Below are 166,269 nucleotides of genomic sequence, written 5' to 3'. Positions count from 1 at the left end.
GTCTCGCGGGTCCAGGGTCAGTGCGACGGACGCTCGACCGCGACCTCGTTGCCGTCGCGGTCGACGATCTTGCCGTCGATGATCGAGTCGCCGTCTTCGAAGGCGTCCAGGTACGCGACCGGGATGCTGCGCGTCGGCGCCGACACGAAGGCGTTCTTGCGCTTGGCGCTGCCGAGGTGGTTGAACAGCAGGTTCAGCAGGATCGCGGTGACCGCCGCCGAGCTGATGCCGGAGTGGAAGATCGTCACGAACCAGGCGGGCATCGCGTGGTAGATGTCCGGCTTCGCGATCGGGAGCATGCCCACCGCGAGCGACGTCGCGACGATCACGAGGTTCATGTTGTCCTTGTACTCGACCTTGGCGAGCGTCCGGATGCCCGAGGCCGCGACCGATCCGAACAGCACCAGGCCAGCGCCGCCGAGGACGGGCTGCGGGATGGCGCCGACGACCCGGCCGAGCACGGGCAGCAGACCCAGGATGACGAGCACGCCACCGCCGGCGGTGACCACGAAGCGGCTCTTGACGCCGGTGATCGCGACCAGGCCGACGTTCTGCGCGAACGCGGACTGCGTGAACGTGCCGAAGATCGGCGAGATGGCGCTGGAGAGCATGTCGGCGCGCAGGCCCGCGGCGATGCGCTTGGAGTCGACCTTGGTGCCCACGATGTCGGCCACGGCGAGGATGTCGGCGGTGGTCTCGGTCAGCGTCACCAGGATCACGATGAACATCGAGATGATGGCGGCGATCTCGAACGTCGGCGGGCCGAATCCGAAGATCTGCGGGAGAGCGAAGATCTCGCCCTGACCCACCTTGCTGAAGTCCGCCTTGCCGAGGAAGACCGCGACGATGGTGCCGAGCACGATCGCGAGCAGGATCGCGAGCCGCGAGATCGCGCCCACCGGGATCTTGCTGAGCACGAGCACGATCACGAGGGTGATGGCCGCCAGCAGCAGGTTCTCCGGCAGCGCGCCGTCCGCCGGGTTCGCACCGGGACCGTAGATCCAGCCGGCGGCGACGGGCAGCAGGCTGAGACCGATCGTGGTGATGACCGTTCCCGTCACGACCGGGGGGAAGAACCGGATGATCGTGGCGAACACCGGGGCGATCAACAAGCCGATCACCGAGGCCGCGATGACGGATCCGAACACCGACGGCAGCCCGCCGCCGCTCGTGACGATCGCGCCCATCGTGGCGACGCCGGCGAACGAGACGCCCTGCACGAGCGGCAGCTGCGATCCGAAGAACGGGATGCCGACGGTCTGCAGGATCGTGGCGAGTCCGCCCATGAACAGGCACGCGGCGATGAGGACGCCGATCTCGGCGGGCTTGAGACCCGCGATCTGCCCGATGATGAGCGGCGGGGCGATGATGCCGCCGTACATCGTGAGCACGTGCTGGATGCCGTAGCCGATGGTCGCGCCGATCGGCAGTCGCTCGTCCTCGGGGCGGACGAACTCCTTCTTCTGCTTGGTAGTCAATTCGACCTCTTCGTCGGGTGCAGGCACCGGGTGAGCTGAGCGCCGGCCGTCATGCATCGCCGGTGTGGCGATGCGGTGCGGGCGCTCCGTCCGCCTCGCGAGCGGGGCGGATGCTGTTGGTCCAGGTGCATCTCCAGCTCTGGAGACCCCCTCAGGCTAACGGGAGCACTCGTCGAGAGTCAAGACTTTTTTCCGAATCTCGGATGATATTTTCCGTAATGCGGATATATGCTCCGCCCGATCGCCACCGTGCAAGCACGGAAAAGGGGCCCGGATCAGGAAGATCCGGGCCCCTGGCGTGACGGCGCCGCGTGTCAGTCGTCGAGCAGCTCGGCCTCGATCGTCTCGTCGTCCGAGCCCGTGTCCGCCTCCCGCGGCGCGGTGGGGCCATCACTGGTGAGGACCAGCGAGGATCCATCGGCGGCGACATCCACCCGCACGATGTCGCCGTCGTGCACGCGGCCGGAGAGCAGCGCCGACGCCAGCCGGTTCTGCACCTCGTTCTGGATCAGGCGCCGCAGCGGCCGGGCCCCGAACACGGGGTCGTAGCCACGCTCGGCCAGCCAGGCGCGCGCATCCGGGGTGACGGCGAGCGTCAGCCGGCGGTCGGCGAGGCGGCGCTGCAGCTGGTCGATCGTGAGCTCCACAATCTGGGCGAGGTCGTCCTCGGTGAGCGCGGAGAACATCACGATGTCGTCGAGACGGTTGATGAACTCGGGCTTGAACGCCTGCCGCACGAGCGCCATCACGGCCTCGCGCTTCTCGTCGGGCGAGAGGGTCGGGTCGATCAGGATCGGGGATCCGATGTTGCTCGTGAGGATCAGGATGACGTTCGAGAAGTCGACCGTGCGGCCCTGTCCGTCGGTGAGACGGCCGTCGTCCATGACCTGCAGCAGCACGTCGAAGACCTCGGGGTGGGCCTTCTCGACCTCGTCCAGCAGCACGACGCTGTAGGGGCGCCGCCGCACGGCCTCGGTGAGCTGACCGCCCTGCTCGTAGCCGACGTACCCCGGAGGGGCGCCGACGAGCCGGGAGACCGAGTGCTTCTCGCCGTACTCCGACATGTCGATGCGCACCATGGCGTGCTCGTCGTCGAAGAGGAACTCGGCGAGCGCCTTGGCCAGCTCGGTCTTGCCGACGCCGGTGGGGCCCACGAACAGGAAGGATCCGGTGGGACGACCGGGGTCGCTGATCCCGGCGCGGGAGCGGCGCACGGCGTCGGAGACGGCGGTCACCGCCTCCTTCTGACCGATCAGACGCCGGCCGAGCTCGCGCTCCAGGTGCAGGAGCTTCTCACTCTCGCCCTGCAGCAGCCGGCCCACGGGGATCCCCGTCCAGGCTGCGATCACCGCGGCGATGTCCTCGTCGGTGACCTGCTCGTTGACCATGCGCGGCTCGTCGCTCACGGCGTCCGCCTGGCGCTCGGCCTCGGCGAGGTCGGCTTGCAGCTGCTTGATCGTCTCGTACTCGAGCTTCGACGCCTTCACGTAGTCGGCGTCGCGCAGCGCCCTGTCGCGCTCGGTGAACGCCTCGTCGAGGCGCTTCTTGAGTTCGCCCACCCGGTTCAGCCCGCCGCGCTCGCGCTCCCAGCGGGCCTCGAGGCCGGCGAGCTCGGCCTCTGCCTCACCCATCTGCTCCCGGAGCTTCGCGAGGCGCTCCTTCGAGGCCGCATCCTTCTCCTTCTTCAGCGCGAGCTCTTCGAGCCGCATCCGGTCGACCGACCTCTTGAGCTGGTCGATCTCTACGGGGCTCGAGTCGATCTCCATCTTGAGCCGGCTCATGGCCTCGTCGATGAGGTCGATGGCCTTGTCCGGCAGCTGCCGGCTCGGCAGGTAGCGGTTCGACAGCGCTGCCGCGGCGACCAGCGCGGAGTCGCTGATGGTCACCCCGTGGTGCGCCTCGTAGCGGCCCTTGAGCCCGCGCAGGATCGCGATCGAGTCCTCGACCGAGGGCTCTCCCACGTAGACCTGCTGGAACCGGCGCTCGAGCGCCGCATCCTTCTCGATGAACTCGCGGTACTCGTTGAGCGTGGTCGCGCCGATGAGGCGCAGCTCGCCGCGGGCGAGCATGGGCTTGAGCATGTTGGAGGCGGCGACGGATCCCTCGCCCCCGCCCGCGCCCATGAGCACGTGCAGCTCGTCGATGAACGTGATGACGCGGCCGTCGGACTCGGTGATCTCCTTGAGCACGCTCTTCAGGCGCTCCTCGAACTGGCCGCGGTACATGGCGCCGGCGACGAGGGCGGAGATGTCCAGCGACACCAGCTCCTTGTCCTTGAGCGACTCGGCCACGTCGCCGGCGACGATGCGCTGCGCGAGGCCCTCGACCACGGCGGTCTTGCCGACGCCGGGCTCGCCGATCAGCACCGGGTTGTTCTTGGTGCGGCGGGTGAGCACCTGGCTCACGCGGCGGATCTCCGCATCGCGTCCGATCACCGGATCGAGCTTGCCCTGGCGGGCGCGATCGGTGAGGTTGATGCCGAACTGCTCGAGCGCCGACTGCTGCTCGTCCTGCTGTGCCGTCTGAGGGGTGGCCATTCGTCCTCCTGGGTTCTCCTTGCATGTGAGGCGCAAGAGCCGGATCGGATCCGACTCTTGAAAGTTGAGTTGATAAGACTCAACTTTACCGGATCGAACGTTCCCGGGCAAGAGACCGGGCGGGCGAACTTAACGTCGCCGTTACACGGAGGAAACCCGTGACGGAGAGCGCATCAATAGCTTCATCTCAAGGTCTCGAAGGCGCGATCCCTGCATCACCCGCGGCGCCGACGGACTCGGCGGACCTTCCCGAAAGGCACCCCGAGATGACTCCTCCCCCTCCCCCTTCCGCGAGCTCTGCCGCCCCCGAGACCAAGCCGCACGACATCGTCGAGGCGGCCGGCCTTCCGGTCGGAGCAGGCAATATGAAGCCCGAGTACGACCTCCGTCTCGCCAACGAGGATCTCGCGCCTCTGCGCAAGCAGGGCTGGAGCGCGTACAACATCTTCGCGTTCTGGATGTCCGATGTGCACTCGGTCGGCGGCTACCTCACGGCCGGCTCGCTGTTCGCGCTCGGCCTCGCCAGCTGGCAGGTGCTGGTGGCGCTCGTCGCAGGCATCGTCATCGTCCAGGTGTTCGCCAACCTCGTCGCCAAGCCCAGCCAGAAGACCGGCGTGCCCTACCCCGTGATCAACCGCGCCATCTTCGGGATCCGGGGCGCGAACATCCCCGCCATCATCCGCGGTCTCATCGCGATCGCCTGGTACGGGGTGCAGACCTTCCTCGCCGCCGAGTCGTTGAACATCGTGCTGCTGAAGTTCGTGCCGGGCACCCACGACCTGGTGAATCACTCGTTCCTCGGCCTGTCGGCACTGGGCTGGATCTCGTATGCGATCCTCTGGGTTGCTCAGGCGGCGCTGTTCTGGCGCGGCATGGAAGTCATCCGGCGCTTCATCGACTACGCCGGGCCGGCGGTGTACGTCGTGATGATCGTCCTTGCGATCTACCTGGTCTCGCAGGCGGGATGGGGCCACATCAGCTTCGACCTCTCGGCCGGCAAGCCGCTGGACTTCTGGTCTTCGCTGCCGGTCATGGCCACCGCGATCGCGATCGTGGTGTCGTACTTCTCCGGCCCGATGCTGAACTTCGGCGACTTCGCGCGGTACGGCCGCTCGTTCGCCGCCGTCAAGCGCGGCAACTTCCTCGGTCTTCCGATCAACTTCTTGTTCTTCTCGCTGCTGGTCGTGATCACCGCCTCGGCCACCGTGCCGGTGTTCGGCGAGCTCATCACGGATCCGATCAAGACCGTCGAGAAGATCGACAGCGTCTTCGCGATCCTGCTCGGCGGGCTCACCTTCGTGATCGCCACGGTGGGCATCAACATCGTCGCGAACTTCATCTCCCCCGCCTTCGACTTCTCCAATGTCGCTCCGCACCGCATCTCCTGGCGGATGGGCGGCATGATCGCCGCCGTCGGATCGGTGATCCTCACGCCGTGGAACTGGTACTCCAACGACACCGCCATCCACTACACGCTCGGCGTGCTCGGCGCACTGATCGGCCCCCTGTTCGGCATCCTCATTGCCGGCTACTACGTGGCCGCTCACCAGCGGATCAAGGTCGACGCGATGTACACGATGGACGCGAAGGGTCCGTACTGGTACCGCAACGGCTACAACCCCAACGGCGTGAAGGCGATCCTGATCGCCGGTATCCCCACCGTGATCCTGGGCGTGTTCCCCAAGCTGTTCGCCGACCTCGGCGCCTTCGACGTGGCGTGGATCGGGAACTACACCTGGTTCATCGGCTGCGCGCTCGGATACTTCTCCTTCGTGCTGCTCGAGAAGCGCGACCCGCAGGTGCCCGTGTTCGAGGGCGAGGCCGAGGGTATCTCGGACGGCACGATCGACGGCGCAGCCGCGACGCCCGCGTCGGAACCGGCCGCGATCTCGCAGGAGATCCCGGTTCTGCAGGAGAAGCTGTGAAGACGGCGCGCGTCTGAGCCGCATTGCGCGGCGCCCCGCCCGGCTGGGCGCGACTCCGGTCGGCCGGGGGCGACAACGCCGGTCTCGCGGGACAAGACCTCGGAGCACGCGAAAATGCCGGCCCGATACAGAATCGGGCCGGCATCCGCCGTTCAGGATCACCAGGATCCGCCGACGATGAGGGACGCCGTTGTCCGCACATCGTCGACGAGCTTCGAAGCACCTCTCACTGTGCGATCCCCGCCGGAGCACGCCACGGGCGGCACCGGCGGGGACGACGCGGTGAAGGGACGAGGTGTCAGCCGACCTCGGCCATGCCGCGGCGCAGCAGGCGGCCGCGCGGAGTGGCGAAGTCGATCTCCTCGCCGTGCAGGTAGGTCTTGCGCACCCGCCCGGCGAGCGCCTTGCCGTTGTACGGGGTGAGCGGGTTCTTGTGGTGCAGCTTGGTCACGTCCACCACGTAGGCATCGTCGGCGGCGAAGACCGAGAAGTCCGCGTCGTAGCCGGGCGCGATCCGCCCCTTGCCGGTCAGGCCGGCGAACTGCGCCGGCTTCTCGCTCATCCACCCCACCACGGTCTCCAGCGACAGGCCGCGCTGGCGCGCCTCGGTCCAGATCAGCGACAGCCCGAGCTGCAGCGACGCGACGCCGCCCCAGGCCACGGCGAAGTCGCCGTTCTCGAGGTCCTTGAGGTCAAGGGTCGAGGGCGAGTGGTCGGACACGATGAAGTCGATCGTGCCGTCCTCCAGGCCCTGCCAGAGCAGCTCGCGGTTGCCGGCCTCGCGGATCGGCGGGCAGCACTTGAACGCGGTCGCGCCGAGCGGGATCTCCTCCGCGGTGAGCGTGAGGTAGTGCGGGCAGGTCTCGACCGTGAGCTTGATGCCGTCGTGCTTGGCCGAGCGCAGCATCGGCAGCGCGTCCGAGGAGGACAGGTGCAGGATGTGCGCGCGGGCGCCGGTCCAGCGGGCCCGCTCGATGACCTCGGCGATCGCGAGGTTCTCCGCACCGCGCGGACGCGAGGCCAGAAACTTGGCGTAGTCGTCGCCGTCGGGCTTGGGCGCGCGGTCGATCGCGCGGGAGTCCTCGGCGTGCACGATCATGACGGAGTCGAACGTGGCGAGCTCGCGCATGTCCTCCTCGAGCTGGTCGGGGTCCAGCGGCGGGAACTCGTCCACGCCGCTGTGCAGCAGGAAGCACTTGAACCCGAATGCACCCGCGTCGTGCAGGCCGCGCAGCTTGTCGACGTTGCCCGGCACGGCACCGCCCCAGAAGCCCACGTCGACGTGCACCTGGTCGCGGGCGACGTCGCGCTTGATGTCCAGCGCCTCCACGTCGATGGTCGGCGGGATACTGTTCAGCGGCATGTCGAGGATCGTGGTCACGCCACCGGCCGCGGCCGCCTTGGTAGCCGAGGAGAAGCCCTCCCACTCGGTGCGGCCGGGCTCGTTCACGTGCACGTGCGTGTCGACGAGGCCGGGGATGAGCGTCTCGTCATCGGCGAGCTCGATGATCTCGTCACCCTGGAGGCCGTTGCCGAGCGGCTGCATCGCGATGATGACGCCGCCGCGGACGCCGACCTCACGAGGGCGGATCCCGGAGCTGGTGAGCACCCGCTCGCCGCGGATCACCAGGTCGTAGTGCTCTCCGGTCGGGTCGAGCGAGGCGTGTTCTTCGGTCTCCTGGGACATGTCCGCGGATTCCCTTCTGCCGGCGACGTCGCCGGCGTTGTGAGGTGGTTGACGGGTGGTTGTGGGTGATTCGATTGTGCTCTGGATTCAGCGCGCCGTCGCCGGGAAACCGGTGACGCGCTTCGGCCGGGGCGGGGCATAGGTGCGGACCTTGGAAGTGGTGAGCCCGAGGCGCACCAGACTCTCGGCGACCTGCACTGCGGCCTGCACGCCGTCCACGACGGGCACGCCGCACAACTCGACGACGCGGTCCTTGAGCTCGGCCATGCCGCCGCAGCCGAGGACGATGACCTCGGCGCGGTCGATCTCGACCGCCTTCTGCGCCTCGGCGGCGATCGCCTCGACCGCGCGCTCCGGGTCCGACTCCAGCTCGAGCACGCCGAGACCCGAGGAGCGCACCGACGCGCACCGATCGTGCAGCCCGGCGAGGATCAGCCGGTCCTCGATGAGCGGCACCGTCCGGTCGAGGGTCGTCACCACGGAGTACGAGCGGCCGAGGTACATCGCGGTGGATGCGGCCGCCTCGGTGATGTCGACGACAGGTACGGTGAGCAGCTCCTGCAGGCCTTCGCGGCCGTGCTCGCCGTAGCCGGCCTGGATGACGGCGTCGTACTCGCCCTCATAGCGGACGACCTTGTCCATGACCGCGATCGCGGCGAGGTAGCTCTCGAAGTTGCCTTCGCAGCTCTCGGCGCCGAAGTCGGGCGTCAGGCCGATGATCTCCGTACCCGGTGACGCGGCGGAGCGTGCCGCCTCGGCGATGGCATTGGTCATCGCCACGGTGGTGTTGACGTTCGCTATGAGAATGCGCATAGTGTTCCTCTCCGGCGCTCAGTGGGTGACGTCCACCGCGATCGCGGTGCCGTCGACATCGTGGAACGGGCCGCGCCGGTCGGCGATGATCGCGTAGATGATCGCGGCGGATCCGGCGGCGACGAACCAGGAGAAGTCGCTGATGGCGTGGAAGACCGGCAGGAACGTGAACAGCAGCGACAGCGCGCCGGCGATGATCAGTGCGATCACGGCGCGCGGGTTGAAGCCCTTGGTGTACGCGTACTCGCCCATCGGGGACTCCGAGTAGAGCTGGGGCACGTTGACCCGCTGCTTCTTGATCAGCCAGTAGTCGACCATGATGATGCCGAACAGCGGGCCGAGCAGCGCTCCGAGGCCGCCGAGGAAGACGCCGATCACGACCGGGGAGTTGTACATGTTCCAGGGGGTGATCACGATCCCGATCACGGCGGAGATCAGCGCGGCGCGGCGGAAGTTCAGGTGCCGCGGGAACAGGTTGTTCAATGCGTAGGTGGGCGCCACGAAGTTCGCCATCAGGTTGACCGCGATGGTCAGGGCGATGAGCGCGAGCGAGGCGAGCACCAGCAGGAACGTATTCGGGATGGCGGAGACGATCTCGGACGGCGAGGTGATGAGCGTGCCGTTGATCTTGAAGCTGCCGCCGGTGAGGATCACGACGATGACGCCGAAGAACAGCATGTTGATCGGGATGCCCCAGAAGTTGCCCTTCACGATCGCCTTGCGCGACTTGGCGCCGCGGGTGAAGTCGCAGAAGTTCAGCACGAACGTGCCGTAGATCGAGACCCACAGCGACGCCGCGCCCAGCATGTGCAGCCAGCTGTCGGCGCCTCCGGCGGACTTCGTGGGCGCCCAGTCGACCTGGAATCCGGACTGCACGAGAACCCAGATCGCGAGGATCACGAAGGTGGCGAGGATGATCGGGCCTGCGAAGGCCTCGTACTTGCGGATCATCTCCATGCCGTAGCTGACGATGATCACCTGGATGATCCACAGCGCGACGAAGGTGATCCAGCCGAGCGCCGACAGTCCGAGGAAGGCTCCGCTCTGCAGGCTCGTCAGGCCCGGGGCGATCGCGATCAGCACGACCTGCAGCACCTGGGAGGCGAGGTAGGTCTGGATGCCGAACCAGGCGATCGCGACCCCGCCGCGGAGCAGACCGGGGATCTGCGCGCCGTGGATGCCGAACGCGACCCGGCTCATCACCGGGAACGGCACGCCGGTCTTCTCGCCCATGAACCCGGAGAAGGTCAGCAGCAGGAAGAGGAACAACGCGCCGAAGCCGAGCGCGCCCAGGATCTGCCCGCCGGAGAGGCCGAGGGTGAACAATCCGATCGCGAATGCGTAGTTGCCGAGGCTGTGCACGTCGTTCGCCCAGAGGGTGAAGATGCTGTACGCGCTCCAGTGGCGGCTCTGGCGGTTGGTGGGAGCGAGGTCTCGGTTGTACAGGCGCGGACTGATGCCCGCCTGCACCGCGAACACGCCGGAAGGAGCCTCATCGAGCCCCTCGGAGCTCCGACTCGGGACGTGGACGTAGTCATTGGACGTCATTGTGATTTGAACCCCTCTCGACGGCGACAGTGCCGTCGACACTCGATTTCACAATCCGGAATGAAGGTTTCGGATGCAGATATCGTCGCGCTCGGACGCGGAGGCGACAACACCGTTTGCACAATTTGGACAGGCACCCTCGCGTGCCGCGCCATCGGCGCTCCACCGGCGCGGGATCACGGGGCCGACTCGCCGCCTGACCCCGGCCGCCGTGTCGATGCACGTTCCACCAGATCGAACTCCAGTCGCAGATGCGACGTGAGCGGAGCGGCGCTGTTCAGCCGGCGCTCCAGCAGCCGCGTCAGCTGCGACGCCCAGACCTGCATGTTGGCCTTCATCGCCGTGATCGGCACCGCGGCACGTTCGGCGATGACGCTGTCCATCATGTTCGCGACGAGCACGTCGTCGGGCACGCGAAGCCCTCGCGCCTGAACCGCCTCGATCGCCCCCACCGCGAACACGTCCGATGAGGTGAGGAACGCGTCGGGAGGTGTCGGCGTGCGCAGCAGCGACTCGGCCGCCGCCGCGCCGCCCTGCTGTCCGCGCACCGGCTCCAGCTCCCTCACGAGCACGGGCAGCCCCCGCGCGCGCATCTCCTGGACGTAGACGCCGGCAATCGACTCCAGGTACGTGTTCTGCGTCGACCCGACGATCAGCGCCGGGCGCCGCGCCCCTCGTTCCAGCAGGTGACCGAGGAGAATGCGCGCGTTGGCGACGTGGTCGGCGCTGATCCACCACGGGAAGTCGTCGTCGTCCGGATCCCGATCCAGCGTCACGGTCGGGATGTCCCGCTCGATGAGCGCACGGAGCACCTCGTCCCCACGGCGGGGATGCAGCAGCACGAAGGCGTCGAGCCGGCCGACCTGGGCGCCGATGTCCTCGAGCGTGAGGAACGAGGAGACGGAGAACCCGGCGCTCAGCAACGCGACCAGCACCGCGCCGGCGACGGAGGTGAAGGCGTCGGAGCCGGACGCGAACCCGCGGATGGCCTCGGGCGGGCGCAGCAGCAGGCCGACGGTGCGCTGTCCCGCATCGCGCTCCATCACGAAGCCGAGGTCGAACGCGGCCTTCAGCACCGCGGCCTTCGTCGCGGCCGATACCGGGCGATGCCCGCTGAACGCGTGCGAGGCCGTCGTCGGCGAGACACCGGCGAGGGCGGCCACGTCACGCAGACGCGGGCGCTCCGTCATGTGTCCACCTCGTCTGCGAGACCGTTCACCACATCCTCGGTATCGTTCACCGACCTCCGATCCTACGCGGCGGTGACGTCGGCGCCGCTGCCACGACGACGGATCCCGGCGATGACGGGCGGGCGCTCAGCGCCGCGGCACGAGCTCGCCGACCTCGGCGCCGATGCGGCGGCCCACCTCCGTGAGGAGAGCTGTGGCCTCGGCCATGCTGCGGGCCGGATCCGGCTCGAGCTCGCTGAGCGCGTACACGCGCTCGAACCCGGCCGACCTGGCCGCCTCGGCGCTCAGCGTGGAGCGGCCGCACACGGCGATGACGGGGATGCCCGCCGCGCGCGCAGCCGCGGCCACGCCGAGCGGGGTCTTGCCGCCCAGGCTCTGGTCGTCCAGGCTGCCCTCGCCGGTGATGACGAGGTCGGCCCGGGAATCGCCGGCGCCCAGCGCGTCGGCGAGGCCGGTGAGGCGCTGCACGACCTCCACGCCGGGCTCGCGCCGGGCACCGAGTGCGGCCAGGGCGGCATAGCCCACCCCGCCGGCGCCGCCCGCTCCGGGCAGTGTCGTGGCGGCGCGGATTCCGGGCTGCTGCTCGAGCAGCGCGGCGTAGCGGGCGAGGGCCGCGTCGAGCACGGCCACGTCCTGGGGGCTCGACCCCTTCTGCGGGCCGAACACCGCCGGAGCGCCACGCTCGCCGAGCAGCGGGTTGTCGACGTCGCTCGCGAGCACGATCTCGACCCCGGCGAGACGCGGATCCAGATCCGACACGTCCACCGCGGCGATGCGCGCGAGCGCCCCACCGCCCCCCGGCAGCTCCTGCCCCTCGGCATCCCGCAGCGAGACGCCGAGCGCCTGCAGCATCCCTGCACCGCCGTCGGTGTTGGCGCTGCCGCCGATGCCGAGCACGATGCTGGTCGCGCCGTGGTCCAGCGCCGCCGCGATCAGCTCTCCGGTCCCGCGGCTGGTGGCGCCAAGGGCGTCCTTGACGCCGCCGGGCAGCTGGTCCAGCCCGCTCGCGGCGGCCATCTCGATGATGGCATGCTCCCCCCGCACGCCGAAGCGCGCCTCGACGGGCTGCCCCGTGGGCCCCGTCACCGTCGCGGTGACCGCCTCGAACCCTGCGGCGAGGGCGGCGTCGACCGTACCCTCTCCACCGTCCGCGACGGGGACCGCGTCGATGGCGGTCCCCGGCGCGGTCGCGGTGATCCCGGCCGCGAGTGCGGCCGCGACCTCGGGTCCGGTGGCGGAGCCCTTGAACTTGTCCGAGGCGATCAGGATGCGCATGGTGGCCTTTCTACTTCCGGCTCGTCGGCTTCGCCTACAGGCTACGGGTCGGCGGACGGCTGCTCAGTCGAGCAGGGCGTAGATGGCCTCGGGGGCGTCGGCGGGCGACGTCGCGAGATCCTCGAACTCGTTCATGGTGTCGAGATCCGCACCCATGGCGATGTTGGTGACGCGCTCGAGGATCACCTCGACCACCACCGGCACCTGGAACTCGTCGCGCAGACGCTGCGCCTCGGCGAAGCCCGCGGCGAGGTCCTCGGGGCGCTCGACGCGCAGCGCCTTGGCGCCCAGGCCCTCGGCGACCTTGACGTGGTCCACGCCGTAGCCGGTGGCGATCGAGGAGGAGTCCTGCGGGGTGTTCACGTTGTCGAACGCGAGCGACACCTCGTAGTCCATCTCGAAGCCGCGCTGCGACTGACGGATCAGGCCCAGGTAGCTGTTGTTCACCACGACGTGGATGTACGGCAGCTTGTGCTGCGCGCCCACCGCGAGCTCCTCGATCATGAACTGGAAGTCGTAGTCGCCCGAGAGCGCGACGACCTGCTCACCAGGCTTGCCACGCACCACGCCGAGGGCCGCAGGGCCGGTCCAGCCCAGCGGGCCGGCCTGGCCGGCGTTGATCCACTTGCGCGCACCGTAGACGTGCAGCAGCTGCGCGCCGGCGATCTGCGACAGGCCGATCGTGGTGACGAACGTGGTGTCGCGGTCGAACGCGGTCAGCATCTCCTGGTAGACGCGGTGCGGCTTCATCGGCACGTTGTCGAAGTTCGTCTTGCGCTGCAGGCGCGCCTTGCGGTCGCGGCACTCCTGGGCCCAGCCGTTGTAGTCGGGCAGCTCGGCGACGCGCTCGCGGGCGACCTCGAGCAGCGCGTCGATGAACGCGCCGGCGTCGGAGACCACGCCGTAGTCGGGCGCGAACACGCGGCCGATCTGGGTGGGCTCGATGTCGACGTGGACGAACGTGCGGCCCTTGCGGTACGTGTCCAGCCCGCCGGTGTGACGGTTGGCCCAGCGGTTTCCGATGCCCAGCACGAAGTCGCTCTCCAGGAAGCTCGCGTTGCCGTAGCGCTGCGAGGTCTGGATGCCGACCAGGCCCGCGGCGAGCGGGTGGTCGTCGGGGAGCACTCCCCAGCCCATCAGGGTCGGGAACACGGGCACGCCCAGGGTCTCGGCGAGCTCGACGAGCTTCTCCGAAGCGCCCGAGTTCACGATGCCGCCGCCTGCGATGATCGCCGGGTGCTTCGCTGCCACGAGCAGGTCGAGCACCTTCTCGGCCTGCGCGCGGGTCGCAACGGGCTTGGCCACGGGCAGCGGCTCGTAGGTGTCGATGTCGAACTCGATCTCGGTCATCTGCACGTCGAACGGCAGATCGATCAGCACCGGGCCGGGGCGGCCGGAGCGCATGATCTGGAACGCCGACTGGAAGACGCCGGGCACCTGCGCACCCTCGAGGACGGTCTTGGCGAACTTCGTGACCGGCTTCGCGATCGACGCGATGTCGACGGCCTGGAAGTCCTCCTTGTCGAGCTTCGCCACCGGCGCCTGACCGGTGATGCAGAGCATCGGGATGGAGTCGGCGATCGCGGCGTAGAGGCCCGTGATCATGTCGGTGCCGGCGGGGCCGGAGGTGCCCAGGCACACGCCGATGCGGCCGTCGCCGGTGCGGCTGTAGCCGTCGGCCATGTGGCTCGCGCCCTCGACGTGGCGGGCGAGGGTGTGCCGGATGCCGCCGTTGGCGCGGATCGCGGAGTAGAGGGGGTTGATGGCGGCGCCGGGGAGGCCGAACGCCTCGTCCGCGCCTTCCTTGATCAGGATCTGGACGATCGCGTCGACTGCACGCATGCGGGTCATGGGAGTTTCCTTAAGTCTGGGTTGTGGTCGTTGAGCGAGCGAAGCGAGACGAAACGCGGTGCCCCGTCAGTGACGCCGTTTCGTCTCGGTCGCCTGCGGCGTCCTCGCTCAACGACCCCGAAAAATGGGTCAGTTCTTGCCGGAGAGCTCGGTGGTGAGCTTGAACAGGCCCGAGTGATCCAGGCCCCCGTCGCCGCGGGCGACGAGCGCGTTCACGAGCTGTGCGACAGCGGCGCCGAGCGGGACGGTGACCCCGACCGAGCGTGCCGCGGAGGTGACGATGCCCAGATCCTTGTTGTGGAGGGCGAGGCGGAAGCCGGGCGCGAAGTCGCGGTTCAGCATCTTCTGGCCCTTCTGGTCGAGGACCTTGGATCCGGCGAGTCCCCCGCCGAGGACCTTGAGTGCGGCGTCCGTGTCGACGCCGAACGCCTCGAGGAACGTGACCGCCTCAGCGAGCGCCTGGATGTTGACGGCGACGATGAGCTGGTTGGCGGCCTTCACGGTCTGGCCGGCACCGGCGGGACCGACGTGCACGATGGTCTTGCCGATCGCGTTCAGGACCGGTTCGGCCTTGGCGAAGTCATCCGGGGATCCGCCGACCATGATCGAGAGGACCGCGTCGATCGCACCCTGCTCGCCGCCGGAGACGGGGGCGTCGACGACGCCGAGGCCGGCGGCGACCGCCTCCTCGGCGAGCTCCTTGGCCACGTCGGGGCGGATCGAGGAGTTGTCGATCCAGAGCGCGCCGGCCTTCGCGTTCGCGAAGACCCCGTCCGGGCCCTGCACGACACCGGCCACGTCCGGGGAGTCCGGGACCATCGTGATGATGACGTCGGCGTCCTTCACGGCGTCGGCGATGCCTGTGGCACCCGTGCCGCCGGCGGCGACGAGCTTGTCGATCGCCTCCTGGCTGCGGTTGTAGCCCGTGACGTCGTAGCCGGCGGTGACGAGGTTCTTGGCCATGGGCAGGCCCATGATGCCGAGGCCGATGAATGCGATGCGGGTCATGTCTTCGCTCCTTCGCGGGAAATCTGGTGGGTCAGGCCTGGGCGGCCGCGGTGGTGATCCAGGCGAAGGGATCCGCCTGGGTGGCCTTGTACTCGAGACCGATGACGCCGTCGTAGCCGCCGGCCTGAGCGTCGGCGATCCACTGCGCGAGCGGCAGCTCGCCGGTGCCGGGCTCGCCGCGGCCGGGGGCGTCGGCGATCTGGATGTGGCCGAACTCGGCGGCGTGGCCGGCGATCACCGCGGGCACGTCGTCGCCGTTGACGGCGAGGTGGTAGAAGTCGGCCAGGAGCTTGACGTTGTCGACGCCCTCCTCCTGCTGCACGCGCTCGATGATCGCGAGCGCGTCGGCCGCCGTCTTCAGCGGGTAGGTCTCCATGCCGCTGACCGGCTCGAGCAGCACGACGCCGCCGAGCTCGGCGACCGCGCGACCCGCCGCGGCGAGGTTGCGCACGGCCAGGTCGTCCTGCGCCTTCGGGTCGACGCCCTCGAGGCGGTTGCCGTACAGGGCGTTGAAGGCCTTGGTGCCGAGGCGGCGGCCGATCTCGACGACGACGTCGATGTTCGCGGCGAACTCGTCCTCACGACCCACCCACGACACCAGGCCGCGGTCGCCGCCCGGCATGTCGCCCGCGAAGAAGTTCAGACCCGTCAGCTGCACGCCGGCGTCCTGGATCGCGGCGACGAACGCGTCGACCTCGTCCTGCGCGGGAACGGCGACGGAGAACGGCCACCAGTACTCCACGGCGTCGAAGCCGGCGGCCTTCGCGGCGGCCGGGCGCTCCAGGATCGGCAGCTCGGTCAGCAGGATCGAGGCGTTGACGGTGTAGCTCATGAGATCGTCCTTGATGTCTGTCTCGGGTTTCGGGCCATTTCCGAATTGTGGAAATAAAATCTTGATTGATGAAAGTTTAGGCCGCAAGGTGGCGGATGTCAACGGGTCGGCGGATCCGGATCCGCGGAGTCGTTGAGCGCACACGCCAACCGGTCGTTGAGCGAGCACCGAGCGAAGCGAGGAGCGAGACGAAACGCGGCGCCCTCGCAAGAGTGCGACGTTTCGTCTCGCTTCGCTCGCTCAACGACCCCGGCGAAGGGCCGCCAGGGACGACGAACGCCGCCCGCCCCGAGGGCGAGCGGCGTTCGAGAGGCCCTGCGACAGGCCCTGTCTCCAGAGCGTCAGGTGAGCTTGATCTGACGGTTCATGTCCTTGTACAGCAGGTAGCGGAAGTCCTCGGGGCCGCCGGCGTAGCAGGCCTGCGGGCAGAACGCGCGCAGCAGCATGTAGTCGCCGGCCTCGCACTCGACCCAGTCGTCGTTGAGCCGGTAGACGGCCTTGCCCTGCAGCACGAACAGGCCGTGCTCCATGATGTGCGTCTCGGCGAACGGGATGGATCCGCCCGGCTTGAAGGTCACGATGTTGACCTGCATGTCGTGCGCCATGTCGCTCGCGTCGGAGAAGCGGGTGGTGGCCCAGACATCGTCGGTGTCCGGCATCGAGACCGGCTCGATGTCGTTGTCGCTCGTGACGAAGGACGCCGGAGCGTCGACGCCCTCGAGGTACTCGTAGGCCTTGCGGATCCAGTGGAAGCTGGTGATCTCGGATCCCTCGTTCGCGAGCGACCACTGCGCGCCCGGCGCGATGAAGGCGTAGCCGCCCGCCTCGAGCACGTGCCGCTCGCCCTCGAGCGTGAGGGTGAGCTCGCCGGTCGTCACGAAGAGCACGCTCTCCACTCCGGCCTCCGGCTCGGGCTTGGCCGCCTCTCCCCCGGGCGCGATCTCGACGATGAGCTGCGAGAACGTCTGCGCGGAGCTCGGCGTGGGACGCGCGATGATCCATGCCCGCGTGTTCGAGAACCCGGGCAGGCTGCTGGTGACGATGTCGCGCATCACGCCCTTCGGGATGAAGGTGTAGGCGAGCTTGACGACCGCGCGGTCGGTGAGCAGGTCGGTCTGCGGGGGCAGCCCGCCGGCGGGCGTGTAGTAGGTGCGGGTGCTCAAGAGACGGCCTCCTTGGTTGCGAGTTTCGGGTGTGCGAGGCGGACCAGCTCTGCGGGCTCGGATCCGGTCGCGGAGCGGACCTCGTCGGCCGTGAGCGCGCCGCACTCCAGGCCGCGCACGACGAACCGCGCCAGGGCACGGGCCGTGGCCGGCTCGTCCATGATCGTGGCGTCGCTGCCGTGCAGGTAGTTGTCCAGGCGCTTGGCGGCCGCGGCGAACCCCTCGCGGTAGAACGCGTAGGTCGCGAGGTACCGAGTCGGCAGTTGGGCAGCGTGCAGGTCCCAGCCCTGGTAGTAGCCGCGCTCGAGCGAGCGCCGCACCAGGCGGGCGTGCAGCTTCCACGCCTCGATGACGTGGTCCGGATCGCCGACGGGGATCACGTTCGTGGATCCGTCCGAGATCCGCACGCCGGTCTCGGCGACCGCCACCTGCATGACCTGCTTGGCGAAGTCGGCGGCGGGGTGCTCCATGGACTGGTAGGCCGCGGCGATCTGCAGCGAGGCGCTGTAGTCGTAGGTGCCGTAGTGCAGCGCACTCACCCGACCGTCGGCGCGGTGCAGGAGCGTCGCGACCGGAACGGATCCGTCCGCGGCGACGATGAGCTGCGGCGTCTCCATCTGCACCTCGAAGCGCAGCCGGCCCGCGGGCAGCCCGAGGCGCTCCTCGAACCGCTCGCACAGCGAGACCATCGCCTCGACCTGCTCGACCGTGGTGACCTTGGGCAGCGTCAGCACCAGGCCGTCCGGCAGCGGACCGTTCGCGGCCAGCGTCGACAGGAAGAGGTCGAGCGTGCGGATCCCGCGCCGGCGCGTGGGCGCCTCGACGCACTTGAACCGGATCCCGATGAACGGGGGCGCGACGCCGGCGGCGACGGCCTGAGCCACCCGCTCGGCGGCGAGGACCGCATCCGCGTCCTCCTCGTCGTCACCGCGCGCGCCGTAGCCGTCCTCGAAGTCGAGGCGCAGGTCCTCGATCGGCTCGGCGACGAGCTTGGCGTCCACGAGAGGCGCGAGCTCGTCGGCGAGCGCACCGAGGCCGACAGCCTGGGCGAGCGCTACGGTGCCGCCGAAGGCCGCCACGGCCTGTGCGGCCGTCTGGCCGAACTGCGCCGGCAGGTCGAGCCGGAACCGGTCGGCGGGCACGTACAGGGTGTGCACGGGCTGGCGGGATCCGTCATCGCCGGGGTACTCGGTCTTCAGCAGCGTGTCGGTGCCGGAGAGGCGGGCGTCGATGTCGGCGAGGTCGGCCTCGCCCAGGGTGCCTGCGGACAAAAGGCTCACTCCTTCGACGACTCGACGACGCGCACGATCGCCTCGGCGACGGCGCCGGCCACGAGCGGGTCGAACACGCTGGGGATGATGAAGCTCGCGTTGAGCTCGTCCTCTCCGACCCGCTCGGCGATCGCCTGCGCGGCTGCGACCAGCATAGGCGGCGTGATGTCCGACACGCCCGCGTCGAGGAGGCCGCGGAAGAACCCGGGGAACGCCAGCACGTTGTTGATCTGGTTCGGGAAGTCGCTGCGCCCGGTGGCGACGACGGCCGCGTGCTTCGACGCCACGATCGGGTCGACCTCGGGGGTGGGGTTCGCCATCGCGAACACGATCGCGTCGTCGGCCATGCCGGCGATGTCGTTCTCGTCGAGCACGTTCGGAGCGCTCACGCCGATGAACACGTCCGCGCCGACGAGCACCTCCTTGAGGGTGCCCTTGGCGTTACGGGGGTTGGTGGTGGCGGCGAGTTCGATGCGGTGCGCGTCGGTGTACTCCTCGTCGCGGTTGATCGCGCCGTTGCGGCCGCAGGCCACGATGTCGACGGCCCCCTCGGCGAGCAGCAGCTGCACGATCGCGTTGCCGGCGGCGCCGACGCCCGAGACGACGATGCGCACCTCGCCGATCGTCTTGTCGACGACCTTGAGGGCGTTCTGCAGGGCGGCGAGCGTGACGATCGCGGTGCCGTGCTGGTCGTCGTGGAAGACGGGGATGTCGAGCTCGTCGCGCAGCCGCGCCTCGATCTCGAAGCAGCGCGGGGCGGCGATGTCCTCGAGGTTCACGCCGCCGTAGACCGGGGCGATCGCCTTGACGATCTGAATGATCTCCTCGGTGTCCTTGGTGTCGAGGCAGACCGGCCAGGCGTCGACGTTCGCGAACTGCTTGAACAGCGCGGCCTTGCCCTCCATGACGGGCAGCGCGGCCTCGGGGCCGATGTCGCCCAGGCCCAGCACGGCCGTGCCGTCGGTGACGACGGCGATCGTGTTGCGCTTGACGGTGAGCTGGCGGGCCTTGCTCTTGTCCTCGGCGATGGCCATGCAGACGCGGGCGACACCCGGGGTGTACGCGCGGGAGAGGTCGTCGCGGTTGCGCAGCGGCACGCGCGGCACGACCTCGAGCTTGCCGCCCAGGTGCATCAGGAACGTGCGGTCGCTGACCAGGCGGACCGTGACACCCTCGAGGGCGTCGATCGCGTCGCGCACCTGATCGGCGTGCTCCTCACCAGTGGTGTTGCAGGTCAGGTCGACGACGATCGTCGACGGGTGCGACTCGACGACGTCGAGCGCGGTCACGACGGCGCCGGCGCCGGCGGCAGCCGCGGCGAGCTCGCTCGTGACGGTGAAGTTGGACGGCGCGTCAATGCGCAGCGTGATCGAATTTCCGGGACCCGGGTTCGCCATGATTCCTCCTCATCGAGGCGTCCCGGGCGGAGGCCTCGGGCGCTGTTGCGGTGATGAACTGTTTACAAGTTTCGTATTGTGGACACTATTATCTCTATCGTGGAAGTTTCGCGCAAGATGAGATTCGGATCCTCTTGGATTTCCGGCTCGGGACTCTCGCATGATGGAATTACCCAAGGACGGGAGCTGACATGGCAGAGAATCCGAGCACCACAGGCGTGAAGGTCACGGAGCCGAAGACCGGCAGAAGCGCGGGATCGGGCGTGCAGTCGGTCGAGCGTGTGTTCGAGCTGCTCGAGCTCGTGACGGATGCCGGCGGCGATGTGACGCTCAGCGAGCTGTCCGCGTCGACGGACCTCCCTCTTCCGACCATCCACCGGCTGCTGCGGACCCTGGTCTCGCTCGGCTATGCGCGTCAGCTGCCGAACCGGCGCTATGCGCTCGGGCCGCGCCTGATCCGCATCGGCGAGGGCGCATCCCGCCAGTTCGGCGCGCTCGCCCGCCCGCAGCTGAAGAGCCTGGTGGACGCCCTCGGCGAGAGCGCGAACATGGCTGTGCTCGACGGCGACATGGTCGTGTACGTCGCCCAGGTGCCCTCGCAGCACTCCATGCGCATGTTCACCGAGGTCGGCCGCCGTGCCAACGTGCACGACACCGGCGTCGGCAAGGCGATCCTCGCCCAGCTCGATGACGACGTCGTGCGCGGCATCGTGGGCCGCACCGGCATGACCACCCCCACCGAGTACAGCATCGGCACCGTGGACGCGCTGCTGAAGGAGCTGGATCTGATCCGCGAGCGCGGATACTCGATCGACGAGCAGGAGCAGGAGATCGGCGTGCGCTGCTACGCGATGGCCGTGCCCGGCGCCCCCACACCGACGGCGGTGTCCGTGTCCGGTCCGATCGCGCGCGTCACCGAGGAGTTCGCCCAGCGCGCCGTGCCGCGGCTGCGCGAGGCCGCCGCCGCGATCGCCGCCGACCTGCAGGCCTAGCCGGCTCGGGGGCCCGCACCGGGGGCATCCCGGAGGTCCCTGAGGGCCCGCCCGGGGGTGACGTCCCCACAACTCCGAAGGACGGATGCAATTCCGCAGGACGGATCCACGGATCCTGTCCTCTGGAGTTGCATCCGTCCTTTTTCTGGGTCGTTGAGCACGGGGTCGTTGAGCGAGCGCAGCGAGACGAAACGCGGCGCCCTCCCGAGGTCCGCTTCGAGAGGCACCGCGTTTCGTCTCGGTCGTGCTTCGCGCGTCCTCGCTCAACGACCCGGGACCGACTACTCCGCGTCGGTGCCGCTCGTGCCGGCGTTGACGTCGAGCAGGCGGTACTTCTCGGCGGCCCGGGCCGGGATCGACGCGTCGATCTCGCCGCGCTTGGCGAGCAGCTGGAGCGTCCGCACCACGACCGAGGGTCCGTCGATCTTGAAGTACCGGCGGGCGGCGGCGCGGGTGTCCGAGAAGCCGAAGCCGTCGGCGCCCAGGGTGGCCCAGTCGTTCGGGACGAACTGGCGGATCTGGTCCGGCAGGTCCTTCGCGTAGTCGCTCACCGCGACGATCGGGCCGTGGGATCCGGCCAGCTGCGAAGCGAGGAACGACGTGCGCGCACCGCGTCCGAGGAACTCATCCTCCTCGGCGGCGACCGCGTCGCGGCGCAGCTCCGTCCACGAGGTCACCGACCAGACGTCGGCCTGCACCCCCCAATCGGAAGCCAGCAGCTGCTGCGCCTCCTGGGCCCAGGTCACGCCGATGCCCGACGCGAGCAGGTGCGCCTTGGGCGCCTCGACCGGGGCGATCCGGTGGATGCCGCCCAGGATCCCGGCCACGTCGACGCCCTCGGGCTCGGCCGGCTGCACGATCGGCTCGTTGTAGACCATGAGGTTGTAGATGTAGTTGCGGTCGGTCGAGTCCGCGCCGTACATGCGCTCGATGCCGGCGCGCATGATGTGGCCGATCTCGTAGCCGAACGCCGGATCGTACGTGATCACCGCGGCGTTCGTCGCCGCGAGAAGCGGCGAGTGCCCGTCGGCGTGCTGCAGCCCCTCACCGGTGAGCGTGGTGCGCCCGGCGGTCGCCGAGATCAGGAAGCCGCGCGTCATCTGGTCGGCGGCCGCCCACAGCGAGTCGCCGGTGCGCTGGAAGCCGAACATCGAGTAGAACACGTACACCGGCACAAGCGGCACGCCGTGGGTCGCGTACGCGGTGCCCGCCGCAGTGAAGGCCGCGATGGATCCGGCCTCGTTGATGCCGACGTGCACGATCTGACCCGCCGTCGACTCCTTGTACGAGAGCACGATGTCACGGTCGACGGCGAGGTAGTTCTGCCCGTTCGGGTTGTAGATCTTCGCGGTCGGGAAGAACGCGTCCATGCCGAAGGTGCGCGCCTCGTCGGGGATGATCGGGACGATGCGCTTGCCGAACTCGGGGTCGCGCATGAGGTCCTTCAGCACCCGCACGAACGCCATGGTGGTCGCGGCCTGCTGCTTCCCGGATCCGCGAGCCGCCACCTCGTACGCCTTGGGGTCGGGCAGGGCGATCTCGCCGGAGGCGTTCGGGCGCCGCTCGGGCAGGTACCCGCCGAGCGCCGCACGACGCTCCTGCATGTAGCGGATCTCGGGGGCGTCGGCGCCGGGGTGGTAGTACGGCGGCTCGTAGGGGTTCGCCTCGAGCTGCTCGTCGCTGATCGGCACGCGCAGGTGGTCGCGGAAGTCCTTGAGGTCCTGCAGCGTCATCTTCTTCATCTGGTGCGTGGCGTTACGCGCCTCGAACCGCGGGCCGAGACCGTAGCCCTTCACCGTCTTGACGAGGATCACGGTGGGCTTGCCGTTGTGCTCCATCGACTGCTGATACGCCGCGAACACCTTGCGGTAGTCGTGGCCGCCGCGCTTGAGGCCCCAGATCTCGTCGTCGCTGAGGTGCTCGGCGAGCTTGAGCGCGCGCGGATCGCGTCCGAAGAAGTTCTCCCGGATGAACGCGCCCGACTCGCCCTTGTACGTCTGGTAATCGCCGTCCACGGTCGTGTTCATGACGTTCAGCAGCGCACCCTCGGTGTCGGCGTCGAGAAGCGCATCCCACTCCCGACCCCAGACGACCTTGATGACGTTCCAGCCCGCGCCGCGGAAGAAGCCCTCGAGCTCCTGAATGATCTTGCCGTTGCCGCGCACCGGGCCGTCCAGGCGCTGCAGGTTGCAGTTCACGACGAAGGTGAGGTTGTCGAGCTTGTCGTTGGCGGCGAGTTGCAGCAGCCCGCGGCTCTCCGGCTCGTCCATCTCGCCGTCGCCGAGGAACGCCCAGACGTGCTGGTCGCTGGTGTCCTTGAGCCCGCGGTTGTGCAGGTAGCGGTTGGACTGCGCCTGGTAGATCGCGTTCATCGGGCCGATGCCCATCGACACGGTCGGGAACTCCCAGAACTCCGGCATGAGCCGGGGATGCGGGTAGGAGCTCAGGGCATGCCCCTCGCGGGACTTCTCCTGGCGGAAGCCGTCGAGGTCCTCCTCGCTGAGGCGGCCCTCCACGAACGCGCGGGCGTACATGCCGGGCGAGGCGTGGCCCTGGAAGTAGATCTGGTCGCCGCCGCCGGGGTGGTCCTTGCCGCGGAAGAAGTGGTTGAAGCCGACCTCGTACAGGGTCGCGGCGCCCGCGTAGGTGGAGATGTGGCCGCCGACGCCGATGCCGGGGCGCTGCGCGCGATGCACCAGGATCGCGGCGTTCCAGCGCATCCAGGCGCGGTAGCGGCGCTCGAGCTCCTCATCGCCGGGGTAGGCGGGCTCATCGGCGACCGAGATCGTGTTGATGTAGTCCGTGGTCGCGTTCGGCTCGTCGACCACGCCGGCGCGGGCGGCCAGCGTGCGCACGATGTGCTCGCCGCGCTCGGCGCCGCGCTGAGCGACGAGCGCATCCAGCGACTCGAGCCACTCGGCGGTCTCTTCGGGGTCGTGATCCAGGGTCTCGGATCCGAGGGCGGCGGAGCTGCTCTGTTCGTGCATCTTCGGCCTTTCTGTGGGATGTATCGGGAGGCTGCCGGTCGGGCAGCGGGGCTGATCTGCTAGATGTAGGTGGCTGCGGGTTGCGCAGCGGGTCTGAGGTTCGAGGAGTGACGATGAGCGGACGCATCGCCGTGGTGACGGGTGCAGGATCGGGGATCGGGCGCGCCGTGGCGCGCACGATGCTGGAGGCCGGCTACCGCGTGGCGCTGGCAGGGCGGCGCGAGGCTGCGCTGGCGGAGACGGCGGCCGGGCATCCGGACGCGCTGGTGCTCCCGACAGACGTGACGGTCGAGGCCGAGGTGGACGCGCTCTTCGACCGCGTGGTGCGGGAGTGGGGCCGCGTGGACGTGCTGTTCAACAACGCCGGCGCGTTCGGCCCCGCGGTCTCGGCGGCGGACATCGAGCTCGCCGACTGGGAGCAGACACTCGCGGTCAACCTCACCGGCGCGCTGCTCTGTGCACGGGGTGCGATGCGCGTGATGCGCGCGCAGAGTCCGCAGGGCGGCCGCATCATCAACAACGGATCCATCTCCGCCCAGGCGCCCCGCCCGCTGTCCGTGGCGTACGCCGTGAGCAAGCATGCGCTCACGGGGCTGACGAAGTCCGTCGATCTCGACGGCCGACCGTTCCGGATCTCCTGCGGTCAGATCGACATCGGCAACACCCGCACCGAGATCATGGACGAACTCGGTGTCGGATCCGGGGCGCTGCAGGCCGACGGCAGTCGCAGAGTCGAGCCCACCTTCGACGTCGAGGCCGCGGCGCGCACCGTGCTGCTCATGGCGGATCTGCCCGCGGAGGCCAACATCGGCGCGCTCACGATCACCGCGAGCGGGATGCCATTCGGCGGGCGCGGCTGAGGGATCGCGGGGGTTCGCGATCATCGGCGGACCTCCTCGTCCCTGCGCCCTCGTGTCGGGGCCGCGGGTTCGTGCTCGATTCCGGATCCGATTGATTTCAGATCGTGGAAGGTTTCTTTCAGATTGCGTAACTATTGTCCTCCCGCGAGGGACGCCTTGTCAAGGCTCCGAGGCATCCGACTCGCCCGGAGACGACGAATGCGGGGCCCGGCGAACCGGGCCCCGCATTCTCGTGTCGGCAGTGGTGCAGCGCTCAGCAGAAGCCGGCGATGCCGTCCCACGACCAGTGGTCGGCGTCGGCGCCATCACGCAGGAACGACGCCTCGATGAGGCCGTAGGGACGGTCGGCGGCGAAGAACACCTCGTTCGGGTTCTCCAGGCCGAACGGCGACAGGTCCACGACGAAGTGGTGCTTGTTCGGGGTCGAGAAGCGGATCTCGTCGATCTCGGGGTGCGCCTCGAGCACGGCCTCGGCCATCTCCTTCAGCGTGTGCTGCAGGGCGTAGGAATAGTTGCGCGAGAAGCCGGCGAGGAGCAGGCGACGGACGTCCGCGTAGACCTCGTTGAAGTCGAGGTCGTTGCGGTTGTAGCGCCACTTGGCCGTCACCGAGGTGGCGAGGATGCGGTCCTCGGTCTCGGGGAGGGTCGTGTACTTGTCGCGCGGGTAGCCGACGAAACCACTCGCGGTCGACTTGAGGACCGTGAGGTCCTGCAGGCCCGCGATGATCGTGGTGTCGTCGCCGTCGATCTGCACGACCGCGGTGCGGGTCTCGGTGCCGCCGCGCACGAACGCGTGGTCGTGCTCGCCGTTGTCGCCCTCGATGCGCAGCCAGGTGTACTGCTCCGCAGCCCAGCGTCCGCCGGTCACCCAGTCGAACTCGCCGGTGAAATGCCGGCCGAGACGCACGAGGAACTCCTCCGGGCTGCCGATGCCGTCCTTGGCGAAGGCGTAGACCGTGTTCTTCTGGGTGTCGGTGGCGACGACGTTCTCGTTGTTGCCGTCGAAGTGCGCGGAGGCGAAGTCGCCGCGCAGCTGCGAGGTGACGTTCAGGTCCTCGATCTCGTGGCGGTCGGTGTCGCGGGTGATGCGGACGACCCGGTTCTCGGCCTTGCCGTACTGGTTCTTGCCCAGGATGATGTTCGTCATTTCGGATCCCTCTTAGCTTCCTCGGTAGGTGGAATAGGCGAACGGACTGAGCAGCAGCGGCACGTGATAGTGCGCCTGCTCGGCGTCGACCTGGAAGGTCAGCACCACCTCCGGGAAGAAGGCGTCCGTCTTGATGCCGGCGAAGTAGGCCGCGGTGTCGAACCGGAGTCGGTAGGCACCGCTCTCCAGCCGCTCCGGGCCGAGCGCTTTCACCCGCCCGTCAGCATCGGTGAGGCCCGTACCGATCCCCGACCACCCGTCGCCGACTCGGGCCTCGAGTACGACGGCGACGCCGGACGCAGGGCGCCCGAGTGTGGTGTCCAGGATGTGGGTGGTCACGTGGGAGACGCTCATGCGCTCACTCCTTCGGTCTCGATGGCCGCCGCGAGGCGCAGCGCTGCGATCTCGCGCAGCTGCTGGTCCACGACGGCGAGCTCCTGCTCGTCGGTGCTGCCGAGCCGCTCGCGCAGCAGGGCCAGGATGTCCTGGGCGCTGCGGCCGGCGGCGCGGATGAGGAAGACGCGGTCGAACCGCTCCTCGTAGGCGCGGTTCCCCTCGGCGAGGGCGGCGGCCGTGACATCGTCGACGCTCGGCTGCTCGCGACGCGAGTGCGCGGCCTCGGCGCTGGTGCCGTCGACCTTGGCGCCGATGCGCGGGTGGTGCGCGAGCGCCCCGTCCAGCTCGGCCTCGGTGAGCGGAGCCGCGGCCTCGAGGGCGGCGGCGGAGAGCGCGTCGACCGAGGCGTACGGGCGGCCGTCGACGATCGCGTCGATCCAGCGGGTGATGTCCAGTGCGGGCTTCACGACGGCGATGGCGTCGTCGCGGCCGGCGGAGTTGAACTCCTCGAGCAACATCTTCGATCCTCAGACCATGCTGGCATCCGGCGTGTAAGGGCTATACGGACGGATCCTATCGACAGGATCCGATCTCATCCAAGGGAGGAGTTTCCGTATGCCGGAACTGTTGTTTCAGCATGTGTAACTAGTGTGCGGAGCGGATCCGCGGTTGTCAACCCCCATTTCGAGTCGTCCCCCTCAGCACGACCGATGGCTCGTGCTGAGGGGGACGAATCGCTGGTGGTGGATCGGATTCAGACGCCGAGCTCGGCGCGCAGGCGCGCCACGTGGCCCGAGGCGTCGACGCCGTACTCGGCCCGCTGCACGACGCCGTCGCCGTCCAGCACGAACGTGGAGCGGATGACGCCGTCGAAGGTGCGGTCGCCCACGGTCTTCTCCCCCCATACGCCCCACGCCCGCGCCACGGCGGCGTCGGTGTCGGCGAGCAGCGGGAAGGTGAGGCCCTCCGCCTCGGAGAACGCGCGGATGTCGGCGACCTCGTCGGGCGATACGCCGATCACGGAGTAGCCGGCGGCGTCGAGCGACGACAGGTTGTCGCGGAAGTCGCAGGCCTCGGTGGTGCAGCCGGGGGTCGCAGCCTTGGGGTAGAAGTACACGACGACGTTGCGTCCGCGGTAGTCCTCGAGCGAGACACGAGCGCCGTCGGCGTCGTCGAGGGCGAAGGCGGGCGCGGTGTCCCCGGGGGCGAGGCGAGTGGTCATGATGTCTCCGTTCGGATGGGGTCAGCGGGTGGGCAGCACGCCGAAGGCCTCGGCGAGATGCATGATCTTGCGGGCGCGGCCGAGACGGGGCAGGTCGCTGCCGTCGCGGACGATGCGACCCCGCGCGTCGAAGTCCTCGAGGAACTCGTAGGCCCACTCAACATCGGTGCGGGTGGGGCTGATGACCTCGTTGACGACGGGGGTCTGATCGGCCTGCAGGCAGAGCTTGCCGGTCATGCCCATCGACACGGTGATGGCCGACTGCTCGCGCAGGATCGGGTGGCTGGATCCGACGGTCGGACCGTCGATCGGGCCGGGGAGCCCGCTCGCGCGGCTGGAGATGACCAGGCGCGCCCGCGGGTAGGCCATGGCCTCCCGATCGGCGGACATGCCGGTGTCGCGGCGGAAGTCGCCGCTGCCGAAGGCGAGCCGGAACACGCCCTTGGCCCGGGCGATCTCCGTGGCGTTCTCGATGCCGATGGCCGACTCCACGAGCGCGACGACGGGCACCTTCGCACCCAGGCGGTTGAACGTGTCCATGACCTGGCCGCCGTACTCGGTCTTGGCGAGCATGACGCCTTGCAATCCGGGGGCGTCGCGCAGTCCGTCTAGATCCGGGGACCAGTGCTCGCTGGTCGCGTCATTGATGCGCACCCAGGCGCGGTGGGGGTTGCCGTCCTCATCGGCACCGTGCAGCCAGCGCACGACGTCATCCCGCGCGGAGTCCTTGTGGCTCGCATCGACGGCATCCTCGACGTCGAGGATCACGGCGTCGGCGTGCGAGCGGGCCGCGTCGTCGAACGTCTCCGGCCTCGTCGCTGCGACCAGGAGCCACGAGCGCGCCAGCTCCGGCGCGATCTCGCGCGGGCCAGGGGTGGGCAGCGGAGCGTTCATGCTATTCCATTCTGTGAAACTCTACTTTTACAATACGAAAACTGTACTCCTGCGTGCAAGCGGGCGCCAGCCTGGTGCCCGGCGCGGGCCTCAGTCGCGCAGGGCGACCACAGCGTCCCACAGCGCCGCGGCGACGGTGCGCTTGGACCCGGCCACCGCCGCGACGACCGCTCCCTCGGGGCCGATGATCTCCACGGCGTTGTCGTGCTTCTCGAACCCGTGCTCGGCGTCGGCGAGGTTCACGGCGAGCAGATCGGCGCCCTTGCGCTCGCGCTTGCGGCGGGCGCGCTCGCGCCGCGCCTCGGGATCCGTCGCGGTCTCCGCGGCGAAACCGACGAGGACCTGCCCCTCCGGCGCCGCACCCGCGCGGCGGGCTGCGCCGAGGGCCGCCAGCACATCCTCGTTCTCGACGAGGTCGATCCGCTCGAGGATCCCGTCCTCCTTGGTGAGCTTGTGCGCGGCGGCCTGCGCGGGCCGGTAGTCGGCGACGGCGGCGGCCATGACCACGGCATCCGCACGGGTCGCGGCCTCCTTCACCGCGGACGCGAGCTGAGCCGCCGTGGCGACGGGACGGATCCGGATCCGCGGATGGCTCGCCGCCGCGAGGACGTCTCGCGCGAGGTTAGCCGCGACGAGCTCGACCTCGGCGCCTCGGGTCGCCGCCTCGACGGCGAGGGCCGCACCCTGACGGCCGCTGGAGCGGTTGCCGAGGTAGCGCACGGGATCGATCGGCTCGCGCGTGCCACCCGCGGAGACCACGACCGCCAGGCCGGCGAGGTCCTGCGGGGCGAGCAGGCGCAGCGCGGCCTCGGCGATCGCCTCGGGTTCGCTCATCCGGCCGGGTCCGCTGTCGCCGCCGGCGAGCTCGCCGTCGTCGGGCCCGATCAGGTGCACACCGCGGTCGGAGAGCGTGCGGATGTTCGCCTGGGTCGCGGGGTGCGCCCACATCTCGGCGTGCATCGCGGGGGCGATGAGCACGGGCGCGGTGGTGGCCAGCAGCGTCGTCCCGAGCAGGTTGTCGGCGATGCCCGCGGCCATGCGCGCGATCGTGTTCGCCGTGGCGGGGGCGACGACGACCAGATCGGCGCCCTGGCCGAGCGCGACATGGCGCACCTTCGCCACGTCGTCGTGCACGCTCGTCGTGACCGGGTTGCGGCTGATCGCCTCCCACGTCGGCGCGCCCACGAAGCGCAGCGCGTCCTCGGTGGGGACGACTGTGACCGCGTGCCCGGCCTTCACCAGGAGCCGCACGAGCTGCACCGACTTGTAGGCCGCGATGCCGCCGGAGACCCCCACCACGATGTCCATCCCTCGATTCTGCCATTCGGCGCCGTGCCCGGGCCTGGAGCGCTCGTCGACCGGATCCGGATCCCATCGGGGTCGTTGAGCGAACACGGAGCGCAGCGAGGAGCGAGACGAAACGCGGTCGTCTCGCGGGATGACGTAGGCGCGGCCCATCCGGATCCGGTGGCCCGCGCCCTGCCTAGACTGATCCCGTGTGCACGGTCGTGATCGAGGTCGACGGGACGGGGGCGCGGCTGCTGGCCGTGCGAGACGAGGATCCGCTGCGCGAATGGGATGCACTGGGCGAGTGGTGGCCGGATCGCCCGGGTGTCGCCGGAATCCGCGACCGCCGCGCCGGCGGAGCCTGGCTCGCCGTCGACCCGGAGTCGCGCCGGCTGGCCGTGCTGCTGAACCGCGCCGACGTGCTCGACCTGCCCGACGAGCTGGCCGTCTCCCGCGGCACCCTCGCGCTGGCGTCCGTGGCGGGCGTCTCGCCGGGCGGCTCGGAGCGCATGCACGGCTTCAATCTGCTCGAGGTCTCCCCCGGTGGCGCCCGCGTGCTGTCCTGGGACGGCACCACGCTGTGCGAGACCCCGGTGCCGACGGGCGTGCACATGATCGCGCACTCGGATCTGGACGATCCTGAGACCGCGCGCATCGCGCGCTGGCTGCCCGAGTTCCGCGCGCACCCGACGCAGGATGAGGACTGGCCGCAGTCCTGGATCCGGCTGCTCGCGACGACCGCGGAACTGGATCCGGCCGACGACCGCGCGATCATCCGCGACAACCGCCCGCACGGCTATCCCACGCAGTCGCTGCTCTACTGCACGGCTTCGGTCGGCGCGGAGGGCGTCGACGTGCGCGACCACGCCCTGCCGGCGCCGGCGCACTGGGGCTGACGGTGCCCGCGGGATCCTCCGATCGCCTCGTCCCCGTGCGCGGAGACGTCATCCGTCAGTCGTCCCCACGCACGAACGACCTCGAGCGATCCGTCGAACTCCTGCGCCAGGTCGCTTCCGGGGACGGTCCTGAGCGGGTGCTGCGCCTGTACACGCCGGCGCCGACGCTCGCGCTGACGCGGCGGGAGAGCCTGATGCCGGGCTGCCAGACCGCCGTGTCCGCGGCCGAGCGCCTCGGGTTCGCGCCGGCGATCCGCCCGACCGGCGGCCGCGCCGTCGCCTACGACGAGACGTGCCTCGTCTTCGACCTCGTCAAGCGCGAGGAGGCGCATGCCGACCCCACCGCGTTCTTCGCGCAAACGGGCAGGACGATCGTCGACGCGCTGCGCGGGCTCGGCGTCGACGCCCGTCTGGGTGAGGTGCCCGGCGAGTACTGCCCCGGCGAGTACAGCATCAACGCCCGCGGCGCCGTGAAGCTCGTCGGCACCTCGCAGCGCGGTGTGCGCGGCGCACGCCTGCTCAGCGGGATGCTCGCGTTCGGCCCCGTCGACCGCTTCGTCGCCGTGCTCACGGAAGCCAACGCCGCACTGGGGCTCGACTGGGATCCGCAGACGTTCGGATCCATGCTCACCGAGGCGCCGGCGGTCTCGCGCGACGACGTCGAGAACGCGCTGGCGGCGGCGCTCATCGCCTGACCGACATGGGCAGCGCTGCCCATGTCGCGAATGCGCCGGTGCCGGTAGCGTCGGCGACATGAGCGATCCCCAGCAGCAGTTCCCGCCCGCACCCGGCGCGCAACCGCCCGCGACCGCGTCGACTCCCCCGCAGCGGCCCTACGGATCCACGCCCGCCTATCAGCCGGCATATCCCGGAGCCACCGCGCAGAACGGCCATCCTGCCGGGGCGCAGAACGGCCTGCCTGCGACGGCCGGGGCGGGCCGCAGTGCGGACGGCAGCGCCCGCGTCGCCCTGGTGCTGGCGATCGTGAGCGTCGCACTGGGCGTGCTGTACACCTTGCTCTTCCGCTTCGCGATCATCCGACTCTCGTACGACTTCCACCTGGGCGCAGGGGTCATCGGGACTTACAGCCTCGTCGGGCAGACCCTGCTCTTCCTCGCTTACGCCGTCACGCTGATCTTCGGGATCCTCGGCGCCCGCGGCAGTCGATCGGTGCAGGCGGGTATCGCGATCGGAGTCGGTGGCGCAGGCATCATCGGCATCGCGTTCGCTCTGCTGTCGAACGTGATCCCCACGTCGTTCTGACGGATCCGTGTTCCGCCGGGCTCAGCCTGCGATCGCGCGACCGTAGACCTCGAGCATCGCGGCCGTCCGCGACGACTGCCGGAAGTCGGCGGCGACCTGCGGGTCTGGCTCGGGCGCACGGCCGGCCGCGATGTCCGCGGTGGCGATGCGCAGCGTGTCCGCCAGAGCCGCGATCCGGCGGGATTCGTCGGCGCCGACATCGGGCACCGCCCACAGCCCGCCCCGCAGTTCGGCAGCGATGTCGGGGTCGCTCACGACCGTCGGGGTGCCGAGCGTCGCCGCCTCGAACGGGGTCATGCCCTGCGTCTCGAAGCCGATCGAGGTCTGCACGACGGCGTCGGCCGCGGCGATCCGGGCGAGCACGTCGGCGTAGCCGATCCGGCCGGCGAAGTGGATGCCGGGGCGCCCCGCTCGTGCGGCGATGCGCTCGGCGGCGCGGCGCTCTCCCCCGCCGCCGACGATCTCGATGTCGGCGTCCACGTCGCTCGCGACGACGGCCTCCAGGAACGGCAGCAGACGCTTCTCCGGGCTCATCCGGCCGAGCCAGATGAACCGCGGCCTGCCCGGCTTCCGCTGCGCGGGTGCTGCGGCGAGCACCTGCTCGCGCACCTCGTCGTCGATCCCGTTCCAGATCACGTCCACGGATCCGAAGACGCCGTGCTGCTCGAGCCGGCGGGCGAAATGCCCCGACGGCGCCGTCACTGCACGCGACTCCGCGGCGATCCCCGCGAGGTACGCCCACCCGTCGGTGCCGTTCGGCTGTACCCCGATCCCACGCAGCGCCGCACGTCGCCACAGGTTCAGCACGCCGAGCACCGGCCGGTGCAGCGGGGTCACCGCGGCGATGCCGACGTCCACCCGGTTGTGCATCGTGTGCACGGCGGGGATGCCGTGCCGGTGTGCGAAGCGGTGCCCGATGAACGCGCCCCAGAAGTCGGCCTGCACGTGCACGAGGTCCACGGGCGGACGGCGGGTGAGCGCACGGTCGAGGAACCGGTCGGTGCGCCGGCCCGGCCAGGTCAGCGAGTACTCCCGGTCCGCCGTGATCGGGACCGACGGGAGGTCGACGTAGCCCGGGTCGTCCTCGGCACCGGCGAGCCTCGCCCGCTCGGCATGCATCCGCGGCGCGACGATCGTGACCGTGTGCCCCGCCCGCTCCAGGTACTTCCGCTGCAGTCGCATCGAGACCTGCGCCCCGCCCAGCGACTCGGCGTGCTGGTCGCCGAAGAAGACGATGTGCATCCGGGCTACTCGGGCAGCGGCTCGTCGCGGTACAGCGCCTCGAAGGTGTCCAGCGTGCGGTTGATGTCGTGCACGACGACCCCGTCGAGCGAGGCGCGCTGCATGCGCTCGTATTCGGCCGGGTCGGCGGTGAGCACGTCGGTCAATCGCGCGGCCAGCTCGTTCACGTTGCCGGGCTCGAACAAGTAGCCGTTCTCCCCGTCGTGCACCAGGTGCGGCAGCGCGACGGCGTCCGCGGCGACGATCGGCAGCGCCGAGGCCATCGCCTCCATCGTCGCGATGGACTGCAGCTCGGCGATCGAGGCGATCACGAACAGCGAGGCGCGGCTGAGGATCGCGCGCAGCTCGGCATCGGTCGTGCGCCCGTGGAAGGTCACCCGGTCGGCCAGCCCGAGCTGCTGCGCGAGCGCCTCGAGCTGTTTGCGCTGGTCTCCCCCGCCCACGATGTCGAACGTCACATCGAGAGCCGGATCCAGTTTGGTCATCGCCTTGAGGATGACCTCGACCTGCTTCTCGGCCGTGAGCCGGCCGACGAACACGATGCGGTTCTTCTCACGCGGGCCGATGACCGGCGTGTACTGGGTGCGGTCGATCCCGCAGCTGATCGGGATGACGCCCTCGACGTCGATCGTGCGCTCGAGGAAGTCGGCCGCGCGGCGGGTCGGCGTGGTCACGGCGCGGGTGAGAGCGAACGTGCGCGCCGCGTCGGCCCACGCGAACTTCAGCACGATGTCGTCGACGAACTTCGGCATCGTGGTGTGGTCGAGGATGTTCTCGGCCATGACGTGGTTCGTGGCGATCACGGGGATCCCGCGCTGATGTGCGATGCGCGAGAGCCCGCGCCCGATCACGATGTGCGACTGGATGTGCACCACGTCGGGCTGCACCTCGTCGAGCACTTTGCGTGCGTAGTGCTTCGCGCGCCACGGCCAGACGAACCGCAGCCAGTCGTGTGGCGCCCAGCGCACCGACGGCAGCCGGTGCAGCGTCATCGCCTCGCCCTCGATCACCTCGACGCGGGGCTTCGCGGTGCGGTACGCCTGGTTGGGGGCCACGACGTGCACGTCGTGGCCGCGCTGCACCAGGCCGGCGGCGAGGCGCTCGGTGAATCGGGCGGCGCCGTTCACGTCGGGTGAGAACGTGTCGGCGCCGATGACGATGGTGAGCGGGCGCGGCGCGGCCGCGGACTCAGCCGAGGCGGACGCGGCGGTCTCGGGGGTGGCCTGCGGGCGATGATCGCCGGGGGAAGTCACGTGATTGCTGCCTTTTGCTGGGCCGCGGCGCCGGCGAGCGCCTCATCGGCCGCTCGAACCCCGCGGAGATGGCCTGGATCGGGCGCTGGCCACTCTACCCGAGCGGACTGAGGATGCCGGGGAGGCGGATCCGGCACAGCACGGCAGCGTTCGGCGGTCCGCGGCGTCCCGTGCTCAGGATGGATCGGTGTTCGCCGCCTCTTGCCGACCGGAACGTCGCGGTTTCGGAGAATCCATCCTGAATTGCGGACACCAGGGGCGATGGCGGAGTCCGCGATCCAGCGTCCACCGCACGGCTCCACGACCGGCCCGCTGATCGGCAGGCCGGCCGTGGACGGGATTCAGGCTCCGAGCACGACGCGCTTGGCGTGCCCGTGCCCGTCGAGGTCGAACTCGAGGGTGAGCGGCGACGTGCCGACGATCCGAACCCCGTCGTCGGCCTCGACCACGGTCGACTCCACGACCCCGGCGAGCACGACCTGCGCGGTCGCCTGCGTGCGGCTCGGGTCGGAGAGCGCGACCGTCGTGCGCCCGCCCTCGGTGTGCACCGCGAGCGAGCACGGGCCGCTCACCGTCACTCCGTTGCCCGGGGTCGTGCCCGACGGCGTGGCCTGGAAGAAGTTCCCGAGGGTGAGGCCCTGCCCCGCCACGCGGATCACCTGCGCCTGGGCGTTGTTCGCGACGACCTCGACGGTCGGCGCATCCGACTCCGTGAACGTGACCGAGTGGTCCACGTTCGGCAGCACTATGTACGCGTAGCCGCCGCCGGACGGATCCGTGCCGTGGTGGTGCGTCACCGTGACGTAGTCGCGGTTCTTGACCTCGGTCGTGCCGCCGGTGTCGGATCCGGAATTGATCGTCTGCCAGTCGCCGGAGCGGGGCACGACCTGCACATCGATCGCGCCGGAGACGTTCTCCCCCTTGAGGAAGACGTATCCGCCGTGACCCATGATGTGCACGTTGCGCTTCACGGTCACCGCACCATCGGCCGCGGTGAGCACGCGGTTGCGATTGTCGGTGCGCACGTTCGGCACGGTGCCGGCCGCGAACGAGCGGTTGTCGATCGTGGTGAACACGTCGTTGCCGGAGGTCGACGCGATCGCCGCGCCCAGGCACACCACCTTGTCGTCGAGGAAGAACCAGGACTTGCGGGCGCTCAGCGACTTGTCGAAGTTCAGGTGATCCATGCCCTGGATGCCCCAGCGCTCGTCGAGCGCGAGCCCGCCGCCGAACGCCTGGAACGCCCGAGGGATACCCGTGCCGTCCGTGGCTCCATTGGCCCGCGTCGCCGCCGTGACGGTCGTGCCGGGCAGCCGGTACGGGTCGACCGTGGGCCAGAAGTCCGCACTGTACTGCGCCGGATCCGCAGCGCTGTAGAAGAAAGTCAGCCCGTCGCCCTGGTACCAGCCGAGGTTGTTCTCACGGTTGCCCCATTCGTAGCGGCCGATCCGCTTCGAGGAGACGTTGACCACGGCGCTGAAGCCGGGGCGGTGGTGCACCAGGCGGTCCTGGTCGCCGAATGCCCGCGTGTAGACCGGGGCGTCGGCCGGCGTCACGCTGTCGTCGCCGAGGATCGAGGTCACCAGCAGCGACTTCGCCACCGTCTGGGTGGGCAGGCCGTACAGCTTCTCGTCGGTGCAGCGCTGCAGCCAGCCCTTCACGAGCGAGAGGTAGCGGCTGCGATACGGCTCCCCCGCGCCGGGGGCGAGCAGCAGGATCGCGGTGATCGCGGCGGCCCCGTCGACGTAGTCGGGCTCGGCCTGTCGCGAGACCGCCCGGCCGCGGACGGTCTCCATCATCCGGCCGTTCCAGATGAACGGCGCGTACGAGGCCTCGACCGCATCGAGGACCACCGACTTCTTCGGATCCGTCACCGCCCAGTCGCTGCCGCCGAGCAGGCCCAGGATCTCGGCGATGCCTCCGAGCGTGACCACGCCGTAGGTTCCGACGTAGGGCAGGTAGCTGTGCTGCACGAAGGATCCGTCGGCGTAGAAGCCGTCGCCGCTGGTGACGTAGCCGAACACGCTGTTCTTCCCCGCCCGCACCGTGTCGCTGAGGGCGTCGCGGGCGAGCGCGATCTCGTCAGGGCGACCGTCGAGGATCCCGCGCAGCGCGCAGGACAGGGCCTTGTCGGTGCGGTTCGCGCCCGTCTCGGCGAAGCTCGTACCCCGGCCGCGCCAGTTCGGATCGGGGGTGAAGTAGCGCGCGGCGGCCAGGAGCGCGGTGCGCACGTCGGCCGGGACCGCGTCGTGCAGCAGGATGCAGATGTCGGCCGCCTTGCGGGGCACACCGATCTCCCAGAACCACCAGTTGCCGACGGCGGACTTGCCCGCCTTGTAGACGTTCGCGCTGAGCCAGGTCAGGGCATTCACGAGGTCAGCGGCGAGCGCGGCATCGCCGTACTGCGCACACCCCGCAGTCGAGTAGGCGAGGGCGAGATCGAAGATCCGGTTGAACGTCACGCCCATGTTGCCGGACAGGACGGTGCCGCTCACCCCGACGAGAGGCAGATCAGGCCAGATGCCGGGGGACGCGGCGGGCCGCACCATCGCGTTCCACGACGCGGTTGCCGCGGTGCTCATGCTGCTCAGCACGTCGGCGAGTTCGGGGATGGACACCGCGCTGCCGTCGCCGGCCAGCATCACGCGACGGCGCTCGATGAGCACCGCGAGCGGGTCGTCGGCGACGGCCGGGACGCGGCCGGACAGCGGCCGGGCGCTCGCGGATTCGCCGGCGACGGCGACGAGGGCGCCTGCGCCGAGCAGCCCGAGCAGGGTGCGGCGGTTCATCTCAAGAGGGGACATCATCGGCCTCCGGGTCGTTCGGGGAAGGATTCGCGCACCATGGTATGCGCTTTCCCATCCGAATAGTAGAGGCGGTGTACATATTTCACGGCGCAGTGGACGCACGGCTGGCCCCCACCTTCGCCCCCTACGCTCTGAGCATGCGCCTGCTCGCCGACGCCGACCCCGCACGCTGGATCCCCGTGACCGGATCCCTCGGTCTGCGCGGCCGGCGGCACCGCAAGGCGGCGATCAGGATGCTGCTCGGCCAGGCCGGCGCGGCGGTCGGCGCTCCTTCGACGGCGTCAGGTACCAGGGGCGGATCCGGCTTCGGTGCGTGGGCGCTCAGCCAGGCCGCGCCCTTCCTCATGCGGAAGGCTGACGGCCGCGTACTGGTATGGACCTGGAAGGCGGAGCCCGAGCTCATCGTGGCCATGGCGAGCGCGCAGGAGCTCACCCCGCAGCTGCGCACCGCCCGCGCCATGATGCCGATGGAGTACGACGACACCGAGGAGTTCCGCAACCCCTACCTCGGCGCCGGGGAGAAGCTCGTCGTGCCGCTGCCGCAGCCGGGGCCCACGGGGCAGTCGGCACCGCCGTTCGCGACGTACACCTGGGACACCGGCACGCACCTCATCACGCTGCAGGCGGTCTGCGCCGACCGCGAGCGGTTCGGCACGGTCATCTCCGCGGTCGACGAGATCGCGCGCACCCTGCGCACCGCGGACGACCTCGCCGTGGGCGAGGCCGGTCCGGTGCTGCGGCTGCCACCGGCCTGACCGCAGGACAGCGGATCAGTCCGTCCTGTCTCGGGGAGTCAGCGTGCGGCTCTGATCGTCAGTGGCCGGCCTGAAGGGCAGCGGCGAGGCCGTTCAGGCGCAGGGCAGTGCCGCCGCGCAGGTGCGGGAAGTCATCGCTTCCGTCCCCGGTGCGGGCGAGGAATGCAACCTGCTCAGTCCACGTCAGCAGGCAGCCGTCGTCGTCGGCGTCCGCGAACAGGACGGTCACCAACGAGGACCACCGCGGCACCTCGTTCACCGTCGAGGTGTAGGACAACACGATCCGACGGTCCGGGACGATGTCGAGATAGTGGGAGTGGTAGGCGAGCTGCTCCGGCGCGGCGCCGGCGACCTGGAACGTACTGGTGGCATCCACACCGCCACCCACCCGGAACTCGTGACGTTCCGCCGTCCGCTTGCCCGGCAGCCGGAACCATCGTCGACGCGTCGTCTCCTCGGCGAACGCGGCGAACACCGACGAGGGCGCCGCCTCGAAGCGGCGCTCGATCGTGAAGGCGTCGTGACGTACGTCTAGGGCGGCGGGCGTCCACCTCGCGTCGTCGTGGGGTGCGGGGTGGGCTGTCATGTCGTCTCCGGTTCATCAGCGGGTTTCTCGGTGACCCTCAGGAAGAAACGTGAACGGACGGCGATGATTCCGACTGCGCCATGCAAGCTCCGGTCACCCTCAGTTCAAGCCGCGCTCGGCCAGCCACGCGCGACCTACCGCCTTCGGCGCGCGGAGCAGCCACGCGTCGGCGATCACCTCGCCGAGATGATCGGGCACGATCGCGTCGAGGCGCAGCAGCACGGCGGGGTATCCCGCGAAGTGCGGGATGGTGAAGAAGACGTCCGGATCCGCTGCGATCAGCTCCTCGGCGAGGGCTGCGGTCTCGGTGTGCACGGCGACCACCGCCCCCTCCGGCCAGGTGCGGCCGAGTTCAGAGAGCTGCGCCAGATCCGTCTTGCGCGGTCCGCGCATCCACGCGATCTGGCCGCCGTTGCAGCGCCAGGCCGGTTCCCCAGTGTGACCGCCGGTCCTCTCCTCGACGCCGGGCAACGCAAGGGCCAGCGCACGGACATCATCGATCGTCGCCATGGATCCGATCCTCGTCCCGTCCGGGACGCGGCTCAAGGGGCGGGCGGTTGCAGGACGGATCCGGCGATCCCGTCGTGCAACCGTCGCGGACCTGCAGGCGCACGGACCGCGGAGTCAGGAGCGCTCGTACTCCAGCAGCGTGACTCCCGAGTCGAAGGCCGTCGCCGCCGTGCGCGTGAACGCCGACGGCGCGTACCCGCTGCGCCCGAACAGGGGGATCCCCTCGCCGAAGAGCACGGGATTCACCTTCAACACGAGGCGGTCGATCTCGCTGGCGAGCGACGCGGCGAGCGCGCCGCCGCCGCACAGCCAGATGCCGCCGCCCTCCCGGTCCTTGAGATCGCACACCACATCCAGCGGGTCCTGGTCGGTGAACTCGACCCCCTCGACCGGATCCGGATCCCTCCGCGTGAAGACGGTCTGATGCAGGTGCGCGTACGGGCTGGGCATCGCGGGCAGCCCGACCGCGTACGTGTTCCAGCCCATCAGGACGGTGTCGAACGCTGTGCGGTCCTGCGCGATGCCCAGGGCATCCGCGAAGGACGTGGGGATGGCGTCGGCGAAGCGGGCGTTGATCGCGGCCATGTGATCGCCGTCGAAGAGGAAGGCGTCGAACTGCCCCTCGGGCCCGGCGATGAAACCGTCCAGGCTGACCGCCACGTAATAGGTGAGTTCTCGCATAGGTCCTCCGATCCACGAGCACCCATCCACGACAGGTGCAGTGATTCGGAGACTACAACAGATGTTGTGGTTGCGCTACTCTGAGGGCATGGCGAAGAACGAAGCCCGCAGGAACGCCCTCGCCGACGCCGGCATCGCGGTGCTCGCACGGGAAGGGTCGCGCGGGCTCACCCACCGCGCGGTCGACGACGCCGCCGGCGTGCCGACGGGCACGGCGTCGAACTACTTCCGCAGCAGAGAGGCGCTGATCGCCGGCCTGTTCCAGCGCATCGGGGAGCGCTTGAGCCCCACGCCAGAGGATCTCGCGCACCGCGCCGTGCAGACGCCGAGCCCTGCCCTGTTCGCCGACTACATGCGCGACATCGTGCGCCGGCTGCTCGGCGAGCGCGAGGTGACACTCGCCCTGTTCGAGCTGCGGCTCGAGGCGGCCCGGCGGCCCGAGCTCGCCGCCGCGCTCGAGGAGTGGCAGCGCGCGGGCTTCGAGGGCGATGTCGCGTTCAACGAGGCGGCGGGCCTTCCGGGCGGCCGCGCGGAGATCGCCCTGTTCCACTACGCCATCGAAGGCCTCGTGTTCGACCGGCTCACGTCCTCGATCGACCCGGCGACGCCGACCGACGATGTCGTGGACGCACTCGTGGCTGGGCTGCTGCCGCGCTGAAACGCCGGTGCCGGCGCCGGCGCCGCACCCCGAAAGATGGAAAACGTCGCTCGCACGGTCCTGGGAGCGACGTTTTCCATCTTCGGCGCCGCCGCGCTTGTCGGCGACACGATGGATGTCCCAGGGTGGTCAGACGTTCACGTCGCCCACGAGGTTGACCCGGATGCCCATGCCGTCGAGCATCGCGGCCTTTGCGACGAGGGCCTTGTCGGCAGTCTCGGCGTCCGGCGCGTAGACGAGCTGGGCGTGGTTGGCCTTGTGCCTAGCCATGAACTGGTCCCGACTCTGACCGTGCAGCACGACGTGCGCGATCGGCCACTCCGGGTTCGTGGCGTCCTTCCGACGCTGGGTCTCCTCGGCGGGCAGCTCCACGACCGTGCCGCGGAACACATCGGCCTGCAGCACCCCGTCGGCGATGAAGATGCGGGACAGCACGACCTCGCCGGGCCGGGACACCCCGTTGATCGTGGCGCCGCCGGCGGGGAAGAACACGTGACCCTGCCGCCATCCTTCGGCCTTGTCCCAACCGCCGAGGTGCGACGCCGGGACGGATCCGGAGATCTCGTAGACCCAGACGAACTCGCCGTCGTAGTCCTCGCCCCAGCGCACGTCGTGCAGCGTGTTGTCGGGCACGAGGCCCATCGCCCGCCACACCCGGTCGGTCACGAGGGCATCGACCGCGACCCCCTCGTCGGCCTCGTTGAAGTGCGGGAAGGCGCGCCCCTCGTGCAGGATCCGGGATCCGTCGCGCGAGGTGACCGGCGGGCGCTCCGTGGAGTTCAGGATCCCCTCGGCCAGATCCGACGCGGGGACCAGATCCTTGAGGCCCTGCTGGTACTGGATCCCGACCGCGTCCAGGCCGAAGTCGTCGGCTATGCGAAGGGCGGCGATGTACATCTTCAGCTGCCACTGCACCTGCTCACGGGTGAGCTCGGTGGCGGCGTCTTCGCCGTAGACGAAGGTCATGCCGTGCGCGATGAGCCAGTCGTAGGCGGCGTCGGCCTCGGCGTCGGTCACGGTCAGCATCTCGGCGTACAGCGCGGACTGCGACAGGCGCTCCTTGTAGATGCCTGTCCTGTTGAGCAGTTCGTCGTCGAAGATCGCGTTGTACATGCCCATGCAGCCCTCGTCGAACACGCCGATGATGGCCTTGTCGGCGCGCAGCTGCGCGGCGAGCGCTTCGCCGAGTTGCTTCTCCGGGCTGTCGGGGAGCACGGGCAGGGCACGCACGTGCGAGGCGTCGTGCGTGATGCGGCCCGTCTCCGTCCACTCCTTCAGGCCCGCGCGGAACCAGTCGTCCGTGAAGTCGACCGACCAGATTGTGGAGTACGGCTTGCCCATCTTCGTGAGGCCCGCGTTCAGACCGAGCAGACCCACGAGCCCCGGCCAGTCCGGAGCGAAGTTCGCGGTGGTGAGGATCGGGCCGCAGTGCGTGCGCAACCCTGCCAGCACGTGGTGCGAGTACTGCCAGTTCGCGGTCGCCACGATGAGCGGCGCGTCCTCGGGGATCCTCGTGAACACCTCCATGCCCATCCGCTGGCTCGAGATGTAGCCGTGACCGGTGACCGGATCCACGCCGAAGGGGCGGATGACGGTCCACCCGAGATCCGCGAAGGCGGCGGTGACGGCAGCCTCGGTCGCGGCCTGCACCGGCCACCCCGCGACGTTCGCCGATTCACGGAGGTCGCCGGAGGTGATCAGGTAGGCGGTCTTCGGTGCGGAGACGGGGCGCACGGTCGGCGCGGGGATGGCGTAGCTCATGGGATTCTCCGTTGCTGGATAGGGGTCTCGTCAGTGGCGCCGGTGGTGCCGGTGGGCAGCGGGAGGGTGCGGGCCTCGCCCGCGACCATCCGCAGGTCGCGGGCGACGACGGCGTCGTGCAGGCGGAGCTCGGCGAGGTCGAGCGCTCCGCCGTGGAGGTGGAGGGTCAGCGTGCCCCGGTCTACTTCGGCCAAACCCCACCCGGTCCCGGTGGTGAACAGGAATCGCGCAGGGGCATCCACAGCGAAGGCGCCCAGGGTCGGTGCGAAGGACAGGGTTCGCGCGGGCGCGTCCCACTGCGCGCCGCTCGCGGCGAGCAGCAACGCCCAGGAGGCGAGGGAGCGGGCGTAGTGGTTGCCGCACTCGATCTCGTTCCACGGATTGCGGTGAACGCCGTCATAGCGGGAGCGCAGGGTGCGTTCGACGAGCAGGGCGTCCTCGACCCGGCCTGCATAGAGCAGCGATGCCGCCACCTGGTGCTCGATGCCGGTCCACACCTCGTCCGAGTACACGAACGGGATCGCGGGCCGCCCGCCGCGCGGCCAAGAAGCGAGCAGCAGCCCGCCCTCATCGTTCAGGGCGTACACGCGCTGCGTGCTCTCGTGCACGGACAGGTCGGCCCGGTGGTTGTGCGCCACGATCGCGGCGAGCGCCGAGTCGAGATGCTCCGGCGGCAGCAGCGCGCCGAGCCCGTTCACCCAGGCGTGGAACTGCCCGAGGAGCTGGTCCGACAGCACACCCTCGCCGTACTGGTAGCGGTGCGCGTCGACGTCCTCGATCACCTGCCGGTAGTACTCGCCGTTGTACAGCACGTCGTCCATCGCCCCGGCGGCGTGGTCGGCACGGGCCGCCCAGTCGCGAGCACGCTCGGTCTCGCCGAGGTGGGCCGCCATCCGCGATCCGGCCCGGAGTGCCGCCAGATAGATGCCGTTGGCGAGCGGATCGATCCCGTGGAACTCGATGTCGTAGGTGTTGTGCAGCTCGCCGTCGAGCAGGCCGTCGCCGTCGCGGTCCCATTCGCGGATGGCGTGCTCCAGGGCGCGCACCGCCGCCGGCCAGAGCTCGCGCAGGAACGCGTCGTCTGCGGAGAAGCGCCATTCGCGGTGCAGGCGCAGGAACGTGCCGAGCTGTCCGTCGACCGCCGGACCCATGAACCACGACGGGGATCCGAAGATCCGGTTGCCGCGGAACTTCTGCGCGCCGTCCTCGTCGGTCTCGAGCAGGAACTCGGGCCGGCGGGCGCTGCGCTCGAGCGAGGGGAACAGCCATGCGACGGTCTGCGCGTACGACCAGACATGGGTGCAGGTGCCTTCGCAGGAGCCGCCGTGGTCGAAGGACCCCTCCCACGCGGCGAACACCGGCCCCTCCCCCAGGACCGGGTTCGGCGACTCCAGCACGAAGCAGGTGGTGGAGCGCGCCGCGGCGATGTTCGCCCCGGCGGCTTCGGCGAGCACGGGATCCAGGGTGCCGCCATAGAGGGCCTCGACGAACGCGTCGGTCGCCGCCTCGAGCGCGGGCAGTTCGCGGTGCAGGTGCACGGCGGCCGCCCACGCGTCGGGCCACAGCGACGCGTAGTGGTTGCGCACGACGGGTGGCAGCGCGGGATCCGCCGGTTGGTCGTCCAGGACGATGTGGCCATGCCAGCCGCGCCGCCGGTTCGGAAACGACCAGCTCAGCACGAACTCGAAGTCGCGGGCCTCGCCGGGCGCAAGCGTGTGCACGATGCCCAGGGATCCGGTGCGCAGCCGGGGGAGCTTGGCGAGCATCTCCTCCTCGGTGAGCGGCGGGGCGTCGGGATCCGCGTCCCGCTCCGCGAAGAGGCCGCGCGGGCGGTCTTCGAGCGTGAGGCGCGGTTCAGGGTCGAGCAGTCCGTCGGCGGTGAGGTCGCTCCAGAACATGCGGGCGCCGTCGGGCCAGTAGCTCGTGACCCACTGCGGCTTGACCGTGGTCGACGCGTCGCTCGTGGTGAGGCTGAGGGTGCCGTAGCCCGGATCGTCCTCGGGCAGATCGATGCCGAAGTCGAGCCCCCGCACCTCGCCCTCATCGCGCCAGCGCACGGTCTGCGTGCCGCGCATCCCCCAGGGAGCATCCGGTCCGGGCTCGCCGCGGCCGGCCGTGTGCGACACGCTGCCGACGACCGTGACCCCGACCGGCACGACGCCCGGATTGACGACCCGGTAGCGCAGCACGGCGGCGGGGATGCCCGAGGCATCCGCATCGAGCGGCACGAGCGGGGTGAACGCATGCAGCGACACCTCCACGGGCAGCACGCGGTCGGCGAAGTCGATGTCGACCACGGGGTACTCGCCGTGCATCGTGGCGCCGTCGAGCCGCGGCAGGCCCGCGAGGTCGTCGAACGAGAACCCGGCATCGAGGTCCCGACGGCCGGTTACGCGCGCCTCCAGCACCCGGGTGACCGGATCCGCATCCTCCGGCGCCGCGTGGATCGCGAAGAACGTGCGCGGGTTGCGCCGGTCCTTGTCGGGGTGGTTCTCCAGCTCCCAGTCGCGCAGCTCGCCGCGGGCCCCGAGCGACACGTTGCCGGTGCCGATGCCGCCGAGCAGGAACGCCGCGCGCTCTGCAGTGTGCGGGATGGGGCGGGCGCGACGCGTCATGCGGACGCCTCCCTCACGTCGTCGGCCCGCTGCTGCGCCGCGAGCTCGTGCACGACCTCGGCCGTACCCGCGTAGAGCCGCAGGTAGCGGTCATAGAGCGCGTCGTAGGCCGGAGCGAGAGTCGGGTCCGGGACGATCGTCGTCACCACCAGGTTCCACTCCTCGATCCTCGGAGCCGGATTGGCGACCGCACCCGCCGCGAGGAAGGCGGCGCCGTAGCTCGCACCGATCGTCACCTCGGGCACCTCCTGCACGAGCCCGGTGACGTCGGAGACGATCTGCAGCCAGAGCCGGCCCTGCGTGCCGCCGCCCACCGCGACGACGCGCCGGATGTCCGCACCGGCGTCGCGCATGGTCTGCACGTTGTGCCGCACGCCGAGCGCCGTGGCCTCGAGCGCGGCCCGGTACAGGTCGCCCCGGCCGTGCGCGAGCGTGAGACCGGCGATCACGCCGCGCGCGTCCGGATCCTGGATCGGCGTGCGCTCGCCCGCGAAGTACGGCAGCAGCACGAGCCCGCGCGCTCCGACGCCGGATGCGTCCGCCTCGGCGAGCAGCTCGGGGTAGTCGGATCCGGTGAGGTCCTTCAGCCACGCGGTGAGCGCGCCGGACGTCGACAGCCCGCCGGCGAGGTTGCGGGTGCCCGGGAAGGCGCCGGCTGTGGTCCACATCGAGGGGGTGCGCAGAGTCTCCTCCCCGGTCGCGATGAGGAACATGGTCGTCCCGTACATGAGCATGAGGTCCCCGACGCCGTGGGCCCCGACGCTGACCGCCTCGGTCCACGCGTCGATGGTGCCGGCGATGACCGGCGTGCCCTCGGGGATGCCGGTGAGGACTGCCGCCTCGGCCGAGACGGCGCCGGCGACGTCACCGGCCCAGCACAGGGCGGGCTGCTCGACAGGCGAGGCGTACCGCTGCCACCATTCGTCGTGCCAGTGTTCCGCCTCGATGTCGTAGAGCGGAGAGACCTGGCTCGCGGACTGGTGGTCCAGCACGTAGGCGCCGGTGAGGCGGTGCGCGAGCCATGAGGCGGGCATGAAGAGCCGACGGGCGCGGCTCCACGCCACCGGATCCTCGTCACGGATCCAGAGGATCTTCGGGCCGCCGGCCTGAGAGGTGAGTTCGGATCCCCCCACCCGCGTGATCTCGGCGACACCCAGGTCTGCGGTCATCCGGTCGATCTGCTCGCCGGCCCGGGTGTCGACGCCGTAGAGGATCGCGGGGCGCACCGGTTCGCCCGCGTCGTCGGCCAAGAGGATGCACGGTCCCATGCCGCTCACGCCGACCGCCGCGACCTCGGCGTCCGGCACGGCCGCGAGCAGCTCGCGGGCGAGGGAGACGAACTCGTCCCACCAGGTCCCGCCGTCCATCTCGACCCAGCCGGTGCGCGGGCGGCTGACGTCATGCGTCCGCGTGGCCTGGGCGAGGATCGCGCCGCCGGCGTCGACGAGGACGCCCTTGCTGCTGGAGGTGCCGATGTCGACACCGATGGTGCACCGCACGCGCATCCTCCTCGATCGCTCGCCCTGACCGGACGGCGATCACACTACGCGAAATCGATTTCAAGTGCAATCGGCCTGCAAACACTTCGCGAGGATCGGCATTTGCGTGGTCTTCGCGCTGATTTCGTGAAACCGATCCACATGCTCAGTGGCCAAACGAATCCCCGCCGGATGGTTCGTCCCCGCGCTCGGCTCGGCTCGGCTCGGCTCTGCTCTGCTCTGCTCTGCTCTGCTCGGACCAGCTCAGCGCGAGACGGTCGCGGCCTGGATCTCGTTGCGGAGCACGATCGTGCGCGCGGGCTGGTCGTCGCCGCCGATCCGGTCCAGCAACATCCGTGCGGCCGTCACGCCCATGTGGCGCGCAGGAAGACGCACCACGGTGACCACGCTCGGCGACAGCGTCGTGAACGGCAGCGAGCCCACGACCGCGACGCCCATCGCGGGCGGAGTGAGGCCGTGTTCGGTGAGCACCTGGATGGCACCGACGCCGATGAGGTTGTTGCCCGCGACCACGGCGTCAGGCGGCTCGGGGAGCGCCAGCAGCTGCTCCATGGCCTCGCGGCCCCCGTCCACCCGGAACGACGAGAACCGCAGCAGGTCGGGGATGACAGGAAGACCGTGGGAGGCAAGAGCCATCCGCCAGCCGTCCACGCGTTCGACCGCTGTCTCGATGTGCTCGGGCCCGGCGATGTGCGCGATGCGGGTGTATCCGGCGTCGATCAGCTGCTCGGTCGCGCTGCGGCCCGCGTCGCGGTTCGCCATGACCACGCCGTCGATGTCGTACCCGGTGCTGCGGTCGACGGCGACCACAGGCCGCCCCGCTGCCATGATCTCCTCGAGGCTGGTGTGATCCGATGCCGCGGCGAGGATCACCCCGGACATGTGCTCGGCGATCGCGATCCGCAGATACGTCTGCTCCTTCTCGACCTGCGCGTCGGAGTTGCACAGCACCACGGAGAAGCCTGCTTCAGAGGCGACGTCCTCGACTCCGCGCGCCATCTCGGTGAAGTAGGGGTTCTCGATGTCGGGGATCACGAGCGCGATCACCTCGGAGCTCTGCCGCCGAAGGGTGCGCGCGGTGCGGTTCGGGAAGAACTTCAGCTGCGCGGCGGCCTGGCGCACGGCCGTGACCTTCTCCTCGGAGACGCCGACGCCGTTGAACACGCGGGAAACCGTCGCCGGAGACACGCCCGCGAGACGCGCCACGTCGTAGATGGTCGCCATCCCGCCCTGCCTTCTGTTGTCCGTCAGGACACACTACCGTGATGAAATCGATTGCAACAGTGGGATGGAATCGGTAGGGTGGCCGCACGCGCTGCCACGCCCTGCACGCGTCTTCACCCACTCGACACGAGGATGTGCCCCGCCATGACCTTTTCCGACCTGTCGTCCCTGTCCGCCTTGCGCACCGTGCAGACCCGGTCCATCTCCCCGGAGAACTTCGACGGCTCCGTCGGCGGCGGCGCCAGGGCGACCGAGGGGACGGGGGCCGACTGCGCCCGCGACCTGGGGCCCGGCTGGAAGATCTCGCCGAGCGTCGACATCGCAGCGGGCGAGACGTTCGATCTCGCCGTGATCGAGGGCGCGGGCAGGATCACCCACATCTGGATCACCACGCACACCGACAACTGGCGCACTCTCATCCTGCGCGCGTACTGGGACGGCGCGGCCGAGCCCGCCGTCGAGGTGCCCTACGGCGACTTCTTCTGCAACGGCTGGGGCGTTTTCGCGCAGGTGAACTCGCAGGTGATCGCCGCGAACCCGCATGGCGGCTTCAACTCGTACTGGCCGATGCCGTTCCGCGACGGCGCCCGCCTCACGATCGAGAACACCTCGGCGGTCGATGTGCGCGTCTACTACCAGGTGACCTACGAGACCGGCGGCGACTACTCCGCCGACGGCTACTTCCATGCGCAGTGGCGCCGCTCGAACCCGCTCGAGGAGCTCGTCCCGCACACGATCCTGGAGGGCATCGAGGGGCAAGGACAGTACGTCGGGACGTACATCGCGTGGGGTGTGAACTCCAACGGCTGGTGGGGCGAGGGCGAGATCAAGTTCTACCTCGACGACGACACCGACCACCCCACGATCTGCGGCACCGGCACCGAGGACTACTTCGGCGGCGCCTGGAACTTCGACATCCCCGGCCAGGGGTACACGGCGTTCTCGACGCCCTACCTGGGCATGCCCCAGGTGATCCGCCCCGACGGGCTCTACGTCTCGCAGCAGCGCTTCGGCATGTACCGCTGGCACCTCGCGGATCCGATCCACTTCTCCACCGGCCTGCCGAAGGTCGACATCCAGGCGCTCGGATGGCGCAGCGGATGGCGCTACCTCCCCCTCCGCGACGACATCGCCTCCACCGCGATGTTCTACCTGGATCGCCCGACAGCCCGCCGCCCGAAGGCGCCGAGCGCTGACGACATGGAGGTGCACCTAGGAACGGCCCCGGTGCCCGACCTCGGATCCACTCCCCCGCGCGCACCGCGCAGCTGAACCCGTCGCGCGGCGAGTGCCGGCGACGCGAAGAAAGGAGAGGGCGATGAAGCCCCTGACCAGGATCGCGGCGGGCGCCGCGATCACCTCCCTCGCCGTCGTCGCCTTCGCGGCCGCGACCGCGCCTCCGCCGGCCGTGGCCACCACTGCGACGACCCCGGCCACCGTCGTCGAGAAGCTCACCGGACCGGATGCTCCCAACAACACCTGGGGGCGCTGGGACGTGAAGGCGACCGATCTCGGCATCGGGTGGGACGACGGATCCGGCCACGTGCTCACCGCGTTCGGCGACACCTTCGGCAACTCCTGGACCGGCCCCGGCGGCGGTGCGCCGCCGAACGGGAACTGGCGCAGCAACGTGCTGCTGCGCTCGAGTGACACGGACCTGGCCGACGGCATGCTCTTCGATCACGCCGCGCAGGATCCGCAGGGGATCGCGAAACAGATCATCCCGTCGAAGAAGATCAACGGCGACGAGATCACCGTCATCCCCACGGCGGGCATCTCGGTCGGCGGGCGGCAGTACCTCGGCTTCATGTCGGTGCGGCAGTGGGGTCCTCCCGGCGTGTGGGACACGAACCATGCGGGCATCGCCTACTCCGACGACGACGGCGAGACCTGGACCGTCTCCGACACCCGCTGGGACAACCCCGACGGCCACGACCCGTTCCAGATGCAGGCCTATGTGCAGAAGGGCGGCACGATCTACGTCTTCGGCACGCAGAACGGCCGCAACGGCCCGGCATCGGTGGCGAAGGTTCCCGCGCAGAAGCTGCTCGACAAGGCCTCGTACCGGTACTGGGACGGATCGTCGTGGAGCAAGGACGAAGCCGCGGCGAAGCCGGTCATGGACGCGCCGATGAGCGAGATGTCGGTGCAGTGGGACGACTACAGCAAGCGGTTCCTGATGATGACGCTCTCGGGCGAGGACATCATCCTGCGCACCGCGACCAGCCCCGAGGGTCCGTGGACGCCGGCGCAGACGGTGGCCAGCTCGACCGATTACCCCGCGCTGTACGGCGGCTACTTCCATCCGTGGAACAAGAATGGCGAGATCTACTTCACGATGTCGCAGTGGAATCCGTACAACGTGTACCTGATGCACCTGCGCATCGATCGCAACGGCACGATCATCGATCCGAACCTTGTCTCGGATCCGAGTTTCGAGCGCGCGACGACCCTCGGCGACGGGACCAACGGCACCTGGGGCGCGAAGCCCAACTCGGGCATCGACAACGCACCGGCCGCGGGCTTCACGGGCGATCACCGTGCCTTCGTGCGCTACAACGACGGGTGGCGCGACATTTGGCAGGACGTGGCGGTGCAGCCGCACACCACCTACCGCCTGACAGGCTTCGTTCGCACATCGGTGAACAGCGACGCCGGCTACTTCGGTGCCCGCTCACTCGACGGCACCGTGATCTCCGAGGCGCACTTCGCCTCGGTGGGCGCGTGGACGCGCTTCACCGTGACGTTCGACTCCGGGGACCGCGATCAGGTGCAGCTCTACGGCGGCGTCTGGACGAACAGCGGCGACATCTGGATGCAGATGGATGACGTGGCGCTCGTGCGGGTGCCCTGACGCCGCGGGCTGACGCCACGGGCCCGTCGTCGAGATGGAAAACGCCGCTCCGACCCGCGTCGGGACAGCGAAATCCATCTCGTAGCCCGCGCCGCCGGATCCGCGAGATGGAAAACGTCGCTCTCACGGCCCTGGGAGCGACGTTTTCCATCTTCGGCGCCGATCGGGACTCAAGCGACCGTCCGCGACTCGGGCGGCCGACCGGGGACCCGGGCGACCGACCGGGTCTCAGGCCAGGGCGCGCACCGGGCCGCGCAGCACAGCGCGGTCGAGGCCGTAGCGACCCGCGCCGGTGAAGGCGAGGGCAAGGGCACCGGCGCCGAGCACGGCCGCGAACTCCCAGCCGCCGTCACCGACCCAGATGCCGTTGCCGAGGTGCACGAGCACGATGGCTCCGACCATGTCGGCGGCGAGCAGCACGCCGACGGGGCGCGTGAACAGGCCGGCGATGAGCAGGATCCCGCCGACGAGTTCGAGGAACGCGATCACCGGGCCGGCGATCTCGGGCAGCGGCGCGCCCATGCCGGCGAAGGCCTGGACCGTGCCGGGCAGGGTGAACTCGAAGACCTTCTGCGCGCCGTGCGCGGCGAAGACGCCGCCGATCACGAGGCGCAGGACCAGGAGTCCGAGAGAGGCGGCGGGCTTCGTGGTGTTCGTCATTCCGGACAGCTCCTTCGTGGCAGGACACCGCGGCGAGCGCGGCTCGGGGCATCCGCCCCGTTCCTCCACGCTACGGAGCCGCCCCTGTCATGTTTCTGAACGCGGGCTCAATATCCGATGACGGATCCTCAGGACAGCAGCGGAACGTCCGCTTACACTGCACGGGTGGTGACGATGCAAGAGCGCTGGCTCGCGGGGCTCGCGCGCTTCAACGCGGAGCACCCCTGGTCGCACAATGACGCATACGCCCCCTGGGTTCTTTGGCACGCAAGACAGGTGCGGCGCCACGGTGGTGCGCGCGCGCTGGACGTCGGATGCGGCACGGGTGGACTGCTGCGGCGCCTGTCCGTTGTCCTGGACGACGTCTCGGGCATCGACCCCGATCCGGCGACGGCGTCCCGCGCACGCGCACGCGTCGGTGGCGCGCGATCGATCGCGGTGCAGAACCTCGCTTTCGAGGATCTGCAGATCACAGGTGCGCGCTACGACCTGATCACCGTCGTCGCGGTGCTGCATCACCTCGATCTCGTGCCCGCGCTGAGCAAGGCACGTGAGCTGCTGCGACCCCGCGGGCGCATTCTCATCGTCGGCCTCGCCAGAGAGACCGCCGCGGACGTCCCTTGGACCTTGGTCTCGATGCTGCTCAATCCGCTGATCGGGGCGATCCGTCATCCGCGTCATGCACGGCGATACCCCGAGGGCATGACCGCGCCGACGGCCGAGCCGCGCGAGACATTCGTAGAGATCCACCGAGCGATGAGCGCCGCACTCCCGGGCGCCCGAATGCGCCGAGGGCTCTTCTGGCGCTACACCGCAGTCTGGACGGCCCCGTGTCCTGATCGCGGGCGAGCCTGAACCAGGGCACCCGGCAGCCTCGCGAGCAGGCAACGTCCTCAGCGGTCGCGGTCGTCGCCCTTTGCAGCCTGGACGTCCGCGGTGCCGTCGTCGCTCCACAATGCCCAGAGCCGGGCGTAGGCGCCGCCGGCGACGACGAGCTCGTCGTGGGACCCGAGCTCCATGATCCGCCCATCGTCTACGACAGCGATTCGGTCGGCGTCATACGCCGTGGACAGCCGGTGCGCGATCGCGATAACCGTGCGCCCCTGCATGGTCGCGGCGAGCGCCGCCTCCAGATCGCGCGCCGCGGTCGGATCCATAGCGCTCGTCGCCTCGTCCAGGATGATCGTGTGCGGATCCGCGAGCAGCACACGGGCGAGCGCGAGCTGCTGCTCCTGCGCGCCCGTGAGCGGATACCCGCCGGATCCGACCACGGTGTCCCATCCGTCGTCGAGCGCGTCGATCCACTCCAGCGCGCCCATGGTGCGCAGGGCATCGCGGAGCTGTTCCTCGTCGGCATCGCCCCGGGCGAGCAGCACGTTCTCGAGGATCGACGTCGCGAAGATGTGGCTCTCCTGCGACACCAGCATGATCTCGCGGCGCCGGCGATCCAGCGCGATCGCCTCCGCGTCCACCCCGCCGATCAGCACCCGCCCTCCGGTCGGGGCGTCCATCCCCGCGAAGAGTCGCGCGAGAGTCGACTTCCCTGCCCCGGAAGGGCCCACCAACGTGAGACGCTCTCCCGGGACCACCTGCAGCGTGACGCCGTGCACGACCTCGTACCCGGCCCGATAGGAGAAGCGCACATCGCGCAGTTCGACGTCCTTCGTCGACGGCACCGCTGAGGAGCCTGCGATGTCGGCACCGGCCTCGCCGACGCCGAGAATCCGCGCGAACGATACGAAGCCCTTCTGCAGCTCATCAGTCCAGCCGATCAGCGCCTCGAGCGGCGCAACCAGCGCCGAGGCGAAGAGGGTCACGCTCACCACGGTGCCGATGGACACCTCGCCCTGCGCCGCGAGCCAGCCGCCCCAGGCCAGCGACGCGAAGACCGGGATCGCGAACGCCAGATTCGTCCATGGGAGCATCACCTGACGCAGCCGGATGCGCGCGTACCAGGCGACCCCGATGTCCGCGATCGCCTCCTGCATCGAACGATCCCGCGCCTCGGCGATGCCCAGCGCCTCCACCGTGCGCGCTCCCGTCGCCGTCTCGTTGATCGAGGCGAAGATCGGGCCCCAGCTCGCGCCGAGTCGCTCGTAGACGCCACCAACCCGACGGACGAACCAGCGCATGACCGGCACGAGGATCGGCACGCTGAGCAGATAGACCGGGGAGATGATCGGAGACGTCAGCACCGCGGCGATCAGGGTGAGGACCACCGTGATGCCGGCGATCACTGATTCGGGAAGCGCGCGACGCACGGTCTCCGAGACGGCCGAGATGTCCTGCGTGGTGCGTGCGACGAGGTCTCCCGTGCCGCCCTTCTCGAGCACCCCCATCGGCAGGGCGAGCGCGCTCGCCAGGAACTCCTCCCGCAGCTGAGCGAAGACATGCTCGCCGGCGATGTAGGCCAGCCGGCTCGCGCTCAGCACGAGGACGCCCTGCGCGAGCGCGCACCCCAGCATTCCGCCGCAGTAGAGGGCCAGCTCGCCCGGATCCGCGCCCGCCGCGAGGCGATCGATGAGCAGCCCCATCAGTCGCGGAGGGGCGAGTCCGGCCACGGCCGCCGCGGCGAACAGGGCGATCACCGCGATGAATGTCGCTCGTCGCGCGCGCCAGATAGCGCGCATCGCGGCGTATACGTGTGCACGTCCGGCCGTCGGCAGGGCCGAGGCGCTCACCGTTCCACCCCCTCGGCGCGCAACACGAGTGCGCGATAGTCCGGGTGGCTCTCAAGCAAGCCGAGGTGCGTGCCGTCCGCGACGACCCGGTTGTCGACGACGAGTACAACTCGGGCGGTGAGCGCCAGCACGAGCGGGCTCGTCGTGATGATCAGCGTCGTACGCTCGCGGCGGTGCGAGCGGATGCCCGATGCCATGCGCTCCTCGGTCGGAGCATCCACCGACGAAGTCGGATCATGCATCACCAGCAACTCCGGTTCGGTGAGAAGAGCACGCGCTGCACCGAGCCGCTGGCGCTGACCGCCGGAGAACTCGACGCCCCGTTCGCCGACCAGCACGTCGAGCCCGCCCGGGACCGACCGCACGATGTCGGACGCGTCGACGGCGGCGACGGCGGCGAGAACAGCGTCATCGTCGTGTCGCCCCCAGGGATCGAGCACCTCACGCAGGGTGCCGCTGAAGAGGAACGGCACCGGATCCGACACCGCGATCCGCCTCCGCACGGCTGCGATGTTCCAGTCCTGGATCGAGCGACCCCACAGCGCCACGGATCCCTCCTCGGCGTCCGGAAGGAGGCGACTGACGCGGTCGACCAGAGCCTGAGCACATCCCGGGCCCGAGACCACGACACCCACGAACTCGCCTTCCCGCACCACGAGCCCGGTGACGTCGTCGCGCAGCAGATCCGCTCCGGCAGTCATCGACGCCCCGGGCTCGTGCGCCGTTCCCCTGTCCGACCACAGCGGCTGCAGGGCGAGCAGTCCGACGATGCGCTTCGCGGCCACCCGCGCATCGACCGCGACCGTCATCGCCTGGTTGATGAGTGCCACGGGCAGCACCAGGAAGCCCGCGTAGCCGTAGAACGCGACGAGCGCCCCCACCTGCAGCTGCCCCCGGCTCACCAGCACCGCGCCGACCCAGGTCAGCCCGGCGACGAAAAGGCCAGGGATCAGCAGGTTCAGCGCCTCGGCTGCCGCACGCGGTAGGGCGAGGCGGATCCCCGCGATCCGCAGCTCGGCGGAGCGCTCCCGGAAGCGCGCGAGGAAACGCTGCTCTCCGCCGACGCCGCGGAGCACACGCAGTCCCTTCACGCTGTCCAGGGCGACGGCGTTCATCGCCTCGCGCGCGCTCCAAGCCACCTCGCCGCGGGCGTTGAGCGTGCGCACGAGCAGGAACGACGCTGCCGAGAACAGCGGTACGCCCACGATCACGAAGAGCCCCAGCATCACGGAATCCTGCAGCAGCAGCACCGCGACCGTGAAGAACGCCACCAGGGCGGAGGTGATCGAGCCGACGTTGATCGGGAGGAACGTGGCGCTCCACGACTCCGCCGCCATCGTCACGACCGCGCCAGGCGCCAGCGATCGCTCGGCGGCGACGGTCACCCGCGACGTCGCCCGCGCGAGCACCATCTCGAGCCGGGAGTACGCACGGGCGAAGTTGATGGATCCGGCCCGATCCCGGAGCCCCTGGATCAGCGAGTGCTGCAGCTGCAGCCACACGACGACGCCCAGCCAGCCGAGGAAGGCGCCGTAGTCGCCCGCGACCAGGCCCTCGTCGATCGCCCTGCCGATCGCCCACGGGGTGAGCGCGAGTCCGAGCAACCAGACGACGTCGCACACGACGCCCTGCAGCACCGTGGTCCACTGCCGGCGCACGAGCCAGGCCAGGAAGCCGAGCGGTGTCACTCCTGACGGCGGGGGGACATAGGTCTCGGGAAGGGCGATCATCGCCCGGCTCCTCTCGCGGGGGAAACAGAGTCATCGCCCCTCGGCGCACGCGGCCGGGGGCGGAAAGGATCACAGGATCCGGGGAGCTCTGTTCAACGGCGCATGCCGCCACGCTAGCGGATTTCGCGTGAAATCGATATCACTGATTTCGGAGATGCGGAACGGGATCTGCCTCAGGACGTCGGGATGACGATGATCGGCTGGCTTGTGGGCTTTCCGGTGGGGGATCCCCCCGCCGGCTCCACCGTCACGGCGATCGCGTCGCCGGCGTGCATGTTCCCGCTCAGTTGCGCGGTCGTCGTTCCCTGCTCCGCGGCGAAGACGCCGGCTGAGACGGGCCCATCGCCCCGGACGAACCACAGCTCGTACGTCTGCTTCGCGTCCAGCGGCTGCAGCCCGTCGGACACGAGCACCGCCGAGCCGATCGACGCCGACCAGTGCGCCGTCGCGTGACCGCCGGAGGGCAGCGACACGGTCTTCTGCGCCGCATCGGGTGCGTTCTCGATCTTGTCCAGCGCGACGACGGCCGCGGGGCGCAGCAGTTGCGGGATCACGACAGAGGCGGCCACGCCGAGACCGACGATCAGCACGAGGCACGCAGCCAGTGCGAACAGCAGCCTGCGCGGACGACGCGCGGGCTCCGCTGCGGCGGCCTCCGGAGCCGGGGCCGGATCGCCCTGGTCGGAAACGGCGGGCGGCTCGTCCGCGGGCGCTGCGTCGTGGCCGAGGTTCTGGGGCGTCACAGCGATGCGGGCGAGAAGCGCGTCGCGCAGCGCCGGAGGGGGCGCGACCGGGGGCACCCCGTCGGCAAGGAGGGCTGCAGTGTCCGCGTCGTCGGAGACGATCGACGACCACTCGGGGTGCGCGGCGAGCGCGTCCCGGTAGCGTCGCTCATCCTCCGCAGACAGCGACCCGAGGCTGTGGCCCGCGGCCAGTTCGGCGAACTCCGACTCGTTCATGCGTTCACCCCCCAGTGCGTCCGCAGACGCGTGAGTCCATCTCTCATCCGGGTCTTCACCGTTCCCAGCGGTGATCCCGTGAGTGTGGCGATCTCGCTCTGCGAGTAACCGCCGTAGTACGCGAGCACGAGCGCCTCGCGTTGCGCGTCAGGCAAGGCAGAAAGGGCGTCGACGACCCGGTCGGCTTCGATCGAAAGTTCCGCCTGTTCGGCGACGCTGTCATGGGCGACGTCGAGGTCGCGTGCGCCGATCCGCACGTCACGGTCGGCGCTGGACTGCGAGGCACGCACGCGATCCACCGCCCGACGGTGCGCGATCGTCAGGATCCAGGTCCTCCCCCGGCCCCGGTCGGAGGCGAAGCGGGCCGCGGTCTGCCAGATCTCCAGGAAGACCTCTTGCAGCACTTCCTCGCTCTGCGAGCGATTCACCAGCACGCGAAGGATGAGACCGAAGACGCGCGAGGACAGCATCTCGTAGAGTTCGGCGAACGCCGACTGATCGCCTTCCGCGACCCGCACCAGCAGCGCGGACGCGAGATCATCGCCGCCGTCCTGCTCGGCGTGCTCCCGATCGTCGATCACCATAGGCTCCAGCATGCCTCACCTCCTCGCCCGGTTCGGCAATGCGCGACCCAAGGGACCACCGCGCCGTGCTGCCGACCACGGGACCGCATGCTCGGGCGGTGCCTTCGAGCATGCGGTCCGGTCCGGTCGTCCCTGCGGATGCGTCGGTTCTTACTGGGCCGGCGGCATCAGGACGGAGTCGACGAGGTACACGGTCGCGTTCGCGGTGTGGACGCCGCCGCAGATCACGTTCGCGTCGTTGACCTTGAGGTTGTCGCCCGAACCTGTCACGGTCACGTCGCCGCCCTCGACGGTCTTGTGCGTGCCGACGATGTCCTTCGGCGAGATCTGACCGGCGACCACGTGGTACGTCAGGATCTTGCTGAGGGTGTCCGCGCCCGCATCCGTCTTCAGCGTGTCGATCGTCGCGGGATCGATCTTCTTGAAGGCGTCGTCGACGGGTGCGAAGACGGTGAACTCGCTCCCGTTCAGGGTGTCGACCAGGTTCACTTTCGGGTTGAGCTTGCCCGAGACCGCCGCGACCAGCGTGGTCAGCAGCGGGTTGTTGCTGGCGGCCGTCGCGACCGGGTCCTGCGCCATCCCGGCGACGGAGCCGGAGCCGGACGGGACCTGCTGCGCATAGGCGGCGCATCCCGGTCCGACCAGATCGGCCGCCGGATCCATCGTCTGAGACGGAGACGCGGCCGGCGCGCTGGTCGATGGCTCGGAGGACGAGCCGGAAGATGAGCCCGACATCGACGAACAGCCCGTGAGGGCCAGGGCCGCGGCGGCGAGCAGGCTGGCGGCGGCGAGCGACGCCCTGGCGTGCAGGCGAACAGTGGATCGCATGATCTTTCTCCTTTGACTGGTGCATCGCGACCGTTCATCGGCCGACACGATGCGTTCGGAGCCGCACCCGCGCCGGATTGGATCCGGCCCGATCGCCATCCGATCGGCCGACCGCGACGAACCACGGATATGGGTGGAACCACGGATATGGGTGAGAGCACAGGGAAAGCAGGCGCACGGATCTGGGCCGCTGTCGCGGGGGTCGTCAGCGGCATGGTGTTCGTCGCCGCCGCCGAGATCACGGCCTTCCTCGTGGCGCGCGACGCGAGTCCGCTGCTCGCGGCGGGCTCGTTCGTCATCGACATCGTGCCGCAGTGGGCGAAGGAGCTGGCGATCGAGCTCTTCGGCGCCAACGACAAGCTCTTCCTCCTGCTGACCCTCGGCGTCGGCGTGCTCGTCGCCGCCGCGGCCGCCGGCCTCCTGGAAGGTCGACGCCGCTGGATCGGCGTCGCGGTGTTCGCCGTCGCCGGCGCCGCCGGGACATTGGCCGCGCTGACCCGCACGGGGGCGACGCCGTTGTCCGCCTTGCCGTCGCTCATCGGCGCGATCGCGGGCTGCGTGTTCCTGCGGATGTCGATCGCAGCGCTGCGCCGATGGCGCGCCCTCCGGGCCGCGGATGGCGCGGGTGGCGGCCCGGATCGGCGGCGCTTCCTCCTGCTGACCGCGGTGGGAGCGGTCGCCGCGATCGTGGCGGGAACCGGTGCCCGCCTCGGAACCGCGGCGACCACCTCGATCGCAGCGGTGCGCAAGGCGCTGCGACTGCCGGAGCCGCTGTCGCGGGTCACGGTCCCCGAGGGAGCCGAGCTCGACATCCCGGGCCTCTCGCCGCTGTTCACCCCGAACGCCGACTTCTACCGTGTCGACACCGCGCTGACGGTGCCTTCGTTGGCACCCGCAGATTGGCGCCTGACGGTCGATGGAATGGTCGGCGAGAAGGTGGAGCTGAGCTTCGACGAACTGCTGCGGATGGGCCTGCGGGAGTACGCGGTGACCCTGACCTGCGTCTCCAACCAGGTCGGCGGCGATCTCGTCGGCACGGCACGCTGGCTCGGCGTGCCGGTGCGCGAGATCCTCTCCCGCGCGCTCCCCGCGAAGGGGGCCGACATGGTCCTCTCGCGCAGCATCGACGGGTTCACCGCGAGCACACCGCTCGACGCGCTCACGGATCCGCACCGCGACGCGATCCTCGCGGTCGCGATGAACGGCGAGCCCCTGCCGCCCGAGCACGGTTTCCCGGTGCGGATGGTCGTCCCCGGGCTCTACGGGTACGTCTCGGCGACGAAGTGGCTCACCCGGATGACGGTCACGACATTCGAGAAGGACCAGGCCTACTGGACGCCCCGCGGGTACAGCGCGCAGGCGCCGATCAAGCTGTCGAGCCGCATCGACACCCCGCGCATCGACAAGGAGATCCCGCCGGGGGCCGCCCGGATCGCCGGGGTCGCCTGGGCGCAGACCGTCGGGATCCAGCGGGTCGAGGTGCAGATCGACGGAGGGGCCTGGCAGACTGCGACGCTGTCGGCTCCGGTCAGCGACGACACCTGGGTGCAGTGGTTCCTCGACTGGAACGCGACGAGCGGCAGCCACTCGCTGGTCGTCCGCGCCACCGATCGGCACGGCCGGATGCAGGAACAGCAGCGCACCCCGATCGCTCCGAACGGATCAACCGGATGGCAGTCGACCGTGGTCCGGGTCGGCACGGCCGGCTGAGCGGCAGCGGGAAGCGCCGACCCCCGAGCCGGCGCCCGCCGTCAGACGAGCCCTTGGATCCGGAACTGCTCGACGTGGTAGACACTGTTGTCGCCGGTGTTCCACTGACTCACGCTGAGATGCAGATCCGGCAGCGTCGAGCCGGGCAGGATGTACCCGCCATAGAGCTGGGCGACGTGGGTCGCGTCCTCGGCGCCCCAGTTCCCGCCCCAGAGCAGGGTGGTCTTCGCGGCTGTGTAGAGGTTGTCCGTCGGAGTGTTCACGATCATCGCGTCGATCCGGTAGGCATCGGCGTTGAACCAGGTCAGGATCCACTTGCCTCCGAGAGGTCGCAGGCACATCTCGCCGAACTTTCCCGGCAGCACCTCGGTCGCGGGGTTTCCCCAGCCCCACGCACCGTTCGCGTAACCCCACGGCTGGTACGCCGACAACGTGGTCATGCTGTTCTGCGGCACCCGGTAGAGCACGATGCCCTTGTCGCGCTGGAAGCCCGTGCCGTAGATGTAGACGTAGCCGTCGTTGCCCTGACCCCACGTGATGCACTGGAAGTGCCCGTTGGCCATGTCGGCCGGGAACTTCAGCCCCGTATGCTGCCAGGTCGCCCCGGAATCGTCGGACTGCCACAGTTCGGTCCAGCGCACCGCCCCGAACGTCGGCCCGTTCACGATGGCATGCAAGTACATCCGGGATCCGATCGTGATCACGTCGGAGGGGATCACGGTCTCGTAGTACGCATCGTGCGGGTAGTACCAGAGCTGGGGCGCCGTGACCTGGGTGTTCGCACCCGCGCCCGCCGCGCCGTTGAACACGACCCCGGTGGTGAGGTCGGTGGTCGAGGAGTACAGCGCGACCGGGGAGCGCCAGTTCGTACCGCCCACCGTGTCGGCCCAGGTGTCGCCGAACATGAACAGCAGCCGCCCGTCGGGCGTGCGAGCGGGTATCCCGAGATCGGTCGCGCCGATCCCGTACTGCACCCCCGCCTGCGTGCCGGCGAGCACCTTCATACGGGTCACGGTGAGTCCCGCGGCCGCCGCGGGACTCACGCCCAGCGCCGAGACGCCGAATGCGGCGCCGGCGGCGAGCGCTCCCTGCAACAGGCTGCGGCGGGTGAGCCCGCGGGCAGGACGGATCGCTTCTTCGGACATGGCCTTCTCCCCTTCGAGAACGCGACCGGCTACTTGAGCCCGGCCATTTTGATGTTGCCGATGATCTGACGCTGGAAGATGAGGAACAGGATCACGACCGGCGCCGCGGCGAGCACGGATCCGGCCATGAGCAGGCCCAGCTCGCTCGAGCCGCGGCCGGTGCGGAACTCCGCGAGGTACTGCTGCAGCACGAATTTCTCCGGCGACGTGATCGTCATGATCGGCCACACGTAGGAGTTCCAGTAGGCGAGGAACGCCGTGATGCCCATGACGACGAACGGCGGCTTCGACAGCGGCAGGAAGATCCGCACGAAGATGCCGAACCGGCCGCAGCCGTCGAGCATCGCCGCCTCCTCGAGGCTGGCCGGGATGTTCAGGTAGAACTGCCGGATGAAGAACACCGACGCGGCGCTGGCCGCCCCCGGGATCACCAGCACGGCGAGCGTGTCCAGCATCGCCAGCTTCGTCACGACGATGAAGCTGGTGAGCAGGATCGTCATCCCCGGGATGAACATGGTCGTGAGCACGGCGACCCACAGCGTGCGCTGGAACCGGAACTCGAGACGCGCGAACGCGTAAGCCGCGAACGAGTTCACCGTCAGGCTGAGCACGGTGAACAGGATCGCGCCGAGGAACGTCCAGCCGAGCGTGCGCAGGAACGTCTCGTCGCCGAGGATCTTGCCGTAGTTCTCCCAGTGCCACACCTCGGGGAAGAACTGGAACGGAGTGCTCAGCACTTCGGTCTTCGCCTTGAAGCCGGCGATCACCATCCAGGCGAGCGGGAACAACGCGGCGAGCAGGAAGATCAGGCCGACCACGCCCTTGCCGACGAAGGCCGTCCAGCCACCGATGCCGTGCGGCACCTTGAGCCGGCGGTGATCCTTGCCGTCCAGGACGATGCGGGTGGTCTCGGGCACGGTCGCGGGGTACGTCGCGCTCATCAGTCGACCAGCCTTTCGGAGTTGATGAACTTGAACACGAGGGCCGACACGGATCCCAGCACCACGAACAGCAGCAGCGCCGCAGCGATCGAGTAGCCCACGTTCACGTCGTTGCGGAAGTGGTTGAAGATGAACAGATTGGGCAGGGTGGTCGAGTCCAGCGGACCGCCCTGCGTCATCACGAGGGGCAGCTCGAACTGCTGGATCGCGGCGACGAAACCCGTGATCAGCAGGTACAGGAACACATTCTTCATCTGCGGCATCGTGATGTAGAAGGTCTTCTGCCACCAGCCGGCGCCCTCCATCGCCGCTGCCTCGTAGTACTCCGTCGGGATGTCGACCATCGCGGCGACCATGATGAGCGAGGTCAGCCCCATGCCGAGCCAGACCGCCGGTACGGCGACGGCGAGCAGCGCCCAGGCCGGATCCCCGATCCAGGAGACCGCGTCGATGTGGAACACGGCCAGCACCGCGTTCAGGATTCCGCCGTCATAGGCGTAGATCACCACGAAGATGATGGACGCGATGACTCCGGAGATGATCGTCGGGATGTAGATGCTGACCTTGAGGATGGTCGCGAGCCGACGCGACAGGCTCACCACGAGACTCGCGAACAGGAAGGCCAGCACGAGCATCGCCGGCACCGTCATCAGCACGAACAGGAAGCCGCGGCCGATCGTGGCGACGAACAGCGGGTCCGTCAGCACGTCGGCGTAGTTCTTCCACCCGACGAACTGCGGATCCTTGTAGAAGCTCCAGTCCTGGAAGGAAAGGAAGCCGGCGTACACCGCCGGCCAGGCTACGAAGATGCCGAGCAGGATCACCACGGGGGCGAGCATCAGGTACGCGAGCTTGGTGTCTCGGTTCCGGTACCGCGCGTGCCGGCGCCTGACGGTGTGCCGGTCGTCGGTGACTTCGGCGGGCATCGTGCCTCCTCGTCGTTCTGAGGTGCGGGGCGTCGGCTGCGCGGTCGGGGACGGCCTCGCAGCGGTCCCCGACCGCGCCGCGCTCACTTCTTGGGAGCCTTGCTGGGCAGATCCTGCGACTGGATGACCTTCTGGATCGCGGCATCGGCCGTGTTGATCGCGTCATCCGGCGAGGCCGCGCCCTTCATCACCGACTCCATGGCAGTTCCGACGGCGAGCGAGACGTCCCAGGGGTAGGTCGGCTCGGGGATCGCGTCCGGCGCGATGTCCTTCGTGATCACCTTCGACCACGGGGCCTTGGCTGCGGCCTCATCCTTCGCGACGGCATCCTGCACGGAGGTGCGCACAGGGACCTTGGTGAACTGCGTGTTCACGAAGAACGGCACGAGGTTCTTCGGGTCGCCGGCGAGAGACCACTCGAGGAACTTCCCGGCGGCGTCGGCGTGCTTGCTCTTCGCGTCGATGACCCACTTGAAGTTGCCGAGGGTGGTCGCGGTGCGGCCGTCGGTGCCCGAGGCGTTCGGGAAGGCGCCGATGCCGGTCTTGGTCAGCAGGTCGGGATAGTCGGATCCGATCTCGGACATCATCCACGAGCCGGAAACCTTGAAGGCGACCTTCTTCTGGCCGAAATCCTTGCCCTCGACATAGGCGGCGAGCGCCTGCTTGGGCATGTATCCCTTGTCCCAGAGCTCCTTGTACTTGGACATCAGGTCACGGTACGCCGCGTTGTCGATGTCCGGCTTGGCCCAGTCGTCCGTGAGCGCCGTGTGCCCGGCGAAGTTGTACTGCTGACCGACCGTCGACCAGGCGAAGGTGATCGCGTCGGACGCCGGCGAGATGCAGTACTGACCCTGCGCGAGCGTCGGCTGGATCTTGGCGCAGTCGGCGAGCAGGTCGTCCCAGGTCGCCGGGGCCTTGTCGGTGTCGACGCCGGCCTTGTCGAGCATGTCCTTGTTCCAGAACAGCACCGTCTGCGCTTCCTGCAGCAGCGGGTAGGCGTAATAGGTGCCGCCGATCTCGGACACGGACTTGGCGGAGTCGATGATCTCGTCGAGCTTCGACTTGTCCACGACCTTTCCGAGGTCGTAGAGCTGCCCGGCGTTGACCGCGTCCTGGATGCTGCCGGAGTGCGTGTAGATGTCAGGGGCCTTGCCCGCCGCCTGGGCAGCCTTCATCTTCTGATCCCAGGCATCCGCCGGGATCTCCGTGTCCTTGACGACGATCTTGTCCTGGGAGGCGTTGAACTTCTTGACGATGTCCTTGTACCAGGCGTTCTCGGGCGGAGTGAACGTGCGGTGCCAGAACTCGATCGTGGTCTTGCCGGAGGAGTCGCCTCCGTCGCCCGCGGCCTGCCCCGGCGTGCTCGAGCCGCAGCCCGCGAGCAGTCCTACCGCCGTGATGCCGCCGAGAGCGGCCATCACCACCCGGCGCGTGCGCTGTGTGTCCGTCTTCATGGGTTCCTCCTCGGGAACACGACTTCCTCGTCGAATCGGTGCTGGGTCCGGCACAGGGGGCCGGGTCCGCGGTCGCGCTGAGTCGGCATCGACCGGGCTGCATTCAGAGTAGGCGAAATCGATTTCAGGCACAAGACGCTCTTGAGCGATCTGCGCAACCCCCTGCGAGTGAAAGCCGATTCCTCTTCTCTCCGCACCGCGCCCACCCTTTCGGCCGCGACCAGAACGCCCCTAGAGTCGTTCGACAGGAAATCGATTTCAGATGAGGTTTGCTCGTCCAGTCGTGAGGACACTCGCGAAAACCACGAAGGAGCTCCCATGATGACGTCCGCCGTCGGATCCCCCTCACCGGCCGATCTCTCCGGGCGATGGGTCCGTCCTGCCGGTCCTGTCCCGCGCGAACCCCGCTGGGGCCATCCCGCGGGGATGCAGCTGGGCATCAGTTCCGCACCGCGCGGGCTGCTGCAGATCTTCACCCCCTATCTGGAGCATCCGCCGGAGCGACTGGTGAACTACATCGCCGTGGAGCCGGTGCCTGCGGGCAGCGCCGAGCGCGGCTATTCAGAGCTGGAGCCGAGCACGCTCGACCCCGGCGAGCGCGGGAAGCGGATGTGGGCCGTCGACCATCCGTCCGATGCCGCGGTGCGGGCACGGCTGGATCCCGATCCCGGAATCGTCGACACCGCGGACGGCGTGGAGCGGCTCACGATCTGGATCCGGGTCGAGCCGTTCGATAACGGGGCGCAGGTGCAGGTGCGGGTGCGGTTCAGGGCCGATCGTCCGCACGAGGTGGAACTGGCGGGGTACAGCGACTCCGGCTCCGTGCCTCTGGACCGGCTCGTACTCAGCGCGACCATGGGCAACTGGGCGCGGCTGCGCCGGCTCGAGCTCGCGGACCGCGTGGTCACGCCTGCAGAGCTCTGGCCCGGGTTCACCGGCACCGGGTTCGCCGCGCACGCCTCCTTCGGACTCGACGAGCTCGTCCGCGAGGGCGGGGCTGCGCTCGTCTCCGCGACGGGCGACGAGGACGACCCGTGGTCCGTCGGCTACAGCGCAGACACCGCGGAGCACTGGCGGTACCTCGGTCGGAGGATGCGGCAGACCTGGCGGGTGGACCACCCGCATCCCGCCCTCCGTGCACAGGTCAATGCGCGGTGGTCGTACTGGGCGAGCGCCTCGGAGATCCCCGGCGGTCCCGCCTACGAGAACCTCGAGGTCGTGCAGCCTTTCCGACAGGGCGCCGCACTGCACTTCATCGTCGAGCCGCTGGACTGATCGCCAGCGTGCACGGCGGAGGCCTGCACCGCCGTCTCGGCTCTGCCTGCGCGTGTCAGCGCCGGCGCGGTCTCTGCGCCGCTGTGCTGCCTCAGCGCTGGCTGTCGTCCGGATCGTCCGCGGTGTCGTCGGCGCGCTCAGGGCCGCTCAGCCACGGACGCCACAACACCACCTCGGTGGAGCGGCGGATCCGGCGCCCGGACGGGACGGCCATGACGGATCCGGTCGTTCCGGCGGCGAACACACGCACGCCGGGGCGGTTCGCGCGCTCCTCGCGCAGGTCGTGCTCGAGCTCGCCCACACGGCGGCGCAGCGTGCGCACCTCGTCCTCGAGGTCGAGCAGGCGCGCGATCGCGGGCAGGCTCATCCCCTCGCCGGACAGCTGGGCGACCTCGCGCAGCTGCTCGATGTTGCGCATCGAGTAGCGGCGGGATCCGCCCCTGGTGCGGCCGGGAACGACCAGGCCGATCCGGTCGTACTGCCGCAGGGTCTGCGGGTGCATCCCGGCGAGCTCGGCGGCGACCGCGATCGCGAAGATCGGGGTCTCGGCGTTCATGCGCTCATCGGCCATGACGCACCCTCGTCCTTCGCGCACGGCGCATCCCGAGAACACCGTTCGCGCCCCGCAAGCGGGCGCGCGTACCGGAAACAGGAGAATGCACCGAGATCAGGAGGATCCGCGAGGAATCGTCCTGATCTCGGTCACTGTTCCTGATTCCGGGACGACGCGGCGAGCGGCGCCCGGTGTCCGCGTCGCGCGCGGACCCGATCGACGGCGCAGGTGAACTCATCCCCGGGCCTTCGCCAGCAGCTCGGTGCGCGGGTTCTCGGCGGGCTCCGCCTCACGGAAGCGCTCCAGCGCCTCGCGCGCGGCGTCGTCGAGGTGCGACGGCACGGCCACCTGCACCTCGGCGAGCAGGTCGCCGACGCCCTTCGACGTCGTGACGCCGCGGCCCTTGACCCGCAGCACCCGGCCCGACGGAGTACCCGGCGCGACCTTGAGCTTGACCGGATCTCCACCGAGGGTCGGCACCTCGATGGTGGCGCCGAGCGCGGCCTCGGTGAACGTGACAGGAACCGTCACCCGCAGGTTCAGCCCATCGCGGGTGAACACGGGGTGCGGCTTCACGGCCACCTGGACCACGATGTCGCCGTTCTCGCCGCCGTCGGGCGAAGGCCGCCCACGGCCGCGCAGACGGATCTTCTGCCCGTCCTTCACGCCCGCGGGGATCTTCACCTTGAGCGGGCGGCCGTCCTCACCCTGCAGCGTGACTGTCTCGCCCTGCACGGCGGTCGCGAACGACAGGGTCGTGCGGGCCGTGACGTCGGCGCCCTTCTGCGGGCCGCCGTAGCCGCGGAACCCGCCGGAGGGCTGGCCGAACCGACCGGATCCGAACCCGCCGCCGCCCTGGTTGAACATCGCGAAGATGTCGTCGAAGTCGGCGGACTGCCCGCCACGGCCCCGGTTGAACGCGCTGAACACGTCATCGAAGCCGCCGTTGCCGGCACTGCCCGGAGCCGTGAAGCGCGCGCCACCGGCGCCCATCGCGCGGATCTGGTCGTACTCGGCACGCTGCTCGGTGTCGGAGAGCACCGAGTACGCCTCGCTGATCTCCTTGAACTTCGCCTCCGCCGCGGCATCGCCGGGGTTGGAGTCGGGGTGGTACTTGCGTGCGAGCTTGCGGTAGGTCTTCTTCAGATCCGCCTCGGACACGTCCTTCGAGACGCCGAGGGTCTTGTAGAAGTCCTTGTCGAACCAGTCCTGGCTAGCCATCGATCACCCCCTACTCAGCAGGAACGGCGACGACGACCTTGGCAGGACGCAGCTCCACATCGCCCAGGCGGTAGCCCACCTCGACGACCTCGAGCACGACGGCCTTCTGCACACCCGGGGTGGGCTGCTGGAAGATCGCCTCGTGCTGCTGCGGGTCGAACTCGTCGCCCTTCTCGCCATACGAGACCACGCCGAGGCGCTCCACGACCGAGCGCACCTTGTCGGCGATCGCGGCGAAGGGAGTCCCCTCCTGCAGATCGCCGTGCTGGGCGGCGCGGTCGAGATCGTCGAGCACGGGGATCAGGCCCTTGGCGGCCTCGCCCTTCGCGCGCTGGATCTCGACGCCGCGCTGCTCCTCGGTGCGGCGGCGGTAGTTCGCGTACTCGGCCTGAAGACGCTTGAGGTCGACGAGCAGCGTGTGCTCGGCGTCGGCGAGGGCCGCGTCCTCGGCGGCGTCCTCGGCGAGCGCGTCGTCGCTCTGCGCGATGTTCAGGATGTCGTCGACCGTGAGCTCGTCATCGGCGCCGGCGTTCGCTCCGGAGTCCTGCCCTTCCGGCTGGGGGCCGGACGCGTTCGCGTCCGACCCCTCGCTCGGTCCTTCGACAGGCTCAGGAACCGCGGCGTTCTCGTCGAAGTCCTTGGGATCCGTCATTACTTCTTCTCGTCCTCGTCGTCCACGACCTCGGCGTCCACGACGTCCTCATCCGACGCCGCGCCCTCGGCCGCCGGCTCGCCCTGCGGGGCGGCCGCGTCAGCCTGGGATTGCGCGTAGATGGCTTCGCCGAGCTTGCCCTGCGACTGGTTCAGCTTGTCGAACGCGGTCTTCACGGCCTCGTCGTCATCACCGGCCAGCGCGGTCTTCAGCGCGTCGACGTCGGCCTTGACCTCGGTCTTCACGTCCTCGGGGAGCTTGTCCTCGTTCTCCGAGATGAGCTTCTCGATCGAGTAGGAGAGAGTCTCGGCCTGGTTGCGGACCTCGGCCGACTCGCGGCGCTTCTTGTCCTCAGCGGCGTGCTCCTCGGCCTCGCGCACCATGCGGTCGATGTCGTCCTTGGACAGCGAGGAGCCGCCCGTGATCGTCATCGACTGCTCCTTGCCGGTGCCCTTGTCCTTGGCGGACACGTGCACGATGCCGTTCGCGTCGATGTCGAAGGTGACCTCGACCTGCGGGATGCCGCGCGGAGCCGGCGCGATGCCGGTCAGCTCGAAGGTGCCCAGCGGCTTGTTGTCGCGGGTGAACTCGCGCTCGCCCTGGAAGACCTGGATCGCGACCGACGGCTGGTTGTCGTCGGCGGTGGTGAAGGTCTCGCTGCGCTTGGTCGGGATGGCCGTGTTGCGCTCGATGAGCTTGGTCATCATGCCGCCCTTGGTCTCGATGCCGAGGCTCAGCGGGGTGACGTCGATCAGCAGGACGTCCTTGCGCTCACCCTTCAGCACACCGGCCTGCAGGGCGGCGCCGACGGCGACGACCTCGTCCGGGTTGACACCCTTGTTGGCCTCCTTGCCGGTCTCGCGCTTGACGAGCTCGGCCACAGCGGGCATGCGGGTGGATCCGCCGACGAGCACGACGTGAGCGATGTCGCCGACCTTGATGCCGGCCTCGCGGATCACGTCCTCGAAGGGCTTCTTGGTGCGGTCCAGGAGGTCCTTGGTGAGGTCCTCGAACTTCGCGCGGGTGATCGTCTCGGAAAGCGACACGGGGCCGTTCTCGGTGAGCGACAGGTACGGCAGGTTGACGCTGGTCGACGTCGAGGAGCTGAGCTCCTTCTTCGCCTGCTCCGCGGCCTCCTTGAGGCGCTGCAGCGCGATCTTGTCGCCCGAGACGTCGACGCCGGTCGAGTCCTTGAACTGCTTGATCAGGTAGTCGACGAGACGCTGGTCCCAGTCGTCGCCGCCGAGGCGGTTGTCACCGGCGGTGGCGCGCACCTGGATCGTGGAGAAGTCGTCGTCCTTGCCCACCTCGAGCAGCGAGACGTCGAAGGTTCCGCCGCCGAGGTCGAAGACGAGGATGAGCTCGTCCTCCTTGCCCTTGTCGAGGCCGTAGGCCAGGGCCGCCGCGGTGGGCTCGTTGATGATGCGCAGGACGTTCAGGCCCGAGATCTCGCCGGCCTCCTTGGTGGCCTGGCGCTCGGCGTCGTTGAAGTACGCGGGGACGGTGATGACCGCGTCGGTCACGGTGTCGCCCAGGTAGGCCTCGGCGTCGCGCTTCAGCTTCATCAGGATGCGCGCGGAGATCTCCTGCGGCGTCCACTTCTTGCCGTCCACGTCGAACGACCAGTCGGTGCCCATGTGGCGCTTGACCGAGGCGATCGTGCGGTCGACGTTGGTGACGGCCTGGCGCTTCGCGGTCTCGCCGACGAGCACCTCCCCGTCCTTGGTGAAGGCGACCACCGAGGGGGTGGTCCGGAAGCCTTCTGCGTTGGCGATGACCTTGGGCTCGCCGCCCTCGAGGACGCTGACGACGGAGTTCGTCGTACCGAGGTCGATACCGACAGCACGTGCCATTTGTTTTCTCCTTCAGTCGGAAGTTTCGTGGAAGTCTGCGCGAGCTCCGGATCCTTGGGGATGACCCTGCGAAACCTGAGTCGCGATGACTCAACGATACGCCCACTGTCAAGGGATGTCAAACAAACTTGATACGAGTGCGCTCAACTTTCACGAGTGGCGTCGCATGGATAGTTCACCCCATCGTGCGGACGCACAGCAGATCCCTAGGATCGGGGCATGACCTCACGCACCCGCACCGCATCTGCCGCGATCCGCCTCGGCGCCGCCGCGCTCCTCCTGGCCACCGCGCTGCCGCTGAGCGCCTGCCTGAACCCGTTCGACCTCATCCCCAAGGGGCCGGCCAAGACGCCCACGTCCGAGCCGACCGCCGATGCCGGCACCGTGACGGACGCACCGGCCGACTCGTCCTCCTCCGGATCGCTGTACTTCGAAGACCCGTCTCTGCCCGCGGGCACGGCCGCGGAGTGGTCGGACGGCCTGATCAGCGACAGCGAGTGGGATTACACCACTCCCGACGACGGCAAGGGCAACTGGGGCTTCACCCGCAAGGACGGCGTCTGCCAGGCGAAGTTCTGGCAGGGCACCATGACGTGGAACGGTCAGACCGACGACCGATCCGCGTCGGATGCGGTGCTCGCGGCCGTCCTCGGCACGACGCCCGACAAGGCCACCGAGCGCGCGACGGATGACACCCTGATGAACGCGACCAGCCAGACGAAGGACATCGCGAGCCGCACGCTGTCCTACTCCGACGACACGGGCAGCGGATACGCCGCCGCCCGCGGATTCCTCGATGCCCGCCTCGGGTTCTACGTCTCCGTCACCTGCACGGACGACTCCGCGAGCACCGTCGGGTACGACGTGATCACCGCGGACGCCATTCTCATCCACTGACCTCGCCCCGCCACTGACCTCGCACAGCACGCGCGACGGGCGGGCGAACCGCCACGTCAGGCGAGCAGCCGTCCCCAGCGTGCGTCGAGCAGAGGGGATCCGGCCAGCTCCAGGGAGTGCCAGAGCGTCACCGCCACGGAATCGAGCACGGGCACCCCGGTGCGAGCCTCGACCTCCGCCACGATCGGCGCGCCGTACAGGTTGGTGCACAGGTAGACGAGCGCGTCGGGGCCCGCCTCGGCGAGCGCGATCGACGGATCCACCAGCGCCTCGGGCCGCACCCGGCCGAACGACTCGTTGTCGCTCAGTCCGAGCGCGGTGTGCCCGGCGACGATGACGCCGTTCTCGCTGTAACGGGCGGCGACCTGCTCGTTCACGTCGGCGGTGTACGGCGTGAGCAGGCCGATACCGGAGATCCCGAACCGCCGGAACGCCGCGAAGTAGGCGAGCGTCGAGGTCGTGGCGGGCACGCCCGTGGCCCGGGTGATCTCGGCGGCAATCGCCTCATCATGCCCGACGCCGAGCCACGATCCCGAGGTCCCGTTCCAAGCGATCACGTCGACGTCGGCGGTGGCGAGCAGCTCGGCGGCCGCGCGCATCCCGGCGGCGTCGAACTGCTGGTCGGATCCGGCGTCGAGGGCGATGCGGGTCACCGGGATACGCGCGGAGTGCACGGTCACGTCATCCCGCTCGCCCAGGATCCGGTACGTCATCGGCTCCAGGCAGGTGTTCGAGGACGGGACGATCATCCCGATCCGGGTGGGCCGCGACGCGGAAAGGACCTCCGATGCGGCGCTCATGCGGTCCTCCCCGCCAGTGCGCGCCCGGAGCGGCGGCCCGACGAGGCCGCCGGCTGCGGCTCCCGCTCGATGAAGCGTCCGATCGCGCCGGGATCGTGGAAGCCCTCCTCGTCCAGGACGGCCCGGCCGCCCGCGACGACGACCTGCGGCCAGCCGCGCAGCGTCCTGCCGTCGAACGGCGAGAAGTCGGTGCCCATGTGCAGCGCCGTTCCGTCGACGCGCCGCTCCTCGTCCGGATCGAAGACCACCAGGTCGGCGTCCTGACCGACCGCGATGCGGCCCTTGCCGCTCAGCGCGTTGATGCGGGCGGGCGCCGCGGAGAACAGATCCGCGAAACGCTGCAGCACGGCGTCGGTGATCGGCGCCCCGTCGGTCAGAGCGGTGAACGCGGCGGGCATGCGCGTCTCCACTCCCGGCAGCCCGTGCGGCATCTGGCGGATGTCGTCACTGTGCTCGCGCTTCTGGCTGAGGTCGTAGCAGGAGTGGTCGCTGGCGACCGTGTCGACGGATCCGTCCGCGAACCGCTCACGCAGTGCCGCGACCGTCGCCGCGTCCCGCATCGGCGGGCAGCAGGCATACCACTCCGGGAACCGCGACGCGTAGACGCCGTCGTCCAACAGGAGGTAGTGCGGGCAGGTCTCGGAGTACGCCTCGAGGCCGCGAAGGCGGGCGTCCGAGACGAGGTCGACCGCGCCGGGTGTGGACTGGTGCACGAAGTAGACCGGGGTGTCGATGTACTCCGCCATCGCGAGCACCTCGCGCACCGAGGCCTCCTCGGCGAGCTCGGGGCGGGTCTCGTGCAGGTGCTCGATGCCGATCTCCCCGCTGTCGGCGTGCTCCTCGGTGCAGTCGACGATGATCGCGTCGTGCTCGGCGTGGATGATCGTCATCCCGCCGAGGCGCTTCATCTCCTTCATCACCTTGAGCACGGTGTCGTTGTCGCTCATGGTCGATCCGCGGTTGGTCATGTACATCTTGACCGAGCGGATGCCCATCGCGGCCAGCGCGTCCAGCTGCGCGGGCACCGTCTCATCCCATGCGACGACGGAGCCGTGCAGGGCGACGTCGCAGCGGGACGCCCGGGCCAGGTCGCGCTTGTTGCGCGCGGCCGCGAGGGGGCTCTCCGAGGCGTCCCGCGGGATGCCGAAGTCCATGATGGTGGTGGTGCCACCCCAGAGCGCCGCGGCGCTGGTGACGGCGAAGTCGTCGAGGGTGCGGTACCGCCCGGTGATCTGCGCGACGTGGCAGTGCCCGTCGACACCGCCGGGGATCACCACGCGACCGGCGGCGTCGATGACCCGGCCGGCGGCGGGAATCGGATCCGCGACGGCGAGGATCGCGTCGATCCTGCCGCCGGCGACCACGATATGACCGGACGAGACGCCGTCCGCATTGACGATCCGGGCGTTCGCGATGACGAGGTCCGACATGATCAGTTCACTCCTTCCGAGATGTCCGTTGCCTTCTGCGCACGGTCGAACGCGCGATCCAGCGCGGGGCTGAGGCCCCGACGGGGCTTGCGCGGCGGGGCGGCGAACGCGCCCGCCCGGTGCGTGCCGGAGGCGAGCCCGACCACCGCCTCCGCGAGTCGCACCCCCGCGCCGATGCCGTCGACGACCGGCACCGGGATCTGCCCGGCGACCTCCCGGGCAAGGCCGGCGAGGGGCGCGCCGGCGAGGATGATCACGTCCGCGCCGTCCTCGGCGACCGCGCGCTGCGCGAGCGCGACCAGCGTGGGGCCGAAGTCCTGCTGGACGCTGTCGATCCCGCCGAGCGCCTCGGTGATGGACCGGATCGAGGCGAGACGCCCGGCGAGCCCGAAGCCCTCGACGCACTCGCGGTACCACGCGGTGATCCGGTCCGAGATCGCGATGATCGAGAAGCGGTGCCCCTGCAGCGCTGCGGCGCAGAGCGCGGCCTCGGTGATGCCGATCACGGGCACGTCCACGAGCTCCTTGAGCGCCGGCATGCCGGGATCCCCGAATGCCGCGACCACGACGCCGTCGACCTCGCCCGCGTGCTCGGCGATCACCTCGGCCACCGCTCCCGCCGCGATGAGCGACTCGAGCCGGGTCTCGATGTACTCCACGCCGTAGGGCGCCGTCTGCACCTGCAGCTCGGTGTCCGGGCGCGCGGAGCGCTGCGCCTCGGCGCGGATCAGCTCCGTGACCGCGGAGCTCGTGTTGGGGTTGATGATCAGCAGTCTCATGTCGTCCTCTCTGCGGCCGACCCGGACTGCCGATGGCAGCTCACACGGTGTCGGGATACTGTTCGCGGTACTTCTCGATGTGGTGGGCGGACTGCGCGGCCGCCCGGTCGGGGTCGCCGCTGGCGATGGCGGTCAGCAGCAGCTCGTGCTCCTCGACGAGCTCCGGAAGGTCCCGGACGTGGCGGAACAGCCAGTGCATCCGCCCCTGCAGCGGCTCCAGCGCCGTACGGAGGAAGTCGTTGTCCGCGATCCGGGTGACCTCGTCGTGGAACTCGCTGTTCAGGGCGTGGGTCTCGGCCAGGCTGCCCCGGGCCAGCGCTTCCTTCGAGCGGTCGACCAGTCCGCTCAGCCGGCCGATGTCTTCCGGGGTGGCGCGCTGCGCTGCCAGCCGGCAGGCCAGCACCTCCAGCGCGATCCGCACGCTGAACAGGTCTTCCACCTGATCCGCATCGAGCGACGCGACCACGGATCCGCGCGTCGCCGGCTCGGTGACCAGGCCCTCCTGCTGCAGCATCCGCAGCGCCTCGCGGACCGGAAGCCGGGACACGTTGAACTCCGCGGCGAGGTCGCGCTCCACCAGCCGGGATCCCGGGGTGTACTGCCCCTCGAAGATCCTGTTGCGAACGGTGTCCCTGATCACCTCGCGCAGCGGCTTGGCCCGCTGACTGGCATCGACTGTCTGCGCCACGGGGCTGCCCTCCGCCTTCTCCGGTTCTGGGATCCCAGCCTAGCGACACACCCCGTCCGTGCACCGGGACGGAGTCCGATCCACGGACGGGGACGATCATGCGCGCACGAGCCGCTTGCTGTAGTCGAGCGCGAGCACCGAGACGCCCATCACGATCGCCGAGCCGACGAAGTAGAGCAGTGCCCAGGTGTAGCCGCCCGTGGCGCCGACGATGAGGCCGACCGCGATCGACGTGATGAAGCCGGCCACGTTGCCGCTGAGGTTCATCGCGCCGCCCAGCACACCCGCATTCTCGCGGCCGCCCAACGTGGCCGGAACAGCCCAGAACAGGCCGACCCAGCGCAGGAAGAAGAGCACGACCGAGAGCAGCACCACCGCGGTGATCGGGTCGCCGACGAGGGTGACGCCGACCAGGCCGGCGGTGACGATCAGCGCGGCGGCGCCGAGCATCGAGCGCATCACGAGGTTCGCGCTGTGCCCGCGGGAGCGGAGCTTGTCGGCGAGCAGACCGCCGAGGATCTCACCGACGAACCCGGCGCCGAAGATCACGAAGGTCGACCAGCCGACCGTCTTCAAGTCGAAGTGCTTGGCCTCGGAGAGGTACAGCGGGCCCCAGGTGAGCAGGCCGTAGAAGACGCCGTTGAAGCCGAGCCAGCCGAAGCACATGGCCCAGAACGAGCGGAAGCGCAGGTACTGCACCAGGCCGCGGCGGGTGGAAACGGGGCCAGTGGCGGCCTCCTCGCGGTGCGAGTCCTCGATGTACTCGGCCTCGGCGTCGTTGACCGCCTTGTGCGCGCGAGGGTTGTCACGCACGTACCACCAGATGAACAGGCCGAGCACGACCGTCGCGATGCCGGCGATGATGAAGGCGTAGCGCCAGGATCCGGTGCTCGCGATGAGCCAGGTGATCAGGATGCCGCCGATGCCCGCTCCCAGCGGAGCGCCGGCGTCGAGGATCGTCGCACCGCGCCCGCGCTCCTTGGAGTGCATCCACAGGGCGTTCAGCTTGCCGCCCGCGGGCATCACGCCCGCCTCGGTGACGCCGATCGCGGAGCGCGCGATAAACATGCTGATGAAGTTGCCCGCCAGGCCCGAGGCGGCGGTCGCCGCGCCCCAGCCGACGCAGGAGGCCGTGACGACCTTGCGCGGGCCGAACCGGTCGATGAGGTAGCCGACCGGGACCTGCATGAGCGCGTACGTCCAGAAGAACGCGCTCAGGAGAAGTCCGACGAGCTCCGGGGAGAGGTCGAAGTCCTTCTGGATGATGGGCAGGGCGACCGAGATCGATCCGCGGTCGATGTAGTTCACCGACACCAGGATCAGCAGCAGGAGGAACAGCCTCCATCGCACTCTGGTGGGCTTGCCCTGGCTGCGGGGCGACGCGCTGGTCTCGGCGGCTCGGTCCGCCGTTGCTTCGTTCTGAAGGGACACCTGGTCCTCCTTCACTTCGTCGGGAAGGCCGGTCGAGCGTGCATGTCGACCGGAGTTTGGGATCCCATATTGGGATCCCAAACCGAGAATAGAAGGAGCGGCGTCGGACGTCAAGAGTTGGGATCCCAAAAGTGCACCGCGTCCCTCACAGAGGAACGCGGTGCACTTCAGATCCCGTAGACGCGGCCGGGCCGCCCCGATCACTTGCCGCCGGGAGGGCCGATCAGCAGCAGCACGGCGAAGATGGCCGCGACAGCAACGAGGATGAGCAGCGCGAGCACCCACGGCCGGTGCAGGAACCAGCGCATCGTGCGGTCGTACCAGGCGGCGTCCCGCGGATCGTCGGTCTGCGCGAGGCGCCAGTCGCCGGCGAGGCGGCCGGTGCGGTGCAGCCAGATCTCGGCGGGGATCGTGGCGTAGGGCACGATCGCGCTGGCGATCGCGAGGATCGCGACGCCGACGCCCCAGCGCTGGTGGAACGCGAGCAGCACCGCGGTGGCGCCGTAGGAGAGGAAGACGAAGCCGTGGATGGAGCCGGCGATCGTGACCAGCACCGGCGGCAGTCCTGTGGCACGGGCGATCAGCGCGCCGATCAGCAGGGTCCAGGTGATGGCCTCCGCGATCGCGAGCACGCGGAACAGGCGGGCTGGAGTGGTGAACACGTCTCTCCTCGGGTCGAGTACCTTTCCAGCGTAGGGATCCGGATACCCCCGCCGCCTCCCGCCGGCCTCCACCTTTCGGACGGTTTCGGACGCCCGATTCCGAAGGCCGTGTCATCGTGTGACGTGCGGCCCGGCGCGCCGGCAGGAGAGCGGCCTACACTCCCCCCATGCCCCGCCCCGCGCTGCTCGCCGTCTCTCACGGCACCTCGGACACCGCCGGCGCCGCTGCGATCGCGCTGCTGGTGCGCCGGGTCGCCGAGCGGCTGAACGGCGCCCCGTCGCAGCAGACCGAGGACGAGCGCCGGGTCGCCGTGCACTCCGGCTTCGTCGACGTGCAGCAGCCCGACGCCCCCACGGCCCTGGCCGCGATCGACGGACCCGTCGTCGTGGTGCCGCTGCTGCTGTCGCAGGGTTTTCACGTGCGGGTGGACCTGGGGCGGGCCGTTTCGGAGCGCTCCGACGCGGTCGTCACGAATCCGCTCGGGCCCGATCCGCGCCTCGCGGAGGTGCTCGCGCGGCGGCTTGCGGAGGCTGACGGTGCGTCACGCTCCGGGGACGACGCAGATCGCCCGGTCGTGCTCGCCGTCGCGGGCTCCCGGGATCCGCGGTCGCTGCCCGACGCCGAGGCGATGGCCGCACTGCTGAGCGGGGAGCTGGGGCGCGCGGTCGTGCCCGCCTACCTCGCCGCGCGCGAGCCGAGCCTCGCCGACGCCCTCGCCGCGCTTCCAGGAGCCGCTGTCGCGACCTACCTGCTCGCGCACGGATACTTCTTCGACATGGCGGAGCGCGTGACCGGATCCGCTGCGCTCACCGAGCCGCTGCTCGACGACGGCGAGCCGCCCGTGCCGCTCGTGGATCTCGTCGTGGACCGCTACCTCGCGGGCGAGGCCGAGCTCAGGCAGCTGCGGGGGCACTGAGCGGCTGTCCGCCTCGCCGCCGCGGTGACCGCCGGAGCCCCTCGCGAGCTGTTCCCCTGCCGTTCACGCGACGGCCACTCGCTTCGGGCCCGCGAGCGCGATGGTGGGTACGGCGTCGGCGCCGGCGCCCCCGAACGAAGGACACCGCATGCACCTCCCCCGCACTCTTGTGGCGGCGACGGCCGCCGCCATCGCGCTCGTCGCCGCGAGCACCACCCCTGCCCTCGCTGCCGACGCACCCGGTCAGGACAAGGACGGCCACTACTCGTTCGCCGTGATCGGTGATGTCCCCTACGGCACCGCACAGCAGGCGCTGTTCCCGCAGTGGATCCAGGAGATCAACGCTGCGGATCCGGAGATGACGTTCCACGTCGGCGACATCAAGAACGGTTCGACGCGCTGCGACGACGCCCTGTACCAGCAGATCAAGGGTGACTTCGACACCTTCACGAACCCGCTGATCTACACCCCGGGCGACAACGAGTGGACCGACTGCCACCGTGCGAACAACGGGGCGTACAACCCGCTCGAGCGCCTCGCCCACGACCGCTCCGTGTTCTTCGCGAACCCCGGAGTCTCCCTCGGGCAGAACCCGGTGAAAGTCGACGCGCAGACCGCGGCCGGGTTCCCCGAGAATGTGTCTCTGCGTCGCCAGGGCGTCGACTTCGCCGCGATCCACGTCGTCGGCAGCAACGACGGCGTCCAGCCGTGGGCCGGCCTCGGTGACACCGTCGCGCGCCCCGAGCAGCTCGCCGCGGAGCAGGCGCGGATGGCGAACGCGATCTCGCTCGTGAAGAGCACGTTCGCGACCGCGAAGCAGAAGCACGACCGCGCCGTCATGGTGCTGCTGCAGGCCGACATGTTCGACCCCACCTACACGCCCGCCTGGTCGGACATCTCGGCCTTCCAGCCGCTCGTGCAGACTCTCGTAGAGCAGTCCAGCGCCTTCGACGGCGAGGTGTACCTCGTCAACGGCGACAGCCACGTGTACAACTCCGACAAGCCGCTCGCAGCCGGATCCCCGTGGCTGGCGACCTATGGCGTGACCGGATCCGCCGACAACCTCACGCGCGTGACGGTCGACGGATCCTCGAACAACAAGGACTGGCTGCGCGTCACGATCAACCGCCCCGGCGCCGACCACGTGCTGAGCTGGGAGCGCGTGCCGTACCTCGCGCACTGATCCGTATCGCGCTCGAGGACTCCGCCTGCGCTCGCGCTCGGGCGGATTTCTCGCGTTCCGGAGGAGGGATTCGCGGATCCGCTCCGCCGGTGGCTGCGTTCTCCTCCCCAGCGTGCGGGCGACCGGATCCCAGCTCGAAGGCCGCACCGGGGACGCTCCATTGAACAGCATCCTCCCCGGAGGAAACTGGACCATGTCGAACAATGACGCTCCGTGTCGGAGCCGATGACACACACGAGCGCCCGCGCGGATCCGCCCGTAGCTTGTCGGCATGCCTCCCGAAGCGATCGTTCCTGTGCGTGGTGCCCGCACGCGCACCGCCCGCGTGCCCACCAAGCCGCACGGGCAGTGGGCCGTCGACGGCCACGAGCCCCTCAACGGCAACGAGGAGTGGAAGCTCGCCGACGGCGGGCTGAGCGTGCGCGAGCGGATCGAATCGACGTACGCCGCCGGCGGCTTCGCCTCGATCGACCCCACCGACCTGCACGGCCGGTTCCGCTGGTGGGGCCTGTACACGCAGCGCAAGCCCGGGATCGACGGCGGTCGCACGGCGACGCTCAGCCCGGAGGAGCTCGAGGACGAGTACTTCATGCTGCGCGTGCGCATCGACGGCGGCCAGCTCACGACCGAGCAGCTGCGCGTGATCGGCGGCATCTCGACCGAGTTCGCCCGCGACAGCGCCGACTTCACCGACCGGCAGAACATCCAGCTGCACTGGATCCGCGTCGAGGACGTGCCGGAGATCTGGCGGCGGCTCGAGGACGTCGATCTCAGCACGACCGAGGCCTGCGGCGATGTACCCCGCGTGATCCTGGGATCCCCGGTCGCCGGCATCGCGGCCGACGAGCTCATCGATCCGACCCCGCAGATCCTGGAGATCGCGGAGCGATTCATCGGCGACGAGACGCTCGCCAACCTGCCGCGCAAGTACAAGACCGCGATCACCGGCCACCCCAGCCAGGACGTCGTGCACGAGATCAACGACTGCGCGTTCGTCGCCGTCGAGCACCCCGAGCTCGGCATCGGCTACGACCTCTGGGTCGGCGGCGCGCTCTCCACGGTGCCCCGCCTCGGCGAGCGCCTGGGCGTCTTCGTCACCCCCGACCGCGTGGCCGAGGTCTGGCACGGCGTCACCCAGATCTTCCGCGACTACGGCTACCGTCGGCTGCGCAACAAGGCCCGGCTGAAGTTCCTGCTCGCCGACTGGGGTACCGAGAAGTTCCGCGAGGTGCTCGAGGGCGAGTATCTGGACACCCCGCTGCCCGACGGTCCCGCCGCCCCGAAGCCGGTCGGCAAAGGCGACCACGTCGGCGTGCACCTGCAGAAGGACGGCCGCTACTACGTCGGTGCCGCTCCCGCGGTCGGCCGGGTCTCCGGCACCGCGCTCACCGGACTCGCGGACCTCGCCGAGGCGCACGGGTCCACCCGGATCCGCACCACGCCGTACCAGAAGGTGCTCGTGCTCGACATCGCGGAGGACCGGGTCGAGTCGCTCGTCGCGGGCCTGTCGAAGCTGGGCCTCGAGGCCCGCCCGAGCCTGTTCCGCCGGGCGACCATCGCCTGCACCGGCATCGAGTACTGCAAACTCGCGATCGTCGAGACCAAGGTCAACGCCGCCCGCGCGATCGAGCAGCTCGAGGAGCGCCTCGGTGCGCTCGAGCCCGAGATCGGCCGCCCGATCAGCCTGCACGTGAACGGCTGCCCGAACTCGTGCGCCCGCATTCAGACGGCCGACATCGGCTTGAAGGGCCAGCTCGTCATGATCGACGGCGAGCAGGTGCCCGGCTACCAGGTGCACCTCGGCGGCGGCCTCGCGAGCGCCGACCGCGAAGAGGCGGGCCTGGGCCGCACCGTGCGCGGCCTGAAGGTGCCGGCCGACGGCATCGCCGACTACGCCGAGCGGGTGATCCGCCGCTACCTCGCCGATCGCACGGGTGCGGACGAGACCTTCGCGACCTGGGCGCACCGCGCCGACGAGGAGGCGCTGCAATGAGCACCGTCGTCGACCTCGAACTGCGGCCGGCCCGTCGCTCGTCCGACGAGCTGCGGGCCCTCGCCGAGCGCGGCGCGGCAGAGCTGCGCAGCGGATCCGCCGATGAGGCTTCGCCCGCCGAGGTCGCCGCCTGGGTCGCCGCGAACGTCTCCCCCCGCCTCGCCGCCGTCGCCTGCTCGATGGCCGACGCCGCGCTGCCGCACCTCGTGGCCGAGGCCATCCCCGGCGTCGACGTGCTGTTCCTGGATACGGGCTACCACTTCCTCGAGACGACGTTCACCCGCGACGAGGTCGCCCGCACGCTCGACGTGCGCATCGTCGATGTGAAGCCCGCGCAGACCGTGCGCGAGCAGGACGCCGAGTTCGGCAAAGACCTGTTCGCCCGCGATCCCGCGCTCTGCTGCGAGATGCGCAAGGTCGCCCCGCTGCACCAGGCTCTCGGCGGCTACGAGGTGTGGTTCACGGGCGTCCGCCGCGAGGAGGCGCCCACGCGGGCGAACACGCCGCTGATCGCCTTCGACGAGCGCAACGGGCTGATCAAGGTGAACCCCGTCGCGGCGTGGTCGTTCGACGACCTCATCGCCTACGCCACCGCGCACGACGTGGTGGTGAACCCCCTCGTCGCGAACGGCTACCCCTCGATCGGCTGCGCACCGTGCACCAAGCCCGTCGCCGCCGGCGAAGACCCCCGCTCCGGACGCTGGGCCGGACTCGCCAAGACCGAATGCGGACTCCACGTATGAGCATCATCGACACCCTGCCCTCGCGCACCGACGCGAGTGCCCTCACCGGACTCGACCTGCTCGAGGCCGAGGCGATCCACATCATCCGCGAGGTCGTGGCCGAGTTCGAGCGCCCCGTGCTGCTGTTCTCCGGCGGCAAGGACTCCGTGCTCGTGCTGCACCTCGCCGCGCGCGCCTTCGCGCCGGGCCGGATCCCGTTCCCCGTGCTGCACGTCGACACCGGGCACAACTTCGAGGAGGTCATCCGGTTCCGCGACGAGACCGTCGAGCGCCTGGGCCTGAAGCTCGAGGTCGCCCGCGTGCAGGACTACATCGACGACGGCCGCCTCACGGAGCGTCCTGATGGCACCCGCAACGTGCTGCAGACTCAGCCCCTGCTCGATGCGATCGCCGCGGGCAAGCACGACGCGGTCTTCGGCGGCGCCCGCCGCGACGAGGACAAGGCGCGCGCCAAGGAGCGCATCATCTCCCTGCGCGACGAGTTCGGGCAGTGGGATCCGCGCAACCAGCGCCCGGAGCTGTGGAGCCTGTACAACGGCCGGCACACGCCGGGCAAGCACGTGCGCGCGTTCCCGATCTCGAACTGGACCGAGCTCGACGTCTGGCGCTACATCGCCCGCGAGCAGATCGCCCTGCCGCCGCTGTACCTGGCGCACGAGCGCGAGGTGTTCCGGCGCGACGGCATGTGGTGGGCCGTGAACGAGTTCGCACAGCCCCGCGAGGACGAGCAGGTCGAGCGCCGCGTGGTCCGCTACCGCACGGTGGGAGATGCGAGCTGCACCGGCGCCGTCGAGTCCGACGCCGCCACGGTCGACCAGGTCGTCTCCGAGGTCGCCCGCTCCACCCTCACCGAGCGCGGCGCCACCCGCGCCGACGACCGCATCAGCGAGGCCGCCATGGAGGACCGCAAGAAGAACGGATACTTCTGATGAGCACGATCGAGACCGCCCCGGCGCTGCTCCGCGACACCACCCTCTTCCGGTTCGCGACCGCGGGCTCCGTCGACGACGGCAAGTCGACGCTGGTCGGCCGGCTGCTTCACGACGCGAAGGCGATCCTTGCCGACCAGCTCGAGCAGGTCGCGCGCACCTCGGCCGACCGCGGCTTCGCGCACGGCGAGTTCGACTTCGCTCTGCTCACCGACGGCCTGCGCGCCGAGCGCGAGCAGGGCATCACGATCGACGTCGCGTACCGCTACTTCGCCACGGACGCGCGCAGCTTCATCCTCGCCGACTGCCCCGGCCACGTGCAGTACACGCGCAACATGGTCACCGGATCCGCCACCGCCGACGCGGTGGTCGTGCTGATCGACGCGCGCAAGGGCGTCGTCGAGCAGACCCGCCGGCACCTCGCCGTCGTGTCGCTGCTGCGCGTGCCGCACGTCGTGATCGCGGTGAACAAGATCGACCTCACGGGCTTCGACGAGGAGCGGTTCCGCGCCGTCGAGGAGCAGGCGCTCGCCGTCGCCGCCGAGCTCGGCCTCATCGACATGCACGTGATCCCGGTCTCGGCGCTCGAGGGCGACAACATCGTGGATCGGTCCGACCGCACCCCGTGGTTCGAGGGCCCGACCCTGCGCGAGCTGCTGGAGACCCTTCCTGCCCGCCAGGCCGAGGAGGACGCCGCATTCCGCCTGCCGGTGCAGACCGTGATCCGTCCGCAGGGCGGCATCTCGGCACTGATCGACGACGCCGAGGCCGACGAGCTGCGCGACTACCGAGGCTTCGCCGGGCGGGTGTCGAGCGGATCCGTCCGCGTCGGCGACCGCGTGCAGGTCTTCCCCGGCGGTCACGAGACGACCGTCACCGGCATCAGGGTCGCGGGCCGCGTGGCCGAATCCGCGCACACCGCGCAGTCGATCGCCGTGACGCTCGCCGACGAGGTGGACGCCGCGCGCGGCGCCCTCATCGCGACCGCCGGCACCGTGCCGGACGGGCATGCGGAGGCCGAGGTCGAGATCTTCCAGCTCGACGTGCGGCCGATCGCCCCGGGCGCCCGCGTGCTCGCCAAGCACGGCACCGCCACGGTGCAGGCGATCGTGACCGAGGTGCTCTCGCGCCGCGACCTGGACACGCTCGCCCTCGAGGACGCCGCAGAACTGGCTGTGAACGAGATCGGCCGCGTGCGGATCCGCTTCGCCTCGCCGCTCCCCCTCGAGCCCTACGCCGAGGACCGGGAGGGCGGCGCGCTGCTGCTCATCCACCCCGTCGACGGCGCGACGCTGGCAGCCGCCACGGTCGTCGCGGCGACCTAAGGGGTCGTTGAGCGAGGACGGCGAAGCCGACCGAGACGAAACGCGGTCACCCGCACGAGCACCGCGTTTCGTCTCGCGCAGACCCGCACTGAGCGAGCGAAGCGAGCCGAAGTGTCGCTCAACGACCACGAAGAAGAACCAGACCCGCAACACCCACCCAAGAAACGCCCTAAGGAGGCGACAGTGAATCGCAAGACCCGCATCAGCACGGCCCTCACCTCTCTCGGACTCGCGATGGCGATGCTCGCCGGCTGCGCCTCCGGCCAGGCTGCGGCCTCCGGCCCGTCGGCCTCCCCGACGCACGACGACCTCGGGGAGCTGCACCTGGGCTACTTCGCCACGGTCACGCACACCCCGGCCCTGGTCGGCCTGCAGGAGGGCCTGATCCAGAAGGAGCTCGGCGCGACCCAGCTCAAGACCGAGGTGTTCAACGCCGGCCCCGCGGCCATCGAGGCGCTCACTGCGGGTGCGATCGACGCGGCCTACATCGGCCCGAACCCGGCGATCAACTCGTTCATCAAATCGGGCGGCGCCTCCGTGCGCGTGATCGCCGGAGCGACCAGCGGCGGCGCGGCCCTCGTGGTGCGCGACGGCATCACCAGCGCTGACGACCTCAAGGGCAAGACGCTCGCCACCCCGCAGCTCGGCAACACGCAGGACGTGGCACTGCGCACCTGGCTCTCCTCGAAGGGGCTGAAGACCAGCGTCACGGGCGGCGGCGATGTGAACATCACGCCGACCGAGAACGCGCAGACCCTGACGCTCTTCAAGAACGGACAGGTCGACGGCGCCTGGGTTCCGGAGCCGTGGGCCTCGCGTCTGGTCGTCGAGGCCGGCGGGCACGTCCTGCAGGACGAGCGCGACCTGTGGCCCGACGGAACCTTCCCGACCACGGTGCTGCTGGTCAGCAAGGACTTCGCCGACAAGCACCCCGGCGCCGTGAAGGAGCTGGTGGCGGGTCACCTCGACTCCCTGGACTGGATCGCGAAGCACAAGACCGAGCTGCCCGGTGCGGTCAACGACGCGCTCAAGGCCGCGACCGGCAAGCCGCTCTCGGACGCGGTGCTGACCAAGGCGCTCAGCACGGTGTCGTTCTCGGCCGATCCGAACGCGAAGGCGTTCGCGACCCTGGTCAAGAACGGCGTCACCGCCGGTACGCAGACGAAGGGCTCGATCGACGGCCTGTTCGATCTCGCGGCGCTGAACGCCGCCCTGAAGGAGCGCGGTGAGAAGGCCGTGAGCGACGGCGGGCTGGGAACGAAGAAATGACCGCCCCGCTCGCGCCGAGCTTCGACGGGGTCACCCCGGTCCTGCCCGCACCGGATCCGGTGGATCCGGCCGTGCGCCTCGCGCATGTGACCAAGCGGTACGGATCCGGCCCCGTCGTGCTCGACGACATCTCCCTGGACATCCTGCCGGGAGAGTTCGTCTGCCTGCTCGGCGCGAGCGGCTGCGGCAAGTCCACCCTGCTGAACCTCATCGCGGGCCTCGAGCCGCTGAGCTCGGGCTCGCTGACGGCTCCGGACGAGGGCGCCGCCGTGATGTTCCAGGATGCGGCACTCATGCCGTGGCTGAGCGCCCGGCGCAACGTCGAACTCGCCCTGCGTCTGCGCGGGGTGCCGCGCGCGGAGCGGCGGGCGGAGGCGCTGCGCCTGCTCGGGATCGTGAACCTTGCGGACGCCGCGGACAAGCGCCCGCACGAGCTCTCCGGCGGCATGCGGCAACGTGTCGCGCTCGCCCGCGCCCTGGCCCAGGACCGGCCGGTGCTGCTCATGGACGAGCCGTTCGCCGCGCTCGACGCGATCACCCGCGACCTGTTGCACGAGGTGCTGGAGAACGTGTGGCGCGAAACAGGCCGCACGATCGTGTTCGTGACCCACAACGTGCGCGAGGCGGCCCGCCTCGGCGAGCGCGTCGTGCTGCTCGGCAGCCGCCCCGGCCGGATCTCGCGCGAATGGCGCGTCGCACGCACCCGCGGCCGTCGTATCGAGTCGCCCGAGGTGTCGGCGCTGGCCGCCGAGATCACCGTCGAGCTGCGGAAGGAGATCCGCCGCAATGCCTCTTGACAAGATCATCCCGGTCGCTGAGCCTGTCGAAGCGACATCCCTGGGGGCGGGGCAGGTCCCTTCGACAAGCTCAGGGACCGGACGACGCACCGACGACGACCTCGCCCGTCTCGAAGCGGGCCTGGACCGGCTGCAGACCGCCGAGGCCGGATCCGTCTCCCCCACCCGCGAGCGCCTGCGTGCCATCCTGCCGCCGGTGGGTCTGCTGGTGCTGCTGCTCGCCGCCTGGCAGCTGTACATCGTCATCGCGAACCCCCGGCCCGACAAGGCGCCGAGCCCCCTGCAGGTGCTGGGCGCGCTCGGAGACGCCTGGCAGGCGGGCCGGCTGCAGGAGGCTGTGCTCACGAGCCTCGAGCGCGGCGGCATCGGCTTCGTCATCGCGATCGTCGTCGGCACGCCGATCGGCCTGCTGCTGGCTGAGTGGAAGCTGCTGCGCCGTGCCGCCGGACCCCTGATCTCGGGGCTGCAGGTGCTGCCGTCCGTGGCCTGGGTGCCCGCCGCGATCATCTGGTTCGGCCTGTCCGATGCGACCGTGTACTTCGTGATCCTCATGGGCGCGATCCCCTCGATCGTGAACGGACTGCTCTCCGGAATCGACCAGGTGCAGCCGCAGCTGCGCCGTGTGGGCACCGTGCTCGGCGCGAACCGCTGGCAGGCCGCCACCGCGATCGTGCTGCCGGCTGCTCTGCCCGGCTACCTCGCCGGCCTCAAGCAGGGCTGGGCGTTCTCCTGGCGGTCACTGATGGCGGCGGAGATCATCGCGACCGGCGGATCCATCGGCTTCGGACTCGGATCCATGCTCGACCAGTCCCGTCAGCTCGCCGACCTGCCGGGCGTGCTCGCGACCATCATCCTGATCCTGGCGATCGGCATCCTGATCGAGCTGGTGCTGTTCGCCCCGCTGGAGCGGGCCGTGCTGCGCCGCCGCGGACTTCTGCTCGGAGGCGCATGATGACCAACGGAACCGTCACCCTCGTCGGGGCCGGCCCCGGCGACGCCGGCCTGCTCACGATCCGAGGACTGCGCGCCCTCGAGCGCGCCGATGTGATCGTCGCCGATCGTCTGGGTGCGCGCGCCGTGCTCGACCAGCTCGCCGCGGAGGGCACAGTCCTCACCGCCGAGGTGATCGATGTGGGCAAGACCCCCGGCCACCACCCCGTGCCCCAGCACGAGATCAACGCTCTGCTGGTGCGGCATGCGCGTGCCGGGCGCGAGGTCGTGCGCCTCAAGGGCGGAGACCCGTTCGTGCTCGGCCGCGGCCGCGAGGAGGCCCTCTACTGCGAGGCCGAGGGCATCGCGGTACAGGTCGTGCCGGGCATCACCAGCGCGATCTCGGTGCCCGCCGTCGCCGGCATCCCGCTCACCCACCGCGGCGTCGCCACGGCCTTCACCGTCGCGAGCGCGCACGATCCGATCGAGCAGCTGCCTGGCGGATCCGACCACACGGTCGTGCTGCTCATGGGCATCGGCACGCTCGCGCACACCGCGGGGATCCTCGCCCGGGGTGACCGCGGCGCCGACTGCCCCGTCGCGATCGTCGAGGACGGCTACGGCCCCGGCGAGCGCGTCACGATCGGCACGCTCGGCACGATCGCCGCCGTGGCCGCGGTGCGTCAGGTGCGCAACCCCGCCGTCGTCGTCGTGGGCGACGTGGTGCGGCTGAGCCCGCACGCCTCGCCCTCGCAGACCGGGGCCGCCCTGCTCGAGAAGCTCCTCTCCTCCTCCCGATCCGACTCCGCCCGATCCGACCGAAAGACCCTGCAGCCGTGACCGCTCTGAACTCCTCCGCCCCGCTCCGCGTCGCGATCGTCGGCGCGGGCCCTGCCGGGATCTACGCCGGCAACATCCTCGCGAACGCCGTCGCCGCCCGCGCGAACGGCTCGTCCGTCGGCGCAGCCGGCGACACGTTCGGCACCGTCGGCGCAGCCGGCGACACGTTCAGCACCGTCGAGATCGACCTGTTCGAGTCGCTGCCCGCGCCCTACGGGCTGATCCGCTACGGCGTCGCCCCCGACCACCCCCGTATCAAGGGCATCGTGAACTCGCTGCACGAGATGCTCGACGCTCAGGGCGTCGATGCCGAGCGTCGCACGATCCGCTTCCTCGGCAACATCGAGGTCGGCCGCGACGTGTCCCTCGACGAGCTGCAGGCCCGCTACCACGCCGTGGTGCTCGCGACCGGTGCGATCCGCGACGCCGCCCTGCGCATCCCCGGCGCCGAGCTGCCCGGATCCTACGGCGCCGCCGACTTCGTCTCCTGGTTCGACGGCCACCCCGATGTGCCGCGCACCTGGCCGCTCGTGGACGAGCAGGTCGCGGTGATCGGCAACGGCAATGTCGCGCTCGACGTCGCCCGCATCCTCGCGAAGCTGCCGGAGAACCTGCGCAGCACCGAGGTGCCCGACAACGTGCTCGCGGGACTCGAGGCGTCCGCCGTCACCGACGTGCACGTGTTCGGCCGCCGCGGGCCCGCCGACATCAAGTTCACCCCGATCGAGCTGCGTGAGCTGGGCGAGGTCGCCGGAGTCGACATCCTCGTCGATGACGCAGACTTCGAGGGCGTGGATCCGGCCGCCGCGCCCAACAACCAGCTGAAGATCATGCTGCGCACGCTGAACGCCTGGCGCGACCGTCCCGAGAACCGGGGCGAATCGACCGGCGCCCGCCGCCGGCTGCACCTGCACTTCTGGCACGCGCCGGTGGCGATCATCGGATCCGATCGCGTCGAGAAGGTGCGCTTCGAGCGCACCGCTCCGGCCGAGGACGGATCCGTCTCGGGCACCGGCGAGTTCGTCGAGTACCCGATCACCGCCGTGTACCGAGCCGTCGGCTACTTCGGCTCGCCGATCGTCGACGCCCCCTTCGACGCCCAGCGCGGCGTGGTGCCGAACGAGAGCGGCCGCGTCGACGGCACGCCGGGGCTGTACGCGACCGGCTGGATCAAGCGCGGTCCGGTGGGCCTCATCGGGCACACCAAGTCCGATGCAACCGAGACCATCGCGAACCTGCTCGAGGACGCCGAGGCCGGTCGACTCGTCGCCCCCACCGAGTCCGCCGACGTGCTGGAACTCCTCGCCGAGCGCGAGGTCGAGGTGACCACGTGGGACGGGTGGCTCGAGCTCGACGCGCACGAGCGCGCTCTGGGGGCCGCACACCAGCACTCGCGCGAGCGGGTCAAGGTCGTGCCGCGCGAGGAGCAGGTGGAGATCTCGCGCCGCTCTGCGCTTTCCGGCACCGGAGCGCTCGCCCGATGACCTACGTGATCGCGCTGCCCTGCGTGGATGTGAAGGACCGCGCGTGCATCGACGAATGCCCCGTGGACTGCATCTACGAGGGCGAGCGCTCCCTCTACATCCACCCCGACGAGTGCGTCGACTGCGGCGCCTGCGAGCCGGTCTGCCCCGTCGAGGCGATCTACTACGAAGACGACCTCCCCGACGAGTGGACGGACTACTACAAGGCCAACGTGGAGTTCTTCGACGAGATCGGATCCCCGGGCGGCGCCGCCAAGGTTGGTCCCTATGCGTTCGACCACCCCGTCGTCGCCGCTCTCCCGCCGCAGGGTGACGGGCATGACTGACGACGTCTACGACGTGCTCATCGTGGGCGGAGGGCCGGCCGGGCTCTCTGCCGCACTGAACCTCGCGCGCTCTCTGGCGCGCGTGCTCGTCGTCGACGCGGACCGACCGCGCAACGCCGCGACCCTCATCTCGCACGGCTTCCTCACCCGGGATGGGATCCCCCCGCACGAGCTGCGGCGGATCGCGCGCGAAGAGCTCGCCGCCTACCCGAACGTCACGATCCGCACCCGCGAGCGGGTGTTCCAGATCGAGGCCGACGGATCCGGGTTCGTCGCCGAGATCGGCCGACGCGCCCCCGAGGTACGGATCGCCGCACACCGCGTGCTCCTCGCCACGGGCCTGCGCGAGACGCTGCCCGAGGTGCCGAACCTGCGCGGGTTCTACGGCGTGAGCCTGTTCAGCTGCGCGGCGTGCGACGCCTGGGAGCTGCAGGACCGCCCCCTCGCCCTCATCGGCGAGACGTCGGACCTCGCCGCCCGAGCCCGGCTCATCGCGCGGTGGACGAAGGAGCTCACGGTCTTCACGAACGGCGCCGACACCATCGACACCGCGGAGGAGGCCGAACTCGCGGCCGCCGGGATCGCGGTCGAACGCAGCCCGATCGCCGAGCTGTACGGAGAGCGCGGGGCGCTCACCGGCATCCGCCTCGCCGACGGATCCATGCACGCGGTCGAAGGTGGCTTCGTGCGCCCCGAATGGGAGACCGACCTCTCGTTCCTGCCCGCACTCGCGCCCGACCTCGACGCGCACGGCCACCTCGCCGCCGACCGAGCGGGCCGCACCAGCGTGCCCGGACTCTACGCCGCGGGCGACGTCGCCTCGCCCGGTCCGCAGCAGCTCATCGTGGCCGCCGGTGCCGGAGCGCGGGTGGCCGCGGTGATGATCCACGACTCGATCGGCGTCGCGACGGCCCACTGACCCGGCGCGTGGCGGGCCGGCCCGGGGCGCAGCTCCGCAGGAGAAATGCAGGTCTGCAGGACGGAATCCGCGAATCCGTCCTTGGAACGTGCATCCGTCCTGCAGAAGCGCCCGCTCCAGAAGCGTCCGCATCCGCCCGCCCCCAGATCCACCGGATCCGGTCGGTCATCCGCGGCTTCACGGCGTCAGGCCCGCGCCACGACCTCCGCGACCGCGTCGAGCAGCGCCACGAGCGGACCCGGGATCCGATCGATCGGGAGAGCGGCGACCACGTCGGCCGCGAACCGCGTCTTGCGGCCGCTCGCGGTGCCGGCGAAGCGGTGCAGCTGCGCCTCGATCGAGCGGACCCGCTGTGCGGGCTGACCCTGGAACACCCGGAACAGCGCGAGCTCGCCACGCGTCGCCAGCGTCTCCAGCACCAGATCGGATCCGGCAGCGCGGATCACCTCGTCCTCGAGGTCCCGATCGCAGCCGAAGAAGCCGACGCGCGTCACGGCGGCCGGATCCGTCTCGCCGTCGGGCAGCACGCCCGCGGCGATGAGGGCACCGAGCACGTACCGCAGCTCGGCCGCGTCGTAGAGACCGAGCACCGGCACTGCCGGATCCCGCCGCTGCAGCCAGGACCGCAGGTTCGTGATGCCACCGAGCGAGACCACCTCCGCCCGGACACCGTCGCCGCGCAGCTCTGCCGCGGCGATCAGGGCCAGCCTGTCGCTTTCTCCCTCCACGAGCACTACGGGCAGCACGGGCGATCAGACCCGGGTCAGTGGAAAGTGCGGCGGGGACGGCAATTCGACCTCGATCACATCTCCGGGGACCACGGATCCACCGCGTGAGACGATGCCCATCACCCCGGCCAGCCGCACCACGGAGCCCTCACCGTCGGCATGCACGAGCCGCTTCAGCAGCCCGGACCGGAAGTCGTTGATCTGCTGGCACGGATTGCGCAACCCGGTCACGGTGACCACCGCTTCGGATCCGATGTGCAGCCTCGTCCCGACCGGCAGAGCCAGCAGATCCACATCGCCGGTCGTGATGTTCTCGCCCAGCTGCCCCGACGCCACCTCGTAGCCCGCCGCACCCAGGTCGCCGAAGAGCTCCTCATGGATCAAGTGCACCTGACGGAGGTTCGGCTGCGAGGGATCCACGGCGACCCGCGAGCGGTGCTGCACCGTGGGACCGGCGTGGGCATCGCCGGCGACCCCCACACCCTCGACCAGTGCGATCTCGCCCTGCGTGGATTTGCTGAACCCGTGCACCGGGCTGGTAGAAACCGCGACCACTCGACCCGTCATGGGTTCATCGTGCCACGGGCGCCTCGCCGCTGAGGCGCGGTCCGGCGTCTCGAACTCAGTCGATTCTGCCCGCTACGCCGCATCAGGCACTCGAATCAACCGGATCGACTGAGTTCGGAACGGAGTCCACCGACCAGAAGTGCGCCGACAGGACCGCGGATCGCGCATCGGCGCGCCGCTACCTCTCGTTCACCGGCACACACGAGACTTCCTGCATGAGCAACGGCGATCATCCCGAACCCCAGGCGACCGCGAACAGCGGAGCCGTCGCGGTGGTGGGCCTCGAGCTGCGCGGTGACGAGCCGGCGCCGAAGAAGCAGATCTACTCCTGGGCGCTCTGGGATTGGGCGACGCAGCCGTTCCACTCGGTGATCCTGACCTTCATCTTCACCGCGCTGTATCTGACGTCCGACGCGTTCCTGCCGACCGACCTCGCCTCGCTGGCCGACAAGGACCCGGCCAAGGTCGCCGGCATCGCCGAGCTCACGAGCGGCCTCGGGCTCGGCGGTACCATCGCCGGCTTCGCGATCCTGCTGCTCGCGCCCGTGCTCGGACAGCGTGCCGACGCGGCCGGCCGCCAGAAGCTGTGGCTCGGCATCGGCACCGGCGCCCTGATCCTGTGCATGCTCGGGCTCTGGTTCGTCACCCCGACGCCGTCTCTGTTCTGGCTGGGCGTCGCGCTGATCTCTGCTGGCGTCGTGTTCAGCGAGATCGCCTCGGTGAACTCGAACGCGATGCTCATCTCGATCGCGAATTCGAAGACGGTCGGACGAATCTCGGGCCTCGGCTGGGGCTTCGGCTATCTGGGCGGCATCGTCGCGCTCGTGCTGGTGATCGTGTTCTACATGGCGGACTGGTTCGGGCTCTCCGCAGACGGCGGTCTGCCGTTCCGCATCATCGCCGTCGGCTGCGCGGTGTGGGCGATCGCGTTCTCGATCCCGATCTTCCTGAACGTGCCGGAGCCGTCGCTGGGACGGGCGGACCGGAAGGTCGGCTTCTTCGCGTCGTACGCGCTGCTCGTGAAGGACGTGATCGGGCTCTACCGCAACCCGACCACACGCACCACGTTCTGGTTCCTGGTTGCGAGCGCGGTGTTCCGCGACGGCCTGGGCGCGGTCTTCACGTTCGGCGCCGTGATCGCGAGCACGGTCTTCGGCTTCAAATTCATCGAGCTGGTGATCTTCGGCGTCGCCGCGAACCTCATCGCGGGCGTGTCCACGATCCTGGCCGGGCGTCTCGATGACCGCTGGGGCCCGAAGCGGCTGATCCTCATCTCGCTCGCCTGCATGTGCGTCGCGGGCATCGCGGTGTTCGCCCTGGTCGACACCGGGCGGATCGCCTACTGGATCGGCGGCCTGATCCTGTGCGCGTTCGTGGGGCCCGCGCAGTCGGCAGGGCGGTCGTTCCTGGCCCGGGTCACCCCGGCCGGCCGCGAGGGCGAGGTCTTCGGCCTCTACGCCACGACGGGCCGAGCGGCGAGCTGGATCGCCCAGGGCGCCTGGACGGTGCTGATCCTGCTGACCGGCAACACGAAGTTCGGGATCCTCGGAATCGTGGCGGTGCTGCTCGCCGGCCTCCTCCTGCTCCTGCCGGTGAAGGAGACGCGGCGCAGCGTCCACCTCTCGCGCTAGGCCGTATCGCCCACCGCAACCCATCGGCTCACCAGCACCACCTGAGCTCAGAACTCCTGGAACGCGGGCGCTTGAGCACGTTGCGTGGCCGTGGCCTGGACGTTCAAGCCCGCGCACCAGCTCGGATACACCCGGAAGCCACGCTTGCCCGGCCGCCTTCCCGCCGTGATGCCGAGCTCCGTGAGATGCGCGCCGGTGAACCGGAACACCCCTCTCCGACCCTGCTGCTCCACGAAGACGAGCAGACCCGCAGCGGGATCGTCATCGCTGAACGGCGCCGTGCTCCCCTCAGCGTCTCGTTGCCAGAACGCGACGAAGGCGCCCGGCTTGGTCGGAGTGTTACGCGCGGTACGGATATGCCAGGCCTCGTCGCAGATCTGGACGATCCCGGACTCGTAGTCGCTGTTCTGCATCTCGGGGATGACTTCGGCCGCCATGCCCACCCCCGCCGAGTACGCCGCAAAGGCAGTGAAACGCATACAGCCACGCTAACCTGCCGAGCCGTCAGCCCTGGGCCGAGGAAGGATGCCTCGATCGACGCGCCCCAGGCCCGATCTCGGCAGAGCACATCCGGCGGCCCGGACCTCCGCCCGGCCAGTTCAGGTCGCACTCTCTCCACTCAGGTCGCACTCTCTGCACTCAGGTCGCACTTTCTGCGCCGAACGGCGGCTCCGAAGAGCAGAAAGTGCGACCTGAAGCGGATCCGGCCGAAGCGGATTCGGCTCGCGGCGGAGCGGTCGCATAGCCCCGCCGAACCCGTCGGACCCCGCGAGACCCTGCGGGGTCGCCGCGCCCTGAGCGACAGACCGGCCGCTCAGCGCCAGTTGGCGGCGACCTTGGCCAGCAGGCGGGCGAACTCGGCCTGCTCCTCGGCCGTCAGCGCCGACATCGCCGTTCGCAACGCCTCGCGCCGGTCGCCGCGGATGCCGCGGCCCATCCGCCGCCCCTCGTCGGTGAGCACGATGCGGGTACGACGGGCGTCGTCCGGGTCCGCCTCGCGAAGCAGCCAGCCTCGTTCCACACCCTGCTGCACGAGGCGCGATGCGCGCGGCTGATCCACGCCGATCGCCTCACCCAGCGCGCTCACGCTGAGCGGGCCCTGGGCCAGCGCCTCGAGCATGCGCAGCCGCGCAGGCGCCTCGCCGCGAGCACCGTCCCACGGCCCCGCCCCGCGCGCGCGCGGATCCCCGTGCGCGGCTCCGTGCGCGCCGCGCACGTGCGGACCGCCGCGGCCCCGGAATCCGTCGCCACCATGCCCGAAGTCGGGATCGTGCATCCCGTGCCGATGCTCGCGCGGCGGGCGCAGGCCCCGACCGCGCAGTAGGCCGAGCGCCGCGACGATCGCGTCGAGGGGATCCGGGTTCTCGGCATCGTGAGGCATGCTCCGATTTTACATGCGACTTGACATGGATCCGGATTGCATGTCACACTGCATATACATGGCAGATGACATGGATCCGGAGAGTCCGGAGAGGCAGCCCCGCCGCGAACGGCGCCGAGCAGCCGGTCATCGCCCCGAGACCTGAAGGACTTCGCATGAACACCGCAGAGAACAACACACAGAACACGCCCACTGACCGGAGCCGCCCGTTCGGCTTCTGGATCACCGCCGTCGACCGCCTGATGGCGGCCAAGTTCGCCACCGCGTTCGAGGACGAGGGGATCACCCGCCGCGACTGGCGGATCCTCAACGTCATCGACGGCACCGTTCCGACGGGCCGCGAGCTTCCGGCCGACAAGGATCGCCGCCTGGTCGCGCTCGGCTGGGTCGAGCCCGGCGCTGAAGGCTGGGCGCTCACCACGGACGGCACGGCCGCCAAGGCTCGCCTGACCACCGCCGTCGAGGAGATCCGCGCGCAGGTCGCCGGTGCCCTCGAGCCCGACGAGTTCGCCACGATGACGGGCTCCCTCGAGAAGCTCGCCCGCAGCCTCGGCTACGAGGAGGGCACTCGCCTGCCTCGTCGTCGCGCCGGCGAGCGCCGCGAGGGTGGCCACGGCCGTGGCCACCGCAGGCACCACCGCGGATACGGCGACCACCGCCGCAGCCACGGTGAGCACCGCCACGAGGCCGGGTTCGGACACGGCGAGGCCGGCTTCGGACGCGGCGAGCGCTTCGCCGGCGGCGAGCGTCCGGGCTTCGGCGAGCGCCCCGGCTTCGGCCGGTTCGCCGACCACCCCGGCTTCGGCCGCGAGTGGCTGCAGCGCGAGCACCTCCGTCAGGAGCACGCCCGCCACCAGCACCGTTGCGACGGACACGCCGACGGTGAACGTCAGCACGGCGAGCACTCGCACGGCGAGCGTCAGCACGGCGAGCACCAGCACGGCAAGCACTCCCACGGCGAGCGTCAGCACGGCGAGCGCCCGCGCGGGCACCGGCACGGCGAGCACCAGCGCGGGATGGGCCCGCGCCGCGGATTCCACCGGCACACGCCGGAGCAGATCCACATCCACCTGCACGGCGGTCGTCACGACGGCTGATCCGCTTCCCCTTCCGGCCCCTGTCCGCGCACGCGGCAGGGGCCGGACCCGTCTCCTCCGCCGGCCGCCGGAATAGAGGCCGCGCGGCCTCGGTTTCCCTTTCACATGACACTTCTCGCCCCGGACAGGACGACGCCCGCCGTCGTCGTGCCGGGCGCGATCCCGCCCACCGGCGGCGCGGTCGATGCGCTTCTCTCGGCTGTCGACGTGCGGCTGATGCGGCAGGTGCGGATCGCGCCGGATCCGGCCGAGACCATCGCGCTGGACCGTGACGCGCTGTCGATCGTGTACGTCATCGATGGCGCCGTGCACACCCGCTGCGGCGACAAGCCGATGTCCCTCGCGCGGGGCGACGCCATGCTGACGCCGGGACGGGTGCCGATGTCGGTGAAGACCGATCCCGGCACCCGGATCCTCGTCTCCACCCTCACGCTGGTGCCGCACGCGGCGCACATCGCGAACGCCCTGCCCGACGTGGCCCTGGTGCGCGATTTCGCCCACCACGAGCCGGCGGCGGCCGCGCTGGCCGCCCAGGTCGGACTCGATCTCACAGCCCTGCCGGTCGACGCCGCTGCGTTCGAAGCCGCCGGCCGCGACGGCGACGCCGTGATCTGCCGCATGATGGCGAACACCGTGCTCGCGTCGGTGATCCGCGCCTGGGCCGCGCACGGCTGCGCCCCCGCGGGGTGGCCGGCGCGCACGAGCGACCCCTTCCTGGAGAAGGTGATCGACGCGATCCACGCCGCACCCGGCAACGACTGGAGCGTCGAGGGTCTCGCCAGCGTCGGCGCCATGTCGCGGACGGTGTTCGCAGAACGCTTCCGCGCCGCCTTCGGCACCTCGCCCGCGAGCTACGTGACCGAGGTGCGGATGCGCGCCGCCCAGGACCGGCTCGTGCTCGGCTGCCTCGTCAGCGAGATCTCCCGCGACCTCGGCTACAGCTCCGACGAGGGCTTCAGTCGCGCCTTCCGCCGCCGCACGGGCCAGACCCCGACGGCGTGGCGCGAGGCCCGCACCGCCTGACGCGCCCGCGGAATTGCGGTGCGCTGCTCCGCTCAGCGATCCGCGCGGGCGCGGACGACGTCCGGCTCGCTGTCGCGCCCGGACCGGATCCGTCTCGGGCGCATCCGCTCCTGCCCGGACGCTTCCGTGATTCCGCAATAAGGACGATGGCAACTTCTCAGGACGGATCCGCCCGGATCCTCCTGCAGAGTTGCCATCGTCCTCCAGAATTGCGGCGCGCTGCTCCGCTCAGCGATCCGCGCGGGCGCTGATCCTGCTCGATACCCCGAACAGCAGCGCTCCGACCACCAGCACGACCGCGCCGATCACGTAGACCTGGGCGATCCCGATGCCGTCCACCAGCAGGCCGCCGACGCCGGCAGCGGTCATGATCGCCGCCTGGAATCCCATGACCACGAGGCTTCCGCCCGCCTCGAGCCGGTCCGGCATGCGGTGCCCGATCCAGGTGTTCACGATCAGCAGCCACGAGGCGAAGAAGAATCCCCAGACGAACGCCACCACGCCGATCGCCCAGAGGGATCCGGTCATCGCGTCCATCAGCAGCACCGCGCCGGCGATCACGAGCGGGGTGATCACGGCGAGCGTGCGGTAGCGGCGGTCGACGATCACGCCGATCGCGATGTTGCCGATGAAGCCGCCGATGCCGAACAGTGCGAGCAGCAGGATGATCGTCCCCTCGGTGATCGCGGCACCGCCCTCCTGCACGCGCTCGAGCGCGACCCGGATGTACGTATAGGCGAGGAAGTGCCCGAGCACCACCAGCACGTGGCCCACCACGCCCAGGCCGATACCGCGGCGGCGGAACGTCTCGACCAGAGTGGACAGCCGTGCGGCCCCCTCTGCGGGCACGCTCGGGAGCAGGATCCGCAGCAGGACGGCGAGCACCGCGCTGGCCGCCGCGGCGATCCCGAAGACCCCGCGCCAGTCGAGCACCTGGCTGAGCAGCACGCCCGCCGGCACACCCGCCACAGTGGCGAGCGACACACCCGCCGAGTTGAACATCATCGCCCGCCCCAGGCGCTCCGGACCGGCGATCCGCGCGGCGACCGTGACAGACATCGACCAGAAGCCACTCAGCGCGGCGCCCAGCAGCACGCGCGCGACCAGCAGCAGCGGCAGGTTCGGAGCGACCGCGACGATCAGGTTCGACACGGCCGCGCCGATCGCCATCCACACCAGCAGGGAGCGGCGGTCCAGGCGGGGCAGCATGAGGCCGATGGTCGGAGCCACGATGAGCCCGGCGAGCGCCGTCACGGTGACCATCTGCCCGGCCTGACCGGGCGTGACGCCGATCTCGGCCGCGATGTCGGTGAGCAGGCCGCCGGGGAGGAACTCCGCCGTGACGAGCAGGAACGCCGTCGCCATCATGGCGAGCAAGGCGCCGTAGTTCAGCCGGCGCGGGGCGGAAGCCGCGATCGTGGGCACAGGGGCGGTGGTGGTCATGCTTCCAGCCTGGCGCAGGACGGGGGTCGGCGCCCGACCGTGCGTCCGGCCGATCCGACCGATCGTCCGGATCGGATCCGGGCGTGCTCGATCGCGGCGGTTGTCAGAGCAGCGGCAGCACGGCCGGCACCGCGGCGGCGACCGGGAACGGCCAGGCCGCGTTCGCGATGAGCACGGCGATCAGCACGATCGCACCGATCAGCAGCACGACGAGGATCAGGAACACCAGCGCCACCAGGCCGGGGTAGCCGCCTCTACCCGCCTCGGGGGCCGACGGCGGAGATCCTGGCCGCTCCGGCGGGAGCGCAGGAAGCGGCAGTCCGGTCGGCGGCACCGGATCGGAGTCGCGGGCGGGGACCATGCCCGCGGGCGTCGGGTCGGCACGCGGGGGCTTGGCGTCGCGGCGGGAATCCCAGGTCTGCCTCACGGCGGCCCCCGGCGCCGACGGGTGCCCCGTCGTCTGCGCGGTGTCGGGTGCGGCTTCTGTGCCCGACCGGGCCTCGGAGGCCGGCTCGCCGAACAGCGCGGGGTCGGGATCCGCCAGGATCGCGGCGAGGCCCGGAGTCTCCTCCGCGGGCGCTGCCGCCTCAGGGCTGGCGAGCAGTCGCGCGAGCTCGGCGTCGTCCCGGGCGGGCGCGATCTGGGGGTCGGCGAGGATCCGCGCCAGCCCTTCGCTCTCCACGGGCACAGGCGCCGGATCGGCATCACCAGGAAGCGGTGCCGGCTGCGGGAGCGACGTCGGATCGTCGGCACGCCCGGGCTCGGGCGCATCGTGGACGGGCGGCTCAGGGACGACGGACGGGGTCGGCGCGACCGACGGACCGGGCGGTGCGGGCGCGGAGGACGGTTCGTCCCGGGTCGGATCCGTCTCGTCCGCGGTCATGTCAGCCTCCGGTGGATCCCGCGTCGGTGACTCCGACGTCGGTGCGATGGAAGTTCTGGAAGGAGCGCGAGGCGGTCGGGCCGCGCTGCCCCTGGTAGCGGTTGCCGTACGGACCGGATCCATAGGGGTTCTGCGCCGGCGAGGACAGCTGGAAGAAGCACAGCTGACCGATCTTCATGCCCGGCCAGAGCTTGATCGGCAGGGTCGCGACATTGGCGAGCTCGAGCGTGACGTGCCCCGTGAAGCCGGGGTCGATGAAGCCGGCCGTGGAGTGCGTGATGAGTCCGAGGCGGCCCAGCGACGACTTCCCCTCGAGGCGCGCGGCCACGTCGTCCGAGAGCGAGACCTGTTCGAAGGTCGCGCCGAGCGCGAACTCGCCGGGGTGCAGCACGAACGGCTCATCCGGTTCGACCTCGATCAGCCTGGTCAGCTCGGGCTGATCCTCGCCCGGGTCGATGAAGGGGTACTTGTGGTTGTCGAACAGCCGGAAGTAGCGGTCCAGCCGCACGTCGATGCTCGACGGCTGGATCATCGACGGTTCGAGCGGATCCAGTCCGATCCGCCCCGCGTCGAGCCCCGCCCTGATGTCCCTGTCGCTCAGCAGCACGGTTTCAGCGTAGTCGGTGCCGTCACTGCGAGTCGGTCAGGCCGTTGCGGAACGCGAAGACGACCGCCAGCACGCGATCACGCATGCCGAGCTTCTGCAGCACCCGGCCGACATGGGTCTTGACCGTGGACTCGCTCAGCCAGAGCTTCTCCGCGATCTCGGCGTTGGACAGCCCCTGCACCAGTGCGTCGAAGACCTCGCGCTCACGGTCGGTGAGCACCTGCAGCCGCGCCGCGGCGGCGGCGCGGTCGTCGTCCCTCGCGCGGCGGCCGGGGTCCTCCGCGGCGCGGCTGAGCACGCCGAAGCGCCGAAGCAGTTCCGAGGTGACCCTTGGTGCGAGCACGGCGTCGCCGGCGGCCACGGCGCGGATCGCGGCGACGATGTCGTCCGCATCCGAGTCCTTGAGCAGGAAGCCGCTGGCGCCGGCGTCGATCGCACCGAACGCATAGGCGTCGAGATCGAAGGTCGTGAGCACAAGGACGCGGATCCCGCTGCCCGATGCCACGAGCTCCCTGGTCGCCTCCAGGCCGTCCTTGCGGGGCATCTGCACGTCCATGAGCACGACGTCGGGCCGGTGCACGGTCGCGAGCGCCACCGCCTCGATCCCGTCCTGCGCCTCCCCCACCACCTCGATGTCCGGCTGCGCGCCCAGCACCATCGCAAGACCGGCGCGGATCAGGGCCTGATCGTCGGCGATGAGCACCCGGATCGCGGTCATGACGCGCTCCTCGGCAACGCCAGGCGCACGACCCAGCCCCGTGGCACAGCCGGTCCGGCCTCGAGCGCACCGCCGTAGAGGGCGGCACGCTCGCGCATCCCGAGCAGGCCCCGGCCCACGCGGCCGGAAGGCGCCGTGGGCTCGGATCCCTCCATGCGCACACGCTCCGGCGGAGCACTGTGCCCTGCGCGGGCGCCCTCGGGCGCGACCGGGGTCGTCGCGCCGTCGTCCCGGATCTCGGCGTGGATGGCCTCGGCGGTCACCCGCACCTCGACCCTCACCTGGGTCGGCGTCTCGGCGTGCCGCAGCGCGTTGGTGAGAGATTCCTGCACGACCCGGAACACCGTCATCTGCAGACCCGCCGGGACCCCCTGCGCAGCGCCGGACGCGGATCCGGTGCCGACCGCCTGCTCCGCGCGCCCCAGGTCGAGGTCCAGCCGCACCGGCAGCCCGATCCCCCGGTAGACCTCGGCGAGGCGCGGCAGGTCGTCCAGACCCGTGCCGTTGCGCGTCGATTCCTGCCCGTTCGTCCGTTCGAGCACCCCGATCGCCCGCCGCATCTCGTCGAGGGAGGAACGCGCCACTCCGGCGATCTGGCCCACCGCCTCGCGCGCTCGGTCGGGATCCGCGTCGAAGATGGCCCTCGTGCCGTCGGCCAGCCGCACGATCACGCTCAGCGAATGGGACACGATGTCGTGCACGTCACGGGCGATGCGCGACCGCTCGGCGAGAGCGGCGAGCTGCGCCTCTTGATCACGCTCGTGCTCGAGGATCCGCGCTCGCTCCACGAGCGCCGCCACATACCGGCGGCGGTTTCCCGCGTTCTGCCCCCACAGCAGTGCGACCAGGAGAAGCAGCAGGTCGAACGCCGCCCAGGACAACGCCGTGTCCAGCCGCGAGCCCGAACGGTTCACCGGTGCGAACCCGAACCCGGTGAGCAGATGGACACCGCCCAGCGCCAGGGTCACCGCATAGGCGATCGCGCCGGCGATCCACGCGCGGGACATCCGGTCGTACACCGCGATCGCGAAGACCGCGTAGGCGACGGCGAACGCTCCCACATCCAGCCAGAACGGCAGCAGTACGAGCGGCAGCGTCAGCGTCACGAGGTACAGCAGCATCGGGTTGCGCCGGCGGAACAGCACCATCACGGTCGCGACGATCGCCACGACCACGAGTCCCAGGCCGATGCCCCAGACTCCGCCGGGCCGCACGACCACCGGGTCCTCCGCGGGGGCCGTCCCGAGCATCGGCACGACGGTCAGCACGACCCAGCTGAGCGTCGTGAGGGCGTCGGCCCAGTGCGGATGGCGCTGCCAGCGCGACGCGGCGCGATCCAGGGCGCGCGCGGAGCCGTCGGTCACGTCGCCAGTCTCCCACGGTCCTCCGGGTCGGCCGAGGCCGCCCGGTCCGCGGTCGTGCACGACGAGCGTGACACGGGCTCGCCGGCGCTCAGCGGCAGCGCGGCGGCCGTCTCCGCCTCGGACGACGCCGGATCCTGTCCGTTCTCGAACACCTCGACGCCGGCGCTACGGCGCTCGCGACGGGCCTCGCGACGCTCCCTCCGCGCCTGCCTGCGATCCCCGCGGCGCTCGTAGAGCACGACCAGCGCGGGCACCAGCAGCAGGGTGAGCACCGTGGACGAGACCAGCCCGCCGATGACCACGATCGCGAGCGACTGGGAGATGAACGCCCCGCCGCCGGTGATGCCGAGCGCCATCGGGATGAGTGCGAAGATCGTCGCGCACGCGGTCATGATGATCGGCCGCAGGCGCAGGCGCGCCCCGTGCACGACCGCATCGTCGAGTCCCGAGCCGTTCCGGCGGTACTCGTTGATGAGGTCGATCAGCACGATCGCGTTCGTGACCACGATGCCGATCAGCATGAGCATGCCGATGAGCGCCGGGATCCCGAGCGGGGTCCCCGTGATCAGGAGCCCCGCGATCGCCCCCGTCGCCGCGAACGGCACCGAGACCAGCAGGAGGAGCGGCTGCACGAGGGAGCGGAACGTCGCCACCAGCACGATGTAGACCAGGGCGATCGCGGCGAGCATCGCGAGCCCGAGCTCGCCGAACGACTGTGCCTGCTCAGCGGCGGCGCCGCCCTCGTCCAGGTTCACGCCGGCTGGCAGGTCGACTCCCGCCACCGCCGTCTGCACACCGTACGACGCCGTGGAGAGGTCGGCTCTCTCTGCGGGCGTGGCCGAGATCGTGACCGCGCGAGCGCCGTCGATCCGGGTGATCGTGGCGGGAGCCGAGACCACATCCACGGCGGCGATGTCGCCGACGCGGATCGGCGTCGCGCGCAGATGCTCGAGGTCGCGCTGCGCCTGCGTGAGCCGGTCGGTCTCGGCCTGCTGGCGCGACCCGTCGGCGATCGCGGTGCGCGCCGCGGAGATCTGCTCGTCGAGGCCCGTCAGCCCGCTCTCGGCCCCGGCCACGGCCTGGGTGAGCTGCTGCACGAGCTTCTGATACTCGAGTGCGCTGAGCTGGCCCTGCGTCGCGGGCTGGGGGTCGGCGGGCGGCGGCGAGGCGAGCAGCTGCGCGAGCTGCTCGCGCAGCGCGGCCAGGTCCGCCGCCCCGGAGGAGCGGGCGTCGTACAGCGTGGAGAGCTGCTCATCGGCCTTGTTCTCCGCCTCGGTGCGCGCCTGGGCGGACATCGTCTCCTGCTCGCGCTGCAGTGCATCCGCCGCGTCCTTCTGCGTCTTCTGGGCCTGCAGAGCCGAGATCGGCAGAGTAAGCGCCTTGACCGCCTCGGGGTCCGTCGCGGTCGACTGCGCACGGACCACCAGATCCGTGGCGGTGCCGTCGATGCTGACGGAGCCGAGCCGCTCGCCCTGGACGGCGGCGGAGATCGCGGCCCCCACCTCGGCGGTGGTGAAGCCCTGCGCCGCCGCACGCGCGGGGTCGACGGACACCTTCAGCACGGGCAGATCCGCGGCGAGGTCGCTCTTCACCGTGCCGATGCCGTCCACTTTGCCGAGAGCCGCCGTGAGCATCTCCGACGCGCTCGCCAGCGCCTTGTCATCGGGGCTCTTCACGATCACATCGATCGACGACGACGTGGTCTGCGTCGCCTGGGTCGAGACGGTGATGCGGTCGGCCTCCGGGAGCCCGGCGACGGCCTTGCGGATCCGCGGCAGCACGGCCTCGGGATCCGCATCCGGCGCGATCACGATGTCGAGCGTGACCGGCGCCCCCTGCTCACCCGCCGTGGTGCGGTACGAGGCGACCCCGTCGAGATCGCGGACCTTCTTCTCCAGCGCGGTCGCGGCCTTGTCCGACACGGCGAGCGTGGTGTCCAGCGGCATCGTCTGGGTGACGGTCACCGCGCGCTCGTCGGCGAAGCTGCCGAGCATGTCGGTCTTCAGGAAGGTCGCCGCCACGATGGTGCCGGCGAACACGACCACCGAGATCAGCACGACCGTGACCGGCCGGCGCAGCGCGAACAGCAGCGAGGGCAGATAGGCCCGCTGCATGCGCGTGACGCGCTCGGCGGGATCCTGCGCCGCCGCATCAGCGCCCGCGGCGGTCACGCCCGACGTGCCGGCCTGTTGCGGATCCGCTACGGCGGCGTCCGTGGGATCCGTGCTCTCGACGGCGGTCATCGCCGCCTGCTCGGCATCCGCGGCCTCGGCCTTCGCGACGGCGCCCCTCTTCGGACGGCGCAGGAACCAGTACGCGAGCACCGGCACGATCGTCAGCGACACCAGCAGCGAGGCCAGCAGCGCAATGGTCACGGTCAGTGCGAACGGGCGGAACAGCTCCCCGGCCATGCCACCGACGAGGGCGACCGGCAGGAACACCGCGACCGTCGTCAGCGTCGACGCCGTCACGGCGCCGGCCACCTGGCGCACTGCGGCCAGCACGTCGGCAGGGGTGAGCGGTGCGGATCCGCGTCGCCGCGCGATGTTCTCGATGACGACGATCGAGTCGTCGACCACGCGCCCCACCGCGACGGTCAGTGCGGCCAGCGTGAACACGTTGAAGGAGAAGCCGCCGACGCGCAGCCCGATCACCGCGATGAGCAGCGACAGCGGAATCGAGACGGCCGTGATCACGGTGGCCTTGGGCGAGAGCAGGAAGACCAGGATGATGAGCACCGCGAACACGAGACCGAGACCGCCCTCGACGGCGAGATCATGGGTCGACTTCTCGATCATCGTGGACTGGTCGAACAGCACCGAGCTCGCGGCGTTCGCGCCGAGAGAGGGCAGCGCCTTCGCGACCGCGGCCGTCACCGCATGCGACACCTGCACGGCGTTCGCCTCGGGCGTCTTGGTGATCGTCAGGCTCAGCGCGGGACGGCCGTCGGCGCGCGAGATCGTGCTCTGCGGGACGGGTGCGAGCTCGACGGTCGCGACCTCGGACAGCGGCACAGGCCCCTGCATCGACGGGATCGGCATCGCGGACAGGCGCTCGATCGAGGTGCCCTCCTGGCCGACCTCGATCGCCATGGCGCGCGTGCCGTCGCTGCTGGTGCCCGCCGGCACCACGACGCCTGCGGTGCGCAGGATCCCCGACACCGCGGCCGCATCGATCGACCGCGCCGACAGCTTGGCCGGATCCAGCGTCACCAGCACGCGCTCGGAGGCGCGACCCGACACTTGCACCGCACGCACACCCGGCACGTGCTCGATCGCAGGGACGAGGGTCTTGTCCACCCGCTCGGCAAGGGCGCCGATCTCGCCGTCACCCGTGATCGCGAGGCTCTGCACCGGGATGTCGGCGGAGCTGCCCGCATAGACCTCGGTGTGCACGCCGTCCGCGGCGGATCCGGCGGCGGACGCTGCGGCCTTGAGATCGGCGAGGATCTTGGTGTCATCGCGGCCGAACGCCCAGTTCACGGTCAGCTGCCCGCTGTCGCTCGAGGTGCTCGTGCGCACCTCGTCCACCCCGGTCACGGAACCGAGCGCATCGGACAGCGGCTTCACCACGTCGTGGTCGAGGGTCTCGGCCGAGGCGCCGGGCTTCGTCACGAGGACGACCGCCGCGGGCTGCGACATCGACGGCAGCAGCTCCTGCTTCATGCTGCCGGTGGCCCACAGGCCCGCTCCGACGATGAGCACGGTGAACAGGGCCACGACGGCGCGGTTGGCGAGGCTGAGTCGGGTCAGCGGGGTCACGGATCCTCCAGGCGATCACGGGCGGGCGCAGGGGCACCGCGACTGCCGCGGGCTGCGACGAGCCGTACCTTCAGCCAACCGCGCACCATGAGGCCGGCACATCCGCTTCAGGGAGGATCCGGTCCGTCCCGGGGTGGTCCTCAGGTACTACATCCTCCGGCGGCGTCCGCAGACGACATCGCCCCCTCCGCACAGTGCGAAAGGGGGCGATGTCGGCAGATCCGCGGGTCAGGCGTCGCGCGAGCGCAGCACCACCCAGGATCCGAGCAGGCCCGCGGCGACCCAGGCGCCGAGGGTGAGGAACGCCACGCCTGCGGACATCGGCGCGGTGTCGCTGGGCAGGATCGCGTTCTGCGCGGCCGACAGCGGCAGGTAGTTCGCGGCGTCGAGCACCCACTTCCAGGACTCGCCGGCGAAGGCGAAGAAGTTCGACATGATCGGCAGCACGAACAGCAGTCCGACCGTGGCAGCGATCGCACCGGCGCCCGAGCGCAGCATGAAGCCGAACGAGACGCCGATCAGCGCGCACACCGCCATCGTCGCGGCGGCGGCGAGCAGCGGCAAGATCACCTTGTCGGGCGCACTCCACTCGAGGCCCTGGCCGTGCGCGCCGAGGATCGCCGACACGAGGACGGCGGCGACCACGAACATCACCAGCGACGCGAGGAACAGGAACACCCCGAGCACCACGGACTTCGCCACCAGCACGCGCCCGCGGCGCGGGTCGGCGGTGAGCGTGGAGCGGATCATGCCCGTGGAGTACTCGCCGGTGACGGCGATCGCACCCAGAATCCCGGCCAGCAGCGCGGTGAACTGGATCGGCGTGACCACGGCCATGATGCCGTTGAGCCCGCGCGGTGCCTCACCGGAGGTGGTGAGGGCGAATGCGATCAGCACGGCGATGCCGATCGTGAGCGCGGCGGTGATCGCGATCGACCACCAGGTCGAGCGCAGCGTGGTCAGCTTGATCCACTCGCTGCGCAGGCTCCGCGGGAAGCTGAGACGGAACCGGCCCGGCAGGGCGGGGACAGTGGGGGCGACGGCGCTCATGCGACCACCTCCGGGATCGGGGCGACGGCTTCGGGCACGGCGCGGGTTCGGTATTCGACGGCCTCGCCGGTGAGGGCGAGGTAGGCGTCCTCCAGCGAGCCGCTGGTGGGGGTGAGCTCGTGCAGGGCGATGCCGCGCTCGGCGGCGAGGTCGCCGATCCACCATGCCTCGGGGCCGGTGACGTCGATCGTGTCGTGGCCCGAGGGGGTGATCAGGGCGCCGGCGGCGATCAGCAGATCGCCCAGCTCGGCGGCGCGGGGGCTCCGCACCCGCACCTGGGCGGTGGTCCACTGCTGCACGAGCTGCGACAGCGGTGCGTCCGCGAGCACCCGGCCGCGGCCCAGCACGATGATGTGGTCGGCGGTCTGCGCCATCTCGCTCATGAGGTGGCTGGAGAGCAGCACCGTGCGTCCCTCCGATGCGGCGTGCCGCACGAAGTTGCGCACCCAGAGCACACCCTCGGGGTCGAGCCCGTTGACCGGCTCGTCGAGGATCAGCGTGTGCGGGTCGCCGAGCAGGGCTGCGGCGATGCCGAGGCGCTGCCCCATGCCGAGCGAGAACCCGCCCGCGCGCTTGCGGGCGACGGATCCGATGCCGGCGATCTCGATCACCTCGTCGACGCGCTTCGAGGGCAGGCCGTGCGTGGCGGCGAGCGCGCGCAGGTGGTTGCGGGCCGAGCGGCCGGTGTGCACGGCCTTGGCGTCCAGCAGCACGCCGACCTCGGTGAGGGGCGCGTGCAGACGGCGGTACTCCTGTCCGTTCACGGTCACGCGGCCCGCGCTCGGCCGGTCCAGGCCCACGATCATCCGCATCGTGGTCGACTTGCCGGCGCCGTTCGGTCCGAGGAAGCCGGTGACGGTGCCCGGCCGCACGGTGAACGACACGTTGTCGACGGCGGTCTTGGGTCCGTATCTCTTGCTGAGGCCCTCTGCGGTGATCATGTCTTCGACGCTATGCGGCGGCTGTGCCTCGTCGCATCCCTCTGGAGGATGACTCCGGGGATCCCCGGGGATGATTCCGGAAACCCCGAACGTCGCCCGCCCCCCTGCCCGGGCTCCTCGCGGGTTCTCCCCTCACTCCGTTTCCCTCCCCTCACCTTGTTTCCCTCCCCCGGTCGGCGCCCGTGCGGGGAGGGAAAGTCGCGGCGGGGAGGGAAACCGTGCGATGAGGCAGGGCGGATCCGGGATCCCGTGGGCGTTTGTTATGCTGGCCAGGCGTCACCGACGCACGGGGCTGTAGTTCAATGGCAGAACTTCTGCATCACAAATTCTGAATCCCGCAACTTCCCGGAAGCTCCCGCCGCGGTCGATTCTCCTGCGCGATTCCGCGGAACGCTGGCCGCTTGACATCCCGCCCGGTCCCGGCCGATCCCGCAATTTCCTCGCGCAAAGCGCGGGGTAAACGCGTGGCAATCAGACCCCACGATGCATGCACATCGGATAGAACATAGATTTGAATGCGGGTAGAGTGTGGCCGCACGCGTCGTTTTGCGACAACCGCACCAGCGTGTTTGACAGAAGTTCCGCGGAGCCCGTAGATTCCGCGCATGAACCGTGGAACGAAACTGGGGTTGACCTCGGTCGCTATTGTCGTCACCTTTCTCACGCTCTGGCCCTCGAACGCGGTTCTGGCGGCCACGTCGAAGCCTGCGGTGGACCTGACGCAGCCCGTTCCACCGAACGGGCAGTTGGTGTCGAGCCTCAACGCCGAGGGCCGATGCCTTTTCGACAATGGCGTCTACCCGGCGGGTGGCGTGGGTTACCGAGACAGCTCTCTCCCTTATGACGACCTTGAGCCCGTACCTCGAGCCGAACAGACGTTGCGCGCCCAAATCCTGCGGCAGCACGCGGGGCAGGTGATGGAGGTATCGTTCGCGGGGAAGACGGGGACCGTCACGGTCAGCAAGGCGTCGGTTCAGGGTGCGACGTCGACCGTCGACGAGCTGGCGGGAGCCGACCCTGCAGCCGTCGACGCGTTGGCGACGTTGCGAGCTGCGGGAACTCAGATCGGCGTGGAGTCCAAGGATGCGCCGTCGCTGTTGGATGTGTGTACGATCCGAAGCGCCATCAGCACCGTCGCCACCAAGATTCCCACTCTGTCCGCCTCCGCCGTGACCAACGCAGCCGACGGCAAGGTCGATATCACCGTCAATGCCGAGTCCTTGCTCTCGCTTCAGGCAGCACTCTCCGGCTTTGCGCCGTGGATTCGACTGCAGAGCGGGGACGTCGAGCCGGCTTCCCGGACCGCCGATAGCGCACCATGGTACGGGGGCGCCAGGACCAATCGTTGGGACGGCGAGCCCTGGTGCTCCACGTCTTTCCGGTTCAACAACGGTTCTCGGTACCTTCTCACGGCGGACCATTGCGGCCCATCAGGGTACAAGTGGTACAACAACGGCGACATGTACAACGGCGGCTACGTGGGGTTCAGCGCTTCTAATCTCGGCGCCTACGGCGTTGATGCGGCCGTCATTGCCGGCTCTTCCTACGGTTCCAGGGTGTACACAGGTTCGCCCAGTTCCTCGACCTCCATCGAGGCAAACGGTGTCTATCCGAACTCCGCCCTCAACTACCTCGACCAGCTGGTGATCTCTGGGGCATCTTCAGGACAAGGCAACATCACCTCGGCAGGAAACAGTCAAACCTGCCGTTGGTATGAGGGAAAGAACTATTGCCACCTGCTGTACTTCTCCGCTGTCGGCGGCCTCTGCATCGGTGGCGACAGCGGCGGCCCAATCGGCGTCTACGACCCCGCGAACGGAAGGTTGATCGCCTCGGCTATCGTTTCGGCCACAGAGGGCGACCGGAATGGCAATCATTGGTGCCTAGGTACCGATATCTCTGCCGCCATTTACCTTTGGGGTGGTGGGACCATTGGCTGAAAAGGGACGATGATGCAAAAGACACGACCAACACGATTCGCCGGAACGAAGCGTGCGACCTCCTATCTCACGATCGGCGTCGTCGCGGTGCAGCTCCTGCTGACTTCTTGTTCGGCCTCGACGGGGACAACAGCCGAGACCGGGAGCAGCAGCACCACATCCCCATCAACGCCCACGCCCACGCCCACGCCCACAGTGTTCGAGCCAGTGACCGCAGGACGGGTGCTTGTGGCCCTGCGCCCAGGAAGCCTTCCGATCGGCTCGATTAGCGGGCCTGCGGAGACGTGGTTCATCGCTGCTGGAAAGTGCTCGGCAGAAGGATGCGCGGGGGGCCCCTACACCTTCGCCAGTCAGGGTGAACTTCCGCCCGGGATGACTCTGGAACCAAACACAGGGCGGCTTACGGGGACCTCCACGAAACTGGGCACCTGGAAGATCACTATCACAGCGACCGACGTGAACGATCCGTCAGAAACCGGATCACTCACCCTGGACTACAGCATCTTCCAGACGGAGGCCGCGGACGGTAGCTCCCCCTCGCCCTAAATGCCAGGGACGATGCGCTGCGGCCTCATCAGGTGCGGCTCGCTCGTTGAGTTAGACGATGGCGCGGCTCGATTTCGTTGCGTCAGGAGGGGCCCTAGAACAATACCCACGAACGAGAGAAGGCCCCCGCCCCCCGGCATTGCCAGGGACGGGGGTCTTCTCTGTCTGCAGTATTCGCAACTTAGCGCCAGGTCTGGGCGGTTGAAGCATTTGGTGCGCCGTCCCACGCGGCGCCAGGAGAATCGCCCGTGAACGCTGGGCCTGTGTAGGTTCCCGCGACCAGGGTCGCGAGATCCACCCAGATGTCCCCCGATCCGAGCACGCCGTCGTGGAAGAAGATCATCCGGCCGTTGGCGTTCGTGATGGATCCCGTCACGCGGAGTTCAGTATCCCCGGCGGCATTCGGCGCGGCGTTCGAGTAGGTCGTGTTCCCGCCCAGCAGATTTACCGTGCGGGTTCTCACGCCTCCCGGCGCTGGACTCAGCGGCGCTTCGAGGTGCATCGTCACGATGCCCGTGTAGGTGCCGCTGACCGTCATCGGGAACGGTGCGATCTCCGCATAGGCGGTGTTCGTCGGATGACTCGGGATGATGCGTGCGGACTTCGACCCCGCCTTCGTCCACCGTGTCGATTGGACGGCGTAGGCGTTGGCTGTGCTCAGCCCAGCTACCGCGATGCCGGTCAGCTCGGACGGGCTCACGTTCGCGTTACCCTGCCAACGAGTCGAGAAGTCGGCATCCCAGAGAGTGGTCGCAGAGCTGTTCGCTGCCCCCGTCCATGCAGCCGCGAAGCCTTGGGGAGCCGCAACCGATCCGGCGAGCGTGCGGGCAGGCACAGTCCCGTCAGAGAACGCTGTCACACCCGTCACGTACGCGATGTCCCCGACAGCCGCGTTGCCCTGCCCGGACGCCTTCTCCACGAACGCACCCGCATACGACGTGCCCGGCGTGGGGGCACCGGTTACCCACGTCCAGGTGCTGGCGGAAAGCAGGGTCGGCGTATCGCTGGAGTTGATCTTCACCTGATAGCCCGCCGCGGTGACGTAGAACCAGGCGCCGATGCGGCGCGCGGGGCCAGTGTTCGCGAGTGTGTCCAGGTTGTAGATCGACATCAGCGTGACCGTGGACTGCGGTCCGTTGAGAACCGAGGATGCTGCCGTGGTGATGCCCTGTGGATGCCCGGCTGGGGCGGCTACGTTCCTAGCCACGGTCCATGTCGCCGTGTTGTTCGACTGGAATCCCACCGCCGCCACAGCGTTCGGGTTGGTCGAGAGGTTCATAGAGATGATGGGCTGCTGCGCACCCGTGAAGAAGAGGCCCGCGGGGCGCGATGCATCCACGTTCTCCTCGACGATCGCGTACCGGACTCGGAGCACGTCGCCCGCGAGAGCACCAGGGATGTAGGCGATCAGGTTCACGGCGTTCGTCGTCGTCGCGGCGATGGTGCCGAGGATGGTGATCTTCTGCCAGGTGCCGTCGAAGGTCGCCGGGACTCCCGCGGCGGTGCCGAGGTTGATCCCGTTGTGCAGCACGGGGTACGCGCCGCTGGGGATTGCTCGACCCACCAGCGACCCCTCGGCCTTTACCTCCAGCGACGCGGAGTAGTAGCGCCCCACCGTGGCGGGCAGCGATATGGCGTAGACGCCCTCCGTGAGTCCGGTGCCGCCCGTCGTGATCGTGTAGACCACCTCGCCCGCAACGGGAACAGACAAGGACCCGTTGACCGGGCGATTCGTCTTCCAGTTGTTTGACGCTGGAGCGCCCGCCGAGACGGGCGGGGCCGGATCGAGCACTCGCTGAGTACGCACGACGACGGCGGATCCCGCCGTCTCGAAGCTCGTGTGGGAGGACATCGATCTCACCCAGACACCTGCGCGCGTGAAGGGCTGGGGCACAATGGCGAAGGGCCCGGATGGGAAGTGGCGGATCCAGCCGCACCGCAAGAACCACAAGGAAATCTACGTCGCGCTCCCGCGATTCGTCTCCCAGATGCTGCTGCGCCGCCGCGTGAACTCTCAGTCCCCGCTCCTGTTCCCGTCGTCGACCCTGACGCCGAGGATCCCGGGCAACTTCCGTACCCAGTGGCACGCAGCGCTCAAGGGGACCGCGTTCGAGGGCCGGCTACCGAGGGAGTTTCGCTCCACCGTTGCCACGCTGCTGCGCGACGAGGCCGGCATCGAAGCCGCTCAGCACCAGCTCAACCATGCGCACATGTCTACGACAGAGGACAAGTACGCGGTGCCCGTCACGGTCCTTCCGGACCAGACAGTCATCCTCGAGCAGTTCGATGTTCTCTCGGATTGAAAGCGCGGGGTAAACGCGGGGTTTGCCCGTCTGACATGCAACCTATAGACTCGCAAGGTCGCTTCAGCCGCGGAATTACGCGGCTGTTTCGATGTGGGGCTGTAGTTCAATGGTAGAACTTCTGCTTCCCAAGCAGACAGCGCGGGTTCGATTCCCGTCAGCCCCTCCACTCCGACAAGGCCTCCGTCACCGACGGGGGCCTTCGTCGCGTCAGACGCCGTACGGATCCCGCTCCGGGGCTACTCCCGCACGCGCACGAACAGTCCCGGGTACTCGAGCACGAGCCCCGCGGCGTCGACGAGGATCTCCCGGCGGAAGTCGCTGTCCCGCGACTCGTAGAGGTAGCGCTCTCGGCTGAGGCACGTGTAGCGCTGCGGATCCGGCAGCACCTCGAGCGCGTCGGTGACGTAGGCGGTGACGATGTCCCGGGACTCGCCGGGTCTCAGCGCCAGGCGGCGGATCGGCAGCGTGTTCGTGAAGGGGCTGAAGGACAGGTCGATGTCGATCGCCGCACTCAGGTCGGGGCGCGGCACGTCGTTCACCCGCCATTCGCCCGCCGACGATCGGGCCAGGCGCAGGGTTCCGACGCGGTCGTCCTCGACCGTGAGATCCGCGAACTCCCACCGCTCCGTCAGCCGGGCGGCATAACGGATCACGCGACCAGGGCTCTCCACGACCGATGTCGCATCCACGCCGCCCGTCGCGACGGACAACTCCAGCGTCTCCGTGCTCCCCGTTTCGACGCCTCGCCAGCGGATACGCATGACGCCGTCAACCGATCGATTCGGCGAGGGAGACGATGATGCCCTCCGGACCGCGGACGTAGGCCATCCGGATGGCGTGCTGCCATTCGCCGACGCCGCCGACCAGCGCGTATCCGTCGCCCACGACCTGGTCGATCATCGCGTCGAGGTCGTCGACCATGAAGGCGACGTTGCGGATGCCGAGCTCGTTCGCCATCGGAGCCGGCGAGCCGGGCTCGTGATCGGGGCGGGTGAAGCTGGACAGCTCCAGCGTCGTGCCGCCGGAGGGAGCGCGCAGCATGACGATCCGAGTCCGGGCGGCGGGGATCCCGATCACCGTGTCGAGGAATTCGCCCTCCACGGCCATGGGATCGCCGAGAACCTCCAACCCGAGGCCGGCGAAGAACGCTGTGACCGCCTCCAGGTCGGCGACCGTGATTCCGACGTGATCGAAACTGCGCACCCGCGGCGCACCAGCAGGGTCAGACAGGGGCTTCTGCGTGCTCATCCTCGAACCTCGTTCCTGTGGGGGTGCGGGTCGCTGCCCGCGGGCTGGATGGCTTGCGGGAAGTCGAAGAACCGGTGCGGGTCGTAGCGCTGCTTGACGCCGGCAAGACGGTCCGCGTTGGCGCCATGGTAGGCGGAGAGCGGATCCTCGAGCAGAAGGTCGGGGAAGTTCGGATACACCCGTCCGGATCCGGCTTCATGGGCGGCGTTCCAGGAATCGTCGATCCACCGGTCGCCGGGGTCGCCGACATGCTCCAGCAGGAAGCGGGTGCCACGGTGCGCGAACGCGGTCTCACCCGAGGCCACCCGGTTGTACGCCCCGCCCATCGCCGTGTACGAAAGCCTGCGCGGCCTGCTGCGGTCCGCGTCGGCGAGCAGCGACTGGATCCGTTCCAGGATCGGTTCTTCGATCGTGTGCTCGAAGAACTCCGACCGCAGGCGGACCGGACGCTGCGGCAGCGAACGCCGCTCGTCGGCGTGCGTCTCCTTCACGGTCGAGTACGGCACCGGATCTTCCACCCGCAGCCGCGCCGACCCGGCTCTGCCCAGGAGCTCCCGCAGCCACGCGTTGGTCACGGACGCGGGAAGGCTCGAGGCTCCGACCGCGCGGACCTGCAGACCGGGGACACCCGGCTCCAGCTCAATGACCAGATCGACGGTCAGGCCGTCGGGTGCATCGGGGGCGTGCTCCTGCCAGGCCGTCACAAGAGCACCGAGGTCGACATTCCCCGGTATCGCGACCTCGACACGGGAGACCATGGGCTCGGGCACGGTCGCGAACCGGAACGTGCTGACCACCCCGAACTGGCCCCCTCCCGCGCCGCGCAGCGCCCAGAACAGATCCGGCTCGCGATGCTCGTCGCAGTCGACGATGTCGCCGTCGGCGAGCACGACCCGGGCGCCGATCAGCCGGTCGCAGGTCAGCCCGTGCTGCCGTCCCAGCAGACCGATCCCGCCGCCGAGGGTCAGGCCCGCGATGCCCACGGTCTCCCCGCATCCCGCCGGCAGCGTGCGTCCCACCGCATGCAGTGCGCCGTACACCCGGCCCAGCCGGCACCCTGCGCCGATCGTCGCCGTACCCGACGGATCGACGCGGACCTGATCCATCGCGGCGAGGTCGAGCACGATGCCGTCGGTGGTGGATCTGCCGGCGAAGCAGTGGCCACCGCCCCGCGGCACCAACCGCATCCCGGTCGCCGCGGCGTGGCCGATCTCCCGTGCGATGTCACGCTCCGACGCGCACGCGACGACCAGCGACGGCCGCAAGCCTGACGACGCGGTGCGATGCTGCTCTGGTGCGGACATGACTCGACCGTACGAACCACGTAGGCGCTGAGGATTGAACAGAACGCGCATCGTCCAGCACTCCGAGGGGGCCCGCCGGATGCTGCCGGCGGTGCCGACGTGTCGAACACCGCACGAGGATCGCCGGCCGGCTCACGCACCACGGTACGGCATCAGATCCCGCTGTCAGTTTCCTATGGGTGTCTGTTGCTGTTCGGATGCGGCCTCTAGGCTCTCTGGCGAGCGCGGCACATCCGAGCCGAGCCGGAGCGAAGGAGTTCCCTATGGCCGACTGGGCCGCTGACGTCAAGATCTACCGTCCCGACGCCGATGATGCTGCGATCGCGGGTCTGCTCAAGACCTACCGACTCGTCATGGACAGCCAGGACTCGGCGTACGTCGCATTCTCCGACAAGGACGAGGTCGAGACCGTCAAGACCAATTTCCTCAAGAAGAAGCTCGGCCTCACGGAGTCGGACGCGGTCCTCGACGCCGCGCTCGACGAGGTCAAGGAGACGATGAAGGCAGACCGCACCAAGAGCCGCATCACGGTCTACTACCTGCTCGCGGAGAAGTTCGGAAAGCTCGGCCTGTTCCACTGAGCGCCCGCTTCGATCACCAGAAGGACCCGCATCCGCTACGGAAGGTGCGGGTCCTTCTGCGAAGCACGAGACTCCGCCATGGAGCCGTCGACCCCCGGATCATCGACATACTGGCGGGATGACCTCTCCCGAGTATCGCGCGCGCTTCGGCTTCGACATCGCCTTCGCCAACGGCGGCGGGATGCACGGCGACGGCTTCCGCCTAGACCTGCCCTCCCCCGATCTGGACGCCGAGGCGATCGGCGCGCTCCTCATCCGCCACCTCGGTCTCGCACTCGTCGAGTCGGTCGTGCTGCATCGCCTCGAGATCGTCGCCGAGCAGCACCGCGGCAGCCGCGGGGTCGAGGCGACGACGCCCGCGCCTGCCCGCCGCATCGTGGATCTGTCGCACTCGATCCACGCCGGCCTCGTCACCTACCCCGGCCTGCCCGCGCCCGAGATCACCCCGTTCCTCACCAGGGAGGACTCGAGGGCGAAGTACGCGCCCGGCACCGAGTTCGCGATGGACGTCATCACGATGATCGGCAACACCGGGACGTACATCGACTCGCCGTTCCACCGATACGCCGACGGGGGCGATCTCTCCTCGCTGCCCTTGGAGAAGCTCGTCGATCTGCCGGCGGAGGTCTTCCACCTCGCCGATGCGTGGTCGCCCGACCGTCGCGGGATCGGATCCGCAACGCTGGCCGACCGCGACCTGCACGGCGCGGCCGTGCTGCTGCACACGGGCTGGGACCGGCATTTCGGCACCCCGGCGTACGGCCGCGGCGCGCCGTTCCTCACCGAAGGCGGGGCGCAGGCCCTCGTCGGCGCCGGGGTCGCGCTCGTCGGCATCGACTCGCTCAACATCGACGACACCGAATCGGGAGGCGAGCGCCCCGCGCACTCGATCCTGCTCGCGGCAGGGATCCCCGTCGTCGAGCACCTTGCGAACCTGGGCTCGCTGCCTGCGCGCGGCGCCCGGTTCACTGCCGCTCCACCGGCCGTCGCGGGTTTCGGGACTTTCCCGGTGCGGGCGCACGCGATCGTCTAGCCCGGCCGCGCACGCGACAGGGCGGCCCGCCGTCAGAGACCCTCGATCGACCCCTCGAACCCGAGCATCGTGTCCACCTCGGGCGGCGGGATCAGGCCGTCGTCGTCCTCGTCCCGGGGTGGACCGTTCTCCGCAGCCTTCTGCTCGTGGACCGGCGCTTCGACCTGGTCGTCGTCGTTGTCGTGCCCCATCTCATCCTCCTTCACGAGGGAGCCGGTCAGCGACGCCCTCATCTGCATACCCGCCCGCGGCGGGCCTGATCCCGCCCTGTTCTCCGCAGGGTATGCCGCCGTGCAACGCGTCACAAGGGGACGGTCCTCTTCGGTCCGCGGCGCCGGTCGCGACCGCGTTGTCCGGACCTGCGGGTAGCGTGACACCCATGTCCACAAGACCCGCTGTCACCCTCCGCGCTCGCACAGACGCCGACCTCGATGCGCTCTACAGCATCGCGACGGATCTCGACACGTGGGAGGAACGCAACCCGGGCCGCCCCGCGGTTCCGCCCCGCACCGCGTGGGAGGAGCGTCTCACGGCGCGAGAAGCGGATCCGGGCAGCAACCGGGGCTTCGTGATCGACGTCGCCGGCGAAGCCGTCGGCAACGTCGGCCTGTTCGAGATCGACGAGGTCGCGCGGCACGCCGAGGTCGGCATCGCGCTCATCCCGTCCGCCCGGGGCAAGGGCATCGGCACCGAGGCCATGCGGCAGATACTGGAGTTCGGGTTCGTGCGCGGCAACCTGCGCCGGGTGCATCTCGAGGTGATCGCGTCGAACGCCGCGGCGATCCGCTCCTACGAGAAGGCCGGCTTCGTCGTCGAGGGGCGCCAGCGCGAGCACGCCTGGGTGCGCGGGCGCTATGAGGACATCGTGCGGATGGGGCTGCTCCGCGACGAGTGGCGCGAGAACCGCGCGGCCGACTGAGCCCGCCTCGCCGGCGTTCCGGCCCTCGTCGAGCGCGACGGCCATCCGCACGCCGACCGTGAGCCCACACGGGGGGATGGCGTAGCGTCGGATCAGACCGCGATCGAAGGGGATCCGCATGGCGACGCACACCGTCACGAACCAGGCGCCGCCGCGGGAGGGCGTGGACGAGTTCGCACTCGACCTCCCGCTCGTCGAGGGTGTGCGACGGCACGGCGCCTCCTGGGCCGAGCCGGAGCTCACCGCGACCGGGCAGCTGGTCGGATCCGCCGCCTTCCAGCACGACGCCGAGCTTGCGAACGTGCACGAGCCGGAGCTCGTCGCGTTCGATCGCTGGGGACGCCGCATCGACGAGGTCGAGTACCACCCCGCGTACCACCGGGTGATCGGCGCCGCGATCGCCGCCGGAGCCCACACCTCCGCCTGGGCGGATCCGCGCCCCGGCGCGCAGGTCGCCCGCGCCGCGCAGTTCCTGCTGTTCGCGCAGATCGAGCCGGGGCACGCCTGCCCCGTGTCCATGACGCACGCGGTTGTCCCCGCGCTGCAGCAGTTCGGGTCGGCGGACCTGCAGGACGAGTGGATGCCGCGGCTGCTCTCGCGGGACTACTCGCCCGCGCTCACCCCCGGCAAGACGTCCGCCCTGTTCGGCATGGCGATGACGGAGAAGCAGGGCGGATCCGACGTGCGCGCGAACCGCACCTCCGCGGCGCCGACCGGCGACAGGTCCTGGATCCTCACCGGGCACAAGTGGTTCTGCTCGGCGCCCATGTCCGACGGCTTCCTGGTGCTCGCTCAGGCGCCGGCCGGGCTCAGCTGTTTCCTCGTGCCGCGCGTGCTGCCGGACGGATCCCGCAATCCGTTCCTCATTCAGCGGCTCAAGGACAAGCTCGGCAACCGCGCGAACGCCTCGAGCGAGGTGGAGTTCGACGGCACCCTCGGCTGGCTCGTCGGCGAGGAGGGTCGCGGCGTCCGCACGATCATCGAGATGGTCAATCAGACCCGGTTGGACTGCATGCTCGGCACCGCCGCCGGGATGCGTCAGGCGACCGCCGAGGCGATCTGGCACGCGCAACACCGATCGGCCTTCGGCGCCCTGCTCGCCGACCAGCCCGCGATGACGCAGGTGCTCGCCGATCTCGCCGTGGAGGCCGAGGCCGCGATCACCTCCTCACTGCGGGTCGCCGCGGCCTACGAAGCCGACGCGCCTGCCGAGGACGAGCCGTTCCACCGGCTCGCGACGGCGGTGCTCAAGTACTGGATCTGCAAGCGCGGGCCCGGCCACGCCTACGAGGCGCTGGAGTGCCTGGGCGGCAACGGCTACACCGAGGCGTTCCCGCTCGCCCGGCGCTACCGCGAGCAGCCCGTGATGGCGGTGTGGGAGGGATCCGGCAACGTCATCGCGCTGGACGTGCTGCGCGCGATCGCCCGCGAGCCGGAGACCGCCGACGCGCTACTGGCGGAGGTGCGCCTCGCCGCTGGGGCGGACGAACGTCTGGACGCGCACATAGCCGGCACGGAGCTGCTGCTGCGCGCAGCGCAGCGCGATCCTGCGTCCGCCGACGCGCAGGCCGGAGCGCGCCGGCTCACGGAAGCCCTCGCGGTGGCGCTGCAGGGCTCGCTGCTGATCCGGCACGCACCGGTCGCCGTCGCCGACGCCTTCGCCGCGTCCCGCCTCGGCGACGCACGGGGCTTCCTCTACGGAGCCGCACCCGCAAGGGCCGCCGCCGCGATCGTCGTCCGCCACGCCGGCGCGCTATGAAGGCTTTTCGCCGACCCGGCCCTTCGACAGGCTCAGGGACCGAACGTTGACACGACGGCCCGGTCGCTCACTCGGAGCGCCCGGGCCGTCGTGTCCGTGCGCGGGCCGGCTCTCGAGGAGGCCGGCCCGCGTGTGCTGGTCGGGCGTCAGCTGCAGCCTCCACCCTGTCCGAGGTGCTTGCCGCTGTTGCCGGCGCAGTACGCCGGCTGGACGATCGTGCCGGTGGCCGGATCCAGCGTCAGGTTCGCATCCTTGCGCGGATGCGAGAGGTCGAGCAGGTTGCCGAGCGAGCCGGCGACCGCGTCCAGAGACCCGTCGCCGAGCCGGCCGAGGCCCCAGTTGTCCTCGATGAACCGCAGGATCGACGACTGCTGCGTGACGGTGTGGTCGACGAAGTCCTTCTTCGCGAACGGAGAGATCACCAGGAGCGGCTGACGCGGGCCCGGGCCGCAACGATCGGCGTAACCGCCGAGGATCGGCGTGCCGGAGGCCGACGCATCGAGGCACCAGGCCGCATCGTTCTGCGGATCGTTCGACGCGTTGGTCACCGTCGCCGCGACGTGATCGTACCAGCCGTCGGAGTCGTCATAGGCGAGCACGATCGCCGTCGATCCCCAGTTCTTGGACTTCTGAATGGCGTTGATCTCGTTCACGACGAACGTCTGCTCGTCGATCGGATCCGAGTACGACGCGTGCCCGTCCTGGTAGTTCGGCGCCTTCAGGTACGAGACCGCCGGCATGTTGTCGGTGTCGACGACCTTGTTGAAGTCGGTGATGTCGTACTGGTGGTTGGCCTGGCCGGCGTGCCCGATCTCGGCGTCGGAGGCCGGGGCGAGGTGGTGCGGGTTGGCGGTCGACGCGAAGTACTGGAACGGCTCGTGATGCGGGTTGTAGTCGGTCGACGAGACACCGGCCACGTTCGTGTGCGTGGTCGTGCACTGCGCGTAGTCGATGCCCTTGATCGTCTTGGTGCTCTGCGGCGTGAAGCCGCCCTGGAACCAGCCCCACGACACGTTCTTCTCGTTCAGCAGATCGCCGATGTTGCGACCCTGCATCGCGGCGAGCGCATAGCTCTTCGCGTGGCTGCCGTCGGAGCAGTCGTCGAAGGCCGGATCCGGGTCCTCCGTCATGGTGCCGACGCCCTGCGCGTCCGGACTCTTCACCGTGTACGGGTCGGGGGTGGCGGTCTGCGCGCCGGTGAACGGGTCGACGCTGATCACGCCGTGCGTCTGCCCGGAGACGAGGTTGAGCGCACCGGGGCTCGACGGGCCGAAGGTGTCGGAGAAGCTGCTGTCGCTGAGCGCGTAGTGCTGGGCGTAGTTCCACAGGCCGGTGACGGTGTTGCCGTCGTAGTAGTCCATCGTCATGCCCGGGGTCGCATACCGGGGATCACCGGGGTTGCCGCAGGTGTCGGTGCTGGTGTTCTCGACGAAGCGGTCCATCGCGCCGCCGTTGTACGCCTTCTGCTCGGCGAGGTACTCGTGGTCCTGGTCGCAGGTGACGGCCTGACCGGGGGTGAGTCGCTTCGGCTGCACGGTGTTGGGGTTGTTCGGCGCGAGCAGGCCGGCGTTCGCGAGGGTCGCGATGTCGGTCGGGGTGTCCTTCGCGGCGGTGAACGGGGAAGCCGGCGCCCCCGTGCCCTGGACCGTCTCGCCCGCGATGTTCGCGGCATTCGGGTAGGTCGCGAAGTAATGGTCGAAGGAGACGTTCTCGCCGAAGATCACGACGACGTGCTGGATCGGGGTGGACGTGGCGGCAGCGGGACGCGGAGCAGCGGCGGCCGGCAGCGCGCCGGCCGCACCGCCGGCCGCGGCCGCCAGCACGAGGGCGCCGAGCGCCCCGGCGGTGCCGAATCGGGAACGGAACATCGAGGGACCTTTCGTGAGAGGAAGGGGCCTCGATGCCGTGGAGGACGCCAGGCGCTCCCCGGCATCGGGTCCCGCACCGAAAGTAGGCCTGCGCGGCCAGCGGCGACAGGGGTCATGGGCATCATTCCCGATCCGTTCACCGGATCCATCGGGTTCTCCCAGGAAAGCGGCCCGCGAAGACGCGCGTGCGCTCAGGAACGCCGGCCCGCGGGCCTCTCGCGCCGAAGGTCGGCCCCCGTCAGGGAGACCGACCTTCGGCGCACTGGGCGGAGCGGATCAGAGCGCCGCGATGATGTCCTCCACGCGCTGCTTGGCGTCGCCGAACAGCATCTGCGCGTTCTCCCGGAAGAACAGCGGGTTCTGCACGCCCGCGTAGCCGGCGGCCATCGAGCGCTTGAACACGATCACGTTCTCGGCCTCCCACACCCGCAGCACCGGCATGCCGGCGATCGGGCTGCCCGGATCCTCCGCTGCCGCGGGGTTGACGGTGTCGTTCGCGCCGATCACCAGTACGACGGAGGTCGACGCGAGGTCGTCGTTGATCTCCTCCATGCTGAGCACGATGTCGTACGGCACCTTCGCCTCGGCGAGCAGCACGTTCATGTGACCCGGCAGGCGTCCCGCGACGGGGTGGATGCCGAAGCGCACGTCGATGCCGCGTTCGCGCAGCTTGGAGACGAGGTCAGCGACGGGATACTGGGCCTTCGCGACCGCCATCCCGTATCCCGGGGTGATCACCACGCTCTTCGCGGAGGTGAGCATGTCGGCCGCGCCTTCCGCGTTGATCTCCCGGTGCTCGCCGTGCTCCTCGTCGCCCGACGCGGACGCCACGATCCCGAATCCACCGGCGATGACGGACAGGAACGACCGGTTCATGGCCTTGCACATGATGTAGGAGAGGTAGGCACCGCTGGATCCGACCAGCGCACCGGTGACGATGAGCAGGTCGTTGTTGAGCAGGAAGCCCGCCGCGGCCGCCGCCCAGCCCGAGTAACTGTTCAGCATCGAGACGACGACGGGCATGTCGCCGCCGCCGATCGACGCGACGAGGTGCCAGCCCAGCGCGAACGCGAGCAGGGTGACCGCGATCAGCAGCCACAGCTGCTGGTCGATCACGAACCACACCGTGAGCACCAGGAACGCGACGAGCGCCAGGATGTTCAGCACGTTCTTGCCGGGCAGCATGAGCGGCTTCGAGGAGATCCGCGCCGACAGCTTGAGGTAGGCGACGATGGATCCGGTGAAGGTCACGCCGCCGATGAAGATGCCGATGAAGACCTCGGCGTTGTGGATCCCGACCAGCGCGGGGGCCATCTTCGCGTGGGCGAGGTGGCCGTTCCAGCCGACCAGTACGGCGGCGAGGCCGACGAAGCTGTGCAGCAGCGCGATGAGTTCGGGCATGCCTGTCATCTCGACGACCCTGGCGCGCCACAGGCCGATCCCCGCTCCCACGATCAGGGCGACGAGCAGGAAGACCAGCCCGATCACGGCACCGCCGGTCCAGGCGTTCGCGACGGTGAGCGACACCGTGGCGAGCAGCGCGATCGCCATGCCGGAGATCCCGAAGATCACCCCGGAGCGCGCGGTCTCGTGCTTGCTGAGCCCGGCGAGACTGAGGATGAACAGCAGGGCCGCGACGATGTACGCGGCAGTGGAGAGAGCCCCGACGGTCACTTCTGGCCGCCCTTCGTGAACATGGCGAGCATGCGACGGGTGACCGCGAACCCTCCGAAGATGTTGATGGATGCGAGCAGCACGGCGATTGCGGCGATCACCTGGACGACCGGATTCGGATCCGTGATCTGCAGCATCGCGCCGACCACGATGACGCCCGAGATGGCGTTGGTCACCGACATGAGCGGGGTGTGCAGCGCGTGGTGCACCTTGCCGATCACGTAGAAGCCGATCACGACGGATAGCGTCAGCACCGTGAAGTGCTGAGGCAGCGGCGCGGGCGCGAAGGCGTTCACCGCGAACAGCGCGGCGATGCCGAGCACGATCAGCAGCGCCTTGCGGCCGGCCGACATGCCCTTCTTCGCCGGTGCCGCCCCATCCGGTCCCTGAGCCTGTCGAAGGGCGACCGGCGCCTTCGCCGGAGCCGCCGCGACCTGCACGGGCGGTGGCGGCCAGGTGACGGCACCGTCGCGCACGACCGTGACCGAGCGCTGCACGACGTCGTCGAAGTCGATCGTGAGCACGCCGTCCTTGCCCGGGGTGAGCAGGGCGACGAGGTTCGCCACGTTCGTGCCGTACAGCTGCGAGGCCTGGGCGGCCAGGCGTGAGGCGAGGTCGGTGTAGCCGAGGATGATCACGCCGTTCTCGGTGACGATGCGCTCGCCCGCGACGGATCCCTCCACGTTCCCGCCCTGGCCCGCCGCCATGTCGACGATCACGCTGCCGGGCTTCATCGCGGCGACATCGGACGCCGTGATGAGCCGGGGCGCGGCACGCCCCGGGATGAGCGCCGTGGTGATGATGATGTCGACGTCGGCGGCCTGCTCGGTGTAGATCTCGGCGGCGCGGCGGTCGTACGCCTCGCTCGTGGCCTTGGCGTAGCCGTCAGAGGACTTCTCCACAGCCACGTCGACGGGCAGGTACTCGCCGCCGATCGAGGTGACCTGGTCGGCCACCTCGGGGCGCGGATCCGTGGCGCGCACGATCGCGCCGAGGCTCGAGGCCGCACCGATCGCGGCGAGGCCGGCGACGCCCGCGCCCGCCACGAGCACCTTCGCCGGCGGCACCTTTCCGGCGGCGGTCACCTGGCCCGTGAAGAACCGGCCGAACTCGTGCGCAGCCTCGACCACGGCCCGGTAGCCCGCGATGTTCGCCATCGAGCTCAGCACGTCCATCGACTGCGCCCGCGAGATGCGCGGCACGGCGTCGAGCGCCAGGGCGGTGATGCCGCGCTGGGCGAGGGACTCGACGAGGTCGGGGCGCAGCGCCGGCGACAGCAGCGCGATGAACGTCGCCCCGTCAGCGAGCAGAGCGATCCGCTCCGGATCCGGCGGCGTGATCGCCAGCACGATCTCACTGCCCCACGCCTGCGAACGTTCGACCAGCGTCGCCCCCGCGGCCGCGTAGGCCTCGTCGGGGTACGACGCATCCGATCCCGCTCCGCGCTCCACGACCACGTCGTGACCGAGCTTGCGAAGCTGCGCGATCGTCGCCGGGGTCGCGGCCACGCGCGCCTCGCCCGCAGGCTCGCGCACGATGCCGATGACTGCCATAGCTACCTCCTCTGTGCCCGTCAGCGATGACGGGGCTCCAGGCGACCTCGCCCGGACAACCTGCTCAGAGTACTGAGCCGGACGGCGGGGATCCCTCGGCTTTTCGCGATCTTACGCGCAAAGAATCGCGGATCTTTCCAGTCCGACAACGCCGCGCGCTCCCCGCGTAGGCTCGTCCTCATGGCACCGGATCCTCGGCTGAAGGCACTGCTCGGCGACTGGACGGGGACGGAGGAGCTCTTCCCCACGGCGTGGACGGAAGCGGGATCGGCCCGCGGTGCGCTGAGCGTCGAACCCGGTCCCGACGGGATCCTCCTGGACTACGTGGAGTCGCGCGACGGAGCCGACGGCGCACCCCTCGTCGCGCACGCCGTGGTGGCCGGCGCGGGGTTCTGGTGGTTCGACACGTACGGCTTCACTCCGGCGACGCCGGGCACCGCGGTCTGGCAGGACGATGTCCTGGTGCTCGACCGGCGCTCCGACCGCGGCCGCACCGTGATGCGACTGCGCGCGGAGGGCGACCGCCTCGTGCTCGAACTGGACACGGCCGTGCCGGCGGACGCGGATCCGGCGCCCCTCGTGCGCGGGGTCTACATGCGCGGCTGATCACACGCCGGGGACGCGGAGTGGGGTCCGCCACGCCGCGACGATGCCTCCGCGGGCGGCCGCGAGACGCTTAGCTGTCCACGTGAAGGCCACCGCATCCAAACTCCTCGCGAGGCCGCGCCCCGCGATCAGCGCCCGCCTCTTCGACACGCTCGACATCGTGGCGACCGGCCTGTTCGCCGTCGAGGGTGCGGCGGCCGCCGCACATGCCGGCCTGGATCTGCTCGGTGTGCTGGTGGTGGGTTTCATCGTCGCGCTCGCCGGCGGGATCCTCCGCGATGTGCTGCTCGGCGATCTGCCTCCGGCGGCGTTCTCCTCGCGGATCCGGATCATCGTCGCGCTCGGCGCCGCGCTCGCCACGTTCGGGGTGCTCGCCGCGGTCGACGAGATCCCTGCCCTCGCACTCGCCGCCGCGGACGCCGTTGGTCTGGCCCTGTTCGCCGTCGGCGGCGCGGAGAAAGCCGCTGCTCGGGGCGCAAACCTTTGGGTGGTCGCCGCGCTCGGCACGATGACGGCCACGGGCGGTGGCCTCGTGCGGGACGTGATCCTGAACCGGGTGCCCTTCGTGCTGTCGCAGAGCGTCTACGGCACCGCAGCCCTGGCCGGTGCGCTGGTGACGGGGATCCTGCTGCGCTGGACCCGGGCACCCGGGCTCGCGCTCCTCGCCGGATTCGCGGTGGCGTTCCTGCTGCGCATGCTCGCCGTGTTCTTCGACTGGCAGCTCCCCCGGCTTCCGGTCTGACCGGTTGTGATCGGCACCGGACTAGAGTCACTCGTGCCGCGCGCGATACGACTGACCACCGAACAGGAGCCATCGATGACCTGGTTCTTCAAGCTCAACGTCATCGACGGCCCGCTCCCGCTCACGATCTGGGGGCTGACGATCGTGGCCGTGATCGTCGTCCTGATCCGCCGGCCCAGCCCGGCGTGGTTGTGGCGGATCGTGATCGCCCTCGCCGTCGGGATCGGCGGAGGCGCTGCACTCGTGGCGTTCGTGAACACGTCGCACGCCTTCGGGCCGGCCTTGCCCTACGCGTGCTGGTTCTGGGTGCCGGCAGGGTTCGCGGCGATCCTCCTGGGCATCGTGTCGTTGTGGGAGCGCCGGGTCTGGCGGAAAGTCGTCGCGATGCTGGTGGTGGTCCTCTCCCTGCTCTCTACGACGCTCGGCGTCAATGCGGCGTTCGGCGTCAACACCACGGTCGGCTCGATGCTCGGCATCGCGACCGACGACAAGATCGACGTGCTGCCCAAGCCGGTCCCGACCGAGACCACGAGCGGCCCGCTCTACGAGTCCTGGCACCCGCCGGCGGACATGCCGAAGACCGGCGAGACGGCCGTGCTCAGCGGCTCGCACGCGATCCCCGCCACCGGCGGCTTCCGGCCCCGCGATGCGGTCCTCTACCTACCGCCCGCGGCGCGCACTGCGAATCCCCCGCGGCTCCCCCTGATCGTGATGATGATGGGCTATCCCGGCGATCCGGACGCGACGTTCATCGCAAAGGCGCTCGATGACCTCGCCGCCAAGAACAAGGGCCTCGCGCCCATCGTGATCGTCGCGGATCAGCTCGGCGTCACCAAGTCGGATCCGGTCTGCGCGAACACCGCCAAGTACGGCGACGTGCCCGCCTACTTCAACACCGACATCCCGGCCTACGCGACGAGGAACCTCAACGTGCTGCTCGACCACAGCTACTGGACGATCATGGGCTACTCGAACGGCGGCGCCTGCGCGTTCACATGGGCGACCCACCACCCGGACATCTGGGGGAACATCGTGGCGATCTCACCGGACGAGTACCCGGGCGTGGAGTGGCGCAACGAGGCGATCAAGACGCTCTTCGGCGGCGACGCGGCGAAGTTCGACGCGCTCAAGGCCGAGGCGGGGATCGCGGAGAACCCCGGGAAGTTCGCCGGCCACCTCGCCGTGTTCACTGTGGGCGGTGCGGATCCGGGATACATCCCGGGGACGAAGCGCGACGCCAAGCGCGCCGAGGACGCCGGCTTCACCACCACGTTCCATGAAACACCGGGAGCCGATCACGTCGCAGGCGCCCTGAACAGCGGGATCCCGTTCGCCATGGAACTGCTCTACAAGCATCTGGGCCTTTCGGCTCCCTGACCCCCGCCCGTGCGCAGCGCATGCCCGGCGGTCCGCCGGCTGCCGAGTCGGGCGAGATCGCCGCTCGGTCACAACAGGGCGGCGCCGGTCAGTGCGGCGTCGCCGAGCCCTCGGCCAGCGCGGCCGTGTTGCCCGGCGAGAGCCGACGCAGCACGAGCGGCGCCGCGATGCCGTGCAGCAGGATGCTGCCGACGACGGTGACGACCATGACCAGGAGCACGATGTTGCCGTCCTCATCGGGCAGCGCGTTGTACGCGAGCAGGCCGAACACGATCGTCGCCGTGCCGCGCGGCCCGAGCAGGCCGATCCGCACCCGGTCTCCGCGCCCCACGGAGCTGCCCATCAGCGAGAGGTACACCGGGCCGAGCCGCAGCACGGTGAGCGCGAGCAGCGCCAGCACGAGAACCCGCCAGTCGAAGGAGTCGGTGAAGGCGAGCAGCGCCGCACCGCCGAGCATGAACCAGACGAAGTTGGCGGTGAGCGTGCCGACCTCCTCGACCAGCAGCAGCTCGGCATGCGGGATCACCCGCAGCTCCATGCCGCGGGTGCGGGCCACGCGGTACATCAGACCGGCGACGAAGGCGGCGACGAAGCCGTTCGCCTCGAGGGCCGGGATCGTCGCGATGCCGTACGCGATGAGCGGAAGCAGCAGCATGGCGTAGCGCGCACCGCCCTCGCTCGCGATGTCCCGGTCGCGCGCGATCCGCAGCACGAGGCCGACGAGACCGCCGAGCACCACGCCGATCACGACGGCCCAGAGCGTGGCGGGCACCGCGTTCAGGAACGCCTCCGTCATCTTGTCGACGTTGTGCCCGAGATCCTCATCCGTGACGTTGACCGTGTCGGATCCGGTGGCGATCGCCTGCCGGACCACGGGGGCGAGCACGACGGCGATCGGCAGCGCCATCCCGAAGATCGGCGAGACGAGGCCGTCGTTGTAGCCGCTCTCCACGTTGAGGATCGCGCGGATCCGCTCCGGCAGGCGCTTGGTGCGCAGCAACCGGGCGGCTGGAGCGAAATCGGTCGGCATGACCACGCACGCGATCACCCCGATCACCACGAACGACTCGGGGATGAGCAGCACGCTCGCGATCGCCGTGAGGATGAGCGACAGCGGCAGCGCGATGAGCACGAGCCGCGCCGTGACCCTGCCCTCGCCCCCGAAGATGCCGCCGCGCACCTCGGTGGCGTCGGCGAACAACAGGAGGGAGAGGATGACCTCGACGATCTTCTCGGTGACCGGAGAATCCAAGGCGGTCGCATAGGTCGGCAGGTCCCACACCGTGGTCGCGGCGCCCAGCACGAGCAGCATCGCCGGGCCCGCGACGCCCCAGCGCTCGAAGCGGCGCGACACCAGCGACCACAGCAGCACCGCGGCGAGGCCGAAAAGCACGAGCGAGGGCATCCGGTTCCTTCCGACGATGGCGATGGCGGCGCGACGGCCGCGGTATCGCGACGAGGTGAGACTATCGCGCCGAGCGTCCCTGCTTCGCCGCCCGTTCCTTCGCGGTCGCCACGGCCACCTCGATCAGCTCCCGGGCGGCCGGGGAGAGGTCGCGCGCTCCCCCGCGCCAGAGCGCCGTGATCGGGCGGATGACAGGTTCGCCGGCGGTGCGCACCGCGCGCAGTCGGCCCAGCCGGATGTCGTCGGCGGCCTCCCGCCGGCTCATCACCGCGGCCCCCAGTCCGCCCGCGACCGCGGAGCGCACCGCCGCCGAGGTCGGCAGCACCACCGCCGGCTCCGCGGGGTCCCGGCCGAGCCGGCGGCGCACCTCGTCCTCCCAGGCGCGTCGCGTGCCGCTGCCCTGCTCGCGAGCCACGAGCGGCTCGTCGGCGGCCGCCTCGAACGCGATGGGGCCGCCACCGTTCCAGGCGTGCCCCGGCGCCACGACCAGCACGAGCTCGTCCTGGTCCACCGTGGTCGCGCCGAGATCGACCGGCACCTCGGTCGACTCGATGAACGCGAGGTCCGCGTGCCTCTCGCGCACCAGCGCCTGCGCCTCCGTGCTGTTGCCAGAGAGCAGCTGCACGGCGGTCGGCGTGCGCCCGGCCTCGACCTGGCGCCCGCGCAGTGCGACGAGCCACGGTGGCAGCAGCTGCGCCGACACGGTCTGGCTCGCCGCGACGGTGAGCCGTGCGGTGCTCTCGCCACGCAGGGTGCGCGTCGCGGTGCGGAACCGGCCGACCGCCGCCAGCACATCGTCCGCCCAGGACGCCACGACCTCGCCCTCGAGCGTGGGGCGGGTGCCCGACGGGGCGCGGTGGAACAGCGACAGTCCGAGTTGACGCTCCACCGCGCGCAGACGTGCCGACGCCGACTGCTGGGTCACGCCGGTCTCCCGCGCCGCGGCGGAAATCGAGCCGGTGCGCACGACGGCGACCAGCAGCTCGAGCGCTCCGAGGTCGGGCATCGCTCCCTCTGTCACCTGGCTTGCCACAGTCCACGACTGTACCCCTATCGAGCGCCGCCGGATACCGCGGTCGACGTCGACGGACGAGCCTGGATCCATGATGTTCCGCCCTGCCCGCACGTTCCCCTCCCGCCTCGTCGCGCGCGGGGCGGACGTGCTGCCGGGCCTGGCGCTCACCGTGCCGATCGCCGTCGTCGCCACGCTGATCGGCGCGGCGATTCCGGTGCTCGGATCCGCCCTGCCCGCGATCGTGATCGGCGTGGTCATCGCGGTGATCCGTCGGCCCGGCGCGCGTTTCCAGCCCGGTGTGGAGTACTCGGGTCGGTTCCTGCTGCAGCTCGCCGTGGTGCTGCTGGGCGCGCAGCTGTCGCTCGACGCGATCCTGCGCGTGGGTGCGGAGACGCTGCCGGTGATGCTGTCGACTCTTGCCGTGTGCCTGCTCGGCACCTGGGTCATCGGCCGGGCGCTGCGCGTGCCCCAGCGCCTGCGCACCCTGATCGGCGTCGGCACCGGGGTCTGCGGGGCCTCCGCGATCGCCGCGGTGTCGCCGGTGATCGGCGCGCTCAGCGCGGAGGTCTCGTACGCGGTGTCGACGATCTTCGTCTTCAACATCCTCGCCGTGGTCCTCTTCCCCCTGCTCGGTCACGCCCTGAGCATGGATCCGCACACCTTCGGACTGCTCGCCGGCACCGCCGTGAACGACACCAGCTCGGTGGTCGCCGCGGCGAGCGTCTTCGGAGCGGCCGCGCTCGGGTATGCGGTCGTGGTGAAGCTCGTGCGCACGCTGATGATCATCCCGATCTCGATCGGACTGTCCGTCATCGAGTCACGCCGGGCGACCGAGGGGCGGCGGCTGACCCTGCGAGGTGTGATCGGGCTGGTGCCGTGGTTCCTCGTGGGGTTCCTCGTCGTCGCGGTGATCGGATCCCTCGGGGTGATCCCCGCCGGCCCGCGAGAGGCGATGGTGCACACCAGCGGGTTCCTCATCGCCACCGCGATGGCCGGCATCGGGCTGTCCACCGACGTGACCGCGCTGCGCCGTGCCGGCTGGCGGCCCCTCGCGCTCGGCGCGATCCTGTGGATCCTGGTCACCGTCACCGCCCTCGCGGTGATCGCACTGACGACAACTGGTCGTTGAGCGAGGACGCGCGAAGCGCGACCGAGACGAAACGCGGCGCTCTCGCGAAGGACGGCGTTTCGTCTCGGTCCGCTCGCTCAACGACCCCGGTCGGTCAGAGCCAGCCGCGCTTCTTGAAGACCAGGTACAGGGCGAATCCGCCGCCCACCATGAGCGCGATCGCCATCGGATAGCCGGCGGCCCATTTCAGTTCTGGCATCACCTCGAAGTTCATGCCGTAGATGCCCGCCACGATGGTCGGCGCGAAGAAGATGGCGGCCCAGCTGGAGATCTTCTTGACCTCCTCGCCCTGCCGCATGCTCTCCTCGGTCATCCGGCGCATCTCCTCGTTCTGGCGCCGGGCGACGATCGTCGCCTCCACGGTGAGCGCGTTGTCGAGATTGGCGCGGAACGTCGAGACGCGCTCGGACAGGGTCAGGATGTGGTCGAGCACGTCGCGCAGGTAGCGCTGCAGCTCCAGGTCGACGGCGTACTTCGCGGATCCGCGCAGCAGGTTCTCCAGCATCGGCTGCAGCGGCTGCGTGGCCTTCTGGAAGTCGATGACCTCGCTGCTCAGCTCGTAGATGCGCTGGGTGACGTCGGATTCCTCGAGGAACAGCTGCGCCTCGATCTCGTCGATGTCGTTCTCCAGACCCGCCAGCACCGGCGAGTACTCGTCGACGAGCTCGTCGAGGACCGCGTAGAGCACGGCCTCGGGGCCGCGGGCGAGCAGCTCGGGGTCGTGCTCCATACGGCCGCGCACCCTGCTCAGGCTCGGCGTCTCGGCGTGCCTGATCGTGACGACGAAGTTCGGGCCGACGAATACGTGAAGCTCGCCGAACTCGACCTCCTCGTTCGCGTCCAGATAGCGAGCGGGGCGCAGCACGATGAACAGGGTCTCCCCGTAGCGCTCGAGCTTGGAGCGCTGATGCCCGGTCAGCGCATCCTCCACGGCGAGCTCGTGCAGACCGAACTCCGCGGCGACCTGGCGCACCTCCTCCTCGCTGGGGCGGTACAGGCCGATCCAGCCCATGCCGCCGCGGTCGTGCATGAGCTCGAACGTCTCATCCAGCGTGTGCGGGGTGTCGGTGCGGACGCCGTCCACATAGATGCCGTTGTCGACGATCGCCATGGTTGCTCCTCGGGTCGTGCGTGCGCCTCGACCTGCAAGCCGGTCGAACGCGGGAGGCGTCGAGCCGTCCGCTCAGCTGTCTTCCGGCAGATGAGCGGACCAGCCGAACCAATACTCCCGCGCTCGACGGGAGTATTGCATCAGCCTTGCGGCAGCGGGCAGATGGCCGCGCCGTCGACCGCCTTAGCGTAGTCGTCCGAGGTGAACGGCAGGGCGAATTCCGGCGCCGTCCTGCCCTTGCCCGCGGGCGCCTTGGAGGCGATCGCCGCGAGCTCGAACGCGAGGTCACCCGCGAACGCGTCGCCGACCGTGGAATCGTTCAGCACCACGGCGACCGTGAAACCGGTCGCCGGGTCGGAGTAGGCCGCAGTCAGGTAGCCGGGCGTCCCGCCGTGCTGGCCGATCATCGATCCGACCAGCTTCGCGCCGCCGGTGGTCTGGTACCAGCTCGGGGCTCCGTCCGCGATGGGGAGCGGGGTGCCGAAGCGCTTCGGGGTCTTCTTCACCCGCAGCGCCTGCGCCGCCTCGGCCTGCACGTACCGTCCGAGATCGGCGATCGTGGAGACCACTCCCGAGTCGGTGTAGCCGTTGCTCGACGAGCTCACGGTGATGTCCGTGGGCTTCGCGCACTGATAGGCGCCGTCGACCTGGGTCAGGTAGGAGCCCTTCAACGCAGGCGACGGGGTGGGCGCGGCGGCCTGGGGACCGGGCAGCGACGTGGAGCCCAGCCCGAGCGGAGCCGTCACGTACTGGCGGATGAGCTGCGCCGCGGTCTGGCCCGTGGCGCGCTCCAGCGCCTGCCCGAGCAGCAGATACCCCGCATCGGAGTCGCGGTAGCCGGTGTGCGGGGGCGTCCGGTTCTGGGCGAGCCCGTAGGACGCCAGCTCCTTCGGCTCCCACTGCCGGTCGGGGTTGCTCAGCCACATCGGCATCGCCGTCGCCTGGGAGGAGCCGATCCCGCCGGTGCCGTTGCACAGATCCAGCAGGGTGACGTCCTGCAGATCCGGCACACCCGAGACGTACTCGGTGATCGACGCGTCGAGCTTGACCGCGTCGCGGTCGGCCAGCGCGTACAGCACGTCGCAGGTCATCAGGCGAGTGACATCGCCGATCCGGAACGACATGTCGGTGCTCACCGGGGTCTTGTCCTCGACGGACACGGTGCCGAGACCCTCGACGTAGGATCCGCCCCAGGGCGCCCACACGCCGACGATCGCGCCGCTCGAGCCGCTCGCCGCCATCGCGCGCTGGACGGCCGCCTTGATCTGGTCCTGCGTATCGGACGGCAGTCCGCCCTGCACCTGCGGTTTCGGCGAGTACGAGGGGGCTGCCGCGGTTCCCGAGCAGCTGCTCAACGCGAGTGCCGCCGCAACGGCACCGGCGACCAGCGCCCCTATCCGACGGCCTGTGATCCGACGCATTCGCCCCCCTGACATCCTCACGATTGTAAGCGGCCCTTCTCAGGGCGACGTCATCCCTGAGGATGATCCCGGACATCGGGCGAAGATCGTGATGTGCGGGATCCGCGCCCACTGTGCCTCAGACGCTCCCGAGTCCCTTCGCGATCGCCTGCGCGCGATCGCGCACGCCCAGCTTCGCGAACAGCGCGTTGACGTGCGTCTTCACCGTGGCCACCCCGACGTAGAGCGCCTCGGCGATCTCGCCGTTCGACCGGCCCTGCAGGATGAGCGCGTAGACCTCCCGTTCCCGAGCTGTGAGCGCAGGGAACCGCGTGGCGAGGGCCGTCGCCGAGGCCGGATCCGGATCCGTGTCCGCGAGGGAAGGCTCGACGCGCCCGTGCGCATCCGGCGCGGCGGCATCGGGGGTGACGGCGTGCGGCGCGCCGATCCGTCCCAGCAGCACGTCGCGCACCGGGGCGGAGAACGTGGACTGTCCTGCGGCGACCGCGCGGATCGCGGCGGCGAGCTCCGCCCGCCCCGCGTCCTTGGTGAGGTAGCCGCGGGCGCCGGCGCGCAGCGCGGCGACGATGTCGGCGTCGTCGGCGAAGGTCGTGAGCACCAGCACGGCGGTGCCCGGCGTCTCCGCCGTGACTCGCCGAGTCGCGGCGGCGCCGTCCAGCACCGGCATCCGCAAGTCCATGAGCGCGACATCGGGATGGGTGGCGGCGATGAGCGCCACGGCCTCGGCCCCGTCGCCGGCGGCGCCGACGACCTCGAAGTCCTCGACGAGGCTCAGCACCGTCTCCAGCCCGTCGCGGATGATCGCCTGGTCGTCGGCGAGCACGATGCGGATCCGCTCGGTCACGCCGGCGCCTCCACCCGCAACTCGAAACGATCGCTCCGTGCGCCCGCACCACCGCCGGTCCCTGAGCCCGTCGAAGGGTCCGGCACCAGACCTGCACGGGCGGTCCCGCCGAGCGCGGCGAAGCGCTCCCGCACCCCGCGCAGCCCATAGCCGCCACCGGTCGCGACGAGCCCCCTGTCCTGAGCGGGCGCCGCGGGGGCCGGGTTCTCGATCGTGCACTCCACCCGGTCAGGATGCCAGATCAGCCCGACCCGCACCTCGGCGCCCGGCGCGTGCTTGCGCGCGTTGCTCAGCCCTTCCTGCACCGCGCGGATCAGCGCCTCGGCGAGCGCGGCCGGTACCGAGCGCGGCACGCCGGCGACGTCGAGGCGGGCGCTCTTCTCCCCGGTGACGAGTGCGCGGATCCGGACCTCGAGTTCGTCCGGCGCTACCGGTGCCGCCGTGTCGGACCCCGGTTGCTCGGCCGGCTCGCGCAGTGCCCGCACGGCCTCACGCGCCTCTTCCAGCCCGTTCACGGCGAGCCGCCTCGCGGCTGTCACCCGTTCCGCCGCGCGACCGGCGTCACCCGCGTCGAGCAGCGCCTCGGCCGCGTCCAGCTGCACCACGAGGCCGCCCAGGCTGTGCGCCAGCACGTCATGCAGGTCACGGGCGAGCGCCACCCGTGCGGCGGTGGCCTGCGCCCGCAGTGCCTCCGCGCTCGCGCGTTCCCTCTCGATCAGGAGCACGCGCTGCGCCCGCCGGCCGAGCCCCGCGATCACGCACAGCACGAGGGCGGCGACGATCCCGGCGAACCCGAGGACGTCGACCTCGGATCCGGCCTTCCCCGTCGCGCCGGCCTGCGCGAGCGCGGCGCCCAGCGCGATCCCGAGCGCCCCCACGACCGCGACGCCGCCGAAGACCGGCAGCGGCGTCTGGGGGTCGCTCGTCACGGTCATCACCGCCACCACGAGCAGCGCCACACCCACCCCGCGCGTCGGAACCGCGGTGAGGCTCCCCGCGATCGTCATCACGGCGAGCAGACCGATCGCGAGCAGCGACGCCCGGCCGGATGGCGGAGACGTCCTCGCCTGAGCGGCCGGCGCCTGCACCCCTGTTGGAGGAACCGGATCCGTTCCGCCCCGGGTCGCAGCGACCAGCGTGCGGATCACCCAGGCCACGAGCCCGACGAGGGCGAGGGCGGTGACCCACGGCGAGACCACGGGGGCGGCCCGCCACAGTCCGTAGGCGACGGCGAGAGCGCCGGCGAGATTGATGCCGGCGCTCCACCAGGTGAGCGGATTGATGCGGGTCACGAGACCATGATGCGCGCTGATGCGTCCTGCGCGGTGCCGCGGTGTTGCCCTTCGACCCGGTGGTGCAGCACGAGGGTCCTGGCTGCGCGGTTCGCGGCGAGCACGAGCAGGATCAGTCCGGCCGAGATCCCGAGGTGGCTGCCGAACGACTCGAACGCGAAGGTCAGGCCCACGCGCACGCCGATCAGCACGACCCAGAGTGCAAGGCCCCAGGGCGAGGTGCGGGTCTCGAACTCGGCGGCGGCCCTGGCCGCAGCCTTGGCGGGCATCCCCGCCGTGACCGGGACGGCGCCGTCCGGGCGGGCGATGCGGCGGATGTGTGCGATCGCGCCCATCGCGGCGCCCACGACCACGGCGATCACGATCTCGACGACGAACGCGACGACGTCGATGACCCCGAGCCCGCGCCCGTTCAGGGACTGCAGCAGCAGTGCCACGCCGAGGATCGCCGCCACTGCGGGGAAACTCCAGTCGCGGGTGCCGAGCACCGGACGCCAGGTCATCTGCCGGACGGCGATCACGCCGACTGCGACGAGGATCAGCAGGACGTTGGAGACGATCGAGAGGTTCATGTCCTCGATGCTCCTCCGATGCCGGATCCGGCGGCACCGCCCTGGGGTGGAGATCCGCGTTCGGCGGGTGGAGATCTGCGCTCAGCGCGCGGAGTCCGCGCCCGGCGGGTGGAGATCCGCGTCCGAGCCCGCGATGTGGTGCAGGCACCACATCGCTGTGGTGGCACGACCATCGGCCGCCGGCGCGTCGATTTCTAGCCTTTTCAGTACGAGAACTTCCCGGATCGGGATGCCGCAGACGCCCTCCGCGGGCAGTGAGAGAAGGACACCATGAACACCACGAAGACCACTGACAACACCACCGCCAGACGCCTCGTCGGAGCCGGGCTCGTCGGCGCCACCGTGCTCGGCTCGATCGCCATCGGCGTCGCCACCGCCGCCCCCGCGTCGGCCGCGACCCCGGTGCGCGCGGCGGCCACGGCCGACGTCACCCGCGGGTTCGACATCGTCAACACGACCAAGCACACCCTGGAGCTGACCGGGATCGGCAGCCCGGGCGAGCGCGATCAGTACCGGCCGACCGGGACGAAGATCCTCCCCGGTCAGTCCTACCGCTACGAGAAGGTGTACTACTTCGCCAAGCGCGGCGAGACGACTCTCACCTTCAACTACAGCGAGGCCCTGGCCGACGGCTCGATCCGGATCGGGGCGTTCGAGGCCACGCTCGTGGTGGACGCGTTCAGCGGCACCAACATCCGCACGGATGCCGGTGCCACCTTCACCGTCGAAAACCAGGGCATCACCGCCGGCCGGCTGATCCTCTCGGAGAAGGAGTTCTCCACGATCTCGGTGCCCGCCTCCGACGCCCAGCGGCAGGCCGACCTGCTCAACCAGACCTGCATCTCGGGGATGGCGTCGTGCACGTTCACGCCGGTGACGAAGGTGGACGGTCCCGATCAGCGCAGGCTGGTCGCCGGTGGCGCGAACAACACCGACACGGCGCGTCCGGAGAGCTTCACCACCAAGGTCGTGGCCACCACCACCTCCTCGGTCGAGACAACCGGATCCGCCAAGCTGACGATCAAGGGGATCCTCGAGGCGGGCCTCAGCCACAAGTACGGCGGCACCTGGTCCGACACCAAGGAGACCACGAAGGTGCACAACTACACGATGAGCCCTTACTCGAACTACAACATGTGGTCGCGGTCGCTGACCGACCGGGTGACCGGCGACTTCACCGTCACGATGGGCAAGACCACCTGGAAGCTCACCGGGGTGCACTTCGACATCCCGAAGAAGGACGCCGACCCGCTCTACGACAGCGTCGCACGCCCGCTCACCGACCAGGAGAAGGCGAACCTGCCGCAGGTCGCCGAGATCAAGCCGATCACGCCGGCCGACTGACCCACTGGGGACCCGGGGGATCCGAGGAGTTGGGGAACCACGGATCCGAGCCGCCGCCCGCACCCGAGAGGTGTGGGCGGCGGTTCTGCGGGAGTACTCTCGGGGCACCGGCGGGATCGCACACCGGCAGGCAGGAGCACGTATGCGCATCGTCATCGCCGAGGACGAGTTCCTGCTGCGGGAGGGGATCTCCCGCATCCTCGCGGATGAGGGTCACGAGATCGTCGCGACGGCCGGCGACGCGGACGACCTGCTCGGCAAGGTCGCCGCCTACCGGCCGGATCTCGTGCTCACCGACATCCGGATGCCGCCCGATTTCGCCGACGACGGTCTGCGCGCGGCGAAGCGGATCCGTCGAGAGTTTCCCGGGACGGCCGTGGTCGTGCTGTCCCAGTACGTGGACGCCACCGGTGCGATGGAGCTGCTCGCGGACGGCGCGAACGGCATCGGCTATCTGCTGAAGCGCCGCATCCTCAACCTCGAGGACTTCCTCGACTCCGTTCAGCGCGTCGCCGACGGCGGATCCAGCATCGACTCGGATGTCATCACCTCGATGGTGCGCCGCGAGGTCCGCAACCACCAGGACGGCGGCATCGCGCAGCTCACCCCGAGGCGGCTGGAGGTGCTGCAGCTGATGGCGCAGGGCTACAGCAACGCGCGCATCGCCCGAGAGCTCTTCGTGACGGAGAAGGCGGTCGCGCGCAGCATCGCTCTCATCTTCGTGGCCCTCGATCTGCCTCCGGATCCCGACGACCATCGCCGGGTCCTGGCCGTGATGCGCTTCCTGGACCGGTGACGGATCCGGCACGCTCAATCGGTCCCTGAGCTCGTCGAAGGGCCCGAACCCGTGCGTGGGTGCACTATCCCTCGCGATGGCCGAGTGGAATCTCCGCGCGCAGCCTCGTCCCGCCGGGAACGGCCGGCTCGAGTGTCATCGTCCCGCCCAGGGTCTCGATCCGGTCCCTGAGGCTGCGCAGGCCGAATCCCGGGACCGCCCCGACCGGCCCCTTCCCATCGTCGCTCACCGCGATCTGCAGGCGGCCGTCCCGCACGGCCAGGTCCACGACGATCTCGCGGGCGCCGGCGTGCTTCACAGCGTTGGTCAGGGCCTCGGCGATCACGAAGTAGGCGGTCGACTCGATCTCGGCCTCCATCCGGCCGAGAGGAGCGGCGGCCTCGACCCGCACCGGGATCCGGACCTGGTCGGCCAGCGCGGATACGGCGGCCTCCAGGCCGTGGTCCTTCAGCCGGCTCGGCATGAGGCCCTCGACCAGGCCGCGCAGCTCGTCGAGCAGGGATCCGCAGCGCTCGGCGATCTGCGCAGCCTCCGCCCGGATGTAGTCCGCGTCGTCGGCCTGCCGCGCCATCCGCTGCACGTCGATGCCGACCAGGACGATCCGCTGCTGGGCGCCGTCGTGCAGATCCTGTGCGATGCGACGACGTTCGGCGTCCGCGGCCACGACGATCCGGCGCCGAGAGGTCTGCAGCTCCTCCGCGGCCACGTGGAGCTGCTGCACCGCGGAGCGCAGCTCGACGATCAGCCGCTGCTTGTCCATCGCGAGTCCGAGCTGTGCGGCCACGGTCGCGACCAGCCCCCGGTCCGCGATCAGGTCGCGGTCATACAGGAGCGCGCCCACAGGTGCCTCGACCGGACCGATCGGCCACCAGCCGCGCTCACCGGGTACGGCGAGCTCGCGCCCTGCGCTGTCGACGAAACGCGCCGGGTCTGTGTCCGCCGTCCAGAGGATCCTGGCGCTGGGGTCGCCCAGAGCCCGCACCGCGAGCGCATCGAGCAGCGCCGGCTCCACGGATGCCGCGGAGATGCCCGCGGCCACCTCCGCGACCTCACCCGCGTGACCGAACGCGCCGAAGGTCAGCCCCACGAGGAAGGCGACGGGCAGGCCACCGAGCATGAGCAACTGGACGACGGTCGCGGCCTGCTGCACGCCGGGGCGGGAGTCGAGGTGCAGCATCACGACCGTCACGCCGATCACCGCGATGGCCGCGCACCCGTAGCCGATGAACGGGAGCAGTTGGCGGCGCGGGAGTGTCGCCATCCGCGAGAGCCGGATGCCCCAGAGGACGACCGTCGCCGCCAGAGTGAGCATGCCCACCGCCGCCTGCAGGGTCCAGACCACCTCGGTCACACCGGGTTGCAGGACGACGATGATCTGCGGGGCCACGGAGACGAGATAGGCCACCGCCACGATGGCGCGGGCGGCCCTGCCGGGCAGCCGACCGGAGGGGAACGCGAGCAGCAGGTGCAGCAACAGGGCAAGCGGGAGGCTGGACGTCAGCGTGCCCAGGACGCGGAGCGCCGGGATGCTGTCGTCGTAGGTGCCGGAGGCCCACAGCGCCAACGCGGTGAGCAGCATCAGCCGCCCGATGGCGTTGTGCGGGCGCCGGTACCACGCGAGGAGGCCGGTGATGGTGAAGACCGCGACCAGCACGGTGTCGAGCAGGGATCCGCCGAGGCCCCTCGTCGAGGGGATCGCGAGCTCGACCAGGCAGAGGACGGCCATCAGGATGCCGACGCCGACCAGCGCCGCACGCAGGCTCGGCGTTCCCGCCCCCGAGGAGCGTCCGTCCGCGGTCGGCGGGCGCCGGTCGGCCGCCGGAATGCGGCCGTCCGCCGAGCCGTTGAGCGGTGTCATGCGTACAGGATCCCAGGACGGTCAGCGCAGCGGAACGGTTCCGGATCTTCAGGTGGCTCGCTCGGCCTGGAGATGTGTGGTCAGTGAAGGCCGGGGCGAGGCATGACGACCGACGGGTCCGGGCGGAGGATCAACGTGTCCCCCGGAGTCCAGGGCCGCTCGTAGTAGGGCGGCGCAGGATGCGTGCCTACGAAGTTGTACCGCGCGATGGACACGTAGTCCATGCAGAGGCGCGTCTCGATGCCGTCCCAGTTGTCGCCCGCGACCGTCGTGTAGCTCACGATCCGCCCCTGGCCGTCAAGGTTCACGGTGCCGCTCGCGCCTTCGCGCGGTCCGAAATCGATCGGCTCAGCCAGGAGCTCTCCCCGGCGTCCAAGGAGATTTCCGTCGGCATCGACCACGTCCGTTGTCTTGATCTGCGCGGGCGGGTGGCAATTCTCTGCGCCTCCCACACGCTCCTGCTCAGATGTCGGGAAGCTGGCTGACGGCTCCGGTGTGGGCGTAGCGGACGGCTCAGAGGAGCTCGTTGGCAGAGTCGTTGCGTGCGGAACGGCGGCTGTGATGGTCGCGACGGCGGTGCCTGCGCCAACGGCGAGGGCGGCGACCACGAGCCCGGCGACCGCCCAGGTGGCGATCTTCGCCGTGCGATTCATGGCTTCAACTTAGCCCCGGGGCCAGACAGTTACGAGCCTCGGCCGTGCCAGATTTGCGCAACAGCGCGACCGTGAGCGCGAAGAGCAGCAGCGCCGTCGCCACCGTCCGCGAAAGCACCTGATCCCATGTGCCGCATGCCCGCCTACGAACCGACCTTCGGCGTGGAGTCGCCCTGGCGGGCCTCCCACGCGGCGCGCATGAAGCGGCGCACGTCCTCGTCGACGCGGATGTCGCGGGGGCGCAGCGGGCGGGACAGGTACAGCCCGTCCAGCGAGGTCAGCCGCGACAGCGCGACGTAGGTCTGCCCGGGCGCGAACGCGCCGGATCCGAGATCCACGATCGCCCGGTCGTAGGTCTTGCCCTGGGACTTGTGGATCGTGACCGCCCACGCGAGCCGCAGCGGGAACTGCGTGAACTCCGCGACCACTTCGCGCGAGAGCGTCTTGGTACCGGGGTTGTAGATGTACCGGTAGCGCTCCCAGACCGCGGGTTCGACGTCGACCTCCTCGCCGTCGATCTCCACGCGCACGGCATCGCCGAGAATGCGCACCACCGTCCCGATGGTGCCGTTCACCCAGCGCGGCGGATCCGGCGACGCTGCGATGTCGTTGCGCAGGAACATCACCTGCGCGCCCTCCTTGAGCTGCAGCTCCTGGTCGGCGGGATAGTTCGCCTCGCCGCGGCCGAAGTCGCCGGAGATGTCGGCCTTGGCCTTCTGCACCTTGCCGGGCAGCGCCGCGAGATGGCGGGCGTTGATGCCGTTCACGATGTCGTTGCGCGTGGCGAGCGTGATGATCGGGATCTCGCCGGGTGCCGGATCCGGCGGCGTCCTCGCGCCCGCGTCGTTGAGCGCACCCGCGATCTCGGCGGTCACTCGGCCGTAGCGCACGGCGTTCAGCATCGCCTTGAAGCCCGCATCGGACTGCCGGTGGATGTGCACGAGCTCGCGCACGTGCAGCGTCGCGCCGTGCGTGCCGATGTCGAGCAGTCCGTCGGTGGCCTCACCACCGGTCCACACCTTGGCGTCGAAGAACCAGAAGGAGCGGTAGTGGTCCTGGATGTAGCGCAGCTCGTCGCCGCGTGGCGGCACGGGGGCCAGCTGATACGGATCCCCGAACATCACGACCTGCACGCCGCCGAACGCCTCCGCCTTGCGGCCCCGCGCCTGACGCAGCGACCGGTCGATCGCGTCCATCAGATCCGCGTTGACCATCGACACCTCGTCGATCACGAGCGTGTCGATCGCGTTCAGGATCTTGCGAGTCGCATCCGACTGGTCGATCTCGCTGTCGGCGATGAGGCCGATCGGCAGGCGGAACAGCGAATGGATCGTCTGACCCTCGACGTTCAGCGCTGCCACCCCCGTGGGGGCGCAGACGGCGATCTGCTTCTGCGTGTTGTACGCGAAGTGCTGCAGCAGCGTGGACTTGCCGGTTCCGGCGCGGCCGGTGATGAACACGTGCTCGCGGGTGTCCTCGATCAGTCGGAACAGTTCTTCCTGTTCGGCGGAGAGGGTCGGCGTGCTCACGGTCCTCGAATTCTACCGGCGAGCGTCTTCTCTGACCGCGAGACTGCACTGGAATAACGAGACAGCACTCCGGGAGTGCAGTCTCGTCACTCAGTTGCAGTCTCGCGGACCCGGCCGGGCCACTCGGGGTTCCTGCAGGCGGACTTTCGTAGACTGGCGCACATGGTGCAGTCGGCGGGGGTGCTGACGCCAGGCGTGCGGTCGCGCCGGGCGCGGAGTGCGCGTCGCCGTGCCTCGCTCTGGTCTGACCTCACCCTGCTGGCTGTCGTCGGCGCCGTGTTGGTGGCCGCCCTCGCCGCGGGCGGACTCACCATGTACCGCGAGTTCTACAGCCCCTCCGCCTTCGTCACGCGCTACCTGACGCTGCTCAGCGAGGGTCGCGCGGCCGACGCCCTGCAGCTGCCCGGCGTCGCCCTCTCGCACGGCGACCTCGACACCGACGCGTTCCGCTCCGCCTCCGATGCTCTGCTGCGTCATGACGCACTCGGCACACTCACCGACATCGTCGTGACCGACGAGCACCCCGACGGCGACGCCACCTCGGTCACCGTGACGTACAAGGCCGGGGGTCACGCCGGATCCTCCACCTTCCGCGTCGCTCAGGACGGCTGGATCGGCGTCGCACCCGCGTGGGAGTTCGCGCAGAGCCCGCTCGCCGTCATCTCGCTCACCGTGCGCGGATCCGACCGGTTCTTCGTGAACGGCTTCGAGCTCGACCGCCGCCAGGTCGCGGCGCAGGGTGCGGACTCATCGGCGCTCGACGCGGTCCCGATGCTGGTGTTCTCCCCGGGGCTGTATTCGGTGTCTGTGAAGACCGCGACCGCGACCGCGACCGGCATCGGGGTGCTGGCCGACAAGCCGCTCGCCGACGTGCCGCTGGATGTGCAGGCCAAGCCCACCGACGCCTTCGTCAAGGTCGTGCAGCAGCGCGTCGACGATTTCCTCGCGCAGTGCACGACGCAGCATGTTCTGCAGCCCACCGGCTGCCCGTTCGGTCAGACCGTGCCCAACCGCGTCGTCGACGGCCCCACCTGGAGCATGGTCAAGGGACCCGACATCACCCTGCAGCCCGACGGCGAGGGGTGGAAGATCGTGGCGACCCCGGCCACCGCACACATCGAGCTCGAGGTGAAGTCGCTCTACGACGGATCCGTGTCGCACGTCGACGAGGACGTGCCGTTCGAGGTGGACGGGACGATCCGGTTCCTGCCCGACGGATCCGCCTCGATCAGCATCACCTCACCCGAGCAGTCCGCTCCCCCGCCCGGATCCGAAGGCTGAGCCCGCCCCGCACGTGGTCGTTGAGCGAGGACGCCGAAGGCGACCGAGACGAAACGCGGTGCCCTGCCGGGGTGCCGCGTTTCGTCTCGCTTCGCTCGCTCAACGACCCCGTGGGGGCCTCAGCGCCCGCGGGCGGCAGCCCTGGCGTCCTTCTCGGCGAGTTCGGCGAGCCGCGCGTTGTACTCCTCGAGCTCCGCATCGCCCGAGCGATCGGCAGCCCGGTCCTGACGCTTCTGCACCTTCGCGTCGCTGCGGCTCCACTGGATCGCGACCGTGATGGCGAGGATCAGCGTCGGGATCTCCCCCACCGACCATGCCACGCCGCCGCCCACGTACTGGTCCTGCAGCGGCGTCGCCCCCCAGGTGCGGCCCATGGATCCGAACCACTCGGCGACCATCAGGCCCGACTGCATCATGATCGCCATGCCGAAGAACGCGTGCGTGGCCATCACGGCGATGAGCGTGATCAGGCGTCCGGCGTACGGCAGCCGCCGCGGAACCGGATCCGCGCCGATGAGGCTGAGCACGAACAGGTATCCCGAGATGAGGAAGTGCATCGTCATCCACTCGTGCCCGATGTGGTCGGTCATGGCCCAGCGCACGAGGTCGGTGAAGTAGAACGCCCACAGCGACAGCACGAAGATCGCCGCCGCCACGAACGGGTTGGTGACCACCCGCGAGAACGGCGAGTGCACCGCCCACAGGATCCATTCCCGCCCGCCGCGGGTGCCGTCGTCGCGCTTGTCGATCGCGCGCAGGGCGAGCGTGACCGGTGCGCCGGCCACGAGCAGCAGCGGGATCGCCATGGAGAGCATCATGTGCCCGAGCATGTGCACGCTGAACAGGGTCTCCTGATACGCGTTGATCGCGCCCCCGGTGACCCACACCAGCCCCAGCATCCCGAGGATCCAGAACACCGTGCGGTGGATCGGCCAGGCGTCGCCGCGCTTGCGCAGACGGAGGACTCCGAGCACGTACAGCGCGATTCCGAACGCCGCGGCGGTCGCCCAGATCAGGTCGATGTTCCACGCCGTGATCCAGCGGATCGGGGTGAGTTCGGGGGGCAGCGGGGAGCCGGTGAGGATCTCGGCCGGCGTGCGCACGGTGGCCACCTCGAGGCCGGTGGGCGGCGCGGTGCGCGAGAGCGCGGCGGCGAGGCCGGAGGCGATGCCCATGAGGGCGAGCTCCAGCAGCACCAGGGTCCAGAACGGGCCGGATCCGCCCGCGTTCGCCGACGCGGAGCCGGATCCGTCCTGCTCGAGCTTCGGGATGAGCCGGGTGCGGTAGCGGGCTCCGAGCGCACCGAGCAGGATCAGCACGATCGCCTTGGCGACGATGAGACCGCCGTAGGGCGTGAGCAGACCGGCCCAGTCGCCCACGGCGACGATGGAGCGGGCGATGCCTGAGACCGCGACCACGATGTACGCGGCGAGGGCGAGGGAGGAGTAGCGGCGCACGAGGTCCGCGAAGGTGAGGGCACCCCTGGTCTTCTTCGCGCCGGCGGGCCTCTTGGCGCTCTTCGCCCCGGGCTTGGCGGAGGCGTGCGCACCGGCCGTGGCGCTGCCCTTGCGGGCGCCGCCACGCCCGGCGTCGGCGAGCTCGCTGCGGGATCCGCGCAGCACGATCAGCAGCACGAGGCCGCCGATCCACACCGCGGCGCCGACCGTGTGCAGCAGCAGCGAGTTCACCGCGGCGTCATGGCCGCTGAGCTCGCCCGCATGGCCCTGCGTGGCGAGCGGGACGAACGAGGCGGCGGCGAGGATCGCGGTGAGCAGAGTGGCGGTCCAGCCGCGGAAGGCGAACGCGGCGATCGTGATGACGGCGCCCGCGAGCACCGTCATCAGCCAGGCCTGACCGAGAGGGAGCTCGAGCAGGAACCGGCCCAGCTGGGCGCCGAACTCCGGCCCCGCGCTGAGCTTCACACCGAGCGTCTGCAGGAACGTGAACAGACCCGCCACGGCGCTTGCGACCGTGTAGACCGCGGCACCGATCGAGGCGGTGTCCAGTGCGATCTCGAAAGAGCGCGCCCCGCTGCGCAGGGCGAACAACGCGAGCACGAGGGAGCCCAGCATCGCCGCCGCGCCCAGGTTGCTGATCGTCTTCACGACGGGCAGGCCCCAGCGCACCACGGGTCCGGGATCGAGGAGCAGGTTGGGCGCTGCGCCCCCGCCGAACGCGAGCCCGGCGACGACGGCGAGGATCGCGGCGCCGACAAGGATCACGGGACCGGCGATGCGCAGCGTCGGGGATCCGGCGGGCAGGGCGGAGCGGGCGGCGTCCGACCCGGTCTCGGGGCGGACCCCGGTGGCGGGGCGATTCACCCCTCCAGCCTATTCCGGTGTCGCTCGGGGTCTGCCGGGAGCCCGGCCGATTGCGAGGCCCCACGCGAAAGGCCGCCCCTCCGAGAGAGGGACGGCCTTGCGAGGCGAAGCCAGAATTACTTGACGGCAGCCTTGAGCTTGGAACCAGCGGTCACCTTGACGCGCTTGCCGGCCGGGATCTTGATCTCGGCGCCGGTCTGCGGGTTGCGGCCCGTGCGGGCGGCGGTGGCGACCTGCTCGAAGGAGATCCAGCCCGGGATCGAGACCTTGCTGCCCTTGGCAACAGCGTCCGAGACCGTGGCGAACAGGGCATCGAGAACGCCGGAGACGGCAGCCTGGCTCTGGCCGGTGGCGCTGGCGATGCTCGCGACGAGCTCGGTCTTGGTGATGGACTTGTCAGCCATTTCATCCTCCAGCGACGGGAACCCGTCGCTTCGTATCAGAGTTCCGGATGGGCGGATGCCCCCCGTTGGTCGAACGACCGCCTTGAATGTATCAACCAAACCCCGGATTTCCGCGTCATTTCGCGGGTTTTGACGTTTTGAGACGGCGTGTCGCGCCTCATTCGTCACTCCAGTCACAGGGGCGGGCGCCCGGAGGTCACCGGCCGTGAGCGGCGATGAGGTCTCGCGCGGTGCGGGCGAACGCGGGAGCGACCCTGTTCTGTCCGTCGAGGTACCCGCCGACCAGGGCCGCATCGCGGAGCAGGACGAGAGAAGCCGCCACCGCGTCGGGGTCGCGCAGCTGCGCCCCCTCGGCCAGCTGCCTCAGCGTCTCGCGGAACCACTCGCGGTGCACCGCGATGAGGTCTCGCACCGGGCCCTGATCAGGGTATTCGGCGGCGGCGTTGATGAAAGGGCAACCGCGCGTGTGACGCTCACGGATGTCGTGCGCGATCCCGTCCACGACGAGGTCGAGCAGCACGGCGGGATCATCCGATGCCTCGGCAGCCAGCGCGAACAGTCCGCGCAGTTCTTCGTCCTCGCCCTGGAGGTAAGCGAGGACCAGCCCCTCCTTGCCCGAGAACTGCTTGTACATCGTGGCGCGGGTGACGCCCGCGGTCTCGATGATCCGGTCGACGCCAACCGAGTGGATGCCTTCGCGATAGAAGAGCTTGGTCGCCGCGTCGAGCAGTCTCTGCCGCGCCGAGCCGGGGCGGACCGTCGTTGTGGTCGTCGTCATGAATGCCCTTCCTCGTCCATCGTGCCACACGGGAATACTCTTGTGTAGATAGAACGTTCAGTCTACCATGGGCAGCGAAGCAGCAGACGCGGATCCCGCAGACCACTCGAACACCGAATCACCCAAGGAGCACGACATGACCCCCTCGACCAAGACCCCGATCGTCCTCATCCATGGGCTGTGGATGACGCCCAAGAGCTGGAACACCTGGGCGCAGCGCTTCCGCGACGCCGGCCACGAGGTGATCGTCCCGGGCTGGCCCGGTATCGACGACCGCGACGTCGAAGACATCCGGCGCAACCCCGAAGCGCTCAAGGGCGTGGGCCTGAAGCAGATCGTCGACCACTACGAGCGAATCATCCGCGCCCTCCCGGTGAAGCCGATCATCATGGGGCACTCGTTCGGTGGCGTGATCACTCAGATGCTCGCGGACCGCGGCCTCGGTGCCGCCTACGTCGGAGTCGCCCCGGGGCAGACCGCCGGCATCACGACACTGCCGCTGTCGACGCTGTGGACGGGCACCCCGATCCTGTCCAACCCGTTCGGACGCAACGGCGCGAAGCCGCTGTCGAAGCGCCACTTCCACTTCACCTTCGGCAACGACCTGCCCCGCGCGGAGTCCGACCGGCTGTGGCAGGAGTACGCGGTCAACTCCTACAACCGCGTCTTCTTCGAGGGCGTCTCGTCCGTGCTCAATGAGAAGAGCGGCGTCACCCACGTCGACTACGACCGCACCGACCGCGCACCGCTCCTGGTCATCACCGGCGAGATCGACCACGTCGTGCCCCCGGCGATCGGCAAGGCCATCGTCAAGAAGTACCGCTCCAGCGGCAGTCCGGCGGTCGTCGACTACCGCGAGTACCCGGGGCGCACCCACCGGCTGGTGAGCCAGGACGGCTGGGAGCAGATCGCCGACGACGCGCTGGGCTGGGCCACCGCGAACGAGCTCCGCGAACCGGTGGCGACGCCCGAGGTGTGACGAGGCCTCCGGACACGCAGAAGGGGCGAGGATCCGACGATCCTCGCCCCTTGCGTCCCTGGGATGAACTCAGGGACCGGTAAGACTTACCAGCTCGACTTGGTCACGCCGGGCAGCTCGCCACGGTGCGCCATGTCACGGAAGCGGACACGCGAGATGCCGAACTTCGTGAGGACACCGCGGGGGCGGCCGTCGATGGCGTCGCGCGAACGGACGCGGGCAGGCGACGCGTTGCGCGGAAGCTTCTGCAGGCCGACGCGGGCGGCCTCGCGGGCCTCCTCGGTCGCGTTCGGGTCGACCAGGGTCTTCTTCAGCTCGGCACGACGCTCGGCGTAACGCTCGACGACGACCTTGCGCTGCTCGTTGCGCGCGATCTTGCTCTTCTTAGCCATGGATCAACGCTCCTCTCGGAATTCGACGTGCTTGCGAACCACCGGGTCGTACTTCTTCAGCACGAGGCGGTCGGGGGTGTTGCGGCGGTTCTTCTTGGTCACGTAGGTGTACCCCGTGCCCGCGGTCGAACGCAGCTTGATGATCGGACGGATGTCCTGAGCCTTCTTGGCCATTAGAGCTTCACACCCTTCGCCTGGAGGTCCGCGACGACCCGCTCGATGCCGCGGGCGTCGATCACCTTGATGCCCTTGGCGGACACGTTGAGCGTGATCTTACGACCGAGCGACGGAACGAAATACGTCTTCTTCTGCACGTTCGGGTCGAAGCGGCGCTTCGTCCGACGGTGCGAGTGCGAGATGTTGTGACCGAAACCGGGAACTGCTCCGGTCACCTGGCACACTGCTGCCATGATGACTCCTTCTCTACCGTGAGGCCGGACGGCCCCACCCAAGATCCCTTGTCTGCACGCCTCTCCCCTGCCCGATCGCTCGGTTCAGAAGGGGAGGCACACGAACTGCGCACAGGAGTGTGCGCAGACAAAGAGCTACTTTAGCACGGATCAGCGGCCGGGCGTGTCGGCGGCTGCGGCGGCCTCGGCGGCGCCCCGGCCCCAGCGGAATGGGGACACGGTCGGATCCCCGGGGATCCAGAACCGCCAGGGGAACGCATCCGTGCCGGCGTGACCGGCCACCCCCACTCGCGGGCCCGTCGCGACCTCGGCCAGCGGCGAGCTTAGCCAGAGCTCGGCCCGCGCTCCCGCCTGCTCGCCGCCCGTGACGGCGTCGATGCCGTCGTGCCGCGGGTGCCGCAGGCCCGACGCCTGACCGAGCCGGCCCGGTCCGCGCGCGAGGTCGCGCAGCTCCCGGGTCTGAAACTCAGTTGATCCGGCGCTGTCCAGCGCCGGATCCGCGTCGGCACCCCCAGATCGACTGAGTTTCGGACGCACACCGCGCCGCACCGCCGCCGCCTCGACACCGGAGACGACCTCGCCGGCCCGCAGCAGCACACCACCGGCGACGCCGTCGGGTGCGCACACCACGTTCACGCAGGAGTGGATGCCGTGACTGAGGTACACGTACAGATGCCCGGGCTCGCCCCACATCGTGGCGTTGCGCGCGGTGCGGCCCATCCGGGCGTGGGAGCCGGGATCCGGCACCGGGCCCACGCCCTTGCCGTGGTAGGCCTCGACCTCGGTGATCCGCAGCTGCACCTCGGCGCCGTCCACGAACGTGCGCAGCCGGGCGCCGAGCAGGCGCGGCGCCACCTCGAGCGGCAGCGCCTGCAGGTCCTCCCGCCGGGCGCGGCGCAGGCCGTCGCCGGCGGGCGGAAGACCCGCGCCGGTCATCACCGGTGCGGCGCCTGCGCGCACCACGACGGGTCGAAGCCGGCGAGCACGACGAGCTCCTTGCCGGTCTTCGTGTCGACGATGTGCGTCTGCATCGTGGTCGGCAGGGGCAGCAGCGACTGGTCGTAGGGGTTGTTCACGAGCTTGGGCGCCACCACGATCGCGCTGTACTGCCCGCTCGGGGACGGGCAGGCCTGCATGATCGCGTCGGATCCGGTCACGCTGAACAGCTTCGTCGCCTTGCCGTCGTCGTCCACCCGGGTGACGATCTGCCCGGTCGGCAACCCGGTGGCGTCGCGGGTGGCGACCTGTCGCAGCGTGCCTCCGGGGAAGGGCGCGATCGTGCCCGGCACGCCGAAGTCGGGGGTGGAGGCGGCCAGGGGCTTCTCGGATCCGTCCGCCAGGTTCAGCTCGACCAGGTCGTTGCCGCGGCTGACGATCGCCGTGTAGGTGCCTCGGGAGATGCCCTCGACGGTCTGCGCGGCGCCGAGGGCCGTCGGCTTCGCCTTCGCATCGGAACGGTCCTCGACGTACAGCGCACCGCTGAAGTCGATGAACAGCGCCGAGGAGGAGTCGGGCACGAACGCCCACTGGGCGATGCTCGGCATCTTGTCCCCGACCGTGACGATCTGCGGCTCGCCGTCGCCCGTGAGCGACTGGCTCACCAGGATGCTCGCCCGACCGCTGGTCGCACTGATGCCCTTGTCGGTGAAGGTGTAGCCGACGAGGTTGCCGCGCTCGGACACCTGCAGGTTCGAGAGGAACCCGGGGCCGGGCAGCTTCAGCTCCCGCTGGTTCTTGCCCTTCCGATCCATCACCAGCAGCACCGACGTGCCGCCCTTCTCCGTCGCCACCACGAGGTGGTCGGCCGTGGCGCGGAAGTCGTCGATCTTCTCGTGCTGCACCACCGGGACGGCGTTCTTGCCGCCGAGGTCGGTGAGGAAGATCGTGTCATCGCCGTCGGCGTTGCGCTGCAGCAGGAAGATCGTCGACTTCGGCGTCTGGAAGGTCGCCTGCAGTGTGCTCTGACGCTGCTTGTCGGTGCCGGTCGCATCCTTGACGGTGACCGTGTAGGTCGTGTCGTCGTCGAGCGGCACGGTGAAGCGGATCCCGAGGTTGCGCCCCGACGTGTCGACGGTGAATGGAGCCTTGGGGCTCACGCTCACCTGTTTCGGATCCACCTTCGCCAGCGGCTGGCTGGCGGTGATGATCATGCGCGTACCGGAGGCGTCGATCGCCGACTGCGCGTCGATCTTCACGCTGCTCACGCGCGGTCCCTGCAACAGCGTGATCACCCCGAACGCGGCGACCACGAGCACGAGCGCCCCGATCACCGCACCGAGGACCAGCGGGAACCGTCGGCGGCGCGCGACCGGGGCCGGCGTGGGATGGGGCTGCCACTCCGGGGGCTCGAGCCGCGGGTCCATCGGCAGCGTGAGCTGTGTATCCGCCGGCGGCTCTTCGACATGCGCATCGTCCGGCACGAGGGGCGGATCCTCCTGGTGCACGCGCGTCGCCGCCGCCGCGGCCGGCGCGGGGGCGACGTCCGGGAACTCGGCCTCGGCCTGCGCCGGAGCGGCATCGGCCGTCGAGGCGCTTGTGCCCGATCCTGCGTTCGGCGTCCGCCGCGGTCCCGGAGTGTCGTCGAAGACCTGCTCGGGCGCCGCAGAGCGGGTGACCGGCTCATCCGCGGTCGGCACGGCGGGGACCTGCGGAGCCTCAGGAGCGTCCGCCGCAGTCGAGGCCCTCGGCGCAGCGGCCTCGGAAGGCTCGGCCGGCTCGGAATCTTCCGGCGCCGCGGCTTCCACCCCGGCAGCCGCCTCCTCCGCCGCACGGCGCGCGCGCAACTCGGCGCGGGTGAGGGGGTGATCCGCGTCGTCAGTGCTCATAGGGGTCCTTCGGCTCCGAGATCTTCGACACACTGGCCGGCACGATCGAGAGCTTCCCGTCCGCGCTGGCGCGAACGGTCCCCTTCACCTGAATCCAGTCGCCCACAGCGTACTGGCCCTGCCAGCCGCTGATCTGCACGGGCACCGACGCCGGCTGCGCGTCGAGCACGCAGTGCGTGATGACCATGCGGGTCAGGTGCGCCTGATCCTTCGCGGATCCGCTGGGCGTGAGGAAGCCGGTGAGGGTCACCGTGGATCCGTCGTACTTCTCGGGCCGGGAGCCCGTGGCGAACACGCTGGCCCAGCCGCCCACGCCGAACGTGCTGGTGTCGGTGTTCGCTCCGAGGGCGACGTCGTCGGCGCCGGCGAACAGCACGTTGCCCATCGGGGCTCGCTGCATCGCCATGTCCACCGAGAGGGACGCAGGAGGCAGCAACAGAGCTCCCGCGACGACACCGGTCGCGATCACTCCGCCCGTCGCACCCAGCACCGTGCCCAGCACGCGGCGGCCGGACCGGGCGGGCGCGTGGTCGTGGTCATGCCCGTGGTCGGCGTCTCCGTGATCGTGACCGTGGTCCTGCTCCGCGCCGAGCGGCAGCACGCACGACCATACGGCGCCGACCAGCGTCGCGATCGCTGCGGCCACGGCGAACCACACCGTCTCGGGGCTGATGTAGAGCGTGAGCCGCCCCGTGAAGGCGAGGACGAGGGTGGCGATCGCGAGCGCGACGGCCAGACCGGCGCCGAGCCAGCGGGTGCCGAGTGCCTGCGCACGAGAGGGCCGGTGCGCAGTCGTCGTCTCAGGAAGAACCTCAGGCAAAGACGTTCACCCCGATCCCCAGGGCGAAGCCGAACAGGATCACGATGCCGACGATCCCGCCGAGGGTGCGGGCGGTGAAGGTGGTGCGCAGCAGCGCCATCATCTTGATGTCGACCAGCGGACCCACCAGGAGGAAGGCGACGATCGCGCCCGGCGAGAACGTCGAGGCGAACGAGAGCGCGAAGAACGAGTCCACGTTCGAGCAGATCGCCACCGAGATGGCCAGCGCGATCATCGCGACGACGGACAGCAGCGGGTTGGAGCCGATCGCCAGCAGCACGTCGCGCGGGACGAGCACCTGCACGGCGCCCGCGAGCGCGGATCCGATGATCAGCGCGGGCATCACGGCGCGCAGCTCGATGAGGAACTGGGCCAGGCTCCGGCGGATCCCGGATCCCTGCTCGTGCACGACGACCTCGCAGGTGTCGCGGAACCGCGCGGTGAGCAGCGCGTCGGGATCGGGATGCCGGCTGTACACCCAGCCGATCAGGTTGGCGACGAGGTAGCCGCCGACGAGACGGGCTACCAGGATCCCGCCGTCGAAGCCGAACGCGGCATGCGTCGTGAGGATCACGATGGGGTTGACGATGGGAGCCGCGATGAGGAACGTCAGCGCCTCCGCAGGTCCCAGCCCGCGCATCATCAGCCCGCGGGCGAACGGCACGTTGCCGCACTCGCACACCGGGATGAGCATGCCCAGCAGCGACAGCACGGCCCTGCGCGCCCAGCCACGCTTCGGCAGCACGCGCTCGATCACGCCGGCGGGCAGCCATACCTGCACCGCGATCGAGAGCAGCACCCCGAGGATCACGAAAGGCAGCGCCTCGAACAGCACGCTCAGTGACAGGGTGAGCCCGTCCTGCAGCCGGTTCGGCAGGCGGGCGGAGAACAGATGCGGCGCGAACACGTCGATTGCAACGAGGGCGGCCACTACGGCGACGCCGATCGCTGCACCGATGAGTGCCGTGCGCCCGGACAGCCGCGGCGGCGGGGTGCGCAGCGCGTGCGGAGTCGTCGCGCCGTCGCGCGTTGCGGTCGTACGGCGGCCGGGGGTCGTCAAGGTCACGCGGGGATCACTCCTGGGCGGCGTTCGCGCAGTTCGCACACAGTCCGAAGATGTCCACCACGTGCTCCGCGTCGCGGAAGCCGTGCTGGGCCGCGGTGCGCTGCGCCCACTGCTCGACGTCGGTCGCCTCGATCTCCACGGTCATCCCGCAGGAGCGGCAGATCAGGTGGTGGTGGTGGCCCTCGCTGCTGCACGCGCGGTAGAGCGCCTCACCCTCGGGGCTCTGCAGCGAATCGGCCTCACCGGAGGCCGCGAGTCCGGCGAGGGCGCGATAGACGGTGGCCAGGCCGATGCCGGTATTGGCCTCGCGCAGGGCCTGGTGCAGCGACTGCGCGCTCACGAATCCGCGCAGGTCGGAGAGCTCCTCGCGCACGCGTTCGCGCTGCCACGTGTTCCGCTGGGCCATGCCTCGAGTCTAGAGCGGGGTGCTGGCCTGCGGCTGGGAGCAGCGTATCCGTGACCTCCGAGCGGCGGCACGGGGTCATTGAGCGCGGCGCCGCACGGTCGTTGAGCGAGGACGCTCAGCCACCGAGACGAAACGCGGCGACCTTGCGAGATCACCGCGTTTCGTCTCACGGGCGCTGCGCACGTGTTCGCTCAACGACCCCGGAAGGGGTCAGGCCTCGGTGCCCTCCGCGGGTGCCTCGGCCCCGTCGGTCTCTGCCGGGCTCTCCGTCTCGGCGGCGGCAGCGGATCCGGATGCCTCGCTGCCGAGAGCGCCGTCGGGGCGGATCAGCTCGCGCACCTCGGCCATGAAGCTGGTGAGCTGCTGCTGCTGCCAGCGCAGCTGCCGGGCCCGGTCGTCGGCGTCGCGCACGACGTTCGCGGTGTGCGCGGTGACCATGTCGACGATCTTCTGCGACTTGGTGCGGGCGCGGTCGAGGGTCTCGCGGGCGCGCACCTGCGCCTCGGCCTCGATCGCGCTGGCCTGCGAGCGCATCAGGCGTTCGTAGTCCTCGGCCTTGGCGGAGATCCGCTCGGCGTGCGCCAGCGAGGATGCGACCTGCTCGTTGGCATCGGCGGTGATGCGCTCCGCGTGCGCGACGGCCTGGTTGTGCAGCACGAGGAACTCCTGCTGCGCGTCATCCTGACGGCGCGTGAGGGACTCCTCCATCTCCAGCACCCGCGCGTTCATCTCGCGCACCTCGCGCTCGGCGGAGACGCGCAGATCGGTCGTCTCCCGGGTGACCATCGCGCGCAGCGCCGCGGCGCCCTTCTCGGCCTCGGTGCGGATCGAGTGCGCCTCCTGCTCGGCGTGGTTCACCTTCTCGGCGGCGTGCGCGGCCTCGCGCTCGACCTGCGCGGTGTGCGCCGTGAACTCGGTCTCCATCTTCAGGCGCACCTGGTCGGCGTCGCGCTCGGCCTGCGCCGTGATGCGCGCGACGTCGGCGTCGAGTTCGGCGCGCTTGGCGGCGGCCTCGTCGCGGGCGGCGTCGAGCAGACGCTCCGCCTGCACCGCGGCGTTCTGGATCAGGACGCTGGCCTGCTCCTCCGCCACGCGCAGCACGGTCTCGAACTGCGAGCGCGAGGTGGCCTCGTCGATGTCCTCCTGGGACCCGGCCAGAGCGGTGCTCAGCGACTGGATCTGCTGCGCGGACTCGGCGATCTTGGCGTTCGCCGTCGCGAGGTCGGACTCCAGCTGCGCCGCACGCTTCTCATGCGCGGCGGTCGCCTTCTCCAGTTCCTCGCGGTGCTTCTCCGCGACCTTGCTGAGCTCGCCGCGCAGGTGCGCGTCGGCCTTCGCGCCGGACTCGGACGCGCGCCGCAGCTCCTCCGTGAGGGCGGTCAGGTGCGCGTCGACCTCGGTCTTGTCATAGCCGCGGAAGCCGATCGTGAAGGACTGCTGCGTCGTAGGGCTGTCCAGCAGCTGATCGAAGAAGTCGCCCTGGGGGCCTTTGTCCTCGGTTGCTCGGTCCTCGGTTGCCTCGGCCACGTGCCGCGCCTTTCTGTTCGCCCCTCCTTCTCCCGGGCAGGGGGGATGTGCCGGAAGGATGGATGCGGAGGGTGAATCGCGTCGTCCGGCGCCCCTGGGTGCGGGGTCCGCGATCCGCGCGAGTCCTGAAGATCCTAACCCGGCGTTCCGTTGTGCCGACAGGGCTGGAGCCCGGCTGGGCGCGGAACGATCGGCAGGAGGATCGCCGCGTCGACGCAGCCCGGTCCCGGCGCCGTTCACGCCGCTGAGCTGTCGGCGTCCTCGGAACGGATCCCGGCGACCACCGCGCGGACCGCGACCTCGGCGCGACGGCGCTGCTCCTCCCGGTCCACGCCGGAGAGCGGTCCGCGCAGGCAGAGCTCCGCGAAGCCGTGCACGGTGGCCCAGCACGCCCAGGCGGCGTCGTCGCGGCGTTCGGCGGAGAGCTCGCCGGCCGCGACGAGATCGTCGAGCGCGGCAGTCAGCGCCACGAACGCAGGAGCCTCCCGCACCGTCGCAGGATCCGGCGGCCGGATCCCGAAGAAGACCACGGCGAACCATCCCGGCTCATCCAGGGCGAAGTCGACGTAGGCGACGCCGATCCGACGCAGCCGCGCGGCCGGAGAGCGGTCGGGGGCATCGGTCATCGCGGCGGCCAGACCCTGCTGGATCGCGGCCGCGGTCGCGTCGAGCAGTGCCGCGCGGTTCGGGAAGTGCCGGTACGCGGCGTTCGGCGACACCCCGGCCCGTCGGGTCGCCTCGCGGATCGTCACCGCCGAGGGCCCGCCCTCACGGCTGAGTTCGATCCCCGCCTGGACGAGGGCGGTCGCGAGATCGCCGTGATGGTAGGCCACCGGATCTCCTCCCCTCGGGACTGGTTCCGCCTCTTGAACCGGATCAGCGCGATGTGTACGGTGTGAACATAGCAGATGTGGACGCCGTGAACATCGGCGCCCTCGGCGCGACTGGAACGACCAACGGAGGATGTCATGACCGCTCTGCCCCCTGTCGTCGACGAGCAGACCTGGCGCGAGGAGCTCGCGAAGCTGCGCGTCCGCGAGAAGGCCGCGACCCGCGAGCTGGACGCGATCGCCGCCGCGCGTCGCCGGCTGCCCGCCGTGAAGCTGCCTGAGTACACACTGATCGCCGAGGACGGCTCCGCCGTCAGGCTGGCCGACATCTTCGACGGGCACAGCCAGCTGGTCGTCTACCACCACATGTGGACGGATGGAGCGACCTGGCAGTGCCCCGGCTGCACCGGCGGCACCGCCCAGTTCGCGCGCCCCGACATCGTGGAGCCCCTGGATGCACGATTCGTCATCGTCACCAACGGGCCGATGGACGAGATCCTCGCGTACAAGAAGCGGGTCGGGAACCTGATGACCTGGTACTCGGCGGCCGGCACGAGCTTCGGCGCCGACATGGACGCCGGTCCCGGCGAGGGATTCGGATACAACGTGTTCCTGCGCGACGGGGACGACGTCTACCGCACCTGGCACACTTCCGGCCGCGGGGCCGAGCAGTTCATGCTCACCTTCGCGATCGCCGACGTGCTGCCCTACGGGCGCCAGGAGGTCTGGCAGGACGTCCCGGACGGATGGCCCCAGCATCCGACCTATGAGGGATGGCCGGGATCGAAGGAGATCGCCGAGCGCTACGGCGATCCGACGGCCTAGCCTCCAGGACCAGGCCCTGGGCAGGCCTTCGCGCCGGCCTCAGGGCCCCGTCCCGTGATCGGCGCCGCGGGATTCACCAGGTGCGCGGACTCGGCCTCGTCAGCGGTTCGTCCTCGACCGTGCGCAGCGTGCGCAGCCAGGCGACCTTCTCGGCGTCGTCCTCACCGAGCGAAGCCGGCATCGACTCCCCCGTCACGGCGGACCGGGGCGGCAGCAGCGCGACGGCGATGGCGGTGGTGAGCGGAACGGCGAGGACGAGCCCGATCCCGCTGCACAGCGTGCGGACGACCTCCGTCGCGATGTCCTCCAGGCTCAGCAGGCTCACCATCGGCTGGTCGTACACGTAGAGCAGGAGCACCACGCTCAACGAAGCCCCCACGTAGGCGAACACGATCGTGTAGATGGTGGACGCGATGTGGTCTCGACCGATGCGCATCGCCCGGCCGAAGAGCTGCCGCCGTGAGAGCTGCGGGGCGACTGCGCGCAGCTCCCAGACGGAGGAGCTCTGCGTGATCGTCACGTCGTTGAGCACGCCCAGGCCGGCGATGATGATCGCGCAGGTCAGCAGCCCCTGGAAGTCGACCTGCGGCACCATCGGCGCAAGGAAGCCGGCGCTCTCGTCGAGGCCGCTGAGCCGGGTGGTACCGACCGCCAGCTGGGCCAGGATCGCGGTGATGGCAACGCCCGCCAGGGTTCCCGCCAGCGCGGCGCTCGTGCGCATGGAGATGCCGTGCGCGAGATACAGCACGACGTAGAGGATCGCAGAGGAGCCGACGAGGGCGATGGCCATCGCGGGCCCGGCGTGAAGCAGGGCGGGCAGCATGAACATCACGATCATGGCGCCGCTGAACACCAAGCCGACGAGGGCGAGCAACCCTCGAAGCAGCCCGACCACGACCACGACCAGCACGAACAGTCCGGCCCACACCGCGAGCGGTACGGTCCTGACCACTCCGAACGCCGAGACCCCCGGATCCACGCCACCCGGCTGCGGGACCTTCGCGCGCCCCGGAACCTCGGTCACCTGCAGCTCGAGCCGGTCGCCGGAACGCAGACCCGCACGGGCGAACGGCCCGTTCAGCATGGTCGTGACCTTGTCTCCGGCACGGGCGCCGCTCTCGATCCTGACCTGGGCGATCAAGCAGGGCGCGGGGGCCGCGCCTCCCGCAGCAGGGGCCGCCACGCCACCGGCGCCCGATTGACCACTGGGACCGGCGCCCGCTCCCCCGGAGCCCGAGCCGGATGCCCCGCCGGATCCGCCGCCCGCCGATGGTGGCAGATCTGCGCAGTCAGTCAGCTTCACGATCTCGCCGGTCGGATAGGTCGTGCTCCGCGCGGACGCGGAACCGGTCGCCACCCCTCCCGGACGCGCTGCGGAAGGCCAGAGAAGCAGCAGCCCGACGATCGTCACCACCCCGACGACGATCAGCGTCGTCAGCAGGATGCGCTGCGGAGTCCGAGCAACGCGAACCTCGCGGATCGCGGCCGTGTCATGTCCGTGCCCGTGTCCCATCGCCGAACTCCTCCACTCGCCCCGGGAGGATTGTCGCCCCGGGAAGGCCGATCGCGCGGCACGCGGGGAGGCGTGGCGAGTCGGCGGTCGATCACGGCCGGTTGACCGCCGCCGCGGTGCGGGCCGTCGAGCGCACCACGCGATCCCGACGGGATCCGATCGCGCGGCAGACGAGGTAGATCACGAACGAGACCGTCGTGATGTAGGGGCTCACCGGAAGCGTGCCCATCACCGCCAGCAGGATGCCGCCGACCGCGGACACCACCCCGAACACGGCCGCCAGCACCGGAACCGACAGCGGGCCCGAGCGCACCCGCATCGCCGCGGCGGCCGGGGTCACCACGAGCGCCATCACCAGCAGCGCGCCGATGATGTGCACCGCGACCGCCACGACCAGGCCGAGCAGCAGCATGAAGGCGAACGAGACCCCGACCGTGGGGACACCGCGAGCGGCCGCGGACTGCGGGTCGAGCGAGTCGAAGCGCAGCGGCCGCCAGATGAGTAGCAGGCCCAGCAGCACGAGGGCGCAGATCCCGGTCAGCCAGCCCAGCTGGTCCGACTGCACCGAGACGATCTGCCCCGTCAGCAGGCTGAACCGGCCCGCTGCGCGCCCGTTGTAGAGCGAGAGGGCGAGGATCCCGATGCCGAGGCCGAACGGCATGAGCACGCCGATGATCGAGTTGCGGTCGCGTGCGCGGGCGCCCAGCCAGCCGATGATCGCGGCGGCGATCAGGGATCCGACGATCGAGCCGGTGACGACGTCGACGCCGACCAGCAGGGCGACGGCGGCGCCCGCGAAGGACAGCTCGCTGATGCCGTGCACCGCGAAGGCCATGTCGCGCTGCATCACGAAGACGCCGATCAGGCCGCCGACGAGGCCGAGCACGGCTCCCGCCCAGACCGAGTTCGAGACCAGCGCGAGGATCTCGCCGTACTGCGACAGACCGCCGAACATGGCCTGGCCGATGTCCGCGAGGTTCATGCGGCGGCCTCCCCGTCCGGTCCGTCGTGGTCGTGATGGTGCGCGGCGCTCTCCGCGTCGGGCGCTCCGACCACGACGAGCCGACCCCCGACCTCCGAGACGAACACGGGCACGCCGTAGAGATCCGAGAGCACCCGCGTGGTGAGCACCTCGTGCGGCGTGCCCAGCGTGAACCGGCCGTTCGCGAGGTACAGGATCCGGTCGACGATGTCGAGCACCGGGTTGATGTCGTGGGTCACCAGCAGCACCCCGGCGCCGGTGCGGCGGTGCCGGTCGATGAGCTCCACCACTGCTCGCTGATTGGCCAGGTCGAGGCTGGTCAGGGGCTCGTCGCAGAGCAGCAGTCGCGGGTCATCGGCGAGCGCCTGTCCCACGCGCAGCCGCTGCTGCTCGCCGCCGGAGAGGGTGCCCGCGGGGCGGTTCGCAAAGGAGGAGGCACCCACCGCCGCAACCAGCGCGTCGATCCTGGCGCGGTCGCCGCGGCGCGGGATCGGCAGGCCGAACCGGTGCCCGTCGACGCCGAGCGCGACCAGGTCACGACCCCGCAGCGACGTCTCGGCCGGCAGCGGACGCGCCTGCGGGAGATAGCCGATGCGGCGGTTCCCACGTCGGCGCACCGGCTGCCCTGCCGCCTCGATGGTGCCTTCGGAGAGGTCCTGCAGCCCGAGGATCGCGCGCAGCAGGGTGGTCTTGCCGGTGCCGCTGGGGCCGAGCACCGCGACGAGCTCGCCCGGGGCGACGTCGAGGTCGAGTCCGCTCCACAGCTCCCGGTCGTCCCGGCGGATGCCGGCGCCGCGGATCCGCAGCAGCGGAGCGGCCGGAGAGGCGGCGGGAGAGGTCACTTGTCGAGATTACGCGAGAGCGTGTCGATGTTGTCCTTCATCCAGGTGAGGTAGGTCTTGCCGTCCGGAACGAGCTCGGTGACCTCCTGGACGGGCACGCCCTTCTCCTTCGCGACACCGATGATCTTCGTGGTCTCGGCACCGCCGGCCTGGGCGTTGGCGAACAGCGCCTTGACCTGACCCGACTCGACGAGGTTCGTCGCCTCCAGCAGGGTCGCCGGCGGCACGTCCTGACCCTCCTCCACTGCGTGGCTGAACGCCTCGGGCGTGACGTTCACGAGGCCCGCGGCGGCCGTCAGGTACAGCGGGACCGGCTCCGTGACGAAGATCTTCTCGCCCTGGTGCGCGCCCTTGATCGTCGCGAGCGAGGAGTTCAGTCCCGCGATCCCCGTCTCGAACGTCGCCAGGTTCTTCTCGAAGTCCGCCTTGTGCGCCGGGTCGATCCCGCTCAGCTCGTCGGCGACCTTCTTCGCGACGTCCTCGACGACCGCCGTGTCGTACCAGACGTGCTCGTTGAAGCCCTCGGCGGTCTTCATCCCGTCCTCGCCCTTCGGCCAGCTCGGCGCGAACGTCACCGCGGTGACCACCGGCGCCTTGCTCCCCGACTTCGAGACCAGGTCGCCGAAGAACGCGTCGTAGCCGCCGCCGTTCTCCAGGATCAGCTTCGCCCCGCGAACCTTCAGCTGATCGGCGGCGGTGACCTCGTACTCGTGCGGATCCTGCGACAGCGACGCGATGACGGAGGTGACCTCGACGTGCTCGCCGCCGATCTCCTTCGCAATGTCGCCCCAGACATTGGTCGACGCCGTCACCGCGATGGCGCCCGATCCGGACGAGGACGCGGGATCGGCCGTCGCGGAGCAGCCCGCGAGGGCGAGGATCGAGGCGGCGGCGAGCGCGAGGGCGGCGAGGGGCTTCTTCATGATCTCGACCCTACGGTAAATGAGAATCATTATCAAAACGGATCCTGATCCGCATGAGACCGACGCGTCTTACGAGGGTGAGTGGGTCCCTCCCCCCGCCGAAGCCGAGATCGCCGCGCCGGCATGATGACGGTCCGGCCGGGGGAACAGGGCACCGACCCTGATCCGCTCGTAGACCACGGTTGCGGCGAAAAGAAGGATGCCGACGCCGATGCCGGCTGCCGTGGCCACCACGGTCGACGTGCGTGCGGCGATGGCAAGGGCCAAAGCAGTGATCGATCCTGCGAGCACGGCGTTGACGAGAGCGATCATCGACGCCATGGCGAAGATCACAGACCAGCGGGAGTATCGGACGCCGAACTTGCCGTTCGACAACGGGTCTTCTGCGGCGAAGAAGCTGTGCGCAGTGGGAGTGAGTCTGGCGTAGTACGCGCGTATGGCTTCGATCCGCCTCGTCACCGAGACGTTCTCGACAGTGGTGTCGACGAGTCGCACGATGGTGAACCAGCCGAGCAGCCAGATCGTGGGCAGCACCGTGAGTGCCAGCGGGGCGAGGAGGCCTTTTGTCGAGCTGGCGAAACCGAGGGCGACGAGCCCACCGGATAGCGCAGAGAGGTAGATCATCGACCGCGTGCCGGCTTCGTTGATCGTCGACCCCGCAATCGACTGGAGCATGGACTGTTCTGAGCTGAGGGCACCCAGCAACGCCGGTGACGTGTCGAGATCTTCCACTTTGAGACTCCGTTTCCGCGGCTGAGGAACGCCGCGCCATAGAGGGTGACCACTGACTTCGTGGATCTAGACGGCCACTCGGACTCGCCACGCGTCGGAGTGGCCGTCTTCCGTGGGGCGCGGAGTCGCCCCAACGGTTCAGTTGCGGGGCGGGTTGGCGGGCAGCCACTCCTCGAGGGTGGTCTCGAAGATGATCGCGCCGTCGACGGGGATCAGCGTGCGCTCGTCGATGTGCGCGCCGTAGTACTGCGCGTCAGGGTCCTGCACCACCTGGCGGCTGTCGCCGCGGAATGCGAGACCACGCCGGACGAACTCGTCCATCGTGAACTGCTCCGGGCCCGCGATCTCACGGTCACCGTTGATGGGCTCCCCAGCGGCGGTGCGCGCGACGGCCGTCGACACGTCTTCGGCAGCGATCGGCTGGATGAGGGCACCGGGCAGGTGCACGGCGCCGTCTGCCCCGACCGAGATGTCCGCGATGCTACCGAGGAACTCGAAGAACTGCGTGGCGTGCACGAGCGAGTACGGCATGCCCGACTCGCGGATCAGCTTCTCCTGCGCCGTCTTGGCCCGGAAGTAGGGGATGTTCTGCGGGCGGTTGGTGCCGACGATGGTCAGCGCGACGTGGTGCCCGACGCCGGCCTTTGCCTCCGCGGCCAGCAGGTTGCGGGTGGACGTGGTGAAGAAGGTCAGCACGGCGTTCTCCTCGAAGGACGGAGAGTTCGAGACATCGACGACGACGTCGGCGCCGACCAGGACCTCGGCCAGTCCTTCTCCCGTCAATGCGTTCACACCCGTGTTGGGAGATGCCGCCACTGCCTCGTGGCCGTGCGCGTTCAGCTTCGCGACAACCTTCGAACCGATCAGTCCGGTACCGCCGATCACAACGATCTTCGCCATGTCCTTGCCTTTCGTCTGCGGGGGCGCCGGTGCCGACGCCTCATCAGTAGTGACCGGAAGGGGACCCGCTCTGTGACAGCGTCAGCGTGTGTTCCAGTGCCGCAGCTTGTCAGGGTTGAGCACTGCCCACAGCCCAGCGACTCGACGGAACTGTATGCGGAGGTTCAGAACTGCGGCGACGCGACTTCCGTCACGGAAGACCATGGCCGGCGCTCCGTTCACGTCGACGACCGTCGACGTGAACCCGGTGGCGGGTCCCATCAGGTTCACGAGGACATCAGACACTTCCGCGCGGCCTAACACCGGAATCGTGGGGGCGACCACTCGTCCGCCGCTGTCGACGAGAAGTGTGACGCCGCGGCGCAGCTTCTTCGCGAGACGGGACCGGTCACCTGTGGCGAGCAGTTGCCGAATCGTCTCGACGTGGGATTCGTGACGGCGCGCGCTTCGCGGGGAGAGAGGACCGAGAGTGCGCGATGGTGATCGACGGGTCATGCTCCGGCCGACGTGAGATGCTGCAGCTTGTCCGGGCTCATGACCCAGAGGAGCTGGACGATGCCATCCGCTGCGGCCGTCACGGTCACGGCTGTGGTGACCACCCCGTTCTCGGACAACGTGGCTGCCGGTTGCCCGTTGACTTCAACCCAGCCGATCCGTTTTCCGGTCCAGAAGTGACTGGAGAAGGCAGCGACGAACTTCGCCACCCGAGTGCGGCCGATGACAGGAATTCGCGCAGCGAGCTTCGCCCCGTTCCCGTCTGTGTAGCTGACGACATCGGACGCAAAAAGATCCTCCAGTGCAGCTACATCCCCAGTCCGGGCGGCGACGAGGAACGTCTCCAGCAGCCGGCGGTGCTCGCCCGCGGGCACCGCGTTACGCCTGTTGTCCGCGAGATGCTTGCGCGCCCTGCTCACCAGCTGCCGAGCTGCGGGCACCGAGGACCGCACGATGACCGCGATCCGCTCGTACGGATAGTCGAGCGCTTCACGAAGAACGTACGCCGCCCGTTCGGTCGGGGTGAGCTTCTCGAGCAGCAGCAGGACAGCCAGGTCCAAGGCTTCACCGCGCTCCGCGCCTAGTAGAGGATCATCCTCGGTATTCACCGGTTCAGGGAGCCATGGACCGATGTACGTCTCCCGACGGGCATGAGCCGACTGCATTTCATTGATGCACAGGCGGGTGACCACCGTCGTGAGAAGCGCCCTCGGCTCTTTCACGATCGATCGGTCGGTGTGCTGCCAGCGAATCCACGCATCCTGCAGGATGTCTTCCGCATCGGCGACGCTGCCCAGCATGCGATAGGCGATGCCGAACAGTCGCCGACACTCCTGCGCGAACACGTCCGCGGCGCAGTCGAGGTCGACCCACTCAACAGACATCTGATCGTCCGTGATCCTCACCCTTCGCCGCGCACGATGATCGTCGCCATGCTCTTACTGATCTTGACCGGGAAGAGCGGCCGAATGTGACACCGGGAGTGAATCTTCTTGCGGATGTCGTGACCCTGTCGGATCCTCAAGGCACATGTCCGACCCTGACCGCCAGGGTGGCCGCCATTGCCGCCCGCAGAAGAACATCACTCCCTGACAGCGGACCATCCACGGAACCCTTGCACAACACAGGACGGCCACCGGCGAGTAGGTTCCAGGCAGGACCCCTGAAACCCTCAGCGAGGAGAGACGCATGAGCCAGACCTCTGCACCGACCACACGTCGCGTCGTGCTGTACGAACTGATGTCGATCGATGGTTTCGCGGATGATCCGGGAGAGGGCGAGTGGCTGCGGGACACCGGAACCGGGATCGGCGACTTCCTGGCGGAGACCATCTCGACACAGGACGCAGTGCTGCTCGGGCGGCGCACCTACGACAAGTGGGCGCCGTATTGGCCGACTTCGACGGTGCAGCCCTTCGCGGACTTCATCAACGGCACACCGAAGTACGTGTTCAGCTCCTCACCCCTGGAGCCGGCATGGGCGCATTCGTCGCACGTCAGCGGATCACCGGCCTCGTTCGTCGCCGATCTCAGGAAGCAGTCCGGCGGTGATATCGGCATTCACGGCAGTCTCTCCCTTGCACGTGAACTGATCGCCGCCGAGCTCGTGGATGAGATGCGACTGATCGTCGCTCCGAGCCTGGCCGGACGCGGGAAGAGACTGTTCGGAGACGATCCGGACGGCGTGCTGCAGCGTTTCGAGCTCGACACGGTCGATCGGTCCGGCGGCTGCCTGCTGCTGCGCTACCTGCACATCGCGTGAGCGCAGGCGAGGACGGAGCGCGGACCCCGCGAGGGGCCGCGCTCCGTCGTCCGCGTCAGCCGCGCAGCCAGACCGTGCTCTCGCCCGGCACCGCACCGTCGACGAGCGCGCCGAGCACCGGCTCCTCCCCGGCGGCGAGCGCGAACGGCTCCGTGCCGAAGTTCGTCACGACCTGCCACCCGTTGGGGCGGGCGAAGCGCAGCACGTCGTCACGGCCGGTCTCGATCCACTCCAGGGTCTCGCCGGTCTGCAGCTCGTGGCGCAGCGCGAGCGCCCGACGGTAAGCGTTCAGCGACGACGACGGATCCGCATCCTCCGCCTCGACCGCGTAGCTCGCGAACCAGGCCGGCTGCGGGATGTGCGCGCCGCCGGTGCCGAATCCGAGCGATGACCCGGTGCTCGACCACGGCAGCGGCACACGGCAGCCGTCACGTCCCAGGCCATCGCGCTCCGGATCCGCGCCCCGGAAGAACGCCGGATCCTGCCGGTCCTCGGCCTTGATGTCGGCGACCTCGTGCAGGCCGAGCTCCTCGCCCTGGTACAGGTAGGTACTGCCGGGCAGGCCGAGCAGGAACAGGGATGCGGCGAGCGCCCTGCGGCCGCCCCGCTCCAGATCGACCTGATCCGCGGGTCCGCCGGCGAGGATCCACGCCGAGCCCTGCTTGACCTGCCGACCGTTGAGCGGCTCGAGGCCGTAGCGGGTGGCGTGCCGCACCACGTCGTGGTTGGAGAGCACCCAGGTGGAACTGGATCCGGTCGCCTCGCTCTGCGCGAGGTTGTCGGTCACGATGTGCCGGAACTGCGCGGCGTCGAAGTCGGCCTCGAGCAGGTCGAAGTTGAACGCCTGGCCGAGCCCCTCGGGCGTCGCGTACTTGGCGCGCCGCTCCGGGGTTGCGACCCACGCCTCGGCCACGGCGATGCGCGGAGGGTCGTACTCGTCGAACACGCGACGCCATTCGCGGTAGATCTCGTGCACCGCGTCGCGATCCCACAGCGGGTGCTGGCCGGTCGTCCGGTCCATCGCGTCGAGCTCGGCCTGACTGGGCAGCACCGCCGGCAGGTCCTTGCTGAGGCCATGCGCGACATCGATGCGGAAGCCGTCGACACCGCGGTCCGACCAGAACCGCAGCGTGTGCAGGAACTCGGCGTGCACGTCGGGGTTGTCCCAGTTGAAGTCGGGCTGCTCGGTCGCGAAGTGGTGGAAGTACCACTGGCCATCGCCGACCGGCTCCCAGGCGGGGCCGCCGAAGACGCTCGTCCAGTCGGCGGGCGGCAGCTCGCCGTTCTCGCCGAGTCCGTCGCGGAAGATGTAGCGGTCGCGCTCGGGCGACCCCTTGGGGGCGGCGAGCGCGGCCTGGAACAGCGCGTGCCGGTCGGAGGAGTGGTTCGGCACGATGTCGACGATCACCTTGATGCCGCGGCCATGCAGCGCCGCGATCATGTCGTCGAAGTCGGCCAGGGTGCCCAGGCGCGGATCCACGTTGCGGTAGTCGTCGACATCGTAGCCGCCGTCGGCGAGCGCGGAGGGGTAGAACGGGCTCAGCCACACGGCGTCGACGCCGAGCCCGGCCAGGTAGTCGGCCTCGTCCGTGACGCCGCGGATGTCGCCCAGCCCGTCGCCGTTCGAGTCGGCGAAGCTGCGCGGATAGACCTGGTAGACGACGGCCTGGCGCCACCAGGCGGCATCGGCGGATCCGATCGCGGGGGCTGCGGTGGCGAGGACTGCATCGGTCATGGAAAGGAGCTCCTTCGGTGTTGCGGTCTTGGCGGGCGGGTGCGCCCGACGCGGAGGCGCCGGCCCGGACGATCGGCCGTTCGAT

Annotated in this window: 149 protein-coding genes and 1 tRNA gene; 48 read left to right on the top strand and 102 right to left on the bottom strand. The window is 69.9% G+C overall.

What is annotated here, in order from left to right; translation table 11 throughout:
- Positions 1-17: 17 nt before the first annotated feature.
- Both AC1DMN_RS03405 and AC1DMN_RS03400 read right to left on the bottom strand, forming a co-directional pair.
- On the bottom strand, positions 18-1,505 hold the full coding sequence (locus tag AC1DMN_RS03405; RefSeq protein ID WP_477230181.1) for a nucleobase:cation symporter-2 family protein: 1,488 nt from the start codon (positions 1,503-1,505) through the stop codon (positions 18-20).
- A gap of 287 nt (positions 1,506-1,792) precedes the next feature.
- Positions 1,793-4,015, bottom strand: coding sequence for an ATP-dependent Clp protease ATP-binding subunit (locus tag AC1DMN_RS03400; RefSeq protein ID WP_477230180.1), 2,223 nt, complete (start codon positions 4,013-4,015; stop codon positions 1,793-1,795).
- Between the two features lie 266 nt (positions 4,016-4,281).
- Here AC1DMN_RS03400 and AC1DMN_RS03395 point away from each other — a divergent pair, with 266 nt between their 5' ends.
- Entirely contained in the window at positions 4,282-5,940 is a 1,659-nt protein-coding gene (locus tag AC1DMN_RS03395) for an NCS1 family nucleobase:cation symporter-1 (protein WP_477230179.1), read from the top strand.
- Positions 5,941-6,238: 298 nt separating this feature from the next.
- Here AC1DMN_RS03395 and allB read toward each other — a convergent pair whose 3' ends face one another.
- From allB to AC1DMN_RS03340, 11 genes are all read right to left on the bottom strand, one after another.
- Positions 6,239-7,627: an allantoinase AllB gene (gene allB, locus AC1DMN_RS03390; RefSeq protein WP_477230178.1), complete on the bottom strand. Its 1,389-nt coding sequence runs from the start codon at positions 7,625-7,627 to the stop codon at positions 6,239-6,241.
- A gap of 87 nt (positions 7,628-7,714) precedes the next feature.
- On the bottom strand, positions 7,715-8,440 hold the full coding sequence (locus tag AC1DMN_RS03385; protein ID WP_477230177.1) for an aspartate/glutamate racemase family protein: 726 nt from the start codon (positions 8,438-8,440) through the stop codon (positions 7,715-7,717).
- 18 nt (positions 8,441-8,458) lie between these two features.
- A complete protein-coding gene (locus AC1DMN_RS03380) occupies positions 8,459-9,988 on the bottom strand; it encodes an NCS1 family nucleobase:cation symporter-1 (protein WP_477230176.1) in 1,530 nt (509 codons plus the stop codon).
- 176 nt (positions 9,989-10,164) lie between these two features.
- Positions 10,165-11,178, bottom strand: coding sequence for a LacI family DNA-binding transcriptional regulator (locus AC1DMN_RS03375; protein WP_477230175.1), 1,014 nt, complete (start codon positions 11,176-11,178; stop codon positions 10,165-10,167).
- A 126-nt stretch (positions 11,179-11,304) separates the two neighbouring features.
- Entirely contained in the window at positions 11,305-12,453 is a 1,149-nt protein-coding gene (locus AC1DMN_RS03370) for a glycerate kinase (RefSeq protein ID WP_477230174.1), read from the bottom strand.
- 63 nt (positions 12,454-12,516) lie between these two features.
- The gene (gene gcl / locus AC1DMN_RS03365) at positions 12,517-14,304 is read right to left on the bottom strand and encodes a glyoxylate carboligase (RefSeq protein WP_477230173.1); all 1,788 of its coding nucleotides are present in this window, start codon (positions 14,302-14,304) and stop codon (positions 12,517-12,519) included.
- 129 nt (positions 14,305-14,433) lie between these two features.
- Entirely contained in the window at positions 14,434-15,312 is an 879-nt protein-coding gene (locus AC1DMN_RS03360) for a 2-hydroxy-3-oxopropionate reductase (protein WP_477230172.1), read from the bottom strand.
- 31 nt (positions 15,313-15,343) lie between these two features.
- Positions 15,344-16,144 carry a hydroxypyruvate isomerase family protein gene (locus AC1DMN_RS03355; RefSeq protein ID WP_477230171.1) on the bottom strand — a complete coding sequence of 267 codons (801 nt, stop codon included), beginning with the start codon at positions 16,142-16,144 and terminating at the stop codon, positions 15,344-15,346.
- Positions 16,145-16,485: 341 nt separating this feature from the next.
- Entirely contained in the window at positions 16,486-17,307 is an 822-nt protein-coding gene (locus AC1DMN_RS03350; RefSeq protein WP_441977929.1) for a bifunctional allantoicase/(S)-ureidoglycine aminohydrolase, read from the bottom strand.
- The gene (locus AC1DMN_RS03345; RefSeq protein ID WP_477230170.1) at positions 17,304-18,578 is read right to left on the bottom strand and encodes a DUF6986 family protein; all 1,275 of its coding nucleotides are present in this window, start codon (positions 18,576-18,578) and stop codon (positions 17,304-17,306) included. Before AC1DMN_RS03345 ends, AC1DMN_RS03350 begins: the two co-directional genes overlap by 4 nt.
- Before the next feature lie 5 nt (positions 18,579-18,583).
- Positions 18,584-19,975, bottom strand: coding sequence for an NAD-dependent malic enzyme (locus tag AC1DMN_RS03340; RefSeq protein WP_440734409.1), 1,392 nt, complete (start codon positions 19,973-19,975; stop codon positions 18,584-18,586).
- 191 nt (positions 19,976-20,166) lie between these two features.
- Here AC1DMN_RS03340 and AC1DMN_RS03335 point away from each other — a divergent pair, with 191 nt between their 5' ends.
- On the top strand, positions 20,167-20,967 hold the full coding sequence (locus AC1DMN_RS03335; protein WP_477230169.1) for an IclR family transcriptional regulator: 801 nt from the start codon (positions 20,167-20,169) through the stop codon (positions 20,965-20,967).
- Between the two features lie 281 nt (positions 20,968-21,248).
- On the opposite strand, the gene aceE is transcribed toward AC1DMN_RS03335, so the two are convergent.
- Complete coding sequence (gene aceE, locus AC1DMN_RS03330) at positions 21,249-23,954, bottom strand: pyruvate dehydrogenase (acetyl-transferring), homodimeric type (protein WP_477230168.1); 2,706 nt, start codon at positions 23,952-23,954, stop codon at positions 21,249-21,251.
- Positions 23,955-24,067: 113 nt separating this feature from the next.
- On the opposite strand from aceE, the gene AC1DMN_RS03325 reads away from it, so the two are divergent.
- Entirely contained in the window at positions 24,068-24,814 is a 747-nt protein-coding gene (locus AC1DMN_RS03325) for an SDR family oxidoreductase (RefSeq protein ID WP_477230167.1), read from the top strand.
- 253 nt (positions 24,815-25,067) lie between these two features.
- On the opposite strand, the gene pucL is transcribed toward AC1DMN_RS03325, so the two are convergent.
- From pucL to coaBC, 6 genes are all read right to left on the bottom strand, one after another.
- Positions 25,068-25,961, bottom strand: coding sequence for a factor-independent urate hydroxylase (gene pucL / locus AC1DMN_RS03320; RefSeq protein ID WP_441977923.1), 894 nt, complete (start codon positions 25,959-25,961; stop codon positions 25,068-25,070).
- Positions 25,962-25,973: 12 nt separating this feature from the next.
- On the bottom strand, positions 25,974-26,315 hold the full coding sequence (uraH, locus tag AC1DMN_RS03315; protein ID WP_441977922.1) for a hydroxyisourate hydrolase: 342 nt from the start codon (positions 26,313-26,315) through the stop codon (positions 25,974-25,976).
- Positions 26,312-26,815, bottom strand: coding sequence for a 2-oxo-4-hydroxy-4-carboxy-5-ureidoimidazoline decarboxylase (uraD, locus tag AC1DMN_RS03310; protein ID WP_441977921.1), 504 nt, complete (start codon positions 26,813-26,815; stop codon positions 26,312-26,314). The genes uraH and uraD overlap by 4 nt, the downstream gene beginning before the upstream one ends.
- A gap of 236 nt (positions 26,816-27,051) precedes the next feature.
- A complete protein-coding gene (gene bcp, locus AC1DMN_RS03305) occupies positions 27,052-27,519 on the bottom strand; it encodes a thioredoxin-dependent thiol peroxidase (protein WP_441977920.1) in 468 nt (155 codons plus the stop codon).
- A gap of 21 nt (positions 27,520-27,540) precedes the next feature.
- Complete coding sequence (locus AC1DMN_RS03300) at positions 27,541-28,413, bottom strand: HpcH/HpaI aldolase/citrate lyase family protein (protein ID WP_477230166.1); 873 nt, start codon at positions 28,411-28,413, stop codon at positions 27,541-27,543.
- A gap of 90 nt (positions 28,414-28,503) precedes the next feature.
- Entirely contained in the window at positions 28,504-29,721 is a 1,218-nt protein-coding gene (gene coaBC, locus AC1DMN_RS03295; RefSeq protein WP_477230165.1) for a bifunctional phosphopantothenoylcysteine decarboxylase/phosphopantothenate--cysteine ligase CoaBC, read from the bottom strand.
- A gap of 188 nt (positions 29,722-29,909) precedes the next feature.
- Between coaBC and AC1DMN_RS03290 the strand changes: the two genes are divergently transcribed.
- Genes AC1DMN_RS03290 through AC1DMN_RS03280 form a run of 3 tightly spaced genes read left to right on the top strand, consistent with a single transcriptional unit; the run spans position 29,910 to position 31,859 of the window.
- A complete protein-coding gene (locus AC1DMN_RS03290) occupies positions 29,910-30,596 on the top strand; it encodes an NRDE family protein (protein ID WP_477230164.1) in 687 nt (228 codons plus the stop codon).
- 35 nt (positions 30,597-30,631) lie between these two features.
- Positions 30,632-31,291 carry a lipoate--protein ligase family protein gene (locus AC1DMN_RS03285; protein ID WP_477230163.1) on the top strand — a complete coding sequence of 220 codons (660 nt, stop codon included), beginning with the start codon at positions 30,632-30,634 and terminating at the stop codon, positions 31,289-31,291.
- Positions 31,292-31,349: 58 nt separating this feature from the next.
- Complete coding sequence (locus AC1DMN_RS03280; RefSeq protein ID WP_477230162.1) at positions 31,350-31,859, top strand: hypothetical protein; 510 nt, start codon at positions 31,350-31,352, stop codon at positions 31,857-31,859.
- Between the two features lie 21 nt (positions 31,860-31,880).
- Here AC1DMN_RS03280 and AC1DMN_RS03275 read toward each other — a convergent pair whose 3' ends face one another.
- The 3 genes from AC1DMN_RS03275 to AC1DMN_RS03265 form a co-directional block, all read right to left on the bottom strand.
- A complete protein-coding gene (locus AC1DMN_RS03275; RefSeq protein WP_477230161.1) occupies positions 31,881-33,101 on the bottom strand; it encodes a glycosyltransferase family 4 protein in 1,221 nt (406 codons plus the stop codon).
- Positions 33,102-33,106: 5 nt separating this feature from the next.
- Positions 33,107-34,261, bottom strand: coding sequence for a glycosyltransferase (locus AC1DMN_RS03270; protein WP_440733198.1), 1,155 nt, complete (start codon positions 34,259-34,261; stop codon positions 33,107-33,109).
- A 434-nt stretch (positions 34,262-34,695) separates the two neighbouring features.
- On the bottom strand, positions 34,696-37,143 hold the full coding sequence (locus tag AC1DMN_RS03265; RefSeq protein WP_477230160.1) for a polysaccharide lyase 8 family protein: 2,448 nt from the start codon (positions 37,141-37,143) through the stop codon (positions 34,696-34,698).
- Between the two features lie 155 nt (positions 37,144-37,298).
- Here AC1DMN_RS03265 and AC1DMN_RS03260 point away from each other — a divergent pair, with 155 nt between their 5' ends.
- Positions 37,299-37,916 (top strand): hypothetical protein, encoded by a 618-nt coding sequence (locus AC1DMN_RS03260; RefSeq protein WP_477230359.1) that lies wholly within the window; start codon positions 37,299-37,301, stop codon positions 37,914-37,916.
- 58 nt (positions 37,917-37,974) lie between these two features.
- Here AC1DMN_RS03260 and AC1DMN_RS03255 read toward each other — a convergent pair whose 3' ends face one another.
- The 3 genes from AC1DMN_RS03255 to AC1DMN_RS03245 all read right to left on the bottom strand — a co-directional run bounded on the left by AC1DMN_RS03255 (position 37,975) and on the right by AC1DMN_RS03245 (position 39,693).
- Positions 37,975-38,502 carry an SRPBCC domain-containing protein gene (locus AC1DMN_RS03255; RefSeq protein ID WP_477230159.1) on the bottom strand — a complete coding sequence of 176 codons (528 nt, stop codon included), beginning with the start codon at positions 38,500-38,502 and terminating at the stop codon, positions 37,975-37,977.
- Between the two features lie 99 nt (positions 38,503-38,601).
- Entirely contained in the window at positions 38,602-39,012 is a 411-nt protein-coding gene (locus AC1DMN_RS03250) for an MmcQ/YjbR family DNA-binding protein (protein ID WP_477230158.1), read from the bottom strand.
- Positions 39,013-39,126: 114 nt separating this feature from the next.
- A complete protein-coding gene (locus AC1DMN_RS03245; RefSeq protein WP_477230157.1) occupies positions 39,127-39,693 on the bottom strand; it encodes a dihydrofolate reductase family protein in 567 nt (188 codons plus the stop codon).
- 88 nt (positions 39,694-39,781) lie between these two features.
- Between AC1DMN_RS03245 and AC1DMN_RS03240 the strand changes: the two genes are divergently transcribed.
- The gene (locus tag AC1DMN_RS03240; protein ID WP_477230156.1) at positions 39,782-40,351 is read left to right on the top strand and encodes a TetR/AcrR family transcriptional regulator; all 570 of its coding nucleotides are present in this window, start codon (positions 39,782-39,784) and stop codon (positions 40,349-40,351) included.
- Between the two features lie 129 nt (positions 40,352-40,480).
- Here the strand turns inward: AC1DMN_RS03240 and AC1DMN_RS03235 are convergent, their stop codons facing one another.
- From AC1DMN_RS03235 to AC1DMN_RS03220, 4 genes are all read right to left on the bottom strand, one after another.
- Positions 40,481-42,112, bottom strand: coding sequence for a fucose isomerase (locus AC1DMN_RS03235; protein ID WP_477230155.1), 1,632 nt, complete (start codon positions 42,110-42,112; stop codon positions 40,481-40,483).
- Positions 42,109-44,727 (bottom strand): GH116 family glycosyl hydrolase, encoded by a 2,619-nt coding sequence (locus AC1DMN_RS03230; RefSeq protein ID WP_477230154.1) that lies wholly within the window; start codon positions 44,725-44,727, stop codon positions 42,109-42,111. Before AC1DMN_RS03230 ends, AC1DMN_RS03235 begins: the two co-directional genes overlap by 4 nt.
- On the bottom strand, positions 44,724-46,232 hold the full coding sequence (locus tag AC1DMN_RS03225; RefSeq protein ID WP_477230153.1) for an FGGY-family carbohydrate kinase: 1,509 nt from the start codon (positions 46,230-46,232) through the stop codon (positions 44,724-44,726). The genes AC1DMN_RS03230 and AC1DMN_RS03225 overlap by 4 nt, the downstream gene beginning before the upstream one ends.
- A gap of 237 nt (positions 46,233-46,469) precedes the next feature.
- Positions 46,470-47,450 (bottom strand): LacI family DNA-binding transcriptional regulator, encoded by a 981-nt coding sequence (locus AC1DMN_RS03220; RefSeq protein ID WP_441977906.1) that lies wholly within the window; start codon positions 47,448-47,450, stop codon positions 46,470-46,472.
- 144 nt (positions 47,451-47,594) lie between these two features.
- On the opposite strand from AC1DMN_RS03220, the gene AC1DMN_RS03215 reads away from it, so the two are divergent.
- Together AC1DMN_RS03215 and AC1DMN_RS03210 are read left to right on the top strand one after the other, a co-directional pair.
- Positions 47,595-48,722 carry a glycoside hydrolase family 172 protein gene (locus AC1DMN_RS03215; protein WP_441977905.1) on the top strand — a complete coding sequence of 376 codons (1,128 nt, stop codon included), beginning with the start codon at positions 47,595-47,597 and terminating at the stop codon, positions 48,720-48,722.
- A gap of 46 nt (positions 48,723-48,768) precedes the next feature.
- Entirely contained in the window at positions 48,769-50,304 is a 1,536-nt protein-coding gene (locus AC1DMN_RS03210; RefSeq protein ID WP_477230152.1) for a DUF4185 domain-containing protein, read from the top strand.
- Between the two features lie 228 nt (positions 50,305-50,532).
- Here AC1DMN_RS03210 and AC1DMN_RS03205 read toward each other — a convergent pair whose 3' ends face one another.
- Entirely contained in the window at positions 50,533-50,964 is a 432-nt protein-coding gene (locus tag AC1DMN_RS03205; protein WP_477230151.1) for a DoxX family protein, read from the bottom strand.
- A 174-nt stretch (positions 50,965-51,138) separates the two neighbouring features.
- On the opposite strand from AC1DMN_RS03205, the gene AC1DMN_RS03200 reads away from it, so the two are divergent.
- The gene (locus AC1DMN_RS03200; RefSeq protein WP_477230358.1) at positions 51,139-51,819 is read left to right on the top strand and encodes a class I SAM-dependent methyltransferase; all 681 of its coding nucleotides are present in this window, start codon (positions 51,139-51,141) and stop codon (positions 51,817-51,819) included.
- Positions 51,820-51,857: 38 nt separating this feature from the next.
- Here AC1DMN_RS03200 and AC1DMN_RS03195 read toward each other — a convergent pair whose 3' ends face one another.
- The 5 genes from AC1DMN_RS03195 to AC1DMN_RS03175 all read right to left on the bottom strand — a co-directional run bounded on the left by AC1DMN_RS03195 (position 51,858) and on the right by AC1DMN_RS03175 (position 57,746).
- Entirely contained in the window at positions 51,858-53,645 is a 1,788-nt protein-coding gene (locus tag AC1DMN_RS03195; protein WP_477230150.1) for an ABC transporter ATP-binding protein, read from the bottom strand.
- Positions 53,642-55,375: an ABC transporter transmembrane domain-containing protein gene (locus AC1DMN_RS03190; RefSeq protein WP_477230149.1), complete on the bottom strand. Its 1,734-nt coding sequence runs from the start codon at positions 55,373-55,375 to the stop codon at positions 53,642-53,644. The genes AC1DMN_RS03195 and AC1DMN_RS03190 overlap by 4 nt, the downstream gene beginning before the upstream one ends.
- Positions 55,376-55,548: 173 nt before the next feature.
- Positions 55,549-56,334 carry an anti-sigma factor gene (locus AC1DMN_RS03185; protein ID WP_477230148.1) on the bottom strand — a complete coding sequence of 262 codons (786 nt, stop codon included), beginning with the start codon at positions 56,332-56,334 and terminating at the stop codon, positions 55,549-55,551.
- Positions 56,331-56,930 (bottom strand): ECF RNA polymerase sigma factor SigK, encoded by a 600-nt coding sequence (gene sigK / locus AC1DMN_RS03180; RefSeq protein ID WP_441977899.1) that lies wholly within the window; start codon positions 56,928-56,930, stop codon positions 56,331-56,333. The genes AC1DMN_RS03185 and sigK overlap by 4 nt, the downstream gene beginning before the upstream one ends.
- A gap of 138 nt (positions 56,931-57,068) precedes the next feature.
- Positions 57,069-57,746 (bottom strand): fasciclin domain-containing protein, encoded by a 678-nt coding sequence (locus tag AC1DMN_RS03175; protein WP_477230147.1) that lies wholly within the window; start codon positions 57,744-57,746, stop codon positions 57,069-57,071.
- 147 nt (positions 57,747-57,893) lie between these two features.
- Between AC1DMN_RS03175 and AC1DMN_RS03170 the strand changes: the two genes are divergently transcribed.
- Entirely contained in the window at positions 57,894-59,456 is a 1,563-nt protein-coding gene (locus AC1DMN_RS03170) for a molybdopterin-dependent oxidoreductase (protein WP_440732479.1), read from the top strand.
- A 41-nt stretch (positions 59,457-59,497) separates the two neighbouring features.
- Here the strand turns inward: AC1DMN_RS03170 and AC1DMN_RS03165 are convergent, their stop codons facing one another.
- The 4 genes from AC1DMN_RS03165 to AC1DMN_RS03150 form a co-directional block, all read right to left on the bottom strand.
- Positions 59,498-60,601 (bottom strand): DUF4185 domain-containing protein, encoded by a 1,104-nt coding sequence (locus AC1DMN_RS03165; RefSeq protein WP_441977896.1) that lies wholly within the window; start codon positions 60,599-60,601, stop codon positions 59,498-59,500.
- A 29-nt stretch (positions 60,602-60,630) separates the two neighbouring features.
- Entirely contained in the window at positions 60,631-61,542 is a 912-nt protein-coding gene (locus tag AC1DMN_RS03160; RefSeq protein WP_477230146.1) for a carbohydrate ABC transporter permease, read from the bottom strand.
- Positions 61,542-62,468 (bottom strand): carbohydrate ABC transporter permease, encoded by a 927-nt coding sequence (locus tag AC1DMN_RS03155; RefSeq protein WP_477230145.1) that lies wholly within the window; start codon positions 62,466-62,468, stop codon positions 61,542-61,544. The genes AC1DMN_RS03160 and AC1DMN_RS03155 overlap by 1 nt, the downstream gene beginning before the upstream one ends.
- An 83-nt stretch (positions 62,469-62,551) precedes the next feature.
- Positions 62,552-63,922 (bottom strand): ABC transporter substrate-binding protein, encoded by a 1,371-nt coding sequence (locus tag AC1DMN_RS03150; protein WP_477230144.1) that lies wholly within the window; start codon positions 63,920-63,922, stop codon positions 62,552-62,554.
- Positions 63,923-64,240: 318 nt separating this feature from the next.
- On the opposite strand from AC1DMN_RS03150, the gene AC1DMN_RS03145 reads away from it, so the two are divergent.
- On the top strand, positions 64,241-65,197 hold the full coding sequence (locus AC1DMN_RS03145; protein ID WP_477230143.1) for a hypothetical protein: 957 nt from the start codon (positions 64,241-64,243) through the stop codon (positions 65,195-65,197).
- A gap of 91 nt (positions 65,198-65,288) precedes the next feature.
- Here the strand turns inward: AC1DMN_RS03145 and AC1DMN_RS03140 are convergent, their stop codons facing one another.
- From AC1DMN_RS03140 to dnaK, 4 genes are all read right to left on the bottom strand, one after another.
- On the bottom strand, positions 65,289-65,768 hold the full coding sequence (locus AC1DMN_RS03140; RefSeq protein WP_440732485.1) for a heat shock protein transcriptional repressor HspR: 480 nt from the start codon (positions 65,766-65,768) through the stop codon (positions 65,289-65,291).
- Between the two features lie 216 nt (positions 65,769-65,984).
- Positions 65,985-66,971 (bottom strand): DnaJ C-terminal domain-containing protein, encoded by a 987-nt coding sequence (locus tag AC1DMN_RS03135; protein ID WP_441977893.1) that lies wholly within the window; start codon positions 66,969-66,971, stop codon positions 65,985-65,987.
- 10 nt (positions 66,972-66,981) lie between these two features.
- A complete protein-coding gene (locus AC1DMN_RS03130) occupies positions 66,982-67,623 on the bottom strand; it encodes a nucleotide exchange factor GrpE (protein WP_441977892.1) in 642 nt (213 codons plus the stop codon).
- Positions 67,623-69,476, bottom strand: coding sequence for a molecular chaperone DnaK (dnaK, locus tag AC1DMN_RS03125; RefSeq protein ID WP_441977891.1), 1,854 nt, complete (start codon positions 69,474-69,476; stop codon positions 67,623-67,625). The genes AC1DMN_RS03130 and dnaK overlap by 1 nt, the downstream gene beginning before the upstream one ends.
- A 219-nt stretch (positions 69,477-69,695) precedes the next feature.
- Between dnaK and AC1DMN_RS03120 the strand changes: the two genes are divergently transcribed.
- On the top strand, positions 69,696-70,373 hold the full coding sequence (locus AC1DMN_RS03120; protein ID WP_441977890.1) for a hypothetical protein: 678 nt from the start codon (positions 69,696-69,698) through the stop codon (positions 70,371-70,373).
- 56 nt (positions 70,374-70,429) lie between these two features.
- Here the strand turns inward: AC1DMN_RS03120 and AC1DMN_RS03115 are convergent, their stop codons facing one another.
- The 6 genes from AC1DMN_RS03115 to AC1DMN_RS03090 form a co-directional block, all read right to left on the bottom strand.
- A complete protein-coding gene (locus AC1DMN_RS03115) occupies positions 70,430-71,173 on the bottom strand; it encodes a maleate cis-trans isomerase family protein (protein ID WP_477230142.1) in 744 nt (247 codons plus the stop codon).
- Positions 71,170-72,603 carry an amidohydrolase family protein gene (locus AC1DMN_RS03110; protein WP_477230141.1) on the bottom strand — a complete coding sequence of 478 codons (1,434 nt, stop codon included), beginning with the start codon at positions 72,601-72,603 and terminating at the stop codon, positions 71,170-71,172. Before AC1DMN_RS03110 ends, AC1DMN_RS03115 begins: the two co-directional genes overlap by 4 nt.
- A 2-nt stretch (positions 72,604-72,605) precedes the next feature.
- On the bottom strand, positions 72,606-73,382 hold the full coding sequence (locus AC1DMN_RS03105; protein ID WP_477230140.1) for an aspartate/glutamate racemase family protein: 777 nt from the start codon (positions 73,380-73,382) through the stop codon (positions 72,606-72,608).
- Positions 73,383-73,422: 40 nt separating this feature from the next.
- Positions 73,423-74,070: a GntR family transcriptional regulator gene (locus tag AC1DMN_RS03100; RefSeq protein WP_477230139.1), complete on the bottom strand. Its 648-nt coding sequence runs from the start codon at positions 74,068-74,070 to the stop codon at positions 73,423-73,425.
- 96 nt (positions 74,071-74,166) lie between these two features.
- Positions 74,167-75,501: an MFS transporter gene (locus tag AC1DMN_RS03095; protein WP_477230138.1), complete on the bottom strand. Its 1,335-nt coding sequence runs from the start codon at positions 75,499-75,501 to the stop codon at positions 74,167-74,169.
- Positions 75,502-75,701: 200 nt separating this feature from the next.
- Positions 75,702-76,163, bottom strand: a complete 462-nt coding sequence (locus tag AC1DMN_RS03090) for a DUF3817 domain-containing protein (protein WP_440732495.1) — start codon at positions 76,161-76,163, stop codon at positions 75,702-75,704.
- 167 nt (positions 76,164-76,330) lie between these two features.
- On the opposite strand from AC1DMN_RS03090, the gene AC1DMN_RS03085 reads away from it, so the two are divergent.
- The 13 genes from AC1DMN_RS03085 to AC1DMN_RS03025 all read left to right on the top strand — a co-directional run bounded on the left by AC1DMN_RS03085 (position 76,331) and on the right by AC1DMN_RS03025 (position 89,818).
- Positions 76,331-77,080: a sirohydrochlorin chelatase gene (locus tag AC1DMN_RS03085; RefSeq protein ID WP_477230137.1), complete on the top strand. Its 750-nt coding sequence runs from the start codon at positions 76,331-76,333 to the stop codon at positions 77,078-77,080.
- Between the two features lie 148 nt (positions 77,081-77,228).
- Positions 77,229-78,263: a hypothetical protein gene (locus tag AC1DMN_RS03080; protein ID WP_477230136.1), complete on the top strand. Its 1,035-nt coding sequence runs from the start codon at positions 77,229-77,231 to the stop codon at positions 78,261-78,263.
- Positions 78,264-78,534: 271 nt separating this feature from the next.
- Complete coding sequence (locus AC1DMN_RS03075; RefSeq protein ID WP_477230135.1) at positions 78,535-80,256, top strand: nitrite/sulfite reductase; 1,722 nt, start codon at positions 78,535-78,537, stop codon at positions 80,254-80,256.
- The gene (locus tag AC1DMN_RS03070) at positions 80,253-80,999 is read left to right on the top strand and encodes a phosphoadenylyl-sulfate reductase (RefSeq protein WP_477230134.1); all 747 of its coding nucleotides are present in this window, start codon (positions 80,253-80,255) and stop codon (positions 80,997-80,999) included. The genes AC1DMN_RS03075 and AC1DMN_RS03070 overlap by 4 nt, the downstream gene beginning before the upstream one ends.
- Positions 80,996-81,928, top strand: coding sequence for a sulfate adenylyltransferase subunit CysD (cysD, locus tag AC1DMN_RS03065; RefSeq protein WP_477230133.1), 933 nt, complete (start codon positions 80,996-80,998; stop codon positions 81,926-81,928). Before AC1DMN_RS03070 ends, cysD begins: the two co-directional genes overlap by 4 nt.
- The gene (locus AC1DMN_RS03060; protein ID WP_477230132.1) at positions 81,928-83,253 is read left to right on the top strand and encodes a sulfate adenylyltransferase subunit 1; all 1,326 of its coding nucleotides are present in this window, start codon (positions 81,928-81,930) and stop codon (positions 83,251-83,253) included. Before cysD ends, AC1DMN_RS03060 begins: the two co-directional genes overlap by 1 nt.
- Positions 83,254-83,436: 183 nt before the next feature.
- Positions 83,437-84,522: an ABC transporter substrate-binding protein gene (locus AC1DMN_RS03055; RefSeq protein WP_477230131.1), complete on the top strand. Its 1,086-nt coding sequence runs from the start codon at positions 83,437-83,439 to the stop codon at positions 84,520-84,522.
- A complete protein-coding gene (locus AC1DMN_RS03050) occupies positions 84,519-85,319 on the top strand; it encodes an ABC transporter ATP-binding protein (protein WP_440732516.1) in 801 nt (266 codons plus the stop codon). Before AC1DMN_RS03055 ends, AC1DMN_RS03050 begins: the two co-directional genes overlap by 4 nt.
- Positions 85,309-86,271: an ABC transporter permease gene (locus AC1DMN_RS03045; protein ID WP_440732517.1), complete on the top strand. Its 963-nt coding sequence runs from the start codon at positions 85,309-85,311 to the stop codon at positions 86,269-86,271. The genes AC1DMN_RS03050 and AC1DMN_RS03045 overlap by 11 nt, the downstream gene beginning before the upstream one ends.
- The gene (gene cobA / locus AC1DMN_RS03040) at positions 86,271-87,089 is read left to right on the top strand and encodes a uroporphyrinogen-III C-methyltransferase (RefSeq protein ID WP_477230130.1); all 819 of its coding nucleotides are present in this window, start codon (positions 86,271-86,273) and stop codon (positions 87,087-87,089) included. Before AC1DMN_RS03045 ends, cobA begins: the two co-directional genes overlap by 1 nt.
- Positions 87,086-88,573, top strand: coding sequence for an FAD-dependent oxidoreductase (locus AC1DMN_RS03035; RefSeq protein ID WP_477230129.1), 1,488 nt, complete (start codon positions 87,086-87,088; stop codon positions 88,571-88,573). Before cobA ends, AC1DMN_RS03035 begins: the two co-directional genes overlap by 4 nt.
- Positions 88,570-88,899: a ferredoxin gene (gene fdxA / locus AC1DMN_RS03030; protein ID WP_440732520.1), complete on the top strand. Its 330-nt coding sequence runs from the start codon at positions 88,570-88,572 to the stop codon at positions 88,897-88,899. The genes AC1DMN_RS03035 and fdxA overlap by 4 nt, the downstream gene beginning before the upstream one ends.
- Positions 88,892-89,818 (top strand): NAD(P)/FAD-dependent oxidoreductase, encoded by a 927-nt coding sequence (locus AC1DMN_RS03025; protein ID WP_477230128.1) that lies wholly within the window; start codon positions 88,892-88,894, stop codon positions 89,816-89,818. Before fdxA ends, AC1DMN_RS03025 begins: the two co-directional genes overlap by 8 nt.
- 185 nt (positions 89,819-90,003) lie before the next feature.
- Here AC1DMN_RS03025 and AC1DMN_RS03020 read toward each other — a convergent pair whose 3' ends face one another.
- The gene (locus AC1DMN_RS03020; protein ID WP_477230127.1) at positions 90,004-90,564 is read right to left on the bottom strand and encodes an ATP-dependent endonuclease; all 561 of its coding nucleotides are present in this window, start codon (positions 90,562-90,564) and stop codon (positions 90,004-90,006) included.
- 6 nt (positions 90,565-90,570) lie between these two features.
- Positions 90,571-91,113: an MOSC domain-containing protein gene (locus tag AC1DMN_RS03015; protein WP_440732523.1), complete on the bottom strand. Its 543-nt coding sequence runs from the start codon at positions 91,111-91,113 to the stop codon at positions 90,571-90,573.
- A gap of 215 nt (positions 91,114-91,328) precedes the next feature.
- On the opposite strand from AC1DMN_RS03015, the gene AC1DMN_RS03010 reads away from it, so the two are divergent.
- Entirely contained in the window at positions 91,329-92,744 is a 1,416-nt protein-coding gene (locus tag AC1DMN_RS03010; RefSeq protein ID WP_477230126.1) for an MFS transporter, read from the top strand.
- Positions 92,745-92,791: 47 nt separating this feature from the next.
- Here AC1DMN_RS03010 and AC1DMN_RS03005 read toward each other — a convergent pair whose 3' ends face one another.
- On the bottom strand, positions 92,792-93,223 hold the full coding sequence (locus AC1DMN_RS03005) for a MepB family protein (RefSeq protein WP_477230125.1): 432 nt from the start codon (positions 93,221-93,223) through the stop codon (positions 92,792-92,794).
- Between the two features lie 335 nt (positions 93,224-93,558).
- Entirely contained in the window at positions 93,559-94,125 is a 567-nt protein-coding gene (locus tag AC1DMN_RS03000; protein WP_441977867.1) for a MarR family winged helix-turn-helix transcriptional regulator, read from the bottom strand.
- Between the two features lie 155 nt (positions 94,126-94,280).
- On the opposite strand from AC1DMN_RS03000, the gene AC1DMN_RS02995 reads away from it, so the two are divergent.
- A complete protein-coding gene (locus tag AC1DMN_RS02995) occupies positions 94,281-95,222 on the top strand; it encodes a hypothetical protein (RefSeq protein ID WP_477230124.1) in 942 nt (313 codons plus the stop codon).
- Positions 95,223-95,327: 105 nt separating this feature from the next.
- Positions 95,328-96,245: a helix-turn-helix transcriptional regulator gene (locus AC1DMN_RS02990; RefSeq protein WP_440732528.1), complete on the top strand. Its 918-nt coding sequence runs from the start codon at positions 95,328-95,330 to the stop codon at positions 96,243-96,245.
- A gap of 228 nt (positions 96,246-96,473) precedes the next feature.
- On the opposite strand, the gene AC1DMN_RS02985 is transcribed toward AC1DMN_RS02990, so the two are convergent.
- From AC1DMN_RS02985 to AC1DMN_RS02950, 8 genes are all read right to left on the bottom strand, one after another.
- A complete protein-coding gene (locus AC1DMN_RS02985; RefSeq protein WP_440732529.1) occupies positions 96,474-97,688 on the bottom strand; it encodes an MFS transporter in 1,215 nt (404 codons plus the stop codon).
- A gap of 103 nt (positions 97,689-97,791) precedes the next feature.
- A complete protein-coding gene (locus AC1DMN_RS02980) occupies positions 97,792-98,571 on the bottom strand; it encodes a hypothetical protein (RefSeq protein ID WP_441977865.1) in 780 nt (259 codons plus the stop codon).
- A gap of 1 nt (position 98,572) precedes the next feature.
- Entirely contained in the window at positions 98,573-99,178 is a 606-nt protein-coding gene (gene dcd, locus AC1DMN_RS02975; protein WP_477230123.1) for a dCTP deaminase, read from the bottom strand.
- 22 nt (positions 99,179-99,200) lie between these two features.
- Positions 99,201-99,896, bottom strand: coding sequence for a response regulator (locus tag AC1DMN_RS02970; RefSeq protein WP_440732532.1), 696 nt, complete (start codon positions 99,894-99,896; stop codon positions 99,201-99,203).
- Positions 99,893-101,260, bottom strand: coding sequence for a sensor histidine kinase (locus tag AC1DMN_RS02965; protein ID WP_477230122.1), 1,368 nt, complete (start codon positions 101,258-101,260; stop codon positions 99,893-99,895). The genes AC1DMN_RS02970 and AC1DMN_RS02965 overlap by 4 nt, the downstream gene beginning before the upstream one ends.
- The gene (locus AC1DMN_RS02960; RefSeq protein WP_477230121.1) at positions 101,257-105,021 is read right to left on the bottom strand and encodes an efflux RND transporter permease subunit; all 3,765 of its coding nucleotides are present in this window, start codon (positions 105,019-105,021) and stop codon (positions 101,257-101,259) included. The genes AC1DMN_RS02965 and AC1DMN_RS02960 overlap by 4 nt, the downstream gene beginning before the upstream one ends.
- Before the next feature lie 228 nt (positions 105,022-105,249).
- Positions 105,250-106,071 carry an ABC transporter permease gene (locus tag AC1DMN_RS02955; RefSeq protein ID WP_440732535.1) on the bottom strand — a complete coding sequence of 274 codons (822 nt, stop codon included), beginning with the start codon at positions 106,069-106,071 and terminating at the stop codon, positions 105,250-105,252.
- A complete protein-coding gene (locus AC1DMN_RS02950) occupies positions 106,068-107,012 on the bottom strand; it encodes an ABC transporter ATP-binding protein (RefSeq protein WP_477230120.1) in 945 nt (314 codons plus the stop codon). Before AC1DMN_RS02950 ends, AC1DMN_RS02955 begins: the two co-directional genes overlap by 4 nt.
- A gap of 605 nt (positions 107,013-107,617) precedes the next feature.
- Between AC1DMN_RS02950 and AC1DMN_RS02945 the strand changes: the two genes are divergently transcribed.
- Complete coding sequence (locus AC1DMN_RS02945; RefSeq protein WP_477230119.1) at positions 107,618-108,952, top strand: chymotrypsin family serine protease; 1,335 nt, start codon at positions 107,618-107,620, stop codon at positions 108,950-108,952.
- A 9-nt stretch (positions 108,953-108,961) separates the two neighbouring features.
- Positions 108,962-109,498 carry an Ig domain-containing protein gene (locus AC1DMN_RS02940; RefSeq protein ID WP_477230118.1) on the top strand — a complete coding sequence of 179 codons (537 nt, stop codon included), beginning with the start codon at positions 108,962-108,964 and terminating at the stop codon, positions 109,496-109,498.
- A gap of 181 nt (positions 109,499-109,679) precedes the next feature.
- Here the strand turns inward: AC1DMN_RS02940 and AC1DMN_RS02935 are convergent, their stop codons facing one another.
- Positions 109,680-111,209, bottom strand: coding sequence for a hypothetical protein (locus tag AC1DMN_RS02935; RefSeq protein WP_477230117.1), 1,530 nt, complete (start codon positions 111,207-111,209; stop codon positions 109,680-109,682).
- A gap of 127 nt (positions 111,210-111,336) precedes the next feature.
- Here AC1DMN_RS02935 and AC1DMN_RS02930 point away from each other — a divergent pair, with 127 nt between their 5' ends.
- Entirely contained in the window at positions 111,337-111,801 is a 465-nt protein-coding gene (locus AC1DMN_RS02930) for a tyrosine-type recombinase/integrase (protein WP_477230116.1), read from the top strand.
- A 95-nt stretch (positions 111,802-111,896) separates the two neighbouring features.
- Positions 111,897-111,970: transfer RNA gene (locus AC1DMN_RS02925), tRNA-Gly, on the top strand.
- 70 nt (positions 111,971-112,040) lie between these two features.
- Here the strand turns inward: AC1DMN_RS02925 and AC1DMN_RS02920 are convergent.
- The 3 genes from AC1DMN_RS02920 to AC1DMN_RS02910 are packed head-to-tail and all read right to left on the bottom strand — an operon-like array spanning position 112,041 to position 114,356.
- Complete coding sequence (locus tag AC1DMN_RS02920; protein WP_441977861.1) at positions 112,041-112,565, bottom strand: putative glycolipid-binding domain-containing protein; 525 nt, start codon at positions 112,563-112,565, stop codon at positions 112,041-112,043.
- 7 nt (positions 112,566-112,572) lie between these two features.
- A complete protein-coding gene (locus AC1DMN_RS02915) occupies positions 112,573-113,052 on the bottom strand; it encodes a VOC family protein (RefSeq protein ID WP_477230115.1) in 480 nt (159 codons plus the stop codon).
- Entirely contained in the window at positions 113,049-114,356 is a 1,308-nt protein-coding gene (locus tag AC1DMN_RS02910) for an FAD-binding oxidoreductase (RefSeq protein WP_477230114.1), read from the bottom strand. The genes AC1DMN_RS02915 and AC1DMN_RS02910 overlap by 4 nt, the downstream gene beginning before the upstream one ends.
- A gap of 263 nt (positions 114,357-114,619) precedes the next feature.
- Here AC1DMN_RS02910 and AC1DMN_RS02905 point away from each other — a divergent pair, with 263 nt between their 5' ends.
- Together AC1DMN_RS02905 and AC1DMN_RS02900 are read left to right on the top strand one after the other, a co-directional pair.
- Positions 114,620-114,937, top strand: a complete 318-nt coding sequence (locus AC1DMN_RS02905) for a DUF2853 family protein (protein WP_440732540.1) — start codon at positions 114,620-114,622, stop codon at positions 114,935-114,937.
- 118 nt (positions 114,938-115,055) lie between these two features.
- Positions 115,056-115,970, top strand: a complete 915-nt coding sequence (locus AC1DMN_RS02900) for a cyclase family protein (RefSeq protein ID WP_441977858.1) — start codon at positions 115,056-115,058, stop codon at positions 115,968-115,970.
- A gap of 32 nt (positions 115,971-116,002) precedes the next feature.
- On the opposite strand, the gene AC1DMN_RS02895 is transcribed toward AC1DMN_RS02900, so the two are convergent.
- The gene (locus AC1DMN_RS02895; protein WP_441977857.1) at positions 116,003-116,161 is read right to left on the bottom strand and encodes a hypothetical protein; all 159 of its coding nucleotides are present in this window, start codon (positions 116,159-116,161) and stop codon (positions 116,003-116,005) included.
- Positions 116,162-116,349: 188 nt separating this feature from the next.
- Here AC1DMN_RS02895 and AC1DMN_RS02890 point away from each other — a divergent pair, with 188 nt between their 5' ends.
- A complete protein-coding gene (locus AC1DMN_RS02890; RefSeq protein WP_441977856.1) occupies positions 116,350-116,889 on the top strand; it encodes a GNAT family N-acetyltransferase in 540 nt (179 codons plus the stop codon).
- 118 nt (positions 116,890-117,007) lie between these two features.
- Positions 117,008-118,648 carry an acyl-CoA dehydrogenase family protein gene (locus AC1DMN_RS02885; protein WP_477230113.1) on the top strand — a complete coding sequence of 547 codons (1,641 nt, stop codon included), beginning with the start codon at positions 117,008-117,010 and terminating at the stop codon, positions 118,646-118,648.
- 146 nt (positions 118,649-118,794) lie between these two features.
- Here AC1DMN_RS02885 and AC1DMN_RS02880 read toward each other — a convergent pair whose 3' ends face one another.
- The 3 genes from AC1DMN_RS02880 to AC1DMN_RS02870 form a co-directional block, all read right to left on the bottom strand.
- Positions 118,795-120,516, bottom strand: coding sequence for a phospholipase C (locus AC1DMN_RS02880; RefSeq protein WP_477230112.1), 1,722 nt, complete (start codon positions 120,514-120,516; stop codon positions 118,795-118,797).
- Between the two features lie 276 nt (positions 120,517-120,792).
- Entirely contained in the window at positions 120,793-122,190 is a 1,398-nt protein-coding gene (pntB, locus tag AC1DMN_RS02875) for a Re/Si-specific NAD(P)(+) transhydrogenase subunit beta (RefSeq protein WP_477230111.1), read from the bottom strand.
- Positions 122,187-123,743 (bottom strand): Re/Si-specific NAD(P)(+) transhydrogenase subunit alpha, encoded by a 1,557-nt coding sequence (locus tag AC1DMN_RS02870; RefSeq protein WP_477230110.1) that lies wholly within the window; start codon positions 123,741-123,743, stop codon positions 122,187-122,189. Before AC1DMN_RS02870 ends, pntB begins: the two co-directional genes overlap by 4 nt.
- Before the next feature lie 180 nt (positions 123,744-123,923).
- Here AC1DMN_RS02870 and AC1DMN_RS02865 point away from each other — a divergent pair, with 180 nt between their 5' ends.
- The 3 genes from AC1DMN_RS02865 (at position 123,924) to AC1DMN_RS02855 (ending at position 126,468) form a co-directional block, all read left to right on the top strand.
- Complete coding sequence (locus AC1DMN_RS02865; protein WP_477230109.1) at positions 123,924-124,349, top strand: hypothetical protein; 426 nt, start codon at positions 123,924-123,926, stop codon at positions 124,347-124,349.
- Positions 124,350-124,431: 82 nt separating this feature from the next.
- Entirely contained in the window at positions 124,432-125,091 is a 660-nt protein-coding gene (locus AC1DMN_RS02860; RefSeq protein ID WP_441978225.1) for a trimeric intracellular cation channel family protein, read from the top strand.
- A 75-nt stretch (positions 125,092-125,166) separates the two neighbouring features.
- Entirely contained in the window at positions 125,167-126,468 is a 1,302-nt protein-coding gene (locus AC1DMN_RS02855) for an alpha/beta hydrolase (protein ID WP_477230108.1), read from the top strand.
- An 88-nt stretch (positions 126,469-126,556) separates the two neighbouring features.
- On the opposite strand, the gene AC1DMN_RS02850 is transcribed toward AC1DMN_RS02855, so the two are convergent.
- Positions 126,557-127,873: a cation:proton antiporter gene (locus AC1DMN_RS02850; protein WP_477230107.1), complete on the bottom strand. Its 1,317-nt coding sequence runs from the start codon at positions 127,871-127,873 to the stop codon at positions 126,557-126,559.
- A 61-nt stretch (positions 127,874-127,934) separates the two neighbouring features.
- Entirely contained in the window at positions 127,935-128,879 is a 945-nt protein-coding gene (locus AC1DMN_RS02845) for a LysR family transcriptional regulator (RefSeq protein ID WP_441978222.1), read from the bottom strand.
- A gap of 97 nt (positions 128,880-128,976) precedes the next feature.
- Here AC1DMN_RS02845 and AC1DMN_RS02840 point away from each other — a divergent pair, with 97 nt between their 5' ends.
- A complete protein-coding gene (locus AC1DMN_RS02840; RefSeq protein ID WP_477230106.1) occupies positions 128,977-130,017 on the top strand; it encodes a YeiH family protein in 1,041 nt (346 codons plus the stop codon).
- Positions 130,018-130,111: 94 nt separating this feature from the next.
- On the opposite strand, the gene AC1DMN_RS02835 is transcribed toward AC1DMN_RS02840, so the two are convergent.
- From AC1DMN_RS02835 to AC1DMN_RS02815, 5 genes are all read right to left on the bottom strand, one after another.
- Positions 130,112-131,128: a magnesium and cobalt transport protein CorA gene (locus tag AC1DMN_RS02835; protein WP_440732553.1), complete on the bottom strand. Its 1,017-nt coding sequence runs from the start codon at positions 131,126-131,128 to the stop codon at positions 130,112-130,114.
- A 140-nt stretch (positions 131,129-131,268) separates the two neighbouring features.
- Positions 131,269-132,549, bottom strand: a complete 1,281-nt coding sequence (locus AC1DMN_RS02830) for a serine hydrolase domain-containing protein (protein ID WP_441978220.1) — start codon at positions 132,547-132,549, stop codon at positions 131,269-131,271.
- Between the two features lie 118 nt (positions 132,550-132,667).
- Positions 132,668-133,393 (bottom strand): response regulator, encoded by a 726-nt coding sequence (locus AC1DMN_RS02825; RefSeq protein ID WP_440732555.1) that lies wholly within the window; start codon positions 133,391-133,393, stop codon positions 132,668-132,670.
- The gene (locus AC1DMN_RS02820) at positions 133,390-134,685 is read right to left on the bottom strand and encodes a sensor histidine kinase (protein WP_477230105.1); all 1,296 of its coding nucleotides are present in this window, start codon (positions 134,683-134,685) and stop codon (positions 133,390-133,392) included. The genes AC1DMN_RS02825 and AC1DMN_RS02820 overlap by 4 nt, the downstream gene beginning before the upstream one ends.
- On the bottom strand, positions 134,682-135,257 hold the full coding sequence (locus AC1DMN_RS02815) for a hypothetical protein (protein WP_441978218.1): 576 nt from the start codon (positions 135,255-135,257) through the stop codon (positions 134,682-134,684). Before AC1DMN_RS02815 ends, AC1DMN_RS02820 begins: the two co-directional genes overlap by 4 nt.
- 270 nt (positions 135,258-135,527) lie before the next feature.
- Here AC1DMN_RS02815 and AC1DMN_RS02810 point away from each other — a divergent pair, with 270 nt between their 5' ends.
- Entirely contained in the window at positions 135,528-136,601 is a 1,074-nt protein-coding gene (locus AC1DMN_RS02810; protein ID WP_477230104.1) for a hypothetical protein, read from the top strand.
- Positions 136,602-136,743: 142 nt separating this feature from the next.
- Positions 136,744-137,397, top strand: coding sequence for a response regulator (locus AC1DMN_RS02805; RefSeq protein ID WP_477230103.1), 654 nt, complete (start codon positions 136,744-136,746; stop codon positions 137,395-137,397).
- A gap of 64 nt (positions 137,398-137,461) precedes the next feature.
- Here AC1DMN_RS02805 and AC1DMN_RS02800 read toward each other — a convergent pair whose 3' ends face one another.
- The 3 genes from AC1DMN_RS02800 to AC1DMN_RS02790 form a co-directional block, all read right to left on the bottom strand.
- Positions 137,462-139,255: a sensor histidine kinase gene (locus AC1DMN_RS02800; protein WP_477230102.1), complete on the bottom strand. Its 1,794-nt coding sequence runs from the start codon at positions 139,253-139,255 to the stop codon at positions 137,462-137,464.
- Positions 139,256-139,335: 80 nt separating this feature from the next.
- Positions 139,336-139,908, bottom strand: coding sequence for a hypothetical protein (locus AC1DMN_RS02795; RefSeq protein ID WP_477230101.1), 573 nt, complete (start codon positions 139,906-139,908; stop codon positions 139,336-139,338).
- Positions 139,909-140,051: 143 nt separating this feature from the next.
- Positions 140,052-141,437 carry an ATP-dependent DNA helicase gene (locus AC1DMN_RS02790; protein ID WP_477230100.1) on the bottom strand — a complete coding sequence of 462 codons (1,386 nt, stop codon included), beginning with the start codon at positions 141,435-141,437 and terminating at the stop codon, positions 140,052-140,054.
- A 162-nt stretch (positions 141,438-141,599) separates the two neighbouring features.
- On the opposite strand from AC1DMN_RS02790, the gene AC1DMN_RS02785 reads away from it, so the two are divergent.
- The gene (locus tag AC1DMN_RS02785; RefSeq protein WP_441978212.1) at positions 141,600-142,718 is read left to right on the top strand and encodes a hypothetical protein; all 1,119 of its coding nucleotides are present in this window, start codon (positions 141,600-141,602) and stop codon (positions 142,716-142,718) included.
- Positions 142,719-142,837: 119 nt separating this feature from the next.
- Here the strand turns inward: AC1DMN_RS02785 and AC1DMN_RS02780 are convergent, their stop codons facing one another.
- The 3 genes from AC1DMN_RS02780 to AC1DMN_RS02770 all read right to left on the bottom strand — a co-directional run bounded on the left by AC1DMN_RS02780 (position 142,838) and on the right by AC1DMN_RS02770 (position 146,221).
- A complete protein-coding gene (locus tag AC1DMN_RS02780) occupies positions 142,838-145,039 on the bottom strand; it encodes a bifunctional copper resistance protein CopD/cytochrome c oxidase assembly protein (RefSeq protein WP_477230099.1) in 2,202 nt (733 codons plus the stop codon).
- A gap of 116 nt (positions 145,040-145,155) precedes the next feature.
- Positions 145,156-145,443, bottom strand: a complete 288-nt coding sequence (locus tag AC1DMN_RS02775; RefSeq protein WP_045250850.1) for an HU family DNA-binding protein — start codon at positions 145,441-145,443, stop codon at positions 145,156-145,158.
- A gap of 196 nt (positions 145,444-145,639) precedes the next feature.
- Entirely contained in the window at positions 145,640-146,221 is a 582-nt protein-coding gene (locus AC1DMN_RS02770; protein WP_441978210.1) for a TetR/AcrR family transcriptional regulator, read from the bottom strand.
- A gap of 136 nt (positions 146,222-146,357) precedes the next feature.
- On the opposite strand from AC1DMN_RS02770, the gene AC1DMN_RS02765 reads away from it, so the two are divergent.
- Positions 146,358-147,200, top strand: a complete 843-nt coding sequence (locus tag AC1DMN_RS02765; protein WP_477230098.1) for an alpha/beta hydrolase — start codon at positions 146,358-146,360, stop codon at positions 147,198-147,200.
- Between the two features lie 86 nt (positions 147,201-147,286).
- On the opposite strand, the gene rpsN is transcribed toward AC1DMN_RS02765, so the two are convergent.
- From rpsN to AC1DMN_RS02715, 10 genes are all read right to left on the bottom strand, one after another.
- Positions 147,287-147,592 carry a 30S ribosomal protein S14 gene (rpsN, locus tag AC1DMN_RS02760; protein WP_233311002.1) on the bottom strand — a complete coding sequence of 102 codons (306 nt, stop codon included), beginning with the start codon at positions 147,590-147,592 and terminating at the stop codon, positions 147,287-147,289.
- A gap of 3 nt (positions 147,593-147,595) precedes the next feature.
- The gene (gene rpmG / locus AC1DMN_RS02755; protein ID WP_045250846.1) at positions 147,596-147,766 is read right to left on the bottom strand and encodes a 50S ribosomal protein L33; all 171 of its coding nucleotides are present in this window, start codon (positions 147,764-147,766) and stop codon (positions 147,596-147,598) included.
- A complete protein-coding gene (rpmB, locus tag AC1DMN_RS02750; protein WP_045250845.1) occupies positions 147,766-148,002 on the bottom strand; it encodes a 50S ribosomal protein L28 in 237 nt (78 codons plus the stop codon). The genes rpmG and rpmB overlap by 1 nt, the downstream gene beginning before the upstream one ends.
- Positions 148,003-148,152: 150 nt before the next feature.
- On the bottom strand, positions 148,153-148,938 hold the full coding sequence (locus AC1DMN_RS02745) for a DNA-3-methyladenine glycosylase (protein WP_477230097.1): 786 nt from the start codon (positions 148,936-148,938) through the stop codon (positions 148,153-148,155).
- Positions 148,938-150,827, bottom strand: a complete 1,890-nt coding sequence (locus AC1DMN_RS02740; RefSeq protein WP_477230096.1) for a TolB family protein — start codon at positions 150,825-150,827, stop codon at positions 148,938-148,940. Before AC1DMN_RS02740 ends, AC1DMN_RS02745 begins: the two co-directional genes overlap by 1 nt.
- On the bottom strand, positions 150,817-151,647 hold the full coding sequence (locus AC1DMN_RS02735) for a TIGR03943 family putative permease subunit (RefSeq protein ID WP_440732569.1): 831 nt from the start codon (positions 151,645-151,647) through the stop codon (positions 150,817-150,819). The genes AC1DMN_RS02740 and AC1DMN_RS02735 overlap by 11 nt, the downstream gene beginning before the upstream one ends.
- Positions 151,640-152,626, bottom strand: a complete 987-nt coding sequence (locus tag AC1DMN_RS02730; RefSeq protein WP_440733200.1) for a permease — start codon at positions 152,624-152,626, stop codon at positions 151,640-151,642. Before AC1DMN_RS02730 ends, AC1DMN_RS02735 begins: the two co-directional genes overlap by 8 nt.
- Before the next feature lie 94 nt (positions 152,627-152,720).
- On the bottom strand, positions 152,721-153,119 hold the full coding sequence (locus tag AC1DMN_RS02725; RefSeq protein ID WP_440732570.1) for a Fur family transcriptional regulator: 399 nt from the start codon (positions 153,117-153,119) through the stop codon (positions 152,721-152,723).
- Positions 153,120-153,329: 210 nt separating this feature from the next.
- Entirely contained in the window at positions 153,330-154,646 is a 1,317-nt protein-coding gene (locus tag AC1DMN_RS02720) for a cell division initiation protein (protein ID WP_477230095.1), read from the bottom strand.
- A 236-nt stretch (positions 154,647-154,882) separates the two neighbouring features.
- Positions 154,883-155,479, bottom strand: coding sequence for a TetR/AcrR family transcriptional regulator (locus AC1DMN_RS02715; RefSeq protein ID WP_477230094.1), 597 nt, complete (start codon positions 155,477-155,479; stop codon positions 154,883-154,885).
- Between the two features lie 135 nt (positions 155,480-155,614).
- Between AC1DMN_RS02715 and AC1DMN_RS02710 the strand changes: the two genes are divergently transcribed.
- Positions 155,615-156,301: a DUF899 family protein gene (locus AC1DMN_RS02710; RefSeq protein WP_440732573.1), complete on the top strand. Its 687-nt coding sequence runs from the start codon at positions 155,615-155,617 to the stop codon at positions 156,299-156,301.
- Positions 156,302-156,374: 73 nt separating this feature from the next.
- Here the strand turns inward: AC1DMN_RS02710 and AC1DMN_RS02705 are convergent, their stop codons facing one another.
- The 8 genes from AC1DMN_RS02705 to AC1DMN_RS02670 all read right to left on the bottom strand — a co-directional run bounded on the left by AC1DMN_RS02705 (position 156,375) and on the right by AC1DMN_RS02670 (position 163,572).
- Positions 156,375-157,814: a YibE/F family protein gene (locus AC1DMN_RS02705; RefSeq protein WP_477230093.1), complete on the bottom strand. Its 1,440-nt coding sequence runs from the start codon at positions 157,812-157,814 to the stop codon at positions 156,375-156,377.
- Between the two features lie 91 nt (positions 157,815-157,905).
- Positions 157,906-158,796: a metal ABC transporter permease gene (locus AC1DMN_RS02700; RefSeq protein WP_477230092.1), complete on the bottom strand. Its 891-nt coding sequence runs from the start codon at positions 158,794-158,796 to the stop codon at positions 157,906-157,908.
- Positions 158,793-159,638 carry a metal ABC transporter ATP-binding protein gene (locus tag AC1DMN_RS02695; protein WP_477230091.1) on the bottom strand — a complete coding sequence of 282 codons (846 nt, stop codon included), beginning with the start codon at positions 159,636-159,638 and terminating at the stop codon, positions 158,793-158,795. The genes AC1DMN_RS02700 and AC1DMN_RS02695 overlap by 4 nt, the downstream gene beginning before the upstream one ends.
- On the bottom strand, positions 159,635-160,561 hold the full coding sequence (locus tag AC1DMN_RS02690) for a metal ABC transporter solute-binding protein, Zn/Mn family (protein WP_477230090.1): 927 nt from the start codon (positions 160,559-160,561) through the stop codon (positions 159,635-159,637). Before AC1DMN_RS02690 ends, AC1DMN_RS02695 begins: the two co-directional genes overlap by 4 nt.
- A gap of 69 nt (positions 160,562-160,630) precedes the next feature.
- On the bottom strand, positions 160,631-161,293 hold the full coding sequence (locus tag AC1DMN_RS02685) for a hypothetical protein (protein WP_477230089.1): 663 nt from the start codon (positions 161,291-161,293) through the stop codon (positions 160,631-160,633).
- A 138-nt stretch (positions 161,294-161,431) separates the two neighbouring features.
- Positions 161,432-162,193 carry an SDR family oxidoreductase gene (locus AC1DMN_RS02680; protein WP_441978199.1) on the bottom strand — a complete coding sequence of 254 codons (762 nt, stop codon included), beginning with the start codon at positions 162,191-162,193 and terminating at the stop codon, positions 161,432-161,434.
- A gap of 81 nt (positions 162,194-162,274) precedes the next feature.
- Positions 162,275-162,478, bottom strand: coding sequence for a sigma-70 family RNA polymerase sigma factor family protein (locus AC1DMN_RS02675; RefSeq protein WP_441978198.1), 204 nt, complete (start codon positions 162,476-162,478; stop codon positions 162,275-162,277).
- A 206-nt stretch (positions 162,479-162,684) separates the two neighbouring features.
- The gene (locus tag AC1DMN_RS02670) at positions 162,685-163,572 is read right to left on the bottom strand and encodes an RNA polymerase sigma-70 factor (protein ID WP_477230088.1); all 888 of its coding nucleotides are present in this window, start codon (positions 163,570-163,572) and stop codon (positions 162,685-162,687) included.
- Between the two features lie 304 nt (positions 163,573-163,876).
- On the opposite strand from AC1DMN_RS02670, the gene AC1DMN_RS02665 reads away from it, so the two are divergent.
- The gene (locus AC1DMN_RS02665) at positions 163,877-164,449 is read left to right on the top strand and encodes a dihydrofolate reductase family protein (protein WP_441978196.1); all 573 of its coding nucleotides are present in this window, start codon (positions 163,877-163,879) and stop codon (positions 164,447-164,449) included.
- Between the two features lie 55 nt (positions 164,450-164,504).
- Here the strand turns inward: AC1DMN_RS02665 and AC1DMN_RS02660 are convergent, their stop codons facing one another.
- A complete protein-coding gene (locus AC1DMN_RS02660) occupies positions 164,505-166,184 on the bottom strand; it encodes a glycoside hydrolase family 13 protein (protein WP_477383882.1) in 1,680 nt (559 codons plus the stop codon).
- Between the last annotated feature and the right edge of the window lie 85 nt (positions 166,185-166,269).

The organism is Microbacterium sp. 01T413_2 (assembly GCF_056398985.1).
This window is presented reverse-complemented; position numbering and strand designations above follow the sequence as displayed.

What these genes read in the sequence shown, in the direction of transcription:
- AC1DMN_RS02845 (WP_441978222.1), bottom strand. Translation starts at nt 128,879, where the DNA reads ATGCCCGACCTCGGAGCGCTCGAGCTGCTGGTCGCCGTCGTGCGCACC.
- rpsN (WP_233311002.1), bottom strand. Translation starts at nt 147,592, where the DNA reads ATGGCTAAGAAGAGCAAGATCGCGCGCAACGAGCAGCGCAAGGTCGTC.
- AC1DMN_RS02865 (WP_477230109.1), top strand. Translation starts at nt 123,924, where the DNA reads ATGGCACCGGATCCTCGGCTGAAGGCACTGCTCGGCGACTGGACGGGG.
- AC1DMN_RS03130 (WP_441977892.1), bottom strand. Translation starts at nt 67,623, where the DNA reads ATGACGGATCCCAAGGACTTCGACGAGAACGCCGCGGTTCCTGAGCCT.
- AC1DMN_RS03115 (WP_477230142.1), bottom strand. Translation starts at nt 71,173, where the DNA reads ATGAGCGCCGCATCGGAGGTCCTTTCCGCGTCGCGGCCCACCCGGATC.
- AC1DMN_RS03190 (WP_477230149.1), bottom strand. Translation starts at nt 55,375, where the DNA reads ATGATCGCCCTTCCCGAGACCTATGTCCCCCCGCCGTCAGGAGTGACA.
- AC1DMN_RS02840 (WP_477230106.1), top strand. Translation starts at nt 128,977, where the DNA reads ATGATGTTCCGCCCTGCCCGCACGTTCCCCTCCCGCCTCGTCGCGCGC.
- AC1DMN_RS03370 (WP_477230174.1), bottom strand. Translation starts at nt 12,453, where the DNA reads ATGCGCATCCTGATCGCCTCGGACAAGTTCAAGGGCTCCGCCACCGGA.
- AC1DMN_RS03280 (WP_477230162.1), top strand. Translation starts at nt 31,350, where the DNA reads ATGAGCGATCCCCAGCAGCAGTTCCCGCCCGCACCCGGCGCGCAACCG.
- AC1DMN_RS03210 (WP_477230152.1), top strand. Translation starts at nt 48,769, where the DNA reads ATGAAGCCCCTGACCAGGATCGCGGCGGGCGCCGCGATCACCTCCCTC.
- AC1DMN_RS03235 (WP_477230155.1), bottom strand. Translation starts at nt 42,112, where the DNA reads ATGAGCTACGCCATCCCCGCGCCGACCGTGCGCCCCGTCTCCGCACCG.
- AC1DMN_RS03220 (WP_441977906.1), bottom strand. Translation starts at nt 47,450, where the DNA reads ATGGCGACCATCTACGACGTGGCGCGTCTCGCGGGCGTGTCTCCGGCG.
- AC1DMN_RS02945 (WP_477230119.1), top strand. Translation starts at nt 107,618, where the DNA reads ATGAACCGTGGAACGAAACTGGGGTTGACCTCGGTCGCTATTGTCGTC.
- AC1DMN_RS02900 (WP_441977858.1), top strand. Translation starts at nt 115,056, where the DNA reads ATGACCTCTCCCGAGTATCGCGCGCGCTTCGGCTTCGACATCGCCTTC.
- AC1DMN_RS03155 (WP_477230145.1), bottom strand. Translation starts at nt 62,468, where the DNA reads ATGCCCGCCGAAGTCACCGACGACCGGCACACCGTCAGGCGCCGGCAC.
- AC1DMN_RS02805 (WP_477230103.1), top strand. Translation starts at nt 136,744, where the DNA reads ATGCGCATCGTCATCGCCGAGGACGAGTTCCTGCTGCGGGAGGGGATC.
- AC1DMN_RS02850 (WP_477230107.1), bottom strand. Translation starts at nt 127,873, where the DNA reads ATGCCCTCGCTCGTGCTTTTCGGCCTCGCCGCGGTGCTGCTGTGGTCG.
- gcl (WP_477230173.1), bottom strand. Translation starts at nt 14,304, where the DNA reads ATGACCCGCATGCGTGCAGTCGACGCGATCGTCCAGATCCTGATCAAG.
- fdxA (WP_440732520.1), top strand. Translation starts at nt 88,570, where the DNA reads ATGACCTACGTGATCGCGCTGCCCTGCGTGGATGTGAAGGACCGCGCG.
- AC1DMN_RS02980 (WP_441977865.1), bottom strand. Translation starts at nt 98,571, where the DNA reads ATGACCGCGGACGAGACGGATCCGACCCGGGACGAACCGTCCTCCGCG.
- AC1DMN_RS03360 (WP_477230172.1), bottom strand. Translation starts at nt 15,312, where the DNA reads ATGACCCGCATCGCATTCATCGGCCTCGGCATCATGGGCCTGCCCATG.
- pucL (WP_441977923.1), bottom strand. Translation starts at nt 25,961, where the DNA reads ATGACGAACATCATCCTGGGCAAGAACCAGTACGGCAAGGCCGAGAAC.
- AC1DMN_RS02745 (WP_477230097.1), bottom strand. Translation starts at nt 148,938, where the DNA reads ATGACCGGCGCGGGTCTTCCGCCCGCCGGCGACGGCCTGCGCCGCGCC.
- aceE (WP_477230168.1), bottom strand. Translation starts at nt 23,954, where the DNA reads ATGCACGAACAGAGCAGCTCCGCCGCCCTCGGATCCGAGACCCTGGAT.
- AC1DMN_RS02920 (WP_441977861.1), bottom strand. Translation starts at nt 112,565, where the DNA reads ATGCGTATCCGCTGGCGAGGCGTCGAAACGGGGAGCACGGAGACGCTG.
- AC1DMN_RS03140 (WP_440732485.1), bottom strand. Translation starts at nt 65,768, where the DNA reads ATGGCCGATGAGCGCATGAACGCCGAGACCCCGATCTTCGCGATCGCG.
- AC1DMN_RS03250 (WP_477230158.1), bottom strand. Translation starts at nt 39,012, where the DNA reads ATGGCGACGATCGATGATGTCCGTGCGCTGGCCCTTGCGTTGCCCGGC.
- AC1DMN_RS03085 (WP_477230137.1), top strand. Translation starts at nt 76,331, where the DNA reads ATGCCCCGCCCCGCGCTGCTCGCCGTCTCTCACGGCACCTCGGACACC.
- AC1DMN_RS03205 (WP_477230151.1), bottom strand. Translation starts at nt 50,964, where the DNA reads ATGACGAACACCACGAAGCCCGCCGCCTCTCTCGGACTCCTGGTCCTG.
- AC1DMN_RS02885 (WP_477230113.1), top strand. Translation starts at nt 117,008, where the DNA reads ATGGCGACGCACACCGTCACGAACCAGGCGCCGCCGCGGGAGGGCGTG.
- AC1DMN_RS02660 (WP_477383882.1), bottom strand. Translation starts at nt 166,184, where the DNA reads ATGACCGATGCAGTCCTCGCCACCGCAGCCCCCGCGATCGGATCCGCC.
- AC1DMN_RS02765 (WP_477230098.1), top strand. Translation starts at nt 146,358, where the DNA reads ATGACCCCCTCGACCAAGACCCCGATCGTCCTCATCCATGGGCTGTGG.
- AC1DMN_RS02970 (WP_440732532.1), bottom strand. Translation starts at nt 99,896, where the DNA reads ATGACCGCGATCCGGGTGCTCATCGCCGACGATCAGGCCCTGATCCGC.
- AC1DMN_RS03325 (WP_477230167.1), top strand. Translation starts at nt 24,068, where the DNA reads ATGAGCGGACGCATCGCCGTGGTGACGGGTGCAGGATCGGGGATCGGG.
- AC1DMN_RS03135 (WP_441977893.1), bottom strand. Translation starts at nt 66,971, where the DNA reads ATGGCTAGCCAGGACTGGTTCGACAAGGACTTCTACAAGACCCTCGGC.
- AC1DMN_RS02670 (WP_477230088.1), bottom strand. Translation starts at nt 163,572, where the DNA reads ATGTCTGTTGAGTGGGTCGACCTCGACTGCGCCGCGGACGTGTTCGCG.
- AC1DMN_RS03385 (WP_477230177.1), bottom strand. Translation starts at nt 8,440, where the DNA reads ATGCGCATTCTCATAGCGAACGTCAACACCACCGTGGCGATGACCAAT.
- AC1DMN_RS03275 (WP_477230161.1), bottom strand. Translation starts at nt 33,101, where the DNA reads ATGCACATCGTCTTCTTCGGCGACCAGCACGCCGAGTCGCTGGGCGGG.
- bcp (WP_441977920.1), bottom strand. Translation starts at nt 27,519, where the DNA reads ATGACCACTCGCCTCGCCCCCGGGGACACCGCGCCCGCCTTCGCCCTC.
- AC1DMN_RS03015 (WP_440732523.1), bottom strand. Translation starts at nt 91,113, where the DNA reads ATGACGGGTCGAGTGGTCGCGGTTTCTACCAGCCCGGTGCACGGGTTC.
- AC1DMN_RS02665 (WP_441978196.1), top strand. Translation starts at nt 163,877, where the DNA reads ATGAGCCAGACCTCTGCACCGACCACACGTCGCGTCGTGCTGTACGAA.
- AC1DMN_RS03050 (WP_440732516.1), top strand. Translation starts at nt 84,519, where the DNA reads ATGACCGCCCCGCTCGCGCCGAGCTTCGACGGGGTCACCCCGGTCCTG.
- AC1DMN_RS02905 (WP_440732540.1), top strand. Translation starts at nt 114,620, where the DNA reads ATGGCCGACTGGGCCGCTGACGTCAAGATCTACCGTCCCGACGCCGAT.
- AC1DMN_RS03240 (WP_477230156.1), top strand. Translation starts at nt 39,782, where the DNA reads ATGGCGAAGAACGAAGCCCGCAGGAACGCCCTCGCCGACGCCGGCATC.
- AC1DMN_RS02770 (WP_441978210.1), bottom strand. Translation starts at nt 146,221, where the DNA reads ATGACGACGACCACAACGACGGTCCGCCCCGGCTCGGCGCGGCAGAGA.
- AC1DMN_RS02700 (WP_477230092.1), bottom strand. Translation starts at nt 158,796, where the DNA reads ATGAACCTCGCGGACATCGGCCAGGCCATGTTCGGCGGTCTGTCGCAG.
- AC1DMN_RS03120 (WP_441977890.1), top strand. Translation starts at nt 69,696, where the DNA reads ATGACCTCACGCACCCGCACCGCATCTGCCGCGATCCGCCTCGGCGCC.
- AC1DMN_RS03000 (WP_441977867.1), bottom strand. Translation starts at nt 94,125, where the DNA reads ATGCCTCACGATGCCGAGAACCCGGATCCCCTCGACGCGATCGTCGCG.
- rpmG (WP_045250846.1), bottom strand. Translation starts at nt 147,766, where the DNA reads ATGGCCAAGAAGGCTCAGGACATCCGTCCGATCATCAAGCTGCGTTCG.
- AC1DMN_RS03215 (WP_441977905.1), top strand. Translation starts at nt 47,595, where the DNA reads ATGACCTTTTCCGACCTGTCGTCCCTGTCCGCCTTGCGCACCGTGCAG.
- coaBC (WP_477230165.1), bottom strand. Translation starts at nt 29,721, where the DNA reads ATGGACATCGTGGTGGGGGTCTCCGGCGGCATCGCGGCCTACAAGTCG.
- AC1DMN_RS02990 (WP_440732528.1), top strand. Translation starts at nt 95,328, where the DNA reads ATGACACTTCTCGCCCCGGACAGGACGACGCCCGCCGTCGTCGTGCCG.
- AC1DMN_RS03150 (WP_477230144.1), bottom strand. Translation starts at nt 63,922, where the DNA reads ATGAAGACGGACACACAGCGCACGCGCCGGGTGGTGATGGCCGCTCTC.
- AC1DMN_RS03075 (WP_477230135.1), top strand. Translation starts at nt 78,535, where the DNA reads ATGCCTCCCGAAGCGATCGTTCCTGTGCGTGGTGCCCGCACGCGCACC.
- allB (WP_477230178.1), bottom strand. Translation starts at nt 7,627, where the DNA reads ATGTCCCAGGAGACCGAAGAACACGCCTCGCTCGACCCGACCGGAGAG.
- AC1DMN_RS03355 (WP_477230171.1), bottom strand. Translation starts at nt 16,144, where the DNA reads ATGAGCTACACCGTCAACGCCTCGATCCTGCTGACCGAGCTGCCGATC.
- AC1DMN_RS02830 (WP_441978220.1), bottom strand. Translation starts at nt 132,549, where the DNA reads ATGCGTCGGATCACAGGCCGTCGGATAGGGGCGCTGGTCGCCGGTGCC.
- AC1DMN_RS03335 (WP_477230169.1), top strand. Translation starts at nt 20,167, where the DNA reads ATGGCAGAGAATCCGAGCACCACAGGCGTGAAGGTCACGGAGCCGAAG.
- AC1DMN_RS03005 (WP_477230125.1), bottom strand. Translation starts at nt 93,223, where the DNA reads ATGCGTTTCACTGCCTTTGCGGCGTACTCGGCGGGGGTGGGCATGGCG.
- AC1DMN_RS03255 (WP_477230159.1), bottom strand. Translation starts at nt 38,502, where the DNA reads ATGACAGCCCACCCCGCACCCCACGACGACGCGAGGTGGACGCCCGCC.
- AC1DMN_RS02910 (WP_477230114.1), bottom strand. Translation starts at nt 114,356, where the DNA reads ATGTCCGCACCAGAGCAGCATCGCACCGCGTCGTCAGGCTTGCGGCCG.
- AC1DMN_RS03160 (WP_477230146.1), bottom strand. Translation starts at nt 61,542, where the DNA reads ATGAGCGCGACGTACCCCGCGACCGTGCCCGAGACCACCCGCATCGTC.
- AC1DMN_RS02725 (WP_440732570.1), bottom strand. Translation starts at nt 153,119, where the DNA reads ATGGCCCAGCGGAACACGTGGCAGCGCGAACGCGTGCGCGAGGAGCTC.
- dnaK (WP_441977891.1), bottom strand. Translation starts at nt 69,476, where the DNA reads ATGGCACGTGCTGTCGGTATCGACCTCGGTACGACGAACTCCGTCGTC.
- uraD (WP_441977921.1), bottom strand. Translation starts at nt 26,815, where the DNA reads ATGTTGCTCGAGGAGTTCAACTCCGCCGGCCGCGACGACGCCATCGCC.
- AC1DMN_RS02710 (WP_440732573.1), top strand. Translation starts at nt 155,615, where the DNA reads ATGACCGCTCTGCCCCCTGTCGTCGACGAGCAGACCTGGCGCGAGGAG.
- AC1DMN_RS03340 (WP_440734409.1), bottom strand. Translation starts at nt 19,975, where the DNA reads ATGGCGAACCCGGGTCCCGGAAATTCGATCACGCTGCGCATTGACGCG.
- AC1DMN_RS02855 (WP_477230108.1), top strand. Translation starts at nt 125,167, where the DNA reads ATGACCTGGTTCTTCAAGCTCAACGTCATCGACGGCCCGCTCCCGCTC.
- AC1DMN_RS03380 (WP_477230176.1), bottom strand. Translation starts at nt 9,988, where the DNA reads ATGACGTCCAATGACTACGTCCACGTCCCGAGTCGGAGCTCCGAGGGG.
- AC1DMN_RS02795 (WP_477230101.1), bottom strand. Translation starts at nt 139,908, where the DNA reads ATGAATCGCACGGCGAAGATCGCCACCTGGGCGGTCGCCGGGCTCGTG.
- AC1DMN_RS02890 (WP_441977856.1), top strand. Translation starts at nt 116,350, where the DNA reads ATGTCCACAAGACCCGCTGTCACCCTCCGCGCTCGCACAGACGCCGAC.
- AC1DMN_RS02775 (WP_045250850.1), bottom strand. Translation starts at nt 145,443, where the DNA reads ATGGCTGACAAGTCCATCACCAAGACCGAGCTCGTCGCGAGCATCGCC.
- AC1DMN_RS03060 (WP_477230132.1), top strand. Translation starts at nt 81,928, where the DNA reads ATGAGCACGATCGAGACCGCCCCGGCGCTGCTCCGCGACACCACCCTC.
- AC1DMN_RS03230 (WP_477230154.1), bottom strand. Translation starts at nt 44,727, where the DNA reads ATGACGCGTCGCGCCCGCCCCATCCCGCACACTGCAGAGCGCGCGGCG.
- AC1DMN_RS02880 (WP_477230112.1), bottom strand. Translation starts at nt 120,516, where the DNA reads ATGTTCCGTTCCCGATTCGGCACCGCCGGGGCGCTCGGCGCCCTCGTG.
- AC1DMN_RS03395 (WP_477230179.1), top strand. Translation starts at nt 4,282, where the DNA reads ATGACTCCTCCCCCTCCCCCTTCCGCGAGCTCTGCCGCCCCCGAGACC.
- AC1DMN_RS03010 (WP_477230126.1), top strand. Translation starts at nt 91,329, where the DNA reads ATGAGCAACGGCGATCATCCCGAACCCCAGGCGACCGCGAACAGCGGA.
- AC1DMN_RS03260 (WP_477230359.1), top strand. Translation starts at nt 37,299, where the DNA reads ATGCGCCTGCTCGCCGACGCCGACCCCGCACGCTGGATCCCCGTGACC.
- AC1DMN_RS03080 (WP_477230136.1), top strand. Translation starts at nt 77,229, where the DNA reads ATGCACCTCCCCCGCACTCTTGTGGCGGCGACGGCCGCCGCCATCGCG.
- AC1DMN_RS02785 (WP_441978212.1), top strand. Translation starts at nt 141,600, where the DNA reads ATGGTGCAGTCGGCGGGGGTGCTGACGCCAGGCGTGCGGTCGCGCCGG.
- AC1DMN_RS03170 (WP_440732479.1), top strand. Translation starts at nt 57,894, where the DNA reads ATGGGTGAGAGCACAGGGAAAGCAGGCGCACGGATCTGGGCCGCTGTC.
- AC1DMN_RS03245 (WP_477230157.1), bottom strand. Translation starts at nt 39,693, where the DNA reads ATGCGAGAACTCACCTATTACGTGGCGGTCAGCCTGGACGGTTTCATC.
- AC1DMN_RS03375 (WP_477230175.1), bottom strand. Translation starts at nt 11,178, where the DNA reads ATGACGGAGCGCCCGCGTCTGCGTGACGTGGCCGCCCTCGCCGGTGTC.
- cobA (WP_477230130.1), top strand. Translation starts at nt 86,271, where the DNA reads ATGACCAACGGAACCGTCACCCTCGTCGGGGCCGGCCCCGGCGACGCC.
- AC1DMN_RS02680 (WP_441978199.1), bottom strand. Translation starts at nt 162,193, where the DNA reads ATGGCGAAGATCGTTGTGATCGGCGGTACCGGACTGATCGGTTCGAAG.
- AC1DMN_RS02870 (WP_477230110.1), bottom strand. Translation starts at nt 123,743, where the DNA reads ATGGCAGTCATCGGCATCGTGCGCGAGCCTGCGGGCGAGGCGCGCGTG.
- AC1DMN_RS02690 (WP_477230090.1), bottom strand. Translation starts at nt 160,561, where the DNA reads ATGAAGAAGCCCCTCGCCGCCCTCGCGCTCGCCGCCGCCTCGATCCTC.
- AC1DMN_RS02985 (WP_440732529.1), bottom strand. Translation starts at nt 97,688, where the DNA reads ATGACCACCACCGCCCCTGTGCCCACGATCGCGGCTTCCGCCCCGCGC.
- AC1DMN_RS03265 (WP_477230160.1), bottom strand. Translation starts at nt 37,143, where the DNA reads ATGAACCGCCGCACCCTGCTCGGGCTGCTCGGCGCAGGCGCCCTCGTC.
- cysD (WP_477230133.1), top strand. Translation starts at nt 80,996, where the DNA reads ATGAGCATCATCGACACCCTGCCCTCGCGCACCGACGCGAGTGCCCTC.
- AC1DMN_RS02800 (WP_477230102.1), bottom strand. Translation starts at nt 139,255, where the DNA reads ATGACACCGCTCAACGGCTCGGCGGACGGCCGCATTCCGGCGGCCGAC.
- AC1DMN_RS02740 (WP_477230096.1), bottom strand. Translation starts at nt 150,827, where the DNA reads ATGAGCACTGACGACGCGGATCACCCCCTCACCCGCGCCGAGTTGCGC.
- AC1DMN_RS03225 (WP_477230153.1), bottom strand. Translation starts at nt 46,232, where the DNA reads ATGCGCGTGCGGTGCACCATCGGTGTCGACATCGGCACCTCCAGCAGC.
- AC1DMN_RS02810 (WP_477230104.1), top strand. Translation starts at nt 135,528, where the DNA reads ATGAACACCACGAAGACCACTGACAACACCACCGCCAGACGCCTCGTC.
- AC1DMN_RS02950 (WP_477230120.1), bottom strand. Translation starts at nt 107,012, where the DNA reads ATGATCACCGCAGAGGGCCTCAGCAAGAGATACGGACCCAAGACCGCC.
- AC1DMN_RS02895 (WP_441977857.1), bottom strand. Translation starts at nt 116,161, where the DNA reads ATGGGGCACGACAACGACGACGACCAGGTCGAAGCGCCGGTCCACGAG.
- uraH (WP_441977922.1), bottom strand. Translation starts at nt 26,315, where the DNA reads ATGAGCGTCTCCCACGTGACCACCCACATCCTGGACACCACACTCGGG.
- AC1DMN_RS02815 (WP_441978218.1), bottom strand. Translation starts at nt 135,257, where the DNA reads ATGAACCTCTCGATCGTCTCCAACGTCCTGCTGATCCTCGTCGCAGTC.
- AC1DMN_RS03145 (WP_477230143.1), top strand. Translation starts at nt 64,241, where the DNA reads ATGATGACGTCCGCCGTCGGATCCCCCTCACCGGCCGATCTCTCCGGG.
- AC1DMN_RS03105 (WP_477230140.1), bottom strand. Translation starts at nt 73,382, where the DNA reads ATGAGACTGCTGATCATCAACCCCAACACGAGCTCCGCGGTCACGGAG.
- AC1DMN_RS02940 (WP_477230118.1), top strand. Translation starts at nt 108,962, where the DNA reads ATGATGCAAAAGACACGACCAACACGATTCGCCGGAACGAAGCGTGCG.
- AC1DMN_RS03200 (WP_477230358.1), top strand. Translation starts at nt 51,139, where the DNA reads ATGCAAGAGCGCTGGCTCGCGGGGCTCGCGCGCTTCAACGCGGAGCAC.
- AC1DMN_RS02995 (WP_477230124.1), top strand. Translation starts at nt 94,281, where the DNA reads ATGAACACCGCAGAGAACAACACACAGAACACGCCCACTGACCGGAGC.
- AC1DMN_RS02835 (WP_440732553.1), bottom strand. Translation starts at nt 131,128, where the DNA reads ATGGCGATCGTCGACAACGGCATCTATGTGGACGGCGTCCGCACCGAC.
- sigK (WP_441977899.1), bottom strand. Translation starts at nt 56,930, where the DNA reads ATGCTGGAGCCTATGGTGATCGACGATCGGGAGCACGCCGAGCAGGAC.
- AC1DMN_RS03175 (WP_477230147.1), bottom strand. Translation starts at nt 57,746, where the DNA reads ATGCGATCCACTGTTCGCCTGCACGCCAGGGCGTCGCTCGCCGCCGCC.
- AC1DMN_RS03185 (WP_477230148.1), bottom strand. Translation starts at nt 56,334, where the DNA reads ATGAACGAGTCGGAGTTCGCCGAACTGGCCGCGGGCCACAGCCTCGGG.
- AC1DMN_RS03400 (WP_477230180.1), bottom strand. Translation starts at nt 4,015, where the DNA reads ATGGCCACCCCTCAGACGGCACAGCAGGACGAGCAGCAGTCGGCGCTC.
- rpmB (WP_045250845.1), bottom strand. Translation starts at nt 148,002, where the DNA reads ATGGCAGCAGTGTGCCAGGTGACCGGAGCAGTTCCCGGTTTCGGTCAC.
- AC1DMN_RS03070 (WP_477230134.1), top strand. Translation starts at nt 80,253, where the DNA reads ATGAGCACCGTCGTCGACCTCGAACTGCGGCCGGCCCGTCGCTCGTCC.
- AC1DMN_RS03110 (WP_477230141.1), bottom strand. Translation starts at nt 72,603, where the DNA reads ATGTCGGACCTCGTCATCGCGAACGCCCGGATCGTCAATGCGGACGGC.
- AC1DMN_RS03045 (WP_440732517.1), top strand. Translation starts at nt 85,309, where the DNA reads ATGCCTCTTGACAAGATCATCCCGGTCGCTGAGCCTGTCGAAGCGACA.
- AC1DMN_RS02955 (WP_440732535.1), bottom strand. Translation starts at nt 106,071, where the DNA reads ATGAGCGCCGTCGCCCCCACTGTCCCCGCCCTGCCGGGCCGGTTCCGT.
- AC1DMN_RS02705 (WP_477230093.1), bottom strand. Translation starts at nt 157,814, where the DNA reads ATGGGACACGGGCACGGACATGACACGGCCGCGATCCGCGAGGTTCGC.
- AC1DMN_RS03165 (WP_441977896.1), bottom strand. Translation starts at nt 60,601, where the DNA reads ATGTCCGAAGAAGCGATCCGTCCTGCCCGCGGGCTCACCCGCCGCAGC.
- AC1DMN_RS03300 (WP_477230166.1), bottom strand. Translation starts at nt 28,413, where the DNA reads ATGAACGCTCCGCTGCCCACCCCTGGCCCGCGCGAGATCGCGCCGGAG.
- AC1DMN_RS02915 (WP_477230115.1), bottom strand. Translation starts at nt 113,052, where the DNA reads ATGAGCACGCAGAAGCCCCTGTCTGACCCTGCTGGTGCGCCGCGGGTG.
- AC1DMN_RS03025 (WP_477230128.1), top strand. Translation starts at nt 88,892, where the DNA reads ATGACTGACGACGTCTACGACGTGCTCATCGTGGGCGGAGGGCCGGCC.